Annotated in this window: 217 protein-coding genes, 3 tRNA genes, 1 other RNA gene, 4 pseudogenes and 1 riboswitch (1 of these 226 cut by a window edge); of the genes and pseudogenes, 113 read left to right on the top strand and 112 right to left on the bottom strand. The window is 54.2% G+C overall.

All coding sequences use genetic code 11. The annotated features are described in order from the left end of the window. The 3 genes from CKO_RS19950 to CKO_RS19940 all read right to left on the bottom strand — a co-directional run. Nucleotides 1–205 carry the 5' portion of a putative periplasmic lipoprotein gene (locus CKO_RS19950; RefSeq protein ID WP_012135403.1) on the bottom strand. It extends 17 nt beyond the left edge of the window, so the window shows 205 of its 222 coding nt (coding positions 1–205); it begins with the start codon at nucleotides 203–205; the stop codon falls past the left edge of the window. Between the two features lie 269 nt (nucleotides 206–474). After that, the gene (locus CKO_RS19945) at nucleotides 475–3588 is read right to left on the bottom strand and encodes an efflux RND transporter permease subunit (protein ID WP_012135402.1); all 3114 of its coding nucleotides are present in this window, start codon (nucleotides 3586–3588) and stop codon (nucleotides 475–477) included. Between the two features lie 11 nt (nucleotides 3589–3599). Beyond that, nucleotides 3600–4757, bottom strand: a complete 1158-nt coding sequence (locus tag CKO_RS19940; RefSeq protein WP_012135401.1) for an efflux RND transporter periplasmic adaptor subunit — start codon at nucleotides 4755–4757, stop codon at nucleotides 3600–3602. 406 nt (nucleotides 4758–5163) lie between these two features. Here CKO_RS19940 and envR point away from each other — a divergent pair, with 406 nt between their 5' ends. Next, the gene (envR, locus tag CKO_RS19935; RefSeq protein ID WP_012135400.1) at nucleotides 5164–5826 is read left to right on the top strand and encodes an acrEF/envCD operon transcriptional regulator; all 663 of its coding nucleotides are present in this window, start codon (nucleotides 5164–5166) and stop codon (nucleotides 5824–5826) included. 52 nt (nucleotides 5827–5878) lie between these two features. Here envR and CKO_RS19930 read toward each other — a convergent pair whose 3' ends face one another. From CKO_RS19930 to acuI, 14 genes are all read right to left on the bottom strand, one after another. Continuing rightward, complete coding sequence (locus CKO_RS19930; protein WP_047460895.1) at nucleotides 5879–6043, bottom strand: DUF2556 family protein; 165 nt, start codon at nucleotides 6041–6043, stop codon at nucleotides 5879–5881. A gap of 82 nt (nucleotides 6044–6125) precedes the next feature. Beyond that, a complete protein-coding gene (gene yhdJ, locus CKO_RS19925; RefSeq protein WP_012135398.1) occupies nucleotides 6126–7010 on the bottom strand; it encodes an adenine-specific DNA-methyltransferase in 885 nt (294 codons plus the stop codon). 86 nt (nucleotides 7011–7096) lie between these two features. After that, nucleotides 7097–7393, bottom strand: coding sequence for a DNA-binding transcriptional regulator Fis (gene fis, locus CKO_RS19920; protein WP_000462905.1), 297 nt, complete (start codon nucleotides 7391–7393; stop codon nucleotides 7097–7099). A gap of 23 nt (nucleotides 7394–7416) precedes the next feature. Beyond that, a complete protein-coding gene (dusB, locus tag CKO_RS19915) occupies nucleotides 7417–8382 on the bottom strand; it encodes a tRNA dihydrouridine synthase DusB (protein WP_012135397.1) in 966 nt (321 codons plus the stop codon). A 292-nt stretch (nucleotides 8383–8674) separates the two neighbouring features. Beyond that, nucleotides 8675–9451: a carbonic anhydrase gene (locus CKO_RS19910; protein WP_012135396.1), complete on the bottom strand. Its 777-nt coding sequence runs from the start codon at nucleotides 9449–9451 to the stop codon at nucleotides 8675–8677. A 141-nt stretch (nucleotides 9452–9592) separates the two neighbouring features. Continuing rightward, entirely contained in the window at nucleotides 9593–10474 is an 882-nt protein-coding gene (gene prmA / locus CKO_RS19905) for a 50S ribosomal protein L11 methyltransferase (RefSeq protein ID WP_012135395.1), read from the bottom strand. Nucleotides 10475–10485: 11 nt separating this feature from the next. Next, on the bottom strand, nucleotides 10486–11937 hold the full coding sequence (gene panF / locus CKO_RS19900) for a sodium/pantothenate symporter (RefSeq protein ID WP_024130996.1): 1452 nt from the start codon (nucleotides 11935–11937) through the stop codon (nucleotides 10486–10488). After that, nucleotides 11927–12169 (bottom strand): YhdT family protein, encoded by a 243-nt coding sequence (locus tag CKO_RS19895; RefSeq protein ID WP_012135393.1) that lies wholly within the window; start codon nucleotides 12167–12169, stop codon nucleotides 11927–11929. The genes panF and CKO_RS19895 overlap by 11 nt, the downstream gene beginning before the upstream one ends. A gap of 106 nt (nucleotides 12170–12275) precedes the next feature. Further along, complete coding sequence (gene accC, locus CKO_RS19890; protein WP_012135392.1) at nucleotides 12276–13625, bottom strand: acetyl-CoA carboxylase biotin carboxylase subunit; 1350 nt, start codon at nucleotides 13623–13625, stop codon at nucleotides 12276–12278. 10 nt (nucleotides 13626–13635) lie between these two features. After that, nucleotides 13636–14106, bottom strand: a complete 471-nt coding sequence (gene accB, locus CKO_RS19885) for an acetyl-CoA carboxylase biotin carboxyl carrier protein (RefSeq protein ID WP_012135391.1) — start codon at nucleotides 14104–14106, stop codon at nucleotides 13636–13638. Nucleotides 14107–14128: 22 nt separating this feature from the next. Continuing rightward, the gene (gene aroQ, locus CKO_RS19880; RefSeq protein ID WP_012135390.1) at nucleotides 14129–14581 is read right to left on the bottom strand and encodes a type II 3-dehydroquinate dehydratase; all 453 of its coding nucleotides are present in this window, start codon (nucleotides 14579–14581) and stop codon (nucleotides 14129–14131) included. 235 nt (nucleotides 14582–14816) lie between these two features. Further along, complete coding sequence (msrQ, locus tag CKO_RS19875; protein WP_012135388.1) at nucleotides 14817–15437, bottom strand: protein-methionine-sulfoxide reductase heme-binding subunit MsrQ; 621 nt, start codon at nucleotides 15435–15437, stop codon at nucleotides 14817–14819. Further along, nucleotides 15438–16439, bottom strand: a complete 1002-nt coding sequence (msrP, locus tag CKO_RS19870; protein ID WP_024130995.1) for a protein-methionine-sulfoxide reductase catalytic subunit MsrP — start codon at nucleotides 16437–16439, stop codon at nucleotides 15438–15440. A gap of 77 nt (nucleotides 16440–16516) precedes the next feature. Then, the gene (acuI, locus tag CKO_RS19865) at nucleotides 16517–17491 is read right to left on the bottom strand and encodes an acrylyl-CoA reductase (NADPH) (protein WP_012135386.1); all 975 of its coding nucleotides are present in this window, start codon (nucleotides 17489–17491) and stop codon (nucleotides 16517–16519) included. A gap of 203 nt (nucleotides 17492–17694) precedes the next feature. Here acuI and csrD point away from each other — a divergent pair, with 203 nt between their 5' ends. From csrD to tldD, 8 genes are all read left to right on the top strand, one after another. After that, nucleotides 17695–19635, top strand: a complete 1941-nt coding sequence (gene csrD / locus CKO_RS19860) for an RNase E specificity factor CsrD (RefSeq protein ID WP_012135385.1) — start codon at nucleotides 17695–17697, stop codon at nucleotides 19633–19635. A 307-nt stretch (nucleotides 19636–19942) separates the two neighbouring features. Further along, nucleotides 19943–20986: a rod shape-determining protein MreB gene (gene mreB, locus CKO_RS19850; protein WP_000913396.1), complete on the top strand. Its 1044-nt coding sequence runs from the start codon at nucleotides 19943–19945 to the stop codon at nucleotides 20984–20986. A gap of 64 nt (nucleotides 20987–21050) precedes the next feature. After that, nucleotides 21051–22070, top strand: coding sequence for a rod shape-determining protein MreC (gene mreC, locus CKO_RS19845; protein ID WP_012135384.1), 1020 nt, complete (start codon nucleotides 21051–21053; stop codon nucleotides 22068–22070). Continuing rightward, on the top strand, nucleotides 22070–22558 hold the full coding sequence (mreD, locus tag CKO_RS19840; RefSeq protein ID WP_012135383.1) for a rod shape-determining protein MreD: 489 nt from the start codon (nucleotides 22070–22072) through the stop codon (nucleotides 22556–22558). Before mreC ends, mreD begins: the two co-directional genes overlap by 1 nt. Before the next feature lie 8 nt (nucleotides 22559–22566). Further along, a complete protein-coding gene (locus tag CKO_RS19835; protein WP_012135382.1) occupies nucleotides 22567–23160 on the top strand; it encodes a Maf family protein in 594 nt (197 codons plus the stop codon). Continuing rightward, complete coding sequence (rng, locus tag CKO_RS19830) at nucleotides 23150–24619, top strand: ribonuclease G (protein ID WP_012135381.1); 1470 nt, start codon at nucleotides 23150–23152, stop codon at nucleotides 24617–24619. The genes CKO_RS19835 and rng overlap by 11 nt, the downstream gene beginning before the upstream one ends. A 67-nt stretch (nucleotides 24620–24686) precedes the next feature. Continuing rightward, nucleotides 24687–28487: an AsmA2 domain-containing protein YhdP gene (gene yhdP, locus CKO_RS19825; RefSeq protein WP_024130993.1), complete on the top strand. Its 3801-nt coding sequence runs from the start codon at nucleotides 24687–24689 to the stop codon at nucleotides 28485–28487. Nucleotides 28488–28672: 185 nt separating this feature from the next. Continuing rightward, nucleotides 28673–30118, top strand: coding sequence for a metalloprotease TldD (gene tldD / locus CKO_RS19820; RefSeq protein ID WP_012135378.1), 1446 nt, complete (start codon nucleotides 28673–28675; stop codon nucleotides 30116–30118). A 102-nt stretch (nucleotides 30119–30220) separates the two neighbouring features. On the opposite strand, the gene aaeR is transcribed toward tldD, so the two are convergent. Further along, nucleotides 30221–31150, bottom strand: a complete 930-nt coding sequence (aaeR, locus tag CKO_RS19815) for an HTH-type transcriptional activator AaeR (protein WP_012135377.1) — start codon at nucleotides 31148–31150, stop codon at nucleotides 30221–30223. A gap of 183 nt (nucleotides 31151–31333) precedes the next feature. Here aaeR and aaeX point away from each other — a divergent pair, with 183 nt between their 5' ends. From aaeX to CKO_RS19790, 5 genes are all read left to right on the top strand, one after another. Next, on the top strand, nucleotides 31334–31537 hold the full coding sequence (aaeX, locus tag CKO_RS19810; RefSeq protein WP_000051840.1) for a p-hydroxybenzoic acid efflux pump operon protein AaeX: 204 nt from the start codon (nucleotides 31334–31336) through the stop codon (nucleotides 31535–31537). Between the two features lie 7 nt (nucleotides 31538–31544). Then, nucleotides 31545–32477, top strand: a complete 933-nt coding sequence (gene aaeA / locus CKO_RS19805; RefSeq protein ID WP_012135375.1) for a p-hydroxybenzoic acid efflux pump subunit AaeA — start codon at nucleotides 31545–31547, stop codon at nucleotides 32475–32477. Nucleotides 32478–32482: 5 nt separating this feature from the next. Next, nucleotides 32483–34450 (top strand): p-hydroxybenzoic acid efflux pump subunit AaeB, encoded by a 1968-nt coding sequence (aaeB, locus tag CKO_RS19800; RefSeq protein WP_012135374.1) that lies wholly within the window; start codon nucleotides 32483–32485, stop codon nucleotides 34448–34450. A gap of 90 nt (nucleotides 34451–34540) precedes the next feature. Then, nucleotides 34541–35989, top strand: coding sequence for an NAD-dependent succinate-semialdehyde dehydrogenase (locus CKO_RS19795; protein WP_012135373.1), 1449 nt, complete (start codon nucleotides 34541–34543; stop codon nucleotides 35987–35989). A gap of 29 nt (nucleotides 35990–36018) precedes the next feature. Then, nucleotides 36019–36294 carry a barstar family protein gene (locus CKO_RS19790; protein WP_012135372.1) on the top strand — a complete coding sequence of 92 codons (276 nt, stop codon included), beginning with the start codon at nucleotides 36019–36021 and terminating at the stop codon, nucleotides 36292–36294. A gap of 61 nt (nucleotides 36295–36355) precedes the next feature. On the opposite strand, the gene yhcN is transcribed toward CKO_RS19790, so the two are convergent. Both yhcN and argR read right to left on the bottom strand, forming a co-directional pair. Further along, nucleotides 36356–36619, bottom strand: coding sequence for a peroxide/acid stress response protein YhcN (gene yhcN / locus CKO_RS19785; protein WP_012135371.1), 264 nt, complete (start codon nucleotides 36617–36619; stop codon nucleotides 36356–36358). A gap of 377 nt (nucleotides 36620–36996) precedes the next feature. Beyond that, a complete protein-coding gene (gene argR / locus CKO_RS19780) occupies nucleotides 36997–37467 on the bottom strand; it encodes a transcriptional regulator ArgR (RefSeq protein ID WP_012135369.1) in 471 nt (156 codons plus the stop codon). Between the two features lie 436 nt (nucleotides 37468–37903). On the opposite strand from argR, the gene mdh reads away from it, so the two are divergent. Beyond that, nucleotides 37904–38842: a malate dehydrogenase gene (gene mdh / locus CKO_RS19775; RefSeq protein WP_012135368.1), complete on the top strand. Its 939-nt coding sequence runs from the start codon at nucleotides 37904–37906 to the stop codon at nucleotides 38840–38842. Between the two features lie 147 nt (nucleotides 38843–38989). Here mdh and degS read toward each other — a convergent pair whose 3' ends face one another. The 3 genes from degS to zapG form a co-directional block, all read right to left on the bottom strand. Beyond that, entirely contained in the window at nucleotides 38990–40057 is a 1068-nt protein-coding gene (gene degS, locus CKO_RS19770) for an outer membrane-stress sensor serine endopeptidase DegS (RefSeq protein WP_012135367.1), read from the bottom strand. A 91-nt stretch (nucleotides 40058–40148) separates the two neighbouring features. Further along, a complete protein-coding gene (gene degQ / locus CKO_RS19765) occupies nucleotides 40149–41516 on the bottom strand; it encodes a serine endoprotease DegQ (protein WP_012135366.1) in 1368 nt (455 codons plus the stop codon). Nucleotides 41517–41684: 168 nt separating this feature from the next. Next, entirely contained in the window at nucleotides 41685–42083 is a 399-nt protein-coding gene (gene zapG, locus CKO_RS19760; RefSeq protein ID WP_024130992.1) for a Z-ring associated protein ZapG, read from the bottom strand. Nucleotides 42084–42275: 192 nt separating this feature from the next. On the opposite strand from zapG, the gene zapE reads away from it, so the two are divergent. From zapE to nanQ, 11 genes are all read left to right on the top strand, one after another. Next, the gene (gene zapE / locus CKO_RS19755; RefSeq protein WP_012135363.1) at nucleotides 42276–43400 is read left to right on the top strand and encodes a cell division protein ZapE; all 1125 of its coding nucleotides are present in this window, start codon (nucleotides 42276–42278) and stop codon (nucleotides 43398–43400) included. 302 nt (nucleotides 43401–43702) lie between these two features. Continuing rightward, the gene (gene rplM, locus CKO_RS19750; protein WP_000847556.1) at nucleotides 43703–44131 is read left to right on the top strand and encodes a 50S ribosomal protein L13; all 429 of its coding nucleotides are present in this window, start codon (nucleotides 43703–43705) and stop codon (nucleotides 44129–44131) included. A 15-nt stretch (nucleotides 44132–44146) separates the two neighbouring features. Further along, entirely contained in the window at nucleotides 44147–44539 is a 393-nt protein-coding gene (rpsI, locus tag CKO_RS19745) for a 30S ribosomal protein S9 (RefSeq protein WP_000829818.1), read from the top strand. 315 nt (nucleotides 44540–44854) lie between these two features. Beyond that, nucleotides 44855–45493, top strand: coding sequence for a stringent starvation protein SspA (gene sspA / locus CKO_RS19740; protein ID WP_012135361.1), 639 nt, complete (start codon nucleotides 44855–44857; stop codon nucleotides 45491–45493). A 5-nt stretch (nucleotides 45494–45498) separates the two neighbouring features. After that, nucleotides 45499–45999 (top strand): ClpXP protease specificity-enhancing factor, encoded by a 501-nt coding sequence (gene sspB / locus CKO_RS19735; protein ID WP_012135360.1) that lies wholly within the window; start codon nucleotides 45499–45501, stop codon nucleotides 45997–45999. 115 nt (nucleotides 46000–46114) lie between these two features. Next, nucleotides 46115–46903, top strand: a complete 789-nt coding sequence (gene nanR / locus CKO_RS19730; RefSeq protein WP_012135359.1) for a transcriptional regulator NanR — start codon at nucleotides 46115–46117, stop codon at nucleotides 46901–46903. A gap of 137 nt (nucleotides 46904–47040) precedes the next feature. Further along, complete coding sequence (gene nanA / locus CKO_RS19725) at nucleotides 47041–47934, top strand: N-acetylneuraminate lyase (protein WP_012135358.1); 894 nt, start codon at nucleotides 47041–47043, stop codon at nucleotides 47932–47934. Nucleotides 47935–48054: 120 nt separating this feature from the next. After that, nucleotides 48055–49545 carry a sialic acid transporter NanT gene (gene nanT / locus CKO_RS19720; RefSeq protein ID WP_012135356.1) on the top strand — a complete coding sequence of 497 codons (1491 nt, stop codon included), beginning with the start codon at nucleotides 48055–48057 and terminating at the stop codon, nucleotides 49543–49545. Between the two features lie 49 nt (nucleotides 49546–49594). Next, on the top strand, nucleotides 49595–50284 hold the full coding sequence (locus tag CKO_RS19715; protein ID WP_024130990.1) for an N-acetylmannosamine-6-phosphate 2-epimerase: 690 nt from the start codon (nucleotides 49595–49597) through the stop codon (nucleotides 50282–50284). Next, nucleotides 50281–51153: an N-acetylmannosamine kinase gene (gene nanK / locus CKO_RS19710; protein ID WP_012135354.1), complete on the top strand. Its 873-nt coding sequence runs from the start codon at nucleotides 50281–50283 to the stop codon at nucleotides 51151–51153. Before CKO_RS19715 ends, nanK begins: the two co-directional genes overlap by 4 nt. After that, the gene (nanQ, locus tag CKO_RS19705; protein WP_024130989.1) at nucleotides 51153–51620 is read left to right on the top strand and encodes an N-acetylneuraminate anomerase; all 468 of its coding nucleotides are present in this window, start codon (nucleotides 51153–51155) and stop codon (nucleotides 51618–51620) included. The genes nanK and nanQ overlap by 1 nt, the downstream gene beginning before the upstream one ends. A 130-nt stretch (nucleotides 51621–51750) precedes the next feature. On the opposite strand, the gene CKO_RS19700 is transcribed toward nanQ, so the two are convergent. The 3 genes from CKO_RS19700 to gltB form a co-directional block, all read right to left on the bottom strand. Next, entirely contained in the window at nucleotides 51751–52836 is a 1086-nt protein-coding gene (locus tag CKO_RS19700; protein ID WP_012135352.1) for a PDDEXK nuclease domain-containing protein, read from the bottom strand. Nucleotides 52837–53045: 209 nt separating this feature from the next. Continuing rightward, a complete protein-coding gene (gene gltD / locus CKO_RS19695) occupies nucleotides 53046–54464 on the bottom strand; it encodes a glutamate synthase subunit GltD (protein ID WP_012135351.1) in 1419 nt (472 codons plus the stop codon). A gap of 11 nt (nucleotides 54465–54475) precedes the next feature. Continuing rightward, the gene (gene gltB, locus CKO_RS19690; RefSeq protein ID WP_024130988.1) at nucleotides 54476–58936 is read right to left on the bottom strand and encodes a glutamate synthase large subunit; all 4461 of its coding nucleotides are present in this window, start codon (nucleotides 58934–58936) and stop codon (nucleotides 54476–54478) included. Nucleotides 58937–59609: 673 nt separating this feature from the next. Between gltB and mnmL the strand changes: the two genes are divergently transcribed. The 4 genes from mnmL to mtgA all read left to right on the top strand — a co-directional run bounded on the left by mnmL (nucleotide 59610) and on the right by mtgA (nucleotide 64683). Further along, a complete protein-coding gene (mnmL, locus tag CKO_RS19680) occupies nucleotides 59610–60539 on the top strand; it encodes a tRNA modification radical SAM protein MnmL/YtqA (RefSeq protein WP_024130987.1) in 930 nt (309 codons plus the stop codon). A 198-nt stretch (nucleotides 60540–60737) separates the two neighbouring features. Further along, nucleotides 60738–63074: an aerobic respiration two-component sensor histidine kinase ArcB gene (gene arcB, locus CKO_RS19675; protein WP_012135343.1), complete on the top strand. Its 2337-nt coding sequence runs from the start codon at nucleotides 60738–60740 to the stop codon at nucleotides 63072–63074. A gap of 230 nt (nucleotides 63075–63304) precedes the next feature. Beyond that, the gene (gene elbB, locus CKO_RS19670) at nucleotides 63305–63958 is read left to right on the top strand and encodes an isoprenoid biosynthesis glyoxalase ElbB (protein WP_012135342.1); all 654 of its coding nucleotides are present in this window, start codon (nucleotides 63305–63307) and stop codon (nucleotides 63956–63958) included. Continuing rightward, nucleotides 63955–64683 carry a monofunctional biosynthetic peptidoglycan transglycosylase gene (gene mtgA / locus CKO_RS19665; RefSeq protein ID WP_012135341.1) on the top strand — a complete coding sequence of 243 codons (729 nt, stop codon included), beginning with the start codon at nucleotides 63955–63957 and terminating at the stop codon, nucleotides 64681–64683. Before elbB ends, mtgA begins: the two co-directional genes overlap by 4 nt. Here mtgA and yrbL read toward each other — a convergent pair. The 12 genes from yrbL to CKO_RS19605 all read right to left on the bottom strand — a co-directional run bounded on the left by yrbL (nucleotide 64658) and on the right by CKO_RS19605 (nucleotide 73499). Next, nucleotides 64658–65329 (bottom strand): PhoP regulatory network protein YrbL, encoded by a 672-nt coding sequence (gene yrbL / locus CKO_RS19660; RefSeq protein ID WP_012135340.1) that lies wholly within the window; start codon nucleotides 65327–65329, stop codon nucleotides 64658–64660. The genes mtgA and yrbL overlap by 26 nt on opposite strands. Nucleotides 65330–65539: 210 nt before the next feature. Further along, nucleotides 65540–65812, bottom strand: coding sequence for a PTS phosphocarrier protein NPr (gene npr / locus CKO_RS19655; protein WP_012135339.1), 273 nt, complete (start codon nucleotides 65810–65812; stop codon nucleotides 65540–65542). Continuing rightward, a complete protein-coding gene (gene rapZ, locus CKO_RS19650) occupies nucleotides 65809–66663 on the bottom strand; it encodes an RNase adapter RapZ (protein WP_012135338.1) in 855 nt (284 codons plus the stop codon). Before rapZ ends, npr begins: the two co-directional genes overlap by 4 nt. A 36-nt stretch (nucleotides 66664–66699) precedes the next feature. After that, entirely contained in the window at nucleotides 66700–67191 is a 492-nt protein-coding gene (gene ptsN, locus CKO_RS19645) for a PTS IIA-like nitrogen regulatory protein PtsN (RefSeq protein WP_012135337.1), read from the bottom strand. A 125-nt stretch (nucleotides 67192–67316) separates the two neighbouring features. Beyond that, nucleotides 67317–67604 (bottom strand): ribosome hibernation promoting factor, encoded by a 288-nt coding sequence (hpf, locus tag CKO_RS19640; RefSeq protein ID WP_012135336.1) that lies wholly within the window; start codon nucleotides 67602–67604, stop codon nucleotides 67317–67319. A 22-nt stretch (nucleotides 67605–67626) separates the two neighbouring features. Beyond that, nucleotides 67627–69060: an RNA polymerase factor sigma-54 gene (gene rpoN, locus CKO_RS19635; protein ID WP_012135335.1), complete on the bottom strand. Its 1434-nt coding sequence runs from the start codon at nucleotides 69058–69060 to the stop codon at nucleotides 67627–67629. Between the two features lie 47 nt (nucleotides 69061–69107). Further along, nucleotides 69108–69833: an LPS export ABC transporter ATP-binding protein gene (gene lptB / locus CKO_RS19630; protein WP_012135334.1), complete on the bottom strand. Its 726-nt coding sequence runs from the start codon at nucleotides 69831–69833 to the stop codon at nucleotides 69108–69110. Between the two features lie 6 nt (nucleotides 69834–69839). Then, nucleotides 69840–70394, bottom strand: coding sequence for a lipopolysaccharide ABC transporter substrate-binding protein LptA (lptA, locus tag CKO_RS19625; protein WP_012135333.1), 555 nt, complete (start codon nucleotides 70392–70394; stop codon nucleotides 69840–69842). Beyond that, a complete protein-coding gene (gene lptC, locus CKO_RS19620; RefSeq protein ID WP_012135332.1) occupies nucleotides 70363–70938 on the bottom strand; it encodes an LPS export ABC transporter periplasmic protein LptC in 576 nt (191 codons plus the stop codon). Before lptC ends, lptA begins: the two co-directional genes overlap by 32 nt. Further along, nucleotides 70935–71501, bottom strand: a complete 567-nt coding sequence (gene kdsC, locus CKO_RS19615; protein ID WP_012135331.1) for a 3-deoxy-manno-octulosonate-8-phosphatase KdsC — start codon at nucleotides 71499–71501, stop codon at nucleotides 70935–70937. The genes lptC and kdsC overlap by 4 nt, the downstream gene beginning before the upstream one ends. Nucleotides 71502–71520: 19 nt before the next feature. Then, the gene (gene kdsD, locus CKO_RS19610) at nucleotides 71521–72507 is read right to left on the bottom strand and encodes an arabinose-5-phosphate isomerase KdsD (RefSeq protein ID WP_012135330.1); all 987 of its coding nucleotides are present in this window, start codon (nucleotides 72505–72507) and stop codon (nucleotides 71521–71523) included. A 14-nt stretch (nucleotides 72508–72521) separates the two neighbouring features. Beyond that, complete coding sequence (locus tag CKO_RS19605) at nucleotides 72522–73499, bottom strand: calcium/sodium antiporter (RefSeq protein ID WP_012135329.1); 978 nt, start codon at nucleotides 73497–73499, stop codon at nucleotides 72522–72524. Nucleotides 73500–73711: 212 nt separating this feature from the next. Between CKO_RS19605 and mlaF the strand changes: the two genes are divergently transcribed. From mlaF to murA, 7 genes are all read left to right on the top strand, one after another. Continuing rightward, nucleotides 73712–74524, top strand: a complete 813-nt coding sequence (gene mlaF, locus CKO_RS19600; RefSeq protein ID WP_012135328.1) for a phospholipid ABC transporter ATP-binding protein MlaF — start codon at nucleotides 73712–73714, stop codon at nucleotides 74522–74524. A gap of 7 nt (nucleotides 74525–74531) precedes the next feature. Beyond that, nucleotides 74532–75314 (top strand): lipid asymmetry maintenance ABC transporter permease subunit MlaE, encoded by a 783-nt coding sequence (gene mlaE / locus CKO_RS19595; RefSeq protein WP_012135327.1) that lies wholly within the window; start codon nucleotides 74532–74534, stop codon nucleotides 75312–75314. A 4-nt stretch (nucleotides 75315–75318) separates the two neighbouring features. Then, nucleotides 75319–75870, top strand: a complete 552-nt coding sequence (mlaD, locus tag CKO_RS19590; RefSeq protein ID WP_012135326.1) for an outer membrane lipid asymmetry maintenance protein MlaD — start codon at nucleotides 75319–75321, stop codon at nucleotides 75868–75870. Between the two features lie 18 nt (nucleotides 75871–75888). Beyond that, nucleotides 75889–76524 (top strand): phospholipid-binding protein MlaC, encoded by a 636-nt coding sequence (mlaC, locus tag CKO_RS19585; RefSeq protein WP_012135325.1) that lies wholly within the window; start codon nucleotides 75889–75891, stop codon nucleotides 76522–76524. Next, nucleotides 76524–76817, top strand: a complete 294-nt coding sequence (mlaB, locus tag CKO_RS19580; RefSeq protein WP_012135324.1) for a lipid asymmetry maintenance protein MlaB — start codon at nucleotides 76524–76526, stop codon at nucleotides 76815–76817. Before mlaC ends, mlaB begins: the two co-directional genes overlap by 1 nt. 169 nt (nucleotides 76818–76986) lie before the next feature. Beyond that, nucleotides 76987–77241 carry a BolA family iron metabolism protein IbaG gene (gene ibaG, locus CKO_RS19575; protein ID WP_024130986.1) on the top strand — a complete coding sequence of 85 codons (255 nt, stop codon included), beginning with the start codon at nucleotides 76987–76989 and terminating at the stop codon, nucleotides 77239–77241. Between the two features lie 53 nt (nucleotides 77242–77294). Then, nucleotides 77295–78554 (top strand): UDP-N-acetylglucosamine 1-carboxyvinyltransferase, encoded by a 1260-nt coding sequence (gene murA, locus CKO_RS19570; RefSeq protein ID WP_012135322.1) that lies wholly within the window; start codon nucleotides 77295–77297, stop codon nucleotides 78552–78554. 71 nt (nucleotides 78555–78625) lie between these two features. On the opposite strand, the gene sfsB is transcribed toward murA, so the two are convergent. Together sfsB and ispB are read right to left on the bottom strand one after the other, a co-directional pair. Further along, a complete protein-coding gene (gene sfsB / locus CKO_RS19565) occupies nucleotides 78626–78898 on the bottom strand; it encodes a DNA-binding transcriptional regulator SfsB (protein WP_012135321.1) in 273 nt (90 codons plus the stop codon). A 235-nt stretch (nucleotides 78899–79133) separates the two neighbouring features. Further along, nucleotides 79134–80105, bottom strand: coding sequence for an octaprenyl diphosphate synthase (gene ispB / locus CKO_RS19560; protein ID WP_024130985.1), 972 nt, complete (start codon nucleotides 80103–80105; stop codon nucleotides 79134–79136). 258 nt (nucleotides 80106–80363) lie between these two features. Here ispB and rplU point away from each other — a divergent pair, with 258 nt between their 5' ends. The 4 genes from rplU to cgtA all read left to right on the top strand — a co-directional run bounded on the left by rplU (nucleotide 80364) and on the right by cgtA (nucleotide 83202). Beyond that, on the top strand, nucleotides 80364–80675 hold the full coding sequence (rplU, locus tag CKO_RS19555; RefSeq protein ID WP_000271396.1) for a 50S ribosomal protein L21: 312 nt from the start codon (nucleotides 80364–80366) through the stop codon (nucleotides 80673–80675). Between the two features lie 19 nt (nucleotides 80676–80694). Beyond that, the gene (rpmA, locus tag CKO_RS19550; protein WP_012135319.1) at nucleotides 80695–80952 is read left to right on the top strand and encodes a 50S ribosomal protein L27; all 258 of its coding nucleotides are present in this window, start codon (nucleotides 80695–80697) and stop codon (nucleotides 80950–80952) included. 96 nt (nucleotides 80953–81048) lie between these two features. Then, nucleotides 81049–82014 carry a DMT family transporter gene (locus tag CKO_RS19545; RefSeq protein ID WP_012135318.1) on the top strand — a complete coding sequence of 322 codons (966 nt, stop codon included), beginning with the start codon at nucleotides 81049–81051 and terminating at the stop codon, nucleotides 82012–82014. A gap of 15 nt (nucleotides 82015–82029) precedes the next feature. After that, the gene (gene cgtA / locus CKO_RS19540) at nucleotides 82030–83202 is read left to right on the top strand and encodes an Obg family GTPase CgtA (RefSeq protein ID WP_012135316.1); all 1173 of its coding nucleotides are present in this window, start codon (nucleotides 82030–82032) and stop codon (nucleotides 83200–83202) included. 148 nt (nucleotides 83203–83350) lie between these two features. Here the strand turns inward: cgtA and dacB are convergent, their stop codons facing one another. Further along, nucleotides 83351–84784 (bottom strand): serine-type D-Ala-D-Ala carboxypeptidase, encoded by a 1434-nt coding sequence (gene dacB / locus CKO_RS19535; RefSeq protein WP_012135313.1) that lies wholly within the window; start codon nucleotides 84782–84784, stop codon nucleotides 83351–83353. Nucleotides 84785–85031: 247 nt separating this feature from the next. Between dacB and greA the strand changes: the two genes are divergently transcribed. Further along, entirely contained in the window at nucleotides 85032–85508 is a 477-nt protein-coding gene (gene greA / locus CKO_RS19525) for a transcription elongation factor GreA (protein WP_012135312.1), read from the top strand. A 155-nt stretch (nucleotides 85509–85663) separates the two neighbouring features. Here the strand turns inward: greA and yhbY are convergent, their stop codons facing one another. Continuing rightward, complete coding sequence (yhbY, locus tag CKO_RS19520; protein ID WP_004139797.1) at nucleotides 85664–85957, bottom strand: ribosome assembly RNA-binding protein YhbY; 294 nt, start codon at nucleotides 85955–85957, stop codon at nucleotides 85664–85666. A gap of 126 nt (nucleotides 85958–86083) precedes the next feature. On the opposite strand from yhbY, the gene rlmE reads away from it, so the two are divergent. From rlmE to CKO_RS19490, 6 genes are all read left to right on the top strand, one after another. Continuing rightward, nucleotides 86084–86713 carry a 23S rRNA (uridine(2552)-2'-O)-methyltransferase RlmE gene (gene rlmE, locus CKO_RS19515; protein WP_000145975.1) on the top strand — a complete coding sequence of 210 codons (630 nt, stop codon included), beginning with the start codon at nucleotides 86084–86086 and terminating at the stop codon, nucleotides 86711–86713. A gap of 99 nt (nucleotides 86714–86812) precedes the next feature. Beyond that, nucleotides 86813–88747 carry an ATP-dependent zinc metalloprotease FtsH gene (ftsH, locus tag CKO_RS19510; protein WP_012135310.1) on the top strand — a complete coding sequence of 645 codons (1935 nt, stop codon included), beginning with the start codon at nucleotides 86813–86815 and terminating at the stop codon, nucleotides 88745–88747. A 90-nt stretch (nucleotides 88748–88837) separates the two neighbouring features. Continuing rightward, the gene (gene folP / locus CKO_RS19505; RefSeq protein WP_012135309.1) at nucleotides 88838–89686 is read left to right on the top strand and encodes a dihydropteroate synthase; all 849 of its coding nucleotides are present in this window, start codon (nucleotides 88838–88840) and stop codon (nucleotides 89684–89686) included. Further along, nucleotides 89679–91016 (top strand): phosphoglucosamine mutase, encoded by a 1338-nt coding sequence (gene glmM, locus CKO_RS19500; protein WP_012135308.1) that lies wholly within the window; start codon nucleotides 89679–89681, stop codon nucleotides 91014–91016. The genes folP and glmM overlap by 8 nt, the downstream gene beginning before the upstream one ends. A 227-nt stretch (nucleotides 91017–91243) precedes the next feature. Beyond that, nucleotides 91244–91576, top strand: a complete 333-nt coding sequence (gene secG, locus CKO_RS19495) for a preprotein translocase subunit SecG (RefSeq protein WP_012135307.1) — start codon at nucleotides 91244–91246, stop codon at nucleotides 91574–91576. A 9-nt stretch (nucleotides 91577–91585) separates the two neighbouring features. Then, a tRNA-Leu gene (locus tag CKO_RS19490) sits at nucleotides 91586–91672 on the top strand. Between the two features lie 205 nt (nucleotides 91673–91877). Here the strand turns inward: CKO_RS19490 and argG are convergent. Next, entirely contained in the window at nucleotides 91878–93221 is a 1344-nt protein-coding gene (gene argG / locus CKO_RS19485) for an argininosuccinate synthase (RefSeq protein WP_012135306.1), read from the bottom strand. Between the two features lie 346 nt (nucleotides 93222–93567). On the opposite strand from argG, the gene CKO_RS19480 reads away from it, so the two are divergent. The 12 genes from CKO_RS19480 to mtr all read left to right on the top strand — a co-directional run bounded on the left by CKO_RS19480 (nucleotide 93568) and on the right by mtr (nucleotide 107368). After that, a tRNA-Met gene (locus CKO_RS19480) sits at nucleotides 93568–93644 on the top strand. 207 nt (nucleotides 93645–93851) lie between these two features. Further along, nucleotides 93852–94304: a ribosome maturation factor RimP gene (rimP, locus tag CKO_RS19475; RefSeq protein WP_012135304.1), complete on the top strand. Its 453-nt coding sequence runs from the start codon at nucleotides 93852–93854 to the stop codon at nucleotides 94302–94304. 28 nt (nucleotides 94305–94332) lie between these two features. Then, nucleotides 94333–95820, top strand: coding sequence for a transcription termination factor NusA (gene nusA, locus CKO_RS19470; RefSeq protein ID WP_012135303.1), 1488 nt, complete (start codon nucleotides 94333–94335; stop codon nucleotides 95818–95820). A gap of 24 nt (nucleotides 95821–95844) precedes the next feature. Next, on the top strand, nucleotides 95845–98529 hold the full coding sequence (gene infB, locus CKO_RS19465; RefSeq protein WP_012135301.1) for a translation initiation factor IF-2: 2685 nt from the start codon (nucleotides 95845–95847) through the stop codon (nucleotides 98527–98529). Nucleotides 98530–98749: 220 nt separating this feature from the next. Beyond that, nucleotides 98750–99151: a 30S ribosome-binding factor RbfA gene (gene rbfA / locus CKO_RS19460; RefSeq protein WP_001040203.1), complete on the top strand. Its 402-nt coding sequence runs from the start codon at nucleotides 98750–98752 to the stop codon at nucleotides 99149–99151. After that, entirely contained in the window at nucleotides 99151–100095 is a 945-nt protein-coding gene (gene truB, locus CKO_RS19455) for a tRNA pseudouridine(55) synthase TruB (protein ID WP_012135299.1), read from the top strand. Before rbfA ends, truB begins: the two co-directional genes overlap by 1 nt. Before the next feature lie 152 nt (nucleotides 100096–100247). After that, nucleotides 100248–100517, top strand: a complete 270-nt coding sequence (gene rpsO, locus CKO_RS19450) for a 30S ribosomal protein S15 (RefSeq protein WP_003861789.1) — start codon at nucleotides 100248–100250, stop codon at nucleotides 100515–100517. 246 nt (nucleotides 100518–100763) lie between these two features. After that, nucleotides 100764–102899, top strand: coding sequence for a polyribonucleotide nucleotidyltransferase (gene pnp, locus CKO_RS19445; protein ID WP_024130984.1), 2136 nt, complete (start codon nucleotides 100764–100766; stop codon nucleotides 102897–102899). A gap of 109 nt (nucleotides 102900–103008) precedes the next feature. Next, a complete protein-coding gene (gene nlpI / locus CKO_RS19440) occupies nucleotides 103009–103893 on the top strand; it encodes a lipoprotein NlpI (RefSeq protein WP_012135296.1) in 885 nt (294 codons plus the stop codon). Nucleotides 103894–103998: 105 nt separating this feature from the next. Next, complete coding sequence (gene yrbN, locus CKO_RS23420) at nucleotides 103999–104079, top strand: protein YrbN (protein ID WP_010723222.1); 81 nt, start codon at nucleotides 103999–104001, stop codon at nucleotides 104077–104079. Next, entirely contained in the window at nucleotides 104072–105970 is a 1899-nt protein-coding gene (deaD, locus tag CKO_RS19435; RefSeq protein WP_024130983.1) for an ATP-dependent RNA helicase DeaD, read from the top strand. Before yrbN ends, deaD begins: the two co-directional genes overlap by 8 nt. A gap of 153 nt (nucleotides 105971–106123) precedes the next feature. Continuing rightward, complete coding sequence (gene mtr / locus CKO_RS19430; protein ID WP_012135294.1) at nucleotides 106124–107368, top strand: tryptophan permease; 1245 nt, start codon at nucleotides 106124–106126, stop codon at nucleotides 107366–107368. Nucleotides 107369–107458: 90 nt separating this feature from the next. Here the strand turns inward: mtr and CKO_RS19425 are convergent, their stop codons facing one another. From CKO_RS19425 to ubiU, 3 genes are all read right to left on the bottom strand, one after another. Then, complete coding sequence (locus CKO_RS19425; RefSeq protein ID WP_012135293.1) at nucleotides 107459–108466, bottom strand: luciferase-like monooxygenase; 1008 nt, start codon at nucleotides 108464–108466, stop codon at nucleotides 107459–107461. 240 nt (nucleotides 108467–108706) lie between these two features. Beyond that, nucleotides 108707–109585, bottom strand: a complete 879-nt coding sequence (locus CKO_RS19420) for a U32 family peptidase (RefSeq protein ID WP_024130982.1) — start codon at nucleotides 109583–109585, stop codon at nucleotides 108707–108709. Nucleotides 109586–109593: 8 nt separating this feature from the next. Further along, the gene (ubiU, locus tag CKO_RS19415; protein ID WP_012135289.1) at nucleotides 109594–110589 is read right to left on the bottom strand and encodes a ubiquinone anaerobic biosynthesis protein UbiU; all 996 of its coding nucleotides are present in this window, start codon (nucleotides 110587–110589) and stop codon (nucleotides 109594–109596) included. 220 nt (nucleotides 110590–110809) lie between these two features. Between ubiU and ubiT the strand changes: the two genes are divergently transcribed. Beyond that, nucleotides 110810–111334, top strand: coding sequence for a ubiquinone anaerobic biosynthesis accessory factor UbiT (gene ubiT, locus CKO_RS19410; protein ID WP_024130981.1), 525 nt, complete (start codon nucleotides 110810–110812; stop codon nucleotides 111332–111334). Continuing rightward, entirely contained in the window at nucleotides 111328–111831 is a 504-nt protein-coding gene (locus CKO_RS19405) for a GNAT family N-acetyltransferase (protein ID WP_012135286.1), read from the top strand. Before ubiT ends, CKO_RS19405 begins: the two co-directional genes overlap by 7 nt. Here CKO_RS19405 and CKO_RS19400 read toward each other — a convergent pair. Then, a complete protein-coding gene (locus CKO_RS19400; protein ID WP_024130980.1) occupies nucleotides 111818–112120 on the bottom strand; it encodes a GIY-YIG nuclease family protein in 303 nt (100 codons plus the stop codon). The genes CKO_RS19405 and CKO_RS19400 overlap by 14 nt on opposite strands. Before the next feature lie 52 nt (nucleotides 112121–112172). On the opposite strand from CKO_RS19400, the gene CKO_RS19395 reads away from it, so the two are divergent. The 3 genes from CKO_RS19395 to CKO_RS19385 all read left to right on the top strand — a co-directional run bounded on the left by CKO_RS19395 (nucleotide 112173) and on the right by CKO_RS19385 (nucleotide 114509). Next, on the top strand, nucleotides 112173–112613 hold the full coding sequence (locus tag CKO_RS19395) for a YhbP family protein (RefSeq protein ID WP_012135284.1): 441 nt from the start codon (nucleotides 112173–112175) through the stop codon (nucleotides 112611–112613). 32 nt (nucleotides 112614–112645) lie between these two features. After that, a complete protein-coding gene (locus CKO_RS19390; protein WP_024130979.1) occupies nucleotides 112646–113281 on the top strand; it encodes an NAD(P)H-binding protein in 636 nt (211 codons plus the stop codon). A 190-nt stretch (nucleotides 113282–113471) separates the two neighbouring features. Continuing rightward, a complete protein-coding gene (locus tag CKO_RS19385; protein WP_012135281.1) occupies nucleotides 113472–114509 on the top strand; it encodes a permease in 1038 nt (345 codons plus the stop codon). Between the two features lie 96 nt (nucleotides 114510–114605). On the opposite strand, the gene dolP is transcribed toward CKO_RS19385, so the two are convergent. From dolP to CKO_RS19365, 4 genes are read right to left on the bottom strand one after another with little or no spacing between them, the layout of a single operon-like run. Beyond that, nucleotides 114606–115181, bottom strand: coding sequence for a division/outer membrane stress-associated lipid-binding lipoprotein (gene dolP, locus CKO_RS19380; protein ID WP_012135280.1), 576 nt, complete (start codon nucleotides 115179–115181; stop codon nucleotides 114606–114608). 9 nt (nucleotides 115182–115190) lie between these two features. Continuing rightward, nucleotides 115191–115781 carry a DnaA initiator-associating protein DiaA gene (gene diaA, locus CKO_RS19375; RefSeq protein ID WP_012135279.1) on the bottom strand — a complete coding sequence of 197 codons (591 nt, stop codon included), beginning with the start codon at nucleotides 115779–115781 and terminating at the stop codon, nucleotides 115191–115193. 20 nt (nucleotides 115782–115801) lie between these two features. After that, entirely contained in the window at nucleotides 115802–116197 is a 396-nt protein-coding gene (locus CKO_RS19370; RefSeq protein WP_024130978.1) for a YraN family protein, read from the bottom strand. Beyond that, nucleotides 116155–118200 carry a penicillin-binding protein activator gene (locus tag CKO_RS19365; protein ID WP_012135277.1) on the bottom strand — a complete coding sequence of 682 codons (2046 nt, stop codon included), beginning with the start codon at nucleotides 118198–118200 and terminating at the stop codon, nucleotides 116155–116157. The genes CKO_RS19370 and CKO_RS19365 overlap by 43 nt, the downstream gene beginning before the upstream one ends. 62 nt (nucleotides 118201–118262) lie before the next feature. On the opposite strand from CKO_RS19365, the gene rsmI reads away from it, so the two are divergent. Beyond that, nucleotides 118263–119126: a 16S rRNA (cytidine(1402)-2'-O)-methyltransferase gene (rsmI, locus tag CKO_RS19360; RefSeq protein ID WP_012135276.1), complete on the top strand. Its 864-nt coding sequence runs from the start codon at nucleotides 118263–118265 to the stop codon at nucleotides 119124–119126. 96 nt (nucleotides 119127–119222) lie between these two features. Here rsmI and CKO_RS19355 read toward each other — a convergent pair whose 3' ends face one another. The 10 genes from CKO_RS19355 to kbaZ form a co-directional block, all read right to left on the bottom strand. Continuing rightward, complete coding sequence (locus tag CKO_RS19355) at nucleotides 119223–120395, bottom strand: MalY/PatB family protein (RefSeq protein WP_012135275.1); 1173 nt, start codon at nucleotides 120393–120395, stop codon at nucleotides 119223–119225. 12 nt (nucleotides 120396–120407) lie between these two features. Then, on the bottom strand, nucleotides 120408–121979 hold the full coding sequence (gene malX / locus CKO_RS19350; RefSeq protein WP_012135274.1) for a maltose/glucose-specific PTS transporter subunit IIBC: 1572 nt from the start codon (nucleotides 121977–121979) through the stop codon (nucleotides 120408–120410). A gap of 121 nt (nucleotides 121980–122100) precedes the next feature. Continuing rightward, nucleotides 122101–122973, bottom strand: coding sequence for a tagatose-bisphosphate aldolase subunit KbaY (gene kbaY, locus CKO_RS19345; RefSeq protein WP_012135273.1), 873 nt, complete (start codon nucleotides 122971–122973; stop codon nucleotides 122101–122103). Between the two features lie 12 nt (nucleotides 122974–122985). Continuing rightward, nucleotides 122986–124131 (bottom strand): AgaS family sugar isomerase, encoded by a 1146-nt coding sequence (locus tag CKO_RS19340; protein ID WP_012135272.1) that lies wholly within the window; start codon nucleotides 124129–124131, stop codon nucleotides 122986–122988. A gap of 299 nt (nucleotides 124132–124430) precedes the next feature. Beyond that, complete coding sequence (nagA, locus tag CKO_RS19335) at nucleotides 124431–125564, bottom strand: N-acetylglucosamine-6-phosphate deacetylase (RefSeq protein WP_012135271.1); 1134 nt, start codon at nucleotides 125562–125564, stop codon at nucleotides 124431–124433. Continuing rightward, complete coding sequence (gene agaF, locus CKO_RS19330) at nucleotides 125561–125995, bottom strand: PTS galactosamine/N-acetylgalactosamine transporter subunit IIA (protein WP_012135270.1); 435 nt, start codon at nucleotides 125993–125995, stop codon at nucleotides 125561–125563. Before agaF ends, nagA begins: the two co-directional genes overlap by 4 nt. 17 nt (nucleotides 125996–126012) lie before the next feature. Continuing rightward, entirely contained in the window at nucleotides 126013–126891 is an 879-nt protein-coding gene (gene agaE, locus CKO_RS19325; RefSeq protein ID WP_012135269.1) for a PTS N-acetylgalactosamine transporter subunit IID, read from the bottom strand. Beyond that, nucleotides 126881–127660: a PTS N-acetylgalactosamine transporter subunit IIC gene (gene agaW, locus CKO_RS19320; RefSeq protein ID WP_012135268.1), complete on the bottom strand. Its 780-nt coding sequence runs from the start codon at nucleotides 127658–127660 to the stop codon at nucleotides 126881–126883. The genes agaE and agaW overlap by 11 nt, the downstream gene beginning before the upstream one ends. 10 nt (nucleotides 127661–127670) lie before the next feature. Then, a complete protein-coding gene (gene agaV, locus CKO_RS19315) occupies nucleotides 127671–128144 on the bottom strand; it encodes a PTS N-acetylgalactosamine transporter subunit IIB (protein WP_012135267.1) in 474 nt (157 codons plus the stop codon). Between the two features lie 18 nt (nucleotides 128145–128162). Next, a complete protein-coding gene (kbaZ, locus tag CKO_RS19310) occupies nucleotides 128163–129440 on the bottom strand; it encodes a tagatose-bisphosphate aldolase subunit KbaZ (protein WP_012135266.1) in 1278 nt (425 codons plus the stop codon). A gap of 267 nt (nucleotides 129441–129707) precedes the next feature. Here kbaZ and CKO_RS19305 point away from each other — a divergent pair, with 267 nt between their 5' ends. After that, the gene (locus CKO_RS19305) at nucleotides 129708–130517 is read left to right on the top strand and encodes a DeoR family transcriptional regulator (RefSeq protein ID WP_012135265.1); all 810 of its coding nucleotides are present in this window, start codon (nucleotides 129708–129710) and stop codon (nucleotides 130515–130517) included. 58 nt (nucleotides 130518–130575) lie between these two features. On the opposite strand, the gene garD is transcribed toward CKO_RS19305, so the two are convergent. Continuing rightward, nucleotides 130576–132147, bottom strand: coding sequence for a galactarate dehydratase (gene garD, locus CKO_RS19300; RefSeq protein ID WP_012135264.1), 1572 nt, complete (start codon nucleotides 132145–132147; stop codon nucleotides 130576–130578). Between the two features lie 409 nt (nucleotides 132148–132556). On the opposite strand from garD, the gene garL reads away from it, so the two are divergent. The 15 genes and pseudogenes from garL to CKO_RS23840 all read left to right on the top strand — a co-directional run. Beyond that, on the top strand, nucleotides 132557–133327 hold the full coding sequence (gene garL, locus CKO_RS19295; RefSeq protein WP_024130976.1) for a 2-dehydro-3-deoxyglucarate aldolase: 771 nt from the start codon (nucleotides 132557–132559) through the stop codon (nucleotides 133325–133327). A gap of 28 nt (nucleotides 133328–133355) precedes the next feature. Then, nucleotides 133356–134246, top strand: coding sequence for a 2-hydroxy-3-oxopropionate reductase (gene garR / locus CKO_RS19290; RefSeq protein WP_012135258.1), 891 nt, complete (start codon nucleotides 133356–133358; stop codon nucleotides 134244–134246). 96 nt (nucleotides 134247–134342) lie between these two features. Next, nucleotides 134343–135488 (top strand): glycerate 2-kinase, encoded by a 1146-nt coding sequence (gene garK / locus CKO_RS19285; RefSeq protein ID WP_012135257.1) that lies wholly within the window; start codon nucleotides 134343–134345, stop codon nucleotides 135486–135488. Nucleotides 135489–135520: 32 nt separating this feature from the next. Continuing rightward, nucleotides 135521–135899, top strand: an RNA gene (gene rnpB, locus CKO_RS22815) — RNase P RNA component class A. A gap of 67 nt (nucleotides 135900–135966) precedes the next feature. Next, nucleotides 135967–136260 (top strand): hypothetical protein, encoded by a 294-nt coding sequence (locus CKO_RS19280; RefSeq protein WP_024130975.1) that lies wholly within the window; start codon nucleotides 135967–135969, stop codon nucleotides 136258–136260. 615 nt (nucleotides 136261–136875) lie between these two features. Beyond that, nucleotides 136876–137814 (top strand): transcriptional regulator TdcA, encoded by a 939-nt coding sequence (gene tdcA / locus CKO_RS19275; RefSeq protein WP_012135255.1) that lies wholly within the window; start codon nucleotides 136876–136878, stop codon nucleotides 137812–137814. 103 nt (nucleotides 137815–137917) lie between these two features. After that, nucleotides 137918–138907: a bifunctional threonine ammonia-lyase/L-serine ammonia-lyase TdcB gene (gene tdcB, locus CKO_RS19270; protein ID WP_012135254.1), complete on the top strand. Its 990-nt coding sequence runs from the start codon at nucleotides 137918–137920 to the stop codon at nucleotides 138905–138907. Between the two features lie 34 nt (nucleotides 138908–138941). Continuing rightward, nucleotides 138942–140273 (top strand): threonine/serine transporter TdcC, encoded by a 1332-nt coding sequence (tdcC, locus tag CKO_RS19265; RefSeq protein ID WP_012135253.1) that lies wholly within the window; start codon nucleotides 138942–138944, stop codon nucleotides 140271–140273. A gap of 31 nt (nucleotides 140274–140304) precedes the next feature. After that, nucleotides 140305–141513: a propionate kinase gene (gene tdcD, locus CKO_RS19260; RefSeq protein WP_024130974.1), complete on the top strand. Its 1209-nt coding sequence runs from the start codon at nucleotides 140305–140307 to the stop codon at nucleotides 141511–141513. Between the two features lie 32 nt (nucleotides 141514–141545). Continuing rightward, nucleotides 141546–143840 carry a formate C-acetyltransferase gene (pflB, locus tag CKO_RS19255; RefSeq protein ID WP_012135251.1) on the top strand — a complete coding sequence of 765 codons (2295 nt, stop codon included), beginning with the start codon at nucleotides 141546–141548 and terminating at the stop codon, nucleotides 143838–143840. 13 nt (nucleotides 143841–143853) lie between these two features. Next, the gene (locus CKO_RS19250) at nucleotides 143854–144249 is read left to right on the top strand and encodes an enamine/imine deaminase (protein ID WP_012135250.1); all 396 of its coding nucleotides are present in this window, start codon (nucleotides 143854–143856) and stop codon (nucleotides 144247–144249) included. A gap of 100 nt (nucleotides 144250–144349) precedes the next feature. Next, the gene (gene tdcG / locus CKO_RS19245; protein WP_012135249.1) at nucleotides 144350–145714 is read left to right on the top strand and encodes an L-serine ammonia-lyase; all 1365 of its coding nucleotides are present in this window, start codon (nucleotides 144350–144352) and stop codon (nucleotides 145712–145714) included. 380 nt (nucleotides 145715–146094) lie between these two features. Beyond that, complete coding sequence (locus CKO_RS19240) at nucleotides 146095–147426, top strand: SLC5/6 family protein (protein WP_024130973.1); 1332 nt, start codon at nucleotides 146095–146097, stop codon at nucleotides 147424–147426. A 25-nt stretch (nucleotides 147427–147451) separates the two neighbouring features. Beyond that, entirely contained in the window at nucleotides 147452–148762 is a 1311-nt protein-coding gene (locus tag CKO_RS19235) for an L-cysteine desulfidase family protein (protein ID WP_012135247.1), read from the top strand. Between the two features lie 15 nt (nucleotides 148763–148777). After that, nucleotides 148778–148870 (top strand): annotated as a pseudogene (locus CKO_RS23840) (hypothetical protein); the annotation flags it as partial. Between the two features lie 20 nt (nucleotides 148871–148890). On the opposite strand, the gene CKO_RS23485 reads toward CKO_RS23840, so the two are convergent. Next, nucleotides 148891–149055, bottom strand: coding sequence for a hypothetical protein (locus CKO_RS23485; RefSeq protein WP_047463896.1), 165 nt, complete (start codon nucleotides 149053–149055; stop codon nucleotides 148891–148893). A 26-nt stretch (nucleotides 149056–149081) separates the two neighbouring features. Beyond that, the gene (locus CKO_RS19225) at nucleotides 149082–149783 is read right to left on the bottom strand and encodes a pirin family protein (RefSeq protein ID WP_012135244.1); all 702 of its coding nucleotides are present in this window, start codon (nucleotides 149781–149783) and stop codon (nucleotides 149082–149084) included. Between the two features lie 104 nt (nucleotides 149784–149887). On the opposite strand from CKO_RS19225, the gene yhaJ reads away from it, so the two are divergent. Further along, nucleotides 149888–150784 carry a DNA-binding transcriptional regulator YhaJ gene (gene yhaJ / locus CKO_RS19220; protein ID WP_012135243.1) on the top strand — a complete coding sequence of 299 codons (897 nt, stop codon included), beginning with the start codon at nucleotides 149888–149890 and terminating at the stop codon, nucleotides 150782–150784. Between the two features lie 89 nt (nucleotides 150785–150873). Here the strand turns inward: yhaJ and CKO_RS19215 are convergent, their stop codons facing one another. The 11 genes and pseudogenes from CKO_RS19215 to CKO_RS19165 all read right to left on the bottom strand — a co-directional run bounded on the left by CKO_RS19215 (nucleotide 150874) and on the right by CKO_RS19165 (nucleotide 158311). Continuing rightward, nucleotides 150874–151239: a DUF805 domain-containing protein gene (locus CKO_RS19215; protein WP_012135242.1), complete on the bottom strand. Its 366-nt coding sequence runs from the start codon at nucleotides 151237–151239 to the stop codon at nucleotides 150874–150876. A gap of 158 nt (nucleotides 151240–151397) precedes the next feature. Then, a complete protein-coding gene (locus tag CKO_RS19210) occupies nucleotides 151398–152393 on the bottom strand; it encodes a glutathione S-transferase family protein (protein WP_012135241.1) in 996 nt (331 codons plus the stop codon). Between the two features lie 68 nt (nucleotides 152394–152461). Then, complete coding sequence (locus CKO_RS19205; protein ID WP_012135240.1) at nucleotides 152462–152854, bottom strand: DoxX family protein; 393 nt, start codon at nucleotides 152852–152854, stop codon at nucleotides 152462–152464. Between the two features lie 277 nt (nucleotides 152855–153131). Next, the gene (locus tag CKO_RS19200) at nucleotides 153132–153431 is read right to left on the bottom strand and encodes a YqjK-like family protein (protein ID WP_012135239.1); all 300 of its coding nucleotides are present in this window, start codon (nucleotides 153429–153431) and stop codon (nucleotides 153132–153134) included. Next, nucleotides 153421–153826 (bottom strand): annotated as a pseudogene (locus tag CKO_RS19195) (phage holin family protein). Before CKO_RS19195 ends, CKO_RS19200 begins: the two are co-directional and overlap by 11 nt. 2 nt (nucleotides 153827–153828) lie before the next feature. Then, nucleotides 153829–154134: an ElaB/YgaM/YqjD family protein gene (locus tag CKO_RS19190; RefSeq protein WP_012135237.1), complete on the bottom strand. Its 306-nt coding sequence runs from the start codon at nucleotides 154132–154134 to the stop codon at nucleotides 153829–153831. A gap of 41 nt (nucleotides 154135–154175) precedes the next feature. After that, nucleotides 154176–154544, bottom strand: a complete 369-nt coding sequence (locus tag CKO_RS19185; protein ID WP_012135236.1) for a DUF1090 domain-containing protein — start codon at nucleotides 154542–154544, stop codon at nucleotides 154176–154178. A gap of 147 nt (nucleotides 154545–154691) precedes the next feature. Continuing rightward, nucleotides 154692–155075 carry an EnvZ/OmpR regulon moderator MzrA gene (gene mzrA / locus CKO_RS19180; RefSeq protein ID WP_012135235.1) on the bottom strand — a complete coding sequence of 128 codons (384 nt, stop codon included), beginning with the start codon at nucleotides 155073–155075 and terminating at the stop codon, nucleotides 154692–154694. A gap of 3 nt (nucleotides 155076–155078) precedes the next feature. Continuing rightward, nucleotides 155079–155741 carry a DedA family general envelope maintenance protein YqjA gene (gene yqjA, locus CKO_RS19175; RefSeq protein WP_012135234.1) on the bottom strand — a complete coding sequence of 221 codons (663 nt, stop codon included), beginning with the start codon at nucleotides 155739–155741 and terminating at the stop codon, nucleotides 155079–155081. A 349-nt stretch (nucleotides 155742–156090) separates the two neighbouring features. Next, on the bottom strand, nucleotides 156091–156867 hold the full coding sequence (exuR, locus tag CKO_RS19170; protein ID WP_012135233.1) for a transcriptional regulator ExuR: 777 nt from the start codon (nucleotides 156865–156867) through the stop codon (nucleotides 156091–156093). 142 nt (nucleotides 156868–157009) lie between these two features. Then, a complete protein-coding gene (locus CKO_RS19165) occupies nucleotides 157010–158311 on the bottom strand; it encodes an MFS transporter (protein WP_024130972.1) in 1302 nt (433 codons plus the stop codon). Nucleotides 158312–158783: 472 nt separating this feature from the next. Between CKO_RS19165 and uxaC the strand changes: the two genes are divergently transcribed. Together uxaC and CKO_RS19155 are read left to right on the top strand one after the other, a co-directional pair. Next, entirely contained in the window at nucleotides 158784–160196 is a 1413-nt protein-coding gene (gene uxaC / locus CKO_RS19160; protein WP_024130971.1) for a glucuronate isomerase, read from the top strand. A 14-nt stretch (nucleotides 160197–160210) separates the two neighbouring features. After that, entirely contained in the window at nucleotides 160211–161698 is a 1488-nt protein-coding gene (locus CKO_RS19155; protein WP_012135230.1) for a UxaA family hydrolase, read from the top strand. A gap of 269 nt (nucleotides 161699–161967) precedes the next feature. Here the strand turns inward: CKO_RS19155 and sstT are convergent, their stop codons facing one another. The 4 genes from sstT to CKO_RS19135 form a co-directional block, all read right to left on the bottom strand. Beyond that, entirely contained in the window at nucleotides 161968–163212 is a 1245-nt protein-coding gene (sstT, locus tag CKO_RS19150) for a serine/threonine transporter SstT (RefSeq protein WP_012135229.1), read from the bottom strand. A 254-nt stretch (nucleotides 163213–163466) separates the two neighbouring features. After that, nucleotides 163467–164435: a TerC family protein gene (locus CKO_RS19145; protein ID WP_012135228.1), complete on the bottom strand. Its 969-nt coding sequence runs from the start codon at nucleotides 164433–164435 to the stop codon at nucleotides 163467–163469. Nucleotides 164436–164760: 325 nt separating this feature from the next. Continuing rightward, complete coding sequence (locus CKO_RS19140; protein WP_012135227.1) at nucleotides 164761–165747, bottom strand: Gfo/Idh/MocA family protein; 987 nt, start codon at nucleotides 165745–165747, stop codon at nucleotides 164761–164763. A gap of 69 nt (nucleotides 165748–165816) precedes the next feature. Then, nucleotides 165817–166320, bottom strand: a complete 504-nt coding sequence (locus CKO_RS19135) for a M48 metallopeptidase family protein (RefSeq protein WP_012135226.1) — start codon at nucleotides 166318–166320, stop codon at nucleotides 165817–165819. An 86-nt stretch (nucleotides 166321–166406) separates the two neighbouring features. On the opposite strand from CKO_RS19135, the gene rlmG reads away from it, so the two are divergent. Continuing rightward, a complete protein-coding gene (rlmG, locus tag CKO_RS19130; protein ID WP_012135225.1) occupies nucleotides 166407–167543 on the top strand; it encodes a 23S rRNA (guanine(1835)-N(2))-methyltransferase RlmG in 1137 nt (378 codons plus the stop codon). Between the two features lie 91 nt (nucleotides 167544–167634). Here the strand turns inward: rlmG and CKO_RS19125 are convergent, their stop codons facing one another. Further along, nucleotides 167635–169653 carry an NADPH-dependent 2,4-dienoyl-CoA reductase gene (locus tag CKO_RS19125; protein WP_012135224.1) on the bottom strand — a complete coding sequence of 673 codons (2019 nt, stop codon included), beginning with the start codon at nucleotides 169651–169653 and terminating at the stop codon, nucleotides 167635–167637. Nucleotides 169654–169876: 223 nt separating this feature from the next. Then, nucleotides 169877–171256, bottom strand: coding sequence for a putrescine aminotransferase (gene ygjG / locus CKO_RS19120; protein ID WP_111925746.1), 1380 nt, complete (start codon nucleotides 171254–171256; stop codon nucleotides 169877–169879). A 431-nt stretch (nucleotides 171257–171687) separates the two neighbouring features. Between ygjG and CKO_RS19115 the strand changes: the two genes are divergently transcribed. Together CKO_RS19115 and CKO_RS19110 are read left to right on the top strand one after the other, a co-directional pair. Further along, nucleotides 171688–173208, top strand: a complete 1521-nt coding sequence (locus tag CKO_RS19115; RefSeq protein ID WP_012135222.1) for a methyl-accepting chemotaxis protein — start codon at nucleotides 171688–171690, stop codon at nucleotides 173206–173208. A gap of 327 nt (nucleotides 173209–173535) precedes the next feature. Then, nucleotides 173536–175101: a methyl-accepting chemotaxis protein gene (locus tag CKO_RS19110; RefSeq protein WP_012135221.1), complete on the top strand. Its 1566-nt coding sequence runs from the start codon at nucleotides 173536–173538 to the stop codon at nucleotides 175099–175101. Here CKO_RS19110 and CKO_RS19105 read toward each other — a convergent pair. Next, on the bottom strand, nucleotides 175098–175658 hold the full coding sequence (locus tag CKO_RS19105; RefSeq protein ID WP_048902416.1) for a PadR family transcriptional regulator: 561 nt from the start codon (nucleotides 175656–175658) through the stop codon (nucleotides 175098–175100). The two genes, CKO_RS19110 and CKO_RS19105, sit on opposite strands and share 4 nt — an antisense overlap. A gap of 239 nt (nucleotides 175659–175897) precedes the next feature. Here CKO_RS19105 and CKO_RS19100 point away from each other — a divergent pair, with 239 nt between their 5' ends. After that, on the top strand, nucleotides 175898–176674 hold the full coding sequence (locus CKO_RS19100) for a siderophore-interacting protein (protein ID WP_048902454.1): 777 nt from the start codon (nucleotides 175898–175900) through the stop codon (nucleotides 176672–176674). Between the two features lie 59 nt (nucleotides 176675–176733). Here CKO_RS19100 and CKO_RS19095 read toward each other — a convergent pair whose 3' ends face one another. After that, nucleotides 176734–178392, bottom strand: coding sequence for a glycerone kinase (locus CKO_RS19095; protein WP_012135216.1), 1659 nt, complete (start codon nucleotides 178390–178392; stop codon nucleotides 176734–176736). A gap of 594 nt (nucleotides 178393–178986) precedes the next feature. Between CKO_RS19095 and CKO_RS19085 the strand changes: the two genes are divergently transcribed. Next, complete coding sequence (locus CKO_RS19085; protein ID WP_024130968.1) at nucleotides 178987–180084, top strand: glycerol dehydrogenase; 1098 nt, start codon at nucleotides 178987–178989, stop codon at nucleotides 180082–180084. Nucleotides 180085–180189: 105 nt separating this feature from the next. Continuing rightward, entirely contained in the window at nucleotides 180190–182115 is a 1926-nt protein-coding gene (dhaR, locus tag CKO_RS19080; protein WP_012135209.1) for a dihydroxyacetone kinase operon transcriptional regulator DhaR, read from the top strand. Between the two features lie 54 nt (nucleotides 182116–182169). Here the strand turns inward: dhaR and CKO_RS23675 are convergent. Further along, nucleotides 182170–182268 (bottom strand): annotated as a pseudogene (locus tag CKO_RS23675) (hypothetical protein); the annotation flags it as partial. 564 nt (nucleotides 182269–182832) lie between these two features. Between CKO_RS23675 and CKO_RS19075 the strand changes: the two are divergent. Next, nucleotides 182833–183156 (top strand): DUF1889 family protein, encoded by a 324-nt coding sequence (locus CKO_RS19075; protein WP_012135206.1) that lies wholly within the window; start codon nucleotides 182833–182835, stop codon nucleotides 183154–183156. 115 nt (nucleotides 183157–183271) lie between these two features. Here CKO_RS19075 and CKO_RS19070 read toward each other — a convergent pair. Further along, nucleotides 183272–183347: transfer RNA gene (locus CKO_RS19070), tRNA-Ile, on the bottom strand. Between the two features lie 125 nt (nucleotides 183348–183472). On the opposite strand from CKO_RS19070, the gene mug reads away from it, so the two are divergent. Beyond that, nucleotides 183473–183979 carry a G/U mismatch-specific DNA glycosylase gene (gene mug, locus CKO_RS19065; RefSeq protein ID WP_012135205.1) on the top strand — a complete coding sequence of 169 codons (507 nt, stop codon included), beginning with the start codon at nucleotides 183473–183475 and terminating at the stop codon, nucleotides 183977–183979. 50 nt (nucleotides 183980–184029) lie between these two features. Here mug and rpoD read toward each other — a convergent pair whose 3' ends face one another. From rpoD to rpsU, 3 genes are all read right to left on the bottom strand, one after another. Beyond that, a complete protein-coding gene (rpoD, locus tag CKO_RS19060) occupies nucleotides 184030–185874 on the bottom strand; it encodes an RNA polymerase sigma factor RpoD (protein ID WP_012135204.1) in 1845 nt (614 codons plus the stop codon). 230 nt (nucleotides 185875–186104) lie between these two features. Beyond that, nucleotides 186105–187850 carry a DNA primase gene (gene dnaG, locus CKO_RS19055; protein WP_012135203.1) on the bottom strand — a complete coding sequence of 582 codons (1746 nt, stop codon included), beginning with the start codon at nucleotides 187848–187850 and terminating at the stop codon, nucleotides 186105–186107. 164 nt (nucleotides 187851–188014) lie between these two features. After that, entirely contained in the window at nucleotides 188015–188230 is a 216-nt protein-coding gene (rpsU, locus tag CKO_RS19050) for a 30S ribosomal protein S21 (protein WP_001144069.1), read from the bottom strand. A gap of 237 nt (nucleotides 188231–188467) precedes the next feature. On the opposite strand from rpsU, the gene tsaD reads away from it, so the two are divergent. Further along, complete coding sequence (gene tsaD / locus CKO_RS19045; RefSeq protein ID WP_012135200.1) at nucleotides 188468–189481, top strand: tRNA (adenosine(37)-N6)-threonylcarbamoyltransferase complex transferase subunit TsaD; 1014 nt, start codon at nucleotides 188468–188470, stop codon at nucleotides 189479–189481. An 86-nt stretch (nucleotides 189482–189567) separates the two neighbouring features. Here tsaD and ureG read toward each other — a convergent pair whose 3' ends face one another. The 10 genes from ureG to ttdA form a co-directional block, all read right to left on the bottom strand. Then, a complete protein-coding gene (ureG, locus tag CKO_RS19040) occupies nucleotides 189568–190185 on the bottom strand; it encodes an urease accessory protein UreG (RefSeq protein WP_012135199.1) in 618 nt (205 codons plus the stop codon). 9 nt (nucleotides 190186–190194) lie between these two features. Then, nucleotides 190195–190869 (bottom strand): urease accessory protein UreF, encoded by a 675-nt coding sequence (locus tag CKO_RS19035; protein ID WP_012135198.1) that lies wholly within the window; start codon nucleotides 190867–190869, stop codon nucleotides 190195–190197. Then, a complete protein-coding gene (gene ureE, locus CKO_RS19030) occupies nucleotides 190869–191327 on the bottom strand; it encodes an urease accessory protein UreE (RefSeq protein ID WP_012135197.1) in 459 nt (152 codons plus the stop codon). The genes CKO_RS19035 and ureE overlap by 1 nt, the downstream gene beginning before the upstream one ends. Before the next feature lie 9 nt (nucleotides 191328–191336). Then, a complete protein-coding gene (ureC, locus tag CKO_RS19025; RefSeq protein ID WP_012135196.1) occupies nucleotides 191337–193040 on the bottom strand; it encodes an urease subunit alpha in 1704 nt (567 codons plus the stop codon). Further along, entirely contained in the window at nucleotides 193033–193353 is a 321-nt protein-coding gene (locus CKO_RS19020; protein ID WP_012135195.1) for an urease subunit beta, read from the bottom strand. The genes ureC and CKO_RS19020 overlap by 8 nt, the downstream gene beginning before the upstream one ends. A gap of 10 nt (nucleotides 193354–193363) precedes the next feature. Continuing rightward, nucleotides 193364–193666, bottom strand: coding sequence for an urease subunit gamma (locus tag CKO_RS19015; RefSeq protein WP_012135194.1), 303 nt, complete (start codon nucleotides 193664–193666; stop codon nucleotides 193364–193366). Between the two features lie 10 nt (nucleotides 193667–193676). Next, a complete protein-coding gene (locus tag CKO_RS19010) occupies nucleotides 193677–194534 on the bottom strand; it encodes an urease accessory protein UreD (RefSeq protein ID WP_012135193.1) in 858 nt (285 codons plus the stop codon). Between the two features lie 89 nt (nucleotides 194535–194623). Then, complete coding sequence (locus CKO_RS19005) at nucleotides 194624–196087, bottom strand: anion permease (protein WP_012135192.1); 1464 nt, start codon at nucleotides 196085–196087, stop codon at nucleotides 194624–194626. A 48-nt stretch (nucleotides 196088–196135) separates the two neighbouring features. Then, on the bottom strand, nucleotides 196136–196741 hold the full coding sequence (gene ttdB, locus CKO_RS19000; protein WP_012135191.1) for a L(+)-tartrate dehydratase subunit beta: 606 nt from the start codon (nucleotides 196739–196741) through the stop codon (nucleotides 196136–196138). Next, on the bottom strand, nucleotides 196738–197649 hold the full coding sequence (ttdA, locus tag CKO_RS18995) for a L(+)-tartrate dehydratase subunit alpha (RefSeq protein ID WP_012135190.1): 912 nt from the start codon (nucleotides 197647–197649) through the stop codon (nucleotides 196738–196740). The genes ttdB and ttdA overlap by 4 nt, the downstream gene beginning before the upstream one ends. 210 nt (nucleotides 197650–197859) lie before the next feature. Between ttdA and ttdR the strand changes: the two genes are divergently transcribed. Then, on the top strand, nucleotides 197860–198795 hold the full coding sequence (ttdR, locus tag CKO_RS18990; protein WP_012135189.1) for an L-tartrate utilization transcriptional activator TtdR: 936 nt from the start codon (nucleotides 197860–197862) through the stop codon (nucleotides 198793–198795). 103 nt (nucleotides 198796–198898) lie between these two features. Here the strand turns inward: ttdR and plsY are convergent, their stop codons facing one another. Next, on the bottom strand, nucleotides 198899–199516 hold the full coding sequence (gene plsY / locus CKO_RS18985; protein WP_012135188.1) for a glycerol-3-phosphate 1-O-acyltransferase PlsY: 618 nt from the start codon (nucleotides 199514–199516) through the stop codon (nucleotides 198899–198901). 106 nt (nucleotides 199517–199622) lie between these two features. Here plsY and folB point away from each other — a divergent pair, with 106 nt between their 5' ends. Then, the gene (gene folB / locus CKO_RS18980; protein WP_012135187.1) at nucleotides 199623–199991 is read left to right on the top strand and encodes a bifunctional dihydroneopterin aldolase/7,8-dihydroneopterin epimerase; all 369 of its coding nucleotides are present in this window, start codon (nucleotides 199623–199625) and stop codon (nucleotides 199989–199991) included. Nucleotides 199992–200081: 90 nt separating this feature from the next. Then, complete coding sequence (gene bacA, locus CKO_RS18975) at nucleotides 200082–200900, top strand: undecaprenyl-diphosphate phosphatase (protein ID WP_012135186.1); 819 nt, start codon at nucleotides 200082–200084, stop codon at nucleotides 200898–200900. 140 nt (nucleotides 200901–201040) lie between these two features. On the opposite strand, the pseudogene CKO_RS23835 reads toward bacA, so the two are convergent. The 3 genes and pseudogenes from CKO_RS23835 to CKO_RS18965 form a co-directional block, all read right to left on the bottom strand. Next, nucleotides 201041–201154 (bottom strand): annotated as a pseudogene (locus CKO_RS23835) (hypothetical protein); the annotation flags it as partial. After that, nucleotides 201150–202391 carry a multifunctional CCA addition/repair protein gene (locus tag CKO_RS18970; protein WP_012135183.1) on the bottom strand — a complete coding sequence of 414 codons (1242 nt, stop codon included), beginning with the start codon at nucleotides 202389–202391 and terminating at the stop codon, nucleotides 201150–201152. The gene CKO_RS18970 and the pseudogene CKO_RS23835, both read right to left, overlap by 5 nt. A gap of 64 nt (nucleotides 202392–202455) precedes the next feature. After that, a complete protein-coding gene (locus CKO_RS18965; RefSeq protein ID WP_012135182.1) occupies nucleotides 202456–203076 on the bottom strand; it encodes a TIGR04211 family SH3 domain-containing protein in 621 nt (206 codons plus the stop codon). 241 nt (nucleotides 203077–203317) lie between these two features. Between CKO_RS18965 and CKO_RS18960 the strand changes: the two genes are divergently transcribed. The 4 genes from CKO_RS18960 (at nucleotide 203318) to glgS (ending at nucleotide 209659) form a co-directional block, all read left to right on the top strand. Then, nucleotides 203318–204619 (top strand): CYTH domain-containing protein, encoded by a 1302-nt coding sequence (locus tag CKO_RS18960; RefSeq protein WP_024130963.1) that lies wholly within the window; start codon nucleotides 203318–203320, stop codon nucleotides 204617–204619. Nucleotides 204620–204941: 322 nt separating this feature from the next. Next, nucleotides 204942–207782 carry a bifunctional [glutamate--ammonia ligase]-adenylyl-L-tyrosine phosphorylase/[glutamate--ammonia-ligase] adenylyltransferase gene (gene glnE, locus CKO_RS18955; RefSeq protein ID WP_012135178.1) on the top strand — a complete coding sequence of 947 codons (2841 nt, stop codon included), beginning with the start codon at nucleotides 204942–204944 and terminating at the stop codon, nucleotides 207780–207782. Nucleotides 207783–207841: 59 nt separating this feature from the next. Continuing rightward, nucleotides 207842–209275, top strand: coding sequence for a bifunctional D-glycero-beta-D-manno-heptose-7-phosphate kinase/D-glycero-beta-D-manno-heptose 1-phosphate adenylyltransferase HldE (hldE, locus tag CKO_RS18950; RefSeq protein WP_012135177.1), 1434 nt, complete (start codon nucleotides 207842–207844; stop codon nucleotides 209273–209275). 174 nt (nucleotides 209276–209449) lie between these two features. Continuing rightward, on the top strand, nucleotides 209450–209659 hold the full coding sequence (gene glgS, locus CKO_RS18945; RefSeq protein ID WP_012135175.1) for a cell surface composition regulator GlgS: 210 nt from the start codon (nucleotides 209450–209452) through the stop codon (nucleotides 209657–209659). Between the two features lie 34 nt (nucleotides 209660–209693). On the opposite strand, the gene ubiK is transcribed toward glgS, so the two are convergent. Further along, nucleotides 209694–209990 carry a ubiquinone biosynthesis accessory factor UbiK gene (gene ubiK / locus CKO_RS18940; protein ID WP_024130961.1) on the bottom strand — a complete coding sequence of 99 codons (297 nt, stop codon included), beginning with the start codon at nucleotides 209988–209990 and terminating at the stop codon, nucleotides 209694–209696. 132 nt (nucleotides 209991–210122) lie between these two features. Then, a riboswitch (FMN riboswitch) is annotated at nucleotides 210123–210328 on the top strand. 105 nt (nucleotides 210329–210433) lie between these two features. On the opposite strand from ubiK, the gene ribB reads away from it, so the two are divergent. After that, nucleotides 210434–211087 carry a 3,4-dihydroxy-2-butanone-4-phosphate synthase gene (gene ribB, locus CKO_RS18935; protein WP_012135173.1) on the top strand — a complete coding sequence of 218 codons (654 nt, stop codon included), beginning with the start codon at nucleotides 210434–210436 and terminating at the stop codon, nucleotides 211085–211087. 293 nt (nucleotides 211088–211380) lie between these two features. After that, on the top strand, nucleotides 211381–211557 hold the full coding sequence (locus tag CKO_RS23705; protein WP_012135172.1) for a hypothetical protein: 177 nt from the start codon (nucleotides 211381–211383) through the stop codon (nucleotides 211555–211557). A gap of 19 nt (nucleotides 211558–211576) precedes the next feature. Here the strand turns inward: CKO_RS23705 and zupT are convergent, their stop codons facing one another. Then, the gene (gene zupT / locus CKO_RS18925) at nucleotides 211577–212350 is read right to left on the bottom strand and encodes a zinc transporter ZupT (RefSeq protein ID WP_024130960.1); all 774 of its coding nucleotides are present in this window, start codon (nucleotides 212348–212350) and stop codon (nucleotides 211577–211579) included. 141 nt (nucleotides 212351–212491) lie between these two features. Here zupT and ygiD point away from each other — a divergent pair, with 141 nt between their 5' ends. Beyond that, nucleotides 212492–213280: a 4,5-DOPA-extradiol-dioxygenase gene (ygiD, locus tag CKO_RS18920; protein ID WP_024130959.1), complete on the top strand. Its 789-nt coding sequence runs from the start codon at nucleotides 212492–212494 to the stop codon at nucleotides 213278–213280. A gap of 85 nt (nucleotides 213281–213365) precedes the next feature. Here the strand turns inward: ygiD and CKO_RS18915 are convergent, their stop codons facing one another. The 3 genes from CKO_RS18915 to tolC all read right to left on the bottom strand — a co-directional run bounded on the left by CKO_RS18915 (nucleotide 213366) and on the right by tolC (nucleotide 216885). After that, the gene (locus CKO_RS18915; RefSeq protein WP_012135169.1) at nucleotides 213366–214526 is read right to left on the bottom strand and encodes a glutathionylspermidine synthase family protein; all 1161 of its coding nucleotides are present in this window, start codon (nucleotides 214524–214526) and stop codon (nucleotides 213366–213368) included. 5 nt (nucleotides 214527–214531) lie between these two features. Beyond that, the gene (locus CKO_RS18910; RefSeq protein ID WP_012135168.1) at nucleotides 214532–215200 is read right to left on the bottom strand and encodes a DUF1190 family protein; all 669 of its coding nucleotides are present in this window, start codon (nucleotides 215198–215200) and stop codon (nucleotides 214532–214534) included. A gap of 215 nt (nucleotides 215201–215415) precedes the next feature. Continuing rightward, complete coding sequence (tolC, locus tag CKO_RS18905; protein WP_012135166.1) at nucleotides 215416–216885, bottom strand: outer membrane channel protein TolC; 1470 nt, start codon at nucleotides 216883–216885, stop codon at nucleotides 215416–215418. Nucleotides 216886–217084: 199 nt separating this feature from the next. On the opposite strand from tolC, the gene nudF reads away from it, so the two are divergent. Genes nudF through parE form a run of 5 tightly spaced genes read left to right on the top strand, consistent with a single transcriptional unit; the run spans nucleotide 217085 to nucleotide 221490 of the window. Further along, on the top strand, nucleotides 217085–217717 hold the full coding sequence (nudF, locus tag CKO_RS18900; protein ID WP_024130957.1) for an ADP-ribose diphosphatase: 633 nt from the start codon (nucleotides 217085–217087) through the stop codon (nucleotides 217715–217717). Then, on the top strand, nucleotides 217714–218136 hold the full coding sequence (locus CKO_RS18895; protein ID WP_012135164.1) for a DUF1249 family protein: 423 nt from the start codon (nucleotides 217714–217716) through the stop codon (nucleotides 218134–218136). The genes nudF and CKO_RS18895 overlap by 4 nt, the downstream gene beginning before the upstream one ends. 24 nt (nucleotides 218137–218160) lie before the next feature. Then, nucleotides 218161–218988, top strand: a complete 828-nt coding sequence (gene cpdA / locus CKO_RS18890; protein WP_012135163.1) for a 3',5'-cyclic-AMP phosphodiesterase — start codon at nucleotides 218161–218163, stop codon at nucleotides 218986–218988. Then, a complete protein-coding gene (gene yqiA / locus CKO_RS18885) occupies nucleotides 218988–219569 on the top strand; it encodes an esterase YqiA (RefSeq protein WP_012135162.1) in 582 nt (193 codons plus the stop codon). The genes cpdA and yqiA overlap by 1 nt, the downstream gene beginning before the upstream one ends. Nucleotides 219570–219597: 28 nt before the next feature. After that, nucleotides 219598–221490: a DNA topoisomerase IV subunit B gene (parE, locus tag CKO_RS18880; RefSeq protein WP_012135161.1), complete on the top strand. Its 1893-nt coding sequence runs from the start codon at nucleotides 219598–219600 to the stop codon at nucleotides 221488–221490. A gap of 75 nt (nucleotides 221491–221565) precedes the next feature. Here the strand turns inward: parE and CKO_RS18875 are convergent, their stop codons facing one another. Further along, nucleotides 221566–222417 carry a helix-turn-helix transcriptional regulator gene (locus CKO_RS18875; protein ID WP_012135160.1) on the bottom strand — a complete coding sequence of 284 codons (852 nt, stop codon included), beginning with the start codon at nucleotides 222415–222417 and terminating at the stop codon, nucleotides 221566–221568. A 165-nt stretch (nucleotides 222418–222582) separates the two neighbouring features. Between CKO_RS18875 and CKO_RS18870 the strand changes: the two genes are divergently transcribed. From CKO_RS18870 to CKO_RS18860, 3 genes are read left to right on the top strand one after another with little or no spacing between them, the layout of a single operon-like run. Continuing rightward, entirely contained in the window at nucleotides 222583–224403 is a 1821-nt protein-coding gene (locus CKO_RS18870) for a DUF2264 domain-containing protein (protein ID WP_012135159.1), read from the top strand. A 32-nt stretch (nucleotides 224404–224435) separates the two neighbouring features. Further along, a complete protein-coding gene (locus CKO_RS18865) occupies nucleotides 224436–225704 on the top strand; it encodes an oligosaccharide MFS transporter (protein WP_012135158.1) in 1269 nt (422 codons plus the stop codon). 34 nt (nucleotides 225705–225738) lie between these two features. Next, the gene (locus CKO_RS18860) at nucleotides 225739–226929 is read left to right on the top strand and encodes a glycoside hydrolase family 88 protein (RefSeq protein ID WP_012135157.1); all 1191 of its coding nucleotides are present in this window, start codon (nucleotides 225739–225741) and stop codon (nucleotides 226927–226929) included. Between the two features lie 117 nt (nucleotides 226930–227046). On the opposite strand, the gene CKO_RS18855 is transcribed toward CKO_RS18860, so the two are convergent. The 4 genes from CKO_RS18855 to qseB all read right to left on the bottom strand — a co-directional run bounded on the left by CKO_RS18855 (nucleotide 227047) and on the right by qseB (nucleotide 230088). Next, nucleotides 227047–227361: a putative quinol monooxygenase gene (locus CKO_RS18855; RefSeq protein WP_012135156.1), complete on the bottom strand. Its 315-nt coding sequence runs from the start codon at nucleotides 227359–227361 to the stop codon at nucleotides 227047–227049. Between the two features lie 30 nt (nucleotides 227362–227391). After that, nucleotides 227392–227973 carry an NAD(P)H-dependent oxidoreductase gene (locus CKO_RS18850; RefSeq protein WP_012135155.1) on the bottom strand — a complete coding sequence of 194 codons (582 nt, stop codon included), beginning with the start codon at nucleotides 227971–227973 and terminating at the stop codon, nucleotides 227392–227394. Between the two features lie 109 nt (nucleotides 227974–228082). Then, nucleotides 228083–229432, bottom strand: coding sequence for a quorum sensing histidine kinase QseC (gene qseC / locus CKO_RS18845; RefSeq protein ID WP_012135154.1), 1350 nt, complete (start codon nucleotides 229430–229432; stop codon nucleotides 228083–228085). Next, nucleotides 229429–230088, bottom strand: a complete 660-nt coding sequence (qseB, locus tag CKO_RS18840) for a quorum sensing response regulator transcription factor QseB (RefSeq protein ID WP_012135153.1) — start codon at nucleotides 230086–230088, stop codon at nucleotides 229429–229431. The genes qseC and qseB overlap by 4 nt, the downstream gene beginning before the upstream one ends. A gap of 153 nt (nucleotides 230089–230241) precedes the next feature. On the opposite strand from qseB, the gene CKO_RS18835 reads away from it, so the two are divergent. Then, on the top strand, nucleotides 230242–230634 hold the full coding sequence (locus tag CKO_RS18835; protein ID WP_012135152.1) for a YgiW/YdeI family stress tolerance OB fold protein: 393 nt from the start codon (nucleotides 230242–230244) through the stop codon (nucleotides 230632–230634). Nucleotides 230635–230686 lie beyond the last annotated feature (52 nt).

The following is a 230686-nucleotide window of genomic DNA, read 5'->3' as shown; positions in this document are numbered from 1 at the left end:
CAATCCCCAGCGTCAGGCCTGCGACAGCGGCTGCGCCACCGGCAATCGCCCCCGCTGTTTCCCAGTTATCTTGCGTGGTGCCCTTCATACAGGTATTGGTATGAACCAGACGACCCTGGTCGTCATAAACCGGAACGCAAGGAGAGTCATGCGCACACCCCGCCAGCAAGGTTGTGAGCAATGCAACAGGAATTAATCTTTTCATGGTGTTACCTCAAAAATAAACGTTTCGCTACATCCAGCAAAGTCGAATGCTCCGCTAGCTGCGAACCCGGCGCTATTTTATCACGCCTTAAAAAGGCACCCGCATATGGAATAATTTCAATTCATGTGGATTGTAAAAATAATGGAGAAAAGGATGGCTAAGCGGTGCATGTCTGGTAAATAGCAGGGAAAATAAATGACTATCTTTTTAATACATAAATGGATAATTATTTTGGAAAAAGGCGCCCGAGGGCGCCGTAATTTTAGTGGTTAATCATGATGCCGGTTAAAACGACGTCTCACGACCACAAAGAAGACCGGAACGAAGAAGATTGCCAGCAATGTCGCCGTCAGCATTCCTCCCATAACCCCCGTTCCCACCGCATTTTGCGCGCCACTGCCTGCGCCATGACTGATAACCAGCGGCATAACGCCGAGGATGAACGCCAGAGATGTCATCAGGATTGGGCGTAAACGCATACGCGACGCTTCAAGCGTTGCCTCAATCAACCCTCGTCCCTCTTTCTCCATCAGATCTTTGGCAAACTCTACAATCAGGATGGCGTTTTTAGCAGAAAGACCAATGGTTGTGAGCAGGCCAACCTGGAAGTAAACGTCGTTATTCAGTCCGCGAAGCGAGGCGGCCAGCAATGCGCCGACCACGCCGAGCGGTACGACGAGCATAACGGAGAACGGAATGGACCAGCTTTCATACAATGCAGCCAGGCAAAGGAAGACCACAATCAGTGAGATTGCATACAACGCTGGAGCCTGGTTGCCGGAGAGGCGCTCCTGATACGACATGCCAGTCCAGTCATGACCAATACCGTTCGGTAATTTTGCCGCCAGGCTTTCCATTAATGCCATCGCTTCCCCGGTACTTCTGCCGGGCGCCGCTTCACCCAACAGCTCCATTGAAGGCATACCGTTGTAGCGTTCCAGACGTGGTGAGCCGTAAATCCACCGTGCCGAACTGAAGGTGGAGAACGGAACCATTTCACCGTTTGCGCTACGGACATACAGATTGTTGATGTCACCGGGCAACATGCGGAACGGCGCATCCGCCTGGACATAGACTTTCTTCACTCGTCCATGATCGATGAAATCATTCACGTACGTACCGCCAAGCGCGGTGGAAATCGTCTGGTTGATGTCTGACAGGCTGACTCCCAGGGCCTGTGCTTTTTCCTGATCGACATCCAGCTTGAACTGTGGCGTATCTTCCAGTCCGTTAGGGCGTACACGAACCAGCAGGTCGGGATGCTCTTTTATCATACCCAGCAACTGGTTCCGGGCTTTGGTGAGTTCCGTGTGACCCAGGTTCGCCTGATCGATCAGTTCAAAGTCAAACCCCGTTGCCGTACCCAGCTCAATAATCGCGGGCAGGTTGAACGGGAAGACAAGACCATCCTTTATCTGGCTGAATGCCCTGGTTGCGCGGGCAACGATCGCTTCTACGCCATTTTCTTCGCCGGGGCGTTCTTCCCAGGGCTTCAGGCTAATAAAGACAATACCGGAGTTCTGCCCCTGTCCGCTAAAGCTAAAACCATTCACGGTAAAGACGGATTCAACGTTGGCTTTTTCCTGGTTCAGATAGTAGTTCTGAATCTGATCCAGCACCTGCTGCGTACGCGTCTGCGTCGCGCCAGCCGGTAACTGCACCATCGTCATGAATACGCCCTGATCTTCTTCTGGCAGGAAGGAGGTGGGTAAGCGCAGGAACAAAATGGCCATGCCGCCGACGATAAGGACATACAGCAGCAAATAACGCCCGGTCTTGCGCAAAATACCGCTGACGCTGTTACTGTAATGCCCGACGCTTTTCTCAAACAGCGTGTTAAACCACCCGAAGAAGCCACCTTTCTTTTCATGGTGATCGGCAGACGCAGGCTTAAGCAGCGTGGCGCAAAGCGCAGGCGTCAGGATGAGCGCAACCAGTACAGAAAGCGCCATTGCAGAAACGATAGTCAGCGAGAACTGGCGGTAAATCGCGCCGGTTGAGCCGCCAAAGAAGGCCATCGGCACAAATACGGCGGAAAGCACCATCGCGATCCCCACCAGCGCGCCCTGAATCTGCGACATTGATTTCTGGGTCGCTTCTTTGGGCGGTAGCTTTTCTTCCACCATCACGCGTTCGACGTTTTCCACGACGACGATAGCGTCATCGACCAGCAAGCCGATGGCGAGCACCATCCCGAACATTGTTAACGTATTAATAGAGAAACCGAACGCCGCCAGGATGGCGAATGTACCCAGCAGTACAACCGGTACCGCAATGGTCGGTATCAACGTCGCACGTATGTTTTGCAGGAAAAGATACATGACCAGGAAAACGAGGATGATCGCTTCAAACAGCGTTTTCACCACTTCATGAATCGATATTTTCACAAACGGCGTAGTGTCATACGGGTAGACCACTTTCAACCCTTGCGGGAAGAACGGCTGTAGTTCCGCAAGCTTCGCTTTAATGGCCGCTGCCGTATCCAGCGCGTTCGCGCCGGTTGCCAGCTTAATACCCAGGCCTGTCGCCGCCTGGCCATTAATCTTCGTCACCATGTTGTAGTTTTCGCCGCCAAGTTCGATGCGGGCCACATCTTTAAGATGGACCATCGAACCATCCTGATTCACTTTCAGCGTGATGCGGCCAAACTCTTCAGGCGTTTTCAGGCGTGTTTGCGCGATGATAGAAGCGTTAAGCTGCTGTCCCGGGATGGAAGGCGTCCCGCCCAGTTGGCCTGCGGCAATCTGGTTGTTCTGCGTTTTCAGCTGGTTAATAACATCTAACGGCGTCAGTTGGTATTTGTTTAACGCATTGCTGTCGAGCCAGATACGCATCGCGTACTGTGCGCCAAACAGTTGGACGTCGCCGACGCCGGATGTCCGGCTGATGGTATCTTTAACGTTAGATGCCACATAATCGGAAATATCATCCTGCGTCAGGTTCTTATTGTCGGAAACAAAACCGGCCACCAGAAGGAAGCTACTGCTTGATTTCTCGACGCTGATACCTTGCTGCTGTACTTCTTGCGGCAACAAAGGCATGGCCAGTTGCAGTTTATTTTGTACCTGAACCTGTGCGATATCCGGGTCGGTGCCGGACTGGAACGTCAACGTAATGGTTACGCTACCGGACGAGTCGCTGGTGGACGACATATACATCAGGTTATCGATACCGTTCATATTCTGTTCGATAACCTGCGTTACGGTATCCTGCACCGTTTGCGCGTCCGCTCCCGGATAGGTTGCGGAAATCGCAACGGCGGGCGGCGCGATGGTCGGGTACTGCGCAACGGGCAGCTGCATGATCGCCAGGGCGCCAGCCATCATGAGAATGATGGCCAGAACCCAGGCAAAAATCGGGCGATTAATAAAAAAGTTTGCCATGTCCGGTTACCTTATTGCGCTGCATTCGCCGCAGGGGCATCGGTGGTGGCTTTAACCTGTTCGCCCGGGCGGGCTTTCTGCAAGCCGCTGACGATAACTTTGTCGCCCGGTTGCAACCCTTTGCTGATTAACCATTTATCGCCGATCGCCTGAGTAGCGATAACGTCGCGCGCTTCAACCTGATCTTTATCATTGACGAGCATCACTATCGCATCGCCACGCGGCGTACGCGTTACGCCCTGCTGTGGAACGAGAATGGCATTGGGCTGAATGCCTTCATCAATTCGCGCGCGGACAAACATACCGGGAAGCAGGGTGTGCTGAGGATTGGGGAAAACAGCCCGAAGGGTGATAGAACCGGTACTTTCATCTACCGTAACGTCGGAAAATTGCAGCGTGCCTTTCAGCGGGTACGCCTGACCATTTTCCATTACCAACTCGACGTTGCTGCGGGTGTTGTCTTTGTGCAGGCTACCCTGCTCGACGGACTGCCTGAGACGCATAAAATCGCTGCTGGACTGCGTCACATCAACGTAAATAGGATCAAGCTGTTGCACGGTCGCCAGTTCGGTTGCCTGACCATTGGTCACCAGCGCGCCTTCGGTGACACTGGATTTACCAATGCGGCCGCTGATCGGCGAAGTCACTTTGGTGTAGGCAAGGTTGATGCGCGCGCTTTCTACTGCGGCTTTTGCGGCGATAACGGCGGCATCGGCCTGACGAGCATCGGCGATGGCCTGGTCGTACTCTTGTTGGCTAATGTATTTTGTGCCAACCAGCGGAACGTAGCGTTTAACCGTTAAGTGTGCAATGGCGGCGGCAGCTTCGCTTTTTGCCAGCTCGCCTTTGGCGCTGTCGTAATCAGCCTGATAAGTCGCCGGGTCAATCTGATAAAGCGACTGGCCTGCTTCGATATCGCTACCTTCGGTGAAATTCCTTTTCAGTACAATGCCGCTGACCTGAGGCCGGACTTCCGCAATACGAAATGGCGTCGTGCGCCCCGGTAGTTCGGTCGTCACCGCTAAGGGGGCAGATTCGACTACGTGGACGGTGACTTGCGGCTCAGCAGGGTGAGCTTGCGTATCTCCCTGATCGTTACAACCGGCGAGTAACGCAGCGGAGATTATGATGAATGAGGGCAGGAGTGCAAACCTGGCATGTTTCGTCATTACTGTTCCTTAGAAAACCGAAGCTCGTTATTTACCGGATAACGGTAAGGCGTTAACGCGCACAAATAAAATAGCAGTTGGCTATCCTACAAATTATCAGCTCGTGATGTAAGCAATACTTATTTCCGGTCGTCATGCACGGCACGTAAAAGCAAAAAAAGATTAATATCCTGTCGTTTCATAATGCGGTGGAAAAGTAAAACCCTGTCTTTCATTAACACAAATAGAAATATACATTCTTTTGGTGAATAGTTTTATTTGATTCATTTGTATTTATTATTTATTTGGATGTATTGTGCGTAATAATACACGAGGGATCTCGTTTAAATAAAAATGAAGTGATACATTTGCGCGTTATCCCTGAACAGTATTTACTGTCATCCTTCGGTTTCAGACACACTTCATTATGGCCAGGAAAACAAAAGCGGATGCCCTCAGAACCCGACAACACTTGATTGAAACAGCGATCGTACAGTTCGCCTTGCACGGGGTCGGCAGCACCACGCTAAACGACATTGCAGACGCCGCGAATGTTACGCGGGGCGCTATCTATTGGCATTTTGAGAACAAGACGCAGTTGTTTAATGAGGTATGGGGTCAGCAACCGCCGCTACGCGATCTCATTCAGGACAGGTTAACAACGTGTGGGGGCGATAATCCGCTACAGAATTTGCGTGAAAAACTGATTGCCGCTTTGCAATATATTGCTGAGGTGCCCCGACAACAGGCATTAATGCAGATTTTATATCATAAATGTGAATTTCATAATGATATGATATCAGAGCAGGATATTCGGGAAAAAATAGGCTTCAGTTATCAGATAATGCGTGAAGCATTACAGCAATGTATGAATAAAGGACTGATTGCGACCGGTCTTGATGTCGAGGTCAATTTAATTGTGCTTCATGGCAGTTTTAGCGGGATCGTAAAGAACTGGTTAATGAATCCTTCCAGTTATGATCTCTATAAGCAGGCGCCGCAATTAGTGGATAACGTATTAAAAATGTTAGTTCCGAATGGCAATGTGATGGTATTAACGCAGAATAACAACCCGGTCGGGGAAGCGTAACGGTTATCCCCAACTGTGCGTCGGCATAATTTGCATAGAACTGGCTGGCGTACTACTCAAGGTCGGCGCAGTTGACGAGTTTGAGCGGGTTAACCGAATTCATGTTGCGGCATTTATCATATTCCGTTGTCATCAGTTCGATCCACTGCATGAGTAATGCGTCAAAAAGGAAAACGGAGACTGCGAAAACAACCAGCCACCAATACTTACGAATCATTGCCAAATCCTGTGTATTCATGCCCAAGCGTGCAAGGAATATACACGAAACAACGTGGCAGAAAAGCAGACTTACAATGCTTTTACTTCACCTGAGACGCATCCGTCATTTCGGTCATTCGGCTCTTTTTGGACAGGTTTGTTGTCTTGCGCTTTTTCACCTTTGCCAGTTCGTTTTCCGCATAGTGAGAGGTGACGTTCAGCCTTCTGATGCCCATTTTTACGTATTCATCGTTGATTTCGATGCCGACAAATTTTCGCCCGGTTTCCACGGCTACGGCGCCTGTTGTGAAGCTTCCGGCGAAGGGATCTAACACCGTGTCGCCCGGGTTTGAGGAGGCCAGGATGATCCGGCTCAACAGCGCTCTGGGTTTTTGCGTGGGATGGTTCTCATACTCATCCATTAAGTAGCGGACGCGGGGAAAATCCCAGACGTTTCCGGGGACTTTTTGCGTGTTGTAGGGCTGGGGCGGATTTTTGCGGTAATCGATCAACGCTCTTTTTGCGCCGGTTTTGGTTTCAACCAGGATGTCATCACGATTAAACGTATAGTTCTTCGCATCTTTTACCATCATCAGGATGGGTTCATACATTGAGCCAAAATACTTTTTGGCCTGCACGCCTGAGCTGTCGTACGACCATATGATGCGGCTTTTGATATCGAACAGTTTCCTGCATTTGAGGTCGAGATAGGGCATGTTCTCCGTGCTGTTCATGATGTACATCGTGCCGTGTTTTTTCAGCACCCGATGGCACTCATCAATGCATTCAAACAGCCAGGCCAAAAAGGTCTCTTCGTCCCAGGACTCCACCAGACCATCAAAATTTTTTCCGATGTTGTAGGGCGGGTCGGCAAAAATTAAATCGGCACTTTCCGGGGGCAGTTTTTTCAATTCTGAAAGCGCATCACCGTGAATGATCTTCTTCGATTCATCGCCAAAATATTGCGGCTCAAATCCGACATTCATGAACAAACTCCTGTCTGACGCGAATAAAAAAGGCGCTTCCCCATGCCGAGTAGCGCCTTTTTAAACAAGCAATTAGCTAATCGAAATTAGTTCATGCCGTATTTTTTCAATTTTTTACGCAGCGTACCACGGTTGATGCCCATCATCAGGGCAGCACGGGTCTGGTTACCACGGGTGTATTGCATCACCATGTCCAACAGGGGCTGTTCTACTTCAGCCAGTACCAGCTCATAGAGGTCATTAACATCCTGACCGTTCAGTTGAGCAAAATAGTTCTTCAGTGCCTGTTTAACCGAGTCACGCAGGGGCTTTTGAGTCACCTGATCCTGAGAGTTAACGGTAGAAACGGTCAGTACGTCAGAATTTACGCGTTGTTCGAACATAGTTCTGTCAGCTCTTTATTTCATTACGCAAAATTTTCGAAGTATGCCTTCAACGCCTCCAGCTGTTCGCTGGCATCCTCAATGGCGTTGAATGTGCGCCGAAACTGGTCATTTGGAGCGTGCTCCTGGAGATACCAGGAGACGTGTTTACGTGCAATTCGGTACCCTTTTGCCTGGCCATAAAAGTCATGCAGTTCCCGAACATGCGCGCAAAGCAAGCGCTTAACCTCTGCCAAAGGCAGGGGGGGTAGCAACTCCCCAGTGTCCAGATAATGCTGGATTTCCCGAAAGATCCAGGGTCTTCCCTGAGCTGCGCGGCCTATCATCAGGGCATCCGCCCCCGTATAGTTGAGCACAGCTCTGGCTTTATGCGGGTCAGTAATGTCGCCATTCGCGATAATCGGAATGGAAACTTTCTGCTTAACTGCCCGAATACTGTCGTATTCAGCATCTCCATTGAACAAACAGGCGCGGGTGCGTCCATGAATGGTCAGAGCCTGAATGCCACAGTCTTCAGCCAGTTGGGCAATCTCTACGCAGTTACGGTGTTCCGGGGCCCAGCCGGTGCGAATCTTCAGGGTGACAGGAACGTCCACTGCACTCACGACCTCGGTTAGTATCGACTTCACTAAATCCGGGTACTGCAAGAGGGCTGAACCTGCGAGCTTGCGATTCACTTTTTTAGCCGGACACCCCATATTGATATCAATAATCTGGGCGCCGCTTTCCACGTTAATACGTGCGGCATCGGCCATCTCAACAGGGTCGCTACCGGCGATTTGCACCGTGCGAACGCCTGGCTCATCAACGTGCACCATCCGTAAACGAGATTTGTCGCTTTCCCAAACCTGCGGGTTAGAAGACATCATCTCGGATACCGTCAATCCTGCTCCCATCTCATAGCACAGCGTCCGAAAAGGTCTGTCAGTAATGCCAGCCATGGGCGCTGCGATCAGGCGATTTCTAAGCTGGTATTGTCCGATGCGCATGAGTTAAGAAATGACCATACTGTGACTGCAAGGCGGCGTATATTACGCATTTTTTGCACGAGATGAAAGGCCAAACTTTGACCAATCCTCTGAGGTGGATCAAAGAATCGCAGTTAAGATGAACGATGAGAATTAATTAACTTTATAAATCATTGCGTTATAAAATGAGGCCGAATTTTTATACGCTTACAATTTTGCGTAACTTCTCATTTTTTCTTCTATGGCTGACGGCTGGACAACATAATCTGCTGATTTAACCAGCAGATTATCGTTTCATAGTGTGATCGCCGCCTCATTTCAGGACAGGATCGCGAAGCGTCGGTATCGACCATTCGTTAATGACGCGGCCATTCAAAGGCTGGACAGGGCGATTGTTGGCAGGGTGTATTGTATGGCGAAATTTTTCCAGTTGACCGGCAGAAAGCGTCATAGGCTGTTTCAGGACAATCCAGGTTACGCCTTCGCTACAGGGAGGCGTCGTTAATGAGCCGCTAAAGCGCCAGTAGGTTCTGTCTTCCGGCAACAGCAAATTGATATCGACGGGGGAAAGCAGCGGTATGCTGTCGCCCGGGGTTGCCGGGATGGATTGCCATAAACGTTCAATTGCCTCATTTGGCTCACCGATATCAAACATGACGGCAACGACGGCAATCTCACCTTCCTGGTTTTTGTGCGTCAGGTGCAGCTCCATCGCATAGTGTTTACCATTGATGGTATTTTCACTTGGGGCATGAAAATGAAATTCTGCTAAAGCATAAGGCTGATCGTCAATCTGAGCGGAAGCAGAAGAATAGGGGTTCATTGTTACCTGAAGAGTGTGGTTAACGTTCAGGAGCATGTCGGCGCGATCGATGTACTGTACGTTAAGCGGCGGGAGCTGGATTTCATTCGTGGTGAGAATATCAACAGGGGACTGGCTCATCCCGGTCTGGCACAGTTTGTATGCTTTATTGATTTCACCCCAGTGCGCGGGAGAGGTGTCGCCTTCATAGCTCCAGTCAGTTGCCGAAACGGAAACGGGCATCATACAGATTGCCAGAAAGGCAGTGGTCAAAGAAATTAACTTCATGCATTTACCCGATGAATTGAAAACAACATAACATTATGTAAATCAATCAATTATAAAGAATATTGTATCGATGACGAGCAGGAGAGGAAAGCGAATCGTGTGAAAAAGGCGTGGCCAGATGACCACGCCGGAAAGGACTGATTATTTTTTACGACCGGTAATGCGGCACCACTCTTCTTTCTCTACCACCGGGTCGAGCGTAAAGAGTTCGGTATAGGCTTCGCATACGCTTTCCGCCTGGCTGGCCAGGATGCCGGAAAGCCCCAGTAAACCGCTCTCAACGGGCAGTACGCTGATTAACGGGGCCAGTTCACGTAATGGGCCAGCCAGGATGTTAGCGACCACCACATCGGCTTTCATGGCTTCTGGCTGGTCTTTGGGGAGATAGAGCTCCAGACGCTCAGATACGCCGTTGCGCTCTGCGTTATCACGGCTGGCCTGGATCGCCTGCGGATCGATATCGATCCCGATAGCTTTCGCAGCGCCCAGTTTTAATGCGGCAATCGCCAGGATGCCGGAACCGCAGCCAAAGTCGATCACCGTCTTACCGTTCAGATCAAGCCCGTCGAGCCATTGCAGGCAGAGGGACGTGGTGGGATGCGTGCCGGTACCGAAGGCCAGACCCGGGTCCAGCATGACGTTGACGGCGTTCTCATCCGGTACATCGCGCCAGCTCGGGCAAATCCACAGACGCTCGCCAAAGCGCATCGGGTGAAAGTTGTCCATCCATTCGCGTTCCCAGTCTTTATCTTCCAGTTGCTCAATCTTATGCGCGAAACCCGCGCCCAGCAGCGGATGATGCTCAAGGATTGCCACCACCTCTTTCATGTCGGTTTCGGCATCGAACAGGCCGATAACGTCGGTATCGCCCCACAGACGCGTTTCACCTGGCAACGGTTCAAATACCGGCGTGTCGTGCGTGTCCTGGAAGGTCACAGAGACCGCGCCGGTTTCCACCAGCGCATCGCTAAGTTCTTCGGCGTTCGTACCGGTCGTATTCAGTTTCAGTTGGATCCACGGCATGGCAAAACTCTTTATTTATCAGTAGTCAATAAGGTGGCTTGCTGGGCAGATGAACCAAAACGGTTTCCGGCCAGAAAAGCCAATAAACTGAGCAGTAGCGAGGGCACGATGGGGTGAAAGCCCAGGTACTGAACGTTAAAGGTGGCGAGCACGGCATACAACACGCCGCCAATGATCATGGCGCTTAGCGCGCCTGTCGCGTTTGCACGCTCCCAGTACAGGCCCAGCACCAGCGGCCATAAGAACACCGCTTCCAGGCCGCCGAAAGCCAGCAGGTTAAGCCAGATAATCATTTCCGGCGGTTTCCAGGCCGCGAGCAGCAGCAACGCGCCTAACAGCAGCGTGATGATGGCTGACATCCGCTTCAGGCGAGTTTCGTTATGCATTTGCTCCGGGCGAATATTCAGATAGAGATCTTTAATGATCGTAGCGGAACTTTGCAGCAACTGGGCATTGATTGTCGACATAATGGCCGCCATCGGCGCGGCGAGAAAGATGCCGGCGGCAATCGGCGGCAGAACCTTAACCATCAGCGTTGGAATGACCAGATCCGGTACGGTCAGGTCAGGGATCACCGCCCGCCCCAGCGCGCCCGCCAGGTGCATACCGAACATCAGGATCGCCACCACAATCGTGCCGATGATAATGCCGCGATGCACCGCTTTACTGTCTTTATAGGAGATGCAACGCACGGCAGTATGCGGCAGGCCGATCACGCCAAAGCACACCAGCACCCAGAATGAGGTCATAAAGGTCGGTGACAGAATGTCATCCGCGCCCTGCGGCGTCACCAGTTTCGGGTCGATCGTTTGCAGGGTTTCGACCGCGTGTCCGAGGCCGCCTGCCGCATGAACCACGCCGACCAACAGGACGATGGTGCCAATCAGCATGACCATGCCCTGCATCGTATCGTTGAGCACGCTGGCGCGAAAACCGCCAAATGCGGTATACAACGCGATGCTGACGCCAAAGATTAACAGCCCTGTTTCGTAGGGGATGCCCGCTGCGGTCTCAAGCAGACGCGCGCCGCCAATAAACTGTACGGTCATCGCCCCGACGAAAGCCACCAGCAGGCTGAGGCTTGCCAGCCAGACCAGCAGACGGCTTTGATAGCGGGCAAACAGCATATCGTTAAGGGTGACGGCGTTGTAGCGCCGTGCCAGGATAGCGAATTTCTTACCCAGAATACCCAGCGAGAGCCAGACGGCGGGTAACTGGATCATCGCCAGCAATACCCAGCCCAGGCCGTATTTATAGGCCGCGCCCGGGCCGCCGATAAATGAGCTGGCGCTGATGTAGGTGGCGGTCAGCGTCATCGCCAATACAATTCCGCCCATCGAACGGCTACCGAGGAAATACTCATTCAGGAAGGTGCCCGTCGTCCTTTTTCGCATGGCATAGACCGACAGACCAAACACCACCAGCAGATAGGCGATAAGCGGCAGAATGACTTCAGGCTGCATCATCGTCCTCCAGAGGAATGTCGCGATAGATAAATTTCACCATAGCCCAGCACAGTAAAATGAAAACAAGCGGCGTCAGCAGGCAGGCCATTTCAAACCAGTGCGGAAGGCCCGTTATGCCGGGTGCCGCGCCTGGTAAGTAAGCAGTCACCAACCACGCAGCCAGATACAGAAGGGTCAGCCACAGCGCCCAACGCGCCTCTTTGTTGGCCTGAACAAAACGCGTGTCCATTTTTTGTCCCTTGTGGATGAAGAAAGCGGGGATTGTACCTTATGGGATGTACCGGAGGGAAAAAAACAAAAGGCCGGAAAACCGGCCTTTTTCAATTAACGCACGCTTATTTTTCCTGAAGACCGAGTTTCTTCTCCAGATAGTGGATGTTGGTGCCACCGTGCTGGAAGTGCTCGTCGTTCATGATGCGGGTTTGCAGGTCAATGTTGGTTTTGATGCCATCAATGATCAGTTCCTGCAATGCGTTTTTCATACGGGCAATCGCCACGTCACGGTTTTCACCGTAGCAGATCAGCTTGCCGATCATGGAGTCATAGTACGGCGGTACGGTGTAACCCGCGTAGATATGGGACTCCCAGCGTACGCCAAAGCCGCCCGGCGCGTGGAAACGCGTGATTTTACCCGGGCTTGGCAGGAAGGTGTTCGGGTCTTCGGCGTTGATACGGCATTCTACCGCATGGCCTTTCACCACAACTTCTTCCTGCTTGATGGACAGCGGCTGGCCCGCAGCGATACGCAGCTGTTCTTTGATCAGGTCAACGCCGGTGATCATTTCAGTAACCGGGTGTTCTACCTGAATACGGGTGTTCATTTCGATGAAATAGAACTCGCCGTTTTCGAACAGGAACTCAAACGTACCTGCTCCGCGATAGCCGATATCGACACACGCTTTGGAGCAGCGCTCGCCGATGTAACGACGCAGTTCCGGGGTAATGCCCGGCGCTGGCGCTTCTTCGACCACTTTCTGGTGACGACGCTGCATGGAGCAGTCACGTTCTGCCAGATAGATAGCGTTACCCTGACCGTCAGCCAACACCTGAATTTCGATGTGGCGTGGGTTTTCCAGGTATTTTTCCATGTACACCATGTCATTGCTGAAGGCTGCTTTCGCTTCCGCTTTGGTCATGGAAATGGATTGCGCCAGTTCGGCATCGCCGCGCACAACGCGCATGCCGCGACCGCCGCCGCCGCCGGACGCTTTGATAATAACCGGGTAGCCGATGCGTTTTGCAATGGCGCGGTTTTTATCCATATCGTCGCCCAACGGGCCGTCAGAACCCGGTACGCATGGAACGCCAGCCTGCTTCATTGCGCTGATTGCAGACACTTTATCGCCCATCAGGCGGATGGTGTCGGCCTTCGGGCCAATGAAGATAAAGCCGGAGCGTTCAACCTGCTCAGCGAAGTTGGCGTTCTCAGACAAGAAGCCGTAACCCGGATGGATTGCCACCGCGCCGGTGATTTCAGCGGCGCTGATGATAGCCGGGATGTTCAGATAGCTTTTTACGGACGGAGCCGGGCCAATACAGACCGTCTCATCCGCCAGCAATACGTGTTTTAAATCGCGATCCGCGCTTGAGTGCACAGCCACGGTCTTGATACCCAGTTCTTTACAGGCACGAAGAATACGCAGTGCAATCTCGCCACGGTTGGCGATGACAATTTTATCCAGCATGTTCGCCTCGTTATTCGATGACGACCAGCGGCTCGTCAAATTCTACCGGCTGACCACTTTCGACCAGAATTGCTTTCACCACGCCGGATTTATCGGCTTCGATCTGGTTCATCATTTTCATGGCTTCAACGATGCACAGGGTATCGCCCGCGTTAACTTTCTGACCGACTTCGACGAATGCTTTCGCATCCGGGCTCGGGGTGCGGTAGAAAGTACCAACCATTGGGGAACGTACGATGTGACCACTGATTTCCGCTGATGCAGCAGGCGCTTCCATTGCTGGAACAGCCGCCGGAGCGACAGCGTTAGACAGAGCTGGCTGCTGCATTGGCGCAGCATAAGCTTGTTGCATCACCGGAAAACCTGCATTTGGCGCGGTGCGGCTGATGCGCACAGACTCTTCGCCTTCAGAAATTTCCAGTTCGGAGATGCCTGATTCTTCAACCAGCTCGATCAGTTTTTTAATCTTACGAATATCCATGAGTGGGTTCCGTACTCTTTGTTTAGTGTGATTGTGACAGGCGTTTTACCGCCGTCTGTAAAGCGTATGAGTAACCGTCAGCGCCGAATCCGCAAATGACGCCAGCCGCAATATCGGAAAGATACGAATGCTGGCGAAACGGTTCCCGCGCATGTACGTTGCTCAGGTGAATCTCGATAAACGGGATGCTCACCGCGAGCAGCGCATCGCGAATCGCAACACTGGTGTGCGTAAACGCGGCCGGATTAATCAGGATATAGTCCACAGTGTCTTTAGCCTGATGAATACGGTCGATGAGTGCGTACTCCGCGTTAGACTGCAAATGATCCAGCGTCACATTCAGCGCGTCGGCCTCTGCATTCAAACGGTTAACAATTTCCGTTAATGTCAGGGTGCCGTACTTATCAGGTTCACGGGTGCCGAGCATATTAAGGTTCGGACCGTTTAAAAGCAAAATGTGTAATTTGTCGGCCATCGTGCAGCTATCTCCTGCGATTCTCCGGTAAAAAACAAAATATACCTTTGATGCGCGATTGTCACCCTTTCAGCGGCTTAAAAACCCTGTCCGGGAAACCAAGGTCGCACATTATAACGATTTCGTAGCATTTGGCAGCTAAATACTGGTCTTATCAGGGAAGATTATCAACTGCTAACACGCAAAGACCCAAGGCGAGTCCTGGTTTTGCAACAAACCGCACATAACGGAGGCGTTACAGCATTTTGCCCGCAAACGACCGCCACCACTGGCGAAATGTCTTGTAGCGCCAGGCTAAAAGCACCAGCGCCAGCAGGGCATAAATGACTGGCTGCGGCGATAAAATTTTTACCGACCACAGATAATGAATGGGAGCCAGAATCGCGACAAGATAAACGAAGTTATGCAAACGTTGCCAGCGTTTCCCCAGTTTTCGTTGCGCCGCCTGCGTGGAGGTCAACGTAAGGGCGAATAAAATGAACCAACTGATAATGCCCAACGTTAAATAAGGACGAGTGATTAACTCCTGGCCCAGCAGCGCCAGATTATTTATGCCCAGTTCAAGTAGCGCATAGCTGGTTAAATGCAGCGTGGCCCAGGCGAAGCACCATAACCCTAACAAGCGGCGGGTGCGGATCAATAATGGCTGTTTAGCGTAGCGCGCCAGCGGTGAAACCAGCAAGGTGGCGAGCAAGAATTTCAGCGCTGTCCTACCGGTGAAGTGTTGAATATCTTTGACCGGATCGGCGCTGAGCCCTCCCTGATTCACCGCCCAGACGAGCCAGAGAAACGGTAATAATCCGGCAAGATGCAGCAGTACTTTTAGCCAGACGATCTGTTTTTGTGTCAGACGCACTTAGAAATTCTCCCGCAGATCCAGACCGCGATATAAAGACGCCACTTCACTGGCATAGCCGTTAAACAGCAGCGTCGGCTGTCTTTGTACATCCAGAATGCCGCCTGCGCCAATAAAACGCTCGGTCGCCTGTGACCAGCGCGGATGATCAACGTGCGGATTCACGTTGGCGTAAAATCCGTATTCGTTTGGCGCGGCCAGATTCCAGGTGGTCGGCGGGCGTTCGCGGGTCAGTTTAATACTGACGATCGACTTAATCCCCTTGAACCCGTATTTCCACGGCACCGTCAGACGGATGGGGGCGCCGTTTTGCGGCGGCAGCGCTTTACCATAGACGCCGACAGTCAGCAGCGTGAGCGGGTGCATTGCCTCGTCCAGACGCAATCCTTCGACGTAAGGGTATTTTAGCCCGCCGCCGATAAAGCGGTCTTTTTGTCCCGGCATATCATCGGGCGCGTAGATCGTTTCGAACGCCACATAGTTGGCATTGCTGGTGGGTTCGACCAGTGCGAGCAGTTTATGTAAGGGGAAGCCAATCCAGGGAACCACCATCGACCATGCCTCAACGCAGCGCATACGATAGATTCGCTCTTCCAGCGGGAAACGCGTCGTGAGCGCATCGTGATCGAGCGTTAAGGGTTTCGCCACTTCGCCGCTAATTTTCAACGTCCAGGGATCGGTTTTCAGGCTACCCGCGTTGGCGGCCGGGTCTGCTTTATCGAGGCCGAATTCATAGAAATTATTATAGCCGGTGACTTTGTTTTCCGGCGTTAACGGGAGGTCGTTTTGCCAGGCGGCGGGTTTGCTGAAATCAAGCGGCTTACCGGCAGGCGCAGGGGGACGATCGTTGCCTTTAAACCAGCTCAGCAGGTCGGCCTGGGCGGTAGCGGGCAGAGAAAGGGCGGCCGCGCTGATACCTAAAGCTTTCAGTACCTGGCGGCGCTGCAACATAAAAACGGACTCCGCGGTTACGTCGGCTTCCGTCAGTTTTTTCATTTTCATAGCATCCTCCGTCATGCGTTTTTTTAAGCATGACGGAGGCGAAACGTTAACGCGAATATGTCACGAAAATTTGAAGATTAGGCAATCTTCACCAGCGTACGGCCCTGCGCCTGGTTATTGATGATGGCATCGGCGAATTTCGGCGCGTCTGCCAGCGTGATTTCTGTTGCAGCCTGCGCATAGAAAGAGGCTGGCAGGTCGTTGACCAGGCGTTTCCAGGCTTCTACGCGGCGGGCAGGCGGGGTCATCACGGAATCCACGCCCTGCAAGCGGACATTACGCAGAATAAACGGCATGACCGTGGTAGGGAGCGCGAAGCCGCCCGCCAGACCACAGGCTGCAACGCAGCCGCCGTAGTTCATCTGCGCCAGCACTTTCGCCAGCACTTTATCGCCAACGGTGTCGATGGCCCCGGCCCAGAGTTGTTTTTCCAGCGGGCGGGATTCGGCAAACTCATCGCGCCCCAGAATGCGGTTGGCGCCCAGGCTACGCAGGTAGTCGTGGGTGCTTTCGCGTCCTGACACAGCCACAACCTGGTAGCCCAGCTTATGCAGCAACGCAACGGCAGTGCTGCCCACGCCGCCGCTGGCGCCGGTCACGACAATCTCGCCATCTTCAGGACGAATGCCCGCGTCTTCCAGCGCCATCACGCACAGCATGGCGGTAAAACCGGCGGTGCCGATAATCATCGCATTTCGGCTATCAAGACCTTTCGGGAGAGCAACCAGCCAGTCGCCTTTTACGCGGGCGCGCTCAGCCAGACCGCCCCAGTGGTTTTCGCCCACGCCCCAGCCGGTCAGTAAAACCTCCTGACCGGCATGGAAGCGGGGATCTTCACTGGCGCGTACGGTTCCGGCGAAATCGATGCCAGGAATCATCGGAAAGTTACGGATGATTTTCCCCTTCCCGGTGATGGCCAGAGCATCTTTATAGTTCAGGCTGGACCAGTGGACATCTACCGTTACATCCCCTTCCGGTAGCCGACTTTCTTCAAGGGTCTGAACGGAAGCAAGGGTTTTACCGTCCTGCTGTTCTAAGATCAAAGCCTGCATAACCTGTCCTCAATTTGCATAGTGGATTGGAAAAATATTTATGAAGACTATACTCGCTAATCAAAACGTGATGCCGATTCAACGCAATAAATTGCCAGATAGACCTGATTTGGTAGTATGCCCGCTTAGCTGTGCAATTTAACGGACTTCGCGTTCAGAGTTGCTCTTTCATGTCGTTTATAACTGTCGGAGTTAACACACGGATGCGATTAACGACGAAATTCTCAGCCTTTGTCACGCTGCTTACCGGGTTAACGATCTTCGTTACGCTCATCGGCTGCTCGCTGAGTTTTTACAATGCCATCGAGAATAAATTCACCAGCCGCATTCAGGCGGTCGCCACCGCTATTGACACGCATCTTGTCTCCTCTGATTTTGTCACGCTGACGCCGCAGATTAATGAACTGATGGTATCGGTCGATATCGTGCGCGTCGATTTGTTGCAGGATGGCCGCCAGGTGTATAGCCATTCGCGCAACAGCAGCTATCGGCCGGCGGGAAGCAACAACCTGTATCGTGAGCTGACGATTCCGCTGGTAAAACATCCCGGCACCTCGCTGCATGTGGTGTTTCAGGACCCGATGGGCAACTATTTTCACTCGCTCGTGACCACCGCGCCGCTCACGCTGGCGATCGGCTTTATCGTTCTCATCCTGTTCTTATCGGTACGCTGGCTACAGCGCCAGCTGTCCGGGCAGGAGCTGCTGGAAATTCGTGCAACGCGTATTCTGAACGGCGAACGCGGGCCGAATGCGCGAGGGTCGGTCTATGAATGGCCCGCGCGTACCAGCAGCGCGTTGGATATGCTGCTGTCTGAAATTCAGTTTGCCAGCGAACAGCGCAGCCGTCTGGATACGCTTATCCGTTCTTATGCGGCGCAGGATGTCAAAACCGGGCTGGGCAATCGCCTGTTTTTTGATAACCAACTGGCGACGCTGCTGGAAGATCAGGAAAAAGTGGGATCGCATGGCGTGGTGATGATGATCCGCCTGCCTGACTTTAACCTGCTTCACGACAGCTGGGGGCGCGATCTCGCGGAAGAACAGCTGTTTGCGCTGATTAATCTGCTGTCGACATTTATTATGCGCTACCCGGGTTCGCTGCTGGCGCGCTACCACCGCAGCGACTTTGCCGTCCTGTTGCCGCACCGCACATTGAAAGAAGCGGAGAGCATCGCCGGGCAGTTATTAAAAGCGGTAGATGCATTACCGGTTAATAAAAAGCTCGATCGTGACGATATGGTACATATCGGCATTTGTGCATGGCGTAGCGGTCAGTCGACGGAGCAGGTGATGGAACATGCCGAAGCCGCGACCCGAAATGCCGTGTTGCAGGGAGGGAACAGTTGGGCGGTGTATGACGATTCGCTGCCGGAAAAAGGCCGTGGCAATGTACGCTGGCGCACTCTTATTGAGCAGATGCTCAGCCGGGGCGGGCCGCGGATTTATCAGAAACCGGCGGTAATGCGTGAAGGGCGCGTACACCACCGGGAGCTGATGTGCCGTATCTTTGACGGCGCCGAAGCGGTGATTTCGGCGGAATACATGCCGATGGTATTGCAGTTCGGTTTATCGGAAGAGTATGACCGCTTGCAAATTAGCCGTTTGATCCCGCTGCTGAAATACTGGCCGGAGGAAAATCTGGCGATGCAGGTAACGGTAGAATCGTTGATCCGCCCACGGTTTCAGCGCTGGCTGCGTGATACGTTGATGCAGTGCGAAAAATCGCAGCGAAAACGTATTATTTTTGAACTTGCCGAGGCAGATGTTTGTCAACACATCAGTCGGTTACAGCCTGTTATTCGTTTAATGAATGCGCTTGGCGTTCGGATCGCGGTGACACAGGCGGGTTTGACGCTGGTGAGTACCAGCTGGATTAAAGAACTTAATGTGGAATTACTGAAACTTCATCCGAGTCTGGTAAGAAACATTGAGAAACGAACGGAAAACCAGTTGCTGGTACAGAGCCTGGTGGAAGCCTGCACGGGAACGCATACGCAGGTTTACGCGACAGGCGTCCGTTCGCGTAGCGAGTGGCATACGCTGACGGGGCGCGGAGTGGCGGGCGGACAGGGGGATTTTTTTGCCTCCTCCCAACCACTTGACACCAACGTGAAAAAATATTCGCAAAGATACTCGGTTTAACCTGCCGTTTAATTTGTTTTCACGTAGAATAACGCGCGCTGTGCCTCATGGGGGTGTGCTTGTCTGCTCGCCAGATTGTTGCAGCAAATATGCAGGTAAACGACCTTTTACAGGTTGCAAATGAAGGCCAGGATTGCTGCTGATGTATTCAGTTCTGATGGACCCAGACAGAGATTTGTAACAAAGGAAACGTACTGCGCTAATTTTCACCGTAGCAGATGATTTTTGCGCCTTGTCGCTGCTGCGTGTGGTTGGTAAAGTAAGCGGATTTTGTTTTCCGCCCCAGCTTTCAGGATTATCCCTTAGTATGTTGAAAAAATTTCGTGGCATGTTTTCCAATGACCTGTCCATTGACCTGGGTACTGCGAATACCCTCATTTACGTAAAAGGACAAGGCATCGTATTGAATGAGCCTTCCGTTGTGGCCATTCGCCAGGATCGTGCCGGTTCACCGAAAAGCGTGGCCGCAGTAGGTCATGATGCGAAGCAGATGCTGGGTCGTACGCCGGGCAATATCGCTGCTATTCGCCCGATGAAAGACGGCGTTATCGCTGACTTCTTCGTGACTGAAAAAATGCTCCAGCACTTCATCAAACAAGTGCACAGCAACAGCTTTATGCGTCCAAGCCCTCGTGTGCTGGTGTGTGTACCGGTAGGAGCGACCCAGGTAGAGCGTCGTGCGATTCGTGAATCCGCACAGGGCGCTGGCGCTCGTGAAGTGTTCCTGATCGAAGAACCGATGGCTGCGGCAATCGGCGCCGGTCTGCCGGTGTCTGAAGCAACCGGTTCAATGGTTGTCGATATCGGTGGCGGTACGACGGAAGTGGCCGTTATCTCTCTGAACGGCGTGGTTTACTCTTCTTCTGTGCGTATTGGCGGTGACCGCTTCGACGAAGCGATCATCAATTACGTGCGCCGTAACTACGGTTCTCTGATCGGCGAAGCGACCGCAGAGCGTATCAAACACGAAATCGGTTCTGCGTATCCGGGCGACGAAGTGCGTGAAATCGAAGTTCGCGGGCGTAACCTGGCGGAAGGCGTTCCACGCGGCTTTACCCTGAACTCCAACGAGATTCTGGAAGCGTTGCAGGAGCCGCTGACCGGTATTGTGAGCGCGGTGATGGTTGCGCTGGAACAGTGCCCGCCGGAACTGGCGTCTGATATCTCCGAGCGTGGCATGGTGCTCACGGGCGGCGGCGCGCTGCTGCGTAACCTTGATCGTCTGTTAATGGAAGAAACCGGCATTCCTGTCGTTGTTGCTGAAGATCCGCTGACCTGCGTGGCGCGCGGCGGCGGCAAGGCGCTGGAAATGATCGATATGCACGGCGGCGACCTGTTCAGCGAAGAGTAATCGGATACCGGCAGGGTGATGGTTTGATTACCCTGCCGACTCTGATACGAGAATACGCAAACTTATGAAGCCAATTTTTAGCCGTGGCCCGTCGCTACAGATTCGCCTTATTCTGGCGGTGCTGGTGGCGCTCGGCGTGATTATAGCCGACAGCCGTCTGGGGACGTTCAGCCAAATCCGCACGTACATGGATACCGCCGTCAGCCCTTTCTACTTTATTTCCAATGGTCCCCGTGAATTACTCGACGGCGTGTCGCAAACGCTGGCTTCGCGTGACCAACTCGAACTTGAAAACCGGGCGCTGCGCCAGGAACTGTTGCTGAAAAACAGCGAATTGCTGATGCTGGGGCAATACAAACAGGAGAACGCGCGTTTGCGCGAGCTGCTGGGTTCGCCGCTGCGTCAGGACGAACAAAAAATGGTGACTCAGGTCATCTCCACGGTTAACGATCCTTACAGCGATCAGGTGGTGATCGACAAAGGAAGCGTGAACGGGGTCTATGAGGGGCAACCGGTCATCAGCGACAAAGGCGTAGTGGGCCAGGTCGTTGCGGTGGCGAAACTGACCAGCCGCGTTCTGCTTATTTGCGATGCGACACATGCGTTGCCGATTCAGGTGCTGCGTAACGATATCCGCGTCATTGCCGCCGGTAACGGCTGTACAGACGATTTACAGCTTGAGCATTTACCGGCAAACACCGACATTCGCGTTGGCGATGTGCTGGTAACGTCGGGTCTGGGCGGCCGTTTCCCGGAAGGGTATCCGGTGGGCGTGGTTTCGTCCGTCAAGCTGGACACCCAACGTGCTTACACCGTGATTCAGGCGCGTCCGACTGCGGGTTTACAGCGTTTGCGTTATCTGCTGCTGCTGTGGGGAGCCGATCGCAACGGCGCTAATCCGATGACGCCGGAAGATGTGCATCGCGTCGCTAACGAACGACTGATGCAGATGATGCCGCAGGTTCTGCCTTCGCCAGATGCGATGGGGCCGCCAGCGCCAATGCCGGACCCTGCCACGGGGATTAGCCCGGCGCCTGCCGCGCCTCAACAACCGTCGGCTACGCGCGCAACGGGGGGGCAATAGTGGCAAGTTATCGTAGCCAGGGTCGCTGGGTTATCTGGCTCTCGTTTCTTATTGCGCTATTGCTGCAAATCATGCCCTGGCCGGATGACATCATCGTTTTCCGGCCAAACTGGGTGCTCCTTATCTTGCTGTACTGGATACTCGCACTGCCGCACCGCGTAAATGTGGGTACAGGTTTTGTGATGGGTGCCATACTGGATCTGATCAGCGGCTCTACGCTTGGCGTGCGGGCCTTGTCGATGAGTATCATTGCTTATCTGGTTGCACTGAAATTCCAGCTATTCCGTAACCTGGCGCTCTGGCAACAGGCGCTGGTGGTGATATTGCTCTCACTGGTCGTGGACATTATTGTTTTCTGGGCCGAGTTTTTAGTGATCAACGTCTCTTTCAGACCGGAAGTGTTCTGGAGTAGTGTAGTAAACGGTGTGCTCTGGCCCTGGCTTTTCCTGCTGATGCGCAAAGTGCGCCAGCAGTTTGCTGTGCAGTAAAGGTTTCTATGACTGACGTTTATCTTGCTTCCGGTTCACCTCGCCGCCAGGAGCTGCTTGCGCAGCTGGGCGTCTCTTTTGTACGTATCGTTACGGGAATTGAAGAAACGCGTGGCGAAGGCGAAAGCGCGCAACAGTATGTCTCCCGTCTGGCGCGGGAAAAGGCGCAGGCAGGCGTGGCGCAAACGGCGCGCGACTTGCCGGTGCTGGGCGCCGATACTATCGTGATTCTTAACGGTGAAGTGCTGGAGAAACCGCGCGATGCAGAACACGCGGCGCATATGCTGCGCAAACTGTCGGGGCAGACGCATCAGGTGATGACGGCCGTCGCGCTGGCGGACAGCCAGTACGTTCTGGATTGTCTGGTGGTGACGGAGGTGACGTTCAGAACACTGAGTGATGAGGACATCGCGGGCTATGTCGCCAGCGGTGAGCCTATGGATAAAGCTGGAGCATACGGTATTCAGGGGCAGGGTGGCTGTTTTGTCAGGAAGATAAACGGCAGCTATCACGCCGTGGTCGGCTTACCGCTGGTTGAAACGTATGAGTTGCTGAGCAATTTTAACGCACTGCGTGAGAAAAGGGATAAACATGACGGCTGAATTGTTGGTAAACGTAACGCCATCGGAAACACGCGTGGCGTACATTGATGGCGGTATTCTTCAGGAAATTCATATTGAGCGTGAAGCGCGACGAGGCATCGTAGGCAATATCTACAAAGGCCGTGTAAGCCGTGTACTTCCGGGTATGCAGGCGGCTTTTGTAGATATTGGACTGGAGAAAGCCGCGTTTCTTCATGCTTCAGACATTATGCCGCATACCGAATGCGTGGCGGGTGAAGAGCAAAAGAACTTCACCGTACGCGACATCTCTGAGCTGGTGCGTCAGGGGCAGGATCTGATGGTGCAGGTGGTAAAAGATCCGCTTGGCACCAAAGGCGCGCGCCTGACGACGGACATCACGCTGCCTTCCCGCTACCTCGTCTTTATGCCCGGCGCGTCGCACGTTGGCGTTTCTCAGCGTATTGAAAGCGAAACCGAACGTGAACGCCTGAAGAAGGTGGTGGCGGAGTATTGCGACGAGCAGGGCGGATTTATCATCCGTACGGCGGCGGAAGGGGTGTGCGAAGAGGATCTGGCGTCGGATGCCGCTTACCTCAAACGCGTCTGGACGAAAGTCATGGAGCGTAAAAAGCGGCCGCAAACGCGCTATCAGATGTACGGCGAACTGGCGCTGGCGCAGCGCGTACTGCGTGATTTTGCCGATGCCGAGCTGGACAGAATCCGCGTGGATTCGCGTCTGACGTACGAGGCATTGCTGGAATTTACTGCGGAATATATCCCCGAGATGACCAGCAAGCTCGAACACTACAGCGGTCATCAGCCGATTTTCGATCTCTTTGATGTTGAAAATGAGATTCAGCGCGCGCTGGAACGCAAGGTGGAACTGAAATCCGGCGGTTATCTGATTATCGATCAAACCGAAGCCATGACCACCGTTGATATCAATACCGGGGCGTTTGTCGGGCACCGTAATCTCGATGACACGATCTTCAATACCAATATTGAGGCGACGCAGGCGATTGCGCGGCAGCTGCGTCTGCGCAATCTGGGCGGTATCATCATCATCGATTTTATCGACATGAATAATGAAGATCATCGCCGTCGGGTACTGCATTCTCTGGAGCAGGCGCTGAGCAAAGATCGCGTGAAAACCAGCATCAACGGCTTTTCGCAACTGGGTCTGGTAGAGATGACCCGCAAGCGTACCCGCGAAAGCGTGGAACATGTGCTATGCAATGAATGTCCAACGTGTCATGGACGCGGTACGGTGAAAACGGTGGAAACCGTCTGCTATGAAATTATGCGTGAAATCGTGCGTGTGCATCATGCCTACGACTCCGATCGTTTCCTCGTTTATGCTTCTCCGGCGGTGGCGGAAACGTTAAAAGGCGAAGAGTCGCACGCGCTGGCAGAGGTGGAAATTTTTGTCGGCAAGCAAGTTAAAGTCCAGATTGAACCGCTCTATAACCAGGAGCAATTTGACGTCGTAATGATGTAAAAGACCGCCGTTTCCAGGCCGGATAACGGGTTTGTGAGTCACATTTTTGGCAGACAAGGAGAGACGCGTGAGGCGATTGCCGGGGATATTACTGCTCACTGGAGCCGCGCTCGTCGTCGTCGTTGCGCTGCTGATCAGTGGATTGCGCCTTGCGCTCCCCCATCTGGATAGCTGGCGCCCGGCGATCCTCAGCAAAATTGAATCTGCCACGGGTATTCCTGTTGCCGCCAGCCAGTTGCATGCGAACTGGCAAACCTTTGGCCCCACGCTTGAAGCCCGGGACATCCATGCCAGTTTGAAAGATGGCGGCGAGCTTTCAGTAAAGCGCGTCACGCTGGCGCTGGATGTCTGGCAAAGCCTGTTGCATATGCGCTGGCAGTTTCGCGATCTCACCTTCTGGCAACTGCACATCCGCACCAATACGCCGATCCAACGCAGCGACAGCGACGAAGGCATTGAAACCAACCGTATTAGCGATCTTTTCCTGCGTCAGTTTGATCACTTCGATCTCCGGGACAGCCAAATTAGCTTTCTGACCTTATCAGGCCAGCGAGCCGAACTGGCGATCCCGCAGCTTACCTGGTTGAACGGTAAAGACAGGCACCGCGCGGAAGGTCAGGTCAGTCTCTCCAGCCTGACCGGGCAGCATGGCGTGATGCAGGTTCGTATGGATCTGCGTGACGACGACGGGCTGCTGAACAACGGTCGGGTCTGGCTACAGGCCGACGATATTGACGTGAAGCCGTGGCTGGGCAAATGGATGCAGGATAACGTGGCGCTGCAAACCGCACGCTTTAGCCTGGAAGGCTGGATGACGCTCACGAAAGGCGAAGTCTCCAGCGGCGATATCTGGCTTAAGCAGGGCGGCGCGAGCTGGCAGGGCGATAATCATTCGCACACGCTTTCCGTTGATAACCTGACCGCGCACATTACGCGTGAACAGCCGGGCTGGCAGTTTTATATTCCTGACACGCGTATCACGCTGGATAGCAAACCCTGGCCGCGCGGCGCGTTAACGCTGGCCTGGGTGCCGGAACAAGAAGTTGGCGGTCAGAACAACATACGCAGCGATGAATTGCGTATTCGCGCCAGCAACCTTGAACTGGCTGATATGGACGGGCTGCGTCCGGTGGCGGCGAAACTCTCGCCTGCGCTGGGCGACATCTGGCAGGCCACACAGCCACGCGGAAAAATAGACACTCTCGCGCTGGATATCCCGCTACAGGCGACGGAGAAAACGCGTTTCCAGGCGTCGTGGGATAACCTCGCCTGGAAGCAGTGGAAGCTCTTACCGGGCGCGGAACACTTCTCCGGCACCTTGTCCGGCAGCGTGGAAAACGGCGCGCTGACCGCCTCGATGCAGCAGGCCGAAATGCCGTATGAAACCGTCTTTCGCGCACCGCTGGAAATTGAAAACGGCGTGGCGACGCTCACCTGGCTGAAGAATGACAAAGGGTTTCAGCTGGACGGGCGCAACATCGATGTGAAAGCGAAAGCCGTACATGCGCGCGGCGGTTTTCGTTACCTGCAACCCGCCGGAGAGGAGCCCTGGCTGGGGATTCTGGCAGGGATCAGCACCGATGACGGTTCACAGGCCTGGCGTTATTTCCCGGAAAACCTGATGGGCAAAGAGCTGGTTGATTACCTTAGCGGCGCGATTCAGGGCGGCGAAGCGGATAACGCCACGCTGGTGTATGGCGGCAATCCACATCTTTTCCCCTACAAACATAATGAAGGTCAGTTTGAAGTGCTGGTGCCGCTGCGTAACGCGAAGTTTGCTTTCCAGCCGGACTGGCCCGCGCTGACCGACCTCAACATTGAGCTGGACTTCCTGAACGACGGCCTGTGGATGAAGGCGGATAGCGTCAATCTGGGCGGTGTTAAGGCCAGCAATCTGACCGCAATAATCCCGGACTATGCCAAAGAAAAGCTGCTGATTGATGCCGATATCAATGGGCCGGGTAAAGCGGTCGGCCCGTATTTTGACGACACGCCGCTGAAAGATTCTCTCGGCGCCACGCTGGAGCAACTCCAGATTGACGGCGATGTGAATGCTCGCTTACATCTTGATATTCCGCTGGATGGCGAGCTGGTCACCGCCAAAGGGGACGTCTTGCTGCGTAATAATAGTTTGTTCATTAAGCCGCTCGACAGCACGCTGAAGAACCTGAGCGGTAAGTTCAGCTTCAACAACGGCAATCTCAAGAGCGAACCGTTAACGGCAAACTGGTTTAATCAGCCGTTGAACGTGGATTTCTCCACCAATGAAGGGGAAAAGGCCTATCAGGTCGACGTCAACCTTAACGGCAACTGGCAGCCGGGCCGTATGGGCGTGCTACCTGCGCAGGTGAACGATGCTATAAGCGGCGGTATGGCGTGGAACGGTAAAGTGGGCATTGCGCTTCCTTATCACTCTGGTGCGACATACAACGTAGAACTGAAAGGCGACCTGAAGAATGTGAGCAGTCACTTACCGTCACCGCTCGACAAGCAGGCCGGGGAATCCCTGCCGGTGAGCATTAAGGCTGACGGTAACTTGCGTAGCTTCGCGCTGACCGGCAGCGCCGGGAAGAATAATCACTTTAACAGCCGCTGGCTGCTGAATCAGAAACTGACGCTGGATCGGGCAATCTGGACAACGGATAGCCGCACCACGCCGACATTGCCTGACCGACAAGGCGTTGAGCTTAATCTTCCGGCAATGGATGGCGCAGAGTGGCTGGCGCTGTTCCAGAAAGGCGCGGCGGATAACGTTGGCGCAAAGACCAGTTTGCCGCAGCGCGTGACGCTACGAACGCCTTCGCTGTCGCTGGGCGGGCAACAGTGGAATAACCTGAGCATTGTCTCTGAGCCGTCGCTGAATGGTCAGAAGGTCGAAGCGCAGGGGCGCGAGGTTAACGCCACGCTGGCGATACGCAATAATGCTCCGTGGCAGGCGAACATCAAATACCTGTATTACAACCCGAGCGCGGCGAAGCGTACAGACGGCGCGCAGGCGACCTCGCCATTCTCCTCCCTTGAGCGAGTCAGTTTCCGCGGCTGGCCTGATGTGCAGTTGCGCTGCGTCGAATGCTGGCTGTGGGGGCAAAAATATGGGCGTATTGACGGCGACGTCGCGATTCAGGGAAATACGCTGACCCTGAGTAACGGGCTGCTGGATACGGGCTTCTCCCGGCTGACGGCTGAGGGTGTCTGGGTGAACACGCCGGGTAGCGAGCGCACGTCGCTGAAGGGGAAACTGCGCGGCCATAAAATTGATGCCGCAGCGGGATTCTTTGGCGTTTCGACCCCCATCCGCAACGCCTCGTTTAACGTGGACTATGACTTACACTGGCGTAACCTGCCCTGGCAGCCGGATGAGGCTTCCCTTAATGGTATTTTACGTACCCGCCTGGGGAAAGGTGAAATTACCGAGCTGAGCACCGGTCATGCGGGGCAGCTTCTGCGTCTGCTGAGCTTTGACGCACTGCTGCGTAAGCTGCGTTTTGATTTTAGCGATACGTTCAGCGACGGTTTCTACTTTGACTCTATTCGCAGTACGGCGTGGATCAAAGACGGCGTGATGCACACTGACGATACGCTGGTGGATGGGCTGGAGGCCGACATCGCCATGAAAGGTTCTGTCAATCTGGTGCGTCGGGAACTCGATATTGAAGCCGTCGTCGCACCGGAAATCTCCGCCACGGTAGGGGTTGCCGCCGCGTTTGCGGTGAACCCGATTGTCGGGGCGGCGGTATTTGCCGCGAGTAAAGTGTTGGGGCCGTTGTGGAGCAAAGTCTCCATTCTGCGCTATCGCATCACGGGCCCGGTAGACAAACCGCAGATTAACGAAGTTCTGCGCCAGCCGCGTAAAGAAAGCCAGCAATGATTTGACGGGGGCGAGTAATTGCCCCAATCTCAGTAAATAGAAATGAATGACGAACTGCAAAAGCCGGATGGCGCTGCGCTTATCCGGCCTACATAACTTCTACCGCAGTCCGGTATTGAAGCGCCTGATGGCGACGCAGGCGCGTCTTATCAGGCCTACAACAGTAACTAACGAGTAGCAAAACGATGAGTCTGAACCTGGTAAGTGAACAATTGCTAGCGGCGAACGGCCTGAACCATCAGGATTTGTTTGCCATTCTGGGCCAACTGGCCGAACGCCGTCTCGATTACGGCGATCTCTATTTTCAGTCGAGCTATCACGAATCCTGGGTTTTAGAAGATCGCATCATCAAAGATGGTTCTTACAACATCGATCAGGGCGTTGGCGTGCGCGCTATCAACGGTGAAAAAACAGGGTTTGCCTATGCCGATCAGATCAGCCTGCAAGCGCTGGAGCAGAGCGCGCAGGCCGCGCGTACCATTGTGCGCGACAGCGGCGACGGCAAAGTAAAAACACTGGGCGCGGTGGAGCACCCGATGCTCTATACCGCCATTGATCCGCTACAGAGCATGAGCCGCGAAGAGAAACTCGACATTCTGCGTCGCGTGGACAAGGCAGCGCGTGAAGCCGACAAGCGCGTACAGGAAGTGACGGCCAGCCTGACCGGCGTGTATGAGCTGATTCTGGTGGCAGCGACCGACGGTACGCTGGCGGCGGATGTGCGCCCGCTGGTGCGTCTGTCTGTCAGCGTGCAGGTAGAGGAAGACGGTAAACGCGAGCGTGGCTCCAGCGGCGGCGGCGGTCGTTTTGGTTATGACTTTTTCTTAGGTGATTTGGACGGTGAAGTACGCGCCGATGCCTGGGCGAAAGAGGCGGTGCGCATGGCGCTGGTGAATCTGTCGGCGGTTGCCGCTCCGGCGGGAACATTACCCGTTGTGCTGGGCGCGGGCTGGCCTGGTGTGCTGCTGCACGAAGCGGTAGGCCACGGACTGGAAGGGGATTTCAATCGTCGCGGTACGTCGGTGTTCAGCGGTCATATCGGTGAACTGGTCGCGTCTGAACTGTGTACCGTGGTTGATGACGGCACGATCGCCGATCGCCGTGGTTCGGTTGCCATTGATGATGAAGGTACGCCGGGCCAGTACAACGTGTTGATTGAAAACGGCATCCTGAAAGGGTACATGCAGGATAAACTCAACGCGCGTCTGATGGGCGTTTCACCGACCGGTAACGGACGTCGTGAATCATATGCGCATCTGCCGATGCCGCGTATGACCAACACCTATATGCTGGCCGGGAAATCCACGCCGCAAGAGATTATCGAGTCTGTGGAATACGGTATCTATGCGCCTAACTTTGGCGGCGGGCAGGTGGATATCACCTCCGGGAAGTTTGTGTTCTCGACTTCAGAAGCGTACCTGATCGAAAACGGTAAGGTGACGAAACCCGTGAAAGGGGCGACGCTGATTGGTTCTGGTATCGAAGCGATGCAGCAGATCTCTATGGTCGGGAACGATCTGAAACTGGATAACGGCGTTGGCGTCTGCGGTAAAGAAGGGCAGAGTCTGCCGGTAGGCGTGGGCCAGCCGACGTTAAAAGTGGATAACCTGACCGTGGGCGGCACCGCGTAAAGTCGTTTTGTAGGCCCGATACGCCGTTACGTTATCGGGCCTTTTGCCGGGTGCGGCGTGAACGCCTTATCCGGCCTGCCTGTTCTACAGGCGGGCTGCTGATCACTTCTCTTTTCCCCGACCGTACATTCCCTGAAATAGCTTCGCGACATCGACAAAATAGTCTGTCAGATAGTTAATCACCACCTGCACCTTCAGCGGCAACTTATCTTTTTCGGTATACAGCGCGTAAACCGGGCGTGGATCGGACTGGTAGCGAGGCAGCAGGATCTCCAGATCTCCGCTGTTGATCTCATTGATCACCCACATCAACGGAACGTAGGCGATCCCGGCGCCTGCGGTCAGCCAGCGGCTGAGCGTCATCGGATCGTTGGTGACGAAGCGTCCTTGTGGGATCAGCCGGGTGGAGATCCCTTCCGGCGCAATCAACTCAAACTCGTTATCCGGGCGCACGCTGTATTCCAGCCATGAGTGATTGCTGAGGTCGGCGGGTTTTTCCGGCACGCCAAATTGCGCGAGATAACTTTTGGCGGCGCACACCACCATCGGCATTGCCCCCAGACGGCGTGAAAACAGGCTGGAGTCCTGCAACGCACCGACGCGGATCACCACGTCCAGACCATCAGCGATCAGATCCGGCGCCGGGATGCCGGTCACCAGGTTAACCGTCAGGCCAGGGTACTCTTTCAGCATTTTGGCCGTTAACCCGGCGAGGACATTTTGTGCCATGGTTGAAGAACAACCAATTCGCAGGGTGCCGATAGGCGTGTTGTTGAAGGCATAAAGCTGCTCATGGACATCCTGCACTTCGTGCAGCATCCGACGGCAACCCTGATAATAAATTTTACCGGCCTCGGTCAGCCCAATGCTGCGCGTACTGCGGTTTAGCAGCTTAACCTGTAGCTCATCTTCCAGTTTTGCCACGGTCTGGCTGATAGAGGAAACGCTCATTTGTAGCTGTCTGGCAGCGGCGGTAAAGGAGCCAAATTCAACGACTTTGGCGAACACCGACATGCGTTTTAATCTTTCCATTATTCACTCTGGCTTAAAAGTGATTTAGATCACATATTATAGATAACAGCATAACAGTTACGTTAATATATTATTATTCAAATAACCGCTATGCCGCTCTCGCCTGGCTTTCCACGCCCTTCCCTGCGGTGGCATTGGCTGAAAACTGTATCGCCTGCACTCTCTTTATAAATCAAGGTCAACATGAGTCTGTTTCCCGTTATCGTGGTGTTTGGTCTCTCCTTCCCACCGATATTTTTCGAATTGCTTTTGTCACTGGCGATTTTCTGGCTGGTGCGCCGGATGCTGGTTCCAACCGGCATTTATGACTTCGTCTGGCATCCGGCTCTGTTTAATACCGCGCTGTATTGCTGCCTGTTCTATTTAATATCGCGCTTGTTCGTTTGAGGTAGAAGTGAAAACACTAACAAGAAAACTCTCTCGTACGGCCATCACGCTCGTACTGGTCATTCTGGCCTTCATCGCAATTTTCCGTGCCTGGGTCTATTACACCGAGTCGCCGTGGACGCGTGACGCGCGCTTCAGCGCCGACGTGGTTGCCATTGCGCCAGACGTCGCGGGCCTTATCACCAACGTGAGTGTGCATGATAACCAGCTGGTGAAGAAAGACCAGATACTGTTCACCATCGATCAGCCGCGCTATAAAAAAGCCCTCGAAGAAGCGGAAGCTGATGTTGCCTACTACCAGGTGCTGGCACAGGAAAAACGCCAGGAGGCTGGCCGCCGTAACCGCCTTGGCGTCCAGGCGATGTCGCGTGAAGAGATCGATCAGGCCAATAACGTTCTGCAAACCGTATTACATCAGCTTGCCAAAGCGCAGGCGACGCGCGATCTGGCAAAATTAGACCTCGAACGTACCGTGATTCGCGCCCCTGCTGACGGTTGGGTCACCAACCTGAATGTCTACACCGGCGAGTTTATTACCCGTGGCTCAACGGCGGTTGCGTTGGTGAAACAGCACTCTTTCTACGTGCTGGCCTATATGGAAGAGACCAAACTGGAAGGCGTCCGTCCAGGCTATCGCGCAGAGATAACGCCGCTTGGCAGTAACAAAGTGTTGAAAGGCACCGTTGACAGCGTGGCGGCCGGGGTCACTAACGCCAGCAGCACGCGTGACGCCAAAGGGATGGCGACCATCGACTCCAATCTGGAGTGGGTACGTCTGGCGCAGCGTGTTCCGGTACGTATCCGTCTGGACGATCAGCAGGACAACCTGTGGCCTGCCGGGACAACCGCAACCGTTGTGATTACCGGCAAGCAGGATCGTGATGAAACGCAGGACTCCTTCTTCCGTAAAATGGCGCACCGTCTGCGCGAGTTTGGTTAATCACCATGGGTATTTTCTCCATTGCCAACCAGCATATCCGCTTTGCGGTAAAACTGGCATGCGCCATCGTCCTGGCGCTGTTCGTTGGCTTTCACTTTCAGCTTGAGACGCCGCGCTGGGCGGTGCTGACCGCCGCGATTGTCGCCGCAGGCCCGGCATTCGCCGCCGGTGGGGAACCCTATTCCGGCGCGATTCGCTATCGCGGGATGCTGCGTATCATCGGGACATTTATTGGCTGTATCGCCGCGCTGACCATTATCATCACCATGATTCGTGCGCCGTTATTAATGATTCTGGTGTGCTGTATCTGGGCGGGATTTTGTACCTGGATCTCCTCGCTGGTACGGGTTGAAAACTCCTATGCATGGGGGCTGTCCGGGTATACGGCGCTGATCATCGTCATTACCATTCAGGCGGAGCCACTACTGACGCCGCAGTTCGCGGTTGAACGTTGCAGCGAGATCGTGATTGGTATCGTCTGCGCTATTATGGCGGATCTGCTCTTTTCGCCGCGTTCAGTGAAACAGGAAGTGGATCGTGAAGTCGACGGCCTGCTGGTGGCGCAATACCAGCTGATGCAGCTGTGTATTAAGCACGGCGACAGTGAGGAAGTGGACAAAGCCTGGGGCGATCTGGTGCGGCGGACGGCGGCGCTGGAAGGCATGCGCAGCAATCTCAATATGGAGTCATCGCGCTGGGGGCGCGCCAACCGCCGCCTGAAAGCGCTGAATACGCTCTCGTTGACGCTGATCACCCAGTCCTGTGAAACATACCTGATTCAGAACACTCACCCGGAGTTGATCACCGACACTTTCCGCGAGCTGTTCGAAACGCCCGTCGAAACCGCGCAGGACGTACATAAACAGCTTAAGCGGATGCGTCGCATCATTGCCTGGACCGGCGAACGTGAAACGCCCGTAACCCTTTACACCTGGGCCGGTGCGGCGACGCGCTATCTGCTGCTGAAGCGCGGCGTGATTGGCAACGCCAAAATCAGCGTGACGGAAGAGGAAGTGTTGCAGGGCGAGCCCGTCGTGAAGGTGGAATCTGCCGAGCGCCATCACGCGATGGTTAACTTCTGGCGCACCACGCTGTCCTGTGTGCTGGGCACCTTATTCTGGCTGTGGACGGGCTGGACGTCGGGAAGCGGCGCGATGGTGATGATTGCGGTCGTCACGTCGCTGGCGATGCGCTTACCCAACCCGCGCATGGTCGCTATCGACTTTATTTACGGGACGCTGGCGGCGCTACCGTTGGGTCTGCTCTATTTTTTAGTGATCATCCCGAATACGCAGCAAAGCATGTTGCTGCTGTGTCTGAGCCTGGCGGTGCTGGGGTTCTTTCTCGGGATCGAAGTCCAGAAACGGCGGCTGGGTTCGATGGGGGCGCTGGCCAGTACCATTAACATCATCGTGCTGGACAACCCGATGACCTTCCACTTCAGCCAGTTCCTTGACAGCGCGCTCGGGCAGATTGTGGGGTGCATGATGGCGTTTATCGTCATTCTGTTGGTTCGTGATAATTCACGCGACAGAACCGGACGTGTGCTGCTTAACCAGTTCGTTTCCGCAGCGGTGTCTGCGATGACCACCAACGTTGTGCGCCGTAAAGAGAACCACCTTCCGGCGCTGTATCAGCAGTTGTTCTTGTTAATGAACAAATTCCCGGGCGACCTGCCGAAGTTTCGTCTGGCGCTGACGATGATCATTGCGCACCAACGTCTGCGTGATGCGCCCATCCCGGTCAATCATGATTTATCTGCTTTTCACCGCCAGCTCCGGCGTACGGCCGATCATGTGATTTCAGCCGGAAATGACGATAAGCGTCGGCGCTACTTTGGACAACTGCTGGATGAGCTTGATGTCTATCAGGAAAAATTGCGAGTCTGGGAAGCGCCGCCACGGGTGACGGAGCCGGTAAAACGACTATCCGGCATGTTGCACAAATATCAGCACGCCTTGACGGATAACTAACACTCAGGAGCCGACGCCAAAAGCGTCGGTTTTTTTGTGGCTATACTTATCTGACGTGCGGAAAACATGACATCAGGAGGAGAAAGAACCATGCAAACGCTCCAGGACAACGAACTTTTTCAGACGGGATATCTGGTTGATGGACTTTGGAAAACGCTGGATAACACCTTCGATGTTATTAATCCGGCAACCGGTGAAACGATAGCCGCCGTTGCCAAAGCCGGTAAAAAAGAGACCGAAGAGGCGATTGCGGCGGCGGCAAAAGCCTTCCCTGCCTGGCGGGCCAAAACGGCAAAAGAGCGCTCGGCCATTCTGTATCGCTGGTATGAACTGATCATTGAGCATAAATCCTGGCTGGGCCGTCTGATGACCACTGAGCAGGGGAAGCCGTTGAAAGAGGCAGAAGGCGAAGTGGAGTACGCCGCCAGTTTCATCCAGTGGTTTGCTGAACAGGCGAAGCGGGCAAATGGCGAAATAATTCCGCCGATCAAACCCGGATCGCGGATCTTTGCCACCCGTGAACCGATTGGCGTCGTGGCGGCGATTACGCCGTGGAACTTCCCGATGGCAATGTTGACCCGTAAATTAGGCCCCGCGCTGGCGGCAGGCTGTACGGGGGTCATTAAACCGGCGAATAACACGCCGCTTAGCGCATTCGCCTTGCTGACGCTGGCGAAGAAAGCTGGCGTACCTGACGGCGTGCTGAACGCCGTCGCGGGCAATACCCCGGAGATCAGCGACGCCATTATGGCCAGCCACGAGGTGCGCAAAATCTCCTTTACCGGATCGACCGCCGTGGGGAAAACGCTGGTGCGTAACGCGGCTGACACGATGAAGAAAGTCTCGATGGAACTGGGGGGCAATGCGCCGTATATCGTGTTTGACGATGCGGATATTGACGCTGCGGTACAGGGGGCGATCGCCAATAAATTCCGCAACGCGGGGCAGGTGTGCGTCAGCGTTAACCGTTTCTATATCCATGAGTCGGTCTATGACGAATTTACCCGCAAGCTGGCGGATGCCGTACAAAAACTGAAGGTCGGAAATGGTCTGGAGGAGGGCGTGATCGTCGGCCCGCTGATTGAACCGGCGGCTGTCGATAAAGTGCGTGAGCACGTTGAGGACGCTATCGCAAAAGGAGCGAAGGTGCTGGCAGGTGCTAAAGCGCATTCGTTAGGCGGGAATTTCTGGCAGCCCACTGTACTGGGCGACTGTAGCGATGGGATGAAACTGGCCAGTGAAGAGACCTTCGGGCCGGTCGCGGCCTGCTTTCGTTTTACCAGTGAAGACGAGGTCATTCAGCGTGCCAACAATACGCCGTTTGGCCTGGCGGCTTACTTCTACACGCAAAATTTACAACGCGTATTCCGCGTTTCCCAGGCGATTGAAAGCGGCATGATTGGGATTAATGAATGCGCCGTATCAACCGAGCTGGGGCCATTTGGCGGGGTGAAAGAGTCGGGTCTGGGGCGTGAAGGATCGGTGCTGGGGCTTGAAGAGTTTCTGGAAGTGAAGACCCTGCACATCGGCGGCCTGTAATGTGACTGCGTCGGGGGTGGTGGCTGGCTATGAACATCTATACCTTTGATTTTGATGAAATAGAAGACCAGAACGATTTTTACCGCGAATTTACGCGGATGTTTGGCCTTGCCAGAGAGAAAGTCGGCGATCTTGATTCTCTATGGGATGCTCTCATGAGCGAGGTGCTGCCATTGCCGCTGGAGATTGAGTTTGTTCATCTGCCGGAAAAACTGCGCAGGCGTTACGGCGCGCTGATTTTGCTGTTTGATGAAGCAGAAGAGGAACTGGAAGGGCAGCTGCGGTTTAATGTTCGCCATTCGTGATGACAAACATAAAAAAGCCCCCGGCAGTCGGGGGCAAGTCGTCGGACTAGACGACGAGGGTTTATTTGTAAAGTTCTGCCGTAGCGTGCCAGTTGTCGCCGCTACGTGCTTCAGTAATCTGATAGGCGGATGCGCCGTTTGCTTCTGCTTTTTTGTTCAGCATTTCATGCATATCCATCGGGGAAGAACCGATAGCGCTTACGGAAACAGAGCCGATAGCCTGACGGCCTTGCGCTTGTTCTGCGTTGATGGATTCGGCTGCGAATGCGCCAAAAGAGAGAACGGACAGAACGCTTAATGCTGCAACAGTAGTTTTGATTTTCATGATTTTTACCTCGTCGAATTCTTTTATTAGGGTCTGTGTTTCGTGACCCTCATCACAAAATCAAGTATACACTAATCACGCGATTAATTAATACCACGCTAATGGTTTCATGGGTTATTGTGTGTTAATGATTTGTTTTTTTATAACCGTATGGAATTAAAAACGTGTTAAAAAGCATGTTGTTAAGATTAAATTCAATAAAATCATAAGGATATGAAATTTTGCAATTTGTGCGTTTTTTCCAATGCACATTCACCATGTAAATGATTTTTGACGGTTAAACGCACTATTTGTTAAATGACAGGCAGTGAAAAATGACGGCAGAAGAGGTGGCGGCAGGTTTTTTCCCCGTCGCGCTTAACGACGGGGAGAAGGGATTACAGCTCTTGTTCGAACAGTTCCAGAATGGCTTCGTACAGATCTTTCACCGTAAAGCCATTCGCGGGGGTGGTGAAAATGGTGTCGTCACCGGCAATGGTTCCGAGAATGCCTTCCGCTTTCCCCAGCGAGTCCAGCAGACGCGCGATCAGCTGTGCGGCGCCAGGACTGGTATGGATCACCACAACAGCATCGTTGTAGTCGATATCTAACACCAGATTCTTTAAAGGGCTGGAGGTGGTTGGCACGCCTAGCTCAGCCGGGAGACAGTAGACCATCTCCATTTTTGCGTTGCGGGTACGCACCGCGCCGAACTTGGTCAGCATGCGCGAGACCTTGGACTGGTTGATGTTATCAAAGCCCTGATCCTGTAACGCGAGGACGATTTCGCCCTGTGAACTGAATTTTTCTTCTTTGAGTAGCGCTTTGAACGCCTTGACTAATTCTTCTTGTTTAGCCGAGCTTCGCATAAGTCACCCGTAATATGAGGATGGAAACAACATTATTATGCATACAGATGAATTTTTATGCAAACAGTCTGCCTCACCGGAGGCTGAAATAATGTTATGAAAGAGCGGAATTCTATCAAATTCCGTTATCAAGAAACATGCCTGCGTCACGGCGCGCAAATAAGCTTAAAAGTAAATTAAATGTTATCAAATTGATGTTGTTTTGGAGAGGCAGTAGAGTATATTGTCAGCACCTGTTGGAAAGTTGTTCTGTGGTTCAGGCGCTTTTGAATTACGTAAATTAGCTTTTCTATTACGTAAGTTAAATGCATAAAAGCCAAATTTGCGTGACTACGCATTCTTGACGCGTGGTGGTTGTATTCATTGGATTTGTGAATTATGGTCGCCGCCGCGGAGCAACAAACACTTAGCTTATCAATATAATAAGGAGTTTAGGATGAAAGTCGCAGTCCTCGGCGCTGCCGGCGGTATCGGCCAGGCGCTTGCACTACTGTTAAAAACCCAACTGCCTTCAGGTTCAGAACTCTCCCTGTACGACATCGCTCCAGTGACCCCAGGTGTGGCCGTTGACTTGAGCCATATCCCTACAGCAGTAAAAATCAAAGGTTTCTCCGGCGAAGACGCGACCCCGGCGCTTGAAGGCGCAGACGTCGTACTGATCTCGGCTGGCGTGGCGCGTAAACCGGGTATGGATCGTTCCGACCTGTTTAACGTCAACGCAGGTATCGTGAAGAACCTGGTACAACAGATCGCAACGACCTGTCCGAAAGCCTGTGTGGGCATTATCACCAACCCGGTGAACACTACCGTCGCTATCGCTGCTGAAGTGCTGAAAAAAGCAGGCGTTTACGACAAGAACAAACTGTTTGGCGTGACCACGCTGGACATCATCCGCTCCAACACCTTTGTCGCGGAACTGAAAGGCAAACTGCCGACCGACGTTGAAGTTCCGGTTATCGGCGGTCACTCTGGCGTGACCATTCTGCCGCTGCTGTCGCAGATCCCGGGTGTCAGCTTCACCGAGCAGGAAGTGGCTGACCTGACCAAACGTATCCAGAATGCGGGTACGGAAGTGGTTGAAGCGAAGGCTGGCGGCGGATCGGCAACCCTGTCTATGGGTCAGGCTGCTGCGCGCTTTGGTCTTTCTCTGGTGCGCGCGCTGCAAGGCGAGAAGGACGTGGTGGAATGTGCCTACGTTGAAGGTGACGGCCAGTATGCGCGCTTCTTCTCTCAGCCGCTGCTGCTGGGTAAAAACGGCGTGGAAGAGCGCAAGTCTATCGGCAAACTGAGCGCGTTTGAACAGAATGCGCTGGAAGGTATGCTGGATACGCTGAAAAAAGATATCGCCCTGGGCGAAGAGTTCGTTAACAAGTAAGCGCTTTTGTGCAGGCCGGATAAGGCGCGTTTGCGTCGCCGTCAGGCCTGGCAATAATGCCGGATGGCGGTGTAAACACCTTATCCGGCCTACAAGTTAACCGAGACACAGTAAAAAACCGGAGATGACTCCGGTTTTTTTATTACGTTAATTTGTCGCCGGGTATTCCTGAATGGTGACCTGGAGCGTCAGCTTTTTATCGTCACGCATCACAATCACCGGGATCACCGAACCTGGACGTATTTCAGCAACCTGATCCATAGTCTCCAGAGCGGAAACGGCAGGTTTGTTGTTGACTGAAATGATCACATCATTGACCTGAATACCCGCCTGCGCAGCCGGGCCATCCGGCGACACTTCATTGACCACAATCCCCTGGATTTGATCCATTCCGGCGCCCTGCGCATGCAGCGGCGCGATTTCTCGCCCACCGATGCCGATATAACCGCGAATCACGCGACCATCGCGGATCAGCTTATCCATAATCTTGGTCGCTAACTGGAACGGGATTGCAAAACCGATCCCTTCCGGCGTCTCGCCATCGTTACTCTTATCAAATGACAGGGTGTTAATGCCCATCAGTTCGCCCAGCGAATTAACCAGCGCTCCGCCGGAGTTACCGTGGTTGATGGAGGCGTCCGTTTGCAGGAAGTTTTGTCGTCCGGTTGGGTTCAGACCGATACGCCCGGTGGCGCTGATGATCCCCTGAGTAATGGTCTGCCCCAGGTTATACGGGTTGCCGATGGCCAGAACCACATCACCAATATGCGGTGAGCGTTTCGTGTTGATCGGGATTGTCGGCAGACCGCCCGTGGCATTAATCTTTAACACCGCCAGATCCGTCAGCGTATCCGAACCAACCAGCAGCGCTTCAAACACGCGTCCATCCTGTAGGGCGACAATGATCTGATCCGCATCGTTGATCACATGCTTATTGGTGATGATGTAACCGCGCTGATCCATGATCACGCCCGATCCCAGCGTGCGGATCTCAAGCTGATTATGCGTGGTGCTGTTCATACTGCGGTTATAAACGTTGACGACGGCAGGCGCGGCGCGGCGAACCGCCGAATTATAGCTGGCTGGCGTCTCATCCGCGCTGTCGAATTGCGGTGTGGTCAGGGTATTTATTTTGCGCAGCGAGGGCATGGCCGCCAACAGAATGGCACCCACAATAAGACCAATTGCGACCGAACGTAAGATCTTCACAAACATGATGGAGGCGTCATTAAAAAAGGGAACGGCAGCAGCATACCACGAGTTAACCGGACATCGCACGCGGGGCTGATGTCCGGTTAACGATGACTTAACGCAGGAGCAGGTAAATGTTCTCGTTACCGCGTACGACCTGTAGCGCAATAATCGATGGTTTCGCTTCCAGCACTTTGCGCATTTCCGCAATCGAGTGCACGCGATCGCGGTTAACGCTAATGATCACGTCATCTTTGTGCAAACCGGCCTGGGCGGCGGGACTGCTTTTTTCAACGTTATCAATTTTGATGCCTTTATTGCCGTCTTTTAACTGACCATCGCTCAGCGTTGCGCCCTGCAATGCCGGGGCGATCATCTCCGCGCTGGCGGAGGATGACGTGCTGGTGTCGAGGGTGACTTCGACTTCCAGCGGTTTGCCGTCGCGTAACATACCGAGCTTCACTTTCGTGCCGGGTTCCGTCGTTGCGATGCGTGAGCGCAGTTCGGCAAAGCTGCTCAGCGGCTTGCCGTTGAGACTGGTGATCACGTCGCCGGATTTCACACCCGCTTTCGCGGAACCTGAACCCGGGAGCACTTCGCTGATGAACGCCCCGCGCTGTACATCCAGCTTGAAGGCTTTGGCGATATCGGCGGTCAATTCCATGCCTTTAATTCCCAGCAGGCCGCGTTTAATTTCACCAAACTGAATCAGCTGTTGCGCCAGCGTGCGCGCCATATTACTCGGAATCGCAAACCCAATGCCGATGCTACCGCCGCCAGGTGCCAGAATAGCGGTGTTGATGCCGATCAGCTCGCCGTTGAGATTCAGCAGCGCGCCGCCGGAGTTGCCACGGTTAATCGAGGCGTCGGTTTGAATAAAGTTTTCCAGTCCTTCCAGATTCAGCCCGCTCCGGCCAAGCGCGGAGACAATGCCGGAGGTGGCGGTTTGCCCCAGACCAAACGGGTTGCCTACCGCGACGGCAAAGTCGCCGACGCGCAGTTTGTCGGAGTCGGCGATGGCGATTTGCGTCAGGTTGCTGGCGTTCTGGATTTGCAGCAGCGCGATGTCGCTCTGGTCGTCGCTGCCGATCAGTTTAGCGTCAAACTCGCGTCCGTCATTTAACTGAACGCTGATCTTCTGTGCCTGATTAATGACATGGTTATTGGTCAGAACGTAGCCTTTGGCGGCGTCAATGATGACGCCCGACCCCAGCCCTTCGAACGGCTGAGAGGGTTGATCAGGCAACTCGTCGCCAAAAAACTTTTTAAACTCTTCTGGAACCTTCTGACTTTGGGTCGCGGTTCCCTCAACCTTCACGCTAATCACGGCCGGCAGCACTTTTTCCAGCATTGGCGCGAGACTGGGGAGCGCCGCCTGACCGGGAATCTGCGCGGGTATCGATGCGACGGCCTGAAACGGTGCCGAGAGCGTTAACCCGACACTTAACGCTAATGCACTTAACAACGGGATTTGTTTTTTCATGGAGCCTGCTCTCGTACCTTGAGTGAACGGAAAGACGATTCAAAACAGTTTGATGTTATTGAATTTTCGGCCTGGTAACAATGAGGTTAATGACTAAATAATAGCTGGGACAGGAGAGAAGAGACGGGCGCAACCGCTGCGCCCGAAAAATTTCTTAACGATGTGCGATTAGTCGCGTTTTGCGCCACTACGCAGCAGGCCGGAAGCGCCTTCGGAATAGTCACGCGGCATCTGGACCGGCGCCTGATCGTTACTGGCTTCAGACTCCGCCAGACGGTTACGGAACGGGTTCGATTCCGCAGACAGTTCCGGCAGCAGGCTGCTGGAGCTTTTCGCCATGTGCTGATACAGCTGACGATAATCATGCGCCATGGTATCCAGCAGCTCGGCGCTGCGGGCAAAGTGGCTGACCAGCTCTTCACGATACTCTTCCAGCTCAGCTTTATTCTTTTCCAGTTCGTACTGCAATGCCTGCTGTTGGCGTAATTTACGATTACCAAAACGCATGACTACGGCACCAATGATGATACCGACGACTAACCCAATTAGCGCATATTCCCAGGTCATGAACATCTCCCGTTGTCTTTTGTTTCCGTAGGGTGTTGGCTTTAGGCTCCATGCCTGCGCCTGATTATGCCACTATAACCGCTAATCCCGTAGAAGTGGAATCCCGTGTTTATATCACGTAATGTAGAACGGCCTTTTTTTCGTCAGCCGTGAACGTCGGCACATCGATTTTCAAGGAATAACAATAACATCATGCAAAGCATTTCCCCCACATCGCGTTACCTTCAGGCCCTCAACGATGGCAGCCATCAACCCGACGACGTGCAAAAAGATGCGGTCAACCGACTGGAGTCGATTTACCAGGCGCTGATCGCCAAAACGCCTCCGGCGCCGCAAACCGGCGGACTGATGGCCCGTTTCGGTAAACTGCTTGGCAAACGTGAACCGTCAGCGAATGCGCCGGTGCGTGGTCTGTATATGTGGGGTGGGGTCGGGCGAGGGAAAACCTGGCTGATGGATCTCTTCTATCATAGTCTGCCGGGCGAGCGGAAACAGCGTCTGCATTTCCACCGCTTTATGCTGCGTGTGCATGAGGAGCTGACGGCGCTACAGGGGCAGACCGACCCGCTGGAGATTATTGCCGATCGTTTCAAAGCCGAAACGGATGTGCTCTGCTTTGATGAGTTTTTTGTTTCCGACATCACCGACGCGATGCTGCTTGGCGGCTTAATGAAAGCGCTGTTTGCCCGCGGCATTACCCTGGTGGCGACCTCGAACATCCCGCCGGATGAGCTGTACCGCAATGGCCTGCAACGTACCCGCTTCCTTCCGGCTATCGACGCTATCAAAGCGCATTGCGACATTATGAATGTGGATGCCGGGGTGGATTATCGTCTGCGCACGCTGACGCAGGCGCATTTGTGGCTCTCGCCGCGTAATGACGAAACGCAGCAACAGATGGATAAACTCTGGCTGGCGCTGGCGGGTGCGAAACGTGAGAATGCGCCAACGCTGGAGGTGAATCATCGTCCGTTACCGACGATGGGAGTGGAAAACCAGACGCTGGCGGTCTCCTTCGTCACCTTATGCGTAGACGCTCGCAGCCAGCATGACTATATTGCGCTGTCGCGCCTGTTCCATACGGTTCTGCTGTTTGATGTGCCGGTCATGACGCCGCTGATGGAAAGCGAAGCGCGCCGTTTTATCGCGCTGGTGGATGAATTCTACGAGCGCCATGTGAAGCTGGTGGTGAGCGCCGACGCGCCTTTATATGAGATCTATCAGGGCGAACGCCTGAAGTTTGAGTTCCAGCGCTGTTTGTCGCGTTTGCAGGAGATGCAGAGCGAGGAGTATCTGAAACGCTCGCATATGCCGTAGGCCGGATAAGGCGTTTCGCCGCCATCCGGCGCAGGTTGCCTGGTGGCGCTTCGCTTATCAGACCGGCAGAAATGCCCCGCACAAAACCCATTGCAAATCACAAAAAGGGGTCGATCTTTGCCCCTGACTTCTCTATAATCCTGCGACCCCACGTTACAAGAAAGTTTTTTTCCCAAAACTTTTTGTGTGCTGGCATTGGCTATTCGAAGGGGTAGGTTTGCCGGACTTTGTCGTGTGAACCTCAACAATTGAAAACGTTTGGGTGTTCACCAACGTGTAACTATCTATTGGGTAAGCTTTTAATGAAAACTTTTACAGCTAAACCAGAAACCGTAAAACGCGACTGGTACGTTGTTGACGCGACCGGTAAAACTCTGGGCCGTCTGGCTACTGAACTGGCTCTTCGCCTGCGCGGTAAGCACAAAGCGGAATACACTCCGCACGTCGATACCGGTGATTACATCATCGTTCTGAACGCTGACAAAGTTGCTGTAACCGGCAACAAGCGTACTGACAAAGTGTACTATCACCACACCGGTCACATCGGTGGTATCAAACAAGCGACCTTTGAAGAGATGATTGCTCGCCGTCCTGAGCGTGTGATTGAAATCGCGGTTAAAGGCATGCTGCCAAAAGGCCCGCTGGGTCGTGCTATGTTCCGTAAACTGAAAGTTTACGCTGGCAACGAGCACAACCACGCGGCACAGCAACCGCAAGTTCTTGACATCTAATCGGGATTATAGGCAATGGCTGAAAATCAATACTACGGCACTGGTCGCCGCAAAAGTTCCGCAGCTCGCGTGTTCATCAAACCGGGCAACGGCAAAATCGTTATCAACCAACGTTCTCTGGAACAGTACTTCGGTCGTGAAACTGCCCGCATGGTAGTTCGTCAGCCGCTGGAACTGGTCGACATGGTTGAGAAACTGGATCTGTACATCACTGTTAAAGGTGGTGGTATCTCTGGTCAGGCTGGTGCGATCCGTCACGGTATCACCCGCGCTCTGATGGAGTACGACGAGTCTCTGCGTTCTGAACTGCGTAAAGCTGGCTTCGTTACTCGTGACGCTCGTCAGGTTGAACGTAAGAAAGTCGGTCTGCGTAAAGCACGTCGTCGTCCGCAGTTCTCCAAACGTTAATGGGTTTCTGCTCCGGCAGATTACCATTGGCGAAAAAACCCGCTTCGGCGGGTTTTTTTATGGAAAAAATGCGCGTGTGTCCAAAGTAATCCTCTGATTGCCACCTCTTTTTCCCCATTTCCAGAATCGACTCACCACAAAGGTCACAAAATCTGGTAAACTATCATCCAATTTTCTGCCCAAATAACGGGTATTGTTCATTTTTTGTTTGCTTTTTGAACAATAATGACTTTTCCGCAGGCGGGTGACATAACTTCTGGCTGGCCACGCGGTGGCTGGTAGCAGTAAAAATTCTGAATATACCTGGAGGTTTTCATGGCTGTCGCTGCCAACAAACGTTCGGTAATGACGCTGTTTTCTGGTCCTACTGACATCTATAGCCATCAGGTCCGCATTGTGCTGGCGGAGAAAGGTGTTAGTTTCGAGATCGAGCATGTGGAGAAGGATAACCCACCTCAGGATCTGATTGACCTCAACCCGAGTCAGAGCGTACCGACCCTGGTGGATCGTGAGCTGACCCTGTGGGAATCTCGCATCATTATGGAATACCTGGATGAGCGTTTCCCTCATCCGCCGCTGATGCCGGTTTACCCGGTTGCGCGTGGCGAAAGCCGCCTGTACATGCACCGTATCGAAAAAGACTGGTACACGCTGATGAACGTCATCGTGAACGGGTCCGCTTCTGAAGCTGACGTTGCGCGTAAACAACTGCGTGAAGAGTTGCAGGCGATCGCGCCTGTGTTTGGTCAAAAACCGTATTTCCTGAGCGATGAGTTCAGCCTGGTTGATTGCTATCTGGCGCCGCTGCTGTGGCGTTTGCCGCAACTGGGTATTGAGTTCAGCGGTGCGGGCGCTAAAGAGCTGAAAGGCTATATGACCCGCGTCTTTGAACGTGACTCGTTCCTCGCTTCTTTAACTGAAGCTGAACGTGAAATGCGCCTCGGTCGGGGTTAATCAGTATGGATTTGTCACAGCTATCCCCACGCCGTCCATATTTGCTGCGTGCATTCTATGAATGGTTGCTGGATAACCAGCTCACGCCGCACCTGGTGGTGGATGTGACGCTGCCTGGCGTGCATGTCCCTATGGAATATGCGCGCGACGGGCAAATTGTTCTGAACATTGCTCCCCGTGCGGTTGGCAATCTGGAGTTGGCCAACGACGAAGTGCGTTTCAACGCGCGCTTTGGCGGCGTCCCACGCCAGGTCTCCGTACCGCTGGCTGCGGTACTGGCGATCTATGCGCGTGAAAACGGCGCAGGCACAATGTTTGAACCTGAAGCCGCTTACGATGAAGACGTCGCCAGCTTAAATGATGACGATGTAACGCCGGGCGCGGAGAGCGAAACGGTCATGTCCGTGATTGATGGTGATAAGCCCGATCATGACGATGACAACAATCCTGATGACGATCCGCCGCCGCCGCGTGGTGGTCGACCCGCATTACGCGTAGTGAAGTAACCAAGACAGACAGGCCCTGAGGGCCTGTTTTTTTTCACGCCTGCCACGATTTCACCCCACTTTCGATCCTGTGATAGGATGGCTTTAGTTGCTGTTTTCCTCGACGATTTACATAATGGACGCTATGAACGCATTTGATTCGCAAGCAGAAAATTCTCCGCCAACCATCGGCCGTAGTTTGCGCAGCCGTCCGCTGGCGCGTAAAAAACTGTCGGAAATGGTAGAAGAAGAACTGGAGCAGATGATTCGTCGCGGTGAATTCGGCGAAGGGGAGCAGCTGCCGTCTGAGCGGGAGTTGATGACCTTCTTCAACGTGGGCCGCCCGTCGGTGCGTGAAGCGCTTGCCGCGCTCAAGCGTAAAGGTCTGGTGCAAATCAATAACGGCGAACGCGCCCGCGTGTCACGGCCTTCTGCTGATACCATCATCAGCGAACTTTCCGGCATGGCGAAAGATTTCCTCTCGCACCCCGGCGGTATCGCCCACTTTGAGCAACTGCGCCTGTTCTTTGAATCAAGCCTTGTGCGCTATGCGGCGGAACACGCGACGGATGAGCAAATTGATCTGCTGGCGAAAGCCCTGGAGATCAACAGCCAGTCGCTGGACGATAACGCGCTCTTCATTCGTTCCGACGTCGAGTTTCACCGCGTGCTGGCGGAAATCCCCGGCAATCCGATCTTCATGGCGATTCATGTCGCGCTGCTGGACTGGCTGATCGCTGCGCGTCCTGCGGTCTCCGGGCAGGAGTTACATGAGCATAATAGCGTGAGTTATCAAGAGCATATCGCTATTGTCGATGCCATTCGTCGGCGCGATCCAGATGAAGCTGACCGCGCGCTGCAAACCCACCTCAATAGCGTATCCGCCACCTGGCACGCCTTCGATCAAAAGAAAAAATTGCGTTAGCGATCGCGATCCTGACGATCGTTTAGTGAAGTAGATCGCACTCTGTGCGTTCTGTACTGGGGTGCTGCTTATTTGATCTGGTATAACAGGTATAAAGGTATGTAGTCAGATAACACTAATCATCGACAGAGGTCGTTATGGCAAAAGATTTACGAGGCGTAATGCCAGCGTTGTTAACTCCTTTTGATAACCAGCAGAAACTGGATATTGAGAGCCTGCGCCGTCTGGTGCGTTTCAACATTGCACAGGGCATTGATGGGCTGTACGTCGGCGGCTCGACCGGAGAAGCGTTCGTTCAGAGCCGCGCAGAAAGAGAGCAGGTCCTGGAAATTGTGGCGGAAGAGGCGAAGGGCAAAGTGACGCTGATTGCCCATGTCGGTACGGTCAGTACCGAAGAGAGCCAGCAACTGGCCAGCGCGGCGCATCGTTACGGTTTTGATGCCGTTTCCGCCGTGACGCCGTTTTATTATCCGTTTAGCTTTGAAGAGCATTGCGATCACTACCGCGCCATTATCGATTCCGCTGAAGGATTGCCGATGGTGGTGTACAACATTCCTGCGCTGAGCGGCGTGAAGCTGACGCTGGATCAAATCAACACGCTGGTCACGCTGCCCGGCGTTGGCGCGCTGAAACAAACCTCCGGCGATCTCTATCAGATGGAGCAGATCCGCCGTGCGCATCCTGATCTGGTGCTCTACAACGGTTATGACGAAATCTTCGCTTCCGGTCTGCTGGCAGGCGCAGACGGGGGCATCGGCAGCACTTACAACATTATGGGCTGGCGTTATCAGGGGATTGTTAAGGCCTTGCAGGAAGGCGATGTAGCGAAAGCGCAGCATCTGCAAACCGAGTGCAATAAGGTCATCGATCTGCTCATTAAAACCGGCGTATTCCGTGGGCTGAAAACGGTGCTGCACTACATGGACGTGGTCTCCGTACCGCTGTGCCGTAAGCCGTTTTCGCCGGTTGATGAGAAGTATCTGCCTGAACTGAAAGCGCTGGCGCAGCAGTTAATGCAGGAACGCGGTTGACCGGTTGCCGGATAGCGCTAACGCTTATCCGGCCTACAAAATATGAAACGTAGGCCGGGTAAGGCGAGGCGAAGCCGCCATCCGGCAAAGCGACAATAAAAATCGTCGGGAGAATGAAAAATGAGTACTTCTACCCAGAATATCCCGTGGTATCGCCATCTCAACCGGGCGCAGTGGCGGGCATTTTCCGCCGCCTGGCTGGGATATTTGCTTGATGGTTTTGATTTTGTGTTGATTGCCCTTGTTCTGACGGAAGTACAGGGCGAGTTTGGGTTAACGACGGTTCAGGCGGCCAGCCTGATCTCGGCGGCGTTTATTTCCCGCTGGTTTGGCGGGCTGATGTTAGGTGCAATGGGTGACCGCTATGGCCGACGTCTGGCGATGGTCACCAGTATCATTCTTTTCTCTATGGGGACGCTGGCCTGCGGTTTTGCGCCCGGCTATACCACCATGTTTATCGCCCGTCTGGTGATCGGTATGGGAATGGCGGGCGAATATGGCTCCAGCGCCACCTATGTCATTGAAAGCTGGCCGAAGCACTTACGTAATAAAGCCAGTGGATTCCTGATTTCCGGTTTCTCCGTCGGGGCGGTCGTGGCGGCGCAGGTTTACAGCCTGGTGGTTCCGGTCTGGGGCTGGCGCGCGCTGTTCTTCATTGGCATTCTGCCGATCATTTTCGCGCTCTGGCTGCGTAAAAACATCCCTGAAGCGGAAGACTGGAAAGAGAAACACGAAGGCAAAGCGCCGGTGCGCACGATGGTGGATATCCTCTACCGGGGCGAACATCGCGTCGTCAATGTGCTGATGACGATCGCCGCCGCAACCGCACTGTGGTTCTGCTTTGCGGGCGACCTGCAAAACGCGGCGATCGTGGCGGTGTTAGGGTTACTGTGCGCCGTTATCTTCATCAGTTTTATGGTGCAAAGCAGCGGCAAACGCTGGCCAACGGGCGTGATGCTGATGATCGTGGTGCTCTTTGCTTTCCTCTATTCATGGCCGATTCAGGCGCTGCTGCCAACGTATCTGAAAACTGAACTGGCTTACGATCCGCACACCGTTGCGCAGGTGCTTTTCTTTAGCGGCTTTGGGGCGGCAGTCGGCTGCTGCGTGGGCGGTTTCCTCGGCGACTGGCTGGGTACGCGCAAAGCCTACGTTTGCAGTTTGCTGGCTTCCCAGGTGCTGATCATTCCGGTATTTGCGATTGGCGGCGCAAACGTCTGGGTACTGGGTCTGCTACTGTTTTTCCAGCAGATGCTGGGGCAGGGGATCTCCGGGATCTTACCGAAACTCATTGGCGGTTATTTTGATACCGACCAGCGAGCGGCAGGTCTGGGCTTTACCTATAACGTCGGCGCACTGGGCGGCGCGCTGGCCCCTATCCTCGGGGCGCTGATCGCACAGCGTCTGGATCTGGGCACCGCGCTGGGATCGCTCTCCTTCAGCCTGACCTTTGTGGTGATCCTGTTAATTGGGCTGGATATGCCGTCTCGCGTACAGCGCTGGCTGCGTCCTGAAGCATTACGTATGCATGATGCTATCGACGGAAAACCATTCAGTGGGGCCGTGCCGTTTGGCGGCGACAAAAGCGCCTTTGTAAAAACCAAAAGCTGATGAGGTTTGCCCGGCCAGTTTGCCGGGCGACCTGCGTAAGGAAGTGGATATGTCGTTACTTGAACAACTGGATAAAAACATTGCCGCCAATGGCGGGTTGATTGTCTCCTGCCAGCCGGTTCCAGGCAGCCCGCTGGATAAACCGGACATCGTGGCTGCGATGGCGCTGGCGGCGGAGCAGGCTGGCGCCGTCGCGCTACGCATTGAAGGCGTGGACAATTTGCGGGCGACCCGTGCGCTGGTCTCCGTACCGATTATCGGTATTCTCAAGCGTGATCTTGACGACTCCCCGGTACGCATCACGCCATTCCTTGAGGATGTGGATGCGCTGGCACAGGCCGGGGCGGATATTATTGCGGTTGACGGTACTGACCGTGTACGTCCGGCGACCGTCGATGCGCTGCTGGCGCGTATTCATCAGCACCAGTTGCTGGCGATGACCGACTGCTCGTCACTGGAGGATGGCTTAGCCTGTCAGCGACGTGGCGCGGAAATTATCGGCACCACGCTGTCGGGATACACCACGCCGGACACGCCGGACGAACCTGACCTCGCGCTGGTCAACGTCCTGCATGATGCCGGATGCCGGGTGATTGCCGAGGGGCGTTACAACACGCCGGCACAGGCCGCTGAAGCCATGCGTCACGGCGCGTGGGCGGTGACGGTGGGATCTGCCATTACGCGGCTGGAACATATTTGTCAGTGGTACAACACGGCATTGAAAAAGGCGACGTCATGAGCACGCTGGCGATCGATATTGGCGGCACCAAGCTGGCTGCCGCGCGGGTGGATGATGATTTACGCATCCGCGAACGACGTGAATTGCCGACCCCCGCCAGCAAAACGCCTGATGCGCTGCGAGAGGCGCTAAAAGTGCTGGTTGAACCGCTGCAAACGACCGCGCAGCGGGTGGCGATAGCCTCTACCGGCATTATCAGAGAAGGCGCGCTACTGGCGATAAATCCGCATAACCTGGGCGGTCTGCTGCATTTTCCGTTGGTGCCGACGTTAGAAGATCTTACCGGTCTGCCGACGCTGGCGGTGAATGACGCGCAGGCGGCGGCATGGGCGGAATACCATGCCCTTGCGTCTGATGTCCGCGATATGGTGTTTATTACTGTGTCGACCGGTGTTGGCGGCGGCGTGGTGAGCGACGGCAGATTGCTCACCGGGATGAGCGGTCTGGCCGGGCATCTGGGGCATACGCTGGCCGATCCGCAGGGGCCGGTTTGCGGGTGCGGACGGCGCGGCTGTGTGGAGGCTATCGCCTCAGGACGCGGCATTGCGGCAGCGGCGCAGGGTTCCCTGGCCGGGTGCGACGCCAGAACTGTCTTTGCACATGCGGCTGCCGGGAACGAACAGGCCGTGCGTCTGGTTCAGCACTCCGCGCAGGTTGTCGCTCGGTTAATTGCCGATGTTAAAGCGACAACGGATTGCCAGCAGGTGGTTATTGGCGGCAGCGTAGGGTTAGCTGAGGGATATCTGGCGCAGGTACGCCACTTTCTGGCGCAGGAGCCGGCGGTTTATCAGGTGGCGTTGAGCGCAGCGCATTACCGACATGACGCGGGGCTACTGGGTGCCGCGTTGTTAGCTCAGGGAGATAAATGATGTTGATGGGAGAAATTCAGTCGTTACCGTCTGCCGGGCTGCATCCGGTATTGCTGGATGCGTTAACCCTGGCGCTGACGGCAAGGCCGCAGGAGAAAACGCCCGGGCGCTACGAATTGCAGGGCGACGATGTGTTTATGAATGTGATGCAGTTTGCCACGCAGTCGCCGCAGGAGAAAAAAGCGGAGCTGCATGTGCAGTACATCGACATTCAGCTGTTATTGACGGGTGAGGAGCGCATTCTGTTTGGCGTAGTCGGGTCAGCGCGCGAATGCGAGGAGCTGCATGGTGAAGAGGATTACCAGCTTTGCCGCCACATCCATGAACAGCAGTCCATTACGCTGACACCGGGGATGTTCTCCGTGTTTATGCCGGGGGAACCCCATAAGCCCGGGTGTATGGCTGGCGAGTCAGGGGAGATTAAGAAAGCTGTGGTGAAGGTGCGCGCCAGCTTATTAGAGGCATGAAAATACCGGATGGTTTATAGCCATCCGGTGTAACGTTTTATATCTTCCGATAGTGCATAATCCCGTCAGTCGAGTTGTTGAAAATTCAGCTCGTGACGCAGTGCTTTTCCTGATGTGCAAAATAAATTGGTTATTCAGTTGATTCAACTTGCTGTGCAGTCAGTGCTATTTGTGAACGAATGAGCTCATCTGCCAGTAGTTTTTCGTCAGGCAACTGCACTTTGTACTCGCTCGCCATGATGGTATTCGGCAGGCCGTTCAGCGCGTAATGCGCTTCCCCCGCGCCTTTTCCTGCGCACAAAACCAACCCGACGGGCGGGTTTTCTCCCGGCATTGTCCAGTGCTCTTTGGCATAGTTCAGGTACATATTCATCTGCCCGGCATCCGCATAACTGAATTTGCCGACCTTCAGGTCAACGAGCAACAGGCAACGCAAGCGGCGATGGAAGAACAACAGATCGACGCGGAACCAACTATCGTCTATGCGTAATCGGCGCTGGCGGCCGACAAAAGCAAAATCGTCACCAAGCTCCAGCATAAAGTCCATCAGGTGACTGAGCAGCGCCTCTTCGAGATCCGACTCGGAATACTCGTCCTTCAGGTTAAGAAATTCCAGAATAAACGGGTCGCGTATGGCTCGCTCCGGCAAGACTGTTGGCTCAGCGGGCGCAGGCTGCTGCAACATGGCGGATTTGTCATGGGACAGTAGCGTTCGTTCGTAAAATAGGGTGGCGATTTGCCGATCGAGTTGCCGCACAGACCAGCCGTTACGTAGCGTCTCTTTCTCGTAAAAAGTGCGGGCATCGGGATTTTTTACCGACAGTAAACGCACGTAAGCTGACCAGGGAAGCGGAAAAACTTTAGCGAGTTGTATCAAATGTGAAGATTCCGCAGACACTGTCTGCGGAATTTCAATATACTGAAAACATAGATAAAATGTTCTCATTTGCCACAGATTCCTGGTGGAAAATCCACGCTTATAGCGCTGGCTTAAATCTGCGGATAACCGCTCAATGAGTTGAATACCATAAGCCGCTCGTGCTTCGCCGCCTTGTTCAAACTCGACAATTCTCCTGCCGATTTCCCAGTAGGTTGCCGTCATCAAAGCATTAATACTGCGGACGGCCTCGGTATGGGCATTGTCCACTAATCGAATAATACCGTCATGGATTTGCTGATAATCGTCAGCGTGTTGAAGTGGTGTTGGTACAGTCATGTCATCCCTGGCGCGATAGTTGTGAAATGAAAAATATATCGCTACCAATACGCTTCAGGCATATTCCGGTCAATCCAGGAGAGGTGTATTACATTGAGTTACAGCCGTATTTGCGAGCGGCTTTCGAAGAATGAATTCGCATATATTTAGCAGAGAAATATTGGCTCCCCATCCATCAGCGTCAGGCTGTGGCAGGGGAGCCAGAAGTATTACACTTCCAGGTAATTCAGGATACCGTCTGCCGCTTTACGGCCTTCGGCAATTGCCGTGACCACCAGATCCGAGCCTCGCACGATGTCGCCACCGGCGAAGATTTTCGGGTTGCTGGTCTGGAAGGCGTTTTCATTACCTTCCGGCGCGATAATCCGCCCCTGGGAGTCCAGCTCCACGCTGTGTTTCGCCAGCCACGCCATGCTGTGCGGGCGGAAACCAAACGCCATTACCACCGCATCTGCCGGGATCACATGCTCGGAACCGGCGACGATTTCCGCACGACGACGACCTTTCGCGTCCGGCGCGCCCATTTCGGTACGCACCATCTTCACGCCGCTTACTTTACCGTTGGCATTCACTTCTACGCCCAGCGGCTGCACGTTGAACTGGAATTCGACCCCTTCTTCGCGCGCGTTTTTCACTTCGCGTCTGGAGCCTGGCATGTTCTCTTCGTCACGACGATAGGCGCAGGTGACGTGCGTCGCGCCCTGGCGAACCGAGGTACGCACGCAGTCCATCGCGGTGTCGCCGCCGCCCAGTACCACGACGCGTTTGCCTTCCATACTGACGAACGGTTCGTCAGTGGTTTCGCCAAAGCCCATGATCTGTTTGGTGTTGGCAATCAGGAACGGCAGGGCATCGAACACGCCGTCGGCATCTTCGTTTTCCAGCCCGCCGCGCATTGATTGATAGGTGCCAACGCCGAGGAACACCGCATCGTACTCTGCCAGCAAGTCGTCCAGCTGCACGTCGCGACCCACTTCGGTATTCAGTTTGAACTCAATGCCCATGCCGGTGAAGATCTCACGACGGCGGGTCATCACCTCTTTTTCCAGCTTGAAAGCCGGGATACCGAACGTCAGCAAACCGCCGATTTCCGGGTGACGGTCAAAGACCACCGCCTTCACGCCGTTACGGGTGAGTACGTCGGCACAGGCCAGCCCTGCCGGGCCCGCGCCGATAATCGCCACGCGTTTGTCGGTCTGACGCACGCCAGTCATGTCCGGGCGCCAGCCCATTTCGAACGCTTTATCGTTGATATAACGCTCGATGTTGCCGATAGTCACTGCGCCGAACTCGTCGTTGAGCGTACAGGAGCCCTCGCACAAACGATCCTGCGGGCAGACGCGGCCGCACACTTCCGGCAGCGTGTTGGTCTGGTGAGACAACTCCGCCGCTTCGAAAATACGTCCTTCGTTCGCCAGCTTCAGCCAGTTCGGGATGTAGTTATGTACCGGGCACTTCCACTCGCAGTACGGGTTGCCGCAGGAGAGGCAGCGATCTGCCTGCGCTTTGGCCTGGCCTTCGGAAAACGGTTCGTAAATTTCAACAAACTCGATTTTGCGGATCTTCAGCGCCTTCTTCGGCGGATCAACACGTTGCAGGTCGATAAATTGGTATACGTTCTGACTCATTGCTCTACCCCTTACTGCGCCTGCACACGCAGCTCAGCTGCGCTACGACTACGGTGACCCAACAGTGCTTTCACATCACTGGACTTCGGCTTAACCAGCGCGAATTTGGTTGAGAATACTGACCAGTTAGCCAGGATCTCTTCACCGCGCTGGGAACCGGTATGCTGCACATGCTCGGTAATCAGACCGCGCAGATGTTCTTCGTGGATGGCCAGGTCATCGACGTTCAGCACTTCCACCAGCTCCGGGTTCACGCGTTTGCGGAACTCGCCGTCTTCATCCAGCACGTAGGCGAAGCCGCCCGTCATGCCAGCACCGAAGTTAACGCCCGTTTTGCCCAGTACACAGACAATACCGCCCGTCATGTATTCACAGCCGTTGTCGCCAATGCCTTCTACCACGGTGATGGCCCCGGAGTTACGTACTGCGAAACGTTCGCCCGCGCGGCCCGCCGCATACAGACGACCGCCGGTCGCGCCGTACAGACAGGTATTGCCGATGATGCTGGCCTCATGACTGCGAAACGCTGAACCCACCGGAGGACGCACCGCCAGCAGACCGCCCGCCATGCCTTTACCGACGTAGTCGTTGGCATCGCCCGTCAGATACAGCTCCACGCCGCCCGCGTTCCAGACGCCGAAGCTCTGGCCTGCGGTGCCGCTGAAGTGCGCCTTGATCGGGTCAGAGGCCAGCCCCTGATCGCCATGCGTCTGAGCGATATAGCCAGAGAGCGACGCGCCCACGGAGCGGTCGGTGTTGCGAATGTCGAACCAGAAGGTTTTGCTCTGGCGCTCATCGACAAACGGCTTCGCCTGTTGCAGCAGTTGCGCGTTCAGCACGCCGTTATCAAACGGCGGGTTATGCTCGGTGCAGTACAGCGCTTTACCCGGATGAGGCTCAGCGGTTTCCAGCAGTCGGGACAGTTCCAGCTTCTGCTGCTTAGCGGTAAACCCTTCCAGCTCTTTCAGCAGGTCGGTACGGCCAATCAGATCCACCAGACGCTTCACGCCAAGCTGCGCCATCAGCTCGCGGGTTTCGCGGGCGATAAACTCAAAGTAGTTGGTCACTTTGAACGGCAGGCCGTGGTAGTGGTTCTTACGCAGTTTGTCATCCTGAGTCGCCACGCCCGTCGCGCAGTTGTTCAGGTGGCAAATACGCAGGTATTTACAGCCCAGCGCCACCATCGGGCCGGTGCCGAAGCCAAAGCTTTCCGCGCCGAGAATCGCCGCTTTGATGATGTCGAGGCCGGTTTTCAGGCCGCCGTCCACCTGCAAACGGATCTTGTGACGCAGACCGTTAGCCACCAGCGCCTGCTGGGTTTCCACCAGGCCCAGCTCCCACGGACAGCCCGCATATTTCACGGAGGAGAGCGGGCTGGCGCCGGTGCCGCCGTCATATCCGGCGATAGTGATCAGATCCGCATAGGCTTTCGCCACGCCGGTAGCGATGGTGCCGACGCCCGGTTCAGAAACCAGCTTCACGGAGATCATCGCTTTCGGGTTGACCTGTTTCAGGTCGAAAATCAGCTGCGCCAGATCCTCGATAGAGTAGATATCGTGGTGCGGTGGCGGAGAAATCAGCGTCACGCCCGGTACGGAATAGCGCAGTTTGGCGATGTACGGGGTCACTTTATCGCCCGGCAACTGGCCGCCTTCGCCCGGCTTCGCGCCCTGAGCGACTTTAATCTGAATGACGTCAGCATTGACCAGATACGCTGGCGTTACGCCGAAGCGGCCGGAAGCGACCTGTTTGATGCGCGACACTTTGTTGGTGCCGTAGCGCGCCGGGTCTTCGCCGCCTTCGCCGGAGTTGGAGTTACCGCCGATGCTGTTCATCGCTTCCGCCAGCGCTTCGTGCGCTTCCGGGCTCAGCGCGCCGATGGACATCGCCGCGGTATCGAAGCGTTTAAACAGCTCATTCGCCGGTTCAACATCGTTGATGCTGATGGCGTTATCGCCAGGATTGAGCGCCAGCAGATCGCGCAGCGTTGCCGCCGGGCGTTCGTTAACAAGCGCGGCATATGCCTGGTAATCGCAGTACTCGCCGCTCTGCACCGCCTGTTGTAGGGTGCGCACCACATCCGGGTTATAGGCGTGGTATTCGCCGCCGTGCACGTATTTCAGCAGACCGCCCTGATCCAGCGGTTTACGCGCCAGCCAGGCACGTTTCGAGAGGTTCAGCAGATCCTGCTGGAAGTCGGCAAAACCGGCGCCGCCAATGCGGCTGACCACGCCCTGGAAGCAGTGGCTCACCACGTCGTCATGCAGACCGACCGCTTCAAACAGTTTGGAGCAGCGGTATGAGGCGATGGTCGAAATGCCCATTTTGGACATGATCTTATACAGACCTTTATTGATGCCGTTACGGTAGTTCAGCATCACGGTACGGTAGTCTTTGGCGATGGCCTGGGTGTCGATCAGACGGCCTAGCGTCTCATAGGCGAGATACGGATAGATCGCCGTGGCGCCAAAGCCCAGCAGCACGGCAAAGTGGTGCGGGTCACGCGCGCTTGCGGTTTCTACGATGATGTTGGCATCGCAGCGCAGGCTCTTATCCACCAGACGAGTCTGTACCGCCCCGACAGCCATCGGCGCCGGAACCGGTAAACGGTTTTTCCCGATGTTACGGTCAGAGAGCACCAGCAAGACGGTGCCGTTACGCACCATCTGTTCAGCCTTATCGCACAGCGCTTTCACCGTTTCTTCGAGCGAGGTTTCCGTCACATCGAAGGTGATATCCAGCGTATCGGCGCGGTAATGCTCCTCTTTCATGGTAGTGAGCTGTTTGAAATCGGAGTACAGCAGAATTGGCGATTTAAAGCTCAGACGGTGCGCCTGTCCTTCCGCTTCGCAAAAGACGTTCATCTCGCGGCCAATACTGGTGGCCAGCGACATGACGTGCGCTTCACGCAGCGGGTCGATTGGCGGGTTGGTCACCTGCGCAAACTGCTGGCGGAAGTAGTCGTAAATAATGCGCGGCTGGCTGGAAAGCACGGCGAAGGGGGTATCATCACCCATTGAACCGACCGCTTCCTGGCCGTTTTCGCCCAGTACGCGGATGACGGAATCCAGCTCTTCGGCGCTGTAGTTAAACTGTTTCTGATAGCTGGCGAGCATGTCGTCGTCCAGCTCGCGGTTTCCGACCTGATCGTCGGCCAGATCTTCAAACGGCACCAGGCGGCGGACGTTCTTCTCCATCCACTCTTTATACGGATGGCGGCTTTTCAGATCGTCATCGGTTTCCGCAGAGTGCAGGATGCGCCCGCCACGGGTGTCGATCACCATCAGTTCACCGGGGCCGACGCGGCCCTTTTCCACGACTTCGTCAGGTTGGTAGTCCCAGATCCCCACCTCAGAGGCGCAGGTGATCAGTTTATCTTTGGTGATGACGTAGCGCGCCGGACGCAGACCGTTACGGTCGAGGTTACAGGCAGCGAAACGACCGTCGGACATCACGATGCCCGCCGGGCCATCCCACGGCTCCATGTGCATGGAGTTAAAGTCAAAGAAGGCGCGCAGGTCCGGGTCCATATCCGGGTTGTTCTGCCATGCGGGCGGCACCAGCAGGCGCATGGCGCGCACGATGTCCATCCCGCCTGCCAGCAGCAGTTCCAGCATGTTATCCAGCGAGCTGGAGTCGGAACCGGTCTCGTTGACGAACGGCGCGGCGGATTGTAAATCCGGGATCAGCGGCGTCTGGAATTTATAAGTACGGGCGCGCGCCCACTGACGGTTGCCGGTAATGGTGTTGATTTCGCCGTTGTGCGCCAGGTAGCGGAACGGCTGCGCCAGCGGCCAGCGCGGCACGGTATTGGTGGAGAAGCGCTGGTGGAACAGGCAAATGGCCGATTCCAGACGCAAATCCGCCAGGTCCAGGTAGAAGCGCGGCAGATCCGCCGGCATACACAGACCTTTATAGATGTTCACCAGGTTCGACAGGCTACAAACGTAGAAGTCTTTATCGTCCTGAAGGCGTTTCTCAATGCGGCGGCGGGCGATAAACAGGCGGCGTTCCATATCCCGGGGACGCCAGCCCGCAGGGGCGTTAACAAAAATTTGCTCAATACGTGGCAGGGAGGAGAGGGCGATTTCACCGAGGACACCTTCGTTGGTCGGCACATCGCGCCAGCCCACAATCGACAGGGTTTCCCGCTGTAATTCTTCTTCGACGATACGACGTGATGCCGCCGCCAGCTCAGGGTCCTTATTCAGGAAGAGCATGCCGACAGCGTAGTTTTTGGCTAAACGCCAGCCGCGCTCTTCTGCAACGATGCGAAAAAAGCGATCGGGTTTTTGCAGCAGCAAACCGCAACCGTCGCCGGTTTTACCGTCAGCGAGGATCGCGCCACGGTGCTGCATACGGGCCAGTGCGTGTATGGCGGTACGCACTACCTTGTGGCTAGGTTCGCCTTCTATGTGGGCGATCAGGCCGAAACCACAGTTATCCCTCTCAAGGGATTTATCGTACAACATATCAGTGAACCTCCCCAGGCTCTGCGGGACTCCCATCCGATACCGATTGCGCACGGGCACAGAAAGAGCGTGGCGACGGGGGTTGCGTATCATACGCTTACCTCGCATTCGCCCTCTTTTATCCTTTTCGCATCGGTAAATACGTTTAAGAGGGAATCTCAATTACTGCATAAATATGATGAGCAGGCTGCTCATCCAGAAAGCTTCCAGCGGATTTCCAACTTATCGGGAATCCACACACAGGTCAAATGGCAATCTTATTTATGCAAAAATGTGCTATAGATCGATTAACTTTATGAATACATTGAAAATAATGACTTTTTTACATTGATTTGATGCGGCATAAGCGCGGGGGAGAGTGTGATCTGTCTCACTATCATAACGGCCTGTTAACCCTTATCTCACCTTGATTATCCGTAATGCTTAGCATTTTATGCTGGTTTAAGCGGCGCAGGCATTTCATGATACTGTTTTTTAGCCAGTGTCATCAGAAGATAAAAAAAGTGTGCAGTTATAAGGAAAAGTAATTAGCTATGGAGTGAATGAAATTGCGGTAATTTTGCTTGATTATGCAATAAATAAAAGCCTGCCGGAGCGATTGATCCAGGTCATCGCCGACAAAGGCTAAAAATGGCAGGCTTTGGCCTCTTTTCAAGGCGCGGTCTATCAGATTATGCAGTTACAGAAATTAGTCAATATGTTTGGTGGGGATCTTTCTCGTCGTTATGGGCAAAAAGTTCATAAACTGACGTTGCACGGCGGATTTAGCTGTCCAAACCGCGATGGCACCATCGGACGTGGCGGGTGTACTTTCTGTAATGTCGCCTCTTTCGCCGATGAGGCGCAGCAGTATCGCTCTATTGCCGAACAACTGGCGCATCAGGCGCATCTGGTCAATCGCGCCAAACGTTATCTGGCCTATTTCCAGGCGTACACCAGTACCTTTGCCGAAGTGCAGGTGCTGCGTTCTATGTATCAGCAGGCGGTAAGCCAGGCCAGCATTGTTGGGCTGTGCGTCGGGACGCGCCCCGACTGTGTGCCGGATGCGGTGCTCGATCTGCTCTGCGAATATAAAGACCAGGGCTATGAAGTGTGGCTGGAACTGGGATTGCAAACCGCGCATGACAAAACGCTGCGCCGTATTAATCGCGGCCATGATTTTGCCTGTTATCAGCGAACCACCCAACTGGCGCGCGAACGCGGGCTGAAAGTGTGCTCGCATCTGATTGTGGGTTTACCCGGCGAAGGGCAGACGGAATGCCTGCAAACGCTGGAGCGCGTGGTGGAAACGGGCGTGGATGGCATTAAGCTGCACCCGCTGCATATTGTAAAAGGCAGCATTATGGCGAAAGCCTGGGAGGCGGGGCGCCTGAACGGCATTGCGCTGGAGGCGTATACGCTGACGGCGGGGGAGATGATCCGCCATACGCCACCGGAGGTTAGTTATCATCGCATTTCCGCCAGCGCCCGTCGTCCGACGTTGCTCGCCCCGCTGTGGTGTGAGAATCGCTGGACGGGCATGGTGGAGCTGGACCGCTATCTTAACGAACATGGCGCGCAAGGCTCCGCGCTTGGCACTCCGTGGATTCAGCCGGGGAGCTAACCACCCGTAGGCGTGTAGGCCTGATAAGCGAAGCGCCATCAGGCAGCCTGGCGCACATTGCCGGATGGCGGCTATGCCTTATCCGGCCTACCGCCTACCCGGTCATTTCACCGATAACCTCCGCATTTATTGCACAATTTTCAACGTACTGCTCAGAATTGAGTATTATTGTGCGAAGTTGTCGTGAAGGAATCCCCTATGAAGCAAATTCGTATGCTGGCGCAATACTATGTCGACCTGATGATGAAGCTGGGTCTGGTGCGCTTTTCGATGCTGTTGGCATTAGCGCTGGTGGTGCTGGCGATAGTGGTGCAGATGGCGGTCACCATGGTGTTGCATGGTCAGGTCGAAAGTATTGATGTCATCCGCTCCATCTTTTTTGGCCTGTTAATCACGCCCTGGGCCGTCTATTTCTTGTCGGTGGTGGTGGAGCAACTGGAGGAGTCCAGGCAGCGCCTGTCACGGCTGGTACAAAAGCTGGAAGAGATGCGCGAGCGCGATCTCAAACTCACGGTACAACTGAAAGACAATATTGCTCAGCTTAATCAGGAAATTGCCGATCGCGAAAAAGCGGAGGCTGAGCGCCAGTCGACCTTCGAACAGCTAAAAGTGGAAATCAAGGAGCGTGAAGAGACGCAGATTCAGCTTGAACAGCAATCCTCTTTCTTACGCTCTTTCCTCGATGCGTCGCCGGATTTGGTTTTTTATCGCAATGAGGATAAAGAGTTTTCCGGCTGTAACCGCGCGATGGAACTGCTGACCGGCAAGAGTGAAAAACAGCTCGTCCATTTAAAACCGGCTGACGTCTATTCCCCCGAAGCGGCGGAAAAAGTGATTGAGACCGACGAAAAAGTCTTCCGCCATAACGTCTCGCTGACCTATGAACAGTGGCTCGATTACCCGGACGGGCGCAAAGCGTGCTTTGAAATTCGCAAGGTGCCCTATTACGACCGCGTTGGTAAACGTCATGGCCTGATGGGCTTTGGGCGCGATATTACGGAACGTAAGCGTTATCAGGACGCGCTTGAACGCGCCAGCCGCGACAAGACCACGTTTATCTCTACGATCAGCCACGAGCTGCGTACGCCGCTGAACGGCATTGTCGGCTTAAGCCGCATTTTGCTGGACACCGACCTTACCAGCGAGCAGGAAAAATACCTGAAAACCATCCATGTCTCTGCGGTCACGTTGGGGAATATTTTCAACGATATCATTGATATGGATAAGATGGAGCGGCGTAAAGTCCAGCTGGATAACCAGCCGGTAGATTTCACCAGTTTCATGGCGGATCTGGAGAATCTCTCCGGCCTGCAGGCGCAGCAAAAAGGGCTACGCTTTGTGCTCGATCCGACGTTGCCGCTGCCGCATAAGGTGATCACCGACGGCACGCGTTTGCGCCAAATTCTGTGGAACCTGATCAGCAACGCCGTGAAGTTTACCCAACAAGGGCAGGTGACGGTGCGCGTACGCTATGACGAAGGCGATGTGCTGCATTTTGACGTGGAAGATTCCGGCATCGGTATTCCGCAGGATGAGCAGGATAAAATCTTCGCCATGTATTATCAGGTGAAAGACAGTCATGGCGGTAAACCCGCGACGGGGACCGGGATTGGCCTGGCGGTATCGCGCCGTCTGGCAAAAAATATGGGCGGCGACATCACCGTTTCCAGCCAGCCGGGTAAAGGTTCCGTCTTTACGTTAACCGTACATGCGCCCGCCGTGGCGGAAGAGGTCGAGGACACGCTGGAAGAGAATGACATGCCGCTGCCTGCACTGCATGTGCTGCTGGTCGAGGACATTGAGCTGAACGTCATTGTGGCGCGTTCAGTGCTGGAAAAATTGGGCAACAGCGTTGACGTGGCGATGACCGGGAAAGCCGCGCTGGAAATGTTCACCCCGGGTGAATACGATCTGCTGCTGCTGGATATTCAACTGCCGGATATGACGGGTCTGGATATCTCCAGAGAACTTACCCGCCGCTATGCGCGGGAAGAATTACCGCCGCTGGTCGCACTCACTGCTAACGTCCTGAAAGACAAGAAAGAGTATCTGGACGCGGGAATGGACGATGTGTTGAGCAAGCCGCTGTCGGTTCCGGCGTTAACCGCCATGATTAAAAAATACTGGGATACCCGTAACGAAGAGGAGAGCACTGTGACATCTGAAGAGAGCAGCAAATCGCAAGCGTTGTTAGATATCCCGATGTTAGAGCAGTATATCGAACTGGTCGGCCCGAAATTAATTACGGATGGACTGGCGGTGTTCGAGAAAATGATGCCGGGTTACTTAAGCATTCTGGAGTCCAACCTGACGGCGCGAGATACCAAAGGCGTTGTTGAAGAAGGCCACAAAATTAAAGGCGCGGCGGGCTCCGTCGGGTTGCGTCATCTACAGCAACTGGGTCAGCAAATTCAGTCGCCGGATCTTCCTGCCTGGGAAGATAACGTGGGTGAATGGGTTGAAGAGATGAAGCAGGAGTGGCAGCACGACGTCGCGGTGCTGAAAGCCTGGGTGGCAAACGCGGAAAAAAAATGACCCCGGATTGACCGGGGTGCGCGAATACTGCGCCAACACCAGGGAAATCGTGGCTGCGCCGTAAGTTATGATTGTTTTTTACACAGGCGCAGCTCTGCTTTTCAGGCCGCACGCAGTTAAGATAGCAAATCTTAAATGTTTTGTTACATGAATCAGTTAAATGTGTGAAGCGCAGCATTTTAATCAGAATTATTAATACGCTTCAGTAAGTTGCGAAAAGGATCATCACGATGAAAAAAATTGGCGTAGTGCTCAGTGGATGTGGCGTATACGACGGCGCCGAGATTCATGAAGCCGTTCTGACCCTTCTGGCGATTGCCCGCAGCGGCGCGCAGGCCATCTGCTTTGCGCCGGATAAACAGCAGGCTGATGTGATTAATCACCTGACGGGCGAAGCGATGGCGGAGACGCGAAATGTCCTGATCGAAGCCGCGCGCATTACGCGAGGGGAAATTCGTCCACTCGCTCAGGCGGTCTCCAGCGATCTGGACGCGCTGATTGTTCCGGGTGGATTTGGCGCGGCGAAAAACCTGAGTAATTTTGCCAGCCAGGGCAGCGAGTGCCGGGTAGATAGCGACCTGGCCGCGCTGGCAATCGCCATGCACCAGTCGGGTAAGCCGTTAGGGTTTATGTGCATTGCCCCGGCAATGCTGCCCAGGATTTTTGGTTTCCCGCTTCGTCTGACGATTGGCACCGATATCGATACGGCGGAAGTGCTGGAAGATATGGGGGCCGAGCATGTGCCATGTCCGGTTGACGATATTGTGGTGGATGAAGATAACAAGATTGTCACCACGCCTGCTTACATGCTGGCGCAGGATATTGCACAGGCGGCGACCGGCATTGAAAAACTGGTGTCTCGCGTACTGGTTCTGGCTGAATGAGTAAAGGGCGTTTCACTCCGCTGGCGTCCCTGCGCCGTTTGCTCCTGCGCATCCTTGTGGTGCTGGCGGTTTTTTGGGGCGGCGGCATCGCGCTGTTCAGCGTCGTTCCGGTGCCTTTTTCCGCAGTGATGGTGGAACGGCAGATTAGCGCGTGGCTGCAAGGCGATTTCGGCTATGTTGCGCATTCCGACTGGGCTGGCATGGATGCGATCTCGCCGTGGATGGGGCTGGCGGTGATTGCGGCGGAAGATCAGAAATTCCCGGAACACTGGGGCTTTGATGTTTCGGCCATTGAGAAGGCGCTGGCGCACAATGAGCGCAATGAAAACCGAATTCGTGGGGCGTCCACGCTTTCTCAGCAAACGGCGAAGAATCTCTTTTTATGGGATGGCCGCAGTTGGCTGCGTAAAGGGCTGGAGGCCGGGCTCACCGTCGGGCTGGAAACCGTCTGGAGTAAAAAACGCATCCTGACCGTCTACCTGAATATTGCGGAGTTTGGCGATGGCGTGTTTGGCGTGGAAGCGGCGTCGCAGCGCTATTTTAATAAACCTGCCAGCCGGTTAAGTATGTCAGAAGCCGCGCTATTGGCGGCGGTGCTGCCGAACCCTTTACGCTTTAAAGCGAACGCGCCTTCAGGCTACGTGCGTAGCCGTCAGGCGTGGATTTTGCGTCAAATGCGCCAATTGGGCGGCGAATCGTTTATGACGCGTAACCATCTGTATTAAGATTGCGCTGACGCGCGGCCTCAAGAGAGGGGAGCGGCAGCGCGCTTTTGTCTTCTTCCTGGCGGTTCATCTTCAGCGCCGCCACCAGACCCGGTTGGGCAATCAACCGTTCCCACTGTCTTTCCTGTTTGCGATGGCAAAACCAGGCTGACCAGCTTGCCAGCGGGATCAGCGTGCTCTCGCCGATGTTGTCGCAGATCACCGGGATCGCTTCGGATTCGCTAATGCGGTGACACAGAATATTTTGCGGCTTCAGGGTCATGGTGACGATGCGGTTATCGTAGATATAACGCTTGAGCGTTTTCAGCAACTGGCGCAGGACGGCGGCATCTTCGTCATTGCGGCACTGCGCTACAAATTCAGTCAGCGTGACGGACGGTTTGCCATCGAAATCGGTTATCACATCGTAGACGTAACCCGTACCACAATCGGTCTCTACCGTACCGTGATAGCGCGGGATGCCGCTCCAGTCTTGCAGGTAACGTGACAGATGCGCGTAATATTTCAGCTCACGGCGGATCTCTTTCTTGCCGCTGCGGTCGGCATTGTAAATGATCTTAATGCAGCGTTGGGCATCTCCCGGATGCGCATAACATTTACGATGGCGTCCGGTGCCCAGGGGATTTTGTTCAGATAAAAGTATCATGAGATCTCCTGGTAATGTTGCTAATAGAACCAGTATGAACGCTCAACTTAAATAGAACGTAAACAACCCCTCTTAAGGTTTTCTTAAGGTTTAATCAGGACGGAAAAGCGCACGGAATGTACAATATCGACGCAGGCAGAAAGACGAGGGAATAAAAAAAACGCCGGGTGGCGTTTTCTGGGGGAAAGGAAGAGACGAAAGCGAAATGGCCTAATCTTCGTCGAATCCTGAATTGAACAGCGCGATCACCGCCGCCAGCGCTTCGACCTCCTGCGGGCCGGTGGCTTCAATTTCTATCTGGCGACCTTTAGCAGAGTCCAGCATCAGCAGGGCGATGACGCTATTGGCTTCGGCTTCGGTTCCTTCATCATTGCGTAACAGCACTTCGGCCTCAAAACCCTGCATTAATTCAAACAGTTTCATCGCAGGCCGGGCATGCATACCCAGCTTGTTTGTGACTTCTACAGTCTGCTTCACGGTCATGTTTTGCGTTTTTCCAGCGTTCTATGGCGTGACTGCACGTTCTTACCGCGTGAACGGAAGTAGTCTGCCAGCTGTTCTGCAATATACACCGAACGGTGTTTCCCGCCGGTACAGCCGATGGCTACGGTGAGATAGCTACGGTTGTTTGTCTCCAGCATGGGTAACCATAACTCAAGATAGCTGCGAGTCTGGTAGATAAAATTGTGTACTTCTGTGTGCCTGTCGAGGAATGCCGCAACCGGTTTATCGAGGCCGGTCATTGGACGCAGTTTCGGGTCCCAGTGCGGGTTAGGCAGGAAGCGCACGTCAAAAACATAATCGGCATCGATTGGAATACCGTGCTTGAAGCCGAAGGACTCGAACACCATTGTCAGCTCGCGTTCGCGCTTGCCCAGCAGACGGGTACGCAGCATTTCCGCCAGTTCATGCACGGACATTTCAGAGGTATCGACAATCAGATCGGCGCGGGAACGCAGCGGTTCCAGCAGATCGCTTTCCTGGTCGATGGCGCTCTCCAGGGAGAGATTTTTGCTGGAAAGCGGATGCAGACGGCGCGTATCGCTGTAACGGCGAATCAGCGTGTTGCGATCGGCATCAAGGAACAGAAGCTGTGGTGAAAACGCATCGGGCAGGTTGTTCATCGCCTGCTCGAAAATTTCAGGGGACTCAGGCATGTTACGCACGTCAATGCTGACGGCCGCAGAAATCTGGCGATCGGCCAGCGTACGAGCCAGATCGGGCAACAGCACCACGGGGAGGTTGTCCACGCAGTAAAAACCCATATCTTCCAGCGCACGCAGGGCGACAGATTTCCCTGACCCTGAACGACCGCTGACGATCATCAGTACCATGTACCGTTTCTCCTCACAACAGATGCCATTGGGTGGTTATGCCTCATCCTTTCCACCTTCGGTGTCAGTGATGATTTGATACAGCTCTTCGTCACTCTGCGCGGCGCGCAGACGGCGGCAGATGGTTTTATCCGCCAGACGTTTAGCGACCAGCGACAGTGTATGCAGATGCGTTTTGGTCTGATCTGCGGGCACCAGCAGGGCGAAAAGCAGATCGACCGGTTGATTATCAATGGCATCGAAAGCGATAGGCGTTTCGAGTTGGACGAACACGCCGACGGCGCGCAGCGTATCTTCTTCCAGCTTGCCGTGCGGGATGGCGATACCATTGCCAATGCCGGTACTGCCCATTTTCTCACGCGTCAGGATTGCTTCAAATACCACCTGCGGAGGCAGGCTGAGCTGTTTTGCCGCCAGTTCACTGATAATCTCCAGCGCACGTTTTTTGCTCTGGCAGTGAACGCCGCTGCGCGTACATTCCTGGTTAAGTACGCTGCTCAGTTGTAGAGTCGTATCGTTATTTGTCATAATTTCACCTAAGAACCTGTTCCATCAGGATGATTCCTGATGAGGCAGATTCGGAGCGCTAACTGTACAAATGGCCTGTTGTGCGTCACAACAGGCCGTCCTGCACTCGCTAACTGCCCGGACAATTAGTGTTGTTTCAGTTTATCTTTGTGTTTCGTTAGCTGCCTTGCCAGTTTATCGATCAAACCGTCAATGGCGGCATACATATCCTGACCTTCCGCGCTGGCGTGAATTTCGCCACCGTTTACATGCAGTGTCGCATCCGAGATGTGTGTTACCTTCTCCACTTTCAAAACAACGTAGACCTGATTAATCCTGTCAAAATACTGCTCAAGTTTGGCGAATTTGGTTGAGACAAAGTCGCGCAGGGCTTCAGTAATTTCGACGTTATTTCCAGTGATGTTGAGCTGCATAGTGTCTTCCTTATCGGTTGGTTCAAACCAGCTGTTTGCGCTGATTGGACGGCGGAATGGATAAAGACTCTCGGTACTTCGCAACGGTGCGGCGCGCCACCATGATACCCTGATCCGACAACATAGAGGTTAACTTGCTGTCGCTCAGCGGCTTCGCGGGGTTCTCCGCAGCAATTAATTTCTTCACCAGCGCACGTATCGCCGTGGAAGAGGCTTCGCCTCCGCCTTCGGTATTCACATGGCTGGAAAAGAAATACTTCAGTTCAAAAATGCCGCGTGGACTGTGCAGATACTTCTGCGTGGTCACACGGGAAATCGTCGATTCGTGCATCTCGACGGCCTGGGCGATGTCCGCCAGCACCATCGGTTTCATAAACTCTTCGCCTTGCTCGAAGAAGGCCTGCTGCTGCTCAACAATACAGCGGCTCACGCGTAACAGGGTGTCGTTGCGACTTTCCAGACTTTTGATCAGCCACTTCGCATCCTGAAGGTTGCTGCGAATGAACTGGCTGTCGGCATCATTACGCGCGCCGTTGCACAGGGCGGCATAATGTTGATTGATCTGTAGACGGGGAATGCTGTCGCCGTTCAGCTCCACCATCCAGTAACCGTTATGCTTACGCACCAGCACATCCGGGATCACATATTCAGGTTCGCCGGTCTGGATAGACTGACCCGGTCTGGGATCGAGCGACTGGATAAGATTGACCGCCTCTTTCAGTACCTCTTCTTTCAGCCGCGTAACGCGCATCAGGGTGCGGAAGTCATGATTGGCCAGCAGATCGAGGTGATCGCTGATGATCAACCGGGCGTCTTCCAGCCAGGGCGTGGATTTATCGAACTGTGAGAGCTGGATCAGCAGGCAGTCACGGAGATCTTTCGCCGCCACGCCGATGGGATCGAAGCGCTGAACGCGTTTGAGTACCGCTTCTATTTCATCGAGGCCGATCTCTTCATCGCCGATGCTTTCGAGAATGTCATCCAGCGAAATGGTGAGATAGCCGGTATCATCAACGGCATCGACAATTGAGGTGGCAATCGCGCGATCGGTATCCGAGAACGGAGTCAGCCCGACTTGCCACATCAGGTAGTCCTGGAGGGACTGCGTGGTTTCGCCCTGGTACACCGGCAGCTCGTCGTCGATGTAGTCGCCGCTGGTGCCGGACGGCGTACCTGCGGTGTAAATCTCATCCCAGCTGGCGTCAAGCGGCAGCTCTTCGGGCATCTCTTTCTGTTCGAGCGCGTCTGCGGTATCCAGGGCTTCGTTGTCCTGGGTTTCGCGCGTGTCGATTTCATCGTGAAGATCGGTTTGCTCAAGCAGCGGATTACTCTCCAGCGCTTGCTGAAGTTCCTGCTGAAGTTCCAGCGTAGACAACTGCAACAGACGGATGGCCTGTTGTAGCTGGGGCGTCATCGCCAGTTGTTGGCTGAGCCTGAGTTGCAAACCTTGCTTCATGTTCAGAGTCGTTTTCTCCCGCTGTGACGTCGCAGTCTTCTACCCTATCAGAGTCTGAAGTCTTCCCCAAGGTATACGCGCTTAACGTGCTCGTCTTGCAGGATTTCTGTCGGTGTGCCGTGTGCGATCAGATGCCCCTGGCTGACAATATACGCGCGTTCACACACCGCCAGCGTTTCACGAACGTTGTGGTCGGTAATCAGAACGCCGAGACCGCTGTCGCGCAGGTGCTCGATAATGCGTTTGATGTCGATGACGGAAATCGGGTCAACGCCTGCAAACGGTTCATCCAGCAGGATAAATTTCGGATTTGCGGCCAGCGCGCGGGCAATCTCCACACGGCGGCGTTCACCGCCGGACAACGCTTGTCCGAGGCTGTCGCGCAGATGCTCGATGTGGAACTCTTCCATCAGTTCATTGGCACGGTCTTCACGCTGTTCGGTCGTGAGATCGTCACGAATTTGCAGCACCGCCATCAGGTTATCAAACACGCTCAGACGGCGGAAAATGGAGGCTTCCTGCGGTAAATAGCCAATACCGCGACGCGCGCGGGCATGCAGCGGCAGCAGGCTGATGTCTTCATCGTCAATAATAATGTTGCCAGCGTCGCGCGGCACAATGCCCACCACCATGTAGAAGGTAGTGGTTTTACCTGCGCCGTTCGGCCCGAGCAGACCGACGATCTCCCCGGAATTCACGGTCAGGCTGACATCTTCCACCACGCGACGGCCTTTATAGGCTTTCGCAAGATTCTTTGCAGTTAATGTTGCCATAACGAATTAGTTACCCTTCTTCTGTGCCGGGGCCTGGTCTTTGTTTTTGTCCTGCAACTGCGACGGCACCAGAACCGTCGTTACACGTTTGCCTTTTTCGCTGAACGCCTGCATTTTCTGCTCTTTCACCAGGTAAGTGATCTTATCGCCGGTGATGTTGCTGTCGAGCTGCTCCAGGTAGGCGTTACCGGTCAGGACGACGAAATCTTTCGCCAGCTCATAATGCATTTTTTGGGCATGGCCTTTTACCGGCTTGCCGTTGTCCTGCATCTGATAAAACGTCGCCGGGTTGCCGAAGCCGTCGATCACCTCTTTGCCTTGCTCGCCGCCCGGACGGGTGACGACCACTTTGTCGGCATTGATTTTGATGGTGCCCTGAGTCACGACGACATTTCCGGTAAACGTCACCACGTTACCCTGCATATCCAGTGACTGCTGGTCCGATTCAATATGAATCGGTTGTTCGGTATCGCCGGTGACCGCGAACGCCGGAAGACTGGCGGCCAGAAGTGTGCTGGCAAGCACAAGATTAAGGCTGAGTTTGTTTGTTTTGAATTTCATAGGAGGTTCTAACCTTTTCAATCAGCTCGGCGTTCTTGCTGCGTAAGTTGCCGCGCATTTTCAGTCCGCTGGAGTTAAATGTTGTTCCGTATAACGTGACCAGATCTTCAGAGGTGACATCCTGCGTCACCAGGTTGATCGTCGCGTTATCCGTCGTGATTCTGCGTAGTTGAGCGTCAGGCGCCAGCGCATTGACTTCAACGTGACCATACAGATAGAGCATCCGGTCTTCGGTCAATTTCGCCTTATCCGCTTTAATCGACCATGTCGGGACTTTATCTTTATCAAAGGTGGTTAATACCGGTTGGGTAAACCACGAAAGCGCCTGTTCTGAATAATATTCAACGTGCTGCGCAATAAGACGATAGTTCAACGCGCCTTCCGGGCTATAGACGACCGTATCGGTATGCTCGCTCTTATAAGTCGGATCGCTGGTGTTCACCACAACCTGAGCAGGATCGTCTTTATCCGCCAGATTAATTCCGATCAACACCAGTACGGCCAACGACAGTAGAATGATAACCCAACGTCTGGTTTTACTCATATCGATTGCCCTTTGGCCTCATCAAGCTTACCCTGCGCCAGCAAGAGTAGATCGCACACTTCCCGCACCGCGCCGCGTCCACCGGCGATATGCGTCACATAGTCGGCGCGAGGGATCAGGAGCGGATGCGCATCAGCGACCGCAACGCTCAGACCCACTTTTTCCATCACCGGCCAGTCGATCAGATCGTCACCGACGTAAGCCACATTTTCAGGCGCAACGCCCAGCTTATCGAGCAGGTCGCCAAACGCGATAAGTTTGTCCGACTGCCCCTGATAGAGATGCGTGATCCCCAGGGTGGCACAGCGATCTTCTACAAGTTTAGCCTTTCGTCCGGTAATAATAGCGACCTCAATCCCGGAAGTGAGCGCACAGCGAATGCCGTAGCCATCACGGACGTTAAAGGCCTTCAGCTCTTCACCGTTGTTGCCCATATAAATCAGACCATCAGACAGCACGCCATCCACATCGAGGATGAGCAGACGGATGTTTTCCGCCTGGGCGATAACCTGTGTACTGACGGGGCCATAACAGGTCGCAAGCGACGCACCTGCTTTACTCATTTCTTTTATCCTTGAGTTTCTACACTACGCCTGCACGCAGTAAATCATGCATATGTAACACACCCAGTAACTGGTCGCCATCAGCAACCAAAACGGAGGTGATATGACGGGACTGCATTAAGTTCAGGGCGTTAACGGCGAGAATACCGGGGCGAACGCGAATTCCCCCTGGCGTCATGACGTCGGCAATCCCTAACTGGCGAACATCCACACCCATATCGAAAACACGACGCAAGTCGCCATCGGTAAAGATGCCGTCAATCTTCATTGTGTCATCACAAATGACGGTCATGCCGAGATTTTTACGCGTAATTTCCAGCAGGGCATCACGCAGGCTGGCGTTTTTATTCACATGCGGGATTTCATCGCCGGTGTGCATGATATCGTTAACGCGCAGCAGAAGTTTACGGCCAAGTGCGCCGCCCGGATGCGACAACGCAAAATCTTCGGCGGTAAAGCCGCGGGCTTTTAATAACGCGACCGCGAGCGCATCGCCCATGACCAGCGTAGCCGTGGTGCTGCTGGTCGGCGCCAGACCCAACGGGCAGGCTTCTTTCGGCACTTTAACACACAGATGCACATCCGCCGCACGCGCCATGCTGCTTTCTGGCCGCCCGGTGATACAAATCAGCGGCACCTGCAAGCGTTTGAGAACCGGGATTAATGCGGCAATCTCATTGGATTCGCCAGAGTTGGAAATCGCGATCACCACATCCTGCGAGGTGACCATGCCGAGATCGCCATGCGCGGCCTCGCCTGGGTGAACAAAAAAGGCGGAAGTGCCAGTGCTGGCAAAGGTGGCGGCCATTTTCCGCCCGATATGACCTGATTTTCCCATCCCCATGACAACGACTTTGCCTGTGCACGAGAAGATTTTTTCACAGGCGAGCGTGAAGTTCTGGTCGATGTATTGGTCAAGCTCCGCCAGGCCTTCACGTTCAATCTCCAGGACGTCTTTGCCTGCTTTCTGAAAGTCAAAACCCGGTTGTAACGCTAAGTGCGACATAGTCCGTTTTCCCGTTATCCAATAAGAAGCGGCGATAGCCAGTACAGCATCGCCAGCCATACGATAAAACCGCCGGTCAGCAGCACGCCAGCGCCCCGACCAATCTGGCGCGGACGCCGCCAGCACAGCAATGCCAAAACAATGCTCACTAACAGCATCACGCTATAGTCACGCCCAAACGCCAGCGGGTTGACGTCGCCTGGCGTAATCAATGCAGGCAGCCCCAGAACGATGGCGATATTAGAAATATTGGCGCCGATAATGTTGCCAATGGCGATATCATTTTCACCTTTGCGGATGCCCGCGATCGCCGTCGCCAGCTCCGGCAGGCTGGTGCCAATCGCAATCACCGTCAGGCCGATAGTCAGTTCGCTCATGGCGAAGTAGTTCGCCAGTACGGTGGCGTTATCAACCACCATCCGCGTCGCCATCGGCATAATAATCAGCGCGATACCCAGCCACAAAAACGCGACGGGTAAGCCGCCTTCGCGCGGCAGTTCCGCCACCTGCTCCCGGGTGAGGCTGTCATTTCCCTGCCGCTCCGCCAGGCGCGCGATCTTAACAATGAACAGCAGCCATAGCACGGCCAGCAGCAGAAGAAAGATTCCGTCGCTACGGCTCAGCTCGCCATCGTGCAGGACGGAACCCGCCAGCACACTGACAAATAACATTAGCGGCAATTCGCGGCGCAAAACATCAGAATGCACGGTAAAAGGGTGAAACAGCGCCGCTAGGCCCAGAATCAGCAAGATATTGATGATGTTGGAGCCGAGCGCGGTGCCTACGGCTAAGTCCAGTTGCCCGTGAAGCGACGCGGCAACCGAGACAATTATCTCCGGTAATGATGTTCCGATACTGACGACCGTCATCCCGATAATGAGCGGAGGAATCCCCACTGCCCGGCACAAAATCGATGCGGCAAACACCAGACGATCGGCGCTGTAGACCACCAGAAGTAAACCAATAATTAACAGCGCCGTAGCTAAAAGCATCTAAAGTCCTTTCTTCAGGTATACTCGCCGGTCCACTGGAGGGATCTTCTGGAAGCCGTAACGAAGTCTTAATTTTGACTTTATGCGGCTAAAAAGTAAAACAAATGCCAGCTTTAGCTAACCAGGGCAGGTAATATTCTGTAAATATGTTGGGTTCATGGCTAAATTCAGCGCCATGCTTAGATCAACAAGGCGATACAAAGGATGAATCAATGGGTCAGTCTGTGGCGAATTTAGTCGATATGCGCGACGTCAGCTTTTCGCGTGGCGACCGCTGCATTTTCGATAATATTTCCCTGACCGTGCCACGCGGGAAGATCACGGCGATCATGGGGCCATCGGGGATCGGTAAAACCACGCTGTTACGACTGATTGGCGGACAGATCCCGCCGGATAGCGGGGAAATACTGTTTGATGGCGAAAACGTACCTGCTATGTCTCGCTCGCGGTTGTACACGGTACGAAAACGGATGAGCATGCTGTTTCAGTCGGGGGCGCTGTTCACCGACATGAACGTGTTTGATAACGTAGCCTACCCGCTGCGGGAGCACACGAATTTACCCGCGCCGCTGTTGAAAAGCACGGTGATGATGAAACTGGAAGCCGTTGGTCTGCGCGGCGCGGCAAAGCTCATGCCCTCTGAACTGTCCGGGGGGATGGCGCGGCGTGCGGCATTAGCCCGTGCTATTGCGCTGGAACCCGACCTCATTATGTTCGATGAGCCGTTTGTGGGTCAGGACCCGATTACGATGGGCGTACTGGTGAAGCTGATTTCAGAACTGAACAGCACGCTGGGCGTAACCTGCGTTGTCGTGTCCCACGATGTGCCGGAGGTGCTGAGCATCGCCGATCACGCCTGGATTATGGCGGACAAAAAAATCGTGGCGCACGGTAGCGCGAAGGAACTGCAAGAAAATGCCGACCCGCGCGTCCGCCAGTTCCTGGACGGTATTGCCGACGGGCCGGTTCCGTTCCGCTATCCGGCGGGCGATTATCACTCCGATTTACTCGAAACAGGGAGTTAAGCCACTCATGCTGTTAAATGCGCTGGCAGCGCTTGGACACCGGGGGATCAAAACCCTCAGAACGTTCGGGCGTGCCGGGTTAATGTTATTCAATGCGGTGATTGGTAAGCCGGAATTTCGCAAGCATGCGCCACTGCTGGTGCGTCAGCTCTATAATGTGGGCGTCCTGTCGATGCTCATTATTATCGTCTCTGGCGTTTTTATCGGCATGGTGCTCGGGTTGCAGGGCTATCTGGTTCTGACGACCTACAGCGCGGAAACCAGCCTGGGTATGCTGGTGGCGCTTTCATTGCTGCGTGAACTGGGGCCGGTTGTCGCGGCGTTGCTGTTTGCCGGGCGCGCAGGGTCTGCGCTGACCGCAGAAATTGGTCTTATGCGAGCGACTGAGCAGCTCTCCAGTATGGAAATGATGGCCGTCGATCCGCTGCGCCGGGTGATCTCTCCGCGCCTGTGGGCGGGGGTGATTTCGCTGCCGCTGCTGACGATTATCTTCGTGGCTGTTGGCATCTGGGGTGGATCGCTGGTTGGCGTTAGCTGGAAGGGGATCGATGCCGGTTTCTTCTGGTCGGCGATGCAGGATGCCGTCGACTGGCGTCTGGATCTCGTGAACTGTTTGATTAAGAGCGTGGTGTTCGCCATCACGGTAACGTGGATTGCGCTGTTCAATGGGTATGACGCGATTCCGACCTCTGCCGGGATTAGCCGCGCAACCACGCGCACCGTTGTGCACTCGTCTTTGGCCGTTCTGGGTCTGGATTTTGTGTTGACCGCACTGATGTTTGGGAATTGAGTTCATGCAAACGAAAAAAAGTGAAATTTGGGTAGGGATCTTCTTGCTGGTTGCGTTGCTGGCGGCGCTGTTTGTTTGCCTGAAAGCGGCCAATGTCACCTCAATGCGCACGGAGCCGACCTACACGATTTATGCGACCTTCGACAATATTGGCGGCCTGAAAGCGCGCTCTCCGGTGCGCATTGGCGGGGTGGTTGTCGGCCGGGTTGCGGATATCTCGCTGGATCCGAAAACCTACCTGCCGCGCGTCACGCTGGATATTGAAGAGCGCTATAACCACATTCCTGATACCAGTTCGCTGAGTATCCGCACCTCTGGCCTGCTGGGGGAGCAATATCTGGCGTTAAACGTCGGGTTTGAAGATCCTGAACTGGGAACGTCTATCCTCAAAGATGGAGACACTATTCAGGACACCAAGTCCGCGATGGTGCTTGAAGACATGATTGGTCAGTTCCTTTACAACAGTAAAGGGGACGACAATAAGAATTCTGGCGATGCGCCAGCGCCAACTGAAGGCAATAATGAAGCGACACCGCCTGCGGGCGCAACAAATTAATCACAGGAGAATCGATGTATGTTTAAGCGATTAATGATGGTAGCGCTGCTGGTCATTGCACCGTTGAGCGCGGCAACCGCGGCGGACCAGACTAACCCGTATAAATTGATGAATGAGGCGGCGCAGAAAACCTTCGATCGTCTGAAAAACGAACAGCCGAAAATCCGTGCCAACCCGGATTACCTGCGCGACGTCGTTGACCAGGAACTGCTGCCGTATGTGCAGGTGAAATACGCGGGCGCGCTGGTACTGGGTCGTTACTACCGGGAGGCGACGCCGGCGCAGCGTGACGCCTATTTCGCGGCGTTTCGTGAATACCTGAAACAGGCTTATGGTCAGGCGCTGGCGATGTACCACGGCCAGACTTACCAGATTGCGCCGGAACAACCGCTGGGCAATGCGACCATCGTGCCGATCCGCGTGACGATCATCGATCCGAATGGCCGTCCTCCGGTTCGACTGGATTTCCAGTGGCGTAAAAACACCCAGACCGGTAACTGGCAGGCTTATGACATGATCGCGGAAGGCGTCAGTATGATCACCACAAAACAGAATGAGTGGAGCGATCTGCTGCGTACCAAAGGCATCGACGGCCTGACCGCGCAGTTGCAGTCAATTTCTCGTCAGAAAATTTCGCTGGAAGAGAAAAAATAATGACGCAGTCACTTAGCTGGACGCGCGAAGGTGACACGCTGGCATTAGCGGGAGAGCTGGACCAGGACGTGCTGAACCCTCTGTGGGATGCGCGCGTTGATGCGATGAAAGACGTAACCTGCATCGATCTGAGCCAGGTCTCCCGGGTGGATAGCGGTGGTCTGGCGTTACTGGTGCATCTTGTCGATCAGGCGAAGCGACAGGGCAACAGCGTTTCGCTGCAAGGGGTAAACGAGAAGGTTTACACGCTGGCGAAGCTCTATAATTTGCCTGCTGACGTGCTTCCACGTTAATTTTTGTAGGCCGGGTAAGGCCTTGTGCCGCCATCCGGCAAAACCCCTAAGGGGGATTTGACACCAAAGCCTTGCCTGATTTATCAGCTGGGCTTTTTGCTTATTTATGACAGCGCCACTTTGCTCTAAGATGTTGGGCTGTTTTCCCTATTTGACGAATGAAGAGCCCATGGAAAATCATGAAATTCAGAGCGTGCTGATGAGCGCACTCTCCCTCCAGGAAGTCCACGTCTCTGGCGATGGCAGTCACTTTCAGGTTATCGCCGTGGGTGAGATGTTTGACGGCATGAGCCGGGTCAAGAAGCAGCAGTCTGTTTACGGCCCGTTGATGGAGTTTATTGCGGATAACCGTATCCATGCCGTATCGATCAAAGCGTATACCCCAGCGGAATGGGAACGCGATCGCAAACTTAACGGTTTTTGAGCGACGGGCGACACGCCGGTAGCAGATATGAATTCTTAACAGAGAACAGAATAATGGATAAATTTCGTGTACAGGGGCCGACAACGCTCCAGGGCGAAGTCACAATTTCAGGCGCTAAAAATGCCGCATTGCCGATCCTTTTCGCGGCGCTGCTGGCAGAAGAGCCGGTAGAGATCCAGAACGTTCCAAAGCTGAAAGACATCGATACGACGATGAAACTGCTCAGCCAGCTTGGAACGAAAGTGGAACGTAACGGTTCTGTCTGGATCGACGCCAGCCAGGTCAACATCTTCTGCGCGCCTTATGAACTGGTAAAAACCATGCGTGCATCGATTTGGGCGCTGGGGCCGCTGGTGGCGCGTTTTGGTCAGGGGCAGGTTTCTCTGCCAGGCGGCTGCGCCATCGGCGCGCGTCCGGTCGATCTGCACATCACTGGCCTGGAACAACTGGGCGCTGAGATCAAGCTGGAAGAAGGCTATGTGAAGGCGTCTGTTAATGGTCGCCTGAAAGGCGCGCATATCGTGATGGACAAAGTCAGCGTCGGTGCGACGGTGACCATCATGTCTGCGGCAACGCTGGCCGAAGGGACCACCGTGATTGAAAATGCCGCGCGTGAGCCGGAGATCGTCGATACCGCGAACTTCCTGGTGACGTTGGGAGCGAAGATCAGCGGTCAGGGCACCGATCGTATTACCATTGAGGGCGTTGAGCGTCTGGGCGGCGGCGTATACCGTGTTCTGCCCGATCGCATTGAAACCGGCACCTTCCTGGTCGCGGCGGCGATTTCCGGCGGTAAAATCGTCTGCCGTAACGCGCAGCCGGATACGCTGGATGCCGTACTGGCTAAACTGCGTGACGCCGGAGCGGATATTGAAACCGGTGAAGACTGGATCAGCCTGGACATGCATGGCCAGCGTCCGAAAGCTGTGAATGTGCGTACCGCGCCGCACCCGGCTTTCCCGACCGATATGCAGGCGCAGTTCACGCTGTTGAACCTTGTCGCGGAAGGGACGGGTTTCATCACGGAAACCATTTTCGAAAACCGCTTTATGCATGTGCCTGAACTGATCCGTATGGGCGCGCACGCGGAAATCGAGAGCAACACCGTGATTTGCCACGGCGTTGAAAAACTCTCCGGGGCGCAGGTGATGGCGACCGACTTGCGTGCGTCTGCGAGCCTGGTGCTGGCGGGATGCATTGCAGAAGGCACGACGCTGGTCGATCGTATTTATCACATCGATCGTGGCTATGAGCGCATTGAAGACAAACTGCGCGCGCTGGGCGCGAATATTGAGCGTGTGAAAGGCGAGTAATTTTTTCCGCATGCACTGGTAGCCCCTTGTTCGGGGGCTACCGTTCAGAGCGTTATCCGTTCCTTACTTCTCTATTTCCCTTTTCGAGCCCGCATCAGACGCGTTCTGTCAATGAACTCATGGGTTTCTGGGTCATGATAGCGCGACGGCCAGATCACCCAGGGTTCTGTACCCAGCGCCTTCGCAATGATGAGCTCTCCTTTCGGCCACGGTCGGGTCAGGGCGTTTGCCAGCGTCGAGGAACTTAATCCATTCTTGCGTGATTCCGCCGCCATAGATGTCCCTTTTTTACGTAATCCGGCAATGATGTCTGCGGGATGCCAGTCAATGAGTTTATTTTCCATTATTCCCTCACTCCTTCGGTCAGTCAGTCGCTTGCGGCCTGGATAATCAGCCTGTGAGAAATACTATACGCCAGGTGATAGTATTGCTCTAATATGTTCCTGTAAAGAGTATGCATATTCATAAAATGTGACAGCATACGTGCGATGGGAAAAGGGCTGGGAAAGAAATGAGTAACTGGAATTTACTGGAACTTAAAGATTCATCCCGCGCAGAGCACGGGATGAGAAGGGAGGGTTAACGATCGCGTTGTACGGCGATGTGCGCCAGACCGATCAGGGCTTCGCGCCACGGCGTATCAGGCAGAATCTGTAGGGCGGCGATGGCTTTATCGGCCTCGTCTTCTGCACGCTGACGCGTCCATTCCAGTGAACCGCAGGCGGTCATGGCTTCCAGAACGGGTTCCAGAAGGTGGCGACCATTGCCTTGTTCAATGGCGGTACGGATCATTTGCGCCTGCTCTGGTGTACCGTTACGCATGGCGTGCAGCAGCGGCAGCGTTGGTTTTCCTTCGTTGAGGTCATCGCCGACATTTTTACCTAACTGCTCGCCATCAGCGCTGTAATCGAGTAAATCGTCAATCAGCTGAAAGGCCGTACCGAGATAACGACCATAATCCTGCAACCCTTTTTCTTGCTCAGGAGTACAGCCAGCAAGAAGACCGGAACACTGCGCCGCAGCTTCAAACAGGCGCGCCGTTTTGCTGTAAATCACGCGCATGTAATTTTCTTCGGTGATGTCCGGGTCGTTGACGTTCATCAGTTGCAGCACTTCGCCTTCGGCGATGACGTTCACCGCTTCTGACATTACCTCCAGCACTTTCAGCGAGCCAAGGCTGGTCATCATCTGGAACGCGCGGGTGTAGATAAAATCACCGACCAGGACGCTGGCGGCGTTGCCAAATGCTGCATTCGCCGTTGCCTTCCCACGACGCATATCGGATTCATCCACAACATCGTCGTGTAGCAGGGTGGCGGTGTGGATAAACTCGATTAAGGCAGCGATCGTGACGTGCGCATTTTCCTGATAACCAACGGCGCGCGCAGCGAGTACGGCAATCATCGGGCGGATACGTTTTCCGCCGCCGCTAACGATGTAATACCCTAACTGATTGATCAGTTGGACGTCGGAATTGAGCTGTTCAAGGATTGTCGCATTGACACCCGCCATATCTTGCGCGGTTAACTCATTGATTTTTTCTAAATTCATCGCAAAAGCCGGGCTTATCGCCCCGATTAACTCATCATGGGATGAGATAACTAAGGGTTTAGGGTTAGGAATATATGCTGATTGTACTGAAAAAACGGCGCAGATAAACGTTACCGTACACGTTGTGTTTTTTTTCTTCATGTATTGACGGTAGCACTTGTCAAAGGCTCGCGTTTTGCGTAATATTCGCGCCCTATTGTGAATATTTATAGCGCACTCTGAATCATTGAAAAGGCGTGCGCGGAAGCGGAGTTTTTTATGTACGCGGTTTTCCAAAGTGGTGGTAAACAACACCGAGTAAGCGAAGGTCAGACCGTTCGCCTGGAAAAGCTGGACATCGCAACTGGCGAAACTATTGAGTTCGCTGAAGTTCTGATGATCGCAAACGGTGAAGAAGTCAAAATCGGCGTTCCTTTCGTTGATGGCGGCGTAATCAAAGCTGAAGTTGTTGCTCACGGTCGTGGCGAGAAAGTTAAAATCGTTAAGTTTCGTCGTCGTAAACACTATCGTAAGCAGCAAGGCCACCGTCAGTGGTTCACTGATGTGAAAATTACTGGCATCAGCGCCTAAGACCTGAGGAGAGATTTAAATGGCACATAAAAAGGCTGGCGGCTCAACTCGTAACGGTCGCGATTCAGAAGCTAAACGCCTGGGCGTTAAGCGTTTCGGTGGCGAAACCGTTCTGGCGGGTAGCATCATCGTTCGTCAACGTGGCACCAAATTCCACGCTGGCACTAACGTAGGTTGCGGTCGTGACCACACTCTGTTTGCTAAAGCAGACGGTAAAGTGAAATTCGAAGTTAAAGGCCCGAACAACCGTAAATACATCAGCATCGTTGCTGAGTAAGTTCTTCGTGGTCCGGTAACGGATTAAAGCCCCGCAACGTGTTGCGGGGCTTTTTACATTGAAAACCCGGAAAATTTTCTTGTAGGGAAAACGGGCATGAAGCAGCAGGCTGGCATTGGCATCCTTTTAGCACTCACCACTGCAATGTGTTGGGGCGCCTTGCCAATTGCAATGAAGCAGGTGCTGGAGGTGATGGAACCTCCGACCATTGTCTTCTATCGCTTTTTAATGGCGAGTATCGGCCTCGGCGCGATCCTGGCAGTTAAAAGAAAGCTCCCGCCATTGCGTATTTTTCGCAAACCGCGCTGGCTGGTGTTGCTGGCGATTGCAACAGGTGGACTTTTCGGGAATTTCATCCTGTTCAGCTCTTCCCTGCAATATTTGAGTCCGACGGCATCGCAGGTTATCGGTCAACTGTCACCGGTTGGCATGATGGTCGCCAGCGTCTTTATTTTGAAAGAAAAGATGCGCGGCACGCAGGTGATTGGCGCGCTCATGCTGCTTTGTGGGCTGGTGATGTTCTTTAATACCAGTCTGGTCGAGATTTTTACCAAACTGACCGATTACACCTGGGGTGTGATCTTTGGGGTCGGTGCGGCGACGGTCTGGGTGAGTTATGGCGTCGCGCAAAAGGTGTTATTGCGTCGTCTGGCCTCACAGCAGATCCTGTTTTTACTGTACACTTTATGTACGATTGCGTTATTGCCGCTGGCGAAGCCGGGGGTTATCTCGCAGTTAAGTGACTGGCAGCTCGCGTGTTTGATTTTCTGTGGGCTGAATACGCTGGTAGGATATGGCGCCCTGGCGGAAGCGATGGCGCGTTGGCAGGCAGCGCAGGTAAGTGCGTTAATCACGCTCACTCCGCTGTTTACGCTGTTATTTTCAGATCTATTATCTATGGCCTGGCCCGATTTCTTCGCCAGACCGATGTTAAACCTTTTAGGTTATCTCGGTGCGTTTGTCGTGGTTGCGGGCGCGATGTATTCCGCCATTGGTCATCGTATTTGGGGCGGTTTACGCAAGCATGAAACGGTGGTTTCGCAACCCCGCTCAGGCGAATGATTTACGGAGAGTAAAATGAAGTTTGTTGATGAAGCATCGATTCTGGTCGTTGCTGGCGATGGCGGCAATGGTTGCGTGAGCTTCCGCCGCGAAAAATACATCCCGAAAGGCGGCCCGGATGGCGGTGATGGCGGCGATGGCGGCGACGTCTGGCTGGAAGCCGACGAAAACCTGAACACGCTGATCGATTACCGCTTTGAAAAATCGTTCCGCGCTGAACGTGGTCAGAATGGCGCAAGCCGTGACTGCACCGGTAAACGTGGGAAAGATGTCACGATCAAAGTGCCTGTCGGTACGCGTGTTATCGATCAGGGCACCGGCGAAACCATGGGCGATATGACCAAACACGGTCAGCGTCTGATGGTTGCCAAAGGCGGCTGGCACGGCCTGGGCAATACCCGCTTTAAGTCCTCTGTTAACCGTACTCCGCGTCAGAAAACGATGGGTACGCCGGGCGATAAGCGCGATTTGATGCTGGAGCTGATGCTGCTGGCGGACGTGGGTATGCTGGGTATGCCAAACGCCGGTAAATCAACCTTTATCCGCGCGGTATCTGCGGCAAAACCGAAAGTGGCGGACTATCCGTTTACCACTCTGGTGCCGAGCCTTGGCGTTGTGCGTATGGACAACGAAAAGAGCTTTGTGGTTGCCGATATTCCGGGGCTGATTGAAGGTGCGGCGGAAGGCGCGGGTCTGGGGATTCGCTTCCTGAAGCACCTGGAACGTTGCCGCGTACTGCTGCACCTTATTGATATCGATCCGATCGACGGTTCCGATCCGGTGGAAAACGCCCGTATCATTATCGGCGAACTGGAAAAATACAGTCAGGATCTGGCTGCTAAGCCGCGCTGGTTAGTGTTCAACAAAATTGATTTGCTGGACCAGGCCGAAGCGGAAGAAAAAGCGAAAGCTATCGCGCAGGCGCTGGGCTGGGAAGATAAGTACTACATGATTTCCGCTGCCAGCCAGACTGGCGTGAAAGATCTCTGCTGGGATGTGATGACCTTTATCATCGAGAACCCCATCGTTCAGGCTGATGAAGCGAAGCAGCCGGAGAAAGTGGAGTTCATGTGGGACGATTATCACCGTCAGCAGCTCGCTGAAGTCGAAGATGAAGCAGAAGATGACTGGGATGACGACTGGGACGAAGACGACGAAGAAGGCGTCGAGTTCATCTACAAACGTTAATCTGGTTCAAATGCCCGGTGGCGCTTACGCTTACCGGGCCTACGGATAGTAGGCCGGATAAGGCGCAAAGCGCCGCCATCCGGCAATTAAATGACCCATCTAGTGTGTAGGCCGGATAAGCGTCAGCGCCATCCGGCACTATCCTTACCTAGTTGTTCTGATAAAGATCTTTGTACAACCGGCTTTCAAAACGTACTAACGGAATTCGACGATTGCGCTGGTCAGCTGGCGTAACGGCATACCCGGAAAGATACTGAACAAACGCCATCCGTTGCCCACTTGCCGTTGTAATAAATCCCGCCAGATTATAGACCCCTTGCAGCGAGCCTGTTTTCGCCGAAACTTTACCATCGACCCCAGCCTGATGCAGACCCGCACGGTATTGCAGAGAGCCGTCATATCCCGCCAGCGGCAGCATGGAGATAAAGTTCAGCTCGTTGTCGTGTTGGGCGATGTATTGCAGCACCTGCATCATGGTGGCCGGGGCAATCAGGTTGTGGCGAGAGAGGCCCGAACCGTCAGCAATGATGGTATTGCCAATATCAACGCCAGCCTGTTGACGCAGGATCTGGCGTACGGCATCAGATCCCGCCCGCCATGTGCCGGGAACGTTGAAGCGTGCGTGGCCGATCATGCGAAAGACGGTATCGGCAATCATGTTGTCCGATTTTTTCAGCATAATCTTAAGCAAATCATGCAGCGGCGCAGACTGCTTGCTGGCAACCACCGTTCCGGGTTCGTTGGCCTGCGTCTGGCGTAACAGCGTACCGCTGTAGGTAATACCTGCTTGTTTTAACTCGTCTTTCAGGATTGCTCCGGCATAGCTGGCGCCGTCCTGAATGGCGAAGGCCAGCGGTAACGGTTCGGCGCGCTGCGGCAGACAGCCTGTCAGCGTGAAGCGGTTTAAATCCCCAGGAACGACATCCAGCTCACAGTATTGCGCTTCCGCAGAGCCGCGTGGGAGGGTGCGAACCTGACTGAACATAGTCACCGGGTAATAGGACGCCACGCGAATATACGCTAAGTCATTCGGTTTTTGCGCGCTGTAGAGGGAGATGGAAAAGCAGTTGCGATCGACAATGGCGGCTGCGGGTGGTGCGCTAAAACATTGCGTCATGTCATTCCAGGGCCAGCCTGGCGCTTTATCATGGCTGGCGAAAATGGAGGTGTCGATGAGCACATTTCCCGCAATTTGCGTCACGCCGGATTTTTTCAGCGTTGCGACCATATTGCGAATATCCTGGCGTTTTAGCGTCGGATCGGCACCAAATCGCGCCACTAAGTCCCCTTTTAAGACGCCATTGTCCACGTTGCCTTTTGTCTCCAGCGTGGTGGTAAAACGAAAATCGGGGCCGAGCTGAATCAATGCCGCGAGGGCCGTGATCACTTTTTGCGTACTGGCGGGCAGCGCCATCTGCTGGCTATGGTAATCAATCGCGGGCGTGGACGCGCCGACCTTCTGAGCCATGAAAGCAAGGTTGGCCCCATCAGGGAGCTGATTGATGTATTCATCAACATTCGCGGCCTGGACGCTGAACGCTATACTGGTGGTCAATCCGATGATAAATCTGGAAAATCGCATAATCTCGCGCTAACAACCTGGAAACAAGCCGTCATACTACGGCGCAATGCCCTGGAAAGTAAACGATGACCCATAGGGAACTCCAGGGTAAAATACGTATCAAATTGAGAATTGTAGCTGACCTGGGGCTTTGTACCCGGGTCGGTATTTTTTTGCTTCTGGCTTTGGTAGAACGCATACCGGAGCAGGCTTAGCAGCCGAGGTGGGGTCAATCACCCCCTACAGGAATGTTCAAGAGGTATAACAAATGCAAGCTATTCCGATGACTTTACGTGGTGCCGAAAAACTGCGCGAAGAGCTGGATTTTCTGAAATCTGTGCGCCGTCCTGAAATCATCGCCGCTATCGCGGAAGCGCGTGAGCATGGCGACCTGAAAGAGAACGCCGAGTATCACGCTGCGCGTGAACAGCAGGGTTTCTGCGAAGGACGTATCAAGGATATCGAGGCGAAGCTGTCGAATGCGCAGGTGATCGACGTGACGAAGATGCCGAACAACGGACGTGTTGTTTTCGGCGCAACGGTAACTGTTCTGAATCTCGATAACGATGAAGAGCAGACCTGGCGTATTGTCGGCGATGACGAAGCGGATTTTAAACAGAACCTGATTTCCGTGAATTCACCTATCGCGCGCGGCCTGGTTGGCAAAGAGCAGGATGACGTCGTGACCATCAAAACGCCTGGCGGCGAAGTGGAATACGAAGTGATTAAGGTGGAATACCTGTAAGAATTACCCAATACTCAAGATGTTGATGTATTGTAAAGAAAGGAAAAAGGCCGCTATGCGGCCTTTTATCAACGAAGAGAGCGTGGCATTTTGCTCTCCTGCTTGCGGAAAACCCCTCGTTTTACACAGATTTTGTGTTCGATTTTAGGATATTCTTAGCGTGGCAGCGAGATTTTACGTTCTTTAGTTGGGCGATAAAGTACCAGCGTTTTACCGATGACCTGTACGTTACAGGCGCCGGTTTCGCGTACGATAGCTTCCACGATCAAGGTTTTGGTTTCGCGATCTTCCGAGGCGATCTTCACCTTGATAAGTTCATGGTGCTCTAACGCTTGTTCAATCTCGGCCAGTACCCCTTCGGTCAAACCATTGTTGCCAAGCATAACTACCGGCTTGAGCGGATGTGCCAGACCTTTCAGGTGCTGTTTTTGTTTAGTACTCAGATTCATCGTATATTTTTGCTTACGTTGGGATTGAAAACGGGTCATTCTACCGCCATCTCCCATATATCACCAAATGAGCGCGTAAAAATTTACGCTACGGGTAACGATGAATTGCCCCGATGGGAAAGTTAAATGACAGGTAAAAAGCGTTCTGCCAGCTCGAGTCGCTGGCTTCAGGAACACTTTAGCGATAAATATGTTCAACAGGCGCAGAAAAAGGGGTTACGTTCCCGTGCCTGGTTTAAACTTGATGAAATACAGCAAAGTGACAAACTTTTTAAGCCGGGGATGACGGTTGTCGACCTCGGTGCTGCGCCGGGAGGCTGGTCACAGTATGTGGTCACGCAGATTGGCGGCAAAGGCCGTATCATCGCTTGCGATCTTTTACCTATGGATCCTATCGTTGGTGTGGACTTTCTTCAGGGCGATTTTCGTGATGAACTTGTTATGAAAGCGCTGCTGGAACGCGTGGGTGACAGTAAAGTACAAGTTGTCATGTCAGATATGGCACCAAACATGAGCGGAACACCGGCGGTGGATATCCCCCGCGCCATGTATCTGGTGGAACTGGCGTTAGAAATGTGTCGTGATGTGCTGGCGCCAGGTGGAAGTTTTGTAGTGAAGGTGTTCCAGGGCGAAGGTTTCGATGAGTACCTAAGGGAAATTCGCTCCCTGTTTACGAAGGTTAAAGTTCGTAAGCCGGACTCTTCGCGTGCGCGTTCACGCGAAGTGTATATTGTAGCGACCGGGCGAAAACCATAACCGGGGGATTTCAGACGAAAGTTTGAAAGAAGCTGGATATAGAGTATCCTGACGCTGTTTTTAACACAGTTGTAATAAGAGGTTAATCCCTTGAGTGACATGGCGAAAAACCTAATACTCTGGCTGGTCATTGCCGTTGTGCTGATGTCAGTATTCCAGAGCTTTGGGCCCAGCGAGTCTAATGGCCGTAAGGTGGATTACTCTACCTTCCTGCAAGAGGTCAACCAGGACCAGGTTCGTGAAGCGCGTATCAACGGACGTGAGATCAACGTTACCAAGAAAGATAGTAACCGTTACACGACCTACATTCCGGTTAACGATCCGAAGCTGCTTGATAACCTGCTGACCAAAAACGTCAAGGTTGTTGGCGAACCACCTGAAGAGCCGAGCCTGCTGGCTTCAATCTTTATTTCCTGGTTCCCGATGCTGTTGCTGATCGGCGTCTGGATCTTCTTCATGCGTCAGATGCAGGGCGGCGGTGGCAAAGGCGCCATGTCGTTCGGTAAGAGTAAAGCGCGCATGCTGACGGAAGATCAGATCAAAACCACTTTTGCCGATGTCGCAGGTTGTGACGAAGCGAAAGAAGAAGTGGCTGAGCTGGTCGAGTATCTGCGTGAACCAAGCCGCTTCCAGAAGCTGGGCGGTAAAATCCCGAAAGGCGTCCTGATGGTCGGTCCTCCGGGTACGGGTAAAACCCTGCTGGCGAAAGCTATCGCAGGCGAAGCGAAAGTCCCGTTCTTTACGATTTCCGGTTCTGACTTTGTCGAAATGTTCGTCGGTGTTGGCGCATCTCGTGTGCGTGACATGTTCGAACAGGCTAAGAAAGCGGCGCCGTGCATTATCTTCATCGATGAAATCGACGCCGTAGGCCGCCAGCGTGGCGCGGGTCTGGGCGGCGGTCATGATGAACGTGAACAGACATTGAACCAGATGCTGGTTGAGATGGACGGCTTTGAAGGTAACGAAGGTATCATCGTTATCGCGGCGACTAACCGTCCAGACGTACTTGACCCTGCGCTGCTGCGTCCTGGCCGTTTCGACCGTCAGGTCGTGGTAGGTCTGCCAGACGTGCGTGGTCGTGAGCAGATCCTGAAAGTGCATATGCGTCGCGTACCGCTGGCGCCGGATATCGATGCGGCAATCATCGCACGCGGCACGCCAGGCTTCTCTGGCGCCGATCTGGCGAACCTTGTGAACGAAGCGGCACTGTTTGCTGCCCGTGGCAACAAGCGTGTGGTATCCATGGTTGAGTTCGAGAAAGCGAAAGACAAAATCATGATGGGTGCGGAACGCCGCTCCATGGTGATGACGGAAGCGCAGAAAGAATCTACCGCTTACCACGAAGCAGGCCATGCGATTATTGGTCGCCTTGTTCCAGAGCACGATCCGGTGCATAAAGTGACGATTATTCCGCGCGGTCGTGCGCTGGGTGTGACCTTCTTCCTGCCTGAAGGCGACGCGATTAGCGCCAGCCGTCAGAAACTGGAAAGCCAGATCTCCACGTTGTACGGCGGTCGTCTGGCGGAAGAGATCATCTATGGCGTAGAGCATGTTTCTACCGGTGCGTCGAACGACATTAAAGTCGCGACTAACCTGGCGCGTAACATGGTCACCCAGTGGGGCTTCTCCGATAAGCTCGGTCCGCTGCTGTATGCAGAGGAAGAGGGTGAAGTGTTCCTGGGGCGTAGCGTTGCGAAAGCCAAACACATGTCTGATGAAACCGCGCGTATCATCGACCAGGAAGTGAAAGCGCTGATTGAACGTAACTACAATCGTGCTCGTCAGATCCTGAATGACAATATGGACATCCTGCATGCAATGAAAGATGCGCTCATGAAGTATGAGACCATCGATGCGCCGCAGATTGATGACCTGATGGCGCGCCGCGAAGTTCGCCCGCCGGCTGGCTGGGAAGATCCGAACGGCACCAACAACTCTGACAACAATGGCACGCCTCGTGCGCCGCGCCCGGTTGATGAACCGCGTACGCCGAACCCAGGCAACACCATGTCAGAGCAGTTAGGCGACAAATAAGTTATCTGTTATTGATGACTCTGCTTCACCGAAACCCTGGGGCTTGCTCCGGGGTTTTTTATATTTGAAATAACATCAGAAGGATTAGCTATGAAACTCTTCGCCCAGGGCTCCACGCTGGATCTCTCTCACCCACACGTAATGGGCATCCTGAACGTCACGCCGGATTCTTTCTCCGATGGCGGGACGCACAATACGCTGGTGGAGGCGGTGAAGCACGCTAATCTGATGATTAACGCCGGAGCGACGATTATTGATGTCGGCGGCGAATCAACGCGACCTGGCGCGGCGGATGTCAGCGTTGAAGAAGAACTGGAACGCGTGATCCCGGTAGTTGAGTCCATCGCCCAGCGTTTTGAGGTATGGATTTCAGTGGATACCTCAAAACCGGAGGTGATTCGGGAATCGGCAAGAGTGGGCGCTCACATCATCAACGACATTCGCTCCCTCTCTGAACCGGGCGCGCTTGAGGCGGCGGCTGAGACTGGTTTACCGGTCTGCCTGATGCATATGCAAGGGCAGCCTAAAACAATGCAGGAAGCGCCAAAGTACGAAGACGTTTTTGCGGAGGTCAATCGCTACTTTATTGACCAAATAGCACGCTGTGAAAGGGCTGGCATCGTAAAAGAGAAATTGTTGCTCGACCCGGGATTCGGTTTCGGTAAAAATCTCTCCCATAACTATACGTTACTGGCACGTCTGGCGGAGTTTCATCATTTTAACCTGCCGCTGCTGGTGGGAATGTCACGTAAATCGATGATTGGTCAGTTGCTCAACGTCGGGCCCTCCGATCGTTTGAGCGGGAGCCTGGCGTGTGCGGTTATCGCCGCAATGCAGGGGGCGCATATCATTCGTGTCCATGACGTTAAAGAAACCGTAGAAGCGATGCGTGTGGTAGAAGCCACCCTGTCTGCAAAGGAAAATAAACGCTATGAGTAATCGTAAATATTTTGGCACCGATGGGATCCGTGGTCGTGTAGGCGATGCGCCCATTACTCCTGACTTTGTGCTTAAGCTGGGCTGGGCCGCAGGGAAAGTGCTGGCGCGTCATGGTTCACGTAAAATCATTATCGGTAAAGACACGCGTATTTCTGGCTATATGCTGGAGTCTGCGCTGGAAGCCGGTCTGGCGGCGGCGGGATTGTCTGCCTCTTTTACCGGCCCGATGCCGACGCCTGCGGTGGCTTACCTGACCCGAACCTTCCGTGCAGAGGCCGGGATCGTTATCTCCGCTTCGCATAACCCGTTTTATGACAACGGGATTAAATTCTTCTCCATTGACGGCACCAAACTGCCTGATGAAGTTGAAGAGGCTATTGAAGCTGAGATGGAAAAAGAGATCACCTGCGTGGATTCCTCAGAGCTGGGTAAAGCCAGCCGTATTGTGGATGCTGCGGGGCGCTACATTGAGTTCTGCAAAGGTACGTTCCCGAACGAACTGAGCCTGAATGAGCTGAAGATTGTTGTGGATTGCGCCAACGGCGCGACCTATCACATTGCACCGAACGTCCTGCGTGAACTGGGTGCGAATGTCATTGCGATTGGCTGTGAGCCGAACGGCGTCAATATTAATGAAGAAGTCGGCGCTACGGATGTGCGTGCGCTACAGGCGCGCGTGATCGCGGAGAAAGCCGATTTAGGGATCGCGCTGGACGGCGACGGCGATCGCGTGATCATGGTTGACCATGAAGGGAATAAAGTCGATGGCGATCAGATCATGTATATCATCGCCCGCGAAGGTTTGCGTCAGGGTCAACTGCGCGGTGGCGCAGTCGGTACGCTGATGAGCAACATGGGCCTGGAGCTGGCGTTGAAACAGCTGGGCATTCCGTTCGCGCGTGCTAAAGTCGGCGACCGCTACGTGCTGGAAAAACTGCAAGAAAAAGGCTGGCGTATTGGGGCGGAAAACTCCGGTCACGTTATTCTGCTGGATAAAACCACCACCGGTGACGGTATTGTCGCGGGGCTACAGGTTCTGGCGGCGATGGTGCGTAACCACATGAGTCTGCACGATTTGTGCAGCGGCATGAAAATGTTCCCGCAGATTCTGGTTAACGTACGTTATGCAGCCGGTAGCGGCGATCCGCTGGAGAATGACAACGTTAAGGCGGTGACGGCGGAAGTCGAAGCGGCGCTGGGAAATCGTGGTCGCGTGCTGCTGCGTAAGTCCGGTACTGAACCGTTAATTCGCGTAATGGTAGAAGGCGAGGATGAAGCACAGGTTACTGAGTTTGCTCATCGTATTGCGGATGCCGTAAAAGCGGTTTAATCCTGGTGATAAGTGACTAAAAAGGCGGCGTTTGCTGCCTTTTTGTTGCAGGAAAAAGACCTTTTTGCTGTTTTTTTCCGCAGTTGATACAATGCACTAAAATTGCCCTTGCGAAGGTCATTCGCTTTGGTTAGTATTCACACCCGCTTCAGTGGGAAACAGTAAATTATCCCGCTTTATTGGTTGAAGCATTGGTATGCGGCAACTCCGCAAGGAACAGGTTGATTATGTACGAAGCTCTTTTGGTAGTTTTCCTTATTGTGGCAATTGGCCTGGTAGGCTTGATCATGCTACAGCAAGGTAAAGGCGCTGATATGGGAGCCTCCTTTGGAGCAGGCGCTTCCGCTACGCTGTTTGGTTCAAGTGGTTCTGGTAACTTCATGACCCGTATGACGGCTGTGCTGGCAACGCTGTTCTTCATCATCAGTCTGGCGCTGGGCAATATCAACAGCAACAAGACCAATAAAGGAAGTGAGTGGGAAAATCTGAGCGCTCCGGCAAAAACCGAGCAGACTCAGCCAGTTGCACCGGCACAGCCGAGCAGCGATATCCCACACTAAGATTTCCGTGCCGAGGTGGTGGAATTGGTAGACACGCTACCTTGAGGTGGTAGTGCCCAATAGGGCTTACGGGTTCAAGTCCCGTCCTCGGTACCAATATTCCGAAAGAAAGACGCTGAAAAGCGTCTTTTTTTTCGTCTGCATTCCGCGGGGGTTATAGACTTTGTTTTTGTCGGTTGGATAAGGCGTTTACGCCGCCATCCGACATGTTACGTAATGTGCCTGATGGCACTTCGTTTATCAGGCCTACACCGCCCACAAAAAAGGCCGCTTACGCGGCCTTTAATCGTTGTCCGTTAACTTACTTGCCTTTGTTTTCCAGATTTTCAACCTGCGGCAAACCTGTCGCGGAAGAGGCGGAAAGCAGGCCTGACTGCGCATAACCAAACAGTTTTTCACGCGTATCGGTGATATCCAGGTTGCGCATCGTCAACTGACCGATACGGTCATCCGGCGAGAACACGGAGTCTCCTTTTTCCATCGTCAGACGCTCTGGTTTGTAGGTCAGATTGTCAGAGACGGTATTCAGGATCGAGTAGTCGTTACCACGACGCAGCTCCAGCGTGACTTCACCGGTAATCTGGCTGGCCACCCAACGTTGCAGACCGTCACGCAGCATCAGCGCCTGGGAGTCAAACCAGCGGCCCTGATACAGCAGGCGGCCTAACTGACGGCCATGCGCATGATACTGCTCGATAGTGTCTTCGTTGTGGATGCCGGTCAGCAGACGCTCGTAGGCAATATGCAGCAGCGCCATCCCCGGCGCTTCATAGATACCCCGGCTCTTCGCTTCAATGATACGGTTCTCAATCTGATCGCTCATGCCCAGACCGTGGCGGCCGCCGATACGGTTAGCTTCCAGCATCAGTTCAACATCATCGCTGAAGGTCTTACCGTTTAGCGCGACAGGATGCCCCTGTTCAAAGCGCACGGTAACTTCTTCCGCCGGGATTTTCACGTTTTCATCCCAGAACTTGACGCCCATGATTGGATTGACGATCTTGACGCTGGAGTTCAGGAATTCCAGATCTTTGGCTTCATGGGTCGCGCCGAGCATGTTGGAATCAGTGGAATAGGCTTTTTCGACGGACATCTTGTAGTCGAAACCGCAGGCAATCATAAACTCGGACATCTCATGACGACCGCCCAGCTCATCAATAAAGTCGGTATCCAGCCACGGTTTGTAAATCTGTAGCTCCGCGTTGGTCAACAGGCCGTAACGGTAGAAACGCTCGATGTCGTTTCCTTTATAGGTACTGCCGTCGCCCCAGATGTTAACACCATCTTCCTTCATCGCAGCGACCAGCATCGTGCCGGTAACGGCGCGGCCCAGCGGCGTGGTGTTGAAATAGGTCAGTCCGCCGGTGGTGTTATGGAAAGCACCGCACTGAATCGCGGCGATCCCTTCGGCAACCAGCTGTTTACGGCAATCAATCAGGCGAGCGTTCTCTGCGCCGTATTCCATTGCGCGACGAGGAATGGCGTCATAGTCATCCTCATCTGGCTGGCCCAGATTCGCAGTATATGCATAAGGGACAGCGCCTTTTTGTCGCATCCACAGCAGTGCAGCACTGGTGTCCAGGCCGCCGGAAAAAGCGATACCAATACGTTGACCTACCGGAAGATGCTTGAGAATCGTCGTCATAAATAAAACCCTGCTTGATAGACTGATGAAGAGATCGGCTTTCTGCTCTCAGTGCATTTTTATGCAAAATAAGTGAGTTTTCATTTAATCATCTTTTACGGATGACAGGAAGAGTTTAGTGATAATTTCGTTAAAAAACGGTATGGGGTGGCTTCTTTCCTGACTGGTACGGTTTCTTAACGGAGGCAGGGTTAGTATTCATTCATGTGCATATTATTAACGCGGTTGACATATCGCATATTGAATCAATATAATACGCGCAGATTTTACGTCCCGTCCTCGGTACCAAATCCCAGCAGTATTTGCATCTTTTACCCAAAGCGAGTAAAATTTGCCACGTTTCAGGCGCGGGGTGGAGCAGCCTGGTAGCTCGTCGGGCTCATAACCCGAAGGTCGTCGGTTCAAATCCGGCCCCCGCAACCACTTTCCCTTAGAGTTCTTTTTCAAATATACTGTGAAGACTTAGGCCTTCGTAGCTGGATTTGAAAAAAATTCTTTCGGAAGGTTCTCCAGACCGCAGTTGCGGTTATAGGGTTCAGTTATCTAAAGCCCCGATTTATCGGGGTTTTTTGTTATCTGACTACAGAATAACTGGGCTTTAGGCCCTTTTTTTATGTCTTGGGGGTGGGCTTGTCCACATTAGAGCAAAAATTAACAGAGATGATTACAGCGCCAGTTGAAGCCTTAGGTTACGAACTGGTCGGCATCGAATTTATTCGCGGTCGCACATCCACACTGCGCATCTATATTGATAGTGAAGATGGCATCAATGTTGATGATTGTGCTGATGTGAGTCACCAGGTGAGCGCGGTGCTGGATGTCGAAGATCCCATCACTGTGGCATACAACCTGGAAGTCTCCTCGCCAGGTCTCGACCGTCCTATGTTCACGGCTGAGCACTACGCGCGTTTCCTGGGTGAAGAAGTGACGCTGGTACTTCGTATGGCGGTACAAAACCGTCGTAAATGGCAGGGCGTTATCAAAGCGGTTGACGGTGAAATGATCACTGTCACAGTCGAAGGTAAAGATGAAGTGTTCGCGCTGAGTAATATCCAGAAGGCGAACCTGGTTCCCCACTTTTAATAGTCTGGATTGAGGTGAAAAGCCCGCGATGAACAAAGAAATTTTGGCCGTTGTTGAAGCCGTTTCCAATGAGAAAGCGCTGCCACGCGAGAAGATTTTTGAAGCGCTGGAAAGTGCGCTGGCTACAGCAACGAAGAAAAAATACGAACAAGAGATCGATGTTCGCGTACAAATCGATCGTAAAAGCGGTGATTTCGATACCTTCCGTCGTTGGTTAATCGTAGAAGAAGTCACGCTGCCGACAAAAGAAATTACGCTGGAAGCGGCGCGTTTTGAAGACGAAAGCCTGAACCTGGGCGACTACGTTGAAGATCAGATTGAATCTGTCACCTTTGACCGTATCACCACCCAGACGGCAAAACAGGTTATCGTACAGAAAGTTCGTGAAGCCGAGCGTGCGATGGTGGTCGATCAGTTCCGCGAGCACGAAGGCGAAATCATCACCGGCGTGGTGAAGAAAGTAAACCGCGACAACATCTCTTTGGATTTGGGCAGCAATGCTGAAGCCGTGATCCTGCGTGAAGATATGCTGCCGCGCGAAAACTTCCGTCCTGGCGACCGTATTCGTGGCGTTCTGTACTCCGTTCGCCCGGAAGCGCGCGGTGCGCAACTGTTTGTGACGCGTTCCAAACCGGAAATGCTGATCGAGCTGTTCCGTATTGAAGTACCGGAAATCGGCGAAGAAGTCATTGAGATTAAAGCGGCGGCCCGCGATCCGGGTTCCCGTGCGAAAATCGCGGTGAAAACCAACGACAAGCGTATCGATCCGGTCGGCGCCTGTGTGGGTATGCGTGGTGCGCGCGTTCAGGCCGTTTCTACTGAACTGGGCGGCGAGCGTATCGATATCGTCCTGTGGGATGATAACCCGGCGCAGTTCGTGATTAACGCGATGGCGCCAGCAGACGTCGCTTCTATCGTGGTGGATGAAGATAAACACACCATGGATATCGCTGTTGAAGCCGGTAACCTGGCTCAGGCGATCGGACGTAATGGTCAGAACGTCCGTCTGGCTGCGCAACTGAGCGGCTGGGAACTTAACGTGATGACGGTTGATGACTTGCAGGCTAAGCATCAGGCTGAAGCACATGCAGCTATCGATACCTTCACCAAATATCTCGATATTGATGAAGAGTTCGCAACCGTACTGGTTGAAGAAGGTTTCGCGACGCTGGAAGAACTGGCCTACGTGCCAATGAAAGAACTGCTGGAAATCGACGGGCTGGATGAACCGACCGTTGAAGCGCTGCGCGAGCGTGCCAAAAACGCACTGACCACTCTGGCACTGGCCCAGGAAGAAAGCCTTGGTGATAACAAACCGTCTGACGATCTGCTGAATCTGGAAGGATTGGGTCGCGACCTGGCATTCAAACTGGCTGCCCGTGGTGTTTGTACGCTGGAAGATCTCGCTGAGCAGGGCATTGATGATCTGGCTGATATCGAAGGGTTGACCGACGAAAAAGCCGGTGAGCTGATTATGGCTGCCCGTAATATTTGCTGGTTCGGCGACGAAGCGTAATAAACTGTAGCAGGAAGGAACAGCATGACAGATGTAACCGTAAAAGCGCTGGCCGCAGAGATACAGACCTCCGTGGATCGCCTGGTACAGCAATTCGCTGATGCCGGTATCCCGAAGTCTGCTGATGACTCTGTGTCCGCACAAGAAAAACAGACTTTACTGGCTCACCTGAATCGTGAAAATGGTTCAGGGCCGGATAAGTTGACGCTGCAACGTAAAACGCGCAGCACGTTGAATATTCCAGGTACCGGTGGAAAAAGTAAATCGGTACAAATCGAAGTCCGCAAGAAACGCACCTTTGTGAAACGCGATCCGCAAGAGACAGAACGTCTCGCTGCGGAAGAGCAGGCGCAGCGTGAAGCGGAAGAGCAAGCCCGTCGTGAGGCAGAAGAAACAGCCAAACGCGAGGCGCAACAAAAAGCTGACCGTGAGGCCGCAGAACAAGCTAAACGTGACGCCGCTGAAAAAGCGAAACGTGAAGCTGCGGAAAAAGACAAAGTGAGCAATCAACAGACTGACGATATGACCAAAACCGCCCAGGCCGAAAAAGCCCGCCGTGAAAATGAAGCAGCAGAGCTGAAGCGTAAAGCGGAAGAAGAAGCGCGTCGCAAACTTGAAGAAGAAGCGCGTCGCGTAGCAGAAGAAGCTCGCCGCATGGCGGAAGAGAACAAATGGACTGATAACGCGGAGCCGACTGAAGACACCAGCGATTATCACGTTACCACGTCTCAACACGCCCGCCAGGCCGAAGACGAAAACGACCGTGAAGTTGAAGGCGGCCGTGGTCGTAGTCGCAATGCGAAAGCAGCGCGTCCGGCGAAAAAAGGCAACAAACACTCTGAATCGAAAGCCGATCGTGAAGAAGCCCGTGCGGCCGTTCGCGGCGGTAAAGGCGGTAAAAACCGTAAAGGTTCTGCTCTGCAACAGAGCTTCCAGAAACCGGTTCAGGCTGTTAACCGTGACGTTGTGATTGGTGAAACCATCACCGTTGGCGAGCTGGCGAACAAGATGGCGGTAAAAGGCTCTCAGGTCATCAAAGCGATGATGAAGCTGGGCGCGATGGCAACCATCAACCAGGTCATCGACCAGGAAACCGCACAGCTGGTTGCTGAAGAGATGGGCCACAAAGTTATCCTGCGTCGTGAAAACGAGCTGGAAGAAGCGGTAATGAGCGACCGTGATACAGGTGCGGCGGCAGAACCGCGTGCTCCGGTTGTGACCATCATGGGCCACGTTGACCACGGTAAAACCTCTCTGCTGGACTACATTCGTTCAACGAAAGTTGCCTCTGGCGAAGCGGGCGGCATTACCCAGCACATCGGTGCTTACCACGTTGAAACCGACAACGGTATGATCACCTTCCTGGATACCCCGGGTCACGCCGCGTTTACCTCTATGCGTGCTCGTGGTGCGCAGGCAACGGATATCGTTGTTCTGGTTGTGGCGGCAGACGACGGCGTGATGCCGCAGACCATCGAAGCTATCCAGCACGCGAAAGCGGCGGGTGTGCCGGTTGTGGTTGCGGTGAACAAGATCGATAAGCCAGAAGCCGATCCGGATCGTGTTAAAAACGAACTGTCCCAGTACGGCATCCTGCCGGAAGAGTGGGGCGGCGAAAGCCAGTTCGTCCACGTATCTGCAAAAGCGGGTACCGGCATCGACGAACTGCTGGATGCAATCCTGTTGCAGGCTGAAGTCCTCGAATTGAAAGCAGTTCGTAAAGGCATGGCGAGCGGCGCGGTAATCGAATCCTTCCTGGATAAAGGTCGTGGTCCGGTTGCAACCGTCCTGGTTCGTGAAGGTACGCTGAACAAAGGCGACATCGTCCTGTGTGGCTTCGAATATGGCCGCGTTCGTGCAATGCGTAACGAACTGGGTCAGGAAGTACTGGAAGCGGGTCCGTCCATTCCGGTTGAGATCCTGGGTCTGTCCGGTGTTCCGGCTGCCGGTGATGAAGTGACCGTGGTTCGTGACGAGAAGAAAGCCCGTGAAGTTGCGCTGTATCGTCAGGGTAAATTCCGTGAAGTTAAACTGGCGCGTCAGCAGAAATCTAAACTTGAGAACATGTTCGCTAACATGACCGAAGGCGAAGTTCATGAAGTGAACATCGTATTGAAAGCGGACGTTCAGGGCTCTGTGGAAGCGATCTCCGACTCTTTACTGAAACTGTCTACCGACGAAGTGAAAGTGAAGATCATCGGTTCCGGCGTAGGTGGTATCACCGAAACCGACGCAACCCTGGCTGCTGCATCCAACGCGATCCTGGTTGGCTTCAACGTGCGTGCCGATGCCTCTGCGCGTAAAGTGATTGAAGCGGAAAGCTTGGATCTGCGCTACTACTCCGTCATCTATAACCTGATCGACGAAGTGAAAGCGGCAATGAGCGGCATGCTGTCTCCAGAACTGAAACAGCAGATCATTGGTCTGGCTGAAGTCCGTGACGTGTTCAAATCACCGAAATTTGGCGCTGTCGCAGGCTGTATGGTTACTGAAGGTACGATTAAACGCCACAACCCGATCCGCGTACTGCGCGACAACGTGGTTATCTACGAAGGCGAGCTGGAATCCCTGCGCCGCTTCAAAGATGACGTTAACGAAGTCCGTAACGGCATGGAATGTGGTATCGGCGTTAAGAACTACAACGACGTTCGCGTTGGCGATATGATCGAAGTGTTCGAGATCATCGAGATCCAACGTACTATCGCGTAATCTTCGTCGTCTTTCGGGCCGCCACTGCGTTGGCTACGTGCGTTCACCCCGGTCACATAGTTATCTATGCTCCCGGGGATTCACACCCTTGCCGCCTTGTTGCAACCCAAAATACTTAGAAGATTGTTTTGCGTAGGCCGGGTAAGCGAAGCGCCACCCGGCATGAAATTTAAAAAGGGGCTTTTGGCCCCTTTTTTGTCTTTATTCTGGAGAATTTATTATGGCGAAAGAATTTGGTCGCCCGCAGCGCGTAGCCCAGGAAATGCAAAAAGAGATCGCTATCATCCTGCAACGCGAAATTAAAGATCCGCGTCTTGGCATGATGACCACCGTTTCCGGTGTGGAGATGTCCCGCGATCTGGCCTATGCCAAAGTGTATGTCACCTTTCTGAACGACAAAGATGAAGACGCGGTAAAAGCGGGCATCAAAGCGTTGCAGGAAGCGTCTGGCTTTATCCGTACCCTGCTGGGGAAAGCGATGCGTCTGCGTATTGTGCCGGAACTGACCTTCTTCTACGACAACTCGCTGGTTGAAGGGATGCGTATGTCTAACCTGGTGACTAACGTGGTGAAACATGACGAAGAACGTCGTGTGAACCCGGACGACAGCAAGGAGGACTAATGAGTCGTCCTCGTCGTCGTGGTCGCGACATTCACGGCGTCCTGCTGCTGGATAAGCCGCAGGGCATGTCCAGCAATGACGTCTTGCAGAAAGTAAAACGCATCTATAACGCCAACCGTGCCGGACATACCGGCGCGCTGGACCCGCTGGCGACGGGCATGTTGCCCATCTGCCTTGGGGAAGCGACAAAGTTTTCGCAGTATCTGCTGGATTCTGACAAACGTTACCGCGTGATTGCCCGCCTGGGGCAGCGTACCGACACCTCCGATGCCGATGGTCAAATCGTGCAGGAACGTCCGGTAACCTTCAGCGCAGAGCAGTTAGCTGCCGCGCTGGAGACGTTCCGTGGCGATATCGAGCAGATTCCATCGATGTATTCGGCGCTGAAGTATCAGGGCAAGAAGCTCTACGAATATGCGCGTCAGGGGATTGAAGTTCCCCGTGAAGCCCGCCCGATTACCGTTTACGAACTGCTGTTTATTCGCCATGAAGGGGATGAACTGGAGCTGGAGGTTCACTGCTCGAAGGGCACCTACATTCGCACCATTATCGATGATTTGGGTGAGAAACTTGGGTGTGGCGCGCATGTGATCTTCCTGCGACGTCTGGCGGTCAGTAAATATCCGGTTGACCGTATGGTCACGCTGGAACAGCTACGTGAGCTTGTTGAACAGGCGGAACGGCAGGATATTCCGGCTGCGCAACTGTTAGATCCGCTGCTGATGCCGATGGACAGTCCGGCTTCGGACTATCCAGTTGTCAATCTTCCTTTAACGTCATCGGTTTACTTTAAAAACGGTAACCCGGTACGGACGACAGGCGTGCCGCTTGAAGGGCTGGTTCGCGTGACTGAAGGTGATGACGAAAAATTTATTGGCATGGGCGAAATCGACGATGAAGGCCGCGTGGCGCCTCGTCGGTTAGTGGTTGAGTACCCGGCGTAATGCTGCTCCGTCTTGCGATAACAGGACGCTACGAGTAGAATACCGCCGCTTAACGTCACGTAAATTTTTTAACAAGTTCGCGCGGCGTTTACATGGGGTCGCTGAATTAGAGATTGGCACCCTTTCATTCTTTATTATTTTTGGAGTTCATCATGTCTCTAAGCGTTGAAGCTAAAGCTAAAATCGTTTCTGAGTTTGGTCGTGGTACTAACGACAGCGGTTCTACCGAAGTTCAGGTTGCTCTGCTGACTGCACAGATTAACCACCTGCAGGGCCACTTTGCAGAGCACAAAAAAGATCACCACAGCCGTCGTGGTCTGCTGCGCATGGTTTCTCAGCGTCGTAAACTGCTCGACTACCTGAAACGTAAAGATGTTGCACGTTACACCGCGCTGATCGAGCGTCTGGGTCTGCGTCGCTAATTCTTGCGAGTTTCAGAAAGAGGGGGCCTTCATGGCCCCTTTTTTCAACCAGACGGCAGCAATTCACTGGAAACTAATGTATTGTTGCTATGGATGATCTTCCGTTGCAGAGGTTCGCGCGGCTAATGAGAGGCTTCACCCAAAGAGCATGGGTTAGGGTTGTCATTAGTCGCGAGGATGCGCAGAAGATCGGGTATTAACGATGGCGCCTGAGTGTGCCGTCAAAAATTAAGAAAGGGTATTATTTTGCTTAATCCGATCGTTCGTAAATTCCAGTACGGTCAGCATACCGTTACGCTGGAAACTGGCATGATGGCGCGTCAGGCAACTGCCGCCGTTATGGTAAGCATGGATGACACTGCGGTATTCGTTACCGTTGTTGGTCAGAAAAAAGCGAAGCCGGGCCAGGATTTCTTCCCGCTGACCGTTAACTATCAGGAGCGTACTTACGCTGCTGGCCGTATCCCGGGCAGCTTCTTCCGTCGTGAAGGCCGTCCGAGCGAAGGCGAAACCCTGATCGCGCGTCTGATTGACCGCCCGGTTCGTCCGCTGTTCCCGGAAGGCTTCGTTAACGAGGTTCAGGTTATCGCAACCGTCGTTTCCGTTAACCCGCAGGTTAACCCGGATATCGTCGCGATGATCGGTGCTTCCGCCGCGCTGTCTCTGTCCGGCATTCCGTTCAACGGCCCGATTGGCGCCGCGCGTGTTGGTTATATCAATGACCAGTATGTACTGAACCCGACTCAGGACGAACTGAAAGAAAGTAAGCTGGACCTGGTGGTTGCCGGTACTGAAGCGGCTGTTCTGATGGTTGAATCCGAAGCAGAACTGCTGAGCGAAGACACCATGCTGGGCGCCGTGGTATTCGGTCACGAGCAGCAGCAGATTGTGATTCAGAACATCAACGATCTGGTGAAAGAAGCGGGCAAACCGCGTTGGGACTGGCAGCAGGAAGCGGTAAACGAAGCGCTGAACGCGCGCGTTGCTGCACTGGCCGAAGCTCGCCTGAGCGACGCTTACCGTATCACCGACAAACAGGAGCGTTATGCTCAGGTTGACGTGATCAAATCTGAAACCATCGCTGCGCTGGTTGCAGAAGACGAAACCCTGGACGAAAACGAACTGGGCGAAATCCTGCACGCGATCGAGAAAAACGTTGTTCGTAGCCGCGTACTGGCCGGCGAGCCGCGTATTGATGGCCGTGAAAAAGACATGATCCGTGGTCTGGACGTGCGTACTGGCGTGCTGCCGCGTACTCACGGTTCCGCGCTGTTCACTCGTGGCGAAACGCAGGCGCTGGTCACGGCGACGCTGGGTACCGCTCGTGACGCGCAGGTTCTTGATGAACTGATGGGCGAACGCACTGACAGCTTCCTGTTCCACTACAACTTCCCTCCGTACTCCGTTGGCGAAACCGGCATGGTCGGTTCTCCGAAGCGTCGTGAAATTGGTCACGGTCGTCTGGCGAAGCGCGGCGTTCTGGCAGTTATGCCGGAAATGGACAAATTCCCGTACACCGTTCGCGTGGTGTCTGAAATCACCGAATCCAACGGGTCTTCCTCTATGGCTTCCGTGTGTGGCGCTTCCCTGGCGCTGATGGACGCAGGCGTGCCGATTAAAGCGGCCGTTGCGGGTATCGCGATGGGTCTGGTGAAAGAAGGCGACAACTTTGTTGTTCTGTCTGACATCCTGGGCGACGAAGACCACCTGGGCGATATGGACTTCAAAGTGGCGGGTTCCCGCGACGGTATCTCTGCGTTGCAGATGGATATCAAAATTGAAGGTATCACCAAAGAGATCATGCAGGTTGCGCTGAACCAGGCAAAAGGTGCGCGTCTGCACATCCTGGGCGTGATGGAACAGGCGATCAACGCGCCGCGTGGCGACATTTCTCAGTTCGCTCCGCGTATCCACACCATCAAGATCAACCCGGACAAGATCAAAGACGTTATCGGTAAGGGCGGTTCTGTTATCCGTGCTCTGACCGAAGAAACCGGCACCACCATCGAAATCGAAGATGACGGTACGGTGAAGATCGCGGCGACCGACGGCGAAAAAGCGAAACATGCTATCCGTCGTATCGAAGAGATCACTGCGGAAATCGAAGTGGGCCGTATCTACAATGGTAAAGTGACCCGCATCGTTGACTTTGGCGCGTTTGTTGCCATTGGCGGCGGTAAAGAAGGTCTGGTACACATCTCTCAGATCGCTGACAAGCGCGTAGAGAAAGTGACCGATTACCTGCAAATGGGTCAGGAAGTACCGGTTAAAGTTCTGGAAGTTGATCGCCAGGGCCGCGTACGTCTGAGCATTAAAGAAGCAACTGAGCAGTCTCAACCAGCTGCTGCGCCGGAAGCTCCGGCAGCAGAACAGGGCGAGTAAGGTTGCCATTTGCCCTCCGCTTTGGCGGAGGGCCTTTGACCCGGCAGGACGCCTTGTCAGCAACCGGGGAACAGGACGTTCATTCAATCGTTGTCTTCGGGAGTGGGAAATGAAGCCTTTTTTGCGCTGGTGTTTCGTTGCGACAGCACTCACGCTGGCAGGATGCAGCAACTCTGCCTGGCGTAAGAGTGAAGTCCTCGCGGTGCCATTGCAACCGACTTTGCAGCAGGAAGTGATTCTGGCACGCATGGAACAAATTCTTGCCAGTCGGGCTTTAACCGATGACGAACGCGCACAGCTTTTATATGAGCGCGGAGTGTTGTATGATAGTCTGGGTCTGAGGGCATTAGCGCGAAATGATTTTTCACAAGCGCTGGCAATCCGACCGGATATGCCTGAAGTATTCAATTACTTAGGCATTTATTTAACGCAGGCAGGCAATTTTGATGCTGCCTATGAAGCGTTTGATTCTGTACTTGAGCTTGATCCAACTTACAACTACGCGTACTTAAATCGCGGTATCGCATTGTATTACGGCGGTCGCGACAAGTTAGCGCAAGATGATCTGCTGGCGTTTTATCAAGACGATCCCAATGATCCTTTCCGCAGTCTGTGGCTTTATCTCGCTGAGCAGAAGCTCGATGAGAAGCAGGCGAAAGAAGCGTTAAAGCAACGCTTCGAGAAATCGGATAAAGAACAATGGGGATGGAACATTGTCGAGTTCTACCTGGGCAACATTAGCGAAGCAACGCTGATGGAACGCCTGAAGGCGGACGCAACGGATAACACCTCGCTCGCTGAGCATCTCAGTGAAACCAACTTCTATTTAGGTAAGTATTACCTAAGTCTGGGGGATTTGGACAACGCTACGGCATTGTTCAAACTGGCGGTGGCTAACAACGTTCATAACTTTGTTGAGCACCGATACGCATTGTTGGAATTATCGCTCCTGGGCCAGGACCAAGATGACCTGGCAGAATCGGACCAGCAATAGCTGACGTACACATCAGCCCGTAATCTTTTTGATTGCCATCACCTTCACGGGTGAGGGCGTTGTTGTTCGTTAATACACCTACTTTGAGCCGGTTCACACTTTTCAATGAAAATTGCAGATCAATTTCATGATGAGTTATGTAGACTGGCCGCCATTAATTTTGAGGCACACGTACTACATGGCTGAATTCGAAACCACTTTTGCAGATCTGGGCCTGAAGGCTCCTATCCTTGACGCCCTTAACGATCTGGGTTACGAAAAACCATCTCCAATCCAGGCAGAGTGCATCCCGCATCTGCTGGGCGGTCGCGATGTTCTGGGTATGGCCCAGACCGGTAGCGGCAAAACCGCAGCGTTCTCCTTACCGCTGCTTAACAATCTTGATCCTGAGCTGAAGGCACCTCAGATTCTGGTGCTGGCACCGACCCGCGAACTGGCGGTTCAGGTTGCTGAAGCCATGACGGATTTCTCTAAACATATGCGCGGCGTGAACGTGGTTGCCCTGTACGGCGGCCAGCGTTATGACGTGCAGTTACGCGCCCTGCGTCAAGGGCCGCAGATCGTTGTCGGTACGCCGGGACGTCTGCTTGATCACTTAAAACGCGGCACGCTGGATCTCTCTAAACTGAGCGGTCTGGTGCTGGACGAAGCCGACGAAATGCTGCGTATGGGCTTCATCGAAGACGTTGAAACCATCATGGCGCAGATTCCTGAAGGTCATCAGACCGCACTGTTCTCTGCCACCATGCCGGAAGCGATTCGTCGCATTACCCGCCGCTTTATGAAAGAGCCGCAGGAAGTGCGCATTCAGTCCAGCGTGACCACGCGTCCTGACATCAGCCAGAGCTACTGGACTGTCTGGGGCATGCGTAAAAACGAAGCGCTGGTGCGTTTCCTGGAAGCTGAAGATTTTGATGCGGCGATTATCTTCGTTCGTACTAAAAATGCGACCCTGGAAGTGGCTGAAGCGCTGGAGCGTAGCGGTTACAACAGCGCCGCGCTGAACGGCGACATGAACCAGGCGCTGCGTGAGCAGACTCTGGAGCGTCTGAAAGACGGTCGTCTGGATATCCTGATTGCAACTGACGTTGCGGCCCGTGGCCTGGACGTTGAGCGCATCAGCTTGGTTGTAAACTACGATATCCCGATGGACTCCGAGTCTTACGTTCACCGTATCGGCCGTACCGGTCGTGCGGGTCGTGCTGGCCGCGCGCTGCTGTTCGTTGAGAACCGCGAGCGTCGTCTGCTGCGCAACATTGAACGCACCATGAAGCTGACCATCCCGGAAGTGGAACTGCCGAACGCAGAACTGCTGGGCAAACGCCGTCTGGAAAAATTTGCAGCGAAAGTTCAGCAGCAGCTGGAAAGCAGCGATCTGGATCAGTACCGCGCACTGCTGGCGAAAATCCAGCCGACCGAAGAAGGCGAAGAGCTGGATCTCGAAACGCTGGCTGCCGCACTGCTGAAAATGGCGCAGGGCGAACGCACGCTGATCGTACCGCCGGATGCGCCGATGCGTCCTAAACGTGAATTCCGTGACCGTGATGACCGTGGTCCGCGCGATCGTAACGATCGTGGCCCGCGTGCTGATCGTGGTGACCGTGAAGATCGTCCGCGTCGTGAACGTCGTGACGTTGGCGATATGCAGCTGTACCGCATTGAAGTGGGCCGTGATGACGGTGTTGAAGTGCGTCATATCGTTGGCGCGATTGCTAACGAAGGCGACATCAGCAGCCGTTACATTGGTAACATCAAGCTGTTTGCTTCCCACTCCACCATTGAGCTGCCGAAAGGTATGCCGGGTGAGGTGTTGCAGCACTTTACGCGCACCCGCATCCTGAACAAGCCGATGAACATGCAACTGCTGGGCGATGCGCAACCGCATTCCGGTAACGAGCGTCGTGGCGGTGGTCGTAGCTTCGGTGGCGAGCGTCGTGAAGGCGGTCGTGGTTTTGGCGGTGAGCGCCGTGAAGGTGGCCGTGGTGATGGTCGTCGTTTCAGCGGTGAGCGTCGTGAAGGCCGTGCGCCGCGTCGTGACGACTCCACCGGTCGTCGTCGTTTCGGCGGTGATGCGTAATTCACGCTAAATCGCGGTCTCGCACCGTAAAGTAAAATATACAGCCCCGATGATTGCGATCGGGGCTTTTTTTATTTCTTTTGTACTCGCGTACTGGTACAGTGCGACACAATAAAATGCAGTCGCAATATTATTCACTGGAGAGAGGGCTGAATGGCAACACTAACCACCACCCAAACGTCACCTTCGCTGCTTGGCGGCGTGGTGATCATCGGCGGCACCATTATTGGCGCGGGAATGTTCTCCCTGCCGGTGGTCATGTCCGGTGCGTGGTTCTTCTGGTCGATGGCGGCGTTGGTGTTTACCTGGTTCTGTATGCTGCATTCCGGGCTGATGATCCTCGAAGCCAACCTCAACTACCGGATTGGCTCCAGCTTTGACACCATCACCAAAGACCTGCTGGGTAAAGGCTGGAACGTGGTGAATGGGATCTCTATTGCCTTTGTGCTCTATATCCTGACCTACGCCTATATCTCGGCGAGCGGCTCGATTCTGCATCATACCTTTGCTGAAATGTCGCTGAACGTTCCGGCGCGGGCGGCAGGTTTTGCGTTTGCGTTGCTGGTGGCTTTTGTTGTCTGGTTAAGTACCAAAGCGGTTAGCCGGATGACGGCGATTGTGCTGGGCGCGAAAGTCATCACCTTCTTTCTGACCTTCGGCAGTCTGCTGGGGCACGTCACGCCAGCGACGCTGTTTAACGTGGCCGAAAGCAATGCGTCTTACACGCCGTACCTGCTGATGACACTGCCGTTTTGCCTGGCGTCGTTTGGTTATCACGGCAACGTGCCAAGCCTGATGAAGTATTACGGTAAAGATCCGCGTACCATCGTGAAATGCCTGGTGTACGGTACGCTGATGGCGCTGGTGCTGTATACCATCTGGCTGTTGGGTACGATGGGTAATATTCCGCGCCCGGCGTTTATCGGTATTGCGCAGCGGGGCGGTAATATTGATGTGCTGGTACAGGCGCTGAGCGGCGTACTGAACAGCCGCAGTCTGGATCTGCTGCTGGTGGTGTTCTCTAACTTTGCGGTGGCGAGTTCGTTCCTCGGCGTGACGCTCGGTCTGTTTGACTATCTGGCGGATCTGTTTGGTTTTGATGATTCGGCGCTGGGGCGCTTCAAAACTGCGCTGCTGACTTTCCTGCCGCCGGTGATTGGCGGTCTGCTGTGGCCGAACGGGTTCCTGTATGCTATCGGCTATGCGGGGCTGGCGGCAACCATCTGGGCAGCCATTGTTCCGGCTCTGCTGGCGCGAGCTTCACGCCAACGCTTCGGCAGCCCGAAATTCCGTGTCTGGGGCGGCAAGCCGATGATTGCGCTGATCCTGGTATTCGGTATCGGCAACGCGCTGGTGCATATTCTGTCGAGCGTGAACTTGCTACCAGTGTACCAGTAAGTTTGTTGTGCCGGATGGCGGCTACGCCTTATCCGGCCTGAACAATCTCGTAGGCCCGGTAAGCGAAGCGCCACCGGGCAAAACAACGTACTACCCCACCAACTCTTCTTTCACCTGCATCGCCAGGTCAAACGAATGCAGCCGCGCCTGATGATCGAAAATCTGCCCGTTGACCATAATCTCATCCGCCTGCGTTTCGCGCAGAATAGATTCCAGCCCGTGACGTACTTTGGCTTTATCGCCCACCAGCGACATGCTCAGCGCCTGCTGCACGCCATATTGCTCGGACGGCGACCAGAACTGATCCATATTTTGAATTGGCGCGGGTAGCTGCCCGGTCTCGCCGCGACGCAGTTTCACAAACGCCTGCTGCATAGAGGTAAACAGAAATTCCGCATCGCGATTGCTGTCAGCGGCGATGATATTGATGCACACCATCGCATACGGTTTTTCCAGCCGCGCGGACGGCTTGAACTGGGTGCGATAGAGATGCAGCGCCTGGAACAGCATATCGGGCGCGAAGTGGGAGGCGAAGGCGAACGGCAGACCACGCTGCGCCGCCAGCTGTGCACCGTACAGGCTGGAACCCAGCAGCCACACCGGTATCTTCTCGCCATAGCCCGGAACCGGGCGTACATGTGGATTGGGATCGCGCGCGTCGAACCAGTCCACCAGTTCAGCAACGTCGCGCGGGAAATTATCAATATCGCCGTTCATATGACGGCGCAGCGCCATCATGGTGCGCTGATCGCTTCCCGGCGCGCGCCCCAGGCCCAGATCAATCCGTCCAGGATAGAGCGTATTCAGCGTACCGAACTGCTCGGCGATAACCAGCGGTGAGTGGTTGGGGAGCATCACCCCGCCAGAACCCAGATGCAACGTGGTGGTATTGGCGGCCAGATAGCCAATCAGCACCGATGTCGCCGCGCTGGCGATACCGGTCATGTTGTGATGTTCCGCCAGCCAGTAGCGGTGATAGCCGCGCCGCTCTGCCAGACGGGCGAGATCCAGTGAGTGTGAGAAGGCCTCTTTCGCAGAGGAGCCTTCGGGGATCGGTGCCAGATCCAGCAGCGAAAATGGAATGGTTTTGTCAGTCATAACGGCTCACTTTGTCGTCGGTGAATCATTTAATACTGCATTAAAATTTGATTACCGTTGTTAACAAAGTGAGCGGTATAAGGCGGGGCGCAAACATCAACTGCCTGATGGCGCTTCGCTTATCAGGCCTACAAATGCATTGTAGGCCGGATAAGGCATTTATGCCGCCATCCGGCAAAAGTTTATCAGTCCAACCGTAGGCCGGATAAAGCATTTATGCCGCCATCCGGCAAGGTTCAGTTACACCTGTAGTTCCAGACCGGCCAGGCGTTTCCAGTAACCGTTGCAGTCGCTGTGCGCGGCCAGCGGCAACGGCGCGCTGCCGTTTTCATTGGCGCGGAAGGCGTCGAGCATGGCGAATATCTCCGTACCCAGCGGGGAAAGGCGCACAATGTCGACCAGCCCCTGCATGGAGGTCAGTTCGTTGCCGAGGTTATAAACGTAGCCGCTCATGGTCTGAATACCGTTAAGCACGAACACCTGCTGATTCTCCTGCGACAACACGTTACGCCCGTTCGGGTACTTGATGCAGCAGGTTTCACACTCGTCTTTCGGGCGATCTTCCGAACGCGCGGTAAAACAGCGGGCGGAGTACGCCAGCGGCAGATGACCGTAGCTCAGCACTTCCACTTCAAACTGATTGCGGATGCCGAGCTCATCGCACTGGTTCAGCAGATTCACCAGCCAGTCGCGGGAAAGCTCGACCGGCATGCACCAGCGCACCATGCCCTGTTTAAGCAGCAGACGCAGCGTTACCGCGTTATAGCAGTTAAGCGCGTGACCGGCGACAAACGGCAGCTTGCGCTCGGCGCACATATTCACGACGCCGAGGTCGCTGGCCTCCAGCAGGAAGTCGCCGTTTTCCACATAGCGTTTCAGTTCGCCTAATTCAGAGGCGGCCTGTACCAGCGCCAGCGTGGAGAGCACGATCTGCTTGCCGCTTCCGGCAAGGGATTTCGCCATATCAAGCCAGTCGCCCACTTTGGTGGCGCGGCGTTTGCTGCACACCGCTTCGCCAAGGTAAATCACGTCGGCGCTGCTGGTGGCGGCCTGCTGATAAAATGCTTCCAGCGTCTCTTTCGACCAATAGTAAAGCACCGGCCCTAAGGAATATTTCATTGCTTCTCTCACTGCCATTTACGGTGATACGCGCCAAGCGTGGTCTGAGTGCCTTCGGACATGGAGCCAAGCGTCTCCATCCAGGCGCTTTGCGGGACGAAGTTTTGCGGGTCGGCCATGCAGCGGTCGATCGCCTGACGCCACACTTTCGCCACCTGGCTGACATACGCCGGGCTGCGCTGACGTCCTTCAATTTTCACCGAGGCGATATTCGCCGCCAGCAGGTCAGGCAGCAGTTCCAGCGTGTTGAGGCTGGTAGGTTCTTCCAGCGCGTGGTAGCGCTCGCCATCAACCAGATAGCGACCTTTACACAGCGTTGGATAACCGGCGTTCTCACCGTCCTGATAGCGGTCGATGAGCACCTCGTTCAGGCGCGATTCCAGCCCCTGAGGGGTCTGTTGCCAGCGCACGAAGCGGGCCGGGGAGCAGGCGCCGACGGTATTGGGGGATTCACCCGTCAGATAAGAGGAGAGGTAGCAACGGCCTTCCGCCATAATGCACAGGCTGCCGAAGGCGAAGACCTCCAGCGGTACGGGCGTGACGCGGGCGAGCTGTTTCACCTGATGAATGGAAAGCACGCGCGGCAGGACGACGCGCGCAACGTCAAAGTTGCGATGGTAGAAGTTAATTGCTTCTTCATTCGTTGCCGATGCCTGAACAGAGACATGGCGCTCAATATGCGGATAGCGTTCTGCTGCATACTCAAGCATAGCAAGGTCGGCCAGGATCAGCGCATCCGCGCCCAGTTGCGCCGCCATATCCACGGCACGCTGCCAGCGAACATATCCATCCGGGTGTGCAAACGTGTTAATCGCGATGTGCAGTTTACGGCGATGTTGATGGACGTAATTCACCGCTTCCTGCAATTTTTTCTCAGTAAAATTAAGACCGGCGAAGTGACGGGCGTTAGTATCATCTTTTAGCCCGATATAAACGGCATCAGCACCGTTCTCAATGGCCGCCTTAAGCGCCGGGAGATTTCCGGCAGGGCAGAGCAGCTCCATAATTATTCCTGAATGTTGCGCCGTCCAGGCCGCAAAATTGTTAACGAAGAGAGATTTTAGTTAACCTTGCTGCGACAATTTTTGATTTAAGGCAGTTAAAGGCGTATTGGTTACACCTATAACTGGGTAACAATTTCGTATCGAATTGTTGATTTACGCCGCTATGTCGTTTATCTGATATGGCAAAATAACGGGATTATTGAAACAGGGAGTAAAGCTCGTGTTGGATAAACTGCGTTCACGCTTAGTACATTTTGGCCCGTCTCTGATGAGTGTTCCGGTTAAACTGACGCCCTTTGCGCTGAAGCGCCAGGTTCTGGAACAGGTTCTGAGCTGGCAATTTCGTCAGGCGCTGGCAGATGGGGAGCTTGAGTTCCTCGAAGGCCGTTGGTTAAGTATTACGGTGCGTGATATTAACCTTAGATGGTACACCTCTGTTGAGAACGGCAAACTGATTGTCAGTCAGAACGCTGAGGCCGACGTGAGCTTTAGCGCCGATGCCAGCGACTTGTTGATGATTGCTGCGCGTAAGCAGGACCCTGATACGCTCTTCTTCCAGCGTCGTCTGGTCATTGAAGGCGATACAGAGTTAGGGCTGTATGTGAAAAACCTGATGGACGCCATCGAACTGGAGCAGATGCCGAAAGCGTTACGCATTATGCTGCTGCAACTGGCGGATTTTGTTGAGGCGGGTATGAAAACCTCGCCAGAAACCAAACAGACCTCGGTAGGTGAACCATGCTGATTCGAGTTGAAATTCCCATTGACGCGCCCGGTATCGACGCTTTGCTGCGCCGCACGTTCGAAAGCGATGCGGAAGCGAAGCTGGTGCATGACCTGCGCGAAGATGGCTTCCTGACGCTGGGTCTGGTCGCCACTGACGACGAAGGTCAGGTGGTTGGCTATGTGGCGTTTAGTCCGGTCGATGTACAGGGTGAAGACCTGCAATGGGTGGGAATGGCGCCGTTGGCGGTAGATGAAAACTACCGTGGACAAGGGCTTGCGCGCCAACTGGTCTACGAAGGACTGGATTCACTCAACGAGTTTGGCTATGCGGCGGTCGTCACGCTGGGCGAGCCGGCATTGTACAGCCGTTTCGGCTTTGAACTGGCGGCGCATTACGATCTTCATTGCCGCTGGCCGGGCACCGAAAGCGCTTTCCAGGTACACCGCCTGGCGGAAGATGCGCTGGACGGCGTGACGGGCCTGGTGGAATACCACGACCATTTCAATCGCTTTTAAGCGTTGGGGTTTGCAGGCTGGCCAGTAGCGCCTCAAACCCTTCACCTTCTGTCACGAGTCGCTCCTTCTGGCGCTTTGTGAGTCTCTTGATGCGATACTCCATGCGCAGGGCAAGCGAGCGCTCGCCGACCTGCGCCGAAAACGCCAGGGTGAGTTCCCCTTTTCCGCGCAACGCTTTTGCGCCTTTACCACTTTGATGCTGCTTATAGCGGCGCGCTACATCGGTCGTAATCCCGGTGTAGAGGGCATTGTCTGCGGTGCGGATCAGATACAGATACCAGGGTGTCATCATGACCATTAGCGTGTTAATTTTCAGATGCCCAGTATAAGAGAGAATAACGATGGAAACACTCACCGCGATAAGCCGCTGGCTGGCAAAGCAGCATGTGGTCACCTGGTGCGTTCAGCATGAGGGCGAACTCTGGTGCGCAAACGCGTTTTATCTGTTTGATGCGCAAAAGGTTGCGTTTTATGTACTCACGGAAGAGAAAACGCGCCATGCGCAGATGTCCGGCCCGCGCGCGCCCGTTGCCGGAACGGTCAACGGCCAGCCGAAAACGGTGGCGCGGATTCGCGGAATACAGTTTAAAGGGGAGATCCGCAAGCTTGAGGGAGAGGAAAGCGATGCGGCGCGTCAGGCCTATCTCCGCCGCTTTCCTGTCGCCAGAATGCTGCCTGCGCCAGTATGGGAAATCCGCCTGGATGAAATCAAATTCACTGACAACACGTTGGGATTTGGCAAAAAAATGCACTGGCTACGCAGCCCGATCCGTAGCCTATAGTTAGATGAATGGTTGAGGTTATGGAGCGCGTGATGACTCAGGTGTTAATTACAGGGGCGACGGGGCTGGTGGGAGGACACCTCCTGCGGATGTTGCTTAATGAACCCCGGATTCATTCGATAGCCGCGCCCACACGCCGCCCTCTGGCGGATATGGTCGGCGTTTATAATCCTCACGATCCTCAACTGACCGATGCGCTGGCGCAGGTGACCGATCCGGTGGACATTGTTTTTTGCTGTCTGGGAACGACTCGCCGCGAGGCCGGAAGCAAAGAGGCGTTTATTCATGCGGATTATACGCTGGTGGTGGATACCGCGCTGACGGGGCGGCGGCTGGGCGCCCGACATATGCTGGTCGTGAGCGCAATGGGCGCAAATGCGCGATCGCCGTTTTTCTATAACCGGGTCAAAGGTGAAATGGAAGAGGCGTTAATCGCCCAGCAATGGCCGCGCCTGACGATTGCGCGTCCCTCCATGTTGCTTGGCGACAGAGCTAAACACCGGATGAATGAAACGCTGTTTGCGCCGCTGTTCCGGCTGCTGCCGGGTAACTGGAAATCCATCGACGCCAGAGATGTGGCGCGTGCGATGCTGGAGGAGGCTCTGGCGCCGGAGCAAGAAGGCGTTACCATCCTGACCTCATCCCAGTTGCGGGAAAGGGCGTTATAGCATCTGTTCACTGCCGGATGGTGGCTAACGCCTTATCCGACATGGGATTTCGTGGCGTCCTCCAGGCCCGATAAGCGCGAGCGCCACCGGGCATTTTGTCCCCATCCAATAAAAAACGACGTTTCCAAACATTTCCCAAAGGCGTAGTATTCACGGGCTTAATTATCTCAATAACTTCCTGGGGAATGCTATGGCTGGTCAGTCTTCATCTCAGGCGGTGACGCCATTTCAATGGTGGAAACCCGCACTCTTCTTTCTCGTCGTTATCGTTGGCCTCTGGTATGTGAAATGGCAGCCTTATTACGGCAAAGCCTTCACGGCTGCGGAAACGCACAGTATCGGTAAATCTATTCTGGCGCAGGCGGATGCGAACCCGTGGCGAGCGGCCTGGGACTACGCGATGATCTATTTTATCGCGGTCTGGAAGGCGGCGGTGCTGGGGGTGATCCTCGGTTCGCTGATTCAGGTGTTGATCCCGCGTGACTGGCTGCTACGTACGCTGGGGCAGTCGCGTTTTCGCGGCACGCTGTTTGGCACCCTGTTCTCGCTGCCAGGTATGATGTGTACCTGCTGCGCCGCGCCGGTGGCGGCGGGAATGCGTCGCCAGCAGGTTTCTATGGGCGGCGCGCTGGCGTTCTGGATGGGTAATCCGCTGTTAAACCCGGCAACGCTGGTGTTTATGGGCTTTGTGCTCGGCTGGCATTTTGCGGCTATCCGTCTGGTTGCCGGGCTGGCGATGGTGCTGGTGGTGGCGACGCTGGTGCAGAAATGGGTGAAAGAGTCGCCGCAGGTAGACATTCCTCAGGAGATCACCGTATCTGAACCGCAGGGCGGATTCTTTGCTCGTTGGGGAAAAGCATTGTGGTCGCTGTTCTGGAGTACGATCCCGGTTTATATCCTGGCGGTACTGGTATTAGGCGCGGCGCGCGTCTGGCTGTTCCCACATGCCGATGGCGCAGTTGATAATACGCTGATGTGGGTTATTGCGATGGCCGTCGCGGGATGCCTGTTTGTGATCCCTACCGCCGCAGAGATTCCGATTGTACAAACGATGATGCTGGCAGGAATGGGAACCGCGCCTGCTCTGGCGCTGCTGATGACCTTGCCGGCGGTGAGTCTGCCGTCGCTGATTATGCTGCGTAAAGCCTTCCCGGTAAAAGCGTTGTGGCTTACAGGCGTACTGGTGGCGATTTCTGGGGTGATAGTGGGAAGTATTGCGCTGGTGTGAAGTGGAAATGCCGGGGGCGCTTCGCTTGCCCGGCCTACGTGAGTGCTTCTCTGTAGGCCGGATAAGGCGAAGCCGCCATCCGGCTAAAACGGCGGGTTATTTGATAAACGTAAAGGCGGTGGTGACGCGTTTCACACCGCTGACCCGGCTGGCGATGTCCGCAGCGGCTTTTGATTCACGCTCGGTGACCAGACCCAACAGGAAAACCTCGCCATTTTCGGTCGTCACTTTTACGTTGGACGATTTCACCTGATCGCTGGTCAACAGCTGCGAACGCACTTTGGTGGTGATCCAGGTATCGTTCGAAGCCGTCCCAAGACCAATCGGCTGGCCCTGACGGATTTCGTTATACACTTCCGTCGCCCCATCGACACCCATCGCAATCTGTTTTGCCCGCGAGGAGAGTTCGCTATTCGGCGACTGACCCACCAGTAATACCTTGCCCTGATACGCCGTTACGTTGATGCGCGCTTCTTTCTTGATTTGTTCGTCTTTCGACAGCGCGCTGTTTACGCGCAGCTCCAGGGTTCCGTCATCCACCTGGGTGCCAACGCTACGTGGATCGGTTGCGGCTTTCGTACCCACAGCGGCGGTTCCAACCACCGCGGCAGCGACGCAACCTTGCAACAGCAACGCAGAAATAAGGACTGCGAGTGGCGAAAATGCCTTCATATGTACTCCTTAATCATCCTGGTGAGGGAAAAGCGTGTTGTCGATCAAATCGCACAAGCAGTTTACCGTCAGCATATGCATTTCCTGAATGCGCGCGCTGTGGTGCGAGGGAATACGGATTTCAACATCCTGCGGCCCTAATAACCCGGCCAGCTCGCCCCCGTCATAGCCTGTCAACGCCACAATGGTCATATCCCGAGTGACGGCGGCCTCAACGGCCTTAACGATATCGCGACTGTTGCCACGCGTAGAAATCGCCAATAAAACATCACCGGCATGGCCCAGCGCACGGACCTGTTTTGCATAGATTTCATCATGCAGGCGATCGTTGGCAATCGCTGTTAAGACCACATTATCGGTATTAAGTGCAATGGCGGGTAAACTGGGACGTTCTGTTTCAAAACGGTTGATCATGCTGGCAGCAAAATGCTGTGCGTTGGCGGCGGAAGTACCATTACCACAACAGAGAATTTTGTTGCCGTTGAGCAGGGAGTGAACCAGCGTCATGGCGGCACGGGAAATTGCATCCGGGAGAGCTTCTGCCGCAGCAATTTGCGTTTGAATGCTTTCTGTAAAGCAGACCTTAATTCTATCGAGCACGCTAATCCTTAAATCTTCAATTATGAGCGGTCGTTAAAGGCATCCTTAAACCACTCAACATCATTTCCGGTGAAGGCTAACACATCGAACCGGCAATCCACAGTATCAAAACTCCCATTGTGGCGAGCAAGCCACAAGCGGGCGGTCTGTAATAATTTGTGTTGTTTGCTCCAGGTCACACTGGCGGCCGCGCCGCCAAACTGTGCCGAGCGGCGATAACGAACCTCAACAAAGACCGTGGTTTTTCCGTCACGCATTATCAGATCGATTTCGCCGCCGCGCTCACGCACGTTGGCGGCAATAAAACGCAGTCCCTTGCTCTCCAGCCAGCGGCGTGCGGCGGCTTCCCACACGTCGCCGATCTGTTTACTCGTTAACTGGCGGGGACGATTTGCCCTTGCTGGTATTTGAGCCATGATAACTTCCTGTTAATCACGCAATCCTGTGTGGCGGTTAACGCCCCGGTATTACCGTTAATTTCGAAACCCGGCACCTGGCGCATCTGCGAGAAGTGGTTCGCCAGCGACCACGCGTCTACGCCCATCGCGTACATACGGGCAAGGGAGTAGTCGTTGCGTACGGCACCGAGCGCCTGCTGCATTAACGGCATGTTGCTACCGGCCAGCATTGGGATCTCGCTGTACTGCAAGCCTTCCATCTCCAGACGGAAGTCGGGGCCGGAAGTGCCCTGCGCGCTGCGCGAGCTGGCGTACAGCGTTGCGCCGCTTTGGCTGCCGTTACGCATGGCGATCATCGGTTTAATGAACCCGATCTCTTCCGGCGTCGCCAGAATGTAGACCGCGTCAACGCGACCGCCGCCGCCAGTGATCTGCGCGTCTGTCGGTGGTGCCGGAATCGTCAGGCCGCCAATGGTGACGCCCGGCTGTGAGGGCTGGCTGGCGGCGACAGGGCTGCCTGTCAGGGCAATGCCGGAGCCGCCGTTGACGCCCATTCTCAGTTCAGCGGTAGAACCGAATTTCTGCTGCAACACCGTGCCGCCGCCCAGCTTCTGCCACTCCTGAGCGAAAGCGTTCGCCACGCGATCGCCCAGCCCGCTGCGTGGAATCAACAACAGCGGATTTTGTTTGCCCTGGTCGTGAATATGATGCGCCGCGTCGCGGGCTTCATCTTCAGGTGAGAGGGCAAAGTAGCAAATATTGGCGTGGTTCTGCACCTTCTCAGGCTGATTAAGCGCCAGGACATTCAGCGGCGTATTGCTTTTGATCAGCTCTTCAACGTTATTTTTCAGCAGCGGGCCGACAACAATGCTGGCGCCGTCCTGCTGAACCTGCGTGAGGATCTGATCCAGCGGTTGGGAGGTGGTGTCGTAGATTTTCAGTTCAGCAGAAGGGTTGGCCGGCGCGCTCGCCGTAGCGGTCTGCGCCGGGGCGCTTACCGGTTGCTCGACGGGCTGCGTTTGTTCGTCGCCGGTTAAATCGTTCACCGCCGCCTGGGAAGGGCTGGCGACGCCGTCAGCGGCTTGCGGCTGGGCAGGTTCTGCTGGCGCTGTCGGTTCCGCGACAGGCGCAGTGGCAGGCTGCGCGTCCACCGGTTGCGTCCCCAGATTTTTTGCCGCTTCAAAACCTTGCTGAATGGTGCGGCCAAAAATGGCGGCCTGGCCGTTCAGCGGCAGTAGCAGGGCGATTTTGCTGGTGGAAGCAGGTTTAAAGCTTTGCACATTGACCAGTTGCGTAGGCAGCAGTTTTGCCCCTGGGTTTTGCGGGTAGCGTTTTTGCCAGTCAGCAATCCCGGCTTTCATCATGTCCGGGTCGTTACGGTTATCGAACCAGACACGCTGTAAATCCAGCCAGCCTTGCAGGACGTTTTCATCGGCGTTAATGACCAGCGCCTGAGCCTGTTCCTGGGTCATAGAGGAGAGCGCTTGCCAGGTGGCGTCCATGTTCTTCTGCTTGTCTTTTGCAGACAGCAGCGGCTCCTGGGCGATTAACGCGCGCAGCAGTGAAAGAGAAGGGCGGCCCTGGCTGGCATCAATTTTCGCCTGCCAGTAACGCGCCTGTTGGTTCTGATCCAAATCAGCCGGAGTGAGTTTTTCCAGCAGCGCCTGCGCGCCGGCGATATCTTTCTGCGCCAGTTTGATCTCAACCGCCAGCAGCGACTGTTCGCGACGCTGCGCATCGTTCAGGTTTTGCGGCAACTGGTTGAATAATTCGATGGCATGCTGGCTTTTGCCTTCTTTCAGCAGTGCACGAATGGCGAGTAATTGCCAGTTGGTCTTGCTATCATCTGAACTTTGCTGCATTTGTTGCAGATAAAAGCCGGAATCAGCTTGTGCCGTGCCCTGCATATGGGCAGCACTTTGATCCGGCGCCTGGGTGCCACAGCCCGCGAAAATCAATGCTGCCAGAATGACAGGCAGCGCGCGCGCGGCTTTCAAACGAGAAAATGTTGAGGGTACCATACTGTATCCAGTGATATTTTTTACGCAATGCTCAATATTAAATCGGCAATACGGACGACACAATGAAACAAAACGAATCGGCGGATAATTCTCAGGGCCAACTCTATATTGTACCTACTCCTATCGGGAATTTGGCTGATATTACCCAACGAGCGCTCGAAGTTTTGCAAGCCGTTGATTTAATTGCCGCTGAAGACACTCGTCATACCGGACTATTGTTACAACACTTCGCGATTAACGCCCGTTTGTTCGCTTTACATGACCACAATGAGCAGCAAAAAGCCGAGACGCTGGTGACGAAGCTAAAAGAGGGGCAGAACATTGCGCTGGTTTCTGATGCCGGAACGCCATTGATCAATGACCCGGGTTACCATCTGGTGCGCATCTGTCGTGAAGCTGGCATCCGTGTGGTTCCGTTGCCGGGGCCGTGCGCCGCGATTACCGCGCTGAGCGCCGCCGGGTTGCCGTCCGATCGTTTTTGCTATGAAGGTTTTCTGCCCGCGAAATCGAAAGGCCGCCGTGATGCGCTGAAAGCGATTGAAGCAGAACCACGGACGCTGATTTTTTATGAGTCCACGCACCGTTTGCTGGACAGCCTGGAAGATATGGTCGCCGTGTGGGGAGAATCTCGCTACGTGGTGCTGGCGCGTGAGCTGACCAAAACCTGGGAGACCATTTACGGCGCGCCGGTCGGCGAGCTGCTGGCATGGGTGAAAGAGGACGAAAACCGCCGCAAGGGGGAAATGGTACTGATTGTCGAAGGGCACAAAGCCCAGGACGATGCGCTTCCCGCCGACGCGCTGCGAACGCTGGCGTTGTTACAGGCGGAACTACCGCTGAAAAAGGCCGCCGCTCTTGCCGCCGAAATCCACGGCGTGAAAAAGAACGCGCTGTATAAGTATGCGCTGGAGCAGCAGGGGGAGTAAGTGTGAAAGTCGGGCGGCCGCCATTTACTGCCCTGGCTGGCCGCATCAGAGGGAAAACAGTGTTACCCGGTGGGGATAACACTGTTTTTACAGGGATTAGTAATGTTTCAGCATTCTGTCGATGGCGTGTTCCAGCCAATAGCGTTGGGTGCCGAAGTTAATCCGTAAATAGTTTTCACCGTTTTGCACGTAGTGGCTGCCATCTTCGATCACCACTCCTGCCTGTTGAGCAAAGTGCTGTGTCAGTTGCGTTGCGCTGCGCTCATCCGCACTCACGTCAATCCATGCGAGATATGACGATTCCGGCGTCATCATTTTCCAGTCGGGAAAGTGGGTCTTAATGGCGTTAGCCAGATATACGGCGTTGCCGCGCAGATATCCATTCAGCGCATCCAGCCATGCAAGCCCCTGCTGATAGGCAAGAATGATTCCCCAGACACCGAAGATATTCGGCGAGGTGATGGAGTTCTTCTCAAGCTGCTGGCGAAAACGCTGCCTCAGCGTCTCATTCGGGATGATGGAATAAGAGGTTTTCAGCCCGCCTAAGTTGAAAGCTTTGTTGGGCGAGGTCAGGACAATAACGTTATCCAGTGCGGCGCACCCCGATGACAAGCAACTGACGAACTTACCATCAAGAATGTGCTCGGCATGGACTTCGTCAACGACCAGGATCACGCCATAGCGTTTGCATAAATCAGAGACCAGACGGATCTCATCCGCACGCCAGATCCTTCCTGAAGGGTTGTGCGGCGAACAGAAGAACCATAGTTTTGGACGATGCGTTTTAAGCTGGTCTTCGATCAATTCAACATCAAGATGATAGCGGTTCTCTTCCACGCGAAGCGGACTGGCGAGAACATGCACATTCTGCCGCTGCGCCGCCATCGCAAAAGGGTCATAGACCGGCGTATTCATCATCACGCTATCGCCCGGTTGGCAGAATGCCTGAACCGTGTAGTGCAGTGTAGAAACGGTGCCGTAGGTCAGCGTGATCCAGTCACGCTGAACATTTACCTGATGGCGCTCATGCTGGAAGGTAATGACCGCGTCATAAAACGCATCGAAACAGTAGGTGTAGCCAAATGTTCCGTGCTGGACGATACGCTGGAAGCCGTCAATCACCGCAGGAGGTGAGGTGAAATCCATGTCCGCAATCCATAGCGGAATAAAGTCTTTTGGTACGGCGCCAAACCGCGAGCAGACAAACGGATGATCCCACTTGCGGCATTTATCACTTTGACGCTCGATGGTACTGTCGAAATCGAACATTCCAGACTCCTGTTAGATTAAGGCTTCAATGCCTGTTTTCACGCTTTGCACCTGTGGCCCAATAATGACCTGAACGCTATGCGCATCCAGTACAACGACGGAGAGCGCCCCGGCGTTTTTTAATGTTTGTTGATCCACTTTGGACATATCTTTCACCACCAGGCGTAAACGGGTAATACAGTTATCCAGAGAATCGATATTTTCTTTCCCACCCAGCGCATTCAAAATAACACCGTGATCATATTTTGATTTGCCGCGTGCTTTGGTATTTGCTGCAACAGCCTGGGCTGCATCATCTGAAGAGTCCTCACGGCCAGGTGTTTTAATATCATGCTTAAGAATGTACCAGCGGAAAACAAAGAAGTAGATCCCAAACCAAACGATACCAACCGGGAATAATAAATACCATTTCGTTGATGTTCCTTGCATCACGCCGAAAATTAACAAATCCAGAATGCCGCCGTCCGTATTACCAATGGTGACACCAAGAATTGCCATGACCATCAAAGCCAACCCAGACATTACAATATGGAAGGCATACAGCGCTGGGGCAATAAAGAGAAATAAAAATTCAATAGGCTCGGAGATACCAGTGATAACCGAAACTAAAACACCGGAAAGTAATAGTCCTTTAATCACCGGGCGGTTTTCGGGTTTGGCCGTTCTGTAGATAGCATATGCTACGGCAGGCAAACCAAAAATAAATGTCGGCATAAAGCCCTGAGATAAGAAGGCCGTTACATGTGGGCTGAAGGGAAGGCCAGCTTTCAGCTCGGCATAAAAAATATTGAGCGCCCCGGCGACTTCATGGCCGTTAACGAACTCCGTTCCGCCAGCCGGGGTGAAACGCACCATAGCTAACAGGATATGATGAAGGCCGAAAGGCTTGAGCAGCAGCACGCCTACACCGTATAAGAATGGGCCAAATACGCTGGTGCTCTGAATGATATGCCCGATACCGGCAATACCCATCGCGACGTAGGTCCAGAGTAATGGAATCGCTAACCCCACCAGAGACATTGTCAGCGAGGTGATAATAGGGACGAAACGAATGCCGCTAAAGAAAGCGAAAGCGTCATGCAAGACGGTATCCTGGAAACGCTCGTGCAGGAAATAGGTGATAACGCCAGCGATGATGCCGCCCAGCACGCCCATCTCTAATGTCTGAATGCCTAATACGATGGATTGCCCGACCTGTTTCATTGTCGCGGCATCCGCAATCTGGTGTGTCGCGGTCAGGTAATAATTGATACTCATATTCATCAGCATATAGCCGACAAAACCTGAAAAAGCGCCAACGGCTTTATTCCGTTTAGCCATTCCCATTGGAATAGCAATAGCAAACATGACAGGTAAATAAGTAAAAGCAAATCCACCTACCATTGCAATAAAACCAAAAGTTAATTGGGTAAGCTCCCCTCCCAGGAATGGAAAGCTTTTTATTGTCGACGGACTGGTAATTGAACTGCCTACCCCTAATAATAACCCCATAAATGCAAGCAGCGATACGGGGAACATAAATGTTTTACCCAGGCTTTGAAAGAATTCCCATAACCTCGATTTAAAGGACTTTTCCTGTGTCATGTAGAGTACTCCATGATTTTCATCAGTATAATATGAAGGTCATGAGGAATTAATCATGACCTTTTGAAATTGCGAAGTAAGTTGTTTTTATATGTTTATTGATTCAATTCGAAAACAAAGATTAACAATGCGAAGGTTGCAGTAACTTTTTGTAGGATCCGCAAACCGTTATTTTACTTCTGACGACGTCTTTCATCGCATCCATGCCCACGCGCATGTAATAACGCGGATCGTTGCCATCAGGGTTTTCCGCAAACCACTTCTTGACTGCATCGGCAAAGGCAATTTTCAGTTCGGTGGCGACGTTAACCTTGCATACGCCCAGTTCAATGGTGCGGCGGACGTATTCATCAGGTACATCGCTTGCGCCGTGCAGCACCAGTGGGATATCAACCACTTCGCGAATCTCAGCCAGACGCTGGAAATCGATTTTAGGACATTTGGTGTAAAGGCCGTGTGCGGTACCGATTGCCACAGCGAGGCTGTCGACACCGGTGAGTTCGACAAAGCGTTTCGCTTCCTGCGGATCGGTCAGGAAGGCGCTTTCCGCATCGACGCTCATGTCGTCTTCCACGCCGCCCAGACGTCCCAGTTCAGCTTCCACGCTGCAATCGCGCGCGTGACAGAAATCCACCACCGATTTCACCAGCTTCACGTTTTCTTCAAACGGGAAGTGGCTACCGTCGATCATGGCGCTGCGTACGCCGGCATTGACCTTGCGGCGGATATCTTCCAGCGACTCATGGTGATCGAGATGCAGCGCCAGCGGTATGTCATAGCTGTTGGAGTAAGCGCTGCATAGCGCGTAGATCTCTTCCAGCGCAATGTGCTTAAAGGTGCCTGGCGTCCCGGCGAGGATCACGGGGGATTGCATTTCACTGCAAACTTCGAGAATCGCCTGGATCGTTTCGGCGTTATGGATGTTGAATGCAGGGACAGCGTAACCTTTCGTCTGGGCATCTTGCAGGAGGTACTTGGTGGAAATAATGCTCATGATGCGATCCTCTTAGGCATTCCAGGGATGGATAACAACACCTTGCACCACACGGTTAACCGTGCCGCTGGCGGATGGGGTGTCCGGGGTGTTTCCGACGCTGATGGATTGCGTGAGTGCGAACACCTGCGCGTAGATCAGGAAGCAGAAAGCCAGTTCTGTATCAATAAAAGCGCGCGATGGCGGCAGCAGGATATGTGGGCCTGCGTTGATGACAGGATCGCTTTCAGCGGCGATTGCGACGACGCGCAATGCCTGTTGATCGCGGCGCAGTTCCGCTAACAGATCGAGATCGTACTGACGGGTGTAGGGATGGCTGGAGATAAACACCACGACCAGCGTTTCGTTATCAACCAGCGATTTCGGGCCGTGACGGAAACCCGTCGGCGAGTCGTAAAATGCAGCCAGCTTACCGGCTGTTAGCTCCAGAACTTTGAGCGCGGATTCACGTGCAGCTCCCTGTAACCCGCCGCTACCGAGGTAAACGATCCGTTTCCAGGGCTCATTGCCAAAAACGCCTTTGCTGAAATCACCGAGCGAGGTGAGGATCGTCTGGCAGCGATCCGCAACATCGCGGAAGGTCTGGTTGTTGATCATATCGGGTGCGAACACCGCCAGACAGCTCGCCATCATGGTGGTGATGCTGCTGGTCATCGCAAAGCCGCGATCGTGCGTTTCAGCAGGCATCAACAATGCGAAGGCGTTATCGCTGTCGACGGCATTTTGATACAGATTTCCGGCTTCATTGCAGGTGATCGAAAGGTGATAGCACTCAGGCACAAACTGATTTGCCAGCTCAACGGCGGCAACGCTTTCCGGGCTGTTGCCGGAGCGGGCGAAGGAGACCAGCAGTAACGGATGTGCGGGCGTCAGGTAATCCATTGGATTTGTGACGAGGTCAGTGGTGGGTACGGCCGTGATGTTTTTCCCGGTGTGGCGTGAAAGCCAGGGGGCGATGATATCGCCGATAAACGCGGAAGTGCCTGCGCCGGTCAGTATGATCCGCAGATCGTTTTTGCACAGCAATGGCGTCAGGAAACGATCAATGGCCGATCGAATACTGCTGATGTTATTGAGTGAGCGGATCCAACTGGCCGGTTGTTGACGGATCTCTTCTTCCGTCCAGGTGCCGGTAACGGAGGTGCGAGTTTCTGGCATAACATAGTCCTTAGTCTTGTGAACTCCACTCAGCCGTTGGTATTGTGCCTTTGACTTTCGTTTTGTTTCACTTGTTCTGCTGTTCAGTTAAATAAAATCTATAGAAAAGAAATCGAAAGTTCAATGATGCAAAATGAAATAAAACGAAAAATGTGATCGATGAAACGAAGGGTGTAGTTATCTCATTGATATATAACGTGTTGGCTTTAACTTACGTTATCTAAGGATTTCCTTAGCGAAAGAAAAAGAAAGGCCTCATGACGTTACGTCTAAGGCCAATATGACAGAGAATGAAAGGTCTACAAGGCGAAGGGCTGCCCCTGAATCCAGACACGCTGGAGATGCAGGCCATTGTCCAGCGCGATGAGGCTGGCGCATTTGCCTGGCTCGATCGATCCCAACTGGCGATCGATGCCAAGCAGGCGGGCAGGATGCAGTGAGGCCATATGGATAGCTTCTTCTGGCGTCGCGCCAGCGTGTTTGACCATATTTCGCACGGCGGTATCAATCGAGAGCGTACTGCCCGCCAGCCCACCGGACGCGGTGCGTACAATGCCGCCACGCATTTCGACGTCGTAGCCGCAAATATCATATTGCCCGTCAGGCATACCTGCTGCGCGCATCGCATCGGTGATTAATACAACCCGCGTTTTCGCGTAGCCACAGCACAGACGCAGTGCCGCAGGATGGACATGATGCCCGTCGGCGATAAGCTCCAGCCACGCACGCGTATCGGTTAACCCGGCGCCCACCATTCCAGGTTCCCGATGGTGTAATCCGCTCATACCGTTAAAACAATGCACCAGCCCGTCTGCACCGGCATCAAATGCGGCGCAGGTCTGTTCGTACGTTGCCGCGCTATGGCCTAACATGACGCGTACGCCGCGTTGTTTGAGATGTTGAATCGCTTGCAGTGCGCCAGGTTTTTCCGGCGCCAGCGCGACGATGCGCAAGGTGTTCTGTGAGACGGCTATCAGGTCGTCCAGCTCGGCAAGATCCAATTCACGAAACAGTTCAGGCGGATGAGCCCCTTTGTTCTGCGGCGTGAACCAGGGGCCTTCCAGATAACTACCCAGCACCTGCGCGCCGGGGCCGCCGGACTGACAGCGTCGGGCAATACGTTCCAGCGCATTGCGGATAGCATCCAACGGTGCAGTGACCGTCGTGGGAAGCCAACCGCCCACGCCTTCGCGCGCTTTATGCAACGCCAGTTTATCGAGCGTATCCGGCGCGTCGTCCATGACATCCAGACCTGCGCCACCGTGAACATGCGTATCAATATATGCCGGGCACAGTAACTCTGCATCACGCGCTGTGATTCCTGGGGGAACGGGCTCTATTGCCGCAATAACGCCTTTCTCAATACGGAGTTGGTGATCGTCAAGCCAGCCCTGCTCGGTCAATACGCGTCGGGCGCGCAGCAACTGGCTCATATCCCTTCCTCTATGGTGTTTTCTTCGCGACAGCGTCCCAGCTCATCCACCAGACTGGTCAGGCCGCGATGCCCGCACTCCAGCGCCTGCTGGCGAAAGGCTTCGCTGGTTAATCCTTCGCGTTCCAGCACCATCTCCAGAAGGAGCTGTAAATTCGTGCCGGTGATCACTTCCCGTCCCGGTTTCTGTAACGCCAGTGTTGATGCCACCCGAAAAGGCGTACCGCCCAACAGGTCAGTCAGAAACACGATATCCTCCCGGTCGTCCAGTTCATCAACGGCCTGCTCAAGCTGTGAGGTGAGCAGCGCGGTCGTTGATGCTTCCGGGAAGTCGATGGCGATAAATTGCGACTGCTCGCCAAGGATCTGCTTCATCGCTTTTTCCATCCCGCTGGCAAATCCGCCGTGCCCCGTCAAAATAATGCCTAACATCTCAAACCTCTTTGTCTTTACAGGAAGTGACAGAATTTACCGACTACACCCAGAACGACGGTGATGCCAATAAGGCGTAACGGGCTCCAGCCGCGGCGTACCAGCCAGAACATGGTCAGGGTATAGACCAGCGGTAAAAACGCGGGCATGAGCTTATCGATAACATCGGCCTGTAATTTAACAACCGCATCACCGGCCTTGATTTCAAGCGTGGTGTTCAGACGAACATAGGTTGCCACCAGCGCGCCAATCACCGTCATCCCAACGATAGACGCCGCATGACCCACTTTCCGGGTGTTCGCTTTGATAAGCGGAATGGCCGCGACCCCCATCCGATAAGCATAGTGCGCCAGGCCAAAACGCAGGCCGAGGTGAACCACGTTGAACAGAACAATAAAGACGACGGCGCCGAGGATAGAACCTTGCAGTGCGAGACTGGCTCCAATACCGCCGCAAATGGGCAGCAATGTCAGCCAGAACATCGCATCGCCAATTCCGCCGAGCGGGGCGCCAACGGCAATTTTGGTACTCTGAATGCTGTTCACATCCTGCTTGGAGCGCTCCATCGCGAGGATAATGCCGATCACAAACGTCACCAGAAATGGATGGGTGTTGAAGAAACCCATATGGCCCTTCATGGCACGCGCTAAATCACGTTTGTTGGTATGGATCTTTTTCAGGGCGGGCAGTAAACCGTACAGCCAGCCAGATGCCTGCATACGCTCGTAGTTAAAGGAAGCCTGCAACAACATGGAACGCCAGGCCACGCGGTTGATATCCTTTTTCGTCAGTTCAGTGCCGATACTTTGGTCTTCATAGACGTTTTCGTTTACGCCGGACAGCAGCGTCTCGTCAGTGTCGGAGACGTTTGGTAGCGTGGTTTGATTAGATGCCATCTTCGAATTCCTCTTTCTGTGCCGCAGGTTGAGTCGGTTCAGGAGATTTACGCAGCAGGTCGATCAATGCCATTGCGAGGGCCGCAGCGGCGATGGCCAGCACCGGAAGTTTGAGCCAGGCCGCGGCAACGAAACCGATGATGAAATAGGGGATATAGACATTTTTCATCATGATTTTCAGCAGTACGGCGAAACCGATAGCAGGCATAATGCCGCCTGCGACGCCAAGCCCGTCAATCAGACGTTCCGGTAGCACATCAATGGCGGTTTTCGCATGTTCCGCCCCAAAGTAAATCGGCAGGAAGGCGCAGAGGAAGTAGAAGATGCCTAACGCCAGCAGCGCCAGATAGTTTACTCGTTCAATGCCGTGGGTGTCAGCGTTAGCCGCCATACGGTCGCAGCGGGACATTACGCCAGACATCACTGAGAACAGGAAGGTAATCCCCATTTGTACGGCGACGGCAAACGGTACGGCGACACCCACGGCGACATCGGGTTTCACACCGGTCGTAATCGCAAACGTCGTTCCCACGATCGTGCCGATAATCACGTTTGGCGGCTGTGCGCCAGCTAAAGGCGCCAGGCCCATCCACACCAGTTCCAGCGTACCACCCGTCAAAATACCGGTATGCAGATCGCCCAGAATCAGGCCGACCAGCGGCCCAAGCACCACCGGACGGTGCATATGCGTTAACCCGTTGAACATATCCAGGCCTGCGATAAAGGCGAGAATACCCAACGCAAAAGCCTGCAACAGACTGATTTCCATTGTGAATCCCTCAGAGTAGTTTAAAGAGATCCAAAGCGGGTTCTGTCGGAACGCCCTGTACGAAGCATTCGACACCGGCGGTTTTCAGGCCATTAAATGCCGTAATATCGTTAGCATCGACAGAAACCGTTTTGGCAATTTGTTGTTTGCCATTGGCATAGTGCATGTTGCCTACATTGATACGTGTTACGGGAACGCCGCCCTCCACCAGCTTGAGGAAATCCGCTGGCGACTTGCAGACCAGCAGAATTTTCTGTCGATCGGCAGCGCGATGGATATTGTCGATCACTTTTTGCAGCGGCCAGAAACGTACGGCGATCCCCTCCGCCAGCACCATCTCCATCAGGTTTTGCTGTACCGGGTCTTCAGCCACTTCGTCATTGGCGACCAGTACCAGATTTGCCCCCGCAAACCCAACCCACTGCACGCCGACCTGGCCGTGGATTAAACGTTCGTCAATTCGACTCAATACAATGTTTGGCATAGCGTTTCCTCTTCGTTGTTATGCGTTTTGGGATGTAACGCCCTGGCAGGCGGCGTGGTACTGCTGTAGTACGTCCTGAATGTGGCTGATAATGAGCTCTCGCGGCGTTGCGTTGAGATCCCCTTCGCGCACTCTGGCGTACTGTAGCGGCAAATACTGGCTGATGAGCGGCAGTGGAATGGGGTCATCCGCCAGGTTGCGAACCAGCCGTGCAAACGCCTCATCAATCTGCTGATCCGGCCAGTAATAGCGAACGCGATCGGAATAACTATAACCACGCGCCAGGCGGCGTGCGTTGCCGTCGCCGTGGTAGTGACTCTGCCAGTATTCCGGTCGATCGAGCATCACGCTTTCCAGCACATGGCGCAGACCAGAGCTGGTTTTGGCGGGTAACAGCTCTTCTTCAATTGCGGCCAGCGAGAATAACGCTTCGCGCAGGGCAAAGGTGAGGGCCGGGCCGACTTTCAGAATCGCAAAGTGATCTTTCACCAGCTGGCGCAGCGACTGTGGCGTCTGGTAATCCGTGGAATGCGCTTCAAACACCAGCGTGTCATACGCTTCTACCATTGCACTCAATGCGATGGCTTTTTGCGGTTGATAATCAATGATATGCGTATGGTCGAACTCAACGCCCGGTTGTACAACCAGCCCGATGATGCGAGGCCAAATGGCGCTCAGTCCCTGTTTCTCAAATGCATGACGATGCGCTTCCAGCGTGGCTCGTGCCGCGTCAGGTGTTGTTACTTCCAGTTCAGTCAATGTCTCATGCGCGCCGCCGGGAACCGGAACTTCAGTACCGATCACGTAAACCAGATCGGATTCGCCAAAATGCTCACGGCAGGTTTCTTCTGCGATCTTCGCCAGTCGCGCGGCGCGCTCAGCAACGATCTCATCGGTTAACGGTATCGGATCGTTGGCGCAGGACATGCTGCAATCGAGATGGATCTTTTTAAACCCGGCCGCCACGTAGCTCTTTATTAAATCATCCGCATTTGCCATCGCCTGGGCGGCAGGCAGATTTTGCCAACGGTTGGGGCCGAGGTGATCGCCGCCCAGAATCAACTGTGATTGTGGAAAATTAAGTGAGTCGGCCAGCTGGTAAACAAAGCCGCGAAAATCGGCGGGCGTCATGCCGGTATAACCCCCGAACTGGTCAACCTGGTTAGAGGTGGCTTCAATCAGCAGTGGGGTATGGTTTGCATGGGCATAACGTATAGCGGCTTCCAGCACCAGTGGATGCGCAGAACAAACGGCATAAATCCCATTTGTGTTCCCTCGTTTATGCTGCTCCACCATTTCTGTTAGATGTTTCACTTTCCTCTCCAGGTTGAATGCTTAAGACAAGTGTCTTTCATTTTGTTTCATCTGATACTGGTGCAAGACGCTATAAAAATAAAACGAAAGATATTGGTTTTCGGATCTGTTTCACAAAAGAAACATAATGAAAGGTTTCAGCGATACGTCGTCTTATGGCTTGCAGGTATGGGGGCTTGCATTCCAGTAAAAGAAAGGCGTTAATAGAAAAATCGAAATGAAACGAAAGATTTGATTAAAGGATTTTTTATGAGCAGTACTGATTCTTCTGCGGATAAGCGCATTACCGCTACCAGCGAAAGGCGGGAGCAAATTATCCAGCGGTTGCGACAGCAGGGAAGCGTACAGGTTAACGATCTTTCCGTCTTATTCGGCGTCTCCACCGTGACCATCCGTAACGATCTGGCTTTTCTCGAAAAACAGGGGATTGCCGTGCGTGCGTATGGCGGCGCGTTAATTTGCGACAGCAATACTCCGGGTATTGAGCCTTCGGTGGAAGATAAAAGTTCACTCAATACCGCTGTAAAGCGCAGTATCGCCCAGGCAGCGGTTTCGCTGATTAAACCCGGACACCGGGTGATCCTTGACTCAGGCACCACGACATATGAAATCGCGCGCATGATGCGCCAGCATACGGATATCATCGCCATGACCAATGGCATGAATGTCGCCAATGCATTGCTGGAAGCTGAGGGAGTGGAACTGCTGATGACTGGTGGGCATCTGCGCCGCCAGTCGCAGTCATTTTATGGTGACCAGGCAGAGCAGTCGCTACAGAATTACCATTTCGATATGTTGTTTCTGGGGGTCGATGCCATTGATTTAGAGCGTGGCGTCAGCACGCACAATGAAGATGAAGCCAGACTTAACCGCCGGATGTGTGAAGTGGCCGAGCGCATCATTGTCGTCACGGACTCCACGAAGTTTAACCGCTCCAGTCTGCATAAGATCATTGATACGCAGCGTATTCATACCATCATTGTGGATGAAGGTATTCCTGTCGACAGTCTGGAAGGTTTACGCAAGAGCGGTATTGAAGTGATTCTGGTGAACGCGTAATTCAGTTATCTGTAAAAGGCCGGATGGTGATGCGATCCCCATCCGGCCTTTTTCGTCATCAGGTCACTGGCGCGGGGTTAAACACGGCCAGCTGGTTATGCAGCCCCCATTGGTCTGAGAAGGTTTTTTTACGACCGCTCGCGACGTCCAGAATAAAGTGGAACAGCTTCCAGCCCACGTCCTCAATACTCTCTTCCCCTGTGGCAATGGTGCCCGCGTTGATGTCCATCAAATCAAACCAGCGATTCGCCAGCTCTGTGCGGGTCGCCATTTTGATTACCGGAACCGCCATCAGGCCATATGGCGTTCCGCGACCGGTTGTGAACACCTGCACGGTGATCCCGGAAGCGACCTGCTGCGTGCCGCAGACAAAATCACTGGCGGGCGTGGCGGCGTAAATTAAACCGCGTTTTGTCGGTCGCTGACCGGGGGACAGCACTTCCACAATTGCGCTCTGCCCGGATTTTGCGATAGAGCCCAACGCTTTTTCCACCACGTTCGCGAGACCGCCTTTTTTGTTGCCCGGCGACGGGTTGGCGCTGCGGTCGGTTTTCCCCATATCAAGATAGTTATCGTACCAGGCCATCTCTTCCAGCAGGCGTTTGCCGACCTCTTCGTTAATCGCGCGTGGCGTGAGAAGGTGGATTGCATCACGGACTTCGGTGACTTCCGAGAACATCACCGTCGCGCCGCAACGCACTAACAGATCCGAGGCGTAACCCACCGCCGGGTTGGCCGTCACGCCGGAAAACGCATCGCTGCCGCCGCACTGCATTCCGACCACCAGTTCGGAAGCCGGGCAGGTTTCACGCTGGCGCTGGTTGAGCTTCGCCAGGTGGCGTTCGGCCACCTGCAAAATATCCTCGACCATTGACTTAAAGCCGACGTGCTGCTCATCCTGCAAACGCACAATACTGGCGCTGTCCACCGGAATCCCTTTCACATCTTCCGTGCCTTCCAGCAGACGTTCCGGCTGAAGTTTTTCACAGCCAAGGCCGATGACCATAACTTCGCCGCCGAAGTTCGGGTTCAACGAGATGTTATGAATGGTGCGGATAGGCACCACGGCCGCTGGCGCGTTGATCGCCACGCCGCAGCCGTACAAGTGGTTCAGACCGACAACGCCGTCTACGTTCGGGTATCCAGGCAGCAGGTCACGCTCAATGATCTTCACGACATAATCCACGACGCCCGCCACGCAGTGTACGCTGGTGGTGATGCCGAGCAGGTTTTTGGTGCCGACGCTGCCATCCGCGTTGCGGTAGCCTTCAAACGTGTAGCCTTCCAGCGGCGGCAGCGGTTCCGGCACTTTCGTCGCCAGCGGCAGGGTGTGTAACGGCGGCGCTTTCGGTAGCTCAACCAGCGACTCATCTATCCAGCTGCCGCGTGCGATGTCGCGAACGGCATAGCCGATCACCTCGCCATAACGCACGATTTCGCCGTGAGCAGGAATCGCCTCCAGCGCCACTTTATGCCCTTGAGGAATATGTTCAACCAACGCCAGACCGTCCGGGAAACGCGTTCCGGCTTGCAGACCATTGTCATTAACAATAATTGCCACGTTATCGGTGTCATGCACTTTAATATAAAACGCGGTTGGCGATTCTTGTCTAATTTCGATATCGGCCATTGTCCAGTATTCTCCAGCCAGGTGGTGATAATAAATGTGTTAAAGAGAACAACTGCTTTTTATTGTCAGAATTAAAAATACGTTGCTGCTAAATAAAGAATGCCAGGAGTTTTTGTTTAAAAATGTGATCGCGATCGGCCATTATTCCCGATGGTACGGGCGCTGGGCGAGTAATGTACAAATCTGTGCATCACCGCCCATGACGTTGTGCAAATGCTCAAAATATTATTCATTGTGAATATTAAAATTGAGCAATACAACAATGTTTAGCGGCGTAAGTATGATTATACTGATTCACGACTTTCATTATCCGCTATCGATAAAATATCAGCGTAATTCCTTAGATGAGCAAATCGAAATATCTCCCGGAATTGCGGAAATAAATAATGATTCATCCAGGGTATAAATGATGAGTAACGATATCTTCCCGAACAAATTTAAAGCTGCGCTGGCAGCGCAACGCATTCAGATCGGCTGTTGGTCCGCGCTGGCAAACCCCATCAGTACGGAAGTGTTAGGGCTGGCAGGTTTTGACTGGCTGGTGCTGGATGGCGAACATGCGCCGAACGATATCTCAACTTTTATTCCACAACTGATGGCGTTGAAAGGCAGCGCCAGCGCGCCGGTGGTACGGGTGCCGACGAACGAGCCGGTCATTATTAAGCGTCTGCTGGATATCGGTTTCTATAACTTCCTGATCCCGTTTGTCGAGACGGAAGAAGAAGCCGTTCGCGCCGTGGCCTCGACGCGTTATCCGCCGGAAGGCATCCGCGGGGTCTCCGTTTCCCATCGCGCCAATATGTTTGGCACCGTGCCGGATTACTTTGCCCAGTCAAATAAGAACATCACCATTCTGGTGCAGATCGAAAGCCAGCAGGGGGTGGATAACGTTGATGCTATCGCGGCCACTGAAGGCGTTGACGGTATTTTTGTCGGCCCAAGCGATCTGGCTGCGGCGTTAGGTCATCTCGGCAACGCCTCTCACCCGGAAGTACAGAAAACCATTCAGCATATCTTTGCCCGCGCCAAAGCCCACGGTAAACCGTGCGGCATTCTGGCGCCGGTCGAAGCCGACGCGCGCCGCTATCTGGAATGGGGCGCGACGTTCGTTGCCGTGGGGAGCGATTTGGGCGTGTTCCGCTCCGCCACGCAAAAGCTGGCTGACGCCTTTAAGAAATAACCACCACTGAAACAAGAGAGAGAAGATTATGACGATGAAAGTAGGTTTCATTGGCCTGGGCATCATGGGTAAACCAATGAGCAAAAACCTCCTCAAAGCCGGTTACTCGCTGGTGGTTTCTGACCGTAACCCTGACGCGATTGCCGAAGTTATTGCCGCAGGCGCAGAAACCGCAACCACGGCAAAAGCCGTTGCCGAACAGTGCGATGTGATTATCACCATGCTGCCGAACTCGCCGCATGTGAAAGAAGTGGCGCTGGGCGAAGGCGGCATTATTGAAGGCGCGAAGCCAGGCACCGTTTTGATCGATATGAGCTCTATCGCTCCGCTGGCAAGCCGTGAAATCAGCGATGCGCTGAAAGCAAAAGGTATCGATATGCTGGATGCGCCGGTAAGCGGCGGCGAGCCGAAAGCGATCGACGGTACGCTGTCGGTGATGGTTGGCGGCGATAAAGCGATTTTCGATAAATATTACGATCTGCTAAAAGCAATGGCCGGTTCCGTGGTGCATACCGGTGATATCGGTGCGGGCAACGTGACCAAACTGGCTAACCAGGTGATTGTCGCGCTGAACATCGCAGCCATGTCTGAAGCGCTGACGCTGGCGACCAAAGCGGGGGTGAACCCGGATCTGGTGTATCAGGCGATTCGCGGCGGTCTGGCGGGTAGCACCGTGCTGGATGCGAAAGCGCCGATGGTGATGGAACGGAATTTCAAACCGGGCTTTCGCATCGATCTGCATATTAAAGATCTGGCGAATGCGCTGGACACCTCTCATGGCGTAGGCGCGCAGCTGCCGCTGACCGCCGCCGTGATGGAAATGATGCAGGCGCTACGTGCCGATGGTCTGGGCACGGCCGACCATAGCGCCCTGGCCTGCTACTACGAAAAACTGGCGAAAGTGGAAATCGCTCGCTAATGACGTCATGCCCGGTCGCGCGCGGCGGTCCGGGCCTATGACCCTGGCCGGATAAGTGAAACGCCATCCGGCGTTGTGCAGTAACAGGCTACAACTATGAAAATCGTAATCGCCCCAGACTCTTATAAAGAAAGCCTTTCTGCCGCTGAAGTTGCGCAGGCGATAGAAAAAGGATTCCGGGAAATTTTTCCCGATGCGCAGTATGTTTCTATCCCGGTCGCTGACGGCGGAGAGGGAACGGTCGAAGCCATGATTGCCGCCACGCATGGAACGCAGTATACCGCTTTTGTGACGGGGCCGCTGGGGGAGACCGTCATGGCCAACTGGGGCATGTCCGGGGACGGCAGCACCGCGTTTATTGAAATGGCGGCGGCCAGCGGGCTGGCGTTGGTTCCGCCAGAAAAGCGTAATCCGTTGATTACTACGTCGCGCGGTACCGGAGAGCTGATCCTGCATGCGCTGGAGCACGGCGCCAGAAGCATTATCATCGGCATTGGCGGCAGCGCGACCAATGACGGCGGCGCGGGCATGGTGCAGGCGCTGGGCGCCCGATTAACGGATGCGAACGGTACTGAAATTGGGAACGGCGGCGGCAGCCTGAACAGCCTGAATGCGATTGATGTCTCTGGTCTCGATCCGCGTTTAAAAACGTGTGCTATCCGGGTGGCCTGCGATGTGACCAATCCACTGACGGGCGAAAATGGCGCGTCGCGAATCTTTGGGCCGCAGAAAGGCGCGACCGAAAAGCTCATTCATGAACTGGACGGCAATCTTGCTCATTATGCCGACATGATTAAAAAGTCGCTGCGCGTGGATGTGGAAAATGTCCCCGGCGCGGGCGCGGCTGGCGGGATGGGGGCGGCCTTAATGGCTTTCCTCGGCGCAGAGTTGCGCAGCGGCATTGAGATAGTCACCACGGCGCTCAATCTGGAAGAACATATCCACGACTGCGCGTTAGTCGTCACCGGCGAAGGGCGTATCGACAGCCAGAGTATTCACGGCAAAGTACCGATAGGCGTCGCCAGTGTGGCGAAAAAGTATCATAAGCCAGTGATTGGGATCGCGGGGAGTCTGACGCATGATGTGGGAGTGGTGCATCAGCATGGCATTGATGCCGTGTTCAGCGTGCTTACCCGCATTGGCACGCTGGATGAAGCCTTTCGCGGCGCGTTTGATAATATCTACCGCGCCTCGCGAAACATCGCCGCAACGCTGGCGATAGGAATGCGCAGTGCAGGGTGACAATGGCGTGCAAACCCTCTATACTGCGCGCCGAAGCTGACCAGACAGTCGCCGCTTCGTCGTCGTCCCTTTCGGGGGAGACGGGCGGAGGGGAGGAAAGTCCGGGCTCCATAGGGCAGGGTGCCAGGTAACGCCTGGGGGGCGCAAGCCCACGACCAGTGCAACAGAGAGCAAACCGCCGATGGCCCGCGCAAGCGGGATCAGGTAAGGGTGAAAGGGTGCGGTAAGAGCGCACCGCGCGGCTGGTAACAGTTCGCGGCACGGTAAACTCCACCCGGAGCAAGGCCAAATAGGGGTTCATAAGGTACGGCCCGTACTGAACCCGGGTAGGCTGCTTGAGCCAGTGAGCGATTGCTGGCCTAGATGAATGACTGTCCACGACAGAACCCGGCTTATCGGTCAGTTTCACCTCTTCATGTAAAAACCCGCTTCGGCGGGTTTTTGCTTTCATAGCGTTTGGGTTTCCCGGTACTGCCTGATGGCTTATCAGGAGCGCTTTGGTAGGCCGGATAAGACGCGTGAGCGTCGCCATCCGGCAGATTCTCCGCGTACGTTGCCTGATGGCGCTGCGCTTATCAGGCCTACGGCAGAGCGCTTTGGTAGGCTGGATAAGACGCGTGAGCGTCACCATCCGGCGGATTCTCCGCGTACGTTGCCTGATGGCGCTGCGCTTATCAGTCCTGTGGCTGAGCGCTTTGGTAGGCCGGATAAGACGCGCCAGCGTCGCCATCCGGCGGATTCCCCGCAGAAGGTGCCCGATCGCGCTGCGTAACATAATTTCCCCGCCAAAAGATATTTCTTGTTCTGTGACCACTAACACAAAACGCTGTGTGGTGATTTTTTAACCGGATAAAAGATTGGCTGTTGATCGCTATCACAAAATTACGCGCTACAAAAATTGACAATCACAGTGTTAATATATTGTTGGTAATGATAATGGTGTGTATTAAATGAATTAAATATTCGTGTGCGTAATGTTTTTTTACAAACAAATAAGAAGAAAAAATGTGATATGCCACAATCTTTAATCCCAATAAGGGTGTAATTGTACTTATTTTTGATTAATTGTCCGTTAAATTTAAACGTAAATCTGCGTGTTAATTATGCGATAATTGATTGAATTATCGTCTTTCCCGAATTTGTAAAATAGCGAATGAAACGCATATGTTATCGCCATAAAATATTGTTATCCCCTCATGATTTTTTGACAAAAATCATGATAAAGTGCAGTCATGTTCTTTTAACTTATTGATAATAAATGATTTATTTTTTAAAAAATAAGCTTACAAAATGTAAGGTAAGTTAATTTGTGAGTAGTCGCACATAACCATGTAACCTTTATTTGGTACACTTCATGCCGTCAACAAAGTAATTAGTGCAGGTCGATATGAATACTATTCTTCTCCCTAAAACACAGCACTTGGTGGTCTTTCAGGAAGTCATTAGAAGTGGTTCTATCGGTTCTGCCGCAAAAGAGTTAGGGTTAACTCAGCCTGCTGTAAGTAAAATTATCAATGATGTTGAGGCCTATTTTGGCGTTGAGTTAATCGTTCGCAAAAATACCGGTGTCACGTTAACCAGCGCAGGTCAGGTGCTGCTTACCTGGTCTGAATCCATCACCCGTGAAATGAAAAACATGGTGAACGAGATGAACAGCATGACCTGCAACACGGTGGTCGACGTTTCGTTTGGTTTTCCTTCGTTGATTGGCTTTACCTTTATGTCTGACATGATTCATAAATTTAAAGAGGTGTTCCCAAAAGCGCAGGTGTCGATGTATGAAGCGCAGCTCTCCTCGTTCCTGCCCGCGATTCGCGACGGACGCCTGGATTTCGCTATCGGCACGCTCAGTGATGAGATGAAACTACAGGATCTACACGTGGAACCGCTTTTTGAGTCAGAGTTTGTCCTGGTGGCCAGTAAGTCCCGAACATGCACCGGCATCACCACACTGGAATCGTTGCAGAACGAACAGTGGGTGTTGCCACAAACGAATATGGGCTACTACAGCGAACTCCTCACCAAGTTACAAAGAAATGGCATCAGCAGTGAAAACATCGTTAAAACAGATTCCGTTGTCACTATTTATAATCTTGTTCTCAATGCTGATTTTCTGACCGTCATTCCCTGCGATATGACATCTCCATTCGGTTCAAACCAGTTTATTACGATTCCAGTAGAGGAAGATTTACCGGTCGCGCGTTATGCCGCGATCTGGTCTAAAAACTATCGGATTAAAAAAGCAGCATCGGTTTTGGTGGAATTAGCCAAAGAATATTCATCTTATAATGGTTGCAGACGAAAGCAATTAATAGAAATTAAGTAACGGATTAAATTTAATTTAATCAAAAACTGATGCCATCTGTCTGAATATCGGACGTTGGTACTGACTATTTATTTTACCTTAATACCCAGGTTAAGAGGTTATAATGCATATTACATACGATCTCCCGGTTGCGATTGAAGATATCCTCGAAGCGAAAAAAAGACTTGCGGGGAAAATTTATAAAACAGGTATGCCGCGCTCTAACTATTTCAGCGAGCGCTGCAAAGGCGAAATATTCCTTAAGTTCGAAAATATGCAACGCACGGGCTCTTTTAAAATCCGCGGTGCGTTTAACAAACTCAGTTCATTAACGGAAGAAGAAAAACGTAAAGGCGTGGTGGCTTGCTCTGCCGGTAACCATGCGCAAGGGGTGTCTCTCTCCTGCGCGATGCTCGGTATCGACGGCAAAGTCGTGATGCCGAAAGGCGCGCCGAAGTCCAAAGTGGCGGCCACCTGCGACTACTCCGCTGAAGTGGTGCTGCACGGTGACAACTTCAACGATACCATCGCCAAAGTGAGCGAAATTGTTGAGACTGAAGGCCGCATTTTTATTCCACCTTATGACGATCCGAAAGTGATTGCCGGGCAGGGAACGATTGGCCTGGAAATTATGGAAGATCTGTATGATGTCGATAACGTCATTGTACCAATTGGCGGCGGCGGTCTGATTGCCGGTGTTGCGATTGCTATTAAATCCATTAACCCGACAATTAAAGTTATTGGCGTACAGTCCGAAAACGTACACGGCATGGCGGCATCTTATCATGCAGGAGAAATAACCACTCACCGAACGACCGGCACCCTGGCGGATGGTTGTGATGTTTCTCGCCCGGGTAATTTAACGTATGAGATTGTTCGTGAATTAGTGGATGACATTGTCCTGGTCAGCGAAGATGAAATTCGTAACAGCATGATTGCATTAATTCAGCGCAATAAAGTCGTCACTGAAGGCGCTGGCGCACTGGCATGTGCCGCATTATTAAGCGGGAAATTAGATAGCTATATCCAGAACAGAAAAACGGTCAGCATTATTTCTGGCGGCAATATCGATCTTTCTCGTGTATCGCAAATTACGGGCTTAGTTGACGCTTAAACCCGGCTATTAATCTTTTCGTTGAGGATAGGATATGAGTACTACTGATAGCATTGTATCCAGCCAGACAAAACAGTCGTCCTGGCGTAAATCGGACACCACATGGACACTGGGACTATTTGGTACTGCCATCGGCGCCGGGGTGTTGTTCTTCCCTATTCGCGCAGGCTTTGGCGGGCTGATCCCGATTCTTTTGATGCTGGTGTTGGCCTACCCCATCGCGTTTTACTGCCACCGTGCGCTGGCGCGCCTGTGTCTTTCCGGTTCTAACCCTTCCGGCAACATCACAGAAACGGTAGAAGAGCACTTTGGTAAAACAGGCGGCGTGGTCATCACGTTCCTGTACTTCTTCGCTATCTGTCCGCTGCTGTGGATTTATGGCGTAACCATTACCAACACCTTTATGACCTTCTGGGAAAACCAGTTGCAGATGCCGGCGCTTAACCGTGGCTTTGTGGCGCTGTTCCTGCTGCTGCTGATGGCTTTCGTTATCTGGTTTGGTAAAGACCTGATGGTTAAAGTGATGAGCTACCTGGTATGGCCGTTCATTGCCAGCCTGGTGCTGATCTCTCTGTCGCTGATCCCTTACTGGAACTCTGCGGTTATCGATCAGGTGGATCTCAGCAATATCGCGTTAACCGGGCATGACGGCATTCTGGTTACCGTGTGGCTGGGTATCTCCATCATGGTGTTCTCCTTTAACTTCTCGCCTATCGTCTCTTCTTTCGTGGTTTCCAAACGTGAAGAGTATGAGAAAGACTTTGGTCGTGAATTTACCGAGCGTAAATGTTCACAGATCATCTCCCGCGCCAGCATGCTGATGGTGGCCGTGGTGATGTTCTTCGCCTTCAGCTGCCTGTTCACGCTCTCTCCGGCCAACATGGCGGATGCGAAAGCGCAGAACATTCCGGTGCTCTCATATCTGGCGAACCACTTTGCGTCGCTGTCTGGCACTAAATCAACGTTTGCTACGGTTCTGGAGTACGGGGCTTCCATCATCGCACTGGTCGCTATCTTCAAATCGTTCTTCGGTCACTATCTGGGCACGCTGGAAGGCCTGAACGGTCTGGTGCTGAAGTTTGGTTACAAAGGCGATAAAACCAAAGTTTCACTGGGCAAACTCAACACCATCAGCATGATCTTCATCATGGGTTCCACCTGGGTTGTGGCATACGCCAACCCGAACATCCTGGACCTGATTGAAGCAATGGGTGCGCCGATCATTGCCTCGCTGCTCTGCCTGCTGCCGATGTACGCCATCCGTAAAGCGCCGTCACTGGCGAAATACCGTGGTCGTCTGGATAACGTGTTTGTGACCGTGATTGGTCTGCTGACCATCCTGAATATCGTGTACAAACTGTTCTAATCCTTTAGCTCAGGATGAGCGGAGTAGTGAAATGAATGAATTTCCGGTAGTTCTGGTGATTAACTGTGGATCGTCTTCCATTAAGTTTTCAGTACTGGATGCAACCCATTGCGATGTGTTAATGGCAGGAATTGCGGACGGTATTAATTCTGAAGATGCGTTTTTATCCGTAAATGGAGGAGAGCCAGCTAAGCTGGCTCACCACAGCTACGAAGGCGCATTAAAGGCGATTGCGTTTGAACTGGAAAAACGTAATTTAATCGACAGCGTGGCCTTAATTGGCCACCGTATTGCCCACGGCGGAAATATCTTTACGGCATCAGCCATTATTACGGATGAAGTTATCGAGAATATCCGCCGGGTTTCTCCTTTAGCACCGTTACATAATTACGCCAATTTAAGCGGAATTGAATCGGCTCAGCATCTTTTCCCGGGCGTACAGCAGGTGGCGGTATTTGATACCAGCTTCCATCAAACGATGGCGCCTGAAGCGTATTTGTACGGCTTGCCGTGGAAATATTTTGAGGAGTTGGGCGTCCGGCGCTATGGCTTTCATGGCACCTCGCACCGCTATGTCTCGCAACGTGCGCATGACCTTCTTGCGTTACAGGAAGAGGACTCGGGTCTGGTTGTCGCGCATCTGGGCAATGGCGCTTCTATCTGTGCCGTTCGTAACGGTCAAAGCGTCGATACCTCTATGGGGATGACCCCGCTGGAAGGGCTGATGATGGGCACCCGCAGCGGCGATGTGGACTTCGGCGCGATGGCGTGGATTGCCAGCGAAACCAACCAGACGCTGGGCGATATGGAACGCGTGGTGAATAAAGAGTCTGGTTTGCTGGGGATTTCCGGTCTGTCATCTGACTTACGTGTACTGGAAAAAGCCTGGCATGAAGGGCATGAACGTGCGCAACTGGCGATTAAAACCTTTGTGCACCGTATTGCCCGCCACATTGCCGGGCATGCCGCATCGTTACACCGTCTGGACGGTATTATTTTTACCGGGGGGATTGGCGAAAACTCCGTGTTAATTCGCCGCCTGGTCATTGAACATTTGGCTGTTCTGGGCGTGAAATTAGATCACGAGATGAATAGCCTGCCTAATTCTCACGGTGAAAGAATTATCTCCAGCAAAGACACCAACGTTATTTGTGCCGTCATTCCAACGAATGAAGAAAAAATGATTGCCCTCGACGCTATTCATTTAGGCAAAGTTAACGCACCTGTGGAATTTGCATAATTTATTGTTGTTCTGTAGAGAGACTATTTTTCATGAAGGTAAATATCGATACCAGCGATATGCTGTATGCCGAAGCCTGGCTTGGCTTTAAAGGTACGGACTGGAAAGAAGAAATTAATGTCCGTGATTTTATTCAGCACAACTATACACCCTATGAGGGAGATGAATCCTTCCTCGCGGAAGCCACGCCTGCGACTACCGCATTGTGGGAAAAAGTTATGGCGGGTATTCGTATTGAAAACTCGACGCATGCGCCAGTCGATTTCGATACCAACATTGCGACCACCATTACTGCCCATGACGCGGGTTATATTGAGCAGGAGCTGGAAAAAATCGTCGGTTTGCAAACCGATAAGCCACTCAAGCGCGCGCTGCATCCGTTTGGCGGCATCAATATGATCAAAAGCTCATTCCAGGCGTATGGTCGTGAAATGGATGCTGATTTTGAATATCAGTTTACCGAGCTGCGTAAAACCCATAACCAGGGTGTATTCGACGCGTATTCGCCGGATATGCTGCGCTGCCGTAAATCCGGGGTGCTGACCGGCTTACCGGATGGCTACGGTCGTGGGCGTATTATCGGCGACTATCGCCGCGTTGCGCTGTACGGTATCCGTTATCTGGTGCGCGAGCGTGAGTTGCAGTTTGCCGATCTCCAGTCAAATCTGGAGTGGGGGCAGAACCTTGAAGCGACGATTCGCCTGCGTGAAGAGCTGGCCGAACACCGTCGTGCGCTGCTGCAAATGCAGGAAATGGCCGCCAAATACGGCTGCGATATCTCCCGTCCGGCGCGTAACGCGCAGGAAGCCGTCCAGTGGCTTTACTTCGCCTATCTGGCAGCGGTGAAATCGCAGAACGGCGGCGCAATGTCGCTGGGCCGTACCGCGTCGTTCCTCGACATCTACATTGAGCGAGACTTCAAAGCCGGGATCTTAACGGAAGAACAGGCGCAGGAACTGATCGACCACTTCATCATGAAGATCCGCATGGTGCGCTTCCTGCGCACGCCGGAATTTGACACGCTGTTCTCCGGCGATCCGATTTGGGCAACCGAAGTGATCGGCGGTATGGGGCTGGATGGCCGCACGCTGGTGACCAAAAACTCCTTCCGCTATCTGCATACCCTGCACACGATGGGGCCTGCGCCAGAGCCGAACCTGACCGTGCTGTGGTCAGAAGCGCTGCCGGTCGCTTTTAAAAAGTATGCGGCACAGGTGTCGATCGTCACTTCATCTTTGCAGTATGAAAATGACGATCTGATGCGCGCTGACTTTGACAGCGATGATTACGCCATTGCTTGCTGCGTCAGCCCAATGGTCATCGGTAAGCAGATGCAGTTCTTCGGCGCCCGCGCCAACCTCGCTAAAACGCTGCTGTATGCAATCAACGGCGGTGTGGATGAGAAGCTGAAAATCCAGGTCGGGCCGAAAACGGCGCCATTAATGGATGACGTGCTGGATTACGACACGGTGATGGAGAGCCTTGACCACTTCATGGACTGGCTGGCGGTGCAGTACATCAGCGCGCTGAATATCATCCACTACATGCACGACAAGTACAGCTACGAAGCGTCGCTGATGGCGCTGCACGATCGTGACGTTTATCGCACGATGGCATGCGGCATCGCGGGGCTGTCCGTGGCGACGGATTCGCTGTCCGCCATCAAGTACGCGAAGGTGAAACCGGTGCGCGACCATAACGGGCTGGCAGTCGATTTTGTCATCGAAGGCGAATATCCGCAGTACGGCAACAACGACGAGCGCGTGGACAGCATTGCCTGCGATCTGGTTGAACGCTTTATGAAGAAAATTAAAGTGTTGCCAACCTACCGCAACGCGGTGCCGACACAGTCCATTCTGACCATCACCTCGAACGTGGTGTACGGCCAGAAAACCGGGAATACGCCGGATGGACGTCGTGGCGGTACGCCGTTCGCGCCGGGTGCGAACCCGATGCACGGCCGTGACCGTAAAGGCGCTGTCGCTTCGCTGACTTCCGTCGCGAAACTGCCGTTCACCTATGCCAAAGACGGGATTTCCTACACCTTCTCCATTGTGCCTGCGGCGTTGGGCAAAGATGACGGCGTGCGGAAAACCAATCTGGTCGGCCTGCTGGACGGATACTTCCATCATGAAGCGCATGTGGAAGGCGGTCAGCACCTGAACGTCAACGTGATGAACCGTGAAATGCTGCTGGACGCCATCGAGCACCCGGAAAGCTATCCGAACCTGACGATCCGCGTGTCCGGCTACGCCGTGCGCTTTAATGCGCTCACCCGCGAGCAACAGCAGGATGTGATTTCACGTACCTTTACCCAGGCGATATAACGCCGGAGGCGCTATGAGAAAGATTATTGCCACCCAACATGCACCGGGAGCCATCGGCCCCTACGTACAGGGTGTGGATTTGGGCAGTATGGTGCTGACCTCAGGTCAGATCCCGGTATGCCCGCAAACGGGCGAGGTCGCGGAAAATGTCGTCGATCAGGCGCGTCAGAGCCTGGAAAACGTCAAAGCGATTGTGGAAGCTGCGGGCCTGAAAGTGGGCGATATCGTGAAGACCACTGTGTTCATTACCGATCTGAACGATTTCACCACCATCAACGAGGTGTATCAGCAGTTCTTTGATGAGCATCAGGCGACTTACCCTACGCGCAGCTGTGTGCAGGTCGCCCGTTTGCCGAAGGATGTGAAGCTGGAGATTGAAGCTATCGCGGTGCGTGGCGATACGCTGTAACCCCCTGCGGGGCGATCGTCAGGATCGCCCCGATCCCAAAAACGAGTGTGAAACTATTTGATGTCTGGTCTCCACTGAACGGCAATCCGAGGTTCTGGATATGATTAGCGCATTCGATATTTTTAAGATTGGCATTGGACCTTCCAGCTCCCATACCGTAGGGCCGATGAATGCAGGAAAATGTTTTATCGATCAACTGACCAGCAAGGGTGATTTACTTCGCACGACGCGTATTACGGTTGATCTGTATGGATCGTTATCGCTGACCGGGAAAGGTCATGCGACGGATACCGCCATCATGATGGGGCTGGCAGGCAACAGCCCGCAAAACGTGAATATCGACGCGATTCCCACCTTTATTGAAGACGTAACGCGCAGTGGACGCCTGCCGGTGGCCGAGGGAGCGCACGTTGTTGATTTCCCGGTAGCAGACAGCATTCTCTTTCACGCCGAAACGCTACCGCGCCATGAAAATGGGATGCGTATTACGGCATGGAACGGGCAAGAGACGCTGTTGAGCAAAACCTATTACTCCATCGGCGGCGGGTTTATCGTCGAAGAGGAGCGTTTCGGGCAGGCGCATGATGTCGAAACGCCAGTACCTTATGATTTTCACTCGGCCAGCGAACTGCTGAAACTGTGTGAGCGAAACGGGCTTTCGGTCTCTGGCCTGATGATGCAAAACGAGCTGGCGTTGCGCAGCAAAGAGGAGATTGACGCCGGATTCGCGCGCATCTGGGATGTGATGCACGCCGGGATTGAACGCGGCATGAACACCGAGGGCGTACTGCCGGGGCCGCTGAATGTGCCGCGTCGCGCCGTTGCGTTAAGGCGTCTGCTGGTCTCCAGCGACAGCCTCTCCAGCGACCCGATGAACGTTATCGACTGGATCAACATGTTTGCGCTGGCCGTCAGTGAAGAGAACGCGGCAGGAGGACGGGTCGTAACGGCGCCAACTAACGGCGCATGCGGCATTATTCCAGCTGTACTGGCCTATTACGATAAGTTCCGCCGTCCGGTGAATGCCAACTCGATTGCCCGCTATCTGCTGGCTGCGGGCGCGATTGGCGCGCTGTATAAGATGAATGCGTCTATCTCCGGTGCGGAAGTGGGCTGTCAGGGGGAAGTTGGCGTCGCCTGCTCGATGGCGGCGGCAGGGCTGACGGAACTGCTGGGCGGTAGTCCATCGCAGGTTTGCATTGCGGCGGAAATCGCGATGGAGCACAACCTGGGATTGACCTGCGATCCGGTGGCCGGGCAGGTGCAAATTCCTTGCATTGAACGTAACGCGATTAATGCGGTAAAAGCGGTGAATGCGGCGCGAATGGCGCTGCGGCGAACATCTGAGCCACGGGTGTCGCTCGATAAAGTGATCGAGACGATGTATGAAACCGGCAAGGATATGAACGATAAGTACCGCGAGACTTCGCGCGGTGGGCTGGCGATTAAGGTCGTTTGTACCTGAGGTGAATAGCCGTGCCTGATGGCGCTGCGCTTATCAGGCCTACGGTTTACGTACGTTTGCAGGCCGGAGAAGGCGCAAGCGCCGCCATCCGGCAATGAATTAATCAACATGGCATGATAAAAAGGTGCACTTTAGTGCACCTTTTTTGTTGTGATCTGCTTCAAGAATAGAAATTCAATTCTTTATTTGGCCGTAAAAGAGAAAATATTTCTTAACTTTTAGAAATTACAGGGGTTTGTTTGTGAAGTTTTTCTCTGATCCTGCGCGTATGATTTCCTCACTACTCCAATAACTCGCCTGCGCACGACGTACCGCGTATCGCCTTGATGCGGCACGGAAAAATAATAAAAAACTCTACCTACATATTAAGCGAGAACGTAATGGAAACGGCAACGAATAACAGCGTAATACTCGACGCATCAGCTCCGGCGCGCCGGGCAGGGATGACCGAAAGCGAATGGCGCGAAGCCATTAAATTCGACAGCACCGACACGGGCTGGGTCATCATGAGTATTGGTATGGCGATCGGCGCGGGGATTGTTTTTCTCCCGGTGCAGGTCGGTTTAATGGGGCTGTGGGTCTTTTTACTCTCCTCTATTATCGGCTATCCCGCGATGTATCTGTTCCAGCGCCTGTTCATCAACACGCTGGCGGAGTCCCCGGAATGTAAAGACTACCCGAGCGTCATCAGCGGCTATCTGGGGAAAAACTGGGGCATCCTGTTAGGCGCACTCTACTTTGTGATGCTGGTGATCTGGATGTTTGTCTACTCCACCGCCATCACTAACGACAGCGCCTCTTATCTGCACACCTTTGGCGTCACGGAAGGTTTGCTCTCCGACAGCCCGTTCTATGGACTGGTGCTGATTTGCATTCTGGTGGCGATCTCGTCACGCGGCGAGCAGCTTCTGTTCAAGATTTCGACCGGCATGGTGCTGACTAAACTGCTGGTTGTCGCGGCACTCGGCGTCTCAATGATCGGGATGTGGCATTTGTACAACATTGGCGCGCTGCCGCCGATGGCGCTGTTGATTAAAAACGCCATCATCACCTTGCCGTTTACGCTGACCTCCATCCTGTTTATCCAGACCTTGAGTCCGATGGTGATCTCTTATCGTTCACGCGAAAAATCCATTGAGGTCGCACGGCATAAAGCGCTGCGCGCCATGAATATCGCGTTCGGCATTCTGTTTGTTACCGTCTTTTTCTACGCGGTCTCTTTCACCCTGGCGATGGGGCATGACGAAGCGGTCAAAGCCTATGAGCAGAACATCTCTGCACTGGCGATCGCCGCGCAGTTTATTAGCGGCGCGGGTGCGGGCTGGGTGAAAGTGGTCAGCGTGATCCTGAATATCTTTGCCGTTATGACCGCGTTCTTCGGCGTTTATTTAGGCTTTCGCGAAGCGACTCAGGGAATTGTGATGAACCTGCTGCGCCGCAGAATGCCTGTCGAGAAGATTAACGAACGCTTCGTGCAGCGCGGCATTATGGTTTTCGCCATCTTACTGGCCTGGAGCGCCATTGTGCTGAATGCGCCGGTGCTGAGTTTCACCTCTATCTGTAGCCCGATCTTCGGCATGGTGGGATGTTTGATCCCGGCCTGGCTGGTCTACAAAGTTCCTGCACTGCACAAATACAAGGGCGCGTCTCTGTATCTGATTATCGTCACGGGTTTGCTGCTGTGCGTTTCTCCGTTCCTGGCATTTGCTTGATCTTCCTGAAAGTAAGGTTGTTGTTATGTTTGAGTCTACAGAAAATCCGTTATGGCAGCGTTTTATCCTCGCAGTACAGGAAGAGGTAAAACCGGCACTGGGATGTACGGAACCTGTCTCTCTGGCGCTGGCGGCGGCGGTTGCCGCGGCTGAACTTGACGGCGAAGTTGAACGCGTTGACGCGTGGGTCTCGCCGAACCTGATGAAGAATGGCCTGGGCGTCACCGTACCGGGCACCGGGATGGTTGGGCTTCCCATTGCGGCAGCGCTGGGGGCGCTTGGCGGCGATGCCAGCGCGGGGCTGGAAGTGTTGAAAAACGCCTCTTCGGGGGCGATTGCGGATGCGAAAGCGATGCTGGCTGCCGGGAAGGTGTCGGTGATGTTGCAGGAGCCATGCGACGACATCCTCTTCTCACGCGCTAAAGTGTACAGCGGCGATGCGTGGGCCTGCGTAACGATCGTCGGCGGGCACACCAATATCGTGCGCATTGAAACTCACACTGGGGTGATCTTTACGCAGACCGAAAGCGTGCAGGGGGAGGCGCAAGAATCGCCGCTGTCGGTCTTATCAAAGACCTCGCTGGAAGAGATTCTGGCGTTTGTGAATGCGGTGCCATTTGTGTCAATCCGCTTTATTCTGGAGGCCGCCAGACTGAACGGCGCGCTGTCGCAGGAAGGATTGCGCGGCACCTGGGGGCTGCATATCGGGGCGACGTTGCAAAAGCAGTGCGCACGCGGTCTGCTGGCGGACGATCTGTCAACGGCGATCCTGATTCGCACCAGCGCAGCTTCGGATGCGCGGATGGGCGGCGCGACGCTGCCAGCCATGAGTAACTCCGGCTCCGGCAATCAGGGGATCACCGCGACGGTTCCCGTAATGGTGGTGGCGGAGCATGTGGGGGCGGATGACGAACGTCTGGCGCGCGCCCTGATGCTCTCGCACCTGAGCGCGATCTACATTCACCATCAGCTTCCACGCCTGTCAGCGCTCTGTGCGGCGACCACGGCGGCAATGGGGGCGGCGGCAGGAATGGCGTGGCTGATGGATGGCCGCTATAACACGATTGCGATGGCGATCAGCAGTATGATCGGCGACGTGAGCGGGATGATATGCGACGGCGCATCGAATAGCTGTGCGATGAAGGTATCGACCAGCGCGTCTGCGGCCTGGAAAGCGGTGTTAATGGCGCTGGATGATACGGCGGTGACCGGCAACGAAGGAATTGTGGCGCATAACGTCGAGCAATCTATTTCGAATTTATGCGCGTTGGCCTGTCATGCAATGCAGCAAACCGACCGTCAGGTTATCGAAATTATGGCCAGTAAGGCGCATTAACCCGGTGGCGCGGGTTTGCCTGATGGCGCTGCGCTTATCAGGCCTACGGTAACTTGCGTTTGTAGGCCGGATAAGGCGTTTACGCCGCCATCCGGCATTACGTTTATCGGTAATCAGAAGCCGCCTTTTCAGGCGGCTTCATCTTCTTCCGCTAACCGGATCTCTGCATCCGCGACGATCGCTTCCAGTTCGGTTAGCATCTCCTCGTAGCCAAATTTCCCGGGCGCGTTTGCCGCATCCTGTGCTGCGGGTTGGGTTACGGATTGATGCTTTTTAGCCGATTTTTTGCTCACAGTCATAACTCCCTTATTTTTTCTGACTACACAGGCAAATCTATCAGTAAAGCGCGCAATGGCGTGTCGGCAACTAACGTTATGTTAGCTTCATCACGAATAAATGCGCCGTCGCCGCAGGTAAGCGCTTCTCGCTCCTCGTTATGCGTTACCGCATGAAACGTACCGTGAATCGACTGCAAATAGGCGCGTGGGCCATGCAGTTGAAAGCTCAGCGACTCGCCTTTTTTCAGCTCAATATGGTGCACCCAGACCTGCTGGCGTAATTGCAGGCTGTCATGCTCTCCATCCGGGGAGGCGAGGAGTTGCTGTTTGCTCGCGGTTAGCGTGGTTTTCTGTACCAACGGGTTTTCCCGCTCAGGACAGGCGTCCAGCCATAGCTGCATCCTGGTAAGCGACTTATCTTTACTGAGGTTATGCTCGCTATAGCTAATGCCCGGCTGCGTGGCGAGCAGCAGGGCTTCGCCCGCTTTCGCCTGGACATGATTGCCTTCGCTGTCGCGATATTCCGCTTCGCCTTCCAGAATCAGGTTTAAAATATCCACCTTCGGGTAGGTGCGCGGCTGGAAGGAGGCGCCCGGCGCCAGCACTTCCTGGTTGAGTACGCGCAGGGAGGCATAGCCCAGCAGTTTAGGGTCGAAGTAGTGTCCAAAGGAGAAGGTATAACGGGCCTGCAACCATCCGTAGTCTGCCTGTCCGCACTGTTTGGCTGTTCGGGTAGTAATCATAATTCTTGACCTCTCTTTACTTCCTTTTATGTTAAGGGGCTGGACGCTGCATTGTTAGCCAGATATTCTGCCCGGTATGTTCAAATTTCCTGAATGAGAACGATATGGCCAAAGAAAGGGCGTTAACACTGGAAGCGTTACGCGTCATGGACGCAATAGATCGACGCGGGAGCTTCGCGGCGGCGGCAGATGAGTTAGGTCGCGTACCATCCGCGCTCAGCTACACCATGCAAAAACTGGAAGAAGAGCTGGATGTGGTGTTGTTTGACCGCTCCGGCCATCGGACAAAATTCACCAATGTAGGGCGTATGCTGCTGGAACGCGGGCGCGTATTGCTGGAAGCGGCAGACAAGCTGACCACCGATGCCGAAGCGCTGGCGCGCGGTTGGGAAACGCACCTGACGCTGGTGACAGAAGCGCTGGTGCCGACCTCAGCCTTCTTCCCGCTGATTGACCGACTGGCCGCGAAAGCCAACACCCAGCTTTCGGTGATCACGGAAGTGCTGGCGGGCGCCTGGGAACGTCTGGAGCAGGGGCGGGCCGATATTGTGATTGCACCGGATATGCATTTCCGCTCGTCGTCAGAAATTAACTCCCGCAAACTGTATACGCTGATGAACGTCTACGTGGCGGCGCCGGACCATCCGATTCATCAGGAGCCGGAGCCGCTGTCTGAAGTGACCCGCGTGAAATATCGTGGTGTGGCGGTGGCGGATACCGCCCGCGAGCGACCGGTATTGACCGTGCAGCTGCTGGACAAACAGCCGCGCCTGACGGTGAGTACCATTGAAGACAAACGTCAGGCTTTGCTGGCCGGGCTGGGCGTCGCGACCATGCCGTATCCGCTGGTCGAACAGGATATTGCACAAGGAAGACTGCGGGTCGTCAGCCCGGAATCGACCAGTGAAATTGATATTATTATGGCCTGGCGACGCGACAGCATGGGCGAGGCGAAAGCCTGGTGCCTGCGGGAAATCCCGAAACTGTTTGCCAGCAGATAAGAGCGCAAGCCCGGTTTAGCCGGATGGCGGTGCAGGCGCTCGCGTAGGCCTGATAAGCGCAGCGCCATCAGGCATCTACCGGCTTCACTTCAGGGCAGAATTTTAGGGTCCTGCCCGAAGCGGTTTTCGCCTGGCGTACCGTTCTGGCAGTTAAAGAGGATGATGACCAGCCAGCCAATAACAGGGATGAGGAGCAGCAACAGCCACCATGCGGAACGATCGGTATCATGCAACCGACGGAACTGTACTGCCCACCACGGTAAGAAAATCAGAATGCCATAAATGGTTGTCAGCACGCCTTCGCCCCCGGCGCGTTGCCAGCCGAACATCTTGTCCAGCACGCCCAGCACGAACGTAAAAATGACGTTGACCAGAATAAACATCCAGTACTCTTTACGACGCGCGCGGCCGCCAAAGCCGATATAGTTCTTCAATACTTTTAAATACCAGTCCATTTTCGCCTCAACATACGGTCAATCACTTGTTTTTAAATAAGAATAGCCGTGAATGGAATGGTGGTAAATATTCGAATGATTAATGTGTTTAATGCATCGGGCGGGTAAGGTGAGTCAGCGCCGCCATCAGGCTGTTTTCTGGTGGCGGCGTAAAGGGATTATCCCGCTTTTGCAAAGCGGACGTCGCGCCCGTGAGACTCATTGAGATCCTGCAACGGGCCGATGGAGATAATCCCCGTCGGGTTGATGGTTTTGTGGCTACGGAAGTAGTGGTTACGGATATGGTCGAAGTTGACGGTTTCCGCAATGCCGGGTATCTGCCAGATATCGCGCAGGAAACCATAAAGATTCAGGTAATCGCTGATGCGGTATTTATCGCACTTGAAGTGCGTAACGTAAACCTGGTCAAAACGCACCAGCGTGGTCCACAGGCGAATGTCCGCCTCGGTTAACTGGTCGCCGGTCAGGTAACGGTGCTGCCCCAGGATTTGCTCCAGACGCGCCAGTGACTCGAACACTTTCTCTACGGCTTCATCATAGGCCTGCTGGCTGGTGGCGAACCCGGCTTTGTACACGCCGTTGTTGACGTTGTCATAAATCCAGCTATTGAGCTCGTCAATTTTTCCGCGCAGGGCCGTCGGGTAGTAATCCCCGGCTTTGGCGCCCAGCGCATCGAATGCGGTATTGAACATACGAATGATTTCCGCCGATTCATTACTGACGATGGTGTGATTCTTTTTATCCCACAATACCGGTACGGTGACGCGACCGCTGTAGTGCGGATCGGCATGCAGATAGAGTTGATACAGAAACTCGTGTTGATACAGCGTATCACCGGTTGCCGCCGGGAAATTATCATCAAACGTCCAGCCATTCTCCAGCATCAGCGGATTCACAACAGAAACGGAGATAAACGGTTCCAGCCCCTTGAGCTTACGCAGGATCAGCGTGCGATGCGCCCACGGGCAGGCAAGTGAAACATACAGGTGATAGCGATCTTTTTCGGCGGCAAAGCCCCCTTCGCCAGTCGGACCCGGCGCGCCATCAGCGGTGAGCCAGTTACGGAAAGCCGATACAGAACGTTGAAATTTCCCCCCCGTAGACTTGGTGTCATACCAGGTGTCATGCCATACGCCGTCAATCAGTTGTCCCATTTTCTCTCTCCTCCAGATAGCAAAAACGAGGAGAATATCCCCTCGTTTTTTGATTCAGTATAGCGTGCTTACCACTTTTTATTCAGGACGCGGTCGATGCTGAATGCGCCCGGCCCTGTGATGGCCAGCAGCAGGAAACCGCCTGCGATGGTCAGGTTTTTCATGAACATCAGTGAGTTCACGCCTTCCGCAAAGTTGCTGTGGAAGATGAACGCGGTCAGCAGGGTAAAGCCTGCGGTAAACAGCGCCGTTGTACGGGTCAGGAAACCGAACAGAATCGCCAGACCGCCACCAAACTCAAGCAGGATAGTCAGCGGTAACAGGAACCCCGGAACACCCATCGCTTCCATGTATTGTTGGGTACCCGCATAACCGGTGATTTTTCCCCAACCTGCGGTGATAAACAGAATGGGCATCAGAATGCGCGCTACCAGTACACCAACATCTTCTAATTTTTTCATTTTACTCTCCAGGGAACCACTCAGGCTGCTGATTTCATTTTTTGTGCAATCACGCGGAATGTCGCGTCGTTGCGGTTGATGGAGAGAATCATAAACGTGACATGTAACAATTGTTAGCAAGGAAAACTGTCAATAATTTTCAAAAATTTTGAGTGACAGGGCACAGATTGCCGAATGGCGGTGTAAACACCTTATTGGATCAACAACAATACGTAGACCCGATAAGCGTAGCGCCATCGGGCGTTATGCCGGATGGCGAGGAGGAAGGGGGCAGGAATCAGCCGCGCAGCTGCTGTTTTCGGATCGTGCTTTTGACCAGCCGCCAGGCGCTCCAGATGCCAAAACCACGTTTTGCCCAGCGCACCAGCAGATTCGGGTGGCGAATTGTCCAGATAGCCATAACGCTGCTGCCGACCAGCGCCCAGGAACGCAGGCTGATCAGCGTGTTCCAGCCGCGATCCCAGCTGTCCGTCGCTTCCAGCCAGTCGCGACGACCGGCTGAAAGGTCCAGCCTTTGCTGCTGGATTTGGCTGAGCAGCAACGCCTTACGCTTTTGACGTTCGACTTTACTGCTCACGGCTTATCATCCTCCAGAATTTGCCGGTCGTTAGCCAGTTCATGACGCGTATGGCGTAACAGCGTTGACTGGCGGGCTTTGTGTAACGTCCAGAGTCCGCCGATCAGCGCCAGAACCAGCAACACAACGGTGGTGGCGATCATTGCATTGAGGCGATACTGAGGGTCAACCGCCCAGATGATAAGCACCATCAGGCTCATCAGACCGAACGCCGCGAAAAGCATGGTCAGCCCCAGCATCAGCAGAAGCTGAAAGAGATTCGCTTTTTCCTCTTCCAGTTCCACAACCGCCAGTCGCAGTCGGGTTTCTACCATCTCAACAAGGATAGTGACAATCCGCTGCCCGATGCCCAGAACGCTTTTGCCTGGCCCCTGCGCGTGATGAGAATCCGCCATAATTAACGACGCGTCAGCAGTACGCCCAGCACCACACCAACGGCTGCGCCAATGCCGACGCCCGTCCACGGGTTCTCGCGTACATAGTCGTCAGCGCGCGCTGCGGCTTCGCGGGTTTGTTTGGCAATCGCATCGCCGGTTTCGCCCAGACGGTTGCGGCTTTCTTTCAGCGCGCGCTCGGCTTTGCTACGAATCTTACTCAACTCTTCTTTCGACTTATCGCCAGAGGAGCTAAGCACCTCTTCGAGCGTATCAGCCAGGGATTTCAACTCAGCGCGCAGATGTTCCGTAGTGTTATCTTTCGACATAGTTTTCTCCAGGTGAGTGAGTCGTTAACGTTTGATTTGACTTAGTAGTCGCGTGCCTCAAGCTTTTTCAGGTCATCCTGAGCTTCAGCCAGCTTGCGTTCACGTTTCGCAATTTTATCCACATCGCCTTTTTGTTTTGCTTCGACCAGATCACGCTGACGTTCAGCAATCTCATCTTTTTGTTTTGCGATCTTTTTCTGATGGTCAGCACGCAGTTTACTGTCGGTGCAGTTTGCTCTGAGTTCGCTGAGCGCTTTATTCAAACCATTAATGCGGTTCTGGTTGTTGTGCTTTTCGGCGTAGCTAATTTCCTTCTGTATATCCTGCTCTTTTTCCTGACAGAGGGTATTGGCATAGCTGCCTGCACTGAGCGTGAAAAGGGTAATAGCGAAAGCGATGCGGTATTTCATTCTTGAACCTTCCATTGTGATTCGAACCCGTTACCGGGGGACGATGATCCAGGTCATAACACGGCGGACAATAAGTCCGCCTTATTAATCATAGTCAGTAAACGGCGAAATCACCAAAGTGGGTGATATGATTCGGATTCCTGGACATTAACCGAAGCGATGTGGGTTATCCCGTAAGCGGGTCAACCACTGTACGGCCTGGCTGTCGCCGTTCTGTTGGGCGATGATATAGCCATGCGGCAACGTTCTGTCCAGCACGGCCTTAGCCGCCGCGCTTTGCGCGCTGGAGTCAAACGTAATGAGCAGCGCGTCATTTTGTGGCGTGATGCTTTTGAAGCGAATGCCGTTAGCGTCCAGATGATGCCAGATGGAAAAGCCGTCCGGCATACTGACGCCCTGATGGATGGCGCGAATGGCCAGCGTGGATTCCTGCTGGCGAATGGTCGACCAGACGAGAAAAAGCACGCTCATCAGCACGAGAAAAGAGGTTGTCCAGGCCAGTTGTCGAAGCGTTATGTGTGGTTTCACCATACTCTATCCCCGATTTCCGTATTTCTTTTTCCAGAGCACCACCAACGAACCCGCCAGCCCAAAGACCAGCAGTACCACCGGCAGCAGCATCAGACATGACATCAGTTGGTCTTCATACTTCAGGAATACAGGCGTTTTGCCCAGCAAGTAACCCAGCGAGGTCAGGATCAGGACCCACAACAACCCGCTCATCCAGTTAAAGAATTGAAAGCGCGCGTTATTAAGGCCGGACAGACCCGCGATAGTGGGTAACAAGGTACGAACGAAAGCGATAAAACGGCCAATTAACAGCGCGGACAGGCCATGTTTATGGAACAAATGGTGAGCGCGCTGATGATAATGCGCGGGCAGATGCGACAGCCAGTTTTGTACAATACGCGTGTTGCCCAGCCATCGCCCCTGAATATAACTGACCCAGCAGCCCAGGCTGGCGGCCACGGTTAACAGCAGGAGCGTTTGCGGAAACCCCATTGCGCCTTTGGCGATAAGTACGCCGACCAGCACCAGCAAACTGTCACCAGGTAAAAAGGCGGCAGGAAGCAACCCATTTTCCAGGAACAAAATCATAAATAGTACGAAATAAAGCATGCCAATCATGGAAGGGTTGGCGAGTGTTTCAAAATCCTGAGCCCACAGGGCATTCAGTAATTGAGTCAGTAGTTCCATTCAGTATTCCTGGAGAATCGGTTAACGTCACGCCGGTTTTTTGAGTTTGCAATACCGCAACATTATTCATTTTTTACTTGGGTTGCGGACGGGCGCAAAATCGCGGCCTGAACCATTCCTTGTTAAGTTGTGAAGTAAGCAAGCACTAACACACAAAAATTCAAAATGCATCTAATTGTAACAAAGGTCGACGTAGTCCGTTATAGAAATCGCACGTCGTTAAAATATGATTTTGCTTATCACAAAGGTGGGTGGCGAGAGGATTTACACAGGCTGACACTTTATATCTTACGCTTACTGAGCGGCGTCGCAGACAGGCGCCCTGATGCGCCTGCCAGCGTAAGATTGTCTATTTTGCCCCGTTAGCGGCGGTGTCCAGATGAACAACGGGATTTTCAGCAAAAAGATAGCGGTCGGCGTTAAATTCGAAATCGTCGCTGGTTTCGTTAAACAGCATCTGTTTGGTGTTCTCCAGATGCTGCCACATTGCCAGTTTCGCGGCATGAGGATCTTTGCGAATCAGCGCCTTGAGAATATGGTCATGATCGTCGCACCAGTTATCGACGGTGCGTGAATCAATATGATCGTGCAGTTTTTTCCAGTACGGGTTATGTACGCGCTGAGTCCACATTTTTTCGACAATGGCGGCCAGCGCGGTATTTTGCGTCGCCAGCGCGACCTGCACATGGAACTGGAGATCCCATTCGGAGTCGCGGAAACATTTTTCGTTACGCGCTTTCTCCTGGATTTCCATCAACTTCATGATGTCCTGTTTCGTCACCTGCGTGGCGGCAAACTCAGCAATATTGCTTTCTATCAACTGGCGCGCCTGGAGAAGTTCGAACGGGCCATAATTGGCGAACTCAAGGTTTTCATCCGGGGCGACATAATATTTCGGTTGATTTGAAATAACGTGGATGCCGGAACCTTTGCGGACTTCTACGTAGCCTTCGACCTCCAGCATGATAATCGCTTCACGAACCACCGTACGGCTGACGTTTTTCTCATCGGCAATAAAGCGTTCGGCAGGGAGTTTATCGCCCACAAGGTAGACGCCCTGTTCGATGCGCTCTTTCAGGTCAGCAGCAAGTTGTTGATACAAACGTCGTGGTTCGGTGATTTCCATATGCGCTCCAGGCATAAGACGGCAGACTATATTTGTTATACCACTTTTGCGAGGCTGGCTCCACTTGTACCGTTGAAAAAGCCGCCTGTTTAACAGGCGGCTTTGAATGAGTAAACCTTGTTGGATGATGGCGCAGGTCAGGTCAACTTTGCGTTGCGGGGCGATTGACCTGCGACCCTGGCCCCGCCTCGCTGGCCGGTTTGTTTTGCAGCACCGTCCAGATAACCAGCGCGCCGAGCAGGTCGAACACCGCCAGTACCGCGAACAGTGGGCTGAAGCCGATGGTGTCAGCCAGCGCGCCGACCACCAGAGCAAACAATGTGCTCGCCAGCCAGGCGGACATCCCGGTCAGGCCATTCGCGGTTGCCACTTCATTACGGCCGAAGACGTCAGAAGAGAGCGTAATCAGCGCGCCGGACAGCGCCTGGTGAGCGAAACCGCCGATGCAAAGCAGCATGATGGCGATATACGGGCTGGTGAACAGGCCGATCATGCCTGGGCCAATCATCAGCAGCGCGCCCAGGGTAACGACCATTTTACGGGAGACGATCAGGTTTACGCCGAACCAGCGCTGGAACAGCGGCGGCAGATAACCGCCGATGATGCAGCCTAAGTCGGCAAACAGCATGGGCATCCAGGCAAACATGGCGATCTCTTTCAGGTTAAAGCCGTACACTTTAAACATGAACAGCGGGATCCAGGCGTTGAAGGTTCCCCATGCCGGTTCAGCCAGGAAACGTGGCAGGGCGATACCCCAGAACTGGCGATTACGCAGGATCTGCGCAAGAGACATTTTCTTCGCAGTGTTGTCTTTGTGCTGCGCTTCCTGACCGCCAATGATGTAGTCGCGTTCTGCATCCGTCAGCTTTTTCTGGTCGCGCGGGTGTTTATAGAACACCAGCCAGGCCATTGCCCAGATGAAGCTCAGCACGCCGGAAATAATAAACGCCATCTGCCAGCTGTGCATCACGATAGCCCAGACGACCAGCGGAGGCGCAATCATCGCGCCGATGGAAGAGCCGACGTTAAAGTAGCCGACCGCAATGGAGCGTTCTTTTGCCGGGAACCATTCAGAGCTGGCTTTCAGGCCCGCTGGAATCATCGCGGCTTCAGCAGCGCCGACCGCGCCGCGCGCCAGCGCCAGGCCGCCCCAGCTTCCAGCTAGTGCGGTTGCGCCGCAGAATACGGCCCACAGAACGGCGAACATGGCGTAACCCACCTTCGTACCGAGAACATCCAGTACGTAACCGGCTACGGGTTGCATGACAGTGTAAGCAGCAGAATAGGCTGCGATGATATAGGAATACTGTTGTGTGGAGATGTGTAACTCTTCCATCAGCGTTGGCGCAGCCGCCGCCACAGTGTTACGCGTCAGATAGCCCAGCACGGTGCCTAATGTCACCAGTGCAATCATATACCAACGTAACCCTTTAATTTTACGCATGTAAAACCTCATCGTTTTGTTATTTCCGCAACAATCGCGGTTATCTTCCTGCGCTGAGCGGGGAAGTTATTGACGACGGGATAACCGAAAAAAAGCCGGTACGCCCCGAACGTTGCCATGAGTCATCGTGCTAATTCGGTTTCCGTACCGGTCAATTCGATGTCTTAACCATCGATAACTTTGCATTCCGTCGGCTTATGTATCGCGACGGCCAGAAAGATAACTTGTCATACAACTTCAAAAGGTGAGTGACATCACAAATGCAGGATTCTTAGTGTGGTCATTATTTCGATTTAGAAATACCAGCAATGGCGCGGCCTGGAGCGCTATTTACTCTTTTAGGGGTAATTTATTTGTTGGTTTTTATTGATCCAACTCACGAAAATATCTTCAGGGTCTGGAAATTGGTGTGATAACTTTGACAGCATCAAAACATAAGCAATCTGACGCACTCGTTGAGAGGAAGACGATAATGACCCCGTTTATGACTGAAGATTTTCTGCTGGATACCGAGTTTGCCCGCCGTCTGTACCATGATTACGCAAAAGATCAGCCCATCTTCGACTATCATTGCCACCTGCCGCCGCAGCAGATCGCGGAAAACTACCGTTTTAACAACCTGTATGATATCTGGCTGAAAGGCGACCACTATAAATGGCGAGCGATGCGCACCAATGGCGTTGCTGAGCGTCTGTGTACGGGCGATGCGTCCGATCGTGAGAAGTTCGACGCCTGGGCCGCCACGGTGCCGCACACGATCGGCAACCCGTTATATCACTGGACGCACCTTGAACTGCGTCGCCCATTTGGTATTACAGGTAAGCTGCTGTCGCCTGCGACGGCAGATGAGATCTGGGATCGTTGCAATGAATTGCTGGCGCAGGATGCATTCTCCGCGCGGGGAATCATGCAGCAGATGAATGTAAAAATGGTCGGCACCACCGACGATCCTGTCGATTCGCTGGAGCACCACGCCACGGTCGCGAAAGACAGCACGTTCACCGTTAAAGTGCTGCCGAGCTGGCGCCCTGATAAAGCGTTCAACATTGAGCAGGCAACCTTTGGCGATTACATGACGAAGCTGGGCGAAGCATCGGATACCGATATTCGCCGCTTCACCGATCTGCAAGCCGCGCTGACTCAGCGTCTGGATCATTTTGCCGCCCACGGCTGTAAGGTTTCTGACCACGCGCTTGACGTCGTTATGTTTGCTGAAGCCAGCGACGCTGAACTGGACAGCATTCTGGCGCGCCGTCTGGCGGGCGAGACTCTGAGCGAGCATGAGGTCGCGCAGTTCAAAACGGCCGTACTGGTGTGGCTGGGCGCGGAATATGCGCGTCGCGGTTGGGTACAGCAGTACCACATCGGCGCGCTGCGTAATAACAACCAGCGCCAGTTCAAACTGCTGGGGCCGGATGTCGGCTTCGATTCCATCAACGATCGTCCGCTGGCGGAAGAGCTGTCAAAATTGCTGAGCAAGCAGAATGAAGAAAATCTGCTGCCGAAAACCATCCTGTACTGTCTGAACCCGCGCGATAACGAGGTGCTGGGCACCATGATCGGCAACTTCCAGGGCGAAGGGATGCCGGGCAAGATGCAGTTTGGTTCCGGCTGGTGGTTCAACGATCAGAAAGACGGGATGGAGCGTCAGATGACGCAACTGGCGCAGCTTGGCCTGCTGAGCCGCTTCGTCGGTATGCTGACCGACAGCCGCAGCTTCCTGTCTTATACCCGCCACGAATATTTCCGTCGTATCCTGTGCCAGATGATAGGCCGCTGGGTTAACGCGGGCGAAGCGCCGGCGGATATCCAGTTGCTGGGTGAAATGGTACGAAACATCTGCTTCAACAATGCGCGCGACTATTTCGCCATTGAACTGAACTAAGGTCTGGGGTTGATATGCAATACATCAGGATCCATACGCTGGATAACGTTGCGGTAGCGTTGGCCGATTTAACGCAGGGCGCAGAGGTCAGCGTCGATAACCATACCGTGACGCTACGCCAGGATGTCGTACGCGGTCATAAGTTTGCCTTACGCGATATTGCGCAGGGGGAGAACGTCATCAAATATGGCCTGCCTATCGGCCATACGTTGGTGGACGTCGCGGCGGGTGAGCATATTCATGCCCACAATACCCGGACTAACCTCAGCGATTTGGATGAGTACAGCTATCAACCCGATTTTCAGGCCCCTGAAGTACAACCGGCGGATCGCGATGTGCAGATTTACCGCCGTGCCAACGGAGACGTCGGCGTGCGCAATGAGCTGTGGATCTTGCCGACCGTCGGCTGTGTCAACGGCATTGCGCGGCAGATCCAGAACCGTTTCCTGAAAGAGACTTTTGATGCCGAAGGAACTGACGGCGTTTTCCTCTTCAGCCACACCTACGGCTGTTCTCAGCTTGGCGACGATCACATCAACACCCGCACCATGCTGCAAAACATGGTGCGTCACCCGAATGCGGGGGCGGTGCTGGTGATTGGACTGGGTTGCGAAAACAATCAGGTGGATGCCTTTCGCGAGACGCTGGGCGAGTTCGACCCTGAACGCGTTCATTTCATGACCTGCCAACAGCAGGACGATGAAGTGGAGGCGGGCGTTGAGCATCTTCATCAGTTGTATAACGTGATGCGCCATGACAAACGCGTGCCGGGCAAGCTGAGCGAACTTAAGTTCGGTCTGGAATGCGGCGGTTCAGATGGGCTGTCCGGTATTACCGCGAATCCGATGCTGGGGCGCTTCTCCGACTATGTTATCGCCAACGGCGGGACGACGGTGCTGACGGAAGTGCCGGAAATGTTCGGTGCAGAACAGCTGTTGATGAGCCATTGCCGCGATGAAGAGACGTTTGAAAAACTGGTGACAATGGTCAATGACTTCAAGCAATACTTTATCGCTCACGACCAGCCGATTTATGAGAATCCGTCGCCGGGTAACAAGGCGGGCGGGATTACGACGCTGGAAGACAAGTCTCTGGGGTGCACGCAGAAGGCGGGTTCCAGCCAGGTTGTGGATGTGCTGCGCTACGGTGAGCGCCTGAAAACGCGCGGTCTGAATCTGTTAAGCGCGCCGGGCAACGATGCGGTCGCCACCAGCGCGCTGGCGGGCGCGGGTTGCCACATGGTGTTGTTCAGTACCGGCCGCGGTACGCCATATGGCGGGTTTGTCCCGACGGTGAAGATCGCCACCAACAGCGAACTGGCGGCGAAGAAGAAGCACTGGATCGATTTTGACGCCGGGCAGTTGATTCACGGTAAGGCGATGCCGCAGTTGTTGAATGAATTTGTGGATACGATTGTGGCGTTTGCCAACGGCAAGCAGACCTGCAATGAACGCAATGATTTCCGCGAGCTGGCGATTTTCAAAAGCGGCGTAACGCTGTAGAACAATGCCGGATGGCGACGTAAACGTCTTATCCGGCCTACGAGTGGAGCGTTGTAGGCCTGATAAGCGTAGCGCCATCAGGCAATGAAAAATGCCGGATGGCGACGTAAACGTCTTATCCGGCCTACGTGTGGGGCGTTGTAGGCCTGATAAGCGTAGCGCCATCAGGCAACGAAAAATGCCGGATGGCGACGTAAACGTCTTATCCGGCCTACGAGTGGGAGTCGTTGTAGGCCTGATAAGCGCAGCGCCATCAGGCTTGTGGTTATTTAGCTACGCAGCGCGCTTTTCGCTAAACGCGCGTCTTCCGCCTGACATACCGCGGCGGTAAACATAACGTCGGTAGAGGAGTTGATTGCGGTCTCGCAGGAGTCCTGCAACACGCCGATAATGAAGCCAACCGCAACCACCTGCATGGCGATTTCGTTCGGAATACCGAACATGTTGCACGCCAGCGGGATCAGCAGCAGTGAACCGCCCGCCACGCCAGAAGCGCCGCATGCGCACAGCGATGCCACCACGCTCAGCAGCAGCGCCGTCGGCAGATCAACCGGAATACCCAGCGTATACACTGCCGCCAGCGTCAGCACGGTAATTGTGATTGCCGCACCGGCCATATTGACGGTTGCTCCCAGCGGGATGGAAACAGAATAGGTATCTCTGTCCAGATTCAGTTTTTCGCACAGCGACATATTCACCGGAATATTTGCAGCGGAGCTACGGGTAAAGAAGGCGGTCACGCCGCTTTCACGCAGGCAGGTGAGAACCAGCGGATACGGGTTGCGGCGGATCTGTAAAAAGACCAGCAGCGGGTTGATGACCAGCGCCACAATCGCCATACAGCCAATCAGCACCAGTAACAGTTGCGCATAGCCCCACAGCGCTGAGAAGCCCGTAGTGGCGAGCGTTGAGGCGACCAGGCCAAAGATACCGATCGGCGCGAAACGAATCACCAGTTTCACAATAAAGGTGACGGCGTCGGACAGATCGTTCACCAGATTTTTGGTGGTTTGATTACTGTGGCGCAGCGCAAAGCCCAGGCCGATAGCCCACACCAGAATACCGATGTAGTTGGCGTTGATCAGCGCATGGATCGGGTTCGCAACGATGCTCATCAGCAGCCCGTGTATCACCTGGACAATGCCGCTCGGCGGCGTGATATCCGTGGCGCCAGTCGTCAGTTGCAGCGTGGACGGAAAGAGGAAGCTCACCACAACCGCCGTCAGCGCGGCTGAAAATGTGCCGAGCAGATACATCCACAAAATCGGGCGAATATTGGTTTTCTGACCGTGTTGATGGTTGGCGATAGACGCCATCACCAGCGTCAGTACCAGAACCGGCGCGACAGCTTTCAGCGCACCAACGAACAGGGTGCCCAGCAGACCCGTTGCCTCTGCGGCAGGTTTTGAAACTAAAGCCAGTAAAATTCCCAGTATAAGCCCAATTAAAATTTGTTTAACCAGGCTCCCTTGAACCAAACGCTGGAGTAGCCCCGATGAACGTTGCGTAGTCATTTCATGATCCTTTCAGTGTGATGTTGTTCATCCTTTGCACGCTCTGTTGGCGCATCTTTCAGGATGTAACAAAGTGTTTGCCTGAGTGAGTATAAGGAAAGATGGGGATTGGGAAAGCGTAAAATGCTGGAATTTACGTACTACGTCATATTTTTTAACTAAACATTTACATGTTATCGGGTAGTGCTGCGTGTACTCAACCCACGACCGTGGTTTTTGTCAGCCCGGCAGACATGGCGCTGCCGGGCAGGGTCTTACTGTAGCTGCTGCTTTTTATCGTTCTGGCGATTTACCCACGCGTTAACAATCAGCGTGATCACCAGAATACTGAACACCACGCCCAGCGAGATGGCGATCGGAATGTGGTAGAAATCGACGATCAGCATCTTAATACCGATAAAGACCAGAATGACGGCCAGACCATATTTGAGCATCGAGAAGCGCTCCGCTACCCCTGCCAGCAGGAAGTACATGGCGCGCAGACCCAGGATCGCAAACAGGTTGGAGGTCAGGACGATGAACGGGTCGGTCGTCACGGCAAAGATGGCCGGAATGCTATCGACGGCGAAAATCACATCGCTCAGTTCTACCAGAATCAGGACCAGCATCAGCGGCGTCACGAACAGCAAGCCATTCTTACGCACAAAAAAATGCTCGTTTTCGATGGTGTCGGTCATGCGAAGGTGGCTACGCAGCCAGCGAACCAGCGGTTTGTCGCCGATGCCGGATTCGTCCTCTTTCACCAGCGCCATCTTCACGCCCGTAAACAGCAGGAAAGCGCCGAACAGGTACAGTATCCAGTCGAACTGGGCGATCAGCCAGCTACCGGCGAAAATCATAATCGTACGCAGAACAATGGCGCCAAGTACGCCATACACCAGAACCCGGCGTTGCAGGGCAGGCGGAACAGAGAAGTAGCTGAACAGCATCAGCCAGACAAAGACGTTATCAACGGCCAGCGATTTTTCGATCAGATAACCGGTGAGAAACGCCAGCGCCTGCGGATCGGCCACCGCCCGGCCCTGGGTCTCCGCCAGATACCACCAGAAGGCGGCGTTGAACAGCAATGAAAGTGTCACCCAGACCAGAGACCAGGCCGCCGCCTGCTTCATGGACATCGTATGTACGCCACGACGCCCCTGCAACAGAAGGTCGATAGCCAGCATAATCACCACAACGACAGCGAATCCGCCCCATAACAACGGTGTGCCGACAGTATTCATAGAATTTCCTTACACATAAAAAAAACGGCCAACGTCGAAAGACGTCAGCCGCTGCTTTTTATATGCATAGACCTCGCCTTCCGGCAAGGTCTCACTTACAACAAGAAAGTGATATGTACTCACTCCACGGGTGATGGCGAATCGGCTTCGTCATCAATCAAAGACATGAAGGCACATCACTTTCTTATTGCCCGGCGACCGGATGTGGTTTTTCACACATCGTAATGACGATCGACCGACAATGAAGTTACTCCCCTTTGCACGTAACAAAATATGACAGGCCATACGATCAGTCAATGGCCTGTTACATCTGTTTTACATTGTTTTACGCTGTGGCGTCATCAGCGGGGAAGACGACGCCCGTCTGCCGACGAATCTCCGTGAGCAGTTTGGCCGTGATACGGCTGACGGTCAGCTCGGGATGGTTCACCTCGTTGGTCTCGACCAGGTGTGCAAAGCGTTCCGCCTCATACAGCATCGTATTGATATGCTGAGGAACGGATAAATCCTGCGTTTTTCCGCCGCGTGGAATGAAGCACACTTTCTGACATTCCGAAATTTTCTCGATGACCAGAGAACCGGCTTCGCCCTGGATTTCGCTGGGCAGTACGGAATCACTCACTTTGGAATGCTGTAGGGTGACGCTGAAGTCGCCGTAATCCAGCACCGCCACGCCATGCGCATCGACACCGCTTTCCAGCAGACTGGCGGACGCCTGAACGTTTTGCGGTTCTCCCCAGAGCGCAACCGCTGACGCCAGACAGTAAAAACCGATATCCATAATGGAGCCATTCGAGAAGGCCGGATTAAAGGTATTGGGGTTTTCGCCGTCCAGATAGCGCTGGTAGCGCGAAGAATACTGGCAGTAGTTGATAAGGGCTTTGCGCATTCTTCCTGCTTTCGGCAGCGACTGCTGTAGCAACTGAAAATTAGGCAGGCTGGCGGTTTTAAAGGCTTCGAACAGGACGACCTGATTTTCACGCGCGCACGCGATGGCGGCGTCGACTTCGGCCAGATTCGAGGCCAGCGGCTTCTCGCAGATCACATGCTTCTTGTGGCTTAAAAAGAGCTGAGTCTGGGGGAAATGCAGCGAGTTCGGGCTGGCGATATACACCGCATCAATGGCGTCGCTTTGCGCCATTGCTTCAAGCGAAGTGAATAAATGCTCGACGGGATAATCATTGGCGAAGGTTTGCGCCTGTTCGAGGCGACGGGAATAGACTGCGGTTAACTTATATTTGCCGGTTTCATGGGCGGCATCGACAAACTGGCGGGTGATCCAGTTTGTGCCAATAACAGCGAAACGTATCATAAACGCCTTCAGGCTCCATAAAGGGATTCTTTCGTCAATTTAGCATGCCTTTATGACAAAGCCAGTGCGCTACTGCTCAGATTGCTTTAACGAAAGATGCGTTAACCACAGGCGGGTATCAAACTCAAGCTGGTGGTACTGCGGCTCCATATGGCAGCACAGTTGATAAAACGCTTTGTTGTGCTCTTTCTCTTTCAGATGCGCCAGTTCGTGAACCACGATCATTCGCAGAAAAGGTTCCGGCGCATTGCGAAACACGGTAGCGACGCGGATCTCGGCTTTCGCCTTCAGCTTGCCGCCCTGTACGCGCGAAACGGCGGTATGCAGCCCCAGCGCATTTTTCAGCACATGGATCTTGTTGTCATACATCACTTTGTTGATCGGCGGGGCGTTACGCAGAAACTGGCTTTTCAGATCCTGGGTATACTGCCAGAGCGCTTTATCGGTCGCAAAATCATGCGTTCCCGGATAGCGTTTTTCCAGCACTGCGCCCAGACGCTGTTCAGCAATGAGCGTGCGTACCTGAGACAGTAAATTCTCCGGGTAGCCGTGGAGATAAGTAAGTTGACCCATCAAAGCCCCAAATTAAATCTAAAAAAAGAGTATACTCACGCACCCTTTCAGGGATAACAGCGAAATTTTACCATTCAGGAGGGCCGATGAGCCACGTAGACAACGGTTTCCGTTCACTGACACTGAAACGTTTCCCGGAAACGGATGACGTTAACCCGCTTCAGGCGTGGGAAGCGGCGGATGAATATCTGCTGCAACAGTTAGACGACACGGAAATCAGCGGCCCGCTGCTGATCCTGAATGATGCCTTTGGCGCATTAAGCTGCGCGCTGGCTGAGCATACACCATACAGCATCGGCGACTCGTATTTAAGCGAGCTGGCGACGCGCGAAAATTTACGCCACAACGATATCGCCGAATCCAGCGTGAAGTTTCTCGACAGCACTGCCGCGTACCCGCCGGCGCCGGGCGTCGTGTTGATTAAGGTGCCGAAAACGCTGGCGCTGCTGGAGCAACAGTTGCGCGCGTTGCGCCAGGTCGTGACTCCGCAGACCCGTATTATTGCGGGAGCAAAGGCGCGTGACATTCATACCTCCACGCTGGAACTGTTCGAAAAAGTGCTCGGCCCCACGACCACGACGCTGGCCTGGAAAAAGGCGCGCCTGATCAACTGTACCTTTAGTAAGCCTGAACTGGCGGATGCGCCGCAGACGCTGAGCTGGAAACTGGACGGCACCGACTGGACTATCCACAATCATGCGAACGTTTTCTCGCGTACCGGCCTGGATATCGGCGCGCGCTTCTTTATGCAGCATTTACCGGAAAATCTGGAAGGGGAGATCGTCGATCTCGGCTGCGGTAATGGCGTGATTGGCCTGACGCTACTGGCGAAGAACCCTCAGGCGAGCGTCGTGTTTGTCGATGAATCGCCGATGGCGGTCGCGTCCAGCCGTTTGAATGTGGAAACCAATATGCCGGAAGCGTTGGATCGCTGCGAGTTTATGATTAACAACGCCTTGTCCGGCGTGGAACCTTTCCGCTTTAACGCCGTGCTGTGCAACCCGCCGTTCCATCAGAAACATGCGCTGACGGATAACGTTGCCTGGGAGATGTTCCACCATGCGCGCCGTTGCCTGAAGATCAACGGCGAGCTGTACATTGTGGCGAACCGTCACCTGGATTATTTCCACAAGCTGAAGAAGATTTTCGGTAACTGCACCACCATCGCCACCAATAACAAATTCGTGGTGTTGAAAGCGGTCAAAACCGGTCGCCGCCGCTAATAGCGTGTGCCGGATGACGGCTAACGCCTTATCCGGCCTACAACGTGCTACCCCGTAGGCCTGATAAGCGTAGCGCCATCAGGCAATGCCCTTAAATCGCCAGCGCTAATTTTGTTCCCTGCGCAATTGCCCGCCGCGCATCCAGCTCCATCGCCACGTCGCATCCGCCAATCAGGTGTACCGTTTTCCCTGACGCGCGCAGCGGCTCCGCCAGTTCGCGCCGTGGCTCCTGCCCCGCGCAGATCACGACATGATCGACGTTCAGAAGCTGCGGTTCGCCGTTGATCAATACGTGCAATCCGTCATCGTCGATCTTCTGATAACTGACCGCCGGGATCATTTTTACGCCGCGGGACAACAGCGTTGCGCGATGGACCCAGCCGGTGGTTTTTCCCAGCCCCTGACCGGGTTTACTGGCTTTACGCTGTAGCATCACAATCTGACGTGGGCTGCGAGACAGATGCGGCCCTTCCGGGCGTAACCCGCCGGGCTGTTGCAGGCTGGTGTCGATCCCCCATTCCACGCAGAACTCGGCAATGCTCAGGCTGCTGGGATCGCCTGGCTGGCTGAGGTACATCGCGGTATCAAAACCAATCCCGCCGCAGCCGATAATCGCGACACGTTTCCCGACGGGAGTTTTATCGCGCAGCACCTCAAGATAGGTCAGCACTTTCGGGTGATCGATGCCCTCGATCGACGGTTTACGCGGCTCGATCCCGCAAGCGAGGATCGCTTCATCAAACGGTTGCAGATCGTCTGCGGTGACAAACCGGTTGAGCTTCAGCGTCACGCCGGTCACTTCGATCATCCGACGGTAATAGCGCAGCGTTTCATAAAATTCTTCTTTGCCGGGGATCTGTTTAGCGATGTTGAACTGCCCGCCGATCTCGGCCAGGGCATCAAACAGCGTAACGTCGTGCCCGCGCGCCGCCGCGTTAATGGCAAATGCGAGACCCGCCGGGCCTGCGCCGACGACGGCCAGGCTTTTCTTATGTTCAGCCGGAACTATCGGCATTTTGGTTTCGTGACAGGCGCGTGGATTCACCAGGCAAGAGGTGACTTTACCCACGAAGATTTGATCCAGACAGGCCTGGTTGCAGCCGATACAGGTGTTGATCTCATCCGCCCGCCCTGATTGCGCTTTCGACAGCAGTTCGGCATCCGCCAGGAACGGGCGCGCCATCGACACCATATCCGCATCGCCGCGCGCCAGAATATCGTCTGCTACTTGCGGATCGTTGATCCGGTTGGTCGTGACCAGCGGAACGGTGACGTGACCTTTCAGTTTGCGCGTTACCCAGCTAAAGGCGCCGCGCGGAACCGGCGTGGCGATCGTCGGGATACGCGCTTCGTGCCAGCCAATACCGGTGTTGATGATCGTCGCGCCAGCCGCTTCAATGGCCTGCGCCAGCTGTACGGTTTCGTCGAACGTCCCGCCGTTTTCCACCAGGTCGAGCATCGACAGGCGGTAGATAATGATAAAATCGCTGCCCACGCGCTGGCGTACCGCCCGTACCACTTCCACCGCGAAACGCATACGCCTGGCGTAATCGCCGCCCCATTCATCGTCGCGCTGGTTCGTGCGCACGGTAAGAAATTCGTTGATCAGATAGCCTTCCGAACCCATCACCTCGACGCCGTCGTAACCCGCTTCCCGCGCCAGCTGGGCGCAGTGGGCGAAATCGTCAATCAGTTGCAGGATTTCATCGTGCGTGAGTTCGTGCGGCGTAAAACGGTTGATGGGCGCCTGGATCGCCGAAGGGGCGACCAGATGCGGCTGATAGCTATAGCGTCCGGTATGCAGGATCTGCAACGCAATTTTCCCGCCTTCCTCATGAACGGCGTCCGTGATCACGCGGTGGTGCGGCAGCTGGCTGGCATCATTTAATGTAGCGCCGCCTTCCATTCCCACCCCGGACAGTGCGGGGGCAATCCCCCCGGTGACGATCAGCGCGACGCCATGCCGCGCACGTTCGGCGTAGAAAGCCGCCAGCCGTTCGGCGCCATCGGGGTATTCCTCCAGCCCGGTATGCATCGAACCCATTAGCACACGGTTTTTAAGCCGGGTAAAGCCCAGATCGAGCGGGGCGAAAAGCGACGGATAGCTCATAAGTGTGTCCAGTATGTAAAATTATTGTTATGTGGTCGGATGAGTTAATAATTTAGCCGTCGCGGCGTAAAAGGGAAAAGGGGAATGCGATGATTGTGATGGGATTCAAAAAAGGAGCGGGGCCAGAGAACGAATTTGCCGGATGGCGATGCTGGCGCATCTTATCCGGCCTACGGATCGGATTCCTGTAGGCCGGATAAGCGTAGCGCCATCCGGCGGTGTGTTATGTTTCCTCCACGCTCACCCGTAACGCCGCCAGAGCCTTGCGGGTCGCCTTTAACACCTGCTCACACTGCTCAATTGTTAATGTCAGCGGTGGTTCGATGCGAATCGTTTTCGAGTTGTTGAGCGTCCCGGCAACCAGTACCCGCTGGCGGAACATCTCGCTGGCGAAGTTGTAGCCGATTTCGTTGTCAACAAACTCAATCGCCATCAACATCCCTTTTCCGCGAGCGTCCTGCACCAGGTCAGGGTATTCCCTGGCAAGCTGGAGGAAGCCGTCCAGCAACATATCGCCTTTCTGCTCTGCCTGTGCCGGTAGATTCTGCTCCAGCAACACGTTAATGGTCGCTAATGCTGCCGCACAGGCCAGCGGGTTGCCGCCAAAGGTTGTGGTGTGCAGGAACGGATTATCGAACAGAACGGAGAATACCTCTTCGGTAGCGATGGTTGCCCCAACCGGCATCACGCCGCCGCCCAACGCTTTTGCCAGACATAAAATGTCAGGCTGCACGTTTTCATGTTCACAGGCGAACATCTTACCGGTGCGCCCCATGCCGGTCTGGACTTCATCCAGAATCATCAGGGCGCCAAACTCATCGCAGAGTTTACGCACGGCGGTCAGATAGCCCTGCGGCGGCAGGATCACGCCGCCCTCGCCCTGAATTGGTTCCAGAATGACGGCTGCCACATCGTCGCCGGTTTTTTTACACTCGCTAAGCGCAGTACGCATGGCCTCAATGTTGCCAAACGGTACATGGCGAAAGCCCGGCAGTAGCGGCATAAACGGCTTGCGGAACGTGGATTTCGCCGTGGCGGAAAGCGACCCCAGCGATTTACCGTGAAACGCGCCGCTGGTAGCGATAAAGGTAAACTTACCGCGCGGCGACTGATACGCTTTCGCCAGTTTCAGCGCCGCTTCCACCGATTCGGTGCCGCTGTTGCTGAAAAAACTGTACTTCAGTTTTCCAGGCGTGAGCGCTGCGAGCGTTTTAGCTAGCATGGCCCGGAGCGGGTCCAGTAACTCCTGGCTGTGCAGAGGTTGTTTTGCGAGTTGATTCTGTACGGCGGATACGACAACTGGATTACGGTGCCCCACGTTGAAAATGCCAAAACCACCCAGGCAATCAATAAACTCCTGTCCCTGGGTGTCGACAAGCGTATTCAGACTTCCCGCTTGCCACTCTACGGCTCCGTAATCCCCGCCAGCGGTCACAGATTTTCGATACTCTAAAAACCCCGGATTAACATGCTCTTTGAAGTAATCAATCACCTCTCGGTTCAGTGCTTTCATTTCCTCATGATCAAGCGTTCGCTTTTCAATGAGATTCAGTGCGTGTGCGCTACAGGCCAGGGCCGATGCGCTGGAAGGTAACCTGTTCAAAATATGCTCCCGGAACTCGCGTATCACATGATACTGAGTTAAGTATTGCAGGGATTGCGCCATACCGGCGTGGATCATGAAAATCGGGATAAACACCAGGGAAAATATCAAGTGTGCAATATTTAATCTCATTCATTAACAATTGGTGATGTTTTGCGCAATGCGTGTGCGGGGGAAGCGGGGCTGACGAGCGGGCAGTCGCACCAGAACGGTGCGGGCGGTGTGCGTATATGGGGCGGAAGTTATAGCGGAACTGAATAGTTACTTAACGAAAGTATTCTAAATCAATGAATTAGAAAACATACAAATATTACGGTTTAAACGCAAATTGCGATCTAAATCAAATTTAACAACTAAAGATAAACCAATTATCGCCGAAATAACATCTGACAGAAAAGTTAACATTCAAGTAACCTGCACAGGACGCAACCATGTCTTCTCATCCCTACGTCAGCCAGCATAATTATCCGCTGGATGATGATACAACCCTGATGTCCACAACTGACCTGCAAAGCTATATCACCCATGCAAATGATACCTTCGTTCAGGTAAGCGGCTTTACGCTGAATGAACTGCTTACGCAACCGCATAATCTGGTACGCCACCCGGACATGCCGAAAGCCGCGTTTGCGGATATGTGGTACACCCTCAGGCAGGGTGAGCCGTGGAGCGGCATCGTGAAAAACCGACGGAAGAATGGCGATCACTACTGGGTGCGGGCGAATGCGGTGCCGATGGTGCGGGAAGGGCGCGTGACCGGCTATATGTCGATTCGTACCCGCGCGACAGATGAAGAGATTGCTGCCGTTGAGCCTTTGTATAAGGCGCTGAATGAAGGCCGCAGCAACAAACGTATCCACAAAGGACTGGTGGTGCGTAAAGGCTGGCTGGGGAAACTGCCGGCAATCCCCATTCGCTGGCGTGTACGCAGCGTTATGGCGCTAACAGGCGTGGTGCTGATGGTGGCGATGGCGCAAATGGGCGTTGCGTGGCCAGCGCTATTCGTGAACGCCCTGCTGATGCTGGCGGGAACGGCGGTGTTTGAATGGCAGATTGTGCGTCCGATCGAAAATGTCGCCCGGCAGGCGTTGAAAGTCGCAACGGGCGAGCGTAACAGCGTATCGCATCTTAACCGTAGTGACGAACTGGGGCTGATGTTGCGCGCGGTAGGCCAGCTTGGGCTTATGTGCCGCTGGCTGATTAATGATGTCTCAAGCCAGGTTTCCAGCGTAAGAAACGGCAGCGAGACGTTAGCGAAAGGCAATGACGATCTGAACAAACATACCCGCCAGACGGTAGAGAATGTGCAGCAGACGGTGACGACCATGAACCAGATGGCGGAGTCCGTGAAGAAAAATTCCACCACCGCGTCCGCCGCCGATAAATTATCCAGCGCGGCCAGCAGTGCGGCGACGCAGGGCGGAGAGGCGATGGAAACCGTCATTAAAACGATGGATGACATCGCTGACAGCACGCAGCAGATTGGCACAATCACTACGCTGATTAACGATATTGCTTTCCAGACGAATATCCTGGCGCTGAACGCGGCGGTTGAAGCGGCGCGAGCGGGCGAGCAGGGTAAAGGATTTGCCGTTGTCGCCGGGGAGGTTCGCCATCTTGCCAGCCGAAGCGCCAGCGCGGCGAATGATATTCGTAAGCTCATTGACGCCAGCGCAAGCCGGGTACAGTCCGGCTCCGAACAGGTTCATGCGGCAGGACGCACGATGGATGATATTGTGGCTCAGGTGCAAAACGTCACTCAGCTTATTGCGCAAATCAGCCACTCGACGCTGGAACAGGCGGACGGACTCTCCAGCCTGACCCGCGCCGTGGATGAGTTAAACCATATCACGCAGAAAAATGCCGAGCTGGTGGAGGAGAGCGCTCAGGTTTCAGCGATGGTTAAACATCGCGCCAGCCGTCTGGAAGACGCGGTAACGGTTCTGCATTAAATCAAATTCCCTTTATTTCTGCCGACAAACGCTTATCGAAGCCGATAAGCGTTTTGTCATAATATTGGGCTAACAATGTTAAGCACATATTAAATATTTACCATTTCGAGCTATTTCCTTATTTAAACCCGCTGCGTTATTTTGTGTGATTCTTCATTTTCCCGAACCTGAAAAATGAATTGTATAACGATCGGTCTGCCGATATTCATCGTTGAAAACTATTTACTGTAATAACTTGAAATAAAAAACGATCAATATCATAAAGTTAGCACAACCGTAACCGATAACGAACCCTGTATAGAGGAAAAACAATCTCCAGGGGGAAATATGCTTTTGCATAACATGAAGATCCGCTCGAAATTATTTATTGCGTTTGGTTTGTTTATTGTACTGATGATCGTGAGTTCTGGCCTTTCGTTGTTCAGCCTGGATCGAACGAATACCAGTATGCAGAACATCATTACTCACGATTATCCCACGACGGTGAAAGCCAACCTGCTGATCGATAATTTTCAGGATTTCGTTAGCACGCAGCAACTGATGCTGCTGGATGAAGAAGGACGCTGGAGCCAGGAGTCGCAAAAGCAGCTGGATGCGATTAGCCAGCGCATTACGGTATTGCTCGATGAACTGTCCGCCAGCCGTCATGACGAGGCCTCAAAGGCTATTATCGCCGGAATTCGCGATGTGCGTCAGCAGTATCTGGCCTCCCGGTTCCGTATTTTGCAGGAAATTCAGAACTATAATCGTCCGGCGGCGATACAGGAAATGATGACGACCACCGTCAACATACAGCAGGCGTATAAAGCTAAAGTACAGGAGCTGATCGCTATTGAAGATACGCTGATGCGCAACGCGGGCGCGTCGGTTGACCAGGATTTTCGCACCAACCGGGCACAGCTGATTCTCCTGGCGCTCATCAGCATTGCCGCCGGAGTGATAATGGGATGGTACATCGTACGTTCCATTACCCGACCGCTTAATGACGCTGTGCAGTTTGCCGGGGCGATTGCGGAGGGGGATTTGACCCGCACGATTCATATCGCGCAAAAGGATGAAACCGGCGTGCTGTTACAGGCGCTGATGGAGATGAAAAACCGTCTGTTGGTGATCGTGCAGGAAGTTCAGAACGGCTCTGAAAATATCTCCAGCGCGGCGGCGCAAATTGTCGCGGGCAACCAGGATCTGGCGGCGCGTACTGAAGAACAGGCCAGTTCTGTTGAGCAAACGGCGGCCTCTATGGAGCAGATTACCGCCACCGTCAAAAATACGGCGGACCACACCAGCGAAGCGACCCATCTTTCTGCCGATGCGGCCAGCGTGGTGAAAAATAACGGTGAGATGATGCGTCAGGTCACGCAAAAAATGCGCGTGATAAATGAGACCTCTAACCGCATGTCCGACATTATCAACCTGATTGATTCTATTGCCTTCCAGACCAACATTCTGGCGCTTAACGCCGCCGTGGAAGCCGCTCGCGCCGGGGAACACGGGCGTGGCTTCGCGGTCGTGGCGGGGGAAGTTCGTCAACTGGCGCAAAAAAGCGCGTCGTCGGCCAGTGAGATCCGCCACCTGATCGAAGACTCTACCAGCCAGACGCAAGAGGGGATGCAACTGGTGGAAAAAGCCAGTGCGTTGATTAATGGTATGGTGGATAACGTTGAAGAGATGGATGTGATTCTGCGTGAAATCGGCCAGGCCAGTCGCGAACAAACCGATGGGATTTCGCAAATCAACAGCGCGATTGGGCTGATTGACGCCACCACGCAACAGAACTCGTGTCTGGTTGAGGAGTCCGTTGCGGCAGCGGCGTCGCTGAATGAGCAGGCCCAGCACTTAAAAGAGATCGTGAAAGTGTTCCGCATCCGTACGGAGGACGTACCGCCTGCTTAATCCAGTTGGCTGATTTCCAGCGCCGCGCGATCGATAACGCCAATGATCTGCTTAAGCTGCGCGTCGCTGATCCCGCCCTGATTCACCCGCAGATCCAACACGGCTTTGAAGTTGTCCAGCGCCCGTTTCATCTGCGGGTTCTTACGCAGTTCAAAGCCGACGCAGCGCGCTTTCACGCGTTCGTGGATGTGCTCCAGGTGTTCACGGTTCTCTTCCAGCCACCGTTGCCCCTGTTCTGTAATGGTGATCTGCTTACGCCCGCCGTCCTCTTCTTTGATAGTGATAAATTCCTGATCCTGAAGAAAATCCAGCGTTGGGTAAATCACGCCTGGGCTTGGGGTGTAGTTGCCCAGCGTCAGGTTCTCGATGGCTTTAATCAATTCGTAACCGTGGCTGGCCTCGCGGGTCAAAATTTCCAGAATCACCAGGCGTAGTTCGCCGTGGCCAAAAAAGCGCTGGCGACGTCCGCCGCCAGCGCCCCGGCCATGACGGTGCTCGCAGCCATGTTCATGGCCGTGGTGATGCGCTCTCTCGCAACCTTCATGATGATGTCGCATGATGTACTCCTGTTTTATTTAGATATATCTAATTTATATCTAAAACTTGTAATCTTGCAAGTTGATAGATTTTTATTTTGTTTAATTCATTGATTTTAAAGTGATTAAAATTGTTTTATATCGTGAGATATATCGAAGATTACTGTATCAAAAAAGTGCTTGCAATCTTCATAACTAACAATCATTATCATTTAAAATTTAATTTAGATATATCGTATTATCTGCATGAAGGCGAAAAAATGATAAATACATCCTCACGCTACCCACAGCGCGTTCGTAACGAACTGCGTTTTCGTGAACTTACCGTTCTGCGCGTCGAGCGTATTAGCGCCGGTTTTCAGCGCATTGTTCTTGGCGGTGAAGCGCTGGAAGGCTTTAGCTCGCGCGGCTTTGACGATCACACCAAAGTGTTTTTCCCTGAACCGGGCAGCCTGTTCGTTCCTCCGACGGTGACGGACGAAGGGATTGTCTGGGGAGAGGGCGTACGTCCTGCTTCCCGCGATTACACGCCCTTATATGATGAAGAGCGGCACGAGCTGGCGCTGGATTTCTTTATTCACGACGGCGGCGTGGCGAGCACATGGGCAGTAAACGCTCGCGAAGGCGACACGCTCACCATCGGTGGGCCGCGTGGATCGCTGGTGGTGCCGGAAGACTATGCATATCAGGTTTATGTCTGCGATGAGTCAGGGATGCCAGCGCTGCGCCGCCGCCTGGAAGCGCTCGAACGCTTGTCCGTTCGCCCGCATGTTACGGCGCTGGTCAGCGTACAGGATGCCGCGTATCAGGATTATCTGGCGCATCTTGATGGCTTTGCCATTGAATGGGTGGTCGGACACGATGAACAGGCGATTGATGAGCGACTGGCGCAATTAACGGTGCCGGAGGCGGATTATTTCATCTGGATCACGGGTGAAGGGAAAGTGGTTAAGCATCTGAGCCGTCGCTTTGAGACGGAACAGTTTGATCCGCAACGGGTGCGCGCCGCAGCATACTGGCATCGTAAGCCGGCTTAATCATTCCTTACAGGTGGAAGTTTAACCGGGCCACTGCGGGCCCGGTTTTCTGCTGACTATCAGGCGTTGTGACTTTCCGCCAGCGCTTTAAACACCATTGCCACGGCGTGTGCGCCAGGGTCCATATTGCCAAGCAGGCTTTCGCTGCTGAGGTAGGATGCGCGTCCGGCGTTGGCTTTGCTGGACTGACAGGTACGTTCTGCGCCATTTTGCGCGGCGGAAAAGGCCGCGTGCAGATCCTGTGGCTGCGCAAGCAGCGATGTCAGGGCCGGCTGTAAAGCGTCGATCATGGTACGATCGCCTTCATCCGCGCCACCGTAATACTTCATCTGCGCCAGACCGGTATTCAGCGCTTCCGCCACACTGGCGCCTTGCTCCAGTTTCTGCCCCGCAGCGGTAAAGAAAATGGACATCAGCACACCGCTGGAGCCGCCCATGACGACGGTCAGGCGTTCGCCAATGAGTGCGAACAGCGTGGCGAGATGGTCGAGCGGCAACTGCTGGCGGTGTAGCAGGCCCGCGATTTCACGCGCGCCTGCCGCAAAGGTTGAGCCGGTATCGCCGTCGCCGACTTTGGCATCCAGCGCGTTAAGATCCATTTCCAGATCGGACAGCGTGCGGGTGATTTGCTCAACAATCCCGGCAACTAACGCGTTCTCTGAAGGCTGAAACTCTACCCGCGCGCTTTGCAGTGAGGATGGCATAATGGTTATCTCACGCGGCGGCACCGGCGTTTGCCAACTGCTGGTTTCCACCCCGGAGAGCAACGCTTTTTCGATACTTTCTTCCAGCACCATTGCCGTCAGTGAAAAACCTTTCATATCCAGCGCAGTCACCAGCGAAGCCGGGCCGATAAGCCAGTCGATGCGTTTATGCAGCGGGCTGCGCGCCAGTTCACGCGTGATGATGGCCATTTCCGCGACGGAGACGCCGCCAAGGTTATTGACCATCACCGCCAGACGACCGGTCTCAGGCAGAGCGGAGAGGAGTTTGTCGGCCATCAGGCGCACAATCTGCGCGCTGTTTTGGGTATCAATGACTGATGCGCCGGGTTCACCGTGGATCCCCATGCCCAGCTCAGACTGATTAGGATGATGGCGTGGTGCGTTCTCCGTCTCCTGCGGCAGATGGCAACTGGAAATCGCAACGCCAAGACTCACGGTATTGTTGGCGGCGTACTGCGCTTCACGCAAGACGGTCGCCAGGTTGTAGCCGCGTTTGGCAAAATAGCCGGCGACTTTATGAACCAGAATGGTGCCCGCGATACCGCGCGGGTGCTTATTGTCTGGCAGCGAAATGTCATCCCCGACAATCAGCATTTCAACGTTGTAGCCCAGACGGCGCGCTTTCTCTGCCGCAAGGCCGAAGTTCAGACGATCGCCGGTATAGTTTTTTACGATTAACAGGCAGCCGGCGTCGCCAGTGACCGCCTGGATAGCGGTCAGCACTGCATCGACACTGGGGGAGGCAAACAGATCGCCGCAGACGGCAGCGGTTAACATGCCTTTCCCGATGAAACCAACATGGGCAGGTTCGTGCCCGGAGCCGCCGCCGGAAATCACCGCGACGTTGCTACGGTTCAGATCGCGGCGAACCACGACACGAATCGCCGGATCGCTCTCCAGGCGCACCAGATTGTTCCACGGGCTGGAGATAATCGTTCCTTCAATGACGTCGTTGACGAGATGGGGTCGCTGGTTAAAAAAGAATTGAGTCATAACGGTTCCTGGAGAGTGGGAAAAACACACCCCCGGCTGCACATTATGGTTGCGGAGGCGCTCATCATCGGGACGCTGCGGGGCAGGTCGGCGATGAGGAGATTCTGGCTGAGTTCATGAAGAAAAAAATTTGAAGAAAAGGAGTTTCATTACGAAACGAAATTATTCTTTTACGTTCCGTAATGAAACGTTTTCTGATGAAAAAAAGCCAAAATGCGAGCCGGAGCGCGCCTTTTTCCCGCTCATTCACGCAGAAAAGTTGGCCGGACAGAAAAATATTTTCCTGTCTTGTCGGCAGTCGGCGGCGAAAACCACGCATGATTCCCCTTTTTTCAGATGCATTATGAGAAGGCTGAACGGATCGGGATCGCAATCCTGCCGTTTTTTAGGGTTTATTGTTCCACTATGAAACGTGATGAATTTTTCTGTGTTCCATTTCAGAACAAAAAGAGGAAAGATTTTTTTGGCGATGCCTCGTCCTACAGTGATTGCATCGCTCCGGTATCGCTCCGTTTTCGCCATTAACACAGGGCCAAACAGGATAACGCCAGGGCTCACCATGTAAATACATGCACTTATTTGAGGATGACAGGAATGCTAAAAGTTATTCAATCTCCAGCCAAATATCTCCAGGGACCTGATGCTTCTGTCTTATTCGGTCAATATGCCAAAGACCTGGCGGACAGCTTTTTCGTGATTGCAGATGACTTCGTCATGAAGCTGGCGGGAGAGAAGGTGCTGAATGGCCTGAATAGCCACGAAATCCGTTGCCACGCAGAACGTTTCAATGGCGAATGCAGCCATGTTGAAATCAACCGTCTGATGGCCATTTTGAAACAAAAAGGCTGCCGTGGCGTGGTGGGGATCGGCGGCGGGAAAACGCTTGATACGGCAAAAGCCATTGGCTACTACCAGAAACTGCCGGTCGTTATTATTCCGACTATTGCGTCCACCGATGCCCCGACCAGCGCATTGTCGGTTATCTATACCGAAGCGGGCGAGTTTGAAGAGTATCTGATCTACCCGAAAAACCCGGATATGGTGGTGATGGACACGGCAATCATCGCCAAAGCACCGGTGCGTTTACTGGTGTCCGGGATGGGGGATGCGCTTTCCACCTGGTTTGAAGCGAAAGCCTGCTATGACGCCAGAGCGACCAGCATGGCGGGCGGGCAGTCTACGGCGGCGGCCTTGAGCCTGGCGCGCCTGTGTTATGATACATTGCTCGCAGAAGGTGAAAAAGCGCGTCTGGCGGCTCAGGCTGGCGTTGTGACTGATGCGCTGGAACGTATCGTTGAAGCCAACACCTATCTCAGCGGCATTGGCTTTGAGAGCAGCGGTCTGGCCGGGGCGCATGCGATTCACAACGGTTTCACTATTCTGGAAGAGTGCCACCATTTGTATCACGGCGAAAAAGTCGCGTTTGGCACGCTGGCGCAACTGGTATTACAGAACAGCCCGATGGAAGAGATCGAAACCGTTCTGGGGTTCTGCGAGAAAGTGGGACTGCCGATTACCCTCGCGCAGATGGGCGTGAAAGACGGCATTGAAGGGAAAATTCAGGCGGTGGCGAAAGCGACCTGCGCGGAAGGCGAAACCATCCACAATATGCCGTTTGAGGTGACGCCGGACAGCGTTTATGCCGCGATTCTGACGGCGGATCTGTTAGGCCAGCAGTGGCTGGCGCGTTAATCCGCCTTGAGTTACGTTCTCTTCCCGAGATGAACAGGCAGTTTCTCCTCCCCTCTGACCGTTCCGGCCGGAGGGGTTGTCTATGGTAAAACAGCGGAAAAGGATATGACGGCTCAGACGCAGGACATCGGGAAGGAAGTATCTTCCGTCATCGCTCAGTCATGGCATCGTTGCAGCAAGTTTATGCAGCGAGAAACCTGGCAGACGCCGCACCAGGCGCAAGGGCTGACCTTTGAATCGATTTGCCGACGCAAAACGGCGTTGCTGACGATAGGCCAGGCTGCGCTGGAAGATGCCTGGGAGTTCATGGATGGACGACCTTGCGCGCTGTTTATCCTGGATGAATCCGCCTGTATCTTAAACCGCTGCGGCGACCCCGGGACGCTGGAGAAACTGGCGGAACTGGGCTTTCTCGACGGCAGCTATTGTGCGGAAAGCATCATCGGCAGCTGTGCGCTGTCGCTGGCGACCATGCCGGGGCAACCAACCAAAACGGCCGGAGAGCAGCATTTTAAACAGGCGCTGCATCCGTGGTCATTCTGCTCAACCCCGGTATTTGATAATCACGGCCGCCTGTTTGGCTCCATTTCGCTCTGCTGTCTGGTGGAGCACCAGTCAGTTTCTGATTTATCGCTGACGCTGGCGATCGCCCGTGAAGTGGGAAATTCACTGTTAACTGATAGCCTGTTGGCCGAGTCTAATCGTCATCTGAATCAGATGTACGGGCTGCTGGAAAGCATGGATGATGGCGTTATGGCGTGGAACGAGCAGGGCGTGTTGCAGTTTCTCAACGCGCGGGCGGCCACGATGCTGCATCTGGATACGCAGGCCAGCCAGGGGAAAAACATCCATGATCTGGTCAATTTGCCTGCCTTGCTGCGTCGCGCCATTAAACACGCCCGCGGGTTGAGCCATGTCGAAGTGACTTTTGAAAGTCAGCATCAGTTTGTTGATGCCGTCATTACCCTGAAACCGATAGTTGAGGAGCAGGGCAACAGCTTTATTCTGCTGCTGCACCCGGTGGAGCAAATGCGCCAGTTGATGACCAGTCAACTGGGGAAAGTGAGCCATACCTTTGAACAGATGTCGACGGACGATCCAGAAACACGTCGGTTGATCCACTTTGGCCGCCAGGCGGCGAGGGGGAGCTTCCCGGTTCTGCTGTGTGGTGAAGAAGGGGTGGGCAAAGAGCTTCTCAGCCAGGCTATCCACAACGAAAGCGAGCGCGCGAGCGGGCCTTATATCGCCGTAAACTGCCAGCTCTATGCCAATAGCGTACTGGGGCAGGATTTTATGGGCAGTGCGCCAACCGATGATGAAAATGGTCGTCTGAGCCGCCTTGAACTGGCGAGCGGTGGCACGCTGTTTCTGGAAAAAATTGAATATCTGGCGCCGGAGTTGCAGTCCGCGCTGCTGCAAGTGATCAAGCAGGGCGTGTTAACCCGCCTTGACGCGCGACGTCTGATCCCGGTGGATGTGAAAGTGATCGCGACGACCACGGTTGATCTGGCGAATCTGGTCGAGCAGAACCGCTTTAGCCGTCAGCTTTACTATGCCCTGCATTCGTTTGAAATTATTATTCCTCCGCTGCGCGCGCGGCGTAACAGCATCCCTTCGCTGGTCTATAACCGGCTGAACGGCCTGAAAAAACGCTTTTCAACCAGCCTGAAGGTGGATGATGATGCGCTGGCGCAATTGGTGGCCTATTCCTGGCCGGGCAATGACTTCGAGCTGAACAGCGTCATCGAAAACATTGCTATCAGCAGCGATAACGGCCACATCCGCCTGAGTAATCTGCCGGAATATCTGTTTTCTGAACGCCCCGGCGTGGATACGACATCATCGCTGCTACCCGCCAGTCTGACGTTTACGGCTATCGAGAAAGAGGCGATTATCCATGCCGCCCGCGTCACCAGCGGACGGGTGCAGGAAATGTCTCATTTGCTGAACATTGGCCGCACTACGCTGTGGCGTAAGATGAAGCAGTACGACATCGACGCCAGCCAGTTCAAGCGCAAGCATCACGACTAGACCGGCTTTCGCCGGGTGCTCCTGGCGATATCCGCGAATTTTTCCGGGTTACAGCCCGCCCAACAGTTTGCAGCGTTCGCCCACAACCGAAATGGCATTGGGGCCGAAAAAGTTCACATTTGGCACCAGATAATCAAACACACGATAGCTCATAATAAGACCTTCCCGGGTTCGGATGAGCATTCAGAGAAACAGCGCAACGCAGTTTCTGCCAATAACATATCCTGCTACGACGTACAGGGCTGAGGCCGCGATGAATTATCGCGCGGTGGTAAATGTTTTATTTTGTGTTCTTTATTTTGTCGCTCTCAGGTATTAAGTCAACAGGATAAAAATTGCTCAATTGATAACGTAATTATCTTCCGAACGTATTTTTTGATTAATGTCATTCGACATGATCACACTTTTCTCTACAGGCCATTATTTGTGTTTCATACTGAAACTCATATTTTTAGAGGCGTATCAAACTGGAGCGTAATTAATTTTGTTTTTTCTCTCGGTGAACCCGGCACTGACCGCCTCCTCACCAGGCGTCTAATCCCCCACACTTGCTGCGCTTGTTGTCTCCAGCCTTGCGGGCTATCTGGTTGATCTGTGGAGAGGAAGACGGATGGTGTTGTGACTCACCTCGAAACCTGGTTGAAAGAAAAGGATAAATTTAATGATTTCTTTGATATTAAGTTCAATCCAGGGGCATATTAGAGAGGTGTTTTTCAGATGGTTAATTTTAAGGATAAAAGTATGCCAGCAGTCATTGATAAAGCCTTAGATTTCATTAACGGTATGAATACATCCGCTTCAGTCCCACACCCAATGGATGAAAGTACAGCCAAGGGGATTTTTAAATATTTGAACGAGTTGGGGGTTCCGGCGAGAGCAGAAGATGTGGCAGCCCGAGGCGATCGGGAAGGGTGGAATGCCGGGTTTACGGAAAAATTGGTCGGGTGGGCTGAAAAAATTGCGTCAGGAGAACGGGTGCTTATTAAAAACCCTGAATATTTTTCTTTATATATGCGTGAGCAGCTTCGGGCACTGGTATAAGCTGAGCGCGCGCAAAAAGATCTATCTGCCCCTATGCTCTCGCCTTCAATTCGGGAGCATCTATTCCGGCCACCCAAAAAAAAGGACCTGCGATTTCTCGCAAGTCCTTGATATTTGGTGGCCCCTGCTGGACTTGAACCAGCGACCAAGCGATTATGAGTCGCCTGCTCTAACCACTGAGCTAAGGGGCCGTGGCGGTGGATTATAAAGTAACTCTGTGTTGCAATCCAGCCATAACCGTACGGATGCTGTTTTTATAAACAACGTATTTTCAATCCGTTATACTTTCAGCCTGATGTATCGTTCAGGAGTTAATATGGTTAAGGACATACTGGCGCGGGAGCTGAGAGTGGTATTTTGCGGCATCAATCCCGGCCTCTCTTCTGCGGGGACAGGGTTCCCGTTCGCGCATCCTGCCAACCGTTTCTGGAAGGTAATCCACCTTGCCGGATTTACCGGGCGTCAACTGAAACCGGAAGAGGCGCAGCATCTGCTGGATTTCCGCTGTGGCGTTACCAAATTTGTCGACAGGCCTACCGTGCAGGCGAATGAAGTTAAGCTTCAGGAGATGCGTAGCGGCGGCCATAAGCTCATTGAGAAGATTGAGCACTATCAACCTGCGGCGTTGGCGATTCTGGGCAAGCAGGCGTTTGAGCAGGGATTTAGCCAGCGCGGCGCGCAGTGGGGAAAACAGACGATGACCATTGGCGATACGCAGATCTGGGTGTTGCCGAATCCCAGCGGCTTAAATCGCATCAGGACGGAAAAGCTGGTGGAGGCGTATCGGGAACTTGATGAATCGCTGGTGGTTGATGGGCTGTAAGCGGTAAAAAAACGCCACCTTGCGGTGGCGTTGATGCTTATGCGGCGAGATTAATCGTCCAGGAAGCTACGCAGCACTTCAGAACGGCTCGGGTGACGCAGTTTACGCAGCGCCTTCGCTTCGATCTGACGGATACGTTCGCGGGTAACGTCAAACTGTTTACCCACTTCTTCCAGCGTATGGTCGGTGTTCATATCAATACCGAAACGCATACGCAGCACTTTTGCTTCACGCGCCGTCAGGCCAGCCAGCACGTCGTGCGTTGCGGCACGCAGGCTCTCGGTGGTGGCAGAGTCCAGCGGCAGCTCGAGGGTGGTATCCTCGATGAAATCCCCCAGATGCGAATCTTCATCGTCGCCGATCGGCGTTTCCATGGAGATAGGCTCTTTGGCGATCTTCAGCACTTTACGGATCTTGTCTTCCGGCATCAGCATGCGCTCGGCCAGCTCTTCTGGCGTCGGCTCGCGACCCATTTCTTGCAGCATCTGGCGGGAGATTCGGTTGAGTTTGTTGATGGTCTCAATCATATGCACCGGAATACGGATGGTGCGCGCCTGATCCGCGATAGAGCGGGTGATCGCCTGACGAATCCACCAGGTGGCATAGGTGGAGAATTTGTAACCACGACGGTATTCGAACTTGTCTACCGCTTTCATCAGACCGATGTTGCCTTCCTGAATCAGATCCAGGAATTGCAGACCACGGTTGGTGTATTTTTTGGCGATAGAGATAACCAGACGCAAGTTCGCTTCAACCATCTCTTTCTTCGCACGGCGGGCTTTCGCTTCGCCGATGGACATGCGACGGTTGATGTCTTTTACCTGCTCGATGGTCAGGCCGGTTTCTTCTTCAATCTGTTGCAGTTTTTGCAGGCTGCGCTGAACGTCTTCAGTGACATCGTGCAGCTTTTCGGACCACGGCTTGTTCATCGCAATGGCGGCATTGAACCAGGTTTCGCTGGTTTCGTTGCCGGTGAACAGGGTGATGAAGTTTTTCTTCGGCATTTTGCACTGCTCAACGCAGAGCTTCATGATCAGGCGTTCTTGCGTGCGAACGCGATCCATCATGACGCGCATGCTGTTCACCAGGTAGTCGAACTGCTTCGGCACCAGGCGGAACTGCTTAAACACTTCAGACAGCTTCAGAATTTCGGTCTGCGCATCGGCGTGGCTGCGACCTTTCGCTTTGATGGTGTCACGGGTGACTTCGTACTGCGTACGCAGCTCTGCGAATTTTTCGCGCGCCAGTTCCGGGTCGATGCTGTTGTCGTCATCGCTGCTGTCGTCGTCTTCTTCTTCGTCTTCATCATCGTCGTCGTCCATCTCTTCCTGAGAGAGTTCAGAACCGACGTGCGTGGCGGTAGGCGCCATATCTTCTTCAGCGTTCGGGTCAACAAAGCCGGTGATCAGATCTGACAGGCGAGCTTCTTCGGCTTCAACGCGATCGTACTGTTCAAGCAGATAAGTAATCGCTTCCGGGTATTCGGCAACGGAGCATTGAACCTGGTTGATCCCGTCTTCGATACGTTTAGCGATGTCGATTTCGCCTTCACGGGTTAACAGTTCAACCGTACCCATCTCACGCATGTACATGCGTACCGGGTCAGTGGTACGACCGATTTCAGATTCAACACTGGATAAAACTTGAGCAGCAGCTTCTTCCGCGTCTTCGTCGGTGTTGTTGGTGTTTTCAGCAAGCAGCAGATCATCGGCATCCGGTGCTTCTTCCATCACCTGAATACCCATGTCGTTGATCATTTGGATGATGTCTTCGATTTGATCTGAATCGACGATATCTTCCGGCAGATGGTCATTGACCTCGGCATAGGTCAGATAGCCTTGCTCCTTACCACGGGTGACAAGAAGCTTCAGCTGTGACTGCGGGTTTTGCTCCATAAGACGGTATCCACACTTATTTCGTTTGATTGGTGTCGGCGGTGTATCTGCCAACCTTTAAAGCGAGGGCGTACTTATATTTTTGCCGCTGCCTCTCAGTGCGGCTGTCGGGGGCTTCCCGATCGCTATTCGGCACTTAAGCCGTTAAATACGTTATCCTTCAAGTTGTCTCTGCGTTAGCTGCGTTCTCTTGCTGCCTTAATACAACTTGAACGATTTTGTCTATCAATTCATTTTTTGGCCAGTTCCTGGTTCAGCGTCCAGAGTTCCCGGCGTTCTTCGTTGCTTAAACCGTGTGTGCGATCGCGAGCAATCAACTCTTCCTGGCGCAGCTTAAGCATCGAATCAAACATATGGTTGAGTGAGTCGGTGAAGGTTTTTTCAGCAATGTCCTTATCAGCTATATCGTCCCACATCGACAATTTTTCAAGGGTCGCAGCACTATTTGTGCCGCGATAATGTTCTAAAAGTTGGCCGGTGGTCAGACCTGGTTGAGACAAACAAGTGTTGACCAGTTCTTCAAATAAGCCAAGCCCGGGCAGCTTTTTTTGATCCAGACCGCCTAGCGGTGGTACTAACGGCGCTAAATCCGGGTTTTGTACCAGTAACCCTATAAGTATACGCATGGTCGTGCGTTTTAGCTGCGGAGCAGGGCGTACCGTGCCACTTTCTGCTTGTTTTGGCATTAAGCGGTCAAGCTGGCTATCGTCAAAGATGCCTAATTTCAGCCCCAGCATCTGTCGTAGCTGGATCCTGTGCGTATCTCCGGGAACCTGGTTAATCAGCGGCAGCGCCAGCGCGGCAAGCTGCGTACTTCCATCCGGCGTACTCAAATCAACCTGCGGCAAGAGGCTATTGAAGAGAAACAGAGAGAGCGGCAGAGCCTGCTCCATCCGTGCTTCGAATGCTTCTTTGCCCTCTTTACGCACCAGCGTATCCGGGTCTTCGCCATCAGGCAGGAACATAAAGCGCAACTGCCGTCCGTCGGTGATATAGGGCATTGCCGTTTCAAGCGCTCGCCATGCCGCATCGCGTCCGGCCCGATCGCCGTCATAACAGCAAATCACATTGTTAGTCGCCCGGAATAACATGTGGATATGGTCGGCTGTTGTCGATGTCCCCAACGATGCCACGGCGTAGTTAATGTCGTACTGCGCCAGCGCGACAACGTCCATATAGCCTTCAACAACAAGCAGTCGCTGCGGTTCAGCGTTATGTTGCTGAGCTTCATAAAGGCCATACAGCTGTCGACCTTTATGGAAAATATCGGTTTCCGGGGAGTTCAGGTATTTCGGCGTATCGTTACCGAGTACGCGACCACCAAAACCAATCACCCGTCCTCGTTTATCGCGAATCGGGAACATCACCCGATTACGGAAACGATCGTAGGTTCTGCCCTGGTCATTGTTGACCAGCATTCCGGCATCCAGTAACAGCGCTCTGTTGTCGCTATTATTACCGAAACGTTTTAATGCGTTATCCCAGCCTGGCGGAGCGAAACCAATCGCGAAGCGTTGAACGATTTCAGCGCTAAGGCCGCGTTTTTGCAGATATTGGCGCGCAGGCTCTGCTGTGGGGTGGGCGAGCGACTGTTGATAAAACGCATTCAGCCCGTCCATTAACTGATAGAGGTTTTGCCGTTGGTGGCGCTCTATCTGGCTAAGACCTGTCCCTGCTTCGTAGGGAATTTCCAGGTTGTGCATTGCAGCCAGTTCTTCGACGGTTTCCACGAAATCGAGCTTGTCGTAGTTCATGAGGAAATCGATCGCGTTGCCGTGTGCGCCGCAGCCAAAGCAGTGGTAAAACTGTTTTTCACCGTTCACGGTGAAAGAGGGGGTTTTTTCGTTATGGAACGGACAGCACGCGTGAAAATTCTTGCCCTGCTTTTTCAGCTTCACCCGCGCATCGATCAGATCGATGATGTCGGTGCGTGCCAGCAGGTCATTGATAAATACGCGTGGGATTCGTCCAGCCATATGCCCCTTTTATACACTTCATCTTTCAGGCGCCGCTTTGCCGCATCCTGAATGATTTTGTATATATGCCAATGCATAAACGAAAATAAGCCGCGCATTCCTTTCGGAAGCACGGCCTTACAACTACAACTCGGTCTGAATCGAGAGCTTACGCCCTCAACGCATTAGTACAGACGAGTGCGGCGTGCGTTTTCGCGAGCCAGTTTCTTCGCGTGACGTTTCACTGCTGAAGCTTTAGCGCGCTTACGTTCGGTAGTCGGTTTTTCATAGAACTCACGACGACGAACTTCCGCCAGAACACCTGCTTTTTCACAGGAACGCTTGAAGCGACGCAGAGCTACGTCGAACGGCTCGTTTTCACGTACTTTAATTACCGGCATGTGCCTCTCACCTTTGATTAAATCGGTTTGCCGCTGGCATCAGCGCCAGCTTATTTCAAAATGGTGCGGAATTTTACTGCAATTGCTGCTGCTTTGTAAAGCACCGACGCCTTTTTTGAAAGGGACTTTTATAAGGGTGAGGAGTATACACGAGGCTGTCGCCAGGGGCGAACAAAGTTTTACATCAACCCGCATTGGCCCTACACTGCGCGGTATCAGAGTGAGGTAAAACAAGTCATGCGTGTACTGGGTATTGAGACATCCTGCGATGAAACCGGCATCGCTATTTACGACGACGAAAAAGGTCTGTTAGCCAACCAATTGTATAGTCAGGTGAAATTGCACGCTGACTACGGCGGCGTAGTGCCTGAACTGGCCTCGCGCGACCACGTACGCAAGACCGTGCCGCTGATCCAGGCGGCGTTGAAAGAGTCGGGTCTGACGGCGAAAGAGATTGATGCCGTGGCCTATACCGCAGGGCCGGGTCTGGTGGGGGCGCTGCTGGTCGGCGCGACCGTTGGCCGTTCGCTGGCGTTTGCCTGGAATGTTCCGGCGATTCCGGTACACCATATGGAAGGGCACCTGCTGGCGCCGATGCTGGAAGACAATCCGCCGGAATTTCCGTTCGTGGCGCTGCTGGTCTCCGGCGGTCATACCCAACTTATCAGCGTGACCGGGATTGGTCAGTATGCGCTGTTAGGCGAATCCATTGACGATGCGGCCGGTGAAGCGTTTGATAAAACCGCCAAACTGCTGGGACTGGATTACCCTGGCGGCCCGATGCTGTCGAAAATGGCGGCACAGGGCACCGCAGGGCGTTTTGTCTTTCCGCGTCCGATGACCGACCGTCCAGGGCTGGATTTCAGCTTCTCCGGGCTGAAAACGTTCGCTGCAAACACGATCCGCAGCAACGGTGATGATGAACAGACCCGCGCCGATATTGCCCGTGCGTTTGAAGATGCGGTGGTGGATACGCTGATGATCAAGTGTAAGCGAGCGCTGGATCAGACCGGCTTTAAGCGTCTGGTGATGGCGGGCGGGGTGAGCGCCAACCGCACGCTGCGTGCGAAGCTGGCGGAAATGATGCAAAAACGGCGTGGCGAAGTGTTCTACGCGCGGCCAGAGTTTTGCACCGATAACGGCGCGATGATCGCCTACGCCGGTATGGTGCGCTTCAAAGCCGGCGCAACGGCGGATTTAGGCGTGAGCGTGCTTCCTCGCTGGCCGCTGGCGGAGTTGCCTGCGGCGTGATGTTTTGCCCGGTGGCGGCTTCGCTTACCGGGCTTACAATACCGTAGACCGGGTCAGGCGAAGCCGCCTCCCGGCGATAAACAACGCTATACCCGCAACATCCCTTTATCTTCCAGAAACGCAATAATCGTCGCCAGGCCGTCACCGGTTTTCAGGTTGGTAAACGCCCACGGCCGATCCCCGCGCATACGCATTGTATCGCGCGCCATCACCTCCAGCGACGCGCCCACATACGGCGCCAGATCCGTTTTGTTGATCACCAGAAAATCGGATTTGGTGATCCCCGGCCCGCCTTTACGCGGGATCTTCTCGCCTTCGGCCACATCGATCACATAGATCGTCAGATCGGCCAGCTCCGGGCTGAAGGTGGCGCTCAGGTTATCGCCGCCGCTCTCGACAAAGATCAGATCCAGATTGCCGAATGTCTCGCTTAATGCTTCCACCGCCGCCAGGTTCATTGAGGCGTCTTCGCGAATGGCGGTATGCGGACAACCGCCGGTTTCCACGCCGACAATCCTTTCCGGCGCCAGCGCGCCCGCTTCGGTAAGAATGCGCTGATCCTCTTTGGTATAAATATCGTTAGTCACCACCGCCAGTTGATAGGTATCGCGCATCGCTTTGCATAACGCTTCCAGCAGGGCGGTTTTACCGGAACCCACCGGACCGCCCACGCCGACGCGCAGGGGATGTTTATAGTCGTTCATCGTGTCTCCTCAGGAGCGAAATAATCGGCAATATTGTGTTTCGTGACGAGCAGAAGCGATGGCGGCCAGCGGCGTGGATGAGCCCAGATCCGCATCCGGGCGAGCCAGCGCCTGCGCCATACCCTGCGCGTAATGGTCGCAAAGCGAAAGAATGAGCTGCTGCGCCGCCTGTTGTCCGAAGGGCACCAGCTTCACCCCCGCCATCACCGCGCTTTCTAACCAGCTGTAGCCGAGGCTTAACGCCAGATCCGTCAGCGGGATGCGCCAGCGCACGCCCAGCCACGCCATACCGCAGAGCTGGCTGTTGGCAAAAAGCGGACGCCATGTCTGCGGGCAGTCCGGCACCCAGTCCACCACCAGGCGTGTAAACGCCGCCCCCCGGCTGCGCTCTTCTTCGCGCAGTTCCCGGGTTTCCCGACAGGCCAGCAGATATGCGCTCCAGCGGCGAGCGGCGGTAACGTCATTCCGTTCACAGGCGTGGTACAACCGGGCGAAAATCGGCAGGTCGACGGTAAAAAAGTTCTGCTCCAGCTGTTGCGTTTGCCAGTGCGCAAAGTCTTCCGCGTTTTTCACCCAGCCGATCTCCACCGCCCACTCCAGCCCCTGAGACCAGGTAAACGATCCCACCGGTAAACTGCTGCTGGCGAGCTGCATCAGGCGTAGCCGTTGTCTGGCGTCAGTCATCAGTGGGCGTGGCCGTGGTGATGGCCGTGAGATTCGCTGGCATATGCCCCCGCCTCCGGTTCAAAGGGCAGATGCGCGAAAGTCACCTCTAAGCTGAACTGGCGCAGCATGTCGTCGAGTACGTGATCGTGGTGATAGCGCAGCTCGTCAGGCAGAATTTGCAGCGGAACGTGGCGGTTGCCCAGGTGGTAGCAGGCTTTGGCGAGCAGGAACGGATCGGCGCAGCGCACGACCGAAACGGCTTCGTTTGCGGCGATGATCTCCACCACCTCTGCGCCATCTTCCGTGCTCAGGCGATCGCCGCCGCGTAACAGCAAACCGCGCGGCAGCAGTAAACCGGCTTCGCGTCCGTCGCCCAGCACTACCTTCGCCCGGCTTTTGACGCGGACATCAATGGGGAGCGTCAGCGTTGCCGTGACGGCGGCGGGTGTTTCAATACGTTGCGTCAGATACAGCATGTCGTCTCCTCAAAATAAAAAATAACGCTGGGCCATCGGCAACACGTCTGCCGGTTCGCTGGTGATCGGCTCACCGTCAATGCGCACCTCGTAAGTCTGGGCGTCAACGGTGATGTTGGGTTGCAGGCTGTTGTGGATCATGTCGGCTTTTTTTACCGTCCGGCAGCCTTTCACGACGGCGGTGGCGCTGCGTAAGTTGAGCTGCTGCGCAATGCCGTTTTCAACCGCAGCCTGAGAAAGAAAGGTCAGGCGACAGTGATGACGCGCCGCGCCAAGCGCGCCAAACATCGGCCGGTAATGCACCGGTTGCGGGGTAGGAATCGAGGCGTTGATATCACCCATCGGCGCGCAGACGATCATCCCGCCTTTGATGAGTGTTGCGGGTTTTACGCCAAAAAAGGCCGGAGACCAGAGCACCAGATCCGCCAGCTTTCCCGCCTCAACAGAACCGACCTCATGGGCGATGCCGTGGGTTAGCGCCGGGTTTATCGTGTACTTGGCGATGTAGCGTTTTACGCGCTGGTTGTCGTTATCGCCCGTCTCCTCCGCTAACGGGCCGCGTTGTACTTTCATCCGGTGCGCCACCTGCCAGGTTCGCAGAATGACTTCGCCCACTCGTCCCATTGCCTGGGAATCCGACGAGGTCAGGGAAAAGGCGCCGAGATCGTGCAGCACATCTTCGGCGGCGATGGTTTCCCGACGAATCCGCGACTCGGCAAACGCCACATCTTCGGCGATATCCGGGTCGAGATGGTGGCAGACCATCAGCATATCGAGATGCTCGTCAATGGTGTTGACGGTATAAGGCAGCGTCGGGTTGGTGGAGGAGGGGAGAATATGGGGATGCGCGCAGGCGGTGATAATATCCGGGGCGTGACCGCCGCCCGCCCCTTCGGTATGAAAGGTATGGATCGTGCGATCGCCAATTGCCGCCAGCGTGTCCTCGACGAAACCGGACTCGTTTAACGTGTCGCTGTGCAGCGCGACCTGAATATCCATCTCTTCAGCTACGGTCAGCGCACAGTCGATCGCCGCAGGCGTCGCGCCCCAGTCCTCGTGGATCTTCAGGCCGATCGCGCCGGCGGCAATCTGCTCACGCAGCGCGTCCGGGTTCGATCCATTCCCTTTGCCGAGAAAACCGATATTCACCGGCAGGCTGTCCGCCGCCTGCAACATGCGGGCGATGTACCACGGGCCAGGCGTGCAGGTGGTGGCATTGGTGCCCGCCGCCGGGCCGGTGCCGCCGCCAATCATGGTCGTCACGCCAGAGACCAGCGCCTCTTCCGCCTGCTGCGGGCAGATCCAGTGAATATGCGTGTCCACGCCGCCTGCGGTAACGATCTTTCCTTCACCGGCGATCGCCTCCGTGCCGACGCCAATCGGGATCGTCACGTTGGGCTGAATATCCGGGTTACCGGCTTTGCCGATGGCGAAGATCCTGCCGTCTTTGATGCCGATGTCCGCCTTGACGATCCCCCAGTGATCGACGATCAGCGCGTTGGTGATCACCAGATCCACACACGCGCGAGCACGCATTTGCCCCTGGCCCATACCGTCGCGGATCACTTTACCGCCGCCGAATTTCACCTCTTCGCCGTAGGCCGTGAGATCGTTTTCGACTTCGATCCACAGTTCGGTATCCGCCAGACGCACCCGGTCGCCGGTCGTCGGGCCAAACATGTCGGCATAAGCCTGCCGGGAAATCTCAGTCATTGTCTGCCTCCAGAGAGCCCATTACTTCGCCGCGAAAACCAAAAATACGCTGTGCCCCGGCGACGCGCACCAGTTCGACCTCGCGTTTTTGCCCCGGCTCAAAACGCACTGCCGTGCCTGCGGGGATGTTCAGGCGAAAACCGCGTGCGGCTTGCCTGTCAAAGCGTAATGCGGGGTTGACCTCGTAAAAGTGATAGTGCGATCCGACCTGAACCGGGCGATCGCCATGATTCTCAACCACGATCGTGCAGGTTTCTCTGCCTGTATTGATCGCGATGTTTCCCGTGGAGATCCTGTATTCGCCTGGAATCATGGTTCCTCCTTTATACGATCGGGTTATGAACGGTGACCAGTTTCGAGCCGTCTGGAAAGGTGGCTTCAACCTGAATATCCGGGATCATTTCCGGCACGCCCTCCATCACCCGATCGCGGGTCAACACATGGCGACCGTCTTCCATCAGCGACGCCACGCTTTTGCCGTCGCGGGCGCCTTCCATAATGAAAGCGCTGATCAGCGCCACCGATTCCGGGTAGTTCAGCTTTAGTCCGCGCGCCAGACGACGCTCCGCCACCAGCGCGGCGGTAAAGAGCAACAGCTTGTCTTTTTCTCTGGGAGTCAGTTCCATAGTGATTCTCTTATGTCTGCCAGATACGGGGCAGGAGTGGCGGTTTTTGGGTCAGTTGTGGTCGTAAGGATTGCCAGACGGCGCGCATAACGCGCTGGATAAGCAGGTTGTCGTGCCCGAGGAAGCGCAGGGCCAGCAGTGAATCAATCAGCGTCGCGCCAGCGTAGTCGCCGAGGGGGGCAATTTGCTCGCGTACACCGTCCAGCATCTTTTCCGTGGCGGGATAACAGAGCAGCGTACCGCTCCAGGGATGTCTGGCGACGGTGTGCAGGCTTCCTCCCTCAAGATGCAGCCTTTCTATTAATAGCGGCGTACCGTCCCGCCATACTTCCAGGCGGTTGCGCAGCGTGCCGTGGCTGAAGGTCTCCTGCATCACTGGTCGCCCCAGACAGAGCAGATCCCAGGCCAGCAGTCGGCTCTCTTGCGCCAGATGAAAGACCGACTGGATGTTAGCGTTCGCGCCGGGAAAAAGGATCGTATCCTGCGGCAGCCACTCCAGCGTGGCCTGTGGGGCGAGATAAAAATCCTGCCGCAGCTGCGCCTGAGGGCCGCGACTGCGGTAAAACTTCCCTGAGCCAGGCTGGGTGATTAACGCATGGCTGTCTGTTGCAAGCGTGGCGGAAATCGTGAGTTCATCGCCTCCGACAATGCCGCCCGGCGGATGAAGCAAATAGAGGTGGCAAACGTCGTCTTCCGGGTAAAACGGACGCTGTACCGTCAGCGGGCCGACGTGTCGCGCCGAAGTGAGCACTGTTTTATGCGCGGCGCGGGTAAACCGCAGATCCAGTTCGGCCTGCCAGCCCCGTGTGAGAGTCTTGTGCGCAACGGTGTCCAGAGCGTTTCCCTTATCAGCGTGAGGGGAGTGCATACAAAAAAGTATGCCTCAGCGCATCGGGAAAACGGTCATACGAGAAGCTTATGGAAAAAAGAGGCGACGTCATGCCGCCCCAACGAGGTTTACAGCAAAACGAGAGGCATCCAGACAAGGCCGGTTATTACCAGCAGAACCAGGAAGATCAGGCCAAAAATAGCGCCCAGCCGCCAGTAATCCACCGTCGGCAGATAACCGCTACCGTAGTAGATGGGGCTTGGGCCGGTCGCATAGGGGGTGAGAATGCTGCCCAGACCAATGGCGGCGCCGACCATCAGGCAAAACACCGGTAAGGGGATGTCCGGCATCGCCAGCGCGGCGGCAATCATCATCGGCGCCAGTGCGGAGGTATAAGCGGTGGCGCTGGCAAAAAAGTAGCGTAACAGATAAAACACCACGATGAGCGCGACCATCACCATCATCGGCGAATAGCCGCTTAGCCCGTTTGCCAGCAGTTTGCCAAACCAGGTGATAAAGCCGGTATTGTTCAGTCCGGTGGCGAGCGTAATCAGCGAAGCCAGCCAGAAGAAAACGTTCCATGCCGCTTTATTGCTGACGATGTCATCCCAGGAGATAATGCGTAATACCAGCATCAATGCCACCACGCTGTAACCGACCATTGCGGCATCAATGTAATCGCCGCCGAAGATCCACAGCACCAGCGCGCCGACCATCAGCACCAGCATCTTTTTCTCGCGCGAGCAGAGCGGGCCCATCTCCTTTAGCTCAGCTTCCGCCCAGCGCGGCACCTGGTCGCCCGATTTCAGCACCGGCGGATACAGCACGTAGGCCAGCCACGGAACCAGCAAGACCAGCAGAATGCTTAGCGGCAGCATTCCTAAAAACCAGTCGCCCCAGCTTAGCGCCGTATGGGATGCGCTTTTCATCAGGCCAATCAGCAACAGGTTAGGCGCCATCGCCGTCAGGAAAATGGCGCTGGTAACGCAGTCGGCGGTGATGCCCATCCACATAATATACGAGCCAATGGAGCGGGAACTGGCGTCGTTAGGCTGCGAGTTATAGAGCGGCGGCAGGTTGCGAATTATCGGGTAGATGATCCCGGCGCCGCGCGCGGAGTTAGACGGCGTGACGGGGGCGAGGATCAGCTCGGAAAACATCACCGCATAGCCAAGAAACAGCGTGCGATGGCCCATCTTCTTCACCAGCATCAGCGCAATTCGCCGACCGAGACCTGTTTTTTCATAGCCGGTGCCAAACATAAAGGCGGCGAAAATCAGCCAGATAACTGAGTTAGAAAAACCAGACACCGCCCACGAGAGGGCTTTGGCGGTAAATTTGAAGCCTTCCTGCGCGAGCAGATCGGGGCTGAACAGCAGCCACGGCGACAGAACGGCAATGATCGAAATCCCGATCATCGCCACGACCGCGCCCGGTACAGGTTCCAGAATGAGTCCCACAATGACGCCGGTAAAGACCGCAAAATAGAGCCAGGTGTGGCTCTCAAGACCGGTGGGGACTGGCAAAACAGCAATAATGGCGATGACCACCAGTGGAGCCAGGTATCGCCACCAACCAGATAAAGGTGCCATTGTCGTATCCCTGAGAAAAGGGAGAGGCGCAGCGCCTCTCCAGGAGGGTTATTTGATGTAGTGCACGTACTCGCAGATCTCGTCAACGATGGGACCGCGACGCTCGGCGAACTGTTTTTTGTTGTCGGCGATCAGGTTGTTGCCGTGGGTATCGATAGAAACAATCAGCGGCCCGAACTCTTTCACCCGGCAAACCCACAGCGATTCCGGCATGCCGAGTTCCGTCCAGTGCACCTCTTCTATCTCTTCGACCTGGGTTGCCGCCAGCACCGCGCAGCCAGCCGGGAAGATGACGTGCAGCGCTTTGAATTTCTGGCAGCCTTCTTCGGTCAGCGGCCCCATCCCGCCTTTTCCGACCACCAGCTTCACGCCGGTCTGCTCAATGAACTCTTTTTCAAAGGCTTCCATACGCATGCTGGTGGTCGGGCCGACGGAGACCATCTCCCATTTATCACCGTTTTTACGCACAATCGGCCCGGCGTGGAAAATCGCTTTGCCATTGAGATCGTAAGGAATAGGGCGCTTGAGTTCGATCAGGCGGCGGTGACAAACGTCGCGACAGGTCACCAGCGTTCCGGTCAGGTAGATCACATCGCCAACGCGGATATCTTCCAGGTCTTCGGCTTTGATCGGGGTAGTGAGGATCTTTTTCATAACGCGCTCCGGGTGTGGGACAGGTTTTCGAAGGAGAGGTCAGAATGAACCAGCAGCGTACCGCGACGGTGCGCCCAGCAGCCGGTGGAGACGGCCACGCCAATGGTTGACGGATGACGGGCGGCGGATTCGATGTGTACGCCCATCACCGAGCTGTTGCCGGTCAGCCCTTGTGGGCCGATTCCCAGGCGGTTTAGCCCTTCTTCCAGCCGCAGCTCAAGTTCTGCCGCCTTTGGATTTGGATGACGGGTGCCTATCGGGCGCAGAATCGCTTTGCGGGAAAGCACGGCGGCGGTTTCGACGGAGGTTGCGATGCCCACGCCGACCAGTACCGGTGGACAGGCATTGACCGCCAGCGTGGAGATGTTTTCAAAGACGAATTTCACGACGCCTTCGTAGCCTTCGGAAGGCATCAGCACTTTGGAACGCCCCGGCAGCGTGCAACCGCCGCCCGCCATATAAACTTCAATTTCCGCATCGTCGCCATCGGGAATAATCTCCCAGGTGACCCACGGCACGCCGCTGCCGGTGTTTTTGCCGGTATTCACTTCGTCGAAAATTTCGACCGCGTTATGGCGTAGCGGCGCTTTTACGGTGGCGTCTTCCACGGCCTGCTTAAGAATACTTTGCAGCTCGCCCAGCAGCGGGAAGCGGGAACCGACCTTCACGAAGAACATAATTTCGCCCGTGTCCTGGCAGGCCGGGCGGTTCAGGTCGATTGCTTTCTGCATGTTATCGAACATCGTGTGGTAGATAATGTTTCCCATCGATGAGGTTTCGGCATCACGCAGCTGTTTTAATTTATCGACGACGTCGTCGGGCATTCGGGTGGAGATCATGGCGGTAAAATTAGCGACAATATCCGTCAACGTAGTAACCGCATTTTGGTTATTTTGATTGCTCATCATATCAACTCCAGTTCTTTTATTAATCTGGAAATAAATTCTCTGGAGTAAACTACCACTAAAGGTGTGGTTTTATATTTTTTGTCACTGTGTATATGCAATTAACAGTTCGTGAATCGCACCACAGAAAGGTGATGAAAATTGAGCAAAGGCAGGGTTTAACGACGTTAAGAGATTTACACTGCACGTATTAAAATCACGGATAACCGACAGATGCTGAACAACTATCCCTTAGCCAAAGACCTACAGGTTTTGGTTGAAATTGTCCACACGGGAAGCTTTAGCGCGGCAGCGGCGGCGCTGGGGCAAACGCCCGCGTTCGTGACGAAACGGATTCAGATTCTTGAGACAACCCTTGCCACCACGCTGCTGAACCGCTCGGCAAGAGGTGTTGCGCTGACGGAAAGCGGGCAACGCTGCTATGAACATGCGCTGAAGCTCCTCACGCACTATCAGCGGCTGGTGGATGAGGTGACGCAAATAAAAACGCGCCCGGAGGGAATGATTCGCATTGGCTGTAGTTTTGGTTTTGGCCGCAGTTATATTGCACCTGCCATTACCGACCTGATGCGCAATTATCCTGAATTACAGGTTCACTTTGAACTCTTCGATCGGCAAATTGATTTGGTACAGGATAATATTGATCTGGATATTCGGATTAACGATGAAATTCCTGATTATTATATTGCGCATTTGTTAACAAAGAATAAAAGAATATTATGCGCGTCTCCCGCATATCTCCAGAAATATCCTGAGCCGAAAACCTTACAAGAATTAAGCGGTCATGATTGTCTGGTGACAAAAGAACGTGATATGACCCACGGCATATGGGAACTGGGGAACGGGCAAGAGAAAAAATCAGTGAAAGTAACCGGACACCTCTCTTCCAATAGCGGTGAAATTGTTTTGCAGTGGGCGCTGGAGGGCAAAGGGATCATGCTGCGTTCAGAGTGGGATGTGCAGCCGTTTCTGGCGAGCGGTAAACTGGTGAGGGTATTGCCGGAGTATGCGCAGAGCGCCAATATCTGGGCGGTCTATCAGGAACCGCTGTACCGCAGCGTAAAGTTACGGGTATGTGTGGAGTTTCTGGCGGCATGGTGCCAGAAGCGACTCGGCAAGCCAGACGAGGGATATCAGGTGGCGTGGTGAACCAATCTGTAGGCCGGATAAGACGCTTTGCGTCGCCATCCGGCGATGCGTATGTGCCCGATGGCGGCTTCGCCTTACCCGGCCTACGGCGTGGTGTAAAAAGCTACTGCGGATCTTTCTCGCGCTTCTTCTTGAGTTTCGTCCAGATCTTCGTCTCCTGACGACGCCACAGGCGCTGGATGTTGTCATGGTGGCGCAGCAAAATCAGGCAAGACAGCATAGAGACCGGGAAGGTGAACTGGGGTTTAAACCACCACACGTAGAATGGCGCAATCAGCGCGCTGACGATCGCGCCCAATGACGAGTAACCGCTCAGTAAGACGGTCAGCAGCCAGGTGCCCGCCATCACGCCAGTTAAGTCCCAGCCGATGGGCGCGATCGCGCCGAATGCGGTCGCGACGCCTTTCCCGCCTTTGAAGCCAAAAAAGACCGGCCAGATGTGTCCCAGACAGGCGGCGATGGCAATCAGGCCCAACCAGAAAGGGGTTACACCTAATGCATAAGCGCCCCAGACCGGCAGCATGCCTTTGAGGACGTCGAAAATCAGTACCGCTACGGCTGCTCCCTTGCCCCCTATGCGTAACACATTGGTCGCGCCAGGGTTACCGGAGCCACTCTGACGCGGGTCGGGTAAACCTGCAATGCGGCAGACCAGAATGGCACTGGAAATTGAGCCGCAGAGGTACGCGAAGAGGATCATTCCAGGCGCGATTGCACTCATAAGCTGTTCCGTTTTGAAAATGTCGTGTTAAACGCTACTTCTGTGGATAATACGCATATTTCGCCGGAAGTGGTATCCGGGTTAGCCAAAAAGCAGGCAGGTCGTGATGGATATTGTATTTATAGAGCAACTTTCGGTAATCACCACTATCGGTGTTTACGACTGGGAGCAAACTATCGAACAGAAACTGGTGTTCGATATCGAAATGGCGTGGGACAACCGTAAGTCAGCCAGAAGCGACGACGTTGCGGATTGTCTGAGCTATGCCGACATTGCCGATACGGTAGTCAGCCATGTGGAGGGCGGCCGTTTTGCGTTAGTCGAACGCGTAGCGGAAGAGGTGGCGGATCTGCTACTCAGCCGCTTTAACTCTCCGTGGGTACGCATCAAGCTCAGTAAGCCCGGCGCCGTAGCGCGTGCGGCGAATGTTGGCGTTATCATTGAGCGTGGCAATAATCTGAAAGAAAATAATTAACTTCATAGTTTTTAAACCAAACGGCGATATATGGGTCTTAAAGCTGGAGTCATAACTGCTGTTCGTTTTTTTTGATTTAGGGGTTTATTGATGAGCGATATACACTCGCTGCTGGTGGCGGCAATTTTGGGTGTGGTCGAAGGATTGACGGAGTTTTTGCCCGTCTCCAGCACGGGCCATATGATCATTGTCGGTCACCTGTTGGGTTTTGAAGGCGATACGGCAGAGACGTTTGAGGTGGTAATTCAGCTGGGATCGATCCTGGCGGTGGTGGTGATGTTCTGGCGGCGTTTGTTCGGCCTGATCGGCATTCACTTTGGCAAACAACCGCATGAAGGCACCGGAAAAGGACGGCTGACGTTAGGGCATATTGTGCTGGGGATGATCCCGGCCGTGGTGCTGGGCCTGGTGTTCCATGACACCATTAAGTCTTTGTTTAATCCCGTCAACGTGATGTATGCGCTGGTCGTGGGCGGTCTGCTGCTGATTGCCGCGGAATGCCTGAAGCCGAAAGAGCCGCGCGCGCCGGGCCTGGACGATATGACGTATCGTCAGGCGTTTATGATTGGCTGCTTCCAGTGTCTGGCGCTGTGGCCGGGCTTTTCCCGTTCCGGCGCGACCATTTCCGGTGGGATGTTGATGGGGGTGAGTCGCTATGCCGCATCGGAATTCTCATTCCTGCTGGCTGTTCCGATGATGATGGGCGCGACGGCGTTGGATCTCTACAAGAGCTGGTCGTTCCTGACGGTGGAAGATATCCCCATGTTCGCCGTGGGATTTGTGACTGCGTTCATTGTGGCGCTGATCGCCATCAAAACCTTCCTGCAATTGATTAAGCGCATCTCGTTCATTCCGTTTGCGATTTACCGCTTTATCGTGGCTGCTGCGGTCTACGTTGTTTTCTTCTGATAACGCTTGATGCCGGATGGCGGCGTTTACGCCTTATCCGGCCTACGGTTCGATTTTGTTGCCGGATGGCGGCGTAAATGCCTTATCCGGCCTGCGGTTCGATTTTGTTGCCGGATGGCGGCGCAAATGCCTTATCCGGCCTACGGTTCGATTTTGTTGCCGGATGGTGGCGTAAATGCCTTATCCGGCTTGCGGTTCGATTTTGTAGGCCGGATAAGCGGAGCGCCATCCGGCAACAAAACGGTGAGCTTACGCCTCGGGTTTCGGGCAACGCCGTTCCTTCCAGTTAGCCACCGCTGCAATTCGCCGTCTGGTGAGTTCTTCGCGGATCTCCGCGCCTTTAAAGCCTGCCTCCACCACCTCTTTTGTCGGCACCGCCTGCGCGACCAGCCACGCTTCGCGCAGCCAGCGACCTTGCGGATAGTCAGACGCCTCAAAACCGGTACGACCGCGCACGTCGGCCTCGCTGGTCAGGGCGATTTGCTCTACGCGCTGCGGCTTACGCCAGGCGTCAATCGAATCGAACAGCTTCACGATCGTTTTCGGCTGCAAAATCGGGAAGGTATGGATGAGATCGTGGAATTCCGCCACCAGTTTGGCTAAATCCCGAATCTCATTCGGCACACGCAGACGCTGGCATAACTGCTCGACCAGCTTTACGCCTGCCGGGCCGTGACCATGATGGCGCGGCCAGAGCGCTTTGGGCGTCAACCCTTTTCCAAGGTCGTGACAGAGCGTGGCGAAACGCACATCAACGTTCGGGCTGAGCATGGCGGCCATTGATAACGTCATCAATGTGTGGATGCCGGTATCGATTTCCGGGTGCCACTTTGCCGGAGCCGGAACGCCAAACAGCGCGTCCACTTCCGGGAACAGAACGCGCAGCGCGCCGCAGTCGCGCAGCACCTGAAAGAAAACCTGCGGATTGCGCGTGGTTAAGGCGTTCTCGGTCTCCTTCCATACGCGCTCCGGCGTGAGGTGTTCCAGTTCGCCTGCGGCGGTCATGTCGCGCATCAAGGCCAGGGTTTCATCAGCGATGCGGAAACTGAGGTGCGCGTAGCGGGCGGCAAAACGCGCCACGCGCAACACGCGCAGCGGATCTTCGCTAAAGGCGGGGGAAACATGGCGCAGCAGGCGATTGTCCAGATCGCGACGCCCCTGGTAGGGATCGACGATATGGCCGTCGTCATCCTGCGCGAGGGCATTAATGGTGAGGTCGCGACGTTGCAGGTCTTCTTCCAGCGTCACGTCCGGCGCGGCATAGCAGGTAAAGCCGGTATAGCCTGAACCGGATTTACGCTCGGTGCGCGCCAGCGCATACTCTTCACGCGTTTGCGGATGAAGAAACACGGGAAAATCGCGGCCTACCTGCTGGTAGCCCGCGTCAAGCATCTCCTGCGGCGTGGCGCCAACCACCACCCAATCTTTATCTTTGACCGGTAGCCCTAACAACGCATCCCGAACAGCACCACCGACCAGATAAATCTTCACGCCACTTTCCCTTCCTGAAAAAAATCATCCCTTAATCATATGTCAGTGCGGCAGAGAAGGCGATTTAGTTCATCCAGCGGTCTTTGCGTTTACGGCTTGGGATCATGTGCGGGAGAACCAGGCCGAGCAGCAGGCCGAGCCCCAGCACGCCGCCGCCATACATAAACCACTGCATAATGATGGTGCGCTGCTTGTCATCAAGTTGCAGATTGGCGGCGCTGACTTTCTTCTGCGCCACGATCAGCTCGTTTTTCAGCTTCTGGTTTTCTTCTTTCAACCCGTTAATCACGCTGTCGCTCTGCGACACTTTTTGCTGCATGTCGGCCGTGCGCTGATTCCAGGTGGTATCAATATTGTTCAGCTTGTCGGTCAGCGTCTTAACCTGATTTTCCAGATCCGGTACGCGGATACGCAGGCTGGGCGAGCTGTTCAGCTCTTTCATCGGGATCCAGGCAGTACGACCTGTACTGTCTTTCACCTGAGCGTAATTCGTGTTGGCGTCAGTCTGTAATAATGTCACTTCCTCGCCGGCATTCACCGTACCCACGAGGCGATAATTATCTCCCGGACCGCTGCGGACCCAGGTATTCAGTTCGTCAGAGACATAGCGCTTCTCTTCTGCGTGGGAGACGGCAGTGGCGCTAAGTGCAAGTAAAGTTAATCCAATCAGGCGTAATTTTGGCATCAGGCTGTCGTTTTTGTCATAAAAAGTGGAACGATAGTAGTGGCATCAGTGTCTCTACGCAAAGCATTCGACATCAATCGGAATCATCTGTGTCATCTTTGCCACTGTTTTAAACTTTTACGCCCGTCAAATTGCTCGTTGCATGGCAATTTGGCGCAAAATACTATCTACTGACAAAAAAGAACGCGTTAAGTTCGCCGTCATTCTTCCCATATGTGACATAACCCATAAGTACAAGGCAATGGCTCAGGAAATCGAATTAAAGTTTATCGTTAATCACGACGCTGTAGACGCGTTGCGTGACCATCTGCAAACACTCGGCGGCGAGCACCATGCGCCCAGCCAGTTACAGAACATTTACTACGAAACGCCGGACAAGTGGTTGCGTGGACATGATATGGGTCTGCGCATCCGTGGCGAGAATGGTCGTTATGAAATGACCATGAAAATCGCCGGTCGGGTTACGGGGGGCCTACATCAACGGCCGGAATACAATGTTGCGCTGAGCGAGCCGACGTTGGATCTCGCACTGCTCCCGCAGGAGGTCTGGCCGAACGGCGAGCTGCCTGCGGATCTCGCTTCACGCGTGCAGCCGCTGTTTAGCACCGATTTTTACCGTGAGAAATGGCTGGTGGACGTTGACGGCAGCCGTATTGAAATCGCGCTCGATCTTGGCGAAGTGAAGGCCGGAGAATGTGCCGAGCCAATTTGCGAGCTGGAGCTGGAACTGTTAAGCGGCGAGACCCGTGCGGTGCTGAAACTGGCAAACCAACTGGTGTCGCAAGCGGGTCTGCGTCAGGGCAGCCTGAGCAAGGCCGCACGGGGATATCATCTGGCGCAGGGGAATGCTCCGCGTGAGATCAGACCTACTGCGGTGCTGAAAGCGCCAGCCAAAGCCAGCATTGAGCAGGGGCTGGAAGCGGCGCTGGAGCTGGCATTGTCGCAATGGCAGTACCATGAAGAGCTGTGGGTGCGTGGAAATGACGCCGCCAAAGCGGATGTACTGGCGGCGATGGGGCTGGTTCGCCATGCGCTGATGCTGTTTGGCGGCATTGTACCGCGTAAAGCAAGCGCTCACTTACGCGATTTGCTGACGCAGTCGGAAGCGACCCTTGTCTCTGAGGTTTCAGCCATCACGGCTATCTATAGCACGCAAACGGCGATGGCTAAACTGGCGCTGACCGAATGGCTGGTCACCAAAGCCTGGCAACCGTTCCTTGATGCCAAAGCGCAGACGAAAATGGCCGATTCTTTCAAACGCTTTGCCGATATTCACCTGTCGCGCCACGCGGCGGAGCTGAAAGCGACTTTCGGGCAGCCGTTGGGCGATCGGTATCGCGATCAGCTTCCGCGCCTGACCCGCGATATCGACAGCATTTTGCTGCTGGCAGGTTATTACGACGCGAATGCGGTACAGGCCTGGCTGGAGAACTGGCAGGGCCTGCGCCACGCGATTGTGACAGGGCAGCGGATTGAAGTTGAACACTTCCGCAATGAGGCGATCTTCCAGGAGCCGTTCTGGCTGCATAGCGGAAAACGATAACCAGTAACGCCTGATGGCGATGCTGCGCATCTTATCAGGCCTACGACGCACAGGTTTTGTAGGTCGGATAAGGCGTTACGCCGCCATCCGGCAATGTCAGCGCCAGATGGCGATGCTGCGCATCTTATCAGGCCTACGGCGCACAGGTTTTGTAGGTCGGATAAGGCGTTACGCCGCCATCCGGCAATGTCAGACGCCTGATGGCGATGCTGCGCATCTTATCAGGCCTACGACGCACAGGTTTTGTAGGCCGGATAAGGCGTTACGCCGCCATCCGGCAACACTCATCGGGATTAGTTAGCCATCTGAGGACACACCTTAAATGAAGCCGCTTTCTTCACCGTTACAGCAGCACTGGCAGACCGTGGTTGAGCGGTTACCAGAAATCCTGGCTGAAGCCACGCTTAGCGTTCAGGCGAAGTCAGTACTTACATTTAGTGACTTTGTGCAGGACAGCGTGATTGCGCATCCCGAATGGCTGACTGAGCTGGAAAGCGCGCCGCCGCAGGCCGATGAGTGGCGGCATTATGCCGCGTGGCTACAGGACGCGTTGGCGCAGGTGACTGATGAAGCGGCGCTGATGCGCGAGCTTCGCGTATTCCGTCGCCGCATCATGGTACGTATCGCCTGGGCGCAGGCGCTGTCGCTGGTGGAAGAAGAAAACATTCTGCAACAGCTAAGCCATCTGGCGGAAACGTTGATCGTCGCCGCGCGCGACTGGTTGTATGACGCCTGCTGTCGCGAATGGGGTACGCCCTGCAACCATGATGGCGTACCTCAACCGTTGCTGATTCTGGGGATGGGAAAACTGGGCGGCGGCGAGCTGAATTTCTCCTCGGATATCGATCTGATCTTCGCCTGGCCGGAGCACGGTTCCACCCGGGGCGGTCGGCGCGAGCTGGATAACGCGCAGTTCTTTACCCGCATGGGGCAGCGTTTGATCAAAGTGCTGGACCAGCCGACGATGGACGGCTTTGTGTACCGGGTGGATATGCGTCTGCGCCCGTTTGGCGACAGTGGCCCGCTGGTGCTGAGTTTTGCCGCGCTGGAAGATTATTACCAGGAACAAGGGCGCGACTGGGAGCGTTATGCGATGGTCAAAGCGCGCATTATGGGCGCTGCCGACAGTGCGTATGTCGATGAACTGCGCGCCATGTTGCGACCTTTCGTGTTCCGCCGCTATATCGATTTCAGCGTGATCCAGTCCCTGCGTAATATGAAAGGGATGATTGCCCGTGAAGTGCGTCGTCGCGGTCTGAAAGACAATATTAAGCTTGGCGCCGGCGGTATTCGTGAAATTGAGTTTATCGTGCAGGTGTTCCAGTTGATTCGCGGCGGACGGGAACCCTCGCTGCAATCGCGCTCGTTGCTGCCGACGCTGAGCGCGATTGATGCGCTGCACCTGTTGCCAGAAAATGACGCCGGACAGTTACGCGCGGCCTATCTCTTCCTGCGCCGTCTGGAAAACCTGCTGCAAAGCATCAATGATGAGCAGACCCAGACGCTGCCGGGCGATGAACTGAACCGGGCGCGCCTGGCCTGGGGAATGCGCACGGATGACTGGTCGCAGCTCACCGACATTCTGGCGGCGCACATGGCTAACGTGCGTCGGGTATTTAACGAACTGATTGGCGATGACGAAACCGATACTCAGGAAGATACGCTGTCGGAACACTGGCGCGAGCTGTGGCAGGATGCGCTACAGGAAGATGATACCACGCCGGTGCTGGCGCATCTGTCCGACGACGATCGCGGACGCGTGCTGGCGTTAATCGCCGACTTTCGTAAAGAGCTGGATAAGCGCACCATTGGCCCGCGTGGGCGGCAGGTGCTCGACCATCTGATGCCGCATCTGCTTAGCGACGTGTGCTCGCGCGAAGATGCCTCTGTGCCGCTGTCGCGTATTACGCCGCTGCTGGTGGGGATCGTTACGCGTACCACCTACCTTGAATTACTGAGCGAATTTCCCGGCGCGCTGAAGCACCTGATTTCGCTGTGCGCTGCTTCGCCGATGGTGGCGAGCCAGCTGGCGCGTTATCCGCTGTTGCTCGATGAACTACTGGACCCGAATACGCTGTATCAGCCAACGGCGACCGACGCTTATCGCGATGAGTTACGCCAGTATTTGCTGCGTGTGCCGGAAGATGACGAAGAGCAGCAGCTGGAAGCGCTGCGCCAGTTTAAACAAACACAACTGTTGCGCATTGCGGCGGCGGATATCGCCGGTACGCTGCCGGTGATGAAGGTCAGCGATCACCTGACCTGGCTGGCGGAGGCCATTATCGACGCCGTTGTCCAGCAGGCGTGGGGGCAAATGGTGGCGCGCTATGGGCAGCCGACGCACCTTGCTGAGCGCACCGGACGCGGGTTTGCGGTGGTGGGTTATGGCAAGCTGGGCGGCTGGGAGCTGGGCTACAGTTCCGATCTTGATCTGATCTTTTTGCACGATTGCCCAATGGACGTGATGACCGACGGCGAGCGTGAAATCGACGGCCGCCAGTTCTACTTACGCCTGGCGCAGCGCATTATGCACTTGTTCAGCACCCGCACCTCTTCCGGTATCTTGTATGAAGTGGACGCGCGGCTGCGCCCGTCCGGCGCGGCGGGAATGCTGGTCACGTCGGCGGAAGCCTTTGCCGATTATCAGAAAAACGAAGCCTGGACATGGGAGCATCAGGCGCTGGTGCGCGCCCGTGTGGTTTATGGCGACCCGCAACTGACCTCGCAGTTTGACGCCGTGCGTCGCGATATCATGACCCTCGCTCGCGAAGGCAAAACGTTGCAGACCGAGGTGCGCGAAATGCGTGAGAAAATGCGCGCGCATCTGGGCAACAAGCATCGCGATCGTTTTGATATCAAAGCCGACGAAGGCGGGATCACCGATATTGAATTTATTACCCAATATCTGGTGCTGCGCTATGCGCATGAAAAGCCGAAGCTGACGCGCTGGTCCGATAACGTGCGCATTCTGGAACTGCTGGCGCAAAACGACATTATGGACGAACAGGAAGCGCATGCGCTGACGCTGGCCTATACCACGCTGCGCGATGAGCTTCATCACCTTGCGCTACAGGAGCTTCCGGGGCATGTGGCGCAAGAGTGCTTCAGCAAGGAACGCGCGCTGGTACGGGCAAGCTGGCAGAAGTGGCTGGTTGCCGGGTGAAGTGTGCTATTATCGCGCGCAAATTTTAAGACCCTCAGAGAATCTCTCAGGAGACAGGAATGAAAGTAACGCTGCCAGAGTTTGAACGTGCAGGAGTCATGGTTGTTGGTGATGTGATGCTGGATCGCTACTGGTACGGGCCGACCAGCCGTATTTCCCCCGAAGCGCCGGTGCCCGTTGTCAAAGTTGACACCATTGAAGAACGTCCGGGCGGCGCGGCGAACGTGGCGATGAACATCGCTTCTCTGGGCGCAAATTCGCGTCTGGTGGGTCTGACCGGTATTGACGATGCGGCGCGCGCGCTGAGCAAAACGCTGGCGGATGTGAACGTAAAATGCGACTTCGTTTCTGTGCCTACGCATCCGACGATTACCAAACTGCGTGTACTTTCCCGTAACCAGCAGCTGATTCGCCTGGATTTTGAAGAAGGCTTTGAAGGCGTCGATCCGCTGCCATTGCACGAGCGTATTAACCAGGCGCTGGGCTCAATTGGCGCGCTGGTGTTGTCTGATTACGCCAAAGGCGCGTTGGCCAGCGTTCAGCAGATGATTCAGCTTGCGCGTAAAGCGGGCGTCCCGGTGCTGATCGACCCGAAAGGCACCGATTTCGAACGTTATCGCGGCGCCACGCTGTTGACGCCGAACCTGTCTGAGTTCGAAGCGGTGGCGGGTAAATGTAAAAGTGAAGAAGAGATTGTCGAACGCGGCATGAAGCTGATTGCCGATTTTGAATTTTCTGCGCTGCTGGTGACCCGTTCCGAGCAGGGAATGACGCTGCTGCAACCGGGTAAAGCGCCGCTGCATATGCCGACCCAGGCGCAGGAAGTGTATGACGTTACCGGTGCCGGGGATACGGTGATCGGCGTACTGGCGGCCACATTAGCGGCGGGGAACTCCCTGGAAGAGGCCTGCTATTTCGCGAACGCGGCAGCAGGCGTTGTCGTCGGTAAACTGGGAACATCAACCGTTTCGCCAATCGAACTGGAAAATGCGGTGCGCGGTCGTGCGGACACCGGCTTTGGCGTGATGACGGAAGCCGAACTGAAACAGGCCGTGGCCAGCGCGCGTAAACGCGGCGAGAAAGTGGTCATGACCAACGGCGTTTTTGACATTCTGCATGCCGGGCACGTGTCTTACCTGGCGAACGCCCGCAAGCTGGGCGATCGCCTGATCGTCGCGGTGAACAGCGATGCCTCCACCAAACGTCTGAAAGGCGAAACTCGCCCTGTGAATCCGCTGGAACAGCGAATGATCGTGCTGGGTGCGCTGGAGTCCGTTGACTGGGTGGTTTCTTTCGACGAGGACACCCCGCAGCGGCTGATTGCTGGCGTGCTGCCGGATCTGCTGGTGAAAGGCGGTGACTATAAGCCAGAAGAGATTGCCGGTAGCGAAGAAGTCTGGGCCAACGGCGGCGAAGTGCTGGTGCTTAACTTCGAAGACGGTTGTTCGACCACCAATATCATCAAGAAAATCCAGAAAGACAGCGATAAATAACCGCTGAACAGACGGCCCGATACGCACAGCGCCATCGGGCATCTGGCTTGTTCCCAAAGTGTGATGTCAGGCAACTGATATGCGCACTTTTTGCACAACCGTTCAACACATATAAGAGAATACTGAAATTAGAAAAAGCATATGGCCTTAACAGATATTTGATAACTGGAGGGTATGCTGATGAACGACAAGAACGTATATTCGTTAAACAATTTTGATTTTCTGGCGCGCAGTTTCGCCAGGATGCAGGCTGAGGGCCATCCTGTTGATATCCAGGCCGTTACCGGAAATATGGATGAGGCGCACCGCAGCTGGTTTTGCAAACGCTATGCGCTTTACTGCCAACAGGCGACACAGGCTAAGAAGTTAGAACTCGAACACTGAAAATATCAACGGGCCTTACGGCCCGTTGTGGTTTTTACTCTTGCGGATCGACAGGCGGGATGGCGGGCGCAGGTTTAACATCTACAGGTTTCTCACGCGCTTCCAGCTCGCTGAGGCGTTGCTCCAGCAGCGCCAGCTTTTCGCGGGTGCGCAGTAAGACCTGAGTCTGCACGTCAAACTCTTCACGGCTCACCAGATCGAGACGCGTCAGCTGCGATTGCAGCGTCTGACGGATTTTCTTCTCGATATCTTCCCCGAACTCCCGAACCCCTTTCGGCATCGACTCGTGAACCTGACGAGCGAGTTGCTCAATTTTTTTCGGGTCAATCATTGTGGTTTCCCTGAACTGGTAAGTGTCAGAACACATTGTAGTGCGATATGCAGGCGTCATAAACCAGAATTGTGTGTCGTTTAGCGGAGTAAAGGCGTTGATGAAGGTAATCAATAGCGTTATAGTTAACTCGCTTATTCTCAGGGCGGGGCGAAATTCCCCACCGGCGGTAAATCAACGTATGGCCAAAAGATTTCGCGTTGCGGCAATGCAGCAGCGGCGTGAAAGATGAAGGACAGGTTGAAAGCCCGCGAGCGCTTCAGGTGCAAATCTGAAGGTCAGCAGATCCGGTGTAATTCCGGGGCCGACGGTTAAAGTCCGGATGGGAGAGAGTAACGATCCAGTCGGGCATGGGCCCGCTCACGTTATTTTTTTGCCGCTTGTCGGTACTCCTAAGACTGCCCTGATTCTGGTAACCATAATTTTAATGAGGTTTTTTTACCATGAATCAGACGCTACTTTCCTCTTTTGGTACGCCTTTTGAACGTGTGGAACATGCGCTATCCGCGCTGCGTGAAGGACGCGGTGTGATGGTGCTTGACGATGAAGATCGCGAAAACGAAGGCGATATGATTTTCCCGGCCGAGACCATGACCGTTGAGCAGATGGCGCTGACCATTCGCCACGGCAGCGGCATTGTTTGTCTGTGCATCACTGAAGATCGTCGCAAGCAGCTCGATCTGCCGATGATGGTGGAGAACAATACCAGCGCCTACGGCACCGGTTTTACCGTGACCATTGAAGCCGCAAAAGGCGTGACTACCGGCGTTTCTGCCGCAGACCGCGTAACGACCGTTCGCGCAGCCATTGCCGATGGCGCGAAACCTGCCGATCTGCACCGTCCAGGCCACGTTTTCCCGCTGCGCGCGCAGCCGGGTGGCGTTCTGACCCGCGGCGGCCATACTGAAGCCACCATCGATCTGGTGACGCTGGCCGGGTTCAAACCTGCTGGCGTACTGTGCGAGCTGACGAATGACGATGGCACAATGGCGCGCGCGCCGGAATGCATCGCGTTTGCCGGTAAACACAACATGGCAGTAGTGACGATCGAAGATCTGGTGGCTTACCGCCAGGCGCACGAGCGTAAAGCCAGCTAATTCTGTAGGCCTGATAAGCGAAGCGCCATCAGGCGATGAGATGATAATAAAAACCGAAGCCGGTTCGCAGGCTTCGGTTTTTTGTGTTTACAGAGGTCATTAATCCCGCCGTTTATCCCTTATATTTTACTTTTTTAAACATCCCATCTGTTAATAAAAGCCCAACCTTTTTCTCTATGATCAAAATCATATTCTCGATTTCATACTGTGCCAGTATATAGGGCTACCTCAATATAGGTAGAAAAGGTTTTAACGCTAATTGTTTGGTAATATTAGATTTTAAGGGTAAGAGGATGTTTATCGCCTGGTATTGGCTCGTCTTAATTTTTCTGGTGATCGTAGGGTATTTTTGCCATATGAAACGCTATTGTAAGGCGTTTCGGCAGGACAGAGATGCGCTGCTGGAAATCCGCAATAAATTACTTCGTCGCGATGATGAAGAACGCGTTATGACCAAAGAGCAGGAATAAGCGCTTCCTGCTGCCTCTGTTATCCGATTCCCATCGCCTGAAGCACGACAAGACTCAACCCCATCACCGACATTCCACACAGTACGCCGTAGCTGGGATTATTATTAGGGTCGATCTCTTTTGCCAGCGGCATCAGCTCATCAACGGATAATGCCACCATAATTCCCGCGACGGCGGCCATGATGGACGCCATAACGACCGGTGAGATCAGGCTGCCCAGAATAAGCCACGCCATCACACCGCCAAGAATTTCCGCCATCCCGGAGATACCGGCCCAGAAAATCGCAGTCCGTTTTGAACCGGTTGCGGCGTAGACTGGCCCGGCGACCGCTAATCCTTCAGGAATATTATGCAAGGCGACCGCCAGAGCAATGCCAAAACCCAATTCGAGGTTGCTGCTGGCGGTGACGAAGGTGGCGATACCTTCCGGGAAGTTGTGCAGGCTGATGCCCAGCGTCAGCAGGATGGCGGTGCGTTTTATCGAGCCGGGGAGAGGACGCGCGGTTTTTTGCACTAAATCTTGTGGGTGGGCGTGGGGAAGCAACCTGTCGAGACCGAAATAACCCAGCAAGCCGATAATAAACATACCGTAACCCAGCACCGGAGACATGCCATCCGCCGCCAGCGCGGCTGGCAGCATCTCCATCAGCGAGATCAACAGCATAATGCCTGCGGCGAATCCCAGTGAAAACGCCAGCACGCGGTTGGACGGTTTTTGCCCCAGCACGCCAAGAAACGCGCCAATAAAGGTGGCGGCGCCCGCCAGTAAGGTCAGAATTAAAGGTACTGACATCGACAACTCCTTATGATTCAACTGTCCGAACCTGACCTTCAAAATAACTGATGATCTTCATCATGGTTATCTGAGTTCTTCATCCATCGAAAAAGCGTATTGTGATGATATCAAAATGACTCCCTCAGTAAGGATATCATCATGTCTTCAACACGTATGCCAGCATTGTTTTTAGGTCACGGTAGCCCGATGAACGTTCTGGAAGATAATGTGTATACCCGCGCCTGGCGGCATCTGGGGGATACATTGCCGCGTCCAAAAGCGATTGTCGTTGTTTCGGCGCACTGGTTCACGCGAGGGACGAGCGTGACGGCGATGGAAGCGCCAAAGACGATCCATGATTTTGGCGGCTTTCCTCAGGCATTGTATGACACGCACTATCCTGCGCCCGGTTCGCCGGAACTGGCGCAACATCTGGTTGAGTTGCTGTCGCCGACGCCGGTCGCGCTGGATAAAGAGGCGTGGGGCTTTGATCACGGCTCCTGGGGCGTGTTGATCAAGATGTACCCGAATGCGGATATCCCGATGGTGCAGTTGAGCATCGACAGCACCAAACCGGCGGCCTGGCATTTTGAAACAGGGCGCAAACTGGCGGCGTTGCGGGACGAAGGCATTATGCTGGTCGCCAGTGGCAACGTGGTGCATAACCTGCGCACGGCGCGCTGGCATGGCGAGAATACGCCCTACCCGTGGGCAACGTCATTCAATGAGTATGTGAAAGCGAATCTGACATGGCAGGGGCCGGTAGAACAGCATCCGCTGGTTAATTACCTCGATCATGAAGGAGGATCGCTGTCGAACCCAACGCCGGATCACTATCTGCCGCTGCTGTATGTGTTAGGTGCATGGGATGGCAAAGAGCCGGTGACGATCCCGGTTGACGGCATCGAGATGGGCAGCCTGAGTATGCTGTCGGTACAGGTGGGATGATTAATGCCCGATGGCGCTACGCTTGTCGGGCCTACGGCACGAATTGTAGGCCGGGTAAGGCGGAGCCGCCACCCGGCACAAGAGACTATTCGACAAAGATATGCGGGTAGAAGCGGGACAGATCCTGGGTGATCAACGCTCTGTCTTCGCGAATACCGATCCCGGCGGGTTGATCGTTGATCAACCAGCTGCCAATCAGCATATAGCTGTCGCCAAACTTCGGCAGCGGGCAGAACTGCTGCACAATCATGCCTTCTTCGCCGTAAGGGCCTTCCACCGCTTCGATCGTTTTCCCGTTCTCAATGATGGAGACGTTAGCGCCTTCACGCGAGAAGATCGGTTTGACGACGAATTTTTCCATTTGCGGATAGTCATCTTCCGCAAAATAAGCCGGCAGCAGGTTAGGGTGATCCGGGAACATTTCCCATAACATTGGGAGCAGCGCTTTATTGGAGATAATGCTCTTCCAGGCCGGTTCCAGCCAGCGAACGCCAGCATCTTCCAGCTTGGTGGAGAACATTTCACGCAGCATAAATTCCCACGGATAGAGCTTAAACAGATTGGCAATCACCTGATCCTGCAAGTCCGAAAACTGACCTTTTTCACCCAGGCCGATATCTTCAATGTAGAGGAACTCGGTGGCGATTTCAGCTTCGGCGGCGCAGTCCTGTAGATACTGGATCGTCCCGCGATCTTCCACGGTATCGCGACAGCAGGTGAGGTGCAGCAGTTGGAAGCCATACTGCTCACGCAGCTCGGCGAAGCGTTCGATCAGCTTTTCTTGCAGACTGTTAAACTGATCGCTGCCTTCCGGCAGGTTGCCCGCATTGAGCTGGTCTTCCAGCCAGATCCACTGGAAAAACGCGGCCTCATACAGTGAGGTCGGCGTATCGGCGTTATTTTCTAAAAGCTTAGGCTCCCCCGTGCCATCCCACGCCAGATCGAGGCGGGAATAGAGCGACGGCTGCTGCGTTTGCCAGGACTGACGTACAAAGCCCCAGGTATGCTTAGGAATGCGAAACTTCGTCATCAGCTCGTCGCTGGCGATCACTTTCTCCACGACCTTAAGGCACATCTGGTGCAGTTCAGCGGTGACGTCTTCCAGCTTCTCAACCTGGTCGAGCGTCAGCTTGTAGTACGCGTCTTCACACCAGTACGGTTCCCCGTACATCGTGTGAAAATTAAAACCGTATTCGGTGGCTTTCTCGCGCCAGTCCGGGCGCTCAGTAATACTGATTCTTTCCATGCGTCTTAGCCGCCCATCGAACGATTCGAGGTGCCGGTGGCGCTACGCTGCATCGTGCTTTGTTTTGCCACTGACTCGCCAAAACCACCACGGGTAACGGTTGTGGTTGTGGCGGGTTTCGGCGCCATCGCGGTTTTCGGTACAGTCATGGTACGGCCAGGCTGTGCGGCGCCGTAGTTCTTGCCGCTGGCGTCGGTGTATTTACCGTAGGCCGGGCTGGCCGGGTTTTTTGAACTGAACAGTGGTTGCTGAGCAAAGCCCGCGCCGCCGCCCATCATTCGACCCATCATATAGCCCGCCATCAGCGGCATCCAGAAGCTGCCGCTGGATTGCGCCTGCGCCTGATTTTCCGGCGCCATACCTGCCTGAGCCGGCGCCTGCTGGCACTGGCCTTCGCCGAATTCAGCCACGCAGTCTTCACGCGTCGCGTATTTCGGCGCGGTACGTTCCGCTTCTTTCAGGGCATTGTTGAATGCGGTCGTACATTCAGCGTTTTTGCCCGGGTTCGCCGCCGAGCAGTCGTCGGCGTTTTGATACAGCGAAACCGTTTCGTCGCTTTTTTCACAGCCGGCCAGCATAAAGACAGCGGTAACCGCCAGAGCAACCGGAGTAAGATGACGTGCGCTCCAGCTTTTGCGGAACGAGGCGTGATGTATAGATTTTGTCCGTTTCATTTTTGTCTTCCAGGACCCAGTGGTAAACACAATAAATAATGCTCAGGATAGTGGATGGCTGGTCGAAATTGAAGCGAGAAGAGGCGAGAATGCGGCAGAATGGCGGGATCTTTACGTTGCCTTACGTTCAGACAAGGTTTAGCGCCCGGTGGCGCGACGCTTACCCTGCCTGGAATCAGGTAGGCTCAATAAGCGAAGCGCCATCGGGCAATTCATCAGTTACGGAACGGGTTGTTACCGTTGCTGCTGGTGGAACGTGCTGAAGCAGGCTGAACCGTACTGGCATTATAGCCATCCGCCGCTGCATCCTGCTGCGGGGTTTCCGGCGCGACGTTGTCCGGGGATGTCGAGATCGGTTTACCCAGCGCATTGTTCAGCGCCACCAGATCCTGCTCGTTCAACGTACCGAGAGCATTCTTGATGTTCAGCTGGTTAATCAGATAGTTATAACGCGCATTCGCCAGTTGTTGCTTCGCTTCATACAGCGCGGTGGTGGCATCCAGCACGTCAACAATGGTACGCGTACCCACGGAATAACCGGCTTCGTTTGCATCCAAAGAGCTTTGCGCGGAAACAACGGCCTGTTTGTAAGCGTTGATGCTGCTGATAGAAGCATTAATGTTGTTGAAGGAAGAGCGCACAGTCTGCACGACGCTGCGGTGCGCGCTTTCCAGCTGTTCGCTCGCGCCAACAAAGTTGTACTGCGCCTGTTTCACCTGAGAGTTGACCATCCCACCCTGATACAGCGGCAGCGAGAAGCTCAGGCCGATTTTGTTCTGGCCCATATTGCTGTCGTCATACTGCGTGCTGTTATGGGTTTTAGAGCCGCTATAAGAGGTGTCAGACACGCCGGTAGAGGCGGTTAAATCCAGCGTTGGCAGATGGCCGTCCTGCGCCTGGCGGATTTGCTCGCGCGCCAGATCCTGGCTCAGACGCGCCTGCAACAGCGTCAGGTTACGGTTTTCGGCCTCTTTCAGCAGCGCGTTAACGGCCTGCGGCTTGTCGGTTTTAAAGTTTGTGACATTCAGCGAAGCCAGTTCCGGGTAGTAGTTACCGGTGACCTGGCGCAGTTCTTCTACGGCGTTATCCAGATTGTTGCGGGCGGTGACTTCGTTCGCCAGCACGGTATCGTATTGTGCACGGGCGTTTTGCACGTCAGTGATAGCGACCAGGCCGACGTTAAAACGCTGGGTGGTTTGATCTAACTGACGATAAACGGCTTCTTTCTGCGCCTGCGTATAAGAGAGAACGTCAATGGCGTTCAGGACTTTAAAGTAGGCGCTCGCCGTATTGAGGATCAGCGTTTGCTGATCGGTCTGGAACGTGACGTCCTGGATACCTGCGGATTTTTCCTGCAACGTCAGCGCGCGCCATTTTGACATATCAAAAAGGGTCTGGGTTAATTGCAGAGAGGCGCTGGTGGCGTTGGAGTTGATGCCATTCGCATCACGATAGCCGTTGCTGTAGGTGTAATCGGCACCTAAACCCAGTTGCGGCAGTAAAGGACTACGCGCTTCGTTAATTTTTTCGAATGCAGCATCGCGATCGGCGGCGGATTTACGCAATTCCGGGTTGCTCAGGCGTGCTTGCTGATAAACTTGCATCAGGTTCTCTGCCTGGCTCAGTGTGCTGAACCCCGTCAGGCTCAGGCCGATAAGGATGGGGAGCAATTTCTTCATTTGCATTCCTTGTTGTGAAGCAGTATTTAGCGCTGATCAAATTGTAAAAATAATTGCTGATTCTAGCAGAATCCGCCACTGCAAAAAGTTGGCGTTACGTGCCATCCGGCGTTAATTTGCACCAATTTATCACAAGGTCGCTGAAACGGCAGTCAAACGCCCTTGAAATTCACATTTTAATCACTATTGGTACCAGGACAGCACAATGCATAAACCAGACAACTCGCCAATGACTTTCTCCAAAAACGATGTAGAAATTATTGCACGAGAAACGCTATATCGCGGTTTTTTTTCACTGGATCTCTATCGTTTCCGCCACCGCCTGTTCAACGGTGAAATGAGCGGTGAAGTGAAACGCGAAATTTTTGAGCGCGGCCACGCCGCAGTGTTGCTACCCTTTGACCCTGAGCGCGACGAAATTGTACTGGTCGAACAGATTCGTATCGCGGCGTATGACACCAGCGAAACGCCGTGGTTGCTGGAAATGGTCGCCGGGATGATCGAAGAGGGCGAAACCGTTGAGGAGGTCGCTCGTCGCGAAGCAATGGAAGAGGCCGGACTTGAGGTCAAACGGACGAAACCAGTCATGAGTTACCTGGCAAGCCCCGGCGGCACCAGCGAGCGTCTTTCTATTTTAGTGGGTGAAGTGGATGCCACGACCGCGAACGGGATTCATGGTCTGGCCGATGAAAACGAAGATATTCGTGTTCATGTGGTAAGTCGGGAGCAGGCTTACCAGTGGGTAGAAGAGGGGAAAATCGACAACGCGGCTTCTGTCATCGCTTTGCAATGGCTGCAACTGCACTATCAAGAGTTAAAACACGAGTGGAAAAAATGAAGCGTTACACACCTGACTTCCCTGAAATGATGCGCCTGTGCGAAACTAATTTTTCGCAATTGCGCCGCCTGTTGCCGCGCAATGACGCACCCGGCGAAACAGTAAGCTATCAGGTGGCCAACGCGCAATATCGGTTAACGATCGTTGAATCGACCCGATACACTACGCTTGTTGCGATCGAGCAGACGGCGCCAGCCATTACGTACTGGAGCCTGCCGTCACTTACGGTGCGCCTGTACCATGACGCGATGGTGGCCGAAGTGTGTTCAAGTCAGCAGATCTTTCGCTTCAAAGCGCGGTATGATTATCCAAATAAAAAGTTGCATCAACGCGACGAAAAGCATCAAATTAATCAGTTTCTGGCCGACTGGCTGCGTTACTGTTTAGCACATGGAGCGATGGCGATTCCGGTTTATTAGCGTCGTGAAACCTAAGGACACCATTTGGAAAGCCTGTTAACCCTTCCTCTGGCTGGTGAGGCCAGAGTCAGGATCTTACAAATTACCGATACTCACCTGTTTGCCGAAAAACATGAAACGCTGCTGGGCGTGAATACCTGGGAAAGTTACCAGGCGGTGCTGGATGCGATTCATGCCGGGCAGCACGAATACGATCTGATCGTGGCGACAGGTGATTTAGCGCAGGATCAAACGGCTGCGGCCTATCAGCACTTTGCTGAAGGTATCGCAAGCTTTCGCGCGCCTTGCGTTTGGTTGCCGGGTAACCATGACTTTCAGCCCGCGATGTACAGCGCGTTGCAGGAAGCGGGGATCTCCCCGGCCAAACGCGTGTTTATCGGCGATCAATGGCAAATCTTGCTGCTGGATAGCCAGGTTTTTGGCGTACCGCATGGTGAATTGAGCGACTTTCAGCTTGAATGGCTGGAGCGCAAACTTGCCGATGCGCCGGAGCGCCACACCTTGCTGCTTCTGCATCACCATCCATTGCCTTCGGGATGCAGCTGGCTGGATCAGCACAGCCTGCGTAACGCGGCCGAACTGGACAGCGTGCTGGCGAACTATCCACGCGTCAAATACCTGCTGTGCGGTCATATTCATCAGGAGCTGGATCTTGACTGGAATGGCCGCCGCCTGCTGGCGACGCCGTCCACCTGCGTCCAGTTCAAGCCGCACTGCGCGAACTTCACGCTGGACACGATAGGGCCAGGCTGGCGGACGCTGGAACTGTACGCCGAGGGTTCTCTGGAAACGCAAGTGCATCGTCTGCCGGGGACTCAATTCCGACCCGATACCGCTTCGGAAGGATACTGATGTCTACGCTTCTTTATCTGCATGGGTTTAATAGCTCTCCGCGTTCGGCAAAGGCATGTCAGCTTAAAAGCTGGCTGGCGGAGCGCCACCCTCATGTTGAGATGATCGTGCCGCAACTGCCGCCGTATCCTGCCGATGCGGCAGAGTTGCTGGAATCTATCGTGCTTGAACACGGTGGAGCGCCGCTCGGCGTCGTCGGATCGTCGCTGGGCGGCTATTACGCCACCTGGCTGTCGCAGTGTTTTATGTTGCCTGCGGTGGTGGTGAACCCGGCGGTGCGGCCGTTTGAACTGCTGACCGACTACCTCGGTCAGAACGAGAACCCCTACACCGGGCAGCAATATGTGCTAGAGTCTCGCCATATTTACGATCTTAAAGTCATGCAGATTGACCCGCTGGAAGCGCCGGATTTGATCTGGTTGCTGCAACAGACGGGGGATGAAGTGTTGGACTACCGCCAGGCGGTGGCGTATTACGCCTCCTGCCGCCAGACCGTTATCGAGGGCGGAAACCATGCATTCACGGGCTTCGAAGATTATTTCAACCAGATTGTCGATTTCCTTGGACTGCACAGTTTCTGACAATCAATTCGAATTGCTAATTTAAATCATGACGCAAACTTATAACGCTGATGCCATTGAGGTACTCACTGGGCTAGAGCCGGTACGCCGCCGCCCGGGGATGTACACCGATACAACCCGCCCGAACCATCTTGGGCAGGAAGTGATTGATAACAGTGTGGATGAAGCACTGGCGGGTCACGCAAAACGCGTGGATGTGATTTTACATGCCGATCAGTCACTGGAAGTGATTGATGATGGCCGTGGGATGCCAGTGGATATCCACCCGGAAGAGGGCGTTCCGGCGGTTGAACTGATCCTCTGCCGACTGCATGCGGGCGGTAAGTTCTCCAACAAGAACTACCAGTTCTCCGGCGGTCTGCACGGGGTGGGGATTTCCGTCGTCAACGCCTTGTCAAAACGCGTGGAAGTCACCGTGCGTCGTGATGCTCAGGTCTATAGCATCGCCTTTGAAAACGGCGAGAAAGTGCAGGATCTTCAGGTTGTCGGGACATGCGGTAAACGTAATACCGGCACCAGCGTTCACTTCTGGCCGGATGAAACCTTTTTCGACAGCCCGCGTTTTTCCGTCTCTCGCTTAACCCATATCCTGAAAGCGAAAGCGGTGCTGTGCCCTGGCGTTGAAATCACCTTTAAAGATGAGGTCAACAATAGCGAGCAGCGCTGGTGCTATCAGGATGGCCTGAACGACTATCTGGGCGAAGCGGTTAACGGCTTGCCGACCCTTCCTGAAAAACCGTTTATCGGTAATTTTGCCGGTGATACGGAAGCCGTAGACTGGGCGCTGCTGTGGCTGCCGGAAGGCGGCGAGCTGCTGACCGAAAGCTACGTTAACCTGATTCCGACGATGCAGGGCGGCACCCATGTAAACGGGCTGCGCCAGGGTCTGCTGGACGCGATGCGTGAATTCTGCGAATACCGCAATATTCTGCCGCGCGGCGTGAAGCTGTCTGCGGAAGATATCTGGGATCGCTGCGCTTACGTGCTCTCGGTGAAGATGCAGGACCCGCAGTTCGCCGGGCAGACCAAAGAGCGTCTCTCTTCGCGCCAGTGTGCGGCGTTTGTGTCGGGCGTGGTGAAAGACGCCTTCAGCCTGTGGCTGAATCAGAACGTTCAGTCTGCGGAGCTGCTGGCGGAGATGGCCATTTCCAGCGCCCAGCGTCGACTGCGCGCGGCGAAGAAAGTGGTGCGCAAAAAGCTGACCAGCGGCCCGGCGCTGCCGGGTAAACTGGCGGACTGTACCGCGCAGGATCTCAATCGTACCGAACTGTTCCTCGTGGAAGGGGACTCGGCGGGCGGTTCCGCCAAGCAGGCGCGCGATCGTGAATATCAGGCGATCATGCCGCTGAAAGGTAAGATCCTCAACACCTGGGAAGTCTCTTCCGATGAAGTGCTGGCATCGCAGGAAGTACACGATATTTCTGTGGCGATCGGCATCGATCCAGACAGCGACGATCTGAGCCAGCTGCGTTACGGCAAGATCTGTATCCTGGCGGATGCGGACTCCGATGGTCTGCACATCGCCACGCTGCTCTGCGCCCTGTTTGTGAAGCACTTCCGCACGCTGGTGAAGCACGGGCACGTCTACGTCGCGCTGCCGCCGTTGTACCGTATCGATCTCGGCAAAGAGGTCTACTATGCGCTGACGGAAGAAGAGAAAGCGGGCGTGCTGGAACAGTTGAAGCGTAAGAAAGGCAAGCCGAACGTGCAGCGCTTTAAAGGTCTGGGTGAAATGAACCCGATGCAGCTGCGCGAAACCACGCTCGATCCGAACACCCGTCGCCTGGTGCAGCTCACTATCAGCGACGAAGACGATCAGCGTACCAACGCCATGATGGATATGCTGCTGGCGAAGAAACGCTCCGAAGACCGCCGCAACTGGTTGCAGGAAAAAGGCGATATGGCGGATCTCGACGCGTAATCGACCATTGAATGCCTTATCCGGCCTACGCTCGCATTGTGCCCGTAGGCCGGATAAGCGAAGCGTCATCCGGCGTTACTGTCTATGCCGCTTGCGATACTGTAACGGCGTTTCGCCAATCCCTTTGCCAAAGGCGCTAATAAAGTACGTCACGTCTGAAAACCCCACTTGTCGGGCAATCTCCCGCACACTCTCCTCGCTGTGTAACAACGCTTCACAGGCTTTGCGTAACCGAAGGGTATTGAGGTAATTGAGGATGCTTTCACCGGTTTCAAAATGAAAACGCCGGGAAATGTAGCTTTTTGATTTTCCTGACTCTTCTGCCAGCTCGCTGAGGCTGAATTTACGGGTGTAATTTTCATCCAGCCAGAACATCACCTGGCTTGCTATTCCGGTGCCAATCTCCGTCATATTGACGTTATCTTCGGGCAACAGGCTAAATAAACTCAATAACAGGCAGGAAATCTGTTCGGCGTTAAGCGGCTTGAGCGCTGCCATTTTCTCGTAACGGCTGAAGAGAAAATCAACGTGCGGGTGAATATCCGCCACATCGAATACTCTGGCCTCGCCGCCACGTACGGTCAGACTTTGCAGACGCTGTTGATTAAGCGGAAAATCGCGCAGCACTTTCAGTACCGCATGCTGATCGAGGTGAATAATGGTTCGGCGGTAGTGGTCTTGCGCCTGCTCATCCACCATGATTTTATGCAGGGTAAAGGGCGGGAAAAAGAACAATCGACCTGGTCGCATGGTGTATTGCTGGTGATCGACGATCACCACGCCAAATCCTTCCTCCACATACAGCACCTCCAGACACTGATGCCAGTGGTGATAGCGAACCGAGTTAGCAAATAATCGACTAAATGACGCAATGGCGTCATTGAGCGCGATCAGTTCCAGATGTTCCTGAGATGAGGGTGCATTCATAGTGCAACAGATTTAAATTTTTGCCGCTGAATTCTGATTTATAAACCTTGTTTTTAAATTTTTTCAATCACTGTTTTATTTTAATTCTATTGGTGTGATTGAGATAACATTTCCGCTTGTCGGCGATTCACTATCCTTTAGCCACTTAATTCAGAGGGGCAGAGTATGTGGTCGGCAACTGAAGAAAAATCAAATCCATTGTCATTCCGTGAAGACGTAATCAGCGCCGTCACAACGATGCTGAGCGCGCTGGATAAACAGTTTCCCGCAGGGGCGGCGCAGTTTTCACTGGGTGACACCTGCGCGCACTACAGTGTGGATATCGCCTGCATGGAAGGGCTCTCCAGAGCGTTATGGGGTCTGTTTCCTCTGATGGCTGGCGGCGCTGAGGTGCCGTTTGCTGATAAGTATATTCAGGCGATTAAACTCGGCACCAATCCACTCAGTCCGCACTACTGGGGCGATACCGACCCTTACGATCAGCGCCTGGTCGAGATGGCCGCCTACGGCCTCGGCCTGGCGTTGCTGCAAACGCGTTTAACCGACCAGTTCAGCGAAACGGAACTGGCGAATCTTCATCGCTGGCTAAACCAGATCACCGACGCGCAAATGCCGGACAGCAACTGGAACTACTTTGCGATTATCGTCCAGTTGGGTTTCAAACGTGCCGGGCTGCCGTTCGATCAGGCAGCGATCGACCGCCGTTTTACGATGATGGAAGCGTACTACCTGGGTGACGGCTGGTATGCCGATGGCCCCGGTCGCCCAAAAGATTACTACATCTCGATGGCTTTCCATTTTTACGGACTGCTGTACGCCACGCTGAACCCGGAAGATGCTGCCCGTGCCGCCACCCTGCGCGAACGCGCTCGCCTGTTTGCCGCTGATTTTATCTACATGTCGGCAGCAGATGGCGCATCCGTACCGTTTGGCCGCAGTCTGACCTATCGCTTTGCGATGGTCGCGTTCTGGAGCGCGGCGGCGTTTGCTGAGCTGGATGTCTTCTCGCCGGGCGTGATTAAAGGGGTGATCCTGCGGCATCTGCGCTGGTGGCAGCAGCAGCCGATCGTCGATCGTGACGGCATTCTGACGCTGGGGTTTGCTTATCCGAATCTGGCGATGTGTGAAGATTACAACTCGCCGGGCTCCCCTTACTGGGCGCTGAAGGTTTTTTTGATCCTCGCCTTGCCGGACGATCACGCCTTCTGGCAGGCCGAAGAACTCCCGTTGCCGCAATGCGCAGAAAAACACGTTATTCCCCATGCCGCACAAATTTTGCAGCACAGCGAAAATTCAGACCATGTCACGATGCTGACTTCGGGTCAGCTTGAACTGAATAACTACGTTAACACCGAAGCGAAATACACGAAGTTTGCCTACTCCAGCCGTTTTGGTTTCACCATTGAACGCGGACGCTATGGCCTTAAACATGCGGCGTGTGACTCCATGCTGCTGCTGGCGGATGGCGACAACTATTTCCGTGGCCGCCGTCGCTGCGACGAAGTGCGGGTCGATGAGAATTTTATTTTTTCCCGCTGGTCTCCGTGGCATGACGTCACTGTTGAGACCTGGCTGGCGCCCTTCGGCGAGTGGCATCTTCGCCTGCACCGCATCCACAGCGCGCGAACGTTGCAAACCGTGGAAGGCGGCTTTGCGGTGATGAAAACGGCGCATCAGCTCAGTGAGCGCGGATGCTACCTGGCGGCAGAGAATGGATGCAGCACGATCGTCGATCTGTCGCCCGCGCTGGCCCGCCAGCCGGACAGCATTATTACTCCGCCGAACAGCAGCATTATGTTTGCACAATGCGCCGCGATTCCACTGCTTACCGCAGAAATTGCACAGGGCGAAAGCTGGCTGTGTTGCGCGGTTTCTGCTTCCGGGCAACAGAAAAAATATACGGCAATTCCGCAACTGCAAATAAACGATAACCAGGTGGTTATTCGCGAACCAGAAAGCGCACGCCAGTTATCGTTCTTTTTATAAAACTCTGGCCCCTACACGTTGGCGAGGATGGTATGAAAAATTGTTCAACAAATAACAGAACTGAATATTATAAAATCAGTAGCTTTATATTCCTCTATTTCTTTACCTGGTCTGCCAGTATTGGTTTACTGGCCATCTGGCTGGGGCAGAAAGCACAGCTAAGCGGCACGGTTATTGGTACGGTGTTTGCAGTAAACGGTATTTTTGCGGTTATTCTGAAACCCATTTATGGCTACATTCTCGATAAAATCGGCATGAGCAAATACCTGCTCTATTTTGTTGTTATGATGTCGGCACTAATGGCGCCATTCTTTATTTATGTTTATCAACCATTATTGCTTTCAAACACCATGCTGGGCATTGTTATCGGCGCGATTTACCTGAGCTTTGCCTGGTATGCTGGCGTGGCGGCTTGTGAATCCTACTCTGACCGCTTCAGCCGTCTTAACGGCATGGAGTTTGGCCAAATCCGCATGTGGGGCTCGCTGGGGTGGGCGGTGGCGTCGTCGTTTTCCGGCCTGCTGTTTAACCTCTCTCCGGCGTATAACTTCATTATGGGCAGCGTGGCGTCGGTGGTGATGCTGGTGGTACTGCTGAGTCTGAAAGTGAATGTGAATGCGGCAAACGCAGCGGACGTGCTGACAAAAGAGAAAATCGTCCCGGCGGATGTCTACGCGCTGTTGCGCAGCCGTAAGTTCTGGGCGTTCTGCCTGTATGTCGCCGGCGTGGCGTGGATGATGTTTATCGCAGAGCAGCAGTTCTCCCGCTACTTTGTCACCTTCTTCTCTGACGTTCATGAAGGCAACGCGGTGTTTGGCTATCTGGGAACCGTGCAGTCGGGAATGGAATTTGTCATGTATATGGTGGTTCCATTATTTGTTAACGCGATCGGCGCTAAACGCGGTTTGTTGATTGTGGGGGCGCTGGTTGGCGCGCGTCTGATTATTTCCGGGCTGTGTGATTCACACCTGCTCATCTCTGTACTGAAGCCGCTGTATGGTCTGGAAATCTGTCTGCTGTTGGTTTCGGTCTTTAAATACATTGCTGAACACTTTGATAAACGCGTCAATGCGACCATGTATTTATTGGGCTATCAGGCGATGCTGTATGTCGGCAATGTGGTGATCTCTTCACCTGCCGGATTAATGTATGACCGAATTGGTTTTGAGAAAACGTATATCATCATGGGGATTATTGCACTGACCTTTACGCTTATTTCGGCATTTACCTTATCGGCATGTCAGAGTAAATCCCGCCATCGTACTGCTATTGAGATCGCCGAAAATAATACGGCGCATTAAATTTCATTGGGTTTAATTTAGAAGGAACCGAAATATGTTAAATCATATCGTTGAGGAAACGTTGCGCGCATTTCCTGGCAGCCCGGTTGACGCCGGAACTTTTCAGGATGAAATGATCGGCGCGCGTGAACACGTCCTCGAACTGATTAGCCGTCATTTAACGGAATTCGGTGAAAAATTTCCTGCCGAAACCTGCGTTAAAGGTTATTACCCGTTAACTGACAACGTTGAGTGGACCACCAGCTTCTGGACCGGGCAACTGTGGCTGGCGTGGGAGATGAGCGGCGAGGCGAAATATCGTGAACTGGCAGAAAAACATGTGCGTTCTTTTGGCCTGCGTATTGCCGGACGCCACGACACCAACACCCACGATCTGGGGTTCCTTTATACCCTGTCCTGCGTCGCAGCCTGGCGACTGACGGGCAACCGTGATGCGCGTGGTTTTTCGCTGATGGCGGCGGAAGCGCTACTGGAGCGTTTCCATGAAAAGGCGCAGATTATCCAGGCGTGGGGCGATCTTAACGATCCCGAACAGGCCGGGCGGATGATCATCGACTGCAACATGAACCTGCCGCTGCTGTACTGGGCGAGCGAGCAGACGGGCGATCCGCGTTTTGCCGAGGCGGCAAAAGCCCATGTGGTGCAGGCCGCGAAATACCTGATTCGTGAAGATGCGTCCACCTTCCATACTTACTACATGGATGTGAAAACCGGCGCGCCGCGCTACGGCAACACCCAGCAGGGTTATGCGGATGATTCATGCTGGTCGCGCGGTCAGGCGTGGGGGATTTATGGCTTCCTGCTGAGCTATATCTATACGGGCGACAAAGAGATGGTGGCGCTGTCGAAAAAGCTGGCGAACTATTTCCTTAATCGCCTGCCGGAAGACGCGGTCTGCCATTGGGATCTGGCGCTGGTGGGGACAGACGCGCTGCGTGACGCCTCGTCGGCGGCGATTGCCGTGTGCGGCCTGCTGGAGTTGATCAAACACCTGCCCGTGACCGATCCGGATCGTGAGCGTTATCAGCAGTGGGCGATGGGAATCATGTCATCGCTAACGAAGCGCTATCTGATGGCGAAAAATGAGAAGGGGAACGGGCTGTTGAAACATTCGGTGTACCACCTTTCGAGCAACAAAGGGGTCGATGAGTGTGCAAGCTGGGGGGATTATTTCTACGTGGAAGCGTTAACGCGTTTTACCCAGTGCTGGAAGCTGTACTGGTAACCATATTGCCCGGAATTGCCCGGAATTGCCCGGTGGCACTGCGTTTACCGGGCCTACATTCGGGGAATGCGCTGTAGGCCGGATAAGCGAAGCGCCATCCGGCATTTAGCGCAAAACTTAAACGCCTGACTCCAGAATACGGATACTTGTTTCCAGCACGTCGCCTTTAACGGCTTCGGCGTAGGCTTTCATATGTGGGGTTTGCAAATGCGCTTCGAGATGCGCAACGCTTTCCCACTGTTCAACCATCACGATTGAGTCAGGTGCGGTCGTCTGAAAGGCCACGCCCGCAGCATGATCGACCATCGGCGCGTAGCCGTGGCAACCCTCTTCTTTCAGCACGGTCGGAATGATTTTGGCAAACTGATCCAGTACCGCCTGACGGTGATGTTGACCTGGACGGGTACGGATTTCAGCAATGACAGTAAGCATGGTTAACTCCTTCTAATTCCAGGCTACTAGTTAACCAAAAATCTCGCTCAGATGCTTGAGATATTCTGCGATATAACGCGGGACATCCGGCATTTTGATGACGTCATTGGTGATAAAGGTCGGCAGCGCTTCCATTCCGAGGAACTGATTGGCCTTGTGGAACGGCAGGTATACGCCATCCACGCCAACGCCGTGGAAGAACTGATCGTTGTCGGTGAAAGCCTCCATCGGTGCGTTCCAGGTCAGAGAAAGCATGTATTTTTTCCCCTGAATCAGACCGCCGGAACCGTATTTTTTTGACGCGTCCGAACGGGTGCGGCCATCGCTGGCGTACAGCGTACCGTGGCCTTCGGTAAAGACGTCATCCATGTATTTTTTCACGGTCCACGGCGCGCCCATCCACCAGCCAGGCATCTGCCAGATAACCACGTCAGCCCAGACGAAGTGCTGGACTTCGGCTTTGACATCGTAATCACTTTCAGCGCGGACGATTTTGACATCATGCCCGAGGTCGCGCAGAAGGCCATCCGCCACTTCGGTCAGGGTGTCGTTCAACTGACCATTGGAGTGCGCAAATTTTTTCGCCCCGTTGATAATCAGAATGTTGCTCATTATTTGTCCTCTCAGGAATGCGTTTGAAACAGATTTTACGCAGATGAGCGGCCCGGCGAAATGAGCAAAATGTGCAAAGTCTTTTGCTCATCGCGCAATAATCTCGCGATCACCAGGTTACTACGGCTTCAAAGCCTCCTTCCGGCGCATTGCCAAACGAGACGCTCATCCCATGCAGCGAGGCGATGCGGCGGACAATCGACAAACCCAGACCACTGCCGGTGACGCTCTGCCCTGGCGGGCGATAGAATCGTTCGCCGATACGCGCCAGCACCGCCGGCGAAACGCCGGGGCCATTATCCCGGACGGTAAAATACCGGGCATTCAGCGTCACGTTCACCACGCTGCCCTGTGGGCTGTAACGAATGGCGTTATCCAGCAAATTGCGCACCAGCAGGCTGAGCAGCAGCGGTTGGCCCGTGCGCGTGACGTTGTGGGCGTTAACGTGCAGACGCACGTCAATATGCGCCTGCTGGGCCGGTTGCCAGATATCCATCACGGCGGATTGCAATAGTGCCTCCAGCGAGACTTCCGCGACATCTTGCAGGTTATCGAGCGAGTCGAGCCGTGAAAGGGTTAAGAGCTGGTCCACCAGGCGCGTGGCGCGCTCAATCCCCGTATGCAGTTGCATGAGCGCTTTTTGACGCGCCTGCGGGTCGTCGTCCGAGAGCTGCGCCACCTCGGTTTGTACTTTCAGCGCAGTGAGCGGGCTGCGTAACTCATGCGCTGCGTCCGACGTGAATTGCCGCTCGCGCACCATCATCGAATGCGTACGGGCAAATAACTGGTTGAGCGCGCTGACTAACGGACGAACCTCACTTGGCACACCCTTATCGTCAAGCGGCTCTTCCGATTCCGGGGAGCGCAAACGCAGCGCCTGGGCGAGCTTTTTCAGCGGCCTGAGTTCCCGGCTAAGCAGTACAATCAGGATGAGCAGCATCAGCGGAAGCGCGATCAGCCACGGCGTTAGCTGCGCGGTGACAATCGCCAGCGCCATATCCTCGCGGTACTCCAGCTCCTGAGCGACGACGATACGGTACTTGCCATCCGCAGAGGTCAGCCAGACAAAACGCCATTTATCATCATCGCCATTCAGGTATCCGTCATCAAAACCTTCCCGACGGTAGCTGTAGGGAATATCCCGGCCATTATCGCCATCGTTCAGCACCATTCTGCCGTCGGCGGTATACACCGCAAAGGCCAGCACATCGTCATCGACATGACCATGCTTCAATTTTTTCGGCGTCTGCGCCATCCGTTCAGGCGCCGAGATTTCGTTGACATCCAGAGTAATAAGGCGCTTCGCAAACAGCATGAGCTGGGTATCAAACAGCTCGTCGACGTTGTCGGTCGTCTGTTTCCAGGCCACGAAGCTGGAGGCCACCCAGGTGATGGCGGCCAGTATCAGAAAAATAAGCGTGAGCCTGACGCGCAGGCTGAGACGTTGTGTGAGTTTCATGGGTTGCCCAGGGTGTAGCCGATCCCGTGTACGGTGCGGATAAAATCACTGCCCAGCTTACGGCGTAAATGATGAACATGTACCTCAATGGTATTGCTGGAGACATCTTCGTCCCAGGTATACAGCTTCTCTTCGATGAGCTTACGCGGCAACACGCGCCCGACGTTGCGCATCAGCAGCTCCAGCAGGGCAAACTCTTTCGGCTTCAGGGGCAGCGGATCGCCTGCCAGCGTCGCGACCAGATTACCGGGATTGAGCGTAACCTGGCCGTGGCGCAGTTCGTTGCTCACCTGGCCGTTAGCGCGGCGTAACAGCGCCTCCAGGCGGGCGGCGACTTCAATCAGCGCGAAAGGTTTGCACAGATAGTCGTCCGCCCCCAGACGCAGCCCCTCCACGCGTTCCGCCAGCGCATCGCGCGCCGTCAGAATCAGTACGGGTTCGCGTTTTCCCTGTTCACGCCATTCGCGCAGGATATCCCGCCCGTCCATCCCCGGTAGCGTAAGGTCGAGGATCACCGCATCATAAGGCGCGCTGTAGAGCGCTTCTTTACCCTGACGACCTTCGGTGAACCAGTCGACGCTGAACCCCATTTTGCTTAAACCCGCCTTGATGCCGTCGCCAATCAGCGCGTCATCTTCTACCAGTAAAATACGCATATGTTCATCCCTGCGGTGACTCTTTCTCTCGCCAGTAAACCCTGTCGTGGCGCGCGTTGTACAGAAAAAAAAGTATCTTTTTTTGCCTTAAGAAGTTGTTAAGGATTACCTTATTTAATTGAGACGAAACAGCGTAAAAAGGGAGAGAGAGTCATGAAAAAATTGGCTGCAATGGTTGCCGTAATGGCGTTGTGTTCCGCTCCGGTTCTGGCGGCTCAGCAAGGTGGATTTTCTGGCCCGACGGCGACGCAAAGTCAGGGCGGCGGGTTTGTTGGCCCGAACGGGAGTAATACGACCGTAGAAAGCGCGAAATCAATGCGTGATGACGCCTGGGTCACCCTGCGCGGTAACATCGTTGAGCGTATCTCCGACGATCTGTATCTGTTCAAGGATGCCACCGGGACGGTGAATGTCGATATCGACCACAAACGCTGGAACGGCGTTACCGTAACGCCGCAGGACCTGGTTGAAATCCAGGGCGAAGTGGATAAAGACTGGAATTCCGTTGAAATCGACGTGAAGCAAATCACCAAAGTCGCCAAATAAACCCCATCAGGGCCGCACTCGCGGCCCTTTTTCTTTGTGACTCAACGCGCCA

The organism is Citrobacter koseri ATCC BAA-895, assembly GCF_000018045.1.
Lineage (GTDB): Bacteria > Pseudomonadota > Gammaproteobacteria > Enterobacterales > Enterobacteriaceae > Citrobacter_B > Citrobacter_B koseri.
This window is presented reverse-complemented; position numbering and strand designations above follow the sequence as displayed.

Bases quoted from the DNA above. Each gene is read 5' to 3' on its own strand.
- agaE (WP_012135269.1), bottom strand. From the start codon at position 126,891: ATGGCATCTAATCAAACCACGCTACCAAACGTCTCCGACACTGACGAG.
- mtgA (WP_012135341.1), top strand. From the start codon at position 63,955: ATGAGTAAAGGGCGTTTCACTCCGCTGGCGTCCCTGCGCCGTTTGCTC.
- CKO_RS23705 (WP_012135172.1), top strand. From the start codon at position 211,381: ATGTTTATCGCCTGGTATTGGCTCGTCTTAATTTTTCTGGTGATCGTA.
- CKO_RS19355 (WP_012135275.1), bottom strand. From the start codon at position 120,395: ATGTTCGATTTCGACAGTACCATCGAGCGTCAAAGTGATAAATGCCGC.
- ubiK (WP_024130961.1), bottom strand. From the start codon at position 209,990: ATGATTGACCCGAAAAAAATTGAGCAACTCGCTCGTCAGGTTCACGAG.
- exuR (WP_012135233.1), bottom strand. From the start codon at position 156,867: ATGGAAATCACCGAACCACGACGTTTGTATCAACAACTTGCTGCTGAC.
- CKO_RS19250 (WP_012135250.1), top strand. From the start codon at position 143,854: ATGAGAAAGATTATTGCCACCCAACATGCACCGGGAGCCATCGGCCCC.
- arcB (WP_012135343.1), top strand. From the start codon at position 60,738: ATGAAGCAAATTCGTATGCTGGCGCAATACTATGTCGACCTGATGATG.
- murA (WP_012135322.1), top strand. From the start codon at position 77,295: ATGGATAAATTTCGTGTACAGGGGCCGACAACGCTCCAGGGCGAAGTC.
- CKO_RS19605 (WP_012135329.1), bottom strand. From the start codon at position 73,499: ATGCTTTTAGCTACGGCGCTGTTAATTATTGGTTTACTTCTGGTGGTC.
- rplM (WP_000847556.1), top strand. From the start codon at position 43,703: ATGAAAACTTTTACAGCTAAACCAGAAACCGTAAAACGCGACTGGTAC.
- glgS (WP_012135175.1), top strand. From the start codon at position 209,450: ATGCTGATGAACGACAAGAACGTATATTCGTTAAACAATTTTGATTTT.
- CKO_RS19715 (WP_024130990.1), top strand. From the start codon at position 49,595: ATGTCGTTACTTGAACAACTGGATAAAAACATTGCCGCCAATGGCGGG.
- agaF (WP_012135270.1), bottom strand. From the start codon at position 125,995: ATGTTAGGCATTATTTTGACGGGGCACGGCGGATTTGCCAGCGGGATG.
- yqjA (WP_012135234.1), bottom strand. From the start codon at position 155,741: ATGGAACTACTGACTCAATTACTGAATGCCCTGTGGGCTCAGGATTTT.
- lptC (WP_012135332.1), bottom strand. From the start codon at position 70,938: ATGAGTAAAACCAGACGTTGGGTTATCATTCTACTGTCGTTGGCCGTA.
- envR (WP_012135400.1), top strand. From the start codon at position 5,164: ATGGCCAGGAAAACAAAAGCGGATGCCCTCAGAACCCGACAACACTTG.
- CKO_RS19085 (WP_024130968.1), top strand. From the start codon at position 178,987: ATGCTAAAAGTTATTCAATCTCCAGCCAAATATCTCCAGGGACCTGAT.
- CKO_RS19005 (WP_012135192.1), bottom strand. From the start codon at position 196,087: ATGGCACCTTTATCTGGTTGGTGGCGATACCTGGCTCCACTGGTGGTC.
- CKO_RS18895 (WP_012135164.1), top strand. From the start codon at position 217,714: ATGAAGCGTTACACACCTGACTTCCCTGAAATGATGCGCCTGTGCGAA.
- argR (WP_012135369.1), bottom strand. From the start codon at position 37,467: ATGCGAAGCTCGGCTAAACAAGAAGAATTAGTCAAGGCGTTCAAAGCG.
- tsaD (WP_012135200.1), top strand. From the start codon at position 188,468: ATGCGTGTACTGGGTATTGAGACATCCTGCGATGAAACCGGCATCGCT.
- CKO_RS19370 (WP_024130978.1), bottom strand. From the start codon at position 116,197: ATGGCTCAAATACCAGCAAGGGCAAATCGTCCCCGCCAGTTAACGAGT.
- rpoD (WP_012135204.1), bottom strand. From the start codon at position 185,874: ATGGAGCAAAACCCGCAGTCACAGCTGAAGCTTCTTGTCACCCGTGGT.
- lptB (WP_012135334.1), bottom strand. From the start codon at position 69,833: ATGGCAACATTAACTGCAAAGAATCTTGCGAAAGCCTATAAAGGCCGT.
- kbaZ (WP_012135266.1), bottom strand. From the start codon at position 129,440: ATGGTGGAGCAGCATAAACGAGGGAACACAAATGGGATTTATGCCGTT.
- CKO_RS19115 (WP_012135222.1), top strand. From the start codon at position 171,688: ATGTCTTCTCATCCCTACGTCAGCCAGCATAATTATCCGCTGGATGAT.
- CKO_RS19215 (WP_012135242.1), bottom strand. From the start codon at position 151,239: ATGGACTGGTATTTAAAAGTATTGAAGAACTATATCGGCTTTGGCGGC.
- kbaY (WP_012135273.1), bottom strand. From the start codon at position 122,973: ATGAGCATTATTTCCACCAAGTACCTCCTGCAAGATGCCCAGACGAAA.
- deaD (WP_024130983.1), top strand. From the start codon at position 104,072: ATGGCTGAATTCGAAACCACTTTTGCAGATCTGGGCCTGAAGGCTCCT.
- CKO_RS19405 (WP_012135286.1), top strand. From the start codon at position 111,328: ATGCTGATTCGAGTTGAAATTCCCATTGACGCGCCCGGTATCGACGCT.
- CKO_RS18855 (WP_012135156.1), bottom strand. From the start codon at position 227,361: ATGCTTACTGTCATTGCTGAAATCCGTACCCGTCCAGGTCAACATCAC.
- CKO_RS19145 (WP_012135228.1), bottom strand. From the start codon at position 164,435: ATGAATACTGTCGGCACACCGTTGTTATGGGGCGGATTCGCTGTCGTT.
- yhdJ (WP_012135398.1), bottom strand. From the start codon at position 7,010: ATGAATGTCGGATTTGAGCCGCAATATTTTGGCGATGAATCGAAGAAG.
- tdcA (WP_012135255.1), top strand. From the start codon at position 136,876: ATGAATACTATTCTTCTCCCTAAAACACAGCACTTGGTGGTCTTTCAG.
- CKO_RS19395 (WP_012135284.1), top strand. From the start codon at position 112,173: ATGGAAACACTCACCGCGATAAGCCGCTGGCTGGCAAAGCAGCATGTG.
- pflB (WP_012135251.1), top strand. From the start codon at position 141,546: ATGAAGGTAAATATCGATACCAGCGATATGCTGTATGCCGAAGCCTGG.
- CKO_RS19020 (WP_012135195.1), bottom strand. From the start codon at position 193,353: ATGATTCCAGGCGAATACAGGATCTCCACGGGAAACATCGCGATCAAT.
- CKO_RS19155 (WP_012135230.1), top strand. From the start codon at position 160,211: ATGCAATACATCAGGATCCATACGCTGGATAACGTTGCGGTAGCGTTG.
- nagA (WP_012135271.1), bottom strand. From the start codon at position 125,564: ATGAGCCAGTTGCTGCGCGCCCGACGCGTATTGACCGAGCAGGGCTGG.
- aaeR (WP_012135377.1), bottom strand. From the start codon at position 31,150: ATGGAAAGATTAAAACGCATGTCGGTGTTCGCCAAAGTCGTTGAATTT.
- zupT (WP_024130960.1), bottom strand. From the start codon at position 212,350: ATGTCAGTACCTTTAATTCTGACCTTACTGGCGGGCGCCGCCACCTTT.
- zapG (WP_024130992.1), bottom strand. From the start codon at position 42,083: ATGACCTGGGAATATGCGCTAATTGGGTTAGTCGTCGGTATCATCATT.
- CKO_RS19385 (WP_012135281.1), top strand. From the start codon at position 113,472: ATGGCTGGTCAGTCTTCATCTCAGGCGGTGACGCCATTTCAATGGTGG.
- npr (WP_012135339.1), bottom strand. From the start codon at position 65,812: ATGACCGTGAAGCAGACTGTAGAAGTCACAAACAAGCTGGGTATGCAT.
- dhaR (WP_012135209.1), top strand. From the start codon at position 180,190: ATGACGGCTCAGACGCAGGACATCGGGAAGGAAGTATCTTCCGTCATC.
- dacB (WP_012135313.1), bottom strand. From the start codon at position 84,784: ATGCGATTTTCCAGATTTATCATCGGATTGACCACCAGTATAGCGTTC.
- CKO_RS19210 (WP_012135241.1), bottom strand. From the start codon at position 152,393: ATGGGACAACTGATTGACGGCGTATGGCATGACACCTGGTATGACACC.
- mlaB (WP_012135324.1), top strand. From the start codon at position 76,524: ATGACGCAGTCACTTAGCTGGACGCGCGAAGGTGACACGCTGGCATTA.
- rpmA (WP_012135319.1), top strand. From the start codon at position 80,695: ATGGCACATAAAAAGGCTGGCGGCTCAACTCGTAACGGTCGCGATTCA.
- CKO_RS19340 (WP_012135272.1), bottom strand. From the start codon at position 124,131: ATGCCAGAAACTCGCACCTCCGTTACCGGCACCTGGACGGAAGAAGAG.
- kdsC (WP_012135331.1), bottom strand. From the start codon at position 71,501: ATGAGTAAAGCAGGTGCGTCGCTTGCGACCTGTTATGGCCCCGTCAGT.
- mzrA (WP_012135235.1), bottom strand. From the start codon at position 155,075: ATGGTGAAACCACACATAACGCTTCGACAACTGGCCTGGACAACCTCT.
- CKO_RS18860 (WP_012135157.1), top strand. From the start codon at position 225,739: ATGTTAAATCATATCGTTGAGGAAACGTTGCGCGCATTTCCTGGCAGC.
- aaeB (WP_012135374.1), top strand. From the start codon at position 32,483: ATGGGTATTTTCTCCATTGCCAACCAGCATATCCGCTTTGCGGTAAAA.
- yrbN (WP_010723222.1), top strand. From the start codon at position 103,999: ATGAAAATTGCAGATCAATTTCATGATGAGTTATGTAGACTGGCCGCC.
- sstT (WP_012135229.1), bottom strand. From the start codon at position 163,212: ATGACTACGCAACGTTCATCGGGGCTACTCCAGCGTTTGGTTCAAGGG.
- rlmG (WP_012135225.1), top strand. From the start codon at position 166,407: ATGAGCCACGTAGACAACGGTTTCCGTTCACTGACACTGAAACGTTTC.
- rpsI (WP_000829818.1), top strand. From the start codon at position 44,147: ATGGCTGAAAATCAATACTACGGCACTGGTCGCCGCAAAAGTTCCGCA.
- sspB (WP_012135360.1), top strand. From the start codon at position 45,499: ATGGATTTGTCACAGCTATCCCCACGCCGTCCATATTTGCTGCGTGCA.
- csrD (WP_012135385.1), top strand. From the start codon at position 17,695: ATGCGATTAACGACGAAATTCTCAGCCTTTGTCACGCTGCTTACCGGG.
- tolC (WP_012135166.1), bottom strand. From the start codon at position 216,885: ATGCAAATGAAGAAATTGCTCCCCATCCTTATCGGCCTGAGCCTGACG.
- ureG (WP_012135199.1), bottom strand. From the start codon at position 190,185: ATGAACGACTATAAACATCCCCTGCGCGTCGGCGTGGGCGGTCCGGTG.
- ttdR (WP_012135189.1), top strand. From the start codon at position 197,860: ATGCTGAACAACTATCCCTTAGCCAAAGACCTACAGGTTTTGGTTGAA.
- ptsN (WP_012135337.1), bottom strand. From the start codon at position 67,191: ATGACAAATAACGATACGACTCTACAACTGAGCAGCGTACTTAACCAG.
- CKO_RS19015 (WP_012135194.1), bottom strand. From the start codon at position 193,666: ATGGAACTGACTCCCAGAGAAAAAGACAAGCTGTTGCTCTTTACCGCC.
- CKO_RS19105 (WP_048902416.1), bottom strand. From the start codon at position 175,658: ATGCGACATCATCATGAAGGTTGCGAGAGAGCGCATCACCACGGCCAT.
- degQ (WP_012135366.1), bottom strand. From the start codon at position 41,516: ATGAAAAAACAAATCCCGTTGTTAAGTGCATTAGCGTTAAGTGTCGGG.
- nanT (WP_012135356.1), top strand. From the start codon at position 48,055: ATGAGTACTTCTACCCAGAATATCCCGTGGTATCGCCATCTCAACCGG.
- CKO_RS19400 (WP_024130980.1), bottom strand. From the start codon at position 112,120: ATGACACCCTGGTATCTGTATCTGATCCGCACCGCAGACAATGCCCTC.
- mdh (WP_012135368.1), top strand. From the start codon at position 37,904: ATGAAAGTCGCAGTCCTCGGCGCTGCCGGCGGTATCGGCCAGGCGCTT.
- accB (WP_012135391.1), bottom strand. From the start codon at position 14,106: ATGGATATTCGTAAGATTAAAAAACTGATCGAGCTGGTTGAAGAATCA.
- CKO_RS18965 (WP_012135182.1), bottom strand. From the start codon at position 203,076: ATGCCAAAATTACGCCTGATTGGATTAACTTTACTTGCACTTAGCGCC.
- CKO_RS19125 (WP_012135224.1), bottom strand. From the start codon at position 169,653: ATGAGCTATCCGTCGCTTTTCGCCCCGCTCGATCTGGGCTTTACCCGG.
- CKO_RS19425 (WP_012135293.1), bottom strand. From the start codon at position 108,466: ATGACTGACAAAACCATTCCATTTTCGCTGCTGGATCTGGCACCGATC.
- dnaG (WP_012135203.1), bottom strand. From the start codon at position 187,850: ATGGCTGGACGAATCCCACGCGTATTTATCAATGACCTGCTGGCACGC.
- yqiA (WP_012135162.1), top strand. From the start codon at position 218,988: ATGTCTACGCTTCTTTATCTGCATGGGTTTAATAGCTCTCCGCGTTCG.
- rbfA (WP_001040203.1), top strand. From the start codon at position 98,750: ATGGCGAAAGAATTTGGTCGCCCGCAGCGCGTAGCCCAGGAAATGCAA.
- nanA (WP_012135358.1), top strand. From the start codon at position 47,041: ATGGCAAAAGATTTACGAGGCGTAATGCCAGCGTTGTTAACTCCTTTT.
- uxaC (WP_024130971.1), top strand. From the start codon at position 158,784: ATGACCCCGTTTATGACTGAAGATTTTCTGCTGGATACCGAGTTTGCC.
- ribB (WP_012135173.1), top strand. From the start codon at position 210,434: ATGAATCAGACGCTACTTTCCTCTTTTGGTACGCCTTTTGAACGTGTG.
- yhcN (WP_012135371.1), bottom strand. From the start codon at position 36,619: ATGAAAATCAAAACTACTGTTGCAGCATTAAGCGTTCTGTCCGTTCTC.
- garR (WP_012135258.1), top strand. From the start codon at position 133,356: ATGACGATGAAAGTAGGTTTCATTGGCCTGGGCATCATGGGTAAACCA.
- gltD (WP_012135351.1), bottom strand. From the start codon at position 54,464: ATGAGTCAGAACGTATACCAATTTATCGACCTGCAACGTGTTGATCCG.
- CKO_RS19190 (WP_012135237.1), bottom strand. From the start codon at position 154,134: ATGTCGAAAGATAACACTACGGAACATCTGCGCGCTGAGTTGAAATCC.
- CKO_RS18870 (WP_012135159.1), top strand. From the start codon at position 222,583: ATGTGGTCGGCAACTGAAGAAAAATCAAATCCATTGTCATTCCGTGAA.
- sspA (WP_012135361.1), top strand. From the start codon at position 44,855: ATGGCTGTCGCTGCCAACAAACGTTCGGTAATGACGCTGTTTTCTGGT.
- ispB (WP_024130985.1), bottom strand. From the start codon at position 80,105: ATGAATTTAGAAAAAATCAATGAGTTAACCGCGCAAGATATGGCGGGT.
- gltB (WP_024130988.1), bottom strand. From the start codon at position 58,936: ATGTTGTACGATAAATCCCTTGAGAGGGATAACTGTGGTTTCGGCCTG.
- acuI (WP_012135386.1), bottom strand. From the start codon at position 17,491: ATGCAGGCTTTGATCTTAGAACAGCAGGACGGTAAAACCCTTGCTTCC.
- CKO_RS19895 (WP_012135393.1), bottom strand. From the start codon at position 12,169: ATGGACACGCGTTTTGTTCAGGCCAACAAAGAGGCGCGTTGGGCGCTG.
- qseB (WP_012135153.1), bottom strand. From the start codon at position 230,088: ATGCGTATTTTACTGGTAGAAGATGACGCGCTGATTGGCGACGGCATC.
- elbB (WP_012135342.1), top strand. From the start codon at position 63,305: ATGAAAAAAATTGGCGTAGTGCTCAGTGGATGTGGCGTATACGACGGC.
- CKO_RS19700 (WP_012135352.1), bottom strand. From the start codon at position 52,836: ATGACTGTACCAACACCACTTCAACACGCTGACGATTATCAGCAAATC.
- CKO_RS18835 (WP_012135152.1), top strand. From the start codon at position 230,242: ATGAAAAAATTGGCTGCAATGGTTGCCGTAATGGCGTTGTGTTCCGCT.
- CKO_RS19305 (WP_012135265.1), top strand. From the start codon at position 129,708: ATGAGCAGTACTGATTCTTCTGCGGATAAGCGCATTACCGCTACCAGC.
- CKO_RS19110 (WP_012135221.1), top strand. From the start codon at position 173,536: ATGCTTTTGCATAACATGAAGATCCGCTCGAAATTATTTATTGCGTTT.
- CKO_RS19095 (WP_012135216.1), bottom strand. From the start codon at position 178,392: ATGACTCAATTCTTTTTTAACCAGCGACCCCATCTCGTCAACGACGTC.
- ureC (WP_012135196.1), bottom strand. From the start codon at position 193,040: ATGACTGAGATTTCCCGGCAGGCTTATGCCGACATGTTTGGCCCGACG.
- CKO_RS19910 (WP_012135396.1), bottom strand. From the start codon at position 9,451: ATGAAGTTAATTTCTTTGACCACTGCCTTTCTGGCAATCTGTATGATG.
- folB (WP_012135187.1), top strand. From the start codon at position 199,623: ATGGATATTGTATTTATAGAGCAACTTTCGGTAATCACCACTATCGGT.
- hpf (WP_012135336.1), bottom strand. From the start codon at position 67,604: ATGCAGCTCAACATCACTGGAAATAACGTCGAAATTACTGAAGCCCTG.
- mtr (WP_012135294.1), top strand. From the start codon at position 106,124: ATGGCAACACTAACCACCACCCAAACGTCACCTTCGCTGCTTGGCGGC.
- CKO_RS18960 (WP_024130963.1), top strand. From the start codon at position 203,318: ATGGCTCAGGAAATCGAATTAAAGTTTATCGTTAATCACGACGCTGTA.
- cgtA (WP_012135316.1), top strand. From the start codon at position 82,030: ATGAAGTTTGTTGATGAAGCATCGATTCTGGTCGTTGCTGGCGATGGC.
- rpsU (WP_001144069.1), bottom strand. From the start codon at position 188,230: ATGCCGGTAATTAAAGTACGTGAAAACGAGCCGTTCGACGTAGCTCTG.
- mreB (WP_000913396.1), top strand. From the start codon at position 19,943: ATGTTGAAAAAATTTCGTGGCATGTTTTCCAATGACCTGTCCATTGAC.
- CKO_RS19420 (WP_024130982.1), bottom strand. From the start codon at position 109,585: ATGAAATATTCCTTAGGGCCGGTGCTTTACTATTGGTCGAAAGAGACG.
- degS (WP_012135367.1), bottom strand. From the start codon at position 40,057: ATGTTTGTGAAGATCTTACGTTCGGTCGCAATTGGTCTTATTGTGGGT.
- garD (WP_012135264.1), bottom strand. From the start codon at position 132,147: ATGGCCGATATCGAAATTAGACAAGAATCGCCAACCGCGTTTTATATT.
- ureE (WP_012135197.1), bottom strand. From the start codon at position 191,327: ATGCTGTATCTGACGCAACGTATTGAAACACCCGCCGCCGTCACGGCA.
- CKO_RS19185 (WP_012135236.1), bottom strand. From the start codon at position 154,544: ATGAAATACCGCATCGCTTTCGCTATTACCCTTTTCACGCTCAGTGCA.
- tdcB (WP_012135254.1), top strand. From the start codon at position 137,918: ATGCATATTACATACGATCTCCCGGTTGCGATTGAAGATATCCTCGAA.
- CKO_RS19225 (WP_012135244.1), bottom strand. From the start codon at position 149,783: ATGATTACTACCCGAACAGCCAAACAGTGCGGACAGGCAGACTACGGA.
- rpoN (WP_012135335.1), bottom strand. From the start codon at position 69,060: ATGAAGCAAGGTTTGCAACTCAGGCTCAGCCAACAACTGGCGATGACG.
- garL (WP_024130976.1), top strand. From the start codon at position 132,557: ATGAGTAACGATATCTTCCCGAACAAATTTAAAGCTGCGCTGGCAGCG.
- mreC (WP_012135384.1), top strand. From the start codon at position 21,051: ATGAAGCCAATTTTTAGCCGTGGCCCGTCGCTACAGATTCGCCTTATT.
- rapZ (WP_012135338.1), bottom strand. From the start codon at position 66,663: ATGGTACTGATGATCGTCAGCGGTCGTTCAGGGTCAGGGAAATCTGTC.
- CKO_RS19165 (WP_024130972.1), bottom strand. From the start codon at position 158,311: ATGCGTAAAATTAAAGGGTTACGTTGGTATATGATTGCACTGGTGACA.
- rpsO (WP_003861789.1), top strand. From the start codon at position 100,248: ATGTCTCTAAGCGTTGAAGCTAAAGCTAAAATCGTTTCTGAGTTTGGT.
- yrbL (WP_012135340.1), bottom strand. From the start codon at position 65,329: ATGATACTTTTATCTGAACAAAATCCCCTGGGCACCGGACGCCATCGT.
- agaW (WP_012135268.1), bottom strand. From the start codon at position 127,660: ATGGAAATCAGTCTGTTGCAGGCTTTTGCGTTGGGTATTCTCGCCTTT.
- mlaD (WP_012135326.1), top strand. From the start codon at position 75,319: ATGCAAACGAAAAAAAGTGAAATTTGGGTAGGGATCTTCTTGCTGGTT.
- yhaJ (WP_012135243.1), top strand. From the start codon at position 149,888: ATGGCCAAAGAAAGGGCGTTAACACTGGAAGCGTTACGCGTCATGGAC.
- hldE (WP_012135177.1), top strand. From the start codon at position 207,842: ATGAAAGTAACGCTGCCAGAGTTTGAACGTGCAGGAGTCATGGTTGTT.
- parE (WP_012135161.1), top strand. From the start codon at position 219,598: ATGACGCAAACTTATAACGCTGATGCCATTGAGGTACTCACTGGGCTA.
- ibaG (WP_024130986.1), top strand. From the start codon at position 76,987: ATGGAAAATCATGAAATTCAGAGCGTGCTGATGAGCGCACTCTCCCTC.
- aroQ (WP_012135390.1), bottom strand. From the start codon at position 14,581: ATGGCCGACAAATTACACATTTTGCTTTTAAACGGTCCGAACCTTAAT.
- CKO_RS19930 (WP_047460895.1), bottom strand. From the start codon at position 6,043: ATGATTCGTAAGTATTGGTGGCTGGTTGTTTTCGCAGTCTCCGTTTTC.
- msrP (WP_024130995.1), bottom strand. From the start codon at position 16,439: ATGAAAATGAAAAAACTGACGGAAGCCGACGTAACCGCGGAGTCCGTT.
- nlpI (WP_012135296.1), top strand. From the start codon at position 103,009: ATGAAGCCTTTTTTGCGCTGGTGTTTCGTTGCGACAGCACTCACGCTG.
- qseC (WP_012135154.1), bottom strand. From the start codon at position 229,432: ATGAAACTCACACAACGTCTCAGCCTGCGCGTCAGGCTCACGCTTATT.
- CKO_RS19010 (WP_012135193.1), bottom strand. From the start codon at position 194,534: ATGCACTCCCCTCACGCTGATAAGGGAAACGCTCTGGACACCGTTGCG.
- accC (WP_012135392.1), bottom strand. From the start codon at position 13,625: ATGCTGGATAAAATTGTCATCGCCAACCGTGGCGAGATTGCACTGCGT.
- kdsD (WP_012135330.1), bottom strand. From the start codon at position 72,507: ATGTCGCACTTAGCGTTACAACCGGGTTTTGACTTTCAGAAAGCAGGC.
- CKO_RS19240 (WP_024130973.1), top strand. From the start codon at position 146,095: ATGGAAACGGCAACGAATAACAGCGTAATACTCGACGCATCAGCTCCG.
- ttdA (WP_012135190.1), bottom strand. From the start codon at position 197,649: ATGATGAGCAATCAAAATAACCAAAATGCGGTTACTACGTTGACGGAT.
- CKO_RS19235 (WP_012135247.1), top strand. From the start codon at position 147,452: ATGTTTGAGTCTACAGAAAATCCGTTATGGCAGCGTTTTATCCTCGCA.
- rng (WP_012135381.1), top strand. From the start codon at position 23,150: ATGACGGCTGAATTGTTGGTAAACGTAACGCCATCGGAAACACGCGTG.
- CKO_RS19280 (WP_024130975.1), top strand. From the start codon at position 135,967: ATGGCTTATCAGGAGCGCTTTGGTAGGCCGGATAAGACGCGTGAGCGT.
- yhbY (WP_004139797.1), bottom strand. From the start codon at position 85,957: ATGAATCTGAGTACTAAACAAAAACAGCACCTGAAAGGTCTGGCACAT.
- CKO_RS19790 (WP_012135372.1), top strand. From the start codon at position 36,019: ATGAACATCTATACCTTTGATTTTGATGAAATAGAAGACCAGAACGAT.
- nusA (WP_012135303.1), top strand. From the start codon at position 94,333: ATGAACAAAGAAATTTTGGCCGTTGTTGAAGCCGTTTCCAATGAGAAA.
- mlaF (WP_012135328.1), top strand. From the start codon at position 73,712: ATGGGTCAGTCTGTGGCGAATTTAGTCGATATGCGCGACGTCAGCTTT.
- panF (WP_024130996.1), bottom strand. From the start codon at position 11,937: ATGCAGCCTGAAGTCATTCTGCCGCTTATCGCCTATCTGCTGGTGGTG.
- CKO_RS19140 (WP_012135227.1), bottom strand. From the start codon at position 165,747: ATGATACGTTTCGCTGTTATTGGCACAAACTGGATCACCCGCCAGTTT.
- bacA (WP_012135186.1), top strand. From the start codon at position 200,082: ATGAGCGATATACACTCGCTGCTGGTGGCGGCAATTTTGGGTGTGGTC.
- nudF (WP_024130957.1), top strand. From the start codon at position 217,085: ATGCATAAACCAGACAACTCGCCAATGACTTTCTCCAAAAACGATGTA.
- CKO_RS19945 (WP_012135402.1), bottom strand. From the start codon at position 3,588: ATGGCAAACTTTTTTATTAATCGCCCGATTTTTGCCTGGGTTCTGGCC.
- CKO_RS19835 (WP_012135382.1), top strand. From the start codon at position 22,567: ATGACTGACGTTTATCTTGCTTCCGGTTCACCTCGCCGCCAGGAGCTG.
- tldD (WP_012135378.1), top strand. From the start codon at position 28,673: ATGAGTCTGAACCTGGTAAGTGAACAATTGCTAGCGGCGAACGGCCTG.
- CKO_RS18875 (WP_012135160.1), bottom strand. From the start codon at position 222,417: ATGAATGCACCCTCATCTCAGGAACATCTGGAACTGATCGCGCTCAAT.
- dolP (WP_012135280.1), bottom strand. From the start codon at position 115,181: ATGAAGGCATTTTCGCCACTCGCAGTCCTTATTTCTGCGTTGCTGTTG.
- CKO_RS19390 (WP_024130979.1), top strand. From the start codon at position 112,646: ATGACTCAGGTGTTAATTACAGGGGCGACGGGGCTGGTGGGAGGACAC.
- rlmE (WP_000145975.1), top strand. From the start codon at position 86,084: ATGACAGGTAAAAAGCGTTCTGCCAGCTCGAGTCGCTGGCTTCAGGAA.
- tdcD (WP_024130974.1), top strand. From the start codon at position 140,305: ATGAATGAATTTCCGGTAGTTCTGGTGATTAACTGTGGATCGTCTTCC.
- aaeX (WP_000051840.1), top strand. From the start codon at position 31,334: ATGAGTCTGTTTCCCGTTATCGTGGTGTTTGGTCTCTCCTTCCCACCG.
- ftsH (WP_012135310.1), top strand. From the start codon at position 86,813: ATGGCGAAAAACCTAATACTCTGGCTGGTCATTGCCGTTGTGCTGATG.
- mnmL (WP_024130987.1), top strand. From the start codon at position 59,610: ATGCAGTTACAGAAATTAGTCAATATGTTTGGTGGGGATCTTTCTCGT.
- CKO_RS18850 (WP_012135155.1), bottom strand. From the start codon at position 227,973: ATGAGCAACATTCTGATTATCAACGGGGCGAAAAAATTTGCGCACTCC.
- dusB (WP_012135397.1), bottom strand. From the start codon at position 8,382: ATGCGCATCGGACAATACCAGCTTAGAAATCGCCTGATCGCAGCGCCC.
- glmM (WP_012135308.1), top strand. From the start codon at position 89,679: ATGAGTAATCGTAAATATTTTGGCACCGATGGGATCCGTGGTCGTGTA.
- nanK (WP_012135354.1), top strand. From the start codon at position 50,281: ATGAGCACGCTGGCGATCGATATTGGCGGCACCAAGCTGGCTGCCGCG.
- infB (WP_012135301.1), top strand. From the start codon at position 95,845: ATGACAGATGTAACCGTAAAAGCGCTGGCCGCAGAGATACAGACCTCC.
- mlaE (WP_012135327.1), top strand. From the start codon at position 74,532: ATGCTGTTAAATGCGCTGGCAGCGCTTGGACACCGGGGGATCAAAACC.
- rsmI (WP_012135276.1), top strand. From the start codon at position 118,263: ATGAAACAAAACGAATCGGCGGATAATTCTCAGGGCCAACTCTATATT.
- greA (WP_012135312.1), top strand. From the start codon at position 85,032: ATGCAAGCTATTCCGATGACTTTACGTGGTGCCGAAAAACTGCGCGAA.
- rplU (WP_000271396.1), top strand. From the start codon at position 80,364: ATGTACGCGGTTTTCCAAAGTGGTGGTAAACAACACCGAGTAAGCGAA.
- tdcC (WP_012135253.1), top strand. From the start codon at position 138,942: ATGAGTACTACTGATAGCATTGTATCCAGCCAGACAAAACAGTCGTCC.
- CKO_RS19205 (WP_012135240.1), bottom strand. From the start codon at position 152,854: ATGAAAAAATTAGAAGATGTTGGTGTACTGGTAGCGCGCATTCTGATG.
- lptA (WP_012135333.1), bottom strand. From the start codon at position 70,394: ATGAAATTCAAAACAAACAAACTCAGCCTTAATCTTGTGCTTGCCAGC.
- fis (WP_000462905.1), bottom strand. From the start codon at position 7,393: ATGTTCGAACAACGCGTAAATTCTGACGTACTGACCGTTTCTACCGTT.
- plsY (WP_012135188.1), bottom strand. From the start codon at position 199,516: ATGAGTGCAATCGCGCCTGGAATGATCCTCTTCGCGTACCTCTGCGGC.
- mlaC (WP_012135325.1), top strand. From the start codon at position 75,889: ATGTTTAAGCGATTAATGATGGTAGCGCTGCTGGTCATTGCACCGTTG.
- argG (WP_012135306.1), bottom strand. From the start codon at position 93,221: ATGACGACGATTCTCAAGCATCTTCCGGTAGGTCAACGTATTGGTATC.
- CKO_RS19075 (WP_012135206.1), top strand. From the start codon at position 182,833: ATGGTTAATTTTAAGGATAAAAGTATGCCAGCAGTCATTGATAAAGCC.
- CKO_RS19365 (WP_012135277.1), bottom strand. From the start codon at position 118,200: ATGGTACCCTCAACATTTTCTCGTTTGAAAGCCGCGCGCGCGCTGCCT.
- CKO_RS18915 (WP_012135169.1), bottom strand. From the start codon at position 214,526: ATGGAAAGAATCAGTATTACTGAGCGCCCGGACTGGCGCGAGAAAGCC.
- glnE (WP_012135178.1), top strand. From the start codon at position 204,942: ATGAAGCCGCTTTCTTCACCGTTACAGCAGCACTGGCAGACCGTGGTT.
- ubiU (WP_012135289.1), bottom strand. From the start codon at position 110,589: ATGGAGCTGCTCTGCCCTGCCGGAAATCTCCCGGCGCTTAAGGCGGCC.
- agaV (WP_012135267.1), bottom strand. From the start codon at position 128,144: ATGCCAAACATTGTATTGAGTCGAATTGACGAACGTTTAATCCACGGC.
- garK (WP_012135257.1), top strand. From the start codon at position 134,343: ATGAAAATCGTAATCGCCCCAGACTCTTATAAAGAAAGCCTTTCTGCC.
- CKO_RS19035 (WP_012135198.1), bottom strand. From the start codon at position 190,869: ATGACTGACGCCAGACAACGGCTACGCCTGATGCAGCTCGCCAGCAGC.
- secG (WP_012135307.1), top strand. From the start codon at position 91,244: ATGTACGAAGCTCTTTTGGTAGTTTTCCTTATTGTGGCAATTGGCCTG.
- CKO_RS19100 (WP_048902454.1), top strand. From the start codon at position 175,898: ATGATAAATACATCCTCACGCTACCCACAGCGCGTTCGTAACGAACTG.
- malX (WP_012135274.1), bottom strand. From the start codon at position 121,979: ATGACACAGGAAAAGTCCTTTAAATCGAGGTTATGGGAATTCTTTCAA.
- CKO_RS19135 (WP_012135226.1), bottom strand. From the start codon at position 166,320: ATGGGTCAACTTACTTATCTCCACGGCTACCCGGAGAATTTACTGTCT.
- prmA (WP_012135395.1), bottom strand. From the start codon at position 10,474: ATGCCGTGGATCCAACTGAAACTGAATACGACCGGTACGAACGCCGAA.
- mug (WP_012135205.1), top strand. From the start codon at position 183,473: ATGGTTAAGGACATACTGGCGCGGGAGCTGAGAGTGGTATTTTGCGGC.
- CKO_RS19545 (WP_012135318.1), top strand. From the start codon at position 81,049: ATGAAGCAGCAGGCTGGCATTGGCATCCTTTTAGCACTCACCACTGCA.
- CKO_RS19795 (WP_012135373.1), top strand. From the start codon at position 34,541: ATGCAAACGCTCCAGGACAACGAACTTTTTCAGACGGGATATCTGGTT.
- ygiD (WP_024130959.1), top strand. From the start codon at position 212,492: ATGTCTTCAACACGTATGCCAGCATTGTTTTTAGGTCACGGTAGCCCG.
- CKO_RS18865 (WP_012135158.1), top strand. From the start codon at position 224,436: ATGAAAAATTGTTCAACAAATAACAGAACTGAATATTATAAAATCAGT.
- truB (WP_012135299.1), top strand. From the start codon at position 99,151: ATGAGTCGTCCTCGTCGTCGTGGTCGCGACATTCACGGCGTCCTGCTG.
- tdcG (WP_012135249.1), top strand. From the start codon at position 144,350: ATGATTAGCGCATTCGATATTTTTAAGATTGGCATTGGACCTTCCAGC.
- zapE (WP_012135363.1), top strand. From the start codon at position 42,276: ATGCAAAGCATTTCCCCCACATCGCGTTACCTTCAGGCCCTCAACGAT.
- CKO_RS18910 (WP_012135168.1), bottom strand. From the start codon at position 215,200: ATGAAACGGACAAAATCTATACATCACGCCTCGTTCCGCAAAAGCTGG.
- ttdB (WP_012135191.1), bottom strand. From the start codon at position 196,741: ATGAAAAAGATCCTCACTACCCCGATCAAAGCCGAAGACCTGGAAGAT.
- folP (WP_012135309.1), top strand. From the start codon at position 88,838: ATGAAACTCTTCGCCCAGGGCTCCACGCTGGATCTCTCTCACCCACAC.
- nanR (WP_012135359.1), top strand. From the start codon at position 46,115: ATGGACGCTATGAACGCATTTGATTCGCAAGCAGAAAATTCTCCGCCA.
- nanQ (WP_024130989.1), top strand. From the start codon at position 51,153: ATGTTGATGGGAGAAATTCAGTCGTTACCGTCTGCCGGGCTGCATCCG.
- sfsB (WP_012135321.1), bottom strand. From the start codon at position 78,898: ATGGAAAATAAACTCATTGACTGGCATCCCGCAGACATCATTGCCGGA.
- CKO_RS19940 (WP_012135401.1), bottom strand. From the start codon at position 4,757: ATGACGAAACATGCCAGGTTTGCACTCCTGCCCTCATTCATCATAATC.